This is a genomic window from Arthrobacter sp. P4_F10 (assembly GCF_056401435.1).
Window position 1 is genome coordinate 114,353 of sequence record NZ_JBFUJJ010000002.1, and the last position, 229,745, is coordinate 344,097.

Sequence of the window (229,745 nt, forward strand, 5' to 3'; positions counted from 1 at the left end):
ACGCCGCGGATCATCTGGTTCGTGCTGCCGTCCTGGCGCAGTTCGCCATTGAGCCGGCCCTGGATCTGCAGGTCCTCGGTGTCGAGCTCGGTCTCGATCCACGGCCCGAGCGGGGCCGAGGTGTCGAAGCCCTTGGCCCGGGCCCACTGCAGGTCCGTCTTCTGGACGTCGCGCGCGGTGAGGTCGTTGCCGCAGGTGTAGCCGAAGATCACATCATCCACCCGGTTCTCGGGCACGTCCTTGCAGATCCGGCCGATGACGACGCACAGCTCGGCCTCGAAGGAGACGTCCTCGGAGAACTCCGGCAGGACAATGGGATCGTTCGGCCCGATCACGGAGGTGTTGGGCTTGAGGAACAGCAAGGGCTGCGCCGGGACCTCGTTGCCAAGTTCCCGGGCATGCTCCGCGAAGTTGCGGCCGACGCCGATGACCTTGCTGCGGGGGATGATCGGCGCCAGCAGGCGGACGTCCTCCAGCTTGTGCCTCATGGGGGTTCGTTCCACGCCATGGAAGAACGGGTCGCCCTTGATGACAGTGACTTCCTCACTGCCGGGCTCACCTTCCACGATGCCGTAGAGGGGATCAGAATCGACTACAAACCGGGCGATACGCATGGTTCTTAGCCTACCGTCCCGCAGGCCGGGCCCGGGGTCAGTCTGTCCGTTCAGCGCCGCCCGCTGCGCAGGTAGTCCAGCTGCGCCGCGACGGAGAGCTCCGCGGCGCGGCGGACGGAGGGATCGACGTCGGCGTACACGGCGTCCGTGACGGCGCCGATGCCGGCATCGGCCCCCAGCGCCGCCAGTGCCGCCCGGACCTGCTCAAGCCGGCCCAGCCGGTGATCCCGGTAGGCGCGGGCCACGGCGTCCAGAGCCGGCAGCACCGGGCCGTGGGCCGGCAGCACCATGGCCGGACCGAGGCGCTCCAGCCGGTCCAGCGATTCGAGGTAGTCACTGAGGGTGCCGTCAGGGTAGTCCAGCACGGTGGTTCCGGAGCCCAGAATCGTGTCCCCGGTCAGCACCGAGCCGTGCGGGCCGTCCTGCGGCAGGTGGAAGCACAGCGAATCCGCGGTGTGGCCCGGCGTCGCCAGAACCCTGATCTCTGTTCCGGCCGCCAGGATCGTTTCGCCGTCCTGCAGCGCGGGTGCGCCATGGCAGTGGGCGGGATCCGCGGCCCGGACAGGTGCGCCCGTCAAAACCGAAAACCGTGCGGCGGCCGCGGTGTGGTCCGCGTGCCGGTGCGTGATCAAGATCAGTTCGATTCGCCCGTCCCCGGCCAACGCCTGCAGGTGCGGCTCGTCGAGGGGCCCGGGGTCGACGGCGACCGTGCCCGCCGCCCCCGGGGCGGCAATGAGATAGGAGTTGGTTCCGTCCAGGCTCATGGGACCCGGGTTCGGGGCGAGGCGGAACCGGGTCAGCTCGCTGCTGCGGACGAGGTCGCGGGATTTCTCGGTGGTCACGGTCCCATCCTTGCAGAGGTGTCCTCAGACGAGCAGCAGGATGGAGATCAGGAACGGCAGGAGGGCCTCGGCAATGGCATTTCCCCAGAGCCGACGCTCGGAAAGGAACAAAATGAGGCCCAGGGCCACATGAGCCACGCATGTGAACAGCAGGAGTGACTCACCGGCCGCGACGTCGGCTCCCCCCAGCATGAGGGCACCCGCAACGGCGCCGATCCCCCAAATGACGTTGTATATGCCGAGGTTGAACGTCCACAGCCTGACTGCTTCGACGTCGTCCGGTTCGACGAGGAACAGGCGGTGCAGGCGCTGGTGCCGGATGAAGAAGGACTCCATGATGCCGACACTGATGAGCAGGACGCCAAAGACCACGCCCAGAACTTGGATCAGCCCCGTCATGTGCCCATTGTGCACGCCGGGCGGACGGGTGAAAAGGGCCCGAAGACTGCCGGGCGTGCGGATGCAGACGCCGACGGCGGCCGCCACCGGAAGGTGGGGACCGCCGTCGTGCCGGACGTTCCGGCTCTAGATGCCTTGGGTGCTAGGCGAGGCGGGTCAGCCAGCCGTGGGTGTCCTCCACGGTGCCGGTCTGGATCCCCAGCAGCTGGGCGCGGATGGCCAGGGTGGTCTCCCCCGCCGTGGCGTCTTCGGAGCCGATGAACTCGGTGGCGTCCTTGAGCACGCCGATGGGGGTGATGACCGCGGCGGTGCCGCAGGCGAAGACCTCGGCGATGTCCCCGGAGGCAACGCCGTCGCGCCACTCATCCAGGGTGATCTTGCGTTCGGTGACTTCCCTGCCCATGTCCCGGGCCACCTGCATCACGGACATCCTGGTGATCCCCTCCAGGATGGTTCCGGACAGCGCGGGGGTGACCAGCGAGCCGTCCTTCATGACGAAGAAAACGTTCATGCCGCCGAGTTCCTCGACGGCGTTGTCGTTGAACTGGTCCAGGAACAGGACCTGCTTGCAGCCGTGCGCCTCGGCTTCCTGCTGGGCGATCAGCGAGGCGGCGTAGTTGCCGCCGCACTTGGCGGCGCCTGTTCCGCCGCGGCCGGCGCGGGCGTACTCACGCGAGATCCAGATGGAGACGGGCTTGAGTTCGCCGCCGAAGTAATTGCCGGCCGGGGAGGCGATCACGCGGAAGGAGACCTCGCGCGCTGCCCGCACGCCCAGGAACGCCTCGGTGGCGATCATGAAGGGCCGCAGGTACAGGGCTTCGCCGTCACCGGAGGGCACCCAGTCCTTGTCTGCCGCGACCAGTTCGCGGATGGCGCCGAGGAAGTACTCTTCCGGGAGTTCGGGCAGGGCCAGGCGCCGCGCGGACTTGTTCAGCCGGGCCGCGTTGGCCTCGGCCCGGAACGTCCAGATCGAACCGTCGGCGTGGCGGTAGGCCTTGAGGCCCTCGAAGATCTCCTGGCCGTAGTGCAGCACTGCGGCGGACGGGTCCAGTGAAATCGGGCCGTAGGGCTCAACCCGAGCGTTGTGCCAGCCACCGTTGCCTTCGGCGTCGACGCTGTAGTCGACAATCGAGGTGTGGTCGGTGAAATAGTCGCCGAACCCCGGGTTCGCCAGGATGGCTACACGCTCTTCAGCAGACTTCGGGGTCTCCGACAGGTGCTGGGTGAATTCGACGCCATGGGCAGTCTGAGTCATGGTTCCTCCACGATCGGCTGCCTGGTGTGGGAACGTGGTTCACCCTCGGACCACGGCAGCATATTGGTGATTCGAAACAAGCTTACGCCCGTTGGCAGCGGGGTTTAGCGGCACCTGCAGGGCAGAGAATACGGCCAGGACCTACAGCGCCGCCGCGATGGCGTCGCCGACCGCGCTAGTGGTGCGGACGGCGCCGTCGCGGGCCTCGACGTCGGCCGTCACGGCCGCCTCGATCTTCCGGGCGGCGCCGGCGAAGCCGAGGTGGTCGAGCAGGAGCGCCGCGGAGAGGATGGCCGCGGTGGGGTCGGCCTTCTGCTGGCCGGCAATGTCCGGGGCGGACCCGTGGACCGGTTCGAACATGGACGGCGCGGTGCGGTCCATGTTGAGGTTGCCGGAGGCGGCGAGGCCGATCCCGCCGGTCACGGCTGCCGCGAGGTCGGTGATGATGTCGCCGAACAGGTTGTCGGTGACGATCACGTCGAAGCGGGCCGGATCGGTGACCATGAAAATCGTGGCGGCGTCGACGTGGAGGTAGTCGTGCGTGACCTCGGGGAACTCCTGGGCCACTGCCTCAACCGTGCGCTTCCAGAGCTGGCCGGCGAAGACCAGGACGTTGTGCTTGTGCACCAGCGTGAGCTTCTTGCGGGGGCGTTCGTTGGCCCGGCGGAACGCATCGCGGACCACGCGTTCCACGCCGTGGGCCGTGTTCAGGGAGACCTCGGTGGCCACCTCGTGGGGGGTGCCGGCGCGCAGTGTGCCGCCGTTGCCCACGTACGGGCCTTCGGTGCCCTCGCGGACCACGATGAAATCGATCTTGCCGGGGTTGGCGAGCGGGCTGCCAACGCCGGCATACAGGCGGGAGGGCCGCAGGTTGACGAAGTGGTCCAGGCTGAAGCGCAGCTTGAGCAGGAGCTCACGCTCGATGATGCCCGACGGGATCCGGGTGTCGCCGGGGGCCGCCCCGACGGCGCCGAACAAGATGGCGTCGCGCGTGCGAAGATCGGCGAGGGTGGCCGCGGGCAGGGTCTCCCCCGTCTCGAGCCAGTGCTCCGCGCCCAGCTTGTAGTGGGTCTGCTGGAGCACGATCCCCTCGGCGGCCGCGGCCTTCTCAAGGACCTTCAGGGCTTCGGCCGTGACCTCCGGACCAATGCCGTCGCCCGGGATGACTGCCAGATCAATCGTGGATGCGCTCATGTTTTCAGCGTAGCCAAGTGATCCACATTCTGGTCAAGTCGTCTCACTATCCGATCATGCCTCCTGACGAAGAACGCTCCCACACCCCAATTCAGGGGTGCGGGAGCGTCAGGCGGCGGACCGGCTCAGGCCTCGGCGGGTTCCTCGTACTTCGGGAACACCGGGGCCGGGGCCGGCAGTTCCGTGCCGGCGACGATCGGCGAGCCGACGGCCGTGAACTGGCGCGCCGCGCCTTCTGGCTGGCCGAGCGTGTGCAGGATCGCCGCCGTCGCCGTCGGCATCACCGGCTGGGCCAGGATCGCGACGATCCGCAGCACCTCGAGCGTCACGTAGAGCACCGTGTTCATGCGTTCGACGTCGGTCTTGCGCAGCACCCAGGGAGCCTGCTCGGCGAAGTAGGCGTTGGTGTCCCCCAGGACAGTCCAGATGGCCTCCAGGGCGCGGCTGAACTCCTGCTTCTCGAACGCGGCCCGGGCGGCGTCCAGCAGCCCGTTGGCCTGGGCCAGAATCGCGGTGTCCTCGGCCGAGGACGCGCCCGGCGCGGGCACGCGGCCCTCGCAGTTCTTGGCCACCATCGACAGCGACCTCTGGGCCAGGTTGCCGAAGTTGTTGGCGAGGTCGGAGTTCATCCGGCCCACGATTGCCTCGTGGTTGTAGTTGCCGTCCGCGCCGAAGGGGACCTCGCGCAGGAAGAAGTAGCGCACCTGGTCCAGGCCGTACTGGGCCACGAAGTCCGCGGGCGCCACCACGTTGCCCAGCGACTTGGACATCTTGACGCCGTTGTTCTGCAGGAAGCCGTKGATCATGATCCGCTTCGGCAGCTCCAGTCCGGCGCTCATGAGGAACGCCGGCCAGTAGATGGCGTGGAAGCGGGAGATGTCCTTGCCGATCACGTGGACGTCGGCCGGCCAGAACTTTTTGAAGGAGCCCGAGTCGACGTCCGGGTAGCCGACCCCGGTCAGGTAGTTGGTCAGCGCGTCGACCCACACGTACATGACGTGCTTGTCGTTGCCGGGCACGGGAACGCCCCAGTCGAAGGTGGTGCGGCTGATGGACAGGTCCTCCAGCCCGCGCCTGACGAAGCTGATGACCTCGTTGAAGCGGGACTGCGGGGCGCCGAATTCGGGGTGGGCCTCGTACAGCGCCAGCAGTTTGTCCTGATAGGCGGACAGCCGGAAAAAGTAGCTCTCCTCGGCCGTCCAGGTGACCTCGGTGTCCGATTCGCGCGAGTAGCGGATGCCGTCGTCCTTGACCACGGTCTCGTCCTCGACGTAAAACGCCTCGTCGCGGACCGAATACCAGCCCTCGTACTTGGACAGGTAGATGTCCCCGTTGGCCTCCATCTTCTTCCAGATGGCCTGCGACGCCGCGTAATGGTCGGCGTCCGTGGTGCGGATGAAGCGGTCGTACGAGACTCCCAGGGCGGCGTGCGCCCCCTTGTAGATCTCGGCGTTCCGGTCCACCAGTTCCTTGGGCGTGACGCCTTCCTTCTCGGCGGCCTGGGCGATCTTCATGCCGTGCTCGTCCGTTCCGGTCAGGAAGAAGACGTCGTACCCGTCCAGGCGCTTGAAGCGGGCCATCGCATCGGTGGCGATGTACTCGTACGCATGGCCGATGTGCGGCACCCCGTTGGGGTACGTGATGGCCGTGGTGATGTAGAACGGGGTCTTATCAGTTGAAGTCACGGTCTAAATCTAGATCAGTTCTGTGAGGGTATCGCTCTGGCGGACCAGTTCGTGGTCATGTGAAGCCACCAGCACGGCAATGCCGTCCGAGGTGGTGTCCTTGAGGATGCTGATGATGCGGTTGGCCGCGGCACGGTCCAGGCTGGCCGTGGGCTCGTCGACCACCAGGACGCGGGTGCCGAGGATGAGCGCCCGGGCGATCGCCACGCGCTGGCGTTCACCGCCGGAGAGCTGCGCCGGGCGGTGGCGCATGCGCCGGCCGAGGCCCACGAGGTCCAAAAGGTCCTTGGCCATGTCGCGGCGCTGCTCAACCTCGCCGTCGGGCACGGCCGGCAGCAGGACGTTCTCGAGTGCGCTCATCCCGTCGATCAGGGCGCCGCCCTGGTCCACGTAGCCGATCAGGGCGCGGCGGCGGTCGGCGATCTCGTCGTCGCCCATGGTCTCCAGCGAGTCGCCTTCCCAGAACACCCGGCCCGACGTCGGCAGGGTCAGTCCCGCGCCGACGGTCAGGATGCTGGTCTTGCCCGAGCCGGAGCGGCCCGCGACGCAGTGCATTTCGCCGGCGTGCAGCGTCATGTTGAAGTCGTCCACCACGTTGACGGCCTCGGCACCGCCCTTGCCGCCGCCGTAGTGGATGGTGATGTTGCTCAGTTCCAGCGGCGTGGCGTGGTCCGTGGCCTTCACGATCGTGTTGGCGCGGGTCTTGTGTGCACCGCGACGGGTGCTGGCGGTCATCCGGTCGTGTGCCTCCCGGTCAAGGTTCAGCTCGTTAGTCATTGGACCACTTTCGTTGCAATCGGAATCCAGCAAAGTACAGCTACGAGACCGGCAATTGCGGCCCACAGCGCGGCATAGGGGGCGAGGAGGAGGCCGATGCCGAGGGCGCCCACGACACCGAGGGGCAGCGCGACGGTTCCCACCATGGCGTTTTCAAAGAAGCGGACCTGGCCCAGCATGTCAGGGTTCCAGCCCATGGCCCGCAGCGTGCCGAGGTACTGGCGCTTGGCCTGCAGCTCGAAGCGCCCGGTGACCATGGTCAGCAGCAGCCCGACGGCAACGCCGGACACAGCCAGGATGATGCTCGGGAGCGCGATGCTGGCCGCGGCCAGCCCGCTGAGGGCGCTGGCGCCGGCGGCCCGGGGAATGTCGATCAGCAGGGCGACCAGTCCGCCGACGGCCGCGGCGAAAACACCGACGGCAACGGCGAGTGAGATGGTGTTGAACTTGTTGGCGCTCAGCTGCCGGTTGGCGAAGGTCAGCGGGGAATCGACCGCAATGAGCCGTTCATCGTGTTGCGGCTCCTGGTCCACTACCTCGCGGTGGCGCAGCTGCTGCGCAGCGACGAACGCCGCACCTACGTACAGCACCAGGACCGACGCCGAGACCACCGCGGTGGCGGTGCTCCAGCTGATCAGGCTCAGGGCGATTCCGGCGACGGCCAGCAGCGCGGCGCCGACGCCGAATTCGGCCAGCACCCAGGAGCGGATCCTGCGCTGGGTCCAGCCCATGGCACGCAGGGTTCCGGCCTCGCTGCGCCGTTTGCGGATGTAGCTGACGGTGGAGGCGCCGGTCAGGAGGGCGGCGCCGCAGAGGGTCAGGAACAGCAGGGTCAGGTTCGTGGCGGTCAGGGAGCCGGAAACGGCGTCCGCGGCGTCCTGGCGGACCCACGACTGCTGCACGGTGCCCAGCGGCGATTCCTTGCCGGCGTCGTCCTTGGAGTAGCCGGGAACGGCGATGCTGGCGTCCTCGCGGGCCGAACCGGCCACCACGGTGGCCTGCAGGCCCATGTCGCGGATCTCGTTGGCGAGCTTCTCCACCTCGGGCTGCGCCTGCTTCCAGCTGCCCGGAACCTTGGCGCGGACCCGGACGGCGTCGATCACGGAGGCGTTCTGCTCATAGCCGCGGGCGGCGGCGAGGCCGTAGAAGTCGGTGATGGCACCGGCGGACTGGCTGACCAGTCCCGTGGCGCTCAGCGAAGGCTTGAGCTCGGTGTTGACGTCGGTGCCGGACGCATCCTTGGTCAGGGTGAACGGCGCGGGGTCGTAGCCGCCCAGGGGCAGCCGGTTGACGTCGCCGGCGGCATCCTTGACGCTCGCGGCGTCGAACGTGCCGTAAACCATGGCCAGCGGCGTGGCCAGCTTCTTGCCGGTTTCGAGGTTCTCCCGGTAGGAGCGCTCATCGACAGGATTGCGCTGGGTCTGGTCGACGGCGGCACCGTTGGCGGCCTTGTCCGGCAGGCGGTTCACGGTGACCCAGTCACCGGGCGAGGCGCTCTTGTCCACGGCGCCGTTGGCGGCGGTTTCGCCGTCCTTGTACGCCGGGGCGGCGGCAAAGTTGGTGCTCCAGGTGGCGGGGTTGTAGAGGCCCTGGCTGAAGGAGCCGGTGTCGCCCATGAGCTGGGAGAGGTCCTTGGACCCGGGCCAGGCGAGGGCGAACGGGGACTTCGAAACGAACGGCAGGTAGTCCTTGTCCAGCGAGCGGGTCACGGTGCCGACGTCGTTGGTGACGTTGCCGGAGTCGTCGATTTCCTCGATCTTGACCGAGTACTTCAGATCCACGGCGGTGCCGGAGCGGACGATCAGCGGGATGGCCTGCGAATCGGCGGTGAGCTGGCCGTCACGCTTGGCCTGCTGGTACTGGGTCATCAGCGGTGCCCAGTACTTGAGTTTGACGCCGAGGAAGTCCGGGCCTTCCTTGAGTTCGTCCATGGAGATGCCGTTGGTGAAGAGGCTCTCGAAGTGCCGGCCAATGGCGCCGGCGTTGCGGGCGTCCGCGGGCGGGGCTTTCTCCAGCGGGGCCAGGAAGTCACCGGCCGTGCCGAGCAGTGCGCGTTCGGAGACGGGGTCGACGGCGACGACGGACTCGGTCACCTGCGGCGCCATGGGCAGGGAAACGGAGAGGTTGAAGAGGTTGTGCTCGGAGCCGCCGGCCGGGGTGGGGAACTTGATGCCGGTCTCGCCCTCCGGGCCCTGGATGCGGACGTTCTGGCCGCCGGCGACCTGTTCCTGGATCAGCTTCGCCTTGCCGACGGAGCCCTCGGCCGTGGTCTTGAACAGGGTCTGGTCCGAGTGGCCGTCGGAGCTGACGGCGCTGGCGGTCAGACGGTACTTCTTCGGCGTGTCGCTCAGCACCGATTCCGCGGCCGGCCACTTGCTCGGGTCCGTGGCGGTCGGGTCGCCGGAAGTGCCCGCGAGGCCCGCGTTGAAGCCGAGGTAGTCGGTGGCATCCAGCCGCGGCGATTCCAGGTTCTGCGTCACGCGCGAGACCAGGCTGATGGGCGCGGCCACCGAGGTGCCGGAGAGCTTGCGGATCGAATCCAGCTGCTCGAAGCTGACGCCGCCCTGGCCGGTGGCGATGTCCGGCTGCATCAGGCCGCCGTTATCATCGGCCTTGGCCTGGACCAGGACGTCATAGAGCCCCCGCGAGTTTTGGTCCACGGTCCTGTTCAGCGCCGCCTGGGACTGACCCTGGACGAGCACGGACAGGCACATGGCCACGATCAAAATGGACGCGGTCAACAGAAGCACTCTGCTTCTGATGAACCTCTGGACGGCGTTCATTGGGCTCCTGAAAGCTGGATTGCGTGCGCACGCCGCAGTTCATTTCCTGCGGAATTGAGGGCGTCCCGTGCCGGGCGTGCAAAAGTAAAGGCCGGTCTGCCGGCCGCGGACCGAAATTCGGTCCTAGCCATTGTACGCAGACCGGCCGGCCGCTTGTGGCCGCCGGCGGCGGTCATGCCGCCGCCGGCGGCCTGCGGGGAGGATTTTAGTCCTCGAGGTCAACCTCACGGACCATGTCAGCGCCGATCCCGGCCTTGATCGCGTCAAGGACCTGCTGGGGAACGGAGCTGTCGATGGTCAGCAGGGCCAGCACCTGGCCGCCCTCTGTCTGGCGTGCCACCTGCATGCCGGCGATGTTGATGTTGTTCATGCCCAGGATGTGGCCGATTGTGCCGATCACGCCGGGGCGGTCCGAGTAGGCAACCACCACGAGGTGTTCGCTGATCGGGATCTCCACCTCGTAGCCGTTGACGCCGACCAGTTTCTGGATCTGCTTCGGGCCCGTCAGGGTTCCGGCGACGGAGATCTGGCTGCCGTCGCTGAGGGCGCCGCGCAGGGTCAGGACGTTGCGGTACGACTCGGTGTCCGGCGTCGTGATGAGCCGGACGTTGATGCCGCGCTGCTCGGCGATCACGGGGGCGTTGACGTAGGAGACCTGCTCGGTCACGACGTCGGCAAAGATGCCCTTGAGTGCCGCGAGTTCCAGCACCTTGACATCGAGCGAGGAGATCTCGCCTGCCACCTCGACGTCGAACTGCGTGAGGGAGGCATGGGTCAGCGCGGTGAAGATGCGGCCCAGCTTTTCCATCAGCGGGATGCCGGGGCGGACGTCCGGGGCGATGACGCCGCCGGCGACGTTGACGGCGTCGGGGACCAGTTCGCCGGCCAGGGCCAGGCGGACGGACTTCGCGACGGAAACGCCGGCCTTTTCCTGGGCCTCGTCGGTGGAGGCGCCCAGGTGCGGGGTCACCACGACGTTGTCGAGCTTGAAGAACGGCAGGTCGGTGCTGGGTTCCTTGGAAAAGACGTCGACGCCGGCGCCGGCGATGTCACCGGCCTGCAGCGCGGTGTAGAGGGCTTCCTCGTCCACCAGGCCGCCGCGGGCGACGTTGACGACGTACGCCGTGCTCTTCATCTTCTTGAAGGCGTCGGCGCCGAGCATGCCGACGGTCTCCGGGGTCTTGGGCATGTGGATGGTGATGAAGTCCGACTGTGCAAGGAGCTCATCGAGGGTCACCAGCTGCACGCCGAGCTGGGCGGCCCGGGCGGAGGTGATGTAGGGGTCGTACGCGAGGATCTTGGTGTCGAAGCCCTTCAGGCGGGCCGCGACCAGGGCGCCGATCCGGCCCAGGCCGATGATGCCGATCTTCTTCTCGAAGAGCTCGATGCCGGTGTACTTGGAGCGCTTCCACTCCCCGTCCTTGAGGGCGGAGCTGGCCTGCGGGATGTGGCGGGCGAGGCTCAGGATGTGCCCGACGGTCAGTTCGGCGGCGGAGACGATGTTCGAGGTCGGCGCGTTGACCACCATGACGCCGGCCTGCGTGGCCGCTTTGATGTCGACGTTGTCCAGGCCGACGCCGGCGCGGGCGATCACCTTGAGGTTCTTGGCGGCGGCGATGGCCTCGGCGTCCAGCTGGGTGGCGGAGCGGACCAGGATCGCGTCGACGTCGGCGATCGCGGAGAGCAGCTGGGAACGGTCGGAGCCGTCAGTCTGGCGGATTTCAAAGTCCGGGCCGAGGGCCTCGACTGTGGCGGGCGAAAGTTCCTCAGCGAGGAGTACGACAGGTTTGGTGCTTGTCACCGGTGACCTCTTTAGCTCTCTTGTGTATCTGGTGGGGATTTTGGTGAATCGGGTGATGCTGGTGATGCGCGTGGTGCTGGACAGCAGGGAAGCCGGACCCCAGGATGTGGTGTCCGGCTCCCCTGCCGGGCAATGCCTAGCGGGCGACTGAACCTTCGGTGTAGTCGTCCTCGTTCTTGATCCAGGAGAACAGCTTGCGCAGTTCGCGGCCGGTGGCCTCGATCGGGTGGTCCTCACCCTTCTTGCGCAGGGCCTTGAACTCCGGCGCGCCGGCGTCCTGGTCATCGATGAAGCGCTTGGCGAAAGTGCCGTCCTGGATGTCCGCCAGGACAGCCTTCATGTTTTCCTTCACCTGCGGGGTGATGACGCGCGGGCCGGAGACGTAGTCGCCGTATTCCGCGGTGTCGGAAACGCTCCAGCGCTGCTTGGCGATGCCGCCTTCGACCATGAGGTCGACGATCAGCTTGAGCTCGTGCAGCACCTCGAAGTAGGCGACCTCGGGCTTGTAGCCGGCCTCGGTGAGGGTCTCGAAGCCGTACTGGATCAGCTGCGAGGCGCCGCCGCAGAGGACAGCCTGCTCGCCGAAGAGGTCGGTTTCGGTCTCTTCGGTGAAGGTGGTCTCGATGACGCCCGCACGGGTGCCGCCGATGGCCTTGGCGTAGGACAGGGCCAGTTCCTTGGCCTTGCCGGACGGGTTCTGCTCGACGGCGATCAGGTCCGGCACGCCGCGGCCGGCTTCGAACTCGCGGCGCACGATGTGGCCCGGGCCCTTGGGGGCAACGAGGGCGACGTCGACGTCGGCCGGGGGCTGGATGTAGCCGTAGCGGATGTTGAAGCCGTGGCCGAAGAACAGGGCGTCGCCCGGCTGCAGGTTCGGGGCGATGTCCTCGGCGTAGACGTGGCGCTGGACCTGGTCCGGGGTCAGGACCATGATGAGGTCGGCCTCGGCGACGGCGTCGGCAACGTTCAGGACCCGCAGTCCCTCGGCCTCGGCCTTGGCACGGGACTTCGAGCCTTCCTTCAGGCCGACGCGGACGTCAACGCCGGAATCGCGCAGGCTGAGGGCGTGGGCGTGGCCCTGGGAGCCGTAACCGATGACGGCGACGGTGCGGCCCTGGATGATCGACAGGTCGGCGTCGTCGTCGTAAAACATTTCAGTCACTGGGGTGTCTCCTTTTGAGTGGATTCTTCGTAGATATTCTCTGTGGTGCTGCGGTACAACGGGGCGCCTCCGTCTATGCGGTGTCCTAGGCGCTGCGGAGGGCCCTGTCACTCATGGAGCGGGATCCCCGCCCAACTGCCAAGGTGCCGGACTGCACGATTTCGCGGATGCCGAAAGGCTCCAGCACTGACAAGAGTGCCGTGAGCTTCTCGGGGTGGCCCGTTGCCTCAATGACCACCGACTCTGTGGAGACGTCGACCACTGAAGCGCGGAACAGGTCTGCAGCCTGGGTGACCTGCAGGCGTGTTGCGGCATCCGCACGTACCTTGACCAGGATGTGGTCGCGCTGTACGGAAGATTCTGAGGTGAGCTCGACGATCTTGATCACGTTGACCAGCTTGTTCAGCTGCTTCGTGACCTGCTCGATCAGCTCGCCATCGGCGTCGACCACCACGGTCATCCGGGACATGCCCGGGACTTCGGTGGGGCCGACGGCCAGGGAATTGATGTTAAAGGCCCGGCGGGCGAAGAGGCTGGCGACGCGGGTCAGCACACCGGGCTTGTCTTCGACCAGAACGGACAATGTGTGGCGGGTCATGTTCAGTCCTCCTCTTCCCATTCCGGGGTCATGTTGCGGGCAACCTGGATCTGGTCGTTGCTGACCCCGGCGGGGACCATCGGCCACACCATCGAGTTGGGGCTCACGACGAAGTCGATGACCACCGGGCGGTCATTGATCTCCAGGGCCTTCTGGATGGTGGCGTCGATGTCTTCGTCGCGTTCGCACCGGAAGGCAGCGCAGCCGTAGGCGTCCGCCAGCTTGACGAAGTCCGGGATGCGGACCGTGTCATGTCCCGTGTTGAGGTCGGTATTGGAGTAGCGGCCCTCGTAGAACAGGGTCTGCCACTGCCGGACCATGCCGAGGGAGGAGTTGTTGATGATGGCGACCTTGATCGGGATCTTGTTGATCGCGCAGGTGGCCAGTTCCTGGTTGGTCATCTGGAAACAGCCGTCGCCGTCGATCGCCCAGACCACGCGGTCCGGTTCGCCCACCTTGGCGCCCATGGCCGCCGGAACGGCGTAGCCCATGGTGCCGGCGCCGCCGGAGTTGAGCCAGGCGTGCGGGCGTTCGTACTTGATGAACTGCGAGGCCCACATCTGGTGCTGTCCGACGCCGGCGACGTAGACGCCCTCGGGTCCGGTCAGGGCGCCGATGCGTTCGATGACGCGCTGGGGGGCACTGAGCCCGTCCTCGGGTTCGGTCCAGCCGAGCGGGTAGGTTTCCTTGAGGTTGTTAAGGAACGCCCACCAGGTGGTCAGATCCGGGGTGCCGAAGGCCTCGAACTGCAGGCGCAGGGCCTCGGTCAGCTCCGGGATGATCTCCTTGACCGAGCCAACGATCGGGACGTCGGCCGTACGGTTCTTGGAAATTTCCGCCGGATCGATGTCGGCGTGGATGACCTTGGCGTTCGGGGCAAAGGACTTCAGGATGCCGGTCACGCGGTCATCGAACCGGGCGCCGAGGGTGATCAGCAGGTCCGACTGCTGCAGGGCCGTCACGGCGGAAACCGTGCCGTGCATGCCCGGCATGCCCACGTGCTGCGGGTGCGAGTCCGGGAACACGCCCCGGGCCATCAGGGTGGTCACCACGGGAGCGCCCGTCAGCTCAGCGAGTTCGCGCAGTTCGGCCGAGGCGTGGGCCTTGACCACACCGCCGCCGACGTAGAGCACGGGCTTGCTGGCACCGGCAATGAGCCGGGCGGCCTCACGGACCTGCTTGCTGTGGCCGCGCACCACCGGCCGGTATCCCGGGAGATCGATCTTGGGCGGCCAGGAGAACGTCATCTGGCCCTGCTGGGCGTCTTTGGCGACGTCCACGAGGACCGGGCCCGGGCGTCCGGTGGAGGCCAGGTGGAAGGCTTCGGCCATCACATGCGGGATGTCGTTGGGGTCGGTGACCAGGAAGGAGTGCTTCGTGATCGGCATGGTGATCCCGACGATGTCCGCTTCCTGGAAGGCGTCGGTGCCGATCACCCCGCTGGAGACCTGTCCGGTGATGGCCACTATCGGCACGGAGTCCATGTGGGCATCCATGATGGCGGTGACGAGGTTGGTGGCACCGGGGCCCGAGGTGGCGATGCAGACGCCAACCCGTCCGGTGACCATGGCGTAGCCTTGCGCGGCGTGGCCGGCTCCCTGTTCGTGACGGACCAGAACGTGGTTCATTTTGGAGGCCATCAAGGGGTCGTAGGTGGGCAGGATCGCGCCACCGGGCAAACCGAAAATGTCCTGGACGCCGAGTTCTTCGAGCGAACGGACAATTGCTTGCGAACCGGTCATGACCGTCGGGGGTACGACGTTGTTCGGTCCGAGGACAGGAGAGACGGCAGCAGAGTCGACGCCGGCGTCAGCCGGACGTTCGACGCGTTCCGGAGCCTTGTGGGCTCCAGTGGACTTGGTGGCCATCAGCGAGGGGCTGATCGGCGATCCTTTGCTCATCGGACTCTTCCTTTGTGGATCTTCGGTGATCGTGGAACTACGGTGTCTTACTGGTGGTGCGGCTGGTGATGCAGGAAATAAAAAAACCCCTCAGCCGGCGGGCTCTTCGAGGGGTTGCGCGTGACGGTTCGTTACCAGTGAAGGCTATTGAGCCACGCGCTTGGTAAGTACGACGACGACGCCGGCGGTAACGATCTCGATCATGCGTTCAGTTTTCCCTCTGAGTGAGACAGGTGTCAACGGGCCCGGCCTCTGTCTCACTATTTGGACAACACTGTCCACTGATTGGTCCTCCTAGTTTCCCTCTTGCCTTGGACGCCAAAACGGCGAGCCGCCCAATTTGGCGGCAGGCGGGAGTCTCCTACCCCGAGTGGACGGCGCGGACGCCGCCCACTCGGGGCCCCTCGGAGCCTCCCTTATTAAGCGTGGTCACCCACGCTTAGAGAATCAGCCGCAGTAGGCGCCGGTGGAGGCGCTGTGGACGAGCTTGGCGTACTTGGCGAGGACGCCCTTGGTGAACTTGGCCGGGAGCGGCTCCCAGCCGACCTTGCGGGCCTCGAGCTCGGACTCGTCGACCAGGAGGTCGAAGGTGCGGGCCGCGATGTCCACGCGGATCCGGTCACCGTCCTTGACGAAAGCGATGGGGCCGCCGTCGACAGCTTCCGGCGCGACGTGGCCGATGCACAGGCCGGTGGTTCCGCCGGAGAACCGTCCGTCGGTCAGCAGCAGGACGTCCTTGCCCAGGCCAGCGCCCTTGATGGCGCCGGTGATGGCGAGCATCTCGCGCATGCCGGGGCCGCCCTTCGGGCCTTCGTAGCGGATCACCACGACGTCGCCCTTATGGATCTCGCCCTTGTCCAGGGCGTCCAGGGCACCCTGTTCGCGCTCGAACACGCGGGCCGTGCCCTCGAAGACGTCGGCGTCGAAGCCTGCGCTCTTGACGACGGCGCCTTCAGGGGCCATCGAGCCGTGCAGGATGGTGATGCCGCCGGTCTTGTGGATCGGGTTGTCCAGTGCACGCAGGATCTTGCCGTCCAGGTCCGGCGGGTTGATCGCGGCGAGGTTCTCCGCCACGGTCTTGCCGGTGACGGTGAGGCAGTCGCCGTGCAGCAGGCCGGCGTCGAGCAGGGCTTTCATGATCACCGGCACGCCGCCGATCTTGTCGACGTCGGTCATCACGTAGCGGCCGAACGGCTTGAGGTCGCCCAGGTGCGGGATCTTGTCCCCGATCCGGTTGAAGTCTTCCAGCGTCAGCTCCACCTCGGCTTCGCGGGCGATCGCGAGCAGGTGCAGCACGGCGTTGGTGGAACCGCCGAAGGCCATGGTGACGGCAATCGCGTTCTCGAACGCCTTGCGCGTCATAATGTCCCGGGCCGTGATGCCCAGGCGCAGGAGGTTGACCACGGCCTCGCCGGACTTGTGCGCAAAGGCATCGCGGCGGCGGTCCGCGGAGGGCGGTGCGGCGGAGCCGGGCAGTGACATGCCCAGGGCCTCGCCGATGCAGGCCATGGTGTTCGCCGTGTACATGCCGCCGCAGGCGCCTTCGCCCGGGCAGATTGCTTTTTCGATGCGGTCCAGGTCCTCGCGGCTCATCTTGCCGGCCGCGCACGCGCCGACGGCTTCAAACGCGTCGATGAGGGTGACTTCCTTTTCGGAGCCGTCCTCAAGCTTGACCCAGCCGGGCATGATGGAGCCGGCATAGAGGAACACAGAGGCCAGGTCCAGGCGGGCCGCCGCCATCAGCATGCCGGGCAGCGACTTGTCGCAACCGGCCAGGAGCACAGAGCCGTCGATCCGTTCGGCCTGCATGACCGTCTCGACCGAGTCGGCAATGACTTCGCGGGACACCAGGGAGAAGTGCATGCCCTCGTGGCCCATGGAGATGCCGTCGGAGACGGAGATGGTGCCGAACTGCATCGGGAACCCGCCGCCGGCGTGGACGCCTTCTTTGGCGCCCTGGGCCAGCCGGTTCAACGAAAGGTTGCAGGGGGTGATCTCGTTCCACGAGCTCGCCACGCCGATCTGCGGCTTGGCGAAGTCGTCGTCGCCCATGCCGACTGCCCGGAACATGCCGCGCGCCGGGGCGGCGTGGATTCCATCGGTAACGACCCGGCTGCGGGGCTTGATGTCCGGCTTGGTGTCTGCTGCTGTTTGGGTGTCCTGACTCATGGCTCAAAGTCTAGGGCTCCGCCGCAGACGCCAACGACCCCACAACGGAGCGTTAAGCGGAAAACCGGGAATATTTCGATCAAATAGTGGACTCTCGTCTCACATCATGAACCGCGAGGCCGGTTTGCCTCAGATCCGGTGAGCCGTGTCACGCAGTTCCGGGGCTTCGGCGACACTCTGGGCTTCGGCCTTGAGCATCGCCAGGACCTGCTGGATGGTGGTCCGGGCCGCGACATCCGGACGGGCCAGCGCAACGATGCTCCGGCTCGCCTTCACGCCCTTGAGCGGGCGCAGGACGAACCCCCGGCCCTGGTTGCTGACCGCCGTGTACCGCGGCAGCAGGCTCAGCCCATGCCCGGCGCTGACCAGGGCTTCCAACACCCGCAGATCCGGGAACTGCTGGGCACGGACGGCTTGCGAGTCGGCACGCACCTCGATCTGGCGCAGCACGGTGTCGAAGGGAAAGCCCTCGGGAACTCCCATCCACGGGAAGCCGACGACGTCCTCGGCGCACAGCGTGGCCTTGCCGGCCAAGGCGTGCCCGGCCGGCAGTGCCACATCCAGCGGTTCGTCCAGCAGCGGCACCACAGTCAGGCCCTGGCCGCCGAAAACCTCCGGACCGTCGACGCTGTGCGCCAGGACGATGTCGTAGTCCGCGGTCAGCCCGGCGAACCCGGCAACGCCCGGGTCCTCGAAATGCGCTTCGAACCGCAGCCCTTCCACGGACTTGACCCGGTGGAGCATGCCCGGAAGGAACATCTCCGCGGCGCTGGGAAAGAAGGCCGCCACCACCCTCGTCTGCCAGCCGCGCCGGTACGTGTCGATTGTTGCTTCTGCCCGCGCCATGGCCGTCGACACGTCGGCGGCGGCCCCGGCCATGGCCAGCCCTGCCTCGGTTAGCCGAACTCCCCGGCCGGACTTCTCCACCAGTACGACGCCCAGTTCCTCCTGCAGGGTCTTTAGCTGCTGCGACACGGCCGATGGCGTGACCTTCATGGCCTCGGCGGTGGCGCCGACGGTCCCCCGGCCGGCGAGTTCGCGCAGAATCTGCAGTCGCTTGAAATCCATGAGGCGAGGCTACACGCCGGGGCCAGGTTTGATTGCTGGACAGCCGGCTTCGCCCGGACGTAACGTCAAGCATCGGCAACCCATGCCTCCTGGACTGAAAGGCTCTGCTATGGACTGGATAGTCTGGCTCGTCGTCATCATCGTGGTGGTCGCTGTCATTTGGTGGCTGCTGAACCGCAATAAGAGCCGCCCGGGCGCAGGATCCGCATCCGCTGCAGGCACCGGCACCAGTACCCCGGCCGGCACTTCTGCCGGTCCGACGGCGGCGGCAGGATCTGCTGCCGGTCCGACGGCGGCAGCCATGGCCGCGCCGGACGCAGCGCCGGCGCCTGAGCCGGCCGCGACTGCCCGGGAGTCGGCGCCCGCCCCCGAGGCGCCCGAGTCCCCGGCGGCCACAGCCGCCCCTCCGATCGAGCCGGCCGCCGCCGAGGCGGCACCGGAAGCAGCAGGCACATCGGGCAATGCCGAGTGGGAGACCCAGTGGTCCGAGACCGCCCCGCCGGCGGACACCCATACTCCAGCGGCCCATTTTGATCCGGCCCACGGCGCACACGCTGCGGCGGCGGAACCTGGTGCGGGTGCGGAACCGGCAGCCGCGGCGGGCCTTCCGGTCCACCACCCCGAATACACCGAGCCCCACGCGCCGACGCTGCCCGGAGCCGAATCGGCAGCCGCGGAACCGGTCGAGGACGAAAACGCCGCTGCCGGCGGCACCGGCACTGTGTCCGGTACCGGCAGGAGCACGAGCACCGGCACGAGCACCGGCACTGGCACCGGCACTGGCACCGGCACCGGCACCGGCACCGGCACCACGATGCCTGCCGCGGCCGGCCCCGTGACGCAGCCCGCGCCCCTCCCTGGCGCAGAAACGATGCAGACAGCAGCATCGTCCGCGGCGGCCGAGGCCTCCGCAAGCCACACGGCCGAGCCCACCGGCCATCTGGCCACTGAGCAGCCCTACGGCGAGGGGTCAGCGGCTCCGGCGGCGGACGGAAGCGGCCCCGAAGGATTCACCGTCAAGGGCAATGCCTCGTCGATGATCTACCACGACGAGACCAGCCCGGCGTATGACGAAACCCGGGCGGAAGTGTGGTTTGCCTCCGCGGCGCACGCCGAAGCGGCCGGGTTCCGGCCGCCGCGCCGGACGCGGCAGTAGCCGCCGGCCCGGCCGGCGTCCCGCACGTTCTCACCATCTCCCTTGATGCTCCCCCGCTTCGCTGGCAGGCGCCCCTCTGGCAGGCGCTTCTTTTCCAGGGCAGCAGCCCGGGCCACCGCCCTGGCCGTTGCGCTGTTGTTCCTGGGCGCCTGTACAGGTGGCGGCCCAACCACGCCCGTGGTTCAGTCAGGCGACGGCACCGCAACCGGCCCAGCAGCCACACCGCCTGAACCGACCGTTGCGGGCCGGATCGACGGGCTGAAACTGCCGTGGTCCACGGTCTACCTGCCCGACGGCACCGCGGTGATCTCCGAGCGCGACACCGCACTGCTCAGGACCATCAAAGGCGGCCAGCTGGGTACGCTCGGCAAAGTGCCCGGCGTCGTACCCGGCGGAGAAGGTGGCCTCTTGGGCCTTGCCCTTTCCCCCGACTTTGCCGCGGACCGGTACCTTTACGCGTACTTCACCGCGCCGGCGGACAACAGAATCGCCCGCATGCGGCTGGAGGAGCGCGGCGGCCGGCTGGAGCTCGGTGCCCTGCAACCCGTTTTCACCGGGATTCCAAAGGCCGGCACGCATAACGGCGGACGGATCCGCTTTGGGCCCGATGGCTTCCTGTATGTGGGAACGGGCGACTCGCAGCGCCGCGAACAGCCGCAGGACAGCGGCGCCCTGGGCGGAAAGATCCTCCGCCTCACCGCGGACGGCCGGCCGGCGCCGGGAAACCCGTTCGGCGAGAACCCGGTCTACAGCCTTGGCCACAGGAACGTCCAGGGGCTGGCCTGGGACAGCGCGGGCCGGCTGTGGGCCAGCGAATTCGGCCCCGACGTCAACGACGAGCTCAACCTGATCGTGCCCGGCGGCAACTACGGCTGGCCGGACGTAACAGGCGCCCCGCACCGCTCCGGCTTCCTGGACGCCAAAGTGGTGTGGCCGTCGACGGCGGAGTCGTCCCCCAGCGGACTGGAAATTGTCGGCAGCACCGCCTACCTGGGCGCCCTGCGCGGCCAAAGACTCTGGATTGTTCCCCTCAGGGGCGAATTTGCCGAAGATCCTGTGAGCTATTTCACGCGAGAGTACGGCCGGGTTCGCAACGTTTCACTCGCTCCTGACGGCCGGCTATGGCTCCTCAGCAACGGCCAAAACCCTGATTTTGCGCTGATTTTGGACCTTCACAGCTAGCCGCAACCGGCCCGCACCCTCCGATTTCACAGGACAGCCAATCTCGTGTAGAGTTTCATGTCGTTGCGGAGAACAACGAGGGAAATAAAAAGCCCGCGGTGAACGAAAACAACAGATGCACCTCTAGCTCAACTGGCAGAGCAATTGACTCTTAATCAATGGGTTCCGGGTTCGAGTCCCGGGGGGTGCACCACCGAGAATCCCCGTCCTGCAGGCCTACCGGCCCGCGGGACGGGGTTTCTTTTTTGTTGGCGAAAGCAGCCTCACCGGGCCCAGCTTCCCGACCGGCCGGAGGTGTAACCCTACGATGGTGAGGATGAACTCCATCCGGAAGGCCTGTTACGTGTCCGCCGTGGCAGTGGTGCTCGGGGCATCGCCTCTCGTCCTGGCGTTGCCCGCAGCGGCCGATCCTTGCGGGCCAGCCGGCCTCCTCCCGGCGAAATTCTGTCCGGCACGGCCGACGCCGGGGCCGCCGGCCGCCTCCCCGACGCCCAGCCCGACTGTCCCGGGCAACGTTGCCCCGCCACCGTCGGGAGCCGCGCCTCCCCCAGCACCCTCCCAAAGGCCGACGCCAGCGCCGTCCCAGGGGCAGCCCGTCCAGCCCCCGCAGGTCCCGGCGCCGCCGACGTCGGACCCAGTTCCAGCAGCGGACCAAGACAATGCGGCCCCACCGGCCACGGCGTCTGTTCCGGCTGCTGTCACGACTGGGACCTCCGCGCCTCCAGCGGCGGATGCGAGCCAGCACCCGGACCCCTCAGCGGAGCAGCCGCTGGGTGCCGTGGGCAGCCAAGGTGATTCGGGACCGGACGGGCAGCTCGGCATAGCCGGGTCCCTGCTGGCACTAAGTGGCCTCCTCATCGGGCTCTCCGCGGCAATTGGCCTCCGCCGGCCGGCCCAACCGTGAATCGGCCGCCGGACCGTCACATTTCGGCTGTCACACTTCAATGTGGGGTCGGCGGCCGTCGAGTCACGCCGTGTCCCTAGACCTTCTCGCGGGGCCGGTCAACTACCGTGTCCGGCTCTTCGACTGTGAACTCCTTGCTGCGGCGCGGGAAGCCCCAGAACCTGCTGTCCTTTGCCTCCACGCGGGGCTCCGGGCGATCCTCAGATTCCTTTGCGGCATCCTTCCGGACATCCCGCCAGGAATCCCTGTTGTACGGATAGCACATCACTGACCTCCTTCATGGTGATTGCCCTTTAATCGTCCCTCCGATGCGGTGGCGCGTCGATACTCCGGGCCTGCCCATTTCCGCCTGAACGGCGAGCCGGGCCTGGGGTTCTCTGGGAGCTGTCCGTCGACGCCGCGCGGTCTTCCCGCCGCCATGGGCCGCGGCTAGACTCGACCCAACACACCGGCAAATGGGGGAATCATGGATTTCGTCAGTCTCGACAACACCGGTCACCGCCGCTGACGGCCACTCCCCGCGCTCACAGCCGTCCCCATGTACCCTCTGACCTAGAGAACCAGAGAGTGCATGGAACAACCGCACTCGCCCTGCCACGCCCCGCCCCGCCCCGCCCCGCGAAGGATGAACAGCCATGACCGTCCCGCCCAACGCTTCAGCCCCTGGCCCGGGCTGGTATCCAGACCCTGCCGGCTCCGGCCGGCTTCAGTGGTGGAACGGTTCGGCCTGGACCGGGCAGTTCAGTGCACCCCAGTTCCATGCGGCGCCGGCCCAACACCCGGTGGCACTGCGCAGGCGCATCAGTGACCGGACGCCGGTCTACAACCCGTACATCTGGACGATTGTGGCTCTGCCGCTGGTCTCGCTCATCCTGCTCATGTTCTGGAACCCGGCGCTCCGGCTGCGAACCGTGGGCACGCGGCAGATCCCGACAATTGATCCGGCGTCGATCTTCACGGCGCCGTATTTCCTCCTGGTGGCCACCAGCTTCGTGATCTTCGGCGTGTCCGCACTCCTGGCTTATCTGGACTGGGACCGGCTGCGCAAGGACGGCGTGGTCCGTCCGTTCCACTGGGCGTGGGTGTTCCTCAGCCCTGTGCTCTACGTGATTGGCCGCTCCGTGATTGTCCACGAGGTGGCCCCGCGGCGCGGGCTGGCCCCCGTGTGGGCCACCATCAGCGTCACTCTGCTCACCGTGGTGCTCACCGGACTCAAGATGTCCGCCATCTTGGCCACCCTGGCGAACCAGGCCGCGACGATATAGGACTTCGTCGGGCGAGGTTGGCCTGAGGGATGTGCAGCCCCTTGAGCCGGCGGCTAGTTCAGCGGGGCGGTCTCGGCGGCAACGCCCGACTCGGTAGCGGCACCCGGCGCCGCAGCGGCGCCCGGCTCGGCGCCCGTAACGATGGCCGTGGCCTCCGGGGACGTGGATTTGGTTGCCAGCACCCTGACCACGGCCTGGAGCTCCTGGCGCAGCAGATCCGGGTCAATGGGCGTCGCGGCGAGCACGGAGCGTTCCATGTCGGCGGCCGCCGTGACGGCCTGGCGCCCCTGGTCAGTCAGCGACACCACATGGCTGCGCCGGTCGGAGGTGCTGCGCTGCCGCGAAATGTGGCCGTGCGCTTCCAGCCGGCTCAGTGTCTTGCCCATGGTCTGGGCCTGGACCCGGACGAGTTGGGCCAGTTGGGCTTGTGTCATAGGCCCATTCGCCGAGAGCACCTCCATGGCGATCACCCCGGCATGGGTCAGGCCAATGGCCCCCAATTTTTCGTTCCAGGAGTGTTCTACAAGACGTGCTGCCGTGGACAATAGGCGGCCCGTGGGCCAGCGATCCATATCAGGCATACCCAAGAGTATAGCGAGCAGCGGATTCGTCCGGCGCCGATCGCCTCACTAGGCTGGATGATCACCCCACTTCACGACACACCTCACCAAGGAGATACCCGTGCCTGAGCAACTCACCGCCGGTGCCACAGCACCGGATTTCACCCTCAAGAACGCCGAAGGACAGGACGTCAGCCTCCGCGATTTCCGGGGCCGGAAGACAGTGATCTACTTCTACCCGGCGGCCGCCACACCCGGATGCACCAAGCAGGCCTGCGATTTCCGGGATTCCCTCGGCGCGCTTCAGGCCGCAGGTTATGACGTGGTGGGCATCTCCCCTGACCCTGTCCGGAAGCTTGCGGCCTTCGCGGCCGCCGAAGGGCTGACCTTCCCGCTCCTCTCCGACGAGGACCACTCCGTTGCCGAGGCGTACGGGGCCTGGGGCGAAAAGAAAAACTACGGCAAGACCTACCAAGGCCTCATCCGTTCCACCATCGTTGTCGACGCCGACGGCCAGGTCGCCGTCGCGCAGTACAACGTCCGGGCCACCGGGCATGTCGCCAAACTTCGCCGGGACCTGAAACTCGACGCCGGATAGGTACAATAGAGCCTGGCGTCCGCCGCCGGGGTTCTTATCCCGGGACGACGACGGCGCCGCGCGCGAGTGGTGAAATTGGCAGACACGCAGGATTTAGGTTCCTGTGCCTTCGGGCGTGGGGGTTCAAGTCCCCCCTTGCGCACAGAGAGAACCCCGGTCTTCGGACCGGGGTTCTCGTGGTTTCCGGCGTTATTCCGGGGTTTTTCAGGAGTTTTGAAGAGGCCAAAAAGAATTTCACATCCGCACCCATCCGTTTCCTCCGAGCAGCCGAATACCCATTGAGACACCAACCAAGGGTCGGTGCCCAACAGTCGGGAAAGGGCCGCAGCGGCAAAGTTCGCCGCCGGCAAACATCGGCACAACAAAGGAGAAACCGAAATGCAGAACATCAAGCGCACCACGTTCGCCGTTGCAGGTATCGCAGCTGCCGCCATGCTCAGCCTCACTGCCTGTGGTGGGGCCACCGCCTCGTCGGCCCCCGCCTCCTCGGCACCGTCCTCCGCACCGGCGGAATCCAGCATGGCATCCCCTTCCACGACCGCCTCCGCCGCAGCCATGGATCCGGCCGCCAACCTTGTCGGCTCCGGTTGCGCCGCCTACGCCGCCCAGGTTCCCAGCGGTGCCGGCTCCGTCTCCGGCATGGCACTTGACCCGGTGGCCACCGCGGCGTCCAACAACCCGATCCTCACCACCTTGACCGCCGCTGTTTCCGGCAAGCTCAACCCCAAGGTCAACCTGGTGGACACGCTCAACGGCAGCGAATTCACCGTCTTCGCCCCGACGGATGACGCCTTCAAGAAGATCGACGCCGCCACGATCGAGGCCCTGAAGACGGATGACGCCACGCTGAGCAAAATCCTGACCTACCACGTAGTCCCCGGCAAGATCACCCCGGACCAGATCGTCGGCACCCACAAGACGGTTCAGGGCGGTTCGGTAACGGTAACCGGCACCAAGGATGCCCTCAAGGTTGACGACGCCAACGTTGTCTGCGGCGGCGTCCAGACTGCCAACGCCACTGTCTACATGGTCGACTCAGTCCTGATGCCCAAGTAGGCAGCTTCAAGCCCTCCTGCCCGGCTCCAGCCTGACTCCCTGGACCACTAGGAGAAGCGAAGGCCCGCACCCCCAGGTGCGGGCCTTCGCTTTTTGTGGTGCCGTGCCGCAGGGGGCTGATGGCAGGAGACGGTGTGCCACAAAAGCTGGCGGACCCGGCCGTCAACTAGACTGGGGCTGTTCCGCAGCCGGCGGACCATCCAGTTCTTAGAGGTGATTCTCGAGTGCCCAGCAGTACAGTGCCCAGCAGGACAGTGCGGCGGATTGCCGCCGGCATCGGGGCCGCTCTCCTTGTGCTGCCGCTGGCGTCCTGCACGGGCAATCTCGGCCCGGCACCCAGCTCCGCAACCGCCTCTCCCACCTCCACCGCGGCACCCACCGCGGTCTTCACCTTCGGCACCGGCTCGGAGCCGCTGGGGCTCGATCCTGCCCTGGTCTCCGACGTCGAGTCCTACCGCGTCACCCGGCAGGTCCTGGAAGGCCTCGTTGGCGTGGACCAGACCACCGGCCAGCCCACGCCGCTTCTGGCCACCGAATGGTCCCAGAGCGATGAAGGCCGGACCTACGAGTTCAAGCTGCGCGAGAACGTCACGTTCCAGGACGGGACGAAGTTCGATGCCGCCGCGGTCTGCACCAACTTCAACCGCTGGTTCAACTTCTCGCAGGCCCTCCGCGACCAGGCCACGGGCACCACATTCAAGGGTGTGTTCAAGGCCCATGCGGACCAGGCCCCGCTGTCCATCTACAAGAGCTGCACCGCGGTGGCGCCGGACAACGTGCGGATCGGCCTCAGCCAGCCCTTCACAGGATTTCTCCAGGCGCTCACCCTCCCGGCCTTCGCGATCTCTTCGCCCAAGGCCCTCGCCGCCGGGAACGCGGACGTCCTGAACCAGAACCGGGGCGGGCAGCCGGTGTCCGCCTACGGCCTCCACCCGGTGGGCACCGGACCATACGTCTTCGGCTCCTGGGACCCGGGCAGCGTCACCCTGGGCAGCAACAAGGACTATTGGGGCGAGAAGGGACAGATCGGGACCATCAAGTTCGTGACCTACGATCACCCGCAGACCCGGATGCAGGCACTCCTGGAAGGCAAGATCGACGCGTACGACGCCGTCACTGTGGGAAACTTCGACCAACTGGTCAAGAGCGGAAAGCAGATCATCCAGCGGGACCCCTTCTCCGTGATGTACCTGGGCATGAACCAGGAAGTCCCTATCCTGCAGAACCTCAAGGTGCGCCAGGCGATCGAGATGGGGCTGGACAAGGACACGCTGATCCGCCGGTTCTTTATCGACAACACAGCCCAGGCGTCCCAGTTCGTTCCGCCCAAGCTCAGCGGCTTCAACAACAACGCCGCAGCGCTGGGCTACAACCCGGGCAAGGCCAAGGAACTCCTGGCCGAGGCCGGCTACAAGGGTGAGGAGCTGAAGTTCTACTATCCGCTCAACGTCACCCGGCCCTACCTGCCGACACCGGAAAAGGTGTACGCCGAAATCAGCCGGCAACTGACCGCCATCGGGCTCAACATCAAGCCCGTGCCCGTGGACTGGGCAGACGGCTACCTGCAGAAGGTCACCTCTCCGGGCGACCACGCCCTGCACCTGCTCGGCTGGAACGGCTCGTATTCGGACCCTGACAACTTCGTGGGCCCGCTCTTCGGCGAGAACACCGGCGAATTCGGCTACCAGGATCCCCAGGTCTTCTCCAAGATCGCCCGGGCCCGGGGCTTGCCGGACGGCAAGGACCGCACTTCGCAGTACCAGACCATCAATGGGCAGATCGCGGCCACGGTGCCCGCGGTTCCCATTGCCTTCCCGATCTCGGCACTGGCGCTCTCGGACCGGGTCCTGAAGTACCCGGCGTCGCCGGTGCTTAATGAAGTTTTCACAAAGGTCGAGCTAAGGCCTTGACGCCCGGGGTCAATTTCAGTTAGTGGGCGGTGCGGGATATTCTGTGACAGCCAGAGCCGCTGCTATCGGAGACTGATTGTGACTTTCATTTCCAAGACCCAACATGCCGACGTCGTCCTGATTGGCGGCGGCATCATGAGCGCCACGCTCGGTGCTTTCATCAAGCAGCTTGAGCCGAACTGGACCATCTCGCTGTTCGAGAAGCTCGACGAACCCGGGCTGGAAAGCTCCGGCCCGTGGAACAACGCCGGCACCGGACACGCGGCGCTGTGTGAGCTTAATTACTCCCCCGCAGCCAAAGACGGCTCGGTGGACCCCGGCAAGGCCCTGAACATCAACGAACAGTTCCAGCTGTCCCGCCAGTTCTGGTCCCATCTCGTCTCGAATTCCCTGATCGGCTCCCCCAAGGGCTTCATCAACACCGTTCCGCACATGAGCTTCGTGATCGGCGAGGACCACACCAAGTTCCTCCGCACCCGCTACGAGGCCCTCAAGCCGAACCCGCTGTTCCGCTCGATGGAGTATTCCGAGGACCACGCCCAGATCGCCAAGTGGGCACCGCTGATCGTCAAGGGCCGCGACCCGAAGCAGCGGGTCGCGGCAACCCGCGCCGCCGAGGGCACCGACGTCGATTTCGGTGCCCTGACCCGCGAGCTGACCACGTACCTGGGCAACAACGGCGTGGAGATCAACTACGGCCACAACGTCAGTGACATCAAGCGCGCGTCCGGCGGCGGCTGGGACCTGGCGCTCAAGCACCCGCGCTCCGGTGAGCACGGCTCCATCCACGCGAAATTCGTGTTTGTCGGTGCCGGCGGCGGCGCCCTTCACCTGCTCCAGGCCTCCGGCATTCCGGAAAGCAAGGGGTTTGGCGGTTTCCCGGTCTCCGGCCAGTTCTTCCGCTGCACCGACGAGGCCCTCGCGGCCCAGCACAGCGCGAAGGTCTACGGCCAGGCATCCGTCGGCGCCCCGCCCATGTCCGTGCCGCACCTGGACACGCGCTACGTCAACGGCAAGCGCTCCCTGCTGTTCGGCCCCTACGCCGGTTTCTCCACGAACTTCCTCAAGAACGGCTCCTACCTGGACCTGCCGCTGTCCATCCGCCCCTCCAACATCATCCCGATGCTGGCCGTGGCCAAGGACAACATGGACCTCACCGCCTACCTGATCAAGGAGGTCGCCAAGCGCCACGGCGACAAGGTCGAGGCCCTGCGGGAGTACTACCCCGAGGCCCAGGACGGCGACTGGGAGCTCATCACCGCCGGCCAGCGGGTCCAGATCATCAAGAAGGACCCGAAGAAGGGCGGCGTGCTGCAGTTCGGCACCGAGGTCATTGCCGGACGCGACGGCACCATCGGCGCCCTGCTCGGCGCCTCCCCCGGCGCGTCCACGGCCGTGCCGATCATGATCGAGCTGCTCCAGAAGTCGTTCCCCAAGAACTTCAAGGGCTGGCAGTCCAAGCTCAAGGACATGATGCCCGGCTACGGCATCAAACTCAACGACAACCCTGAGCTCGCCGCGCAGCTGGAGGCCCAGACAGCCAAGACGCTGCAACTCGAACAGGTCACCGCCCGCAACTAAGCCGGGGCCGGGCCACGGCTGGTCTACACTGCTGGTTTGGGACCGCTGCAACTCGTTGACGTCCCCGTTTTGATGTCCCGTTGTGCAGGACGCCCTCGACCCACCAGGAGACCATGAGATGTTCCGGCTTGCAAAGCTGTCTCTCGCCAACAGGGCCCTGATCGCGCTGATCACGGTGTTCGCGTCCGTGTTCGGCGTGATCACGATGTCCTCGCTGAAGCAGGAGCTCATCCCCTCCATCGAGTTCCCGCAGATCACGGTCATCTCCTCGATGCCCGGCGCGTCGCCGGAAGTGGTGGACAAGCAGATCAGTGCCCCGCTGGAAAAGGCACTGAACAGCGTCGAGGGCCTGGAGTCGACGTCGTCGACGTCCCGGAACGGCGTCTCCCAGATCTCCCTGGCGTTCACGTACGGCTCCAACCTGGACCGGGCGCGGAACCAGATCGACCGCGCCATCTCCAACGCCAAGCAGGCCTTGCCGAAGGACGTCCAGCCGCAGGCGATCGCCGGGAGCATCAGCGACTTCCCGATCGTGTTCCTGGCCGTGTCTTCGGACAAACCGCTCAGTGAACTCAACGCCGATCTCGCCCGGCTCAGCGTCCCCCGACTGCAGAAGCTCGACGGCGTCAGGGGCGCCGACGTGACCGGCGGCGCCACGCAGCACATCCAGATCCTGCCGCGGCCCAAGGACCTGGCCGCGTCGGGCGCGGGCATCCAGTCCATCAGCGACGCGCTGAAGAACAACGGGGCGTTGGTTCCGGCCGGCACCATCGAGGAACAGGGCAAGACCCTCTCGCTGCAGATCGGCAGCCCGGTGGACTCCCTCGACGCCATCAAGGCCCTCCCCCTGGGCGCGGCCCGCGATGCGGCGACCATCGGCAGTGTGGCAGATGTCAGCCTCGTCGAGGACGCCCGCACGTCCATCACACGGACCAACGGCAAGGAAACCCTCGCCCTGTCCGTGACCAAGAAGCCCGAGGGCGACACCGTCGCGATCTCCCATGCGGTCAAGGACGCCATCGCGCAGCTCGAGGCCGAGCTCGGCTCCAATGCCAAGTTCACCCCGGTCTTCGACCAGGCGCCGTTCATCGAGAAGTCCATCAAGGACCTCACCACCGAGGGCCTGCTGGGACTGGGCTTCGCCGTCCTGGTGATCCTGGTGTTCCTGATGTCCGTGCGAGCAACCCTGGTCACGGCCGTGTCCATCCCGCTGTCCCTGCTGATCACGTTCATCGGGCTCTCGGCCACCGGCTACTCGCTCAACATCCTGACCCTTGGCGCGCTCACGATCGCAATCGGCCGCGTGGTGGACGACTCGATCGTTGTCATCGAAAACATCAAACGGCACCTGAGCTACGGCGAGGACAAGATCACCGCGATCGTGACCGCCATCCGCGAAGTCGCCGGCGCCATCACGGCGTCCACCCTGACCACCGTGGCCGTCTTCCTGCCCATCGCCTTCGTCGGCGATCTGGCCGGTGCGCTGTTCCGGCCGTTCGCCCTGACCGTGACCATCGCCCTGCTCTCCTCGCTGCTGGTCTCGCTGACCATCGTGCCGGTGCTGGCCTACTGGTTCCTGCGCACACCCGCCGTCACAGGCTCCCCGGCCGGTTCTGCCGCTGACATTGCCGCCAAGGCGCACGAGGCCGAGCAGAGCACGCTGCTGCAGCGCGGCTACCTGCCCGTCCTGGCCGGTACGCAGCGGCACCCGGTCCTCACACTTATCGCCGCGGCCCTGGTGCTTGCCGGCACCGTGGCGATGTCACCGCTGCTCGCCACCGACCTCCTGGGCCGCTCCGGCGAGAACAGCATGACCGTCAAGCAGGCCCTGCCGGCGGGGACCAGCCTTGACGAGGCCAGCGCATCGGCGATCCGGGTTGAGGACACCCTGCGGGGCATCGACGGGATCAAGGACGTCCAGGCCACCACCGGCAACGCCCAGACCGGCTTCTCGGCCCTGCTCTCGTCCGGCGCGTCGAATTCGACCTTCACCGTGGTGACGGACGAGAAAGCCAACCAGGGCAAGCTCCAGGACACCGTCCGCAGCGAACTCTCCAAGCTCGGCGACGCCGGAAAGATCACGGTCGGTTCCCAGCAGGGCGGCTTCGGCACGTCGTCGACCGTGGACATCACCCTCAAGGCCGCCACCACCGCCGATCTCCGGACCGCCAGCGACGCAATGGTCAAGGCCATGGACGGCGTTCCCGGCAGCAGCGAGGTGGCCACCAACCTGGCCGCCAGCCAGCCGGTGGTCCAGGTCAAGGTGGACCGGGCCAAGGCCGTCGCGGCCGGCCTGAACGAGGAGCGCGTGGCCGGGGTGCTGGCCGCCACGATCAGCCCGATTCCGGCCGGGACTGTCCGCATCGACACCAACGACTTCCCGGTCCGGATCGGCGAGGGAACCCGCTTCACGAGCATCGACGCGGTCCGGGAGATCCCGCTGCCGACGGCGGCCGGCACCGTCCCGCTCGGCAGCGTCGCCTCGGTGGAGCAGGTGGACGTCCCCGTCTCCATTACCGCCAGCAACGGCCAGCGCACCGCGCGGGTCTCGGTGACGCCGTCGGGCTCCAACCTCGGCGCGGTCAGCACCGAGGTGCAGAACCGGCTCAAGTCAGTGCAGCTGCCGACCGGGGTGACCGCCACGATCGGTGGCGCCACGACGCAGCAGGCCGATTCGTTCCGCCAGCTGGGACTCGCGCTGCTGGCCGCCATCGCGATCGTCTACGTGATCATGGTGGCTGCGTTCAAATCCCTCATCCAGCCGCTGATCCTGCTGGTCTCCGTCCCGTTCGCCGCGACAGGCGCCATCGCCCTGCTCGTGGTGACCGGGGTGCCGCTGGGGCTGCCGTCGCTGATCGGCATGCTGATGCTCGTGGGCATCGTGGTGACCAACGCGATTGTGCTGATCGACCTCATCAACCAGTACCGCCAGCCGCGCAACGGCGAACCCGGGATGAACGTGGCGGACGCTATCACGCACGGCGCCCGCCAGCGCCTGCGCCCCATCCTCATGACGGCGCTCGCCACGGTGTTTGCTCTGACACCAATGGCGCTCGGACTCACCGGCGGCGGCGGATTCATCTCCCAGCCCCTGGCGATCGTGGTGATCGGCGGCCTGATCTCCTCGACCGCCCTCACACTCATCCTGGTCCCTGTGCTGTACCGGCTCGTGGAAGGCCGGCGTGAGCGCAAGGCGCTACAGAAGTCGCTGCGCCGCGGACGCCATTCCGGGCCGGCCGTGACCGAGGACTTCCCGGACGACTTCCCCGAAGACGCTCCCGTGCCAACCGGTTCGCACTAGGAACCAGAACTCGGCGTTCCTGCCTTGTCCCGCGTTGCCCGGTGCGTCCCGTGGGCCGCGTTGGCTGCAGCACGGGCCGCGTGGGCACCGTGGGCTGCGTGGGTTCCGTGCGTTCCCTTCGAGAGCTTCAGGCGCCCACCAGTTGCCGCGGCGGCGTCCCTGTGGCGGGGCCCGCTGGACACCAGGGCCGCGAGGGCTGCGGGTGCGGCGGGGATCATCACTTCGCGCGACGGGTTGCCGGAAAATGTTGCGTTCTCCGGGACGTCTTCACCCTTCATCAGAAAGGCGTCGGCCCCGAGTGGCGAACCTTCGCGCATCGTCGCCCCGTAGTTGACCCAGGCGTCCACGCCCATGGAGCAGCGGTTGCCGATCACGATGTGGTGCCCGTACATGTCCCCCAGCTTGGCCAGTACCGGCACGGCGAGGGCGCTGACCATGAGCTGAGCGGCCTCGAACCAGTTGACGTCGGCGTCGTGGATCCCCAGGTGCCGGGCTATATCGGTGAGGATGGGCGTGTAATAGCCCTGCAGGATTCCGCTGGTGAGCTCCACCAGACACAGAAAAGCTACGACACGTCGCATGGGGCCTTCCGGGCGGGCCGGGCACCTCACGGCCAGCCGATTGATTGCATCCTAGGCCCGGGCTCCTGCCACAGGCGGCAACGCGGCCGGGAAGACGAGCCGGGAAACCCGGCCGGGACGGTGCGGGAATATTCCCCCGTGGCGGGCGTTATACCCGTCGATAGATGCAAATGCATGTAAATTGGTTATAGTAGAAGCAGATCCCGGATCACCCCGGCCACGGAAAGGCACACCATGCAGATCGGCGTATTCAGCGTCAGCGACATCACCACCGACCCCACCACGGGCCGCACACCGACCGAGCACGAGCGCATCAAGGCCGCCGTGGCGATCGCCAAGAAGGTCGAAGAGATCGGCATGGACGTCTACGCCCTGGGCGAGCACCATAACCGGCCGTTCTTCTCCTCCTCCCCCACCACCACGCTCGCGTACATCGCGGCCCAGACCGAGCGCATCATCCTGTCCACGGCCACCACACTGATCACCACCAATGACCCGGTGAAGATCGCCGAGGACTTCGCGATGCTCCAGCACCTCGCGGACGGACGCGTGGACCTGGTCCTGGGCCGGGGCAACACCGCCCCTGTCTACCCCTGGTTCGGCAAGAACATCCAGGACGGGATCGAACTCGCGATCGAGAACTACTCCCTGCTGCGCCGCCTCTGGGATGAGGACACCGTCAACTGGTCCGGCAAGCACCGTACCCCGCTGCAGAACTTCACCTCCACCCCTCGTCCGCTCGACGGCGTCGCCCCCTTCGTGTGGCACGGCTCGATCCGCACACCGCAGATCGCCGAAGTGGCGGCGTACTACGGTGACGGTTTCTTCGCCAACAACATCTTCTGGCCCAAGGAGCACTACCAGCAGCTGATCGGCCTCTACCGCGAACGCTACGAGCACTACGGCCACGGCAAGGCGGACCAGGCCATTGTGGGACTCGGCGGCCAGTTCTTCATGCGGAAGAACTCCCAAGACGCTGTCAAGGAGTTCCGCCCCTACTTCGACAACGCCCCGGTCTACGGCCACGGCCCCTCGCTGGAGGACTTCACGTCCCAGACCCCGCTGACGGTCGGCAGCCCGCAGGAAGTGATCGAAAAGACCCTCACGTTCCGGGAGTACTTCGGCGACTACCAGCGCCAGCTTTTCCTGATCGACCACGCCGGCCTGCCGCTGAAGACCGTCCTGGAGCAGCTGGATCTGTTCGGCGAAGAAGTGCTGCCGGTGCTGCGGAAGGAGTATGCCGCGCTCAAGCCCGCGCATGTCCCGGAACCGCCGACGCACGCCGGCCGGGTGGCCGCCGCGCTGGCAGCGGGACCCACCGACGCCGACGCCGCCGCGGCAGAGACCACCAGCAAGGGCTCATGATGGCGGCCAGGACCACAGAATCGCCGGTACGCCTGGCCGCGGAAACGTGGGAATCCCTGTTCCGGGCCCAGGTGGCGGTGATGCGCAAGCTGCAGGCGGCGCCGGCGTTCAAAGCCCTGGCGCTCAATGAGTACGACGTCCTGTTCACGCTCTCGCGCTGCCCCTCCGGGTGGCTGCGCCTGAACGAGCTCAACGACAACGTCCTGCTGAGCCAGTCCAGCCTGAGCCGGCTGGTGGAGCGGCTCGAAAAGCGCGGGCTGGTCGAACGGACACCGGCCCCCGAGGACGGCCGCGGGATCCTCATCCGGCTCACCGATGCCGGACGGGACCTGCAGAAGCAGATCGGCCGGGAACACGTGCGCGACATCGCCGCGCTCGTGGGCCCGGCCCTCTCCGCCGCCGAACAGCAGGAACTGCTGCGGCTGACCGAAAAGCTCCGCGCCTCGGTCGCCGTGCGCTAAGACCGTCTGAAACCCTGCGCTAAGACCCTGCGCCGGCCCGCTGGCCGGCGCAGCCTACTGGATGGTGACGAGCTTCGCCGGGTCTTCCAGCGGCAGCTCATCGACGACGGCGGTGACGCTGAGTTCCTTCAGCGACAGGCTGCCGCCGACGGTGGACAGGAATGCGGTGTCCGAGGAATCGCGCCCGGCTGTGATCCGCAGCATGCTCTCCCGCGGCGCCAGCCCCGTCGGGTCGATGACGTGCCAGGCGCCGTTGATGTGCGCTTCGGCGACGGCGTGAAAGTCCATCGGGGTCAGGCCCGGGGCATAGACAGCCGCCAGCCGGGCCGGGACGTTCTTGGAGCGCAGCAGGGCAATGGCGAGGTGGGCAAAGTCCCGGCAGACGCCGCGGCGGTGCAGCAGGGTTTCGACGGCGCCGTCGGTCCCCCGCGAGGATCCGCTGACGTAGCGCAGTTCGCTGAAGACCCAGTTGCGGATGGCGTGGAGCAGCTCTTCGCCCTGAAGCCCGCCGAATTCGGCATAGGCAGTCGGCAGCAGCCGGTCCGACTCCGCGTAGCGGCTGGGCCGGACATAGCGGATCAGTTCCATGAGCCCAGGTTCCTCGGGCCGGGCGAAGCCGGTGACGGTGGCCGAATACTCAACCAGCACTTCGGTGGGTTCGGCGAATTCCATGTAGTGGAAGCGCCCGCCGTGATGGTCCGAGAGTTCGGTCACCGGCACGTCCTCGCCTCCCGCGGTTACCGTGAGCGACTCTTCGACCGACCCGTACCCGCCGTTCCGGGCCACGGCCACGGCGAGAGCCACCTTGGTCTCGGCAACGGTCTTGAAGGCCAGGCGGGCGGCTACGGCGCGTTCCATGTATCTCCGTATCTCCGGGATGTGGGATGTGAGGTGGGTGCAGGGGAAGTCGCCGCCAACGGCCCGGGGATGTGCGGGTGGGCGGGACTAGTTTTTGATCTTCAGAGACATTAGCATCCGCTGGACGTTGGCGAATTCGGACCCCTCATTGACGTACTTGGCCGCCTGGTCGAGAGTGTCGAACGCCTTTGCGGGGGCGACCTTCTGGTCAGGCGCCAGCGTTTTCAGCACCGTCAGGTCCCCAAACGAATAGTCCCCCTTGCCGGCCACGCCACGGACCACATTCTGCAACGCGCAGCTCTTGCCGCCGGTGCCGCCCACCACGTTGGTGATGCCGTAGGAGCCGAAGTACTTGTAGCCCTGGATAACCCGGAAGACCACGTGCGGGTCAATGGTTCCCTCGCCGCCGGCGTGCGGGAGGTCAACGGGCACGCTGCTGACCACGACGTAGTCCCGTGCGGCGCCGTCAGCGCAGGCCGGCGCAGGCTGCGGCGGCAGACCGGTCTGCAAGGTGGCCAGGTAGCCGCCTTCAGCGTCCTTCACGGTGATCTTCAGTGCCCCCGGCAGCGCACCCGAGTCTGGAGCAACGGATTGGACGATCCAGTCCTGCGGCACCTCAAAGCTGACGGTCTTTGCCGGGTCGGTAAAGACTTTCCAGGCCCCCGCGCTCGAGCCGGGGGTGGCGGCAGCGCCGGCCGAGGATGGCGGGCCCGACGGTGCGGGACCAGTGGTGGCAGACTGCCTCTCGCTGTCAGTGGTACCGTCCGCCGCGCTGCTGCCTGCAGTCCAGACCGGCGTCCCCTTGCCGTCGCTGCTGCAGCCCGTCAGGGCTGCCGCCACCGCGAGCGCCGCGCCGGTGCGCAGCAGAGCGCTCCGGACTCCGGCGGTGCCTGATCCTCCGAAAGGGGCCGTCCCAGTCATGGTGCCAGCGTAGCCGGGGCGCCGCATGACTCAGAGTTCCCGCATCAGTGTTTCGTAGAAGCGGACGCCCCGGTCCAGCGTCTCCAGGGAAATTTTCTCGTCAACGGCGTGGATGGAACCGCGGGCCCGGACATCCATGAAGAACGGCGCGAAGCGGTACACGGTGCCGCAGATCCCGGTGAAGCGGCGCGAGTCCGTGCCGCCCATCATGATGTAGGGGGTGATGATCGCCTCGGGGAAGACCTGCCCGATGCAGTCCGCCAGCAGTTCCCACTGCGCGGAGTTCGGGGAGACCGGGGACGGGCCGTTGCCCTCCACGACGCGCAGTTCGACTTTCGGGTCGCGGATGATTTTCCGCAGTCGTGCCACGGTGCCCTCGACGGTCTCCCCCACCGCCACCCTGATGTTGGCGTTGGCCTTGGCCGTGGCGGCGAGGACGTTCGCCCCGGAGCTGCCTTCGAGGGTGGTGATGGCGACGGTGGTTCGGGTCATCGCGTTGGTCTCGTTGCCGAGCCGGCCAAAGAGCCAGGTGATCGGCGCCCGGAGCAGGGCGACGTTAGCGAACACGGTTCGCAGCGGCGGCGGCGTGTGCGGGCAGAAGCGGCGCAGCATCTCCGCGGTCACCTCCGGCAGCGACTGCGGGAACGGGCTGCGCTCGATCCGGGTGATGGCGCGGGCCAGCCGGGCCGTCGCGCCCATCCGCGGCGGCGTGGAGGCGTGTCCCCCCTGGTCCCGGGTCAGCAGCTCCACGTCCAGGATTCCCTTTTCGGCCACGCCGACGACGGCGGCCGGGCGGCTCACCCCCGGGAAGGCACCGCCGGCGACGGCACCGCCCTCGTCCAGCACGAGCCAGGGCAACACACCGCGGCCGGCCAGCAGGTCTGCGGCGGCCGCCGCGCTGTTGCCGGCCGTCTCCTCGTTGTTGCCGAACGAGAAGTAGAGGTCATGCGCGGGGGCATGCCCCGCCCGGAGCAAGCTCTCGGCCGCCTCCAGGATGGCAACGAGCTGGCCCTTGTCATCGAGTGTCCCGCGGCCCCACAGGAAGGTGCCGTCGTTGTGGCCGGAGAACGGCGCCTGCGTCCACTGTCCTGGGTCGCCCGCCGGGACGACGTCGTAGTGCGCCATCAGCACCGAGGCGCGCTGCGCGGCCGCTGGGTCCTCCGCCAAGGCGCTGCCGGGCCAGCGGTACAGGAGGGCGTGGCCGTTGACGCGCTCCAGTTCCAGGGCGGCATGGACGGCCGGGTACAGCCGTGGCAGTGCCGCGATGAAGGCCTCGAACTGGTCTGTCTCCACCCCGGCCACGGCCCGGGAGGATACGGTCCGGTACGTCACGAGCTCCGCCAGCGACGCTGCCGCGCGCCCGGCGCTGCCCGGTGTTTCGCCGGCGCTGCCCGGTGTGTACCCCGCGCTGCCCGGCGTGGCCCCGGGGCTCTTGAGGGTATTGCCGGCGGCCGCGTTCTGCAGGGGGTTGCGCATGGGCGAAAGTCTACGGCTGGATGGTCCGCCGGAACGGGTTATTCGGCGCGGGGGTCCGGCCCGGAATCCGGGGCCCAAATTTCGGCCCCGGGAAAGCGGATACGCTGGGGGCATGGCCGAACATGACATTGACCGAACGCACTTTGGGGACCAGGGCGACGTGGCAGGCATGTCAGCGCTCGATATCGCGGACTGGCGGCTGCGGACCTTTGCCCTCTATGCCACCACGCGGAAGATTGCCGCGGACAGCCCGGCGGAGGCCCATTCGTACTGGCGCCAGGAGCGGGACCGCATGTTCGGCACGCACCCGGCCTCGGCGCTGACGGCAGAAGCCAAGGCCAGCTTCGGCGGCCTGAAGACGGCGGACTACGATCCGATCTACCGTTTCCATGTCCCGCTGACCCTCGAGGGCGCCGGCCGGGAGATGAATGTGGAGACCGGGACTGACGGCCTGGTCCGGTTTGTGCGGCTGGGCACCTTCGACCTTCCCGAGATGGGACAGCTCGCAGTCTGGAAGCTCAGGGGCTACGGCGGCGGCATCTTCGTGCCGTTCCGTGACGCCACCGCCGGCCAGCCCGGCGGCAGCTACGGCGCGGGACGCTACCTCCTGGACACCATCAAGGGGGCTTTCCACGGCGTGCGGGGCTCCGGGCCCCAGGCCGAATTCGTCCTGGACTTCAATTTCGCCTACAACCCCTCCTGCGCCTACAACGAAGCCTGGGCATGTCCCCTTGCGGGCCCGGAGAACCGGCTGGCCGTGGACATCCCCGTGGGCGAACTGTACTGAGCGGATGGAGACCCAGCTCGAACAGCAGGCTCCTGCCGCCGCCGTCGTCCGCGGCCAGACCGCCCGCCGCCACCGCGGAATCCTCCGCTACCCGGTGGTCCGGCAGCTCATCCGGTTCACCGGCGTCGGGGTTGTCTGTACCCTGACTTCCTTGGCCCTGTACGCCCTGTCCCGGCCCTGGCTCGGGGCCCAGCCGGCCAACGCGGCGGCCCTGGTCCTGACATCGTTCATGAATACCGCCCTCAACCGGCGCCTGACGTTCAAGATCACCGAGCGCCGCCGGATGAAGCGGGACCACCTCAACGGCCTGATCGTGATCCTCGTCGCGCTCCTGATCACCGGCGGCAGCCTGGCCGTCCTGCACTGGATCGACCCGGATGCCACCGTGGCCGAGGAGCTGTGGACCACCACGATCTCCGGCTTCGCCGCGACCGCGGTGCGGTTCACGATGCTGCGGCACTGGATCTTCCGCCGCGCCCGCCACCGCTAGCTTCCCCAAGGGAGCGGACGCTGCCGACGGCCGTGCGGACCGCGGCCGCCGCCTCCTGCAACTGCGCTGCCGTGACGGTCGAGTCGAAGCTGAAGCGCACCGCCGACTGGGCGACCTCGGGCTCGATGCCCATGGCCAGCAGCACGGGCGACGGCGCATCCGAACCTGCCGCGCACGCGGACCCGCTGGAGCAGATGACGCCCTGGCGCTCGAGTTCCAGCAGCACGGACTCGCCGCTGGTGCCCGGGAAGCAGAAAGATGCCACCGAGGGCAGCCGCTCGGTGGGGTGCCCGGTGAGCAGCGCACCGGGAACACCGGCCAGCACGGCGTCTATAAACCCGTCGCGGAGGGCAGAGACCCGCCCGGCCGGTTCCCGGGGCAGCGTCAGGGCTGTCGCCAGCGCCACGGCCCCGGCGACGTTTTCCGTTCCCGAACGGCGGCCGCGCTCCTGCCCGCCGCCGTGGACCAGCGGTTCAAGCCGGACCCGTCCGCGGACAAACAACGCGCCGCTGCCTTTGGGCGCGCCCAGCTTGTGGCCGGAAATGCTCAGCGCGTCAACGCCCAGTGCGCCGGTGTCCAGCGGCAGCCAGCCGGCCGCCTGGACGGCGTCGGTGTGGAACGGGACGCCGTGGGCGCGGGCCAGCGCCGCGAGCCAGGCGATGGGCTGGACCGTGCCTACCTCGTTATTCGCGTACATGATGCTGACCAGGGCCGTCCCGGGCTGCAGCACCGCGGCAAGGGCCTCTTCCGTCACCTGCCCGAAGCGGTCCACAGGGATCACGTCGACCGCGAAGCCGTGCACCCGTTCGAGGTACCTGGCGGATTCTTCCACCGCGGGATGTTCGACGGCGCTGATCGCCACCCGGTCCAGGCGCGGATCGGCGGCGCGCCGGGCCAGGGCGATGCCCTTGACGGCGAGGTTGTCAGCTTCGGTGCCGCCGGAGGTAAAGACGACTTCCCCGGGGCGGCAGCCCAGGGCCTTGGCGGTTGCGGTGCGTGCCCCGGCGAGCGCCGTGGCGGCCGCCTCACCCAGGGAGTGATGGCTTGACGGGTTGCCGAACTCGCCCGTGAGGTATGGCCACATGGCCTCCAGCACCTCTCGGCGGACCGGTGTGGTGGCCGCGGCGTCGAGGAAGATCACGGTGCGCCTCAGCCGGCCGTCTGTTCCGGGGCAGGAACGGGCTCGACATCCAGCTCAATGTCCAGGCCGAGGTCCAGGGCCGTGACGCTGTGCGTCAGGGCCCCGATCGAGATGACGTCCACCCCCGTGGCCGCGATGTCCGCCACGGTGGCGAGATTGACGTTGCCGCTGGCTTCGACACGGGCCCGGCCGCCCACCAGTTCGACGCCGGCCGCCAGCTCGGCCAGGGAGAAGTTGTCCAGCATGATGGTGTCCACCCCGGCCGCAAGTACGGGCTCGATCTGCTCGATGGTGTCCACTTCCACTTCGAAGTGTGTTGTATGGCCAAGCTGCGCCTTGGCGCCCCGCAGCACCGCGGTCAGCTTCGCCGGATCACCGCCGGTGAGGACCGCCAGATGGTTGTCCTTGGCCAGGACGGCGTCAGACAGGCTGAAGCGGTGGTTGGCGCCGCCGCCGCAGCGCACGGCGTAGCGTTCCAGCACCCGCAGCCCCGGCGTCGTCTTGCGGGTATCTGTGATCCGCGCCGCGGTGCCGTCCACGAGCGCCACGAACTCGGCCGTCCTGGTGGCGATGGCGCTCATCCGCTGGACCAGGTTCAGGCCGACGCGTTCGGCCAGCAGCACGGCGCGGGCGTTCCCGGTCACCCGGGCCAGTGCGGTTCCGGCGGCGAAGGCCTCGCCGTCGTTGACCAGCAGTTCGACGACGGCGCCCGGGTCGGTCAGCTTCATCGCCGCGGTGAAGACCTCCCCGCCGCTCAGCACGCCGGGAACGCGGGCATTGAGCACCGCAGTCGCCCGCGCCTGCGCGGGGATGAGCACCTGCGAGGTGATGTCCCCGTACGGGGCGTCCTCGTCCAGCGCCATGCGGAGGACGGCCAGGACGGCGGCCTCGGGCAGGCTCCCGGCGAGCGCCGCGGCACGGGAGGGCACGGCTTCCGGGGCTGCGGTTTCCGGTGAAGCGGTTGCGTGGGCAGTGGTGGTCACGAGGAAATCCTTTGCATGGAATGGGTGAGGGCTGAGGTGGCGTCCGTGTCGGCCCGGTAATGGGCACCGACGGATTGTGTGCGCTGCCGGGCCGCCGCCACGAGGAGTTCCGCAGCCAGCAGCAGGTTCCGGTCCTCATGGGCATCCTGGCCGAGACAGGCGCTGTGTCCGGCGCTGGGCCCGGCGTGGACTCCGCATTCAAGGCCGGCGGTTTCAGGGCCGGCGGCCCACTGCGCCAGCTGGAGCGCGGCGGCGTCGAGGCCGGCGCCCGTGCGGGTGACTCCCGCAGCCGCGGTCATGAGTCTCCCCAGGGCCGCGCGGGTGAACGGAACCTCCGCCGCGCCGGTGCCGCCTGTCTCTGGGGTAGCAGCCTCTGGGGTAACGGCCGCCGCGGGCGGGACATGGCTGCCCGGCTGGAGGTCCCCGCGTGCCGGCGAGAGCCAGGCCGCCTCCGGCACGGGCGCACGCAGGAAGTCCTCCACCGCACGGCGGCCGAACACGAGGCCCTCAAGCAGCGAGTTGCTCGCCAGCCGGTTTGCCCCCTGCGCGCCCGTGCGGGCGACCTCGCCGGCGGCATACAGGCCCGGAACCGATGTGCGGCCCTTCAGGTCGGTGCACACGCCGCCCATCCAATAGTGGGCGGCCGGGGACACGGGTACCGTCTCCGCGGTCCAGTCGTAGCCGGCGGCGAGGGTGGCGGCCGTGATGGTCGGGAACCGCCGGGCCAGGAAGCCCGCACCCTTCTCTGCCTCGACGCCACGGGCGTCCAGGTAGACCGGGCTGTCCAGCGCGGCCCTGGTGGCCGACAGGTGCAGGGCGATGCTGCGGGAGACGACGTCGCGGGGGGCCAGCTCGGCATCGGGGTGGTAGTCCGGCATGAAGCGGTATCCCGCGGAATCCAGCAGCACCGCCCCCTCGCCGCGGACCGCTTCGGAGATGAGCAGGGCCGGCGGGCCGCCAGGGACCTCCTGGGCGGCAAGGGTGGTGGGGTGGAACTGAAAGAACTCGAGGTCCCGCACCGCGGCGCCGGCACGCCAGGCCAGGGCCAGCCCGTCGGCGGTCGCGACGGAGGGATTGCTGGTGCGGGCAAACAGCCGCCCGGCACCGCCGGTGGCGAGCAGGACGGCGTCGGCAGCGAGCTGCTGGGGCCGTCCGCCGGCCAGGTAGGCCACGCCGGTGACCCGGGCCGGCGTCGGGGGCGTGCCGCCGGGCTGTGACAGAGCATCCGGTTCCGTCAGGAGTTCGGTGACGAACGCGCTGGTCTCCACCCGGAGCCGGCCGTGGACAGCACGATCCAGGACTGCGCGTTCCAGGACGGCGGCGACGAGCCCGCGGGCGATGCAGGCGCCCGTCGCGTCCCCGCCGGCGTGCAGGATGCGCGGCGCCGAGTGCGCCGCTTCCAGGCCCAGGGCCGGTCCGCCGTCGGGACCCGCGTCGAAATGCACGCCATAGCGGCCCAGGCCGGCGATGTCCCGGACGGCCTCGGTGCATAGGACACGGACTGCCTCGGCGTCGTTGAGCCCGGCACCGGCGGCGAGCGTGTCCGCGATGTGTGCTGCCACGGAGTCCCCGGGGGCGGCATCCTCCGGGGCCAGCACGGCGGAGATGCCGCCCTGGGCGTAGAAGGTGTTGCTCTGCTCCAGCGTCCCCTTGCTCAGGAGGACCACCTCGATGTCACGGCCGCTTCCGGTGGCGAGCAGCGCGGCGTAGAGCCCCGCAACCCCGCTGCCGACAATCACCAGCCGCCTGGTCACGGCCGCGCCGCCAGCATGCGTTCCAGCGCCACCTTTGCCGGGGCGGCAACGTCCTCTTCCACGGTGATGCGGTTCAGCACCTCACCGCGGACGAGCGCTTCCAGGACCCAGGCAAGGTAGCCGGGGTGGATGCGGTACATCGTGGAGCAGGGGCAGATCACCGGGTCCAGGCAGAAGATGGTGTGCTGCGGGTATTCCGCCGCGAGGCGGTTCACCATGTTGATCTCGGTGCCGATCGCAAACGTGGTGGGTTCGGTGGCCGCGGCGATGGCTTTCTTGATGAAGTCGGTGGAGCCCGCGGAATCGGCGGCGTCCACCACCTCCATGGGGCATTCCGGGTGCACGATCACCTGCACGCCGGGGAACTCTGCGCGGGCCTTTTCGATCTGGCCAACGTTGAAGCGCTTGTGCACCGAGCAGAAGCCGTGCCAGAGGATCACCCGGGAATCGAGCAGGGTCTGTTCGTCATTGCCGCCGAGGTCCTTGCGCGGGTTCCACATCGGCATCTGCTCCAGCGGCACCCCCATGGCTTTGGCGGTGTTGCGGCCCAGGTGCTGGTCCGGGAAGAACAGCACGCGCTGGCCGCGCTCGAACGCCCACTCCAGCACCGTCGCGGCGTTCGAGGACGTGCAGACGATCCCGCCGCGCTCGCCGCAGAAGCCCTTAAGGGCTGCGGAGGAGTTCATGTAGGTGACCGGGATGACCGGGACCCGGCCGTCGGCGTCGGGCTCCGTGCCGAAGACTTCCTCAAGCTGTTCCCAGCACTCGGTGACCGAGTCGATGTCCGCCATGTCGGCCATGGAGCAGCCCGCGGCGAGGTTGGGCAGGATCACGGCCTGGTCCGGCCGGGACAGGATGTCCGCCGTCTCGGCCATGAAATGCACGCCGCAGAAGATGATCGCTTCCGCGTCCGGCCGGGTCAGGGCCGCATTGGCGAGCTGGAAGGAATCGCCCACGAAGTCGGCATACTCGATCACTTCGTCGCGCTGGTAGAAGTGCCCCAGCACGACGGCGCGGTCCCCCAGTGCCGCTTTGGCGGCGCGGATCCGGGCGTCGAGTTCGGCGTCGCTGGCAAGCTTGTACTCCTCCGGGAGCTGGCCCTGCCGGGGCGTCGAGGCCGGCGCGGCGTCGGCGGAGGAGGCGCCCGGCCCGTAGGCGGGGACACCGGCGAGGGCTTCGGCGAGGTCGTAGTCCCAGGGCCCGCGGGCCAGCGCGGGGCTGCAGGTGGAGGCGGCCGCGCGCCCCGTCATGGTCGTGGCCTGCTCGCGCGTGATCAGCTGGATTGCCGTGTTGACGCTGCTCATGGTGTGCTCCTGTTGTCTGGGTCAAGGCCTGGGCGGCCGGTAAAGCGGTAGAGGCGTGGCGGGCGGTGCTTGCCGCCCTGCAGATAGTGATCGGTTTCTTCGATTTCCGGCGTGGCCTTGACCTGCCGGCGGAAGTTGGCGGGATCGAGTTCGCGGTCCAGGACGGCCTCGTAGACTTCCCGGACCTGGGCGAGGGTGAAGTACTCGCCCAGCAGGTGGTAGGCGATGGATCCGTAGGCCATCTTGTTGCGCAGCCGCCACAGGGCGTAGTCGATGATCGCGTTGTGGTCGAAGGCCAGCTCGCCGAGCCCGTCGGCACGGAACCAGCGCACGTTCTCCGATTCGTCGGCGAGCGCGGCCTCCGTCGGCTGGACGAGCGCCCAGTACACAATCGAGACGACGCGCTGGGTGGGCGAGCGGTGCAGCCCGCCAAAGGCGTAGAGCTGTTCGAGGTAGTTCGGGGCCAGCCCCGTGGTCTCGCGCAGGTTCCGCGAGGCGGCGTCCTGGAGTGACTCGGAATGCGTGAGCGGGCCGCCCGGCAAGGCCCAGAGGCCTTTGAACGGCTCGCGGATCCGGCGCACCAGCGGAATCCACAGCGTGGGCCGTCCGGACCGCTCGCTGGGGCGCAGCGCAAAGATCACAGTGGAGATGGCCAACGACGGCGGAGCGGTCTGGCGCTCCGAGACGTTGGCTGCTGTGGTGTAAACGGTGATCCACCCGCCCTCTTGGGTCCCGGGCGGGTCCGCGATGGACTGCCCGGACAGATCCGGTCCGACCGCCGGATTAGTTATAGTCAATTTGACTAGAACTAATGATACGGCGACGCTGGCCGGGCGCAAAATGTTTCAGGTCACATGCCCGGCCCTGGGGCGGCCCGGGCGTTCGGCCCGGGCTTGCCTGCGGGTGCCGGCACCGGTATTAATCGGGGCTATGGACTCAGAAGATATGGACCCGGAGGGTATGGACGCAGCAGCAGTCAGGGCCTGTTACGCGGGAGCGGCCCAGGCGTTCCTGGAGGTCGCCGGACGGGTACCGCATCAGGGGTGGTCGCGGCCGGCACTGGGTGAATGGGATGTCCGGGCACTGACCGGCCACACGAGCCGCGCACTGACAACCGTGGAGACCTACCTCGCCACCCCGGCCGCCGGGGAGCGGGTGGCGGGTCCGGTGGAATACTTCCTGGCCGTTCGGGGCGTCGCCTCGCCGGATGCGATCGCGCAGCGAGGCAAGGAAACCGGGGACGCCCTGGGCGAGGATCCAGCCGCAGCGGTGCGGGAGCTGGTCCAACGGGTCACCGCCCTCGTCAGGAACACGCCGGACGATGCCCTTCTGGCCACCCCCGCCGGGGTAATGACGCTCGTCGACTACCTTCCGACCCGGACCTTCGAGCTGGCCGTGCACACCCTGGACCTGGCGCGCGCCCTGGGGCTCCCGGCGCCCGCTTCCCTGGCCCCGGCGGTCGCGGCCTCGCTGGAGCTCGCCGGAGCCATCGGCTCCCGGCTGCCGTCCGCCGGTGAGCTGCTGCTCTTGCTCACCGGCCGGACCGGCCTGCCCGGAAACCTGAGCGTCCTCTAGCCCACGGCCCGGTTCACCCGCCTGGCTTCTCACTGCTTGCGGCCGCGGCTTCGAGCAGCGGCAGGGTGCGCCCCTGGAAGTGCGTGTTGAGGACGATCACGGAGGAGGACCGCAGGATCGTCCGGGTGGCAATCATGGCATCGAGGACGCGCTGGAGGTCAGAGTTGGACCGTGCCGCGATGCGGGCCATGAGGTCCGAGCTCCCGGACACGGTGTGGATCTCAATCAGTTCGGGGATCCTCGCCATGGCCTCCACGACGGCGTCGTGCCCGAGATCCTGGTTGATCGTGAGGGAACAGAACGCCACCACCGGGAAGCCGAAATGTGCCGGGTCCGGCTGCGGCACCCAGGAGCCGATCACCCCGCCGGCCTGCATCCGGTCCAGCCGCGACTGCACCGTCGCCCGGGCCACCTTCAGCACCCGGGAGGCTTCCAGGACCGAGGCCCTGGGAGAATCCGTGAAAAATCGGACAATCTTTGCATCCAGCGGATCAACGTCCATGGATTTTTCCTTTCCACGCGGCCCGGGTGGGACAAACCGCCGCCAATACCCTGATTCAGTTAGCAAACTGCCATCATGCTCTCACGCCGCCGGCGCCCCGGCGATCGTTAGCGCCGGCATAAAGACGGTAAATTCAATAGGTCCCATAAGGACGCACAGATCCAAACCACACAAAGGTTCGCCAGTATGACAACGAAGTCCATAGCGAAGTTGCCCACTGCCCTCCCGGCCCCGAAATTGGGGCACAGCATGAAGCCGCGCCAGCTGACCATGATGGGATTGGGCAGCGCGATCGGCGCCGGTCTGTTCCTCGGCTCGGGGGCCGGAATCCAGGCGGCGGGACCCGCCGTCCTGATCTCCTACCTCGTCGCCGGAACCCTGATCATCCTGGTCATGTGGGCGCTCGGCGAGATGGCCGCGGCCAACCCCAACAGCGGCGCCTTCTCCGTCTACGCGCAAAAGGCGATGGGCAAGACCGCCGGCGCGACCGTCGGCTGGCTCTGGTGGCTGCAGCTCGTGGTGGTCATCGCGGCCGAAGCCCTGGGTGCGGCTGCGCTCCTGTTCACCGTGTGGCCGGTGATTCCCGTCTGGGCGCTGTCACTGATCTTCATGGCCCTGTTCACGGCAGTCAACCTCGCCGGCGTGAAGAACTTCGGCGAGTTCGAATTCTGGTTCGCCATCCTCAAGGTCGCCGCCATCGTGCTGTTCCTGGCCATCGGCGCGGCCCTGCTGCTGGGCTGGCTGCCGAACGTCCCGTCCCCCGGGCTCAGCAATTTCACCTCCGACTTCGCCCCGGCAGGCCTGGGCGGCATCGCCACCGCACTCTTTGTGGTGATCTTCGCCTTCGGCGGCACCGAGATCGTCAGCGTGGCCGCAGCCGAGACGGAGAACCCGGCGCACAGCGTCGGCCAGGCGATCCGCACCGTTGTGTGGCGGATCCTCGTGTTCTACATCGGCTCGGTATTCGTCATCGCCGCCGTCCTCCCCTCGACCTCGGCGGCCTTGAAGTCCCCGTTCGCCGGCGTCCTCGACGTCGCCCGCATCCCGGGTGCCGGTGCCGCGATCACCCTGGTCGCCGTCGTCGCGCTTCTCTCCGCGCTGAACGCCAACCTCTACGGCGCGTCCCGGATGGTCTTCTCGCTGTCCGAACGCGGCGAAGCCCCGCGGTTCCTCTCGAAAGTCAACACGGCACGCGTTCCCGTGGTGGCCGTGGGCGTCTCGGTGGCCTTCGGCTTCCTCGCCGCCGTCCTGGAACTGCTCTTCCCCGACCAGATTCTCCCGGCACTGTTCCAGCTTGTCGGCTCCACCTGCCTCGTGGTCTGGGGCACGGCCCTCGTGTCCCAGCTGATCCTGCGGCGCCGGGCGGACCGTGACGGCACCGTGCTGCCGCTGCGCATGAAAGGCTTCCCCGGGCTGACGGTCTTCGGACTGGTGCTCCTGGCGCTGATCTTCGCCGTCGGCTTCAGCAGCCCGGAAACCAGCACGCAGCTCTTCAGCACCCTGGCATTGGTGGCCGGCATCGCTGCGGCGTGCTGGATCAGCGCCCGGATCACCCGCAACCGCCGCGCCAGCGTCGAGGCTGACTAGCCGACCAGCCGGGGCGCTAGACAAATTGTAAGGCGTCCCGGCGCTACGGGCGGCAGAAGTGTGCAGTCTGGGCACCCCGGCCTAGGCTGATTGCCCACCCCGCCGCCGGTGACTAGGGTCACAGGCATGGATACACTTCTCCCCGTGGCTTCCGGCGGCGCTGCCGGGCCGCTCACTGCCGACGAGCTCCGAGAGCTCTATTCGCTGATGGTGGCCGTCCGGCACCTCGACACCTCGGCCATCGCCTGGCAACGGCAGGGCATCATCCCCGGCTACGCCCCCGAGCTCGGCCAGGAGGCGGCCCAGGTGGGCAGCGGCTACGCCGTGGACACCACCCGGGACTTCGTCTTCCCCACCTACCGCGAAATGGGCGTCGCCCGGACCATGGGGGTGGACATGGTGGCCTACATGTCCACCCACAAGGCCACGTGGCACGGCGGCCTGTACAACCCGATGGAATCCCGGCTGGCCCCGATCCAGGCGGTCGTCGCCGGGTCCGTCCTGCACGCCGTCGGCTGGGCCCACGGCCAGACGCTCGATCAGCAAGACGGCGTCGCCCTGACCTACTTCGGCGACGGCGCCTCCTCGCAGGGCGATGTGCACGAGGCGATGAACTTCGCCGCCGTGATGAAGGCCCCGGTGGTGTTCTTCGTCCAGAACAACGGCTGGGCCATCTCGGTCCCCACCGAACGGCAGGTCGCCGGCGGCTCCGTCGCGGCCCGCGCCGCAGGCTACGGGATCCCGGCGCTGAAGATCGACGGCGACGACGTCGTCGCGGTCCTCGAGGCGACCCGCCGCGCCTTCGCCCATGCCCGCTCCGGCAACGGCCCGGTGCTCATCGAGGCCATGACCTACCGCCGCGGCCCGCATTCCACCTCCGATGATCCGGGCCGCTACCGCTCCCTCGACGAGGAACGCGACGGCGCCGGCATTGACCCGCTCGAGCGGCTCCGGCAGCGGCTGCTGGCCGAGGGAATCGCGGACGAGGCATTCTTCGCCGAGGCGCTGGCCGCGGCCAAGGCCGAAGAGGAGCAGATCCGCACCGGCATCCAGGCTCTCGGCTCCCGTCCCGGAACTGAAATGTTTGACCTGGTCTTCCAGGAAACCACCCCTGCCCTGCAGGCCCAGGCCGCCAACTGGCGCGAGGAGTCCGAACATGTCTAACTCGATACTCGAAGGCGCAAACGCCACCGGCGACGACACTGCCACCAACACGGCCGCAGACAGCCCCGCACCAACCACCGTGATGTCGATGCAGCAGGCGCTTAACCGTGCCCTCGACGAGGTCCTCGCGGACAACCCCAAGGCCGTCATCTTCGGCGAGGACTGCGGCCGGCTCGGCGGCGTCTTCCGCATCACCGACGGATTGCAGGCCAAGCACGGCGCGCAGCGCGTCTTTGACACCCCGCTGGCGGAATCGGGCATCCTCGGCATGTCCGTGGGCCTGGCGATGGCCGGGTTCCACCCCATTCCCGAGGTCCAGTTCGACGGCTTCGCCTACCCGGCCATCAACCAGATCGTCTGCCAGATCGCCCGGATGAACTACCGCAGCCGGGGCACCATGCCGATGCCCATTACCCTGCGCGTGCCCAGCTTCGGCGGCATCCGGGCCCCCGAACACCACGGCGAAAGCCTCGAGGCGCTCTTCGCCCACGTGCCGGGCCTGAAGGTGGTCTCGCCGTCCAACCCGCATGAGGCCTACCACCTGCTCAAGTACGCCGCCACGCGGCCGGACCCGGTGATCTTCATGGAACCGAAGTCCCGTTACTGGCAGAAGGGTGAGGTGGACGCCGCCACGCACGATGCAGGCGGCGGCTCCCCCACCGGCGCCAAGGTGATGCGCGAAGGCCGCCACCTCACGCTCGTCGCGTGGGGCGCCATGGTCTCCCGCTGCCTGCAGGTGGCCGAGCTCGCCGCCGAGGACGGGATCGACATCGAGGTCCTGGACCTGCGCTGGCTCAAGCCGATCGACGCCGAAGCTTTGACCGCGTCCGTGCGCAAGACGCGCCGCGCCGTCGTCGTCCACGAAGCGCCGCTGACCTCCGGCCTCGGCGCCGAGGTGGCGCAGCTGATCACCCAGAGCTGCTTCGACACCCTCAAGGCACCGGTGGAACGCGTCACCGGCTTCGACGTCCCGTACCCCTCGGGCGACCTCGAAGATGAATACATCCCGAACATTGACCGGATCCTCTTCGGCATCCAGCGAGTATTGGAGTACAAACGTGGCTGAAATTTCCTTCCCGCTCCCCGATCTCGGCGAGGGCCTGATCGAGGCAACCGTGCTGGAATGGCTGGTTTCACCGGGCGAGCAGGTGGAGCGCAACCAGCCGCTCGTGGAGGTCGAAACCACCAAGTCGGCCGTTGAATTGCCCAGCCCGCAGGCAGGTAAGGTAGTGCGTATCTACGGCGGGCCCGGTGACAAGATCAATGTCGGCGAGCCCCTGATTGTGTTTGAGGTGCCGGACAACACCGCCGGCATCGTGGGCACGGTCCCGAAGGAAGAGGCACCAAAGCGCCGGGTCCGCCTGAGCGCAGTACTTGATGAGGACTAAGAGCATGAGCGGCAGACACACCGGCGAACTGCATTCCCACACCGTGGAGGGCACCGACCCCCAGCTTTACGTGCAGGTGCATGAGCCCCAGAACGACGCCGGGCTCCGTCCGGTCCTGCTGCTGCACGGGTTCTCCTCCTCCTCCAAGCTCAACTGGGAGGACTCCGGCTGGCTGGCCGCGCTCCTGGAGGCCGGCCGGCGCGTCATTACCGTGGACCTGCCCGGCCACGGCCGCAGCGGTGCGCCCGAGGACATGGACTCCTACTCCCCCAGCCGGATCCGCGCGGACCTGCTGCAGATCGTGTTCGACGCCGGCGTGCGGCCGCTGCGCGACGGCGACCCGTCCAGCGGGCTCGACCTGATCGGCTATTCGCTGGGATCCCGGCTTGCCTGGGAGTTCGGCGCCACCCAGCATGAGCTGGTGCACCGGCTGGTCCTGGGCGGCCCCAACGTCGCCGACCCCCTGGCGGACTTCGACCTGATCGCCGCGCAGCGGTACTTGGCCGACGGCACGCCGATCGCGGACGAATCAACCGCCGGGCTGCTGAAGATGGCCATGCTGCTGCCCAGCAACAACATCTTCGCCCTGCTGTCCCTTATCGAGGCGATCAAGACCGAGCCGTACGATCCCGCCGAGGCGGTCCCGCACATGCCCATGCTCCTCGTAGCGGGGGAACAGGACGACCGGGCCGCCTCCATGCCGGAGCTCGCCGCCCTCGGCGCCAAGGCCGGCGGCATGGTCGAACAGCTGGTGCTGCCGGGCCGCAACCACACCAACGCCATCACCAGCCGCGCCTTCAAGCAGGGTGCCATCAGCTTCCTGGGCGTCTAGGCCGACAGGCAGCCGCCAACACAGGCCAACACAAAAAGAGGCACGGACCGCGGTCCGTGCCTCTTTCGTGTCTTGCCTTGCCTACCGGGACAACAGCCTAGTGGTGGCTGCTGACGCCGAGCGGGCGGCCCTTCGTCTCCCCGGCCAGCAGCACGCCGACCGCGGAGATGACGCAGAGGATCATGATGTAGATACCGATGGAACCGGTCCACCCGGTGCCCTGCAGCAGGACCTCAGCGATGGTGGCAGCGAACGCACCGCCGAGGATGGCGCCGAAGGCGTAGCCGATCGAAATGCCCGAGTAGCGGACGTTCGCCGGGAACATCTCGGCGTACATCGCGGACATCGGGCCGTAGGAGAGGCCCAGGCCGATCGTCAGGACGAACAGCGCGACGCCGTAGAGCACGATGTTCTTGGTGTCGATCAGCGCGAACATCGGGATCATCCAGGCAAAGACAATTCCGTAGCCGAGCAGGAACGTCTTGACGCGGCCGATCTTGTCCGACAGCCAGCCGCCCGCCAGGGTGAAGATCAGCCAGCCGAAGGAAGCCAGCGTGGTGGCCAGCAGGATCTGCGCGGTAGGCATTTTCAGGGACTTGGTGGCGTAGGAGATGAAGAACGCAATCAGCAGGTAACCGGCGGCGTTGTTGCCGATGAAGATCATCGTCGAGTAGAGGACGGCCTTCTTGTGGTTGCGGAGAAGCTCGCCCAGGGGCGCCTTGCTCCCTTCCTTGCGCTCCTGCATCTCCTTGAAGACGGGGCTCTCGGCGACCGCCCGGCGGATCAGGTAGCCGACGACGATCAGCACGATGGAGAGCAGGAACGGAACCCGCCAGCCCCAGGCCGCGAAGTCTTCCTTGGACATGGACGTGTTGAGGAAGAACAGCAGGCCCGTCGCGAGGATCATGCCCACGGGCACGCCGATCTGCGGGTAGGCCCCGAACAGGCCACGCTTGCTCTTGGGAGCGTGCTCGACTGCCATCAGCGCGGCACCGCCCCATTCGCCACCGGCGGAGAAGCCCTGGACAACACGGAGCAAGATCAGCAGGACCGGGGCCCAGAAACCGATCTGGGCGTAGGTCGGCAGCAGGCCGATCAGCGCCGTGGCGGCACCCATCATGATGAGGGTGAAGACCAGCATGGCCTTGCGGCCGAGGCGGTCACCGAGGTGGCCGGCGACGATGGCGCCGAGCGGGCGGAACAGGAAGCTGATACCGATGAGGGCAAAGGACAGGATCTGTGCCAGGCCCGGGTTGGAGGCGTTCAGCGGTGCCAGGAACAGCGGTGACAGCAGCGTTGCCGTCAGCTGGGCGAAGATGAAGAAGTCGTACCACTCAATGGTGGTACCGACCAGTGTGCCCGCGAGGACCTTGCGTTCCTCATGCTTGCTGCTGGGGCCCGCCTCGGTATCGACACGTGAAGTTGCGGTCATTGAAACTCCGTTGCTGGGGGCAGAAATACTGCCCGGGGGTGGGTGCGAAGTGGATAACTGATTGCCTCGTGAATTACTGATTGAACGGTCAGTTAGTAACCTGAATACTACTATGAAATGTGTGATAGGGCACACATATTCGCTGAGGAATGTCTTCCGCGGATCAGTCCGCGCGGTTGAGCAGTTCGCGGACCCTGGCCCGGACCGGCTCGCGGTCGTAGCTGTTCACGAGGGCGCTGGCCATGCGGACCGGATCCCCGAAGAAGAAGTACTCGTACAGCGACTGGCGCCCGGAGAACCCGGAAATGGAGGCGTCGAAGGCCAGTTTGAAGAGCCGGACGCGTTCGGGGCCCGTCAGGGACTTGCCCTGCAGGTACAGCTCGATGTCCGCCCGGGCCTCGCTGTTGACGTCCGCCTCGCCCGGCAGGGCCATGAGGCCCGACGCCGAGAACTTGCGGATGATCTGCGGGAAGCGCTGGGCCATCTTCGGATACCAGTTGCGGGCGGCATTCAGGGTGGTCCACTTCGGCAGCATGACGCCGGCGTCGTTGAGCCCGGCGTCGGCCTCGGAGGCGCGGACCAGCGCCTTGCCGATTTCGACGTCGATAATCAGCTCGGCGATGTCTTCCTGAATGTGCTGGAAGCCGTCAATGCCGATCGACTCGGCCAGTTCCGACGCCAGGCCCAGGAAGAACTCGCTCTTGGCGATGGTGCGGGTAACCACCTGGTGGGTCATCAGCGCGCCGGCGCCGGTTTCGGCGTAGAAGCTGTTGCACAGCTGCGGGTTGCCGAGCATGAAGATGCGCTCGTTGGGCACGAAGACGTGGTCAAAGACTGCGACGGCGTCCATTTCCTCATAGCGGGAGGCCAGCGGCTCGTCGTGGGTGCTGCCGCCGTTGTACAGCGAGGTACGGCAGAGGTAGCGCAGGCCCGGGGAGTCGTTGGGGATGGCGAACGCGTAAGAGTAGGGCGCGTCTTCCGGGGTGCCGCGCAGGACGGTGGACGGGAACACGAGGAGCTCGTCTGCGATCGGGGCGATGGTGGCGAGCATGCGTGCGCCCTGGATGACGACCCCGTCCCCGCGCTCCTCCACGATCCGGGCCGAGAGCTGGCCGCCGAGCTGCTCCGAGCCGGAGACCGAGCGGTTAACCTGCGGCGGGATGAGGGTGTGCGTGGCGAGGACGTCGTTTTCCCGGGCCCACTCGTAGTAGTTGCGGATGTTCTCGCCGAACTTCGGATCCGCCTGCGCGAACCACTTGCCGGCCGTGCCCAGCGCCGTGAGCGCGGAGTTCATGTAGTCCCCGGAGCGGCCAAGGAAGCCGTTGGAGGACTCGGCCCAGGTGGAGATGGCGCGGCGGCGCCGCTGGAGGTCCTCAATGGTCTTCGGCACCAGGAAGGATGCGTTGACCAGGTCCCCGGTGCTGGGCGAGGCGTAGGTGAGCGCCTCCTGGTACTTCCGGTCGTGCTGCATGTCGAAGAGCCCGGCGTAGGAGCGGGCCACATTGCGGAAGGCCGGGTGTTCGGCGATCTTCTCGCTGACCACCTCGCCGTCGATCACCACGTGCGGGGTCATGGCGTTGAGCTTGTCCAGGTACTGCCGTCCGGTACGGATACCCATTGGTCTTTCCTCCAGTCGTCGTTGAGCTGAAACGCGTTGAATGGATGTGGTGCGGCGCTAGAGCAGGTCCTCCATGCCCAGCTGGCTTTCCGGGATGGTGGTGAAGGTGCTGTTGGCGAACGCCAGGGCGTCGCCGTTGCGGTAGTTAAAGTCCACTACCTCGCCGATATACAAGGTGTGGTCCCCGCCGTCGTACGCCGCCCAGGGCTTGCATTCGAAATAGGCGAGGACATTGGACAGCCGCGGCGCCGTGTCCCCTTCCACCCACAGCGGCTCGGGGCCGGGGCGGCCGGCGAAGTGCATGGCCAGGTGCCGCTGCTCGGCGCCGAGGATATTCACCGTGAAGGGCCGGCCGGTGAGTTCATTGTGGGCCTTGGCAGTGCGGGCGATGCTCACCAGCACCAGCGGCGGCTCCATCGAGACCGACGTGAAGGAGTTCACGGTGATGCCGTGGCGCTTCGTTACCCCGTCGAAGGTCACGATCGCGACGCCGGTGGCAAACCTGCCGAGGCTGCCCCGGAAGTGGCTCGCCCGCGGCGCAGACAGCGGGCCCTGGCCCTGGACACCCCCGGCGTGGTCGCGTGGCTTGGCAATCATCACTGATCCCCTGCGTTCGTTGCGGTCTTGTTAGGCTGCGGTTTGTATGACCTATGTTTTGGGTCACCTGTGCTTTGAACCCTTGGTGTTCTATAATCGAACAAGTAGTTCCCATATAGAACGCTAGCGGACCGTGAGCCGGAACACAAGGGTTGCCCGGCACGCCCGGCGTCCAGCGACCCCGCACCTAGGATGGACCCCATGACCCCGAACGCCGGCACCGCCCAGGCTTCCCCGTCCCAGACGCTGTCCCGCGGCATCAGGGCGCTGGAGATCCTCGCCGAGGCGCAGCAGCCGCTCACCATTGCCGAACTCGCCGATGCCATGGGCGTCCACCGCTCTGTGGCCTACCGGATCCTGCGCACCCTGGAGGACCATTCGCTGCTGGTGCGCGATGACGGCGGCCGCGTCCAGCCCGGACCGGGCCTCGCCGTCCTGGCCCGCGGGGTCTCCCGCAACCTGCAGTCGGCGGCCCTGCCGGAGCTGACCCTGCTGGCCAACACCCTGACCATGAGCGCCTTCGTGGCGGTCTGGGACCGGGAGGAGTGCGTGACGCTGGTGACGGTGGATCCGCGGCACAGCGGCGCCGCGGTGGTGCAGCACCCGGGGTCGAGGCATCCCATCAGCGCCGGGGCACCGGGCATCGCCATCCAGTCCGCCTTCCCGGAACAGGAGTGGCGGGCCTTGGTCCCGGGCATCCCGTACCGGGCCGAAGCGGCCGAGGCCCGGCGCCGCGGCTTTGCCGCCAGCCATGACGAGGTGATCCCCGGTGTGTCGTCCATTGCGGTGCCGCTGCGCGTGCCGGGCAGCCGGCCTGCCGCCCTCGCCGTCGTCTATATCCGCGCCGCGCAGGATCCGGACGAGGTCGCCGGGGCCCTCACGGAGGCGGCCCGGCGCATCGAGGCGCAACTGGGCTAAGTGCGTGGAACGTGCCGCCGTCGCCCGCTCCCTCCGATGCCCTATCAGTAGATGTCCCCTTGATTGACTTTGCCGCCGTTTTAGGGACCACAAGTGATAGCGCAACGGCGGGTTAGCGGGGGTTAGGCGGCCGGTGCCGGCTTCCGCCCGCGTTGCCGCAGTACGACGGCGGCGGCCGTTCCCAGCAGGAACAGCGCCGTGGCGGCGCACACCGGAACCAGGAACGCCGCCGAATACCCGAAGTTCTGGGCCAACTGCCCGGCGATGGAGGATCCGAGCGCGGTGCCGGCGACAATGCCGCTGGCCAGGGCCGTCATGACCGTGCCGAGCTTCCCGGCCGGTGCCACGAGGCCGCCGATGGCGAAAACCGTGACCATGAGCGGGCCGACGGGCAGGCCCAGGACGAACAGCACAAGGACCATGGGCATCGCCGTCGTGGGCAGCAACAGCAGGGACGCGAGCCCGGCCATGAGGGCCGCGCAAGCAATCCAGCGGACGTTCACCGTGAGGCGGCGGGGCCAGTACGCGACCGAGAGGGCGGCAGCCGCAGAGCTCAGTCCCATCGCGGCGTAGAGCAGGCCCGCGAGCTCGGACGTGGCGAAGCTGGCAGAGAAGGAACTCAGGGATGTCTGGGTGGAGCCGAAGAACGTGCCCATGCACACCATCGCCAGCACAGGAAGGGCGACGGCGGCGAAGGTTCTGGCGCGCTGGGCGGCCGTGCGGCTGCCCGCGTGCCGGTCCCCCGCCGCGGCGGGAGCCGTGCCGGCGGGCCGACGCCGCGCTGTGCGGATCACCGCGTGGTGCGTGGGGTGCACGGCGAAAGCGGGTACGAGGACGACAGTCAGCGCAGCGGCGAGGGCCAGCGGCAGCCACGGCGCGAGCAGGCTCGCGAGGATGCCGACCAGTGCCGGGCCGAGCACGAACGTGAGCTCGTCCGCGGTGCTCTCATAGGACAGCGCGGTGTCCAGGTCCGCGGAGTTTGCGGCCGCCCCTCGCCCGGGTGTCCGGGAGGTCAGCGCCATCCAGCGGACGCGGGCCAGCGGACCGACCTGCGGGCAGCTGGCCCCGGCCACGAAGGCCGCGGCCAGCACGGGGACAGCGGCGGCGAGGTCCTGCGCCCCGGGACTGAGGTATGCCGCGAGGATCAGGGCGATGATGGCCACGGTGTTGGCGATGGCGGACACGAGCAGGACGCGGCGCTGGCCGAGCCGGTCGGCGAGGACGCCCAGGACTGGAGCGCCCAGTGCGGAACCGATGCCGACGGCTCCGGCGGCGGCGCCGCCCACGGCGTAGGAGCCCGTGACGGCGGTGACGAGCGTCAGGGCGCCGACGGTGAGCATGGCCAGCGGCAGGCGGGCGAAGAGTCCCAGCGGGATGAAACTGCGGCCGGCGAGCAGCGGCAGCCGCGCAAAGCGGCCGCCCTTGGCGGGCGCGGGGGCCGGCAGTGCGGCAGTCGAAATGAGGGCGTCGGTCGAAAATGGGGCGTCAAGAGTAGACGCCAAAGAAGACGGTGAAGGGTTCATGGTTTCCGGGTTCGCTCAATAGTGCGCATCGTCCCTCCTCCCGATGCGCGCGACCCGGTAACAGATCAATGATAGCCGATGCCCGGACGGCCGGCCCGGGACGGGGGGTCGGCGACGAGGGGTCGGAAACGAGAGCTCAGACCCGGGTGTCGTCGCTGATGTGCAAGGTGGAGCCGCTGCGGCCCTTGACCACCTGGAGCTGGGTGCCAATGCGCTGTTTCATTTCCGCCACATGGCTCACGAGCCCCACTACCCTGCCGCCGTCGCGGAGGCCTTCGAGGGCGTCCATGACTTGTTCCAGCGCCTGCTCGTCGAGGCTGCCGAAGCCCTCGTCCACGAAGAGCGTCTCGATGTCCACGCCGCCGGACTCGTGCTGCACAACGTCTGCCAGCCCGAGGGCCAGGGCCAGTGAGGCCATGAAGGACTCGCCGCCGGAGAGGGTGGCGGTGTCCCGGCGCTGGCCGGTCCACTCATCCACGACTTCCAGGCCGAGGCCGGACTTCGCGCCCCGAGCGGCCTTGGCATCGGTGTGCTGCAGCGTGTAGCGGCCGTCGCTCATGCCGATCAGGCGTTCGGAGGCAGCGACGGCCACCTGCTCAAGCCGGGCGGCGAGGACGTAGCTGTTCAGGCTCATGCGGTAGGTGTTGTCGCCTCCGCCCTTGGCGGCGTCTGCCACGGCGGCGAGCAACGCGGCCCGGTCCCGCGGTTCCCTGCCGGCGGCGGCGAGTTCGGCGTAGTCACCGGCGATGCGTCCGAGGGTCCGGCGCGAGTTTTCCGCCAGCCCGGCCGCCAGCAGGGCTTCCCGGGCTTTGCGGTCGGCCGCCGCCGACTCCGTCCTGAGCTCTTCGAGGGCGGCGTCGCTGACGAGGTCCCCGGCGGCCCGCTCGGCCGCTGCCAAAGCCAGGTCCTCTCCGGCGAACAGTTCCTGGATCCTGGCGGCTTCGTCCTGACCGGCCCGGATGGCCGTTTCGAGGCGTGTTGCCACCGGCGCCGGCAGCAGTGCTTCCCGCGCGGCGGTTTCAGTGCTGAAACCGGCTGCGGGCAGGGCCTGCTCAAGTTGCCGGCGTGCCTCCGCGGTGCGGGCGGCGGCCTGTTCGAGGGCCGACTGCGCGGCGTGGGCGTGTTCCAGGACCGCCGTCGTTGACGCCAGGGCGGCGATCCGCTGTTCGAGGGTGGCGTGGCCGGCGCGCAGCTTGTCCAGGGCGCGTTCCAGGGCCGCTGCCTGTTCGTCGATTTCCGCGATCGTGGATTGCGTTTGGGCGATGCCGGCGGCGGCGTCGGCCTGCGCCCGGTCCGCGGCGGCGATGGCCGCCTCGAGTTCTGCCAGCCGGGCCCGGCTGGCGGCAAGGTCCGTGGCGGCGCGGCCGGCCTCGTCGGCCCGTTCGCGGGCCAGTGCCGCTTCCGCGCGGGCTTCCCCGGGAGGTGTGCTGCCGCCCTGGGCTGCCAGGACGGCGACGTTCTGGTGGGCGTCGGCGAGATCGCGCCCGAGGGCAGCGAAGGCCTCTTCTGCCATGTCGCTCGCTAGTTGCGCGGCCTCCTCAGCCTCGGCGACAGCCAGTGCGGAGGCTGCGGCGGGGGCCGGCGCCGGGTGCTCCGGGCTGCCGCAGACGGGACAGGGGACTCCGGCGAGGAGTTGGGTGGCGAGCTCGGCCGCGGCATTCGTGAGCCGTTGCTCACGGAGGTCCAGCCAGTGCTGCCTCCGGTCCTGGTGTACGTTCCGGGCCGCGGCGTGCTGTTCCGAGATTGCCGAGCACCCGGCCTCGGCGGCGAGGAAGCGGCCGACGATGGTCACGAGTTCGTCAGCTGCCGTGGCCTCCTTGGTGCGCAACTGGACTTCCGCGGCTACCTCTTCGAGGGGGCGGATTCCGGCGGAGAGGGCCGCCGACTCGGAGCGCAGGGCGGCCAGGGCGGCGGCACCGGTCCCCCGCCCGGTTTCCAGCTCCTGCAACTGCTGGCGCAGCCGGCGGCCGCGGTCAGTGAGTCCGATGAGCCGGGATTCGTCGGGCAGGCGTTCTGTGAGCACGGCGTGCAGGGACCGCAACCATGCAAGGGTGCTTCGGACGGCCGCGCTGTCCAACGGGGCATGCGGGCCGGCAGCGTCCCCCTCCCCTGCGTCGATGAGATCCTGCCCGGCGAGCTCCGTGTCCGTCAGCGCCGCGGACCGCAGCCGCCGCGCGGCCTCCGCCAGGGCCGTTCCTGCCAGGTCCTCGGCTGCCGCGGCACTTTCGACGGCCCGCAGCTGGCCGCCAAGCACTTCGGCCTGGCGGTGCAGGCCGAGCGTGCCGGCTTGATCCGCCAGGACGGGGGCGGCGGCGTCGGCGTCAATCCGTCGCAGTTCCGCGGCGGCAAGTTTGGCATGGCGGTTTGCCCGCGCGTTGGCGGCCTCCAACAGTGAGGCATGGTCAGCGGCCTGTTTCCCGGCCGTTGCGGCGGCGGTCCGTCGGCCGTCCGCGGCAGTTGCCGCAGCCTCGTCAAGCCAGGCCAAAAGGGCATCGGGCTGGTCCCTGCCGGGGGCGCCGGCGGGGTCGAGTTCGAGCGCCGCGGTTTCGGACTCTGCCTGCGCCAGCAGCAGGTCCAGCTTCGTGTTGAGGCTTGCGACCTCCGCCTTGGCGGCTTGGGCCTGCCGGGATAGTTCCTGTTCCACGGCTTCAAAGCGCTGGGTGCCGAAAAGGCTCTGCAGCAGCTCCAGGCGGTCCGATGCCTTCGAGCGCAGGAACGCCGCGAAGTCGCCCTGCGGGAGCATCACCACGCGCGTGAACTGGTCCCGGTTCATGCCCAGGACGTCGGCGATCTCGGCCCCGGCCTCATCATTCCGGCCGGACTTCTCCACCCACGCGCCGTCGACGCGTTCGCGCAGCAGCGTGTTGGCCTGCTGGAGCGTGAAGCCGTTCTTGCCCCGGGCGCTCGGCTTGTCCCAGGCGGGCGCCCGGGAGACTTCGAAATGCCGGCCCTTGGCCGAGAACTCGCAGGTGACGCGGGGCTCGGCGGCGGCCTCCGCGTGGTCGCTGCGCAGCCGCTTCCCGTCCTGCCGGGCTCCAGGAACCGATCCGTAGAGGGCGAAACAGATGGCGTCCAGGACGCTGGTCTTGCCCGCGCCGGTGGCGCCGTTCAGCAGGAACAGCCCGTGTGCGCTGAGCCGGTCGAAGTCGATCCGTTCCGTGCCGGCAAACGGGCCGAAGGCGGAAATCTCCAGGCGGTGGATCCTCACAGGGAAACCCCTTCCAGGCGAACGGCTTCGAGGGCCTCGGCGAGAACGGCTGCTTCGGCGTCGGAAGCGGGCCGGCCGCGGACGTGATCGAGGAAGCCGCAGCAGACAGAGAGGTCATCGTCAGCTTCGGCAAGCCGGCTGCTGTAGCTGGCCTTCGGCGCCGCGCCGGGGCCGTCGGGATCGAAGCCGAGCACCAGGGTGTCAGGGAACCGGGCCCGCAGGCGGTCCATCGCCTGTGCGGGGCGGGCGGCGTCCGTCAGCGTGATCTGGCAATAGGCGGCCTCGGCCCAGGCAAAGTCCTCCGCTTCGAGGAGATCGTCCAACTTCCCGCGCAGCACGGCCAAGGTCCGGGGCGCGTCCCAGTGCACTTCGCGCACCCCGCCGATTCCCTCGGCGCCGACTTCCACGAGCCAGCTGCCCTTCGTGTGCTTCGCTTCCGAGAAAGAGTAGGCCAGCGGCGAGCCGGAATAGCGCACCGCCGGGGAGAGCTCCTGCCGGCCATGCAGGTGGCCCAGTGCGGTGTAGCCAAAGCCGTCGAAGAGATCCAGCGGAACCGCTCCGACGCCGCCGATGCTCAGGTCCCGTTCGCTGTCAGAGCTGATGCCTCCGCTGGCGAAGGTGTGCGCCAGGACCACCGAATGGACGGTCCGGGTCTCGCTGCGGTGCCGCACGTCCTCACGGATCCGTTCGGTGGCGGCGCGTGTGACCTCGAAGTGGCTCGCGGTTTCGACGCCCAGCTGCTCGGCGACAAGCCGGGGCTCCAGCCAGGGGATCCCGTAAATGGCCAGCACCGGCGCTGCCTCGTTCTCGGCATCGTCCCCGAGCGGAAAGAGCACGGGCTGGTCCAGTTCGTTCAGCCGCGTGCGCAAATGCACGCCCCCGCGCTCGAGCAGCCGCGACGCGAAGCCCAGCCTGATGGCGGAGTCGTGGTTGCCGCTGGTCAGGACAACTTGGGCGCCGGCGCCGGTGAGGCGGACCAGGGCGTCATCCAGCAGGCCGACGACGTCGACTCCCGGCAGTGCACGGTCGTAGACGTCCCCGGCGATGAGGACAGCGTCCACCTTCTCTTCCCGGACAAAGGTCACGAGCTGGTCGATGAAGGCGCGCTGGGCATCCAGCATGCCGATGCCGTGGAAGGACCGGCCCAAGTGCCAGTCGGAGGTGTGCAATAACCGCATATTCCTACGGTATCGGCTGGCACCGACACTCTTGCGCCACCACCCCGGGAGGGTGACGGAGGTCAACTCAGGGTGATCGTGGCCGAGTGTGGTTATTTTCCGCCCTTGCGGTCGAAGAAGCTGCGGGCTTCGTCGTCCTGGGCGCGGGTGCGGGCGGGCGAAGCGGGGACGGCGGCGGCCTTCCCGTTGCCCAGGTGCCCGGCGCCGCCCGTGTGGGCGTGGTCCATGCCGTCGGCCAGCGCTGGGCCGTTCACTTCGGCGTCGGCCAGCTCGGCGTCGTCGAAGCCGGCGTCGTCCAAGTCGGCGTCGGCGAGCGCCGCGCCGGCCGGGTCAGTGGTCTGGGCAGAATGAACAGTGGAAAGCTCGAAGCCGCGGAAAACCAGCCCGGCGACGGCCGCACCGACCACCGGTGCCACCCAGAACAGCCACAGCTGCCCGAGCGCATCCGGGCCGCTGAAGATAGCCGACGCCGTGGCCCGGGCCGGGTTGAACGGAACATTGCCCAGCGCCTGGCCCAACTGCAGGAGCATCGCCGTCGTCAGGCCTACCGCGAAGGGTGCAGCCGCCTTGGCGGGATTCCGGCTGCCCGTCGTGGCCAGGAATACGGCCACGAGCACGGCAGTGCCGAGGACTTCCACGAGCAGGACGCCGGCCATGGGCACCTGGATGATCGAGTGCTCGCCGAATCCGGCAGCCACAGTGGCGAATGCGCCCTGGCTGTCGTTGATGGTCGGCACGGTGCGCAGGACGCCGAACAGGGCAACGGCCCCGAGCACCGCGCCCACGAGCTGGGCGCCGATGTACGCGGCGGCGTCGGTGAGCCGGATCCGGCCGGCGATGGCGTTGCCCACGGTGACGGCGGGATTGAAGTGGCCGCCGGAGACGTAGCCGACGGCCAGCATCGCCGCCGTCAGCGCCAGGCCGGCAGCCAGGGCGGCGGGCAGCGGGTTCGACTGCGGAATGGTGAACAGCGGCACGCCCAGGCCTGCGACCACCACGATCAGGGTCCCCAGCGCCTCGGCGGAGAGCCGGGCCACGAGTCGGGGTCGGGGCGAAACGCCGCTGGCGGCCGGTGGCTGGACGCCAACGGACTCGCGGGCCGGCACAAGCAAGGTCATGGTCGGGATTCCTTTGCTGGTGGCGGCGCGCCCTGGGCTGCAGTTGCGCCGTCGCTGGCCCGCCGCCGGGCGGTGGTCYGGTGCGGCCTCGGCCGCCCGGAGAATAGGTTCGCCAGCAGTCTGCCAGCGGAATCTGGATGTTGGCTGGAATCCGGCTTAGTGCCCCAGGGCCACGGCGGCCACGGCGCTGGCGGCAAGGACCACGACGGCGGCGGCGGCCCAGCGCAGCAGCGCGGCCGGCGGCGCGGCGTTGGACCGCCGGAGCTCCCGCCCGCGGACCAGCACGCACACCCCCACCACGGCCGTCGCGGCCATGGCGGCAAGCGCGCAGACACCAAGGAAATCAACGGGTCCCGTGGCGCCGCCCCGGGACCCCGCGAGCGCCCAGCTGCGCCAGATCAGCAGGTCCGCCACGATGAGGGTCAGCAACGTCCGGCGCCAAGACAGGGATGTCCGCTCGGGCTGCAGTCCGGGGTCCCGGGCCGCATGTGGCCTCACCGCGCCACCAGGATCAGTGCGGCGAACACCAGCGCCGCAACCGAGACGCCGATCGTCATCACCAGCATCACTCCGGAGAACGGCAGCTCCCTGTTGTTCCGCATGGCAGCCTCCATGAGTCCCCACCGGCGGTAGGACAGGGCTGCGAGGCCCGCGCCGAGGAACGCGAGGATGACGCACAGCGCAATGCGCACGGGTCCGGGCGCGATTTCCGGGGCCAGCTGGTCAATGGCCAGGGCGCCGGCAATCAGGGCCAGGGATGTCCGGATCCAGGCCAGGAACGTCCGCTCGTTGGCCAGGGAGAACCTGTAATCGGGAGTGGTCCCGGTCTTCCGCCACGCTGGTTCGCGCATTCGTTTCCTCCACTGCCGGACGGATACGCCGCCGGCGGTTGCTTCGCATGACCGCTGGACGGGTCCTAACAGCACCCTACCGGCGTTCCGCATCCGCCGACGCCCTGCACCAGTCCCCGGCAGTCAGTCCCCGTAGGGGGTTGGCGGCATTGCAGAGTGCCGGGCAGCGCCGGGTAAATTTGAGGGCATGAGCACCGAGCCCGGGACCAGCCCCGCACCCGCCCCAACACCCGGCCAGCCACACTCCCCCGCGCCGGCCCACGGCTCGCGCATCCACGGCTGCCTGCTGGGCGGTGCGCTCGGTGATTCGCTGGGCTACGCCGTCGAGTTCGACGACATTTCCGCGATCCGCGCCCGGTTCGGGCCCGCGGGCCTCCAAGATTTTTCCGCGCTCGACGCCGGCAGCCCGTTCTCCGACGACACGCAAATGACGCTGTACACCGCGGACGGCCTCCTCGAAGCACTGGAATGGGCCAACGACGGCGTGGCATCGGACATCAACGCGTGCCTGTGGCTCGCGTACCTGCGCTGGCTGGGCACCCAGGGCGTCGGGGTGCCGGCGTCGGCCCCGTTCCAGCCGCCACGCTGGATCGATGCCCAGGATGTCCTGAAGATCCGTCGTTCGCCCGGCAAGGCGTGCCTGAGCGGACTCGCCACGGGCGAGATGGGCACCGTGAAGCGACCGGTCAATCCGGATTCGAAGGGTTGCGGCACCGTGATGCGCTCGGCGCCGTTCGGCCTGATCCCCCACCTCGAACCCGGTACGGTCTACAAGCTCAGTGCCGATGCCGCATCCCTGACGCACGGGCACCCCGCGGCTCGTCAGAGCGCAGGAGTGTTCAGCCTGGTCATCCATGCCCTGTCGTCCGGCCGCGGTTTGCGCGAAGCGGCGGAATCGGCCCTCGGGCACCTGCGCGGCGGCATCCTGCGCAAGGGCGAAGATCCGGATCCGGACGTTGTGGCAAGGCTGGAGGCGGCCCTGCGGCTGGCCGGCAACCTGCCCGGTGACCTGCCCGGCGGCGGTGGCGTGCTCAGCCCCGAGGACCTGGTCAGCGAACTCGGCGAGGGGTGGGTGGCCGAGGAAGCCCTGGCCGTGGCGCTGTACGCCGTGCTTGCCACCGCCCCGGAAACCGGGACAGAAACGGCGACGGCGGACGCCGGCACTGCGGAGGTCAACACTGCCGAGGCCGATGCCCAGGCGCACTTCCGCGCGGCGATCGCCGTCGCGGTGAACCACAGCGGGGACAGCGACTCGACGGCGTCGATCGTGGGAAACATCCTGGGGGCGTTCTACGGCGAGCGGTGCCTGCCGGCAGACTGGCTCGCGGCGCTCGAGGCGCCGGAGGTCATCCGCGGCATGGCGGCGAGGCTGGCGGCCGTCACCGGCGCGTAGCTTCGGCGGATCTAGGCGCCGCGGAGCGAGATGTTGTTGCAGGCTTCGCAGACATCCGCGGGGATGAGCCCGCGGCGCTGCAGGAAGCCGAAAATGGTGCAGCCGAGGCAGAAGCCGGCGAACGCTTCAAGGGACGCGGCGGCTATCAGCACGGCGAGCAGGACCCACGCCGCAGGCGCGAGGCCCGCAGCCAGCAGCAATGCGGCCGCCGTCGATACGGCGGCACCGATGCCCTGGGCGAATCGCTTTGGCGGACCGGGAACAAGGCGGGTCCGCCCGAGCCAAGGCGTCAGGACCTTGACCGAGAGCTGGGCCAGGGGCGAGATCCGGGGGCCGAACAGCACGCGCAGCCAGAACCCGGCCGCGATGATGGCTAGCCCCCAGCCGAAACCGGTCAGCAGGGTCACCGCGGAAAGCGCCACCACCAGGGCGGCGGTGATCCGGGCTGCGTATTCGTTCACCGGGTTTGGGAACGCGAACACCCTTCGCCAGTCAATGCCGCGGGTCGACGGGACCGATGTCGACGGCACTGCGGGGGCCTGCGCATCCGTGGGTTTGCTCATCCGCCAAGGCTACGAGCGGGCGCGCCGTGGCGGGAATGATTGTTGCGCCATGTGACTGCTTGCTCGGGCAGGGCCGCTCCAGGCAGGGCCGCTCCAGGCAGGGCCGCTCCAGGCAGGACCAGTTCAGGCGGGACCGGTTCAGGCAGGTGCTGCGGCCAGGTGACCGCCGACCATCTGGAGGAATTCCCCCTCGGACAAGACCTCGATCCGCTGCCCGCGTTCGTGCAGTTCCAGGACGCGGCGCGCCTTGCCGGTGAGCCGGCCCGAGCGCAGGTCCGCGGCCACAAAGCCGTCGCCCACCACCAGGACGGTAGTGCGGGCCGTGACCCGGCTTTCAGGCGTGGCGCCGAGTTCGGCGGAGCGGACCTTGGCAACGGGGCGGGGAATCGCCAGTTCGCCGGTGAACACGACGGTCTGGCCGAACAGCGGATGGTCCGGGCTGGCGGCGGCGTTGGGCACCGGGTTGGGGCCTTCCTCCGGCCACCCGGCCACGAACCGGCGGCCAACAGGTGCGCCGGCAGTTCCCTGCGCGAGCGCGTCCAACGCGGCCAGCGTGGCCTTGGACAGCGGGTCGTGCCGGGGGTCGAACGCCGGCTGGTGCGACACCGCCATTCCCAGCGACAGATAGAGTTCCGCGATGCTCGCCGCCCCGTTGCGGGCGGCGATGTCGATCAGGATGCCGGCACAGGCACGGGCGTCCTCGGCGGCGTCGTGGTGGTTGACCAGCGGGACGCCGGCTTCCTCGGCGGCGTAGGGCAGGGAATTGGACACCAGGGAGTAGCAGCGCCGGGACAACATCACCGTGCAGACGTAGTCGTACGCGGGTCCGGCCAGCCCGGACACCTCCAGGCCGGAGCGGATCACGCCGAGATCGAACGCTGCATTGTGGGCCGCCAGCACGTCGCCGCCGATGAACGCGCCGATCTCCGGGAACAGTTCCCCGAACCGCGGCAGTCCCGCCACCTGGTCCGGCCGGATGCCGTGGATCCGGACGTTGTGGTGATCGAAGGTGTCATGGTTTTCCGGTGGCCGCATGAGCCAGGAGGCTTCCTCGACGACGACGCCGCCGCGGACCTTGCTCAGGCCAACAGCGCACGGCGAACCGCGAAAGCCGTTCGCGGTCTCAAAGTCGATCGCCGTAAAGTCCAAAGTCACGGCCCAACTTTACCGCCCGCGGGCGGCGGCCCCCGCACCGGGAACGGGCCCCGGGTCCGGCCGGCGGCCGTCAAGTACCCTTAACGGGTGAACGTAATAGCAATGAGCGACCTCGCCGTGTCCGCCCTTGGCGGTGCCGGCCCCGTCCAGCCGCAGCTGGCCTCCTTCCTGCCCGACTGGCTCAACCCGCAGGTTTTCCTGGCGAATCCGGCCTTCGCGCCGTGGGTGGTCCTCCTTATCTGCGGCATCATCTTCGCCGAAACCGGGCTGTTGATCGGCTTCTTCCTGCCCGGGGACTCCATGCTGTTCACGGCCGGGCTGCTTGTGGCCACCGGCACCATCCAGGTCAACATCTGGGTCCTGACCGCGCTCATCATCGTCGCCGCGATTGTCGGCAACCAGGTGGGCTACCTGATTGGGTCCAAGGCGGGTCCTGCCCTGTTCAACAGGCCCAACTCCAAGCTGTTCAAGCGTGAAAACGTGGATAGCGCGCATGCCTTCTTCGAAAAGCACGGCGGCAAGGCCCTGATCCTGGCCCGGTTCGTCCCGATCATCCGCACCTTCGTCCCGGTGATCGTGGGCGTCGCGCAGATGAGCAAGCGCAAATTCTTCACCTACAACGTGATCGGCGCGGTGCTGTGGGGCGGCGGCGTCACGCTCCTCGGCTACCTGCTCGGGGACAAGGTGCCGTGGGTCAAGGACAACCTGGACATCATCTTCATCGCCATCGTGCTGGTCTCCGTGATCCCCATCGCCATTGAGGTCATCCGGGGTGCCATCGCCAAGCGGCAGGCCGAGAAGTACGGCACGGACGTCGTGGAAGAGTTCATCGAAGAGCACGAGCCGGAAGAAGAGCGCCGGACCCCGTAGCCCAAGACTTAGCGCAGTGCCGCAGTAAGCGCAGCTGTGGACACCGCAGTAAACAAGGAAGGCGCCCCACCGTGTGGGGCGCCTTCCTTCGTTCTGCGCCTGGCGTGGCCACTCCAGCCGGCTACTTCCCGGCCAGGGCCTCGACGATGGCCGGGAGGAGCGCCCGGAACGCATGGCCCCGGTGGCTGATGGCGTTCTTCTCCTCGGAACTGAGCTCGGCGCAGCTGCGGTCCAGCCCGCTCGGCTGCAGGACGGGGTCGTAGCCGAAGCCGCCCTCCCCGCGCGGCTCCCGCAAGATAGTCCCTTCGAGCTGCCCGTACTCCACGACCTCCCGGCCGCCGTCGGGCGAGGACCCGGGCACCGCGAGCGCCGCGGCACAGACAAACGCGGCACCGCGGTACTCATCCGGCACGTCGGCCAGCTGGGCGAGCAGCAACTGCAGGTTCGCGGCGTCGTCGCCGTGCCGGCCGGACCAGCGGGCCGAGAAGACCCCGGGCGCGCCGCCAAGCACGTCCACGGAAAGTCCGGAGTCGTCGGCGATCGCCACGAGTCCCGTGGCCTCGGCCACGGCCCGCGCCTTCAGCAGCGAGTTTTCGGCGAACGTTACGCCGGTCTCGGCGACGTCGGGGGCGCCGACGGCGCCGGCGTCCACCACCTGCGTGTCGACGTCGAGCCCGGGCACCTGGCCGCGCAGCAGCTCGCGGAGTTCCCGGAGCTTGCCTTTGTTGTGGGTGGCGAGGACGAGCCGCGGGGCCGGGCCGTCAGCTGCCGGCCGGTCCGCGGAGGGAGTCTCCGTCACGGGGCCTCCGCGAGGGTGTCGCGCTGGATGGCGGCGAGCTGCTCGGTGCCCAGCAGCGCCAGGTCCAGCAGCTTGTTCAGCTCGTCGCGGTCGAAGGGCGCGCCCTCGGCGGTGCCCTGGACTTCCACGAACTTTCCGGAACCGGTCACCACGACGTTCATGTCGGTCTCGGCACGCACGTCTTCGACGTAGGGCAGGTCGAGCATCGGGACGCCGTCGATGATGCCGACGGACACCGCGGCGATCGTGTCGATGAGGGGCTCGGCGTTGCGGGCGATCATCTTCTTCTCGCGGGCGAACCGGATGGCGTCCGCCAGTGCCACGTACGCGCCGGTGATGGCCGCGGTGCGGGTGCCGCCGTCGGCCTGCAGCACATCGCAGTCCAGCACGATCGTGATCTCGCCGAGGGCCTTGGTGTCGATGATGGAGCGCAGCGAGCGGCCGATCAGCCGGGAGATCTCGTGGGTGCGGCCGCCGATTTTGCCTTTGACGGACTCACGGTCGGACCGGGTGTTCGTGGCCCGGGGCAGCATGGCGTATTCGGCGGTGACCCAGCCGCGGCCCTCGCCCTTGAGCCAGCGCGGCACGCCTTCGGTCAGGGAGGCCGTGCACAGGACCCGGGTGTTGCCGAACTCGATCAGGGCCGAACCCTCGGCCTGCTTGGACCAGCCGCGCGTGATGCTGATCGGTCGCAGCTGGTCGGGAGTACGGCCGTCGGCGCGGATGACGGGGACACTGGGAGCTTGGGAAGTCATGCCTTTAGCTTATCGACTCACCCGGTCCCGCCCGCGCCGGCGGTTGGCACGGGCGGCCAGTGCAGGCTTCAACGCCCGCTAGACGGTGTAGTGCACACCCGCGACGGCGACGGCCACGTCCTTGCCGAAGACGTCCTTGGCCTCGGCCATGACGGTCGTGGGGGACGTCCAGACGGGAATGTGCGTCAGCAGCAGTCGGCGCGCCCCGGCGGCGACGGCGGCCTCCCCCGCCCGCTTGCCGGTCAGGTGCACGTCCTTGATCTCGTCGTCGCGGCCCTCCTCGAACGCCGCCTCACAAAGGAAGAGGTCGGCGTCGCGGGCGGCGTCCTCCAGGCCCGCGCAGGAGTCCGTGTCACCGGAGTAGCTCAGGACGCGGGTCACGGGCGTGCCGTCCGTGGCGGGCTCGGTGACCTCCACGCGGAGGGCGTAGGCCTCCTCGACCGGATGGTTCACCGCATAGGGCGTCACCGTGAACGGGCCGACGCTTACGGGCTTGCGCTCGGACCAGTTGCTGAAGTCGAACTCCTCGTGCATGCCCGGATCCAGGTCCAGGCCGTACGCCGTGGCCATCCGGTCGGCCGTGGCGGCAGGCCCCCACACCGGAATCCTGCCCCGTCCCCAGCCGCCCGGCTTCCAGCGCACGGCGACGTGGAGCCCGCACAGGTCCATGCAGTGGTCCGGGTGCAGGTGCGTGAGGAAGATCGCGTCAATGTCCTCCAGGTCCGTGTAGCGCTGGATGGCGCCGAGCGCCCCGCTGCCGAGGTCCAGGACGATCTTCCAGTTCCGCTCGCCGTCGTTGGCGGTCAGCAGATAGCACGACGCCGGCGAGCCCGGCCCCGGGAAGGACCCGGTACAGCCCACGATGGTCAGCTTCACAGCAGTGTTCCCCCGCCTGCGGATCCGCCCACAAAATTGGAGATCCGCGGCCGGCCCGTGACGGCCTGGGCGGCGGCGATCATCTCGGGGGTGATCCGGGCGAGGCTGCCGGTGGGGTACTGCGCCGCGACGTGGTCCACGTGGCGGACGCTAAGGACCTCGGGGCCAAGGAAGCGCCGGGCGAGGTGCTCGAACTGCGCGGCGTCGCCGGTGGCGATGAAATTGTGCTCGGGAGCCGTGGCGTCAGTGCGCTCGAGGCCCCGGGAGGCCAAAGCCCGGTAGACGTCCTTGGCCGTTTCCTCGGCGCTGGAAACCAGGGTGACGTCCTCGCCCAGGACGAACGAGATCACACCGGTGAGCAGCGGGTAGTGGGTGCAGCCGAGCACCACGGTGTCCACCCCGGCGGCCCTGAGCGGTGCCAGGTACTCGCGGGCGACGGCAAGCAGTTCCGGTCCCGTGGTGATTCCGGCCTCCACGTACGGTACGAACGCCGGGCAGGCCACCGACGTGATCTCCAGGTCCGGGGCCGCGGCAAAGGTGTCCTCGTAGGCGCGGGAGCCCACCGTGGCCGAGGTCCCGATCACGCCCACCCGGCCCGTGCGGGTTGCCGCGACGGCGCGCCGCACGGCCGGCTGGATCACTTCGATCACGGGAATCCCGTACCGGGCGGTGTAGCGTTCGCGGGCATCGCGCAGCACGGCGGCGGACGCGGAGTTGCAGGCGATGGTCAGCAGCTTCACGCCGGAATCCACGAGCTCGTCCATAACGCCGAGGGCGTTTGCCCGGACTTCGGCGATGGGAAGGGGCCCGTAGGGCCCGTGCGCGGTGTCCCCGACATAGAGGATGGATTCGTTAGGCAGCTGGTCGATGATCGACCGGGCCACCGTGAGGCCGCCGACGCCGGAGTCGAAGACGCCAATGGGGCGCGACCCCAGCTCTGATGCCGGTTCGGGGCCCGTGGGGCCGGTTGCGGTGCTGCTCGCTGGGGAGTCCGCAGCAGCCACTGCCGGATCCATACTCGATGCTGAAGTCATGATTATTCGAGGATAGGGCTTCCCCCCGGGGGCGGCCATCACATTGTGGCGTGCAACTCGTGTCTCATGGGTCACACGCCCGCGCTCAGCGCCGGGCATCGAGCGAGTGCACCATGGCCTGGACCAGCGACTCCTGCAGCCACGTGGTGAAGTTGTACACGAGGGCCAGGTAGCTTTCCACGTCCTCGGCCTGGGCCCAGTCCTGCATGAGGTGGACGTTGTCCGCGTCGGCGTCGTCACGGATATCGAGGCGTTCGGCCAGCACCAGCCGGACATCGTTGAGCGCGGTGGCCCAGTGCCGGGCGTCGTCCGGGGTCAGGACGAGGTCGTCCCGGTCCAGGCTCAGGGCGGCCGCCTTCAGCGCGCCGATCTTGTTTTCGCGCAGCGACCGCTCGGTGTAGCGGCGGAACTCAAGGGAGGCGTCGTCGTCGTTCTTCATCACGTTCGGCAGCAGCCGCCGCATGGCGCGGTCCGAGGGTTCGCGGGCCTCGGTGTCCAGGCCCACCAGGGCGGCCAGCGGGTCCTCGTTGGCGCGTACCTCCGGTTCAAGCATGGAAATCACGTCGTCAAAGAGGCTTCGCAGCAGTTCCCGCTCGGCCGGCTCAAGATAGCCCTTGATGCCCTTGAGCCCGTACTTGAATGCCTTAGCCACGTTTTCCCTTGCCTTTGCCGGAGCCGCCCGCGTTGCCGCCCGTGGCTTTTTCCACCGTCGCCCAGAGGCCGTAGCCATGCATGGCGACGGCGTGCTGCTCCACCTGTTCCTTGCTGCCGTGCGCCACGATCGAGCGGCCCTTCTTGTGGACCTCCATCATGAGCTTGTTGGCCTTGGCCTCCGAGTAGCCGAAATAGCTGCGGAACACGTAGCTCACGTAGCTCATCAGGTTCACGGGATCGTTCCAGATCACGAGGTTCCAGGGGATGTCCGGGGCGGTCAGCACGTCGCCGGACGTCACTGTTCCGGTCTGGGTGCTCTCCCGTGTGTCGGGGCCGAGCGCAACGCTGAGGGTCATCTGTCCATTCTATGGGGATGCACACTAGAGTGAATTTGTGAGTACCTCCGCTGGCTGGGACCGTCCCCGCACGTCCCTGTACACCGACCATTACGAGCTGACCATGCTGCAGGGTGCTCTGCAGTCCGGCGCAGCCCACCGGAAATCGGTCTTCGAGGCCTTTGCCCGGAGGCTGCCGGACGGGCGCCGCTACGGGATCGTGGCAGGCACGGGCCGGCTGCTGGAGGGGATCGCGAACTTCCGCTTCGGCGAGCCTGAACTGGACTACCTGCGCCGGACCAAGGTGGTCAACGACCAGACCCTGGAGTACCTGGCCGATTACAGCTTTTCCGGCGACATCTGGGGCTACCCGGAGGGTGAGGCGTACTTCCCGAACTCCCCGGTGCTGATCGTGGAGTCCACGTTCGCCGAGGCCTGCATCCTTGAGACGTACCTGCTCTCCGTGCTCAACCATGACTGCGCGATCGCCTCGGCCGCCTCCCGGATGATCTCCGCGGCCGGAACCCGTCCGTGCATCGAGATGGGGTCCCGGCGGACGCACGAGGAATCGGCGGCCGCCGCAGCCCGCGCCGCGGTCATTGCCGGGTTCGACAGCACCTCCAATCTGGAGGCCGGATTGCGCTACGGGCTGAAGACGGTGGGCACGGCCGCCCATTCCTTCACCCTCCTCCATGACACCGAGCGTGAGGCCTTCGAGGCCCAGATTGCCGCCTTCGGGCCGGACACTTCCCTCCTGGTGGACACGTACGACGTCGAAGCGGCCGTCCGCAGCGCAGTCGACCTCGCCGGGGACAAGCTGGGCGCCGTCCGGCTGGACTCCGGCGACCTCGTGGCCCAGGCCCAGTGGGTCCGGCAACTGCTCGACGAACTCGGCAACGACCACACCAAGATCGTGGTGACCTCAGACCTCGACGAATTCGCGATCGCGGCGCTGGCGTCCGCCCCGGTGGACGCCTACGGCGTGGGCACCTCGCTGGTGACCGGTTCCGGTGCTCCGACGGCGAGCATGGTCTACAAGCTCGTCAGCCGCACCGACGATGAAGGCGACTTCATCTCCGTCGCCAAAGCCGCCAAGAACAAGTCCAGCAAGGGCGGCCGGAAGTACGCGCTGCGCAGGCTCAACGAGCGCGGGACCGCCACCGCTGAAATCGTCGGCGTCGGCCATCACCCGGAGGACGACGGCAACGACCGTCCGCTGCTGGAGCAGTTCGTCAAGAACGGCGAGCTCCTGCCCGGGTGGACCGGCCCCGAGGGGGTCCAGCGCGCGCGCCGGCGCCACGCGGAGACCATGCGGGAGCTTCCCGCGGTGGTCAACCGGCTGCAGCGCGGCGAGGCGGCAATCCCCACCATCTACGAGGAGGACTAAATGTCCCGCGCCCTGATCATCGTTGACGTCCAAAACGACTTCTGTGAGGGAGGTGCCCTGCCCGTCGCCGGCGGGGCGAACCTCGCCGGGGAGATCAGCGAGTACGTTGACGCACACCATGGCCAGTTTGACCACGTCGTGGCCACCCAGGACTGGCACATCGAACCCGGTGCGCATTTCTCGGAGGAACCTGATTTCGTGGACAGCTGGCCGCCGCACTGCGTGGCCGGCACCCGCGGGGCCGACCTGCATCCCGATCTCGATCCCGAACACATCCAGGCGTACTTCCGCAAAGGCCAGTTCGCCGCGGCATACTCCGGCTTCGAAGGACTTCTGGCCCCCGAGGACGACGTCCCCACCGGGGACCGCAAGCCCGGTGCCATGCCTGTTTCCGGCACCGGCACGGGCACCGGCACCGACACCGACGAAGCATTGAGTCCCTTCGCCGTTGGCGACGATGCGATCGGTCTGGACGACTGGCTGCAGAGCCACGACGTCGAGGACATCGTGGTGGTGGGGATCGCCACGGACTACTGCGTCAAGGCGACCGCCCTGGATGCCGTCCAGGCCGGCTATTCCGTCACGGTGCTGCGCGGTTTGACGGTCGGAATCGGAGAAGACCTGGACGACGCCGTGGCCGAGATGGAGCTCGGCGGCGTCGATGTCCTCTGAGCCCGCCGCCGCAGTAGACTCGAAATCCTTGCCCTATCGCCAGCCTTGCCATAATGACCGACCCGTAGAACCCCGGAGTACACCATGAAGAAAACCCTGACCGTTCTGATTGCCGCCGGAGCGCTGCTCGGCGCGGCCGGCTGCTCGGCCACGCCGCAGCTGACCAACGAGGAAACCTGCGCCCGGGTCAAGACCGTGGTCTCCGCCCAGTCAGCCACGTCGGACAAGGCCGGCATGACCAGGGTTGCCAACCAGCTGCGGCCCATCAAGGCGGCGGCCTCCGAGGACCTGCGGGCACCGCTGCAGACCATCATCGAATACTTTGACGAGTCGGCCAAGCCCGCCCCGGACACCGCCAAGCTCGAGGAAATGAAGGCCGACTACACCGCGGCAGGCCAGACCTACGGCCAGGTCTGCGGCACCGGCCAGTAACGATAGGCCAGTAGCCGAATCGCGCTAAACAAAGCAGGGTAAACAGTAGGGGGACCAGGCCATCGGCCTGGTCCCCCTACTTTTGCCCTCTGCTTTTGCCTCTTGCGTGTTGCCGTTGTCTTTTTGTTGCGGCTACTTCCGGCCGATGAACCAGTCCTGGAGCTTCCGCAGCCGGGTCTGCAGCTGCTCCTCGTTGGCCTGCGCGACGGCCGGGCCGCCGCAGACGGTGCGGAGTTTGGTGTGGATGACCCCGTGCGGGGTCCCGGTGCGGGCTGACCAGGCCGCGACGTTCTTGGCCAGCTCGGTGCGCAGGTCCATGAGCATCCGGTGGTCCGGCACGGCCGGGGTTGCCGCGGGTAGGGCGTCAGCCTGCGGGGAGCGCTTGTTCTTCCGGTTCAGCTGTTCGTGCTGGCGCTGGCGCAACAGCGTGCCGACCTGTTCAGCGTCCAGCAGGCCGGGGATTCCGAGGAAGTCGAGCTCGTCCTCCGAGCCCACCTCGCCGCCGGTGCCGAACTCGCCGCCGTCGAAGAGGACGCGGTCAAAGGACGCCTGGGAGTCGAGGGCCTCGAACTTGCCCTTCATCAGGGAGTCAGAGGCCTTCTCCTCGCGGTTCGCCTCGTCCATGAGGGAGTCCTCAGGATTGAAGAGGCCGTCGCTGTCTTCCTTCTCCGGGCGGTCCAGGGCGTGGTCGCGCTCGGCCTCCATCGAGTTGGCCAGCGCCATCAGCTGCGGCACAGAGGGCAGGAAGACCGACGCCGTCTCGCCGCGCTTGCGGGCACGCACGAAGCGCCCCACGGCCTGGGCGAAGAACAGCGGAGTGGAGGTCGAGGTGGCATAGACGCCGACCGACAGCCGCGGCACGTCCACGCCTTCGGAAACCATCCGGACGGCCACCATCCAGCGCTTCTCGCTGGCGGTGAATTCCTCGATCTTGCTGGAGGCCTTGGCGTCGTCGGAGAGGATGACGGTGGGCGATTCGCCGGTGATCTTCTTCAGCTGGCCGGCGTAGGCGCGCGCATCCTCGTGGTCGGTGGCAATGACCAGGCCGCCGGCATCCGGGACGCTGCGCCGGACTTCGCTGAGACGTTTGTCCGCGCCGGCAAGGACGGCGGGGATCCATTCGCCGGCCGGGTTCAGCGCGGTGCGCCAGGCCTGCGAGGTGATGTCCTTCGTGACGGCGGATTCTCCAAGCGAGGCCGCCATTTCGTCCCCGGCGCTCGTGCGCCAGCGCATTTGGCCGGAGTACGCCATGAACATGACCGGGCGGACCACATGGTCGCGCAGCGCCTTGCCGTAACCGTAGGTGTAGTCGGCCTTGGAGCGGCGGATCCCGTCGCGGTCCTCGGCATACTCCACGAACGGGATCGGCGAGGTATCGGAACGGAACGGGGTACCGGTCAGGGACAGCCGGCGGGCCGCGGGGTCGAACGCCTCGCGCAGGCCGTCGCCCCAGGACAGCGCCTCGCCGCCGTGGTGGATTTCGTCCAGGATCACCAGCGTGCGGGCGGCCTCGGTCTTGGCGCGGTGCAGCATGGGCTTACTGGCCACCTGGGCGTAGGTCACTGCGACGCCGATGAACCCGCGGCCATGCTGGCCGTCGGCGTTCTTGAAGTTCGGGTCGATCGCGATGCCCACCCGCGCCGCGGCGTCGGCCCACTGGCGCTTCAGGTGGTCAGTGGGCGCCACGATGGTCACGCGGTTGACCACACCGGAATCGATGAGCATGGACGCCACGCGCAGGGCGAACGTGGTCTTACCTGCGCCGGGGGTTGCCACAGCAAGGAAATCCTTGGGATGGATGCTGAAGTAGCTGTCCAGCGCCTCCTGCTGCCAGGCGCGCAGCTTGGGGGCGGTGCCCCAGGCAGCCCGCTCGGGATAGGCGGGGGGAAGCGTGGGTCCGCCGAAAAGTGTCTCTGTCATTGAGGCGCCCTCCAACCGCGCATGGCTGCAGCCGACGGAGAAACCCAATTAAGCACAAAAACACCAATCTTTTTCGGATGGACCCGGCGGAATCCCGCACAGGGAAGTACCCGGACAGCATGGACCGGCAAGCAGGAAGACAGCAGAGCAACAGAGCAGGAAATCGGGGCGCAAAGGCACGCCAGCATGAAGAAACGCCGTCAGGGACGGCTAACGGAACCTGCTTGTTCCGTTTTTGCCGTACTGCCGCTACTTGTCGCCGGAGCCCTTGCCGCCGTCGTTCCCGGGGCGCAGGCCCTCGTAGACTTCCTTGCATTCAGGGCACACGGGGAACTTCTGGGGGTCCCGGCCCGGTGTCCAGACCTTGCCGCAGAGCGCGATGACCGGGTCACCGGTCAGCGCGGATTCCATGATCTTTTCCTTGCGCACGTAGTGCGAGAAGCGCTCCCGGTCACCGGGCTCAACTTCCTGGCGCAGTTCCTCGCGCTCGATCGTGGCCGTAGACGTCCCGGCTCCGGAGAGCTCGCGCATCGGATCGTTTTCGAGAGGATCGGTCATGCTAGTCATGACACCCATCTTAGCCGGTGGAAGTCCGCCGCCGGACCTGCGGGATGCCGGCGTCGGGGCCTAAAGGCCCTGCCAGGCAGGTTTGTGGTCGTAGCTGTGGCGGTAGTAGTCCGCCAGCCGCAGCGACGACGCCGCCGCCTCGTCCAGGAGGACGGTGGCGTGCGGGTGCAGCTGCAGTACGGAGGCCGCACAGATGGCGGCGACGGGGCCCTCCGCGAGATCCCGGACGGCCTGGGCCTTTTGCGCACCGGTGGCGACCAGGATGACGTGGCGGGCATCCAGGATGGTGCCCAGGCCCTGGGTCAGGACGTGGTGCGGCACGGCGGCCAGGCTGCCGAAAAACCGTGCGTTGTCCCGGCGTGTCTGCTCGATCAGGGTCTTGATCCGGGTCCGGGACGCCAGCGACGAGCCCGGTTCATTGAACCCGATGTGGCCGTCCGTTCCGACGCCGAGGAGCTGCAGGTCCACTCCCCCGGCGGCGCGGATGGCGTCTTCATACTCCTGGCAGGCTGCCGGGATGTCCGCCGCGGCGCCGTCGGGCACGTGGACGTTGGCCGGGCTGATGTTCACGCGGGCGGTGAACTCGCGCGCGATCACCTCCCGGTAGGACTCCGGGTGGCCGGCGGGCAGTCCCACGTACTCATCCAGGGCGAAGGCGCGGACCTGGCTGAAGTCCAGGCCGTCGCGCTCGTGCCGTAGGGCCAGCTCGCCGTAGATCGGCAGCGGCGAGGAACCGGTTGCCAGGCCCAGCACGGCGTCGGGCTTGCGGCGAAGAAGGGCCTCCACCGCGTCCGCCGCAAGCGACGCGATCTGCTTGCTTCCGGGAAGGATGACAACTTCCATGATCCTGCCTTTACCTGGCTTACCTGGCGTTCGAGTCCGGGCACTCCCAGCATGCACCCGTCAGCGGTTGACGGCCAGTTGTGCCAGCAGCTCCGGCCCCCGCCGGTCCAGCCATGCTCCGCCGGCCCGCACGCCGGTGGCGAAAAGCGCGAGGCCCAGCACGGGTCCGAGGACAAGCGTGATCCAGCCCGGCACGGGGCTGCCGGTGATGTACTGTGCGGCCACGAGTGCCACTTCGGGCGCCACAAGTACCATCAGCACGGCCATGCCGCCGAACTGCACGGCGAGGGTCTGGGCCACGTTGCCCGGCGGTTTCTTGAACGGGCTGTCTCCCGGCAGCGGGACGCTCACGGTGTAGCGCGCCGAGATCACCGAGGCCAGGCCCAGACCGCTGAAGAGGACGCCGAGCGAGAGGCCAAGGACTGCAGGCAGCTTGTCCCAGTCGCCGGTGAAGAAGAACGGTCCGACACTGAAGATGAGGACCACGGGCAGCGCGAAGCTCAGGCACGCCAGCGCCCGGCCGAGGCGGTCGTCGGCGCCGCGCACACCGGTGGCCACGTGCAGGGCGAACGCGGTGCTGTCATAGGAGACGTCCGAGGAAATGGACCAGGCCAGAAGGAAGGCCGTCAGCGGCCCGACGAACTGGAACGGGCCGTAGAACCCGCTCTGGCTGCCTTGGAACAGGAACAGCACGGGCAGCAGCGGAACCACCACCAGCGCGCCGGCATAGCGGGGATCCCGCAGCCAGTAGTACAGGGACCTCGCGGCGACGGCGGCGGCCGGTGTCGCCGGGAGCAGCCTGAACAGGCCCGCGCCGCCGGTCCGCCGCTTGGCGGTCCCGGCGTAGGGCGGGGTCACCAGGGCACGCTGCAGCAGGACCTTCCACGCCAGGGCCAGGCCCGCCAGTGTGGCCAGGGCGATGAGGAATTTCACGGCCGCGGCCGCGTAGTTGCCGGCGGCGAGGTCGCCGCCGAGCGCGAAGGCCGCCCCGGCCGGCGTCCAGGACAGTGTCCGGGCCAGGCTGGTCAGGAAATCGCCCGAACCCGCGATTCCCCTCGCGATGCCCGCCACGATGGGGCCTGTGAGCACGAGCGGGATGAGGAAGGCGACGGCGCTGATGTCCTTGAAGCGCCGGGAGCTTGCCAGGCCGGCGGTGGCCGTGGTCACGACCTTGGAGAGCACGACGCAGCTCAGCACGCCCAGCACGGCACCCACCAGGGCGCCGGACGCGGCCGGCAGGCTGCGGGACCAGGTGCCCACCGTGGCGAGGGCAACCAGCGAGGTTGCCAGGCCCGGAATGCCGATCAGGCCGCCCAGCGCCAGCCCTGCCAGCAGCTGCGGCATGGGCACGGCGAAGGTGGTGAAGCGGGCAGGGTCCAGGGTCATGTCCGCGGCGGAGACCGCGACCGGAACGATGGCCCAGCCCAGCAGGGCCGTCGCGCCGCCCAGGACCACCACGGTCTGCGCGAGCTCGATCTCCTGGCCGCGCAGGACGAACAGCCCGCCCGCAAGCAGAACCACGATTCCCAGGGCATACAGGGTGCCGATCCCGAGGCCCACAAGCTGCCACGGGCTGCGCCGGACGCTGTTGCGCAGCAGGGTCAGCTTGAGCCTCAGAAGGTGCGCAACCATTCCAGCCCTTCCGTATGGTTCCGGCCGCCCACGAGCTGCACGAAGCGGTCCTCGAGGCTGGCCCCGGCGCGGACTTCCTCCACGGTGCCGGCGGCGAGGACCCGGCCGCCGGCGACGACGGCGACGTGGTCGCACATGCGCTGGACCAGGTCCATGACGTGGCTGGAGACGATGACTGTGCCGCCCGAGGCAACGTAGCGGTCCAGGATGTCGCGGATGTTCGCCGCGGAGATCGGATCCACCGATTCGAACGGCTCGTCGAGGACCAGGAGCCGTGGTGCGTGGATCAGCGCCGAGGCCAGCGCGATCTTCTTGGTCATGCCGGCGGAGTAGTCCACCACCAGCGTGCCGGCGTCATTGCCCAGGTCCAGCGCTGCGAGCAGTTCCGCCACCCGCGACGCCACCATCTCCCGGTCCATCCCGCGCAGCAGGCCGGCGTAGGTGACCAGCTGCTCGCCGCTGAGGCGGTCGAACAGCCGGACGCCGTCGGGCAGGATCCCCATCAGCTTCTTGGCCTCCAGCGGATGCTGCCAGACGTCGACGCCGTGGACCAGCGCGGTGCCGAAATCGGGGCGCAGCAGGCCCGTCGCCATGGACAAGGTGGTGGTCTTGCCGGCGCCGTTGGGGCCGACCACCCCGTAGAAGGATCCGGCCGGGACGTCCAGGCTGATGCCGTCGACGGCGATCTTGTCGCCGAAGCGCTTGGCGAGGCCGCGCAGGGACAGGGCAGGAACCGGCGGCGAGGACGGGCCGGGCGGCACCGGGGGCTGGAATGTCATGACGCCAGACTAACGCTCCGCCGGCGCGAAAAGGATCGTCCGCAAGGCGTAGGTTTCCGCCCGCGCGAACCGCCTCCGCCACCGGCGGTCTAAAACAAATGCCGGGGTATGGCCCGCTCGTACTGCGGCGGCCACGCAAGGTCATGGCCGAGCTCGAACGCGGCGCGCAGCCACCAGTGCGGGTCCCGCAGCGCGGCACGGGCTATGAACACGCCGTCGGCCTGGCCGGTGGCCACCGCGTGCTCGGCCTGCCCGGCTGAGGTCAAAAGTCCCACCGTGCCGGTCCTGACCCCGGCTTCGCGCCGGATCCGGGCGGAGAACCCGGTCTGGTACCCGGGGCCCACGGGAATCTGCTGGTGGGCAACGGCCCCGCCGCTGGAAACGTCCACAAGGTCCACTCCGCGCTCCGCAGCGGCACTGGCCATCCGGACCGAGGCCTCGGCCTCGATCCCGCCCGGCGCCCAGTCCGAGGCAGAGATCCGCAGCAACAGCGGCATGGAGTCGGGGATGACCGCGCGGACAGCGTCCACCACAGCGAGCGTGAGCCTGTTCCGGCCCGCCTCGTCCCCGCCCCAGCGGTCCGTGCGGTCGTTGATCAGTGGGCTCTGGAACTGGTGCAGCAGGTAGCCGTGGGCGCCATGGATTTCGATCGTGTCGAACCCGGCGTCGACGGCCCGCACGGCGGCGGCGGCGAAGTCGGCGATCACGCCGTCGATCTGCGCCTCCGTCATCGCCGAGGGCGGCGCGTAACCGTCGAACGCGCCGGTGCCGGGACCCACAGTGTCCCAGCCGCCCTCGGAGGCCGGCACACTGCCCTTCTTGCCTGAGAACGGCCAGTAGGACGACGCCTTCCGGCCGGCGTGCGCCAGCTGGGTGCCGATCTTGGTCTCAGCGGTGCCGTGGCGGTGCACGAAGGACGTGATGCGTTCCCAGGCCGCGGCCTGGTGGTCGTTGTAGAGGCCGGCGTCGCGGGGGCTGATCCTGCCCGCGGCGTTCACGGAGTTGGCCTCGGTGAGGATGAGGGCCGCTCCCCCGGTGGCAAAGGAGCCCAGGTGCATGAGGTGCCAGTCGGTGGGCACCCCCTCGCCCGTGCCGGGCTCGCAGCTGTACTGGCACATCGGGGACACCCAGCCGCGGTGCTGCAGCCGCAGGGACCTCAGCTCCAGCGGCGCGAAGAGTGCCGATCCCACTAGAACAGCACCCGGGCCAGTCCCTGGCGGGCCTTGGCGACACGCTCGTCACCGGTGCCGACGACGTCGAAGAGTTCCAGCAGCCGGACGCGGGCGGTCTCCCGTTCCGGGCCGAAGTTCCGGCCAATGAACGTCACGATCCGGCCGAGGCCGTCCTCGATGTGGCCGCCGGCGATATCCAAGTCCGCAACGCCGAGCTGGGCCTCGAGGTTGTCCGGCTCGTCGGCGGCGAGCCGGCGGAGGGCATCTGCCTCGGGCCCCGTGAAGGTCTGCAGGCGCGCCATGAGTTCCACCTGCGCCAGGCCCGCCTTGGCCTCGGCGTCGGCCGGCATCTCGTTCAGGGCCTGCCGGTAGGCGGCAGCCGCGGCAGCGTAGTCGCCGGCCTCGATCGCGTCGAACGCTGCCTGGTGCAGCGGCGGCAGCGGCGGGGCCTCCGGTTCCCCGCCGCCGGGACCGCCGGTGCCAATCTGTCCGGTCACGCCGTTGGCGGCCGCGACCTTGAGGAGTTCGTCGAACAGGCTGCGTACCTGCTGTTCGTCCGCGCCGCCCTGGAAGAGCGGAACGGGCTGGCCCTTCACGACCGCGACGGCGGTCGGCACGGCCTGGACCTGGAAGGCCTGGGCAAGTTCCGGGAAGACGTCGATGTCCGCGGCCCCGAGGACCAGCCGGCCATCGTAGCTCTCGACGATGTCTTCGAGGACCTCCACCAGCTGGCCGGAGCCTGGCGAGTAGGAGGCCCAGAGGGCGATCACCACTGGCACCTGGGCCGAGAGCTCCACGAGCTCCTGGAAGTTGCCCTCGGTCACGTCCACGCGCAGCGGGCGGCCGGAGTGGTCGGCGGCGCCGGCTGCCGGTGCGGGGCCTGCGGCAGAACCGGCCGGGCCGRCGGCCGCAGGACCGGGCGCGGCCGGTGCCGGAGAGGCCGGCGCCTGCCGCTGTTTCAAGGCGGAGAGATCGACGGCGCCGCGCAGGTTCAGCGGGCTGGCGGCAACGGGCGGGACCGGGCGGGAAGCTGGCGTAGTCATAGCTCCACTCTAGCCATTGAAGTCCTGCCCGGCGCCACCGCGCCCGCCGGCGAGGGCTACTTGAAAGCGGCCCCGACCAGGCCCCGGGTGGCGGCCACGAGTTTCATCGGATCCTTGGAACCGGCCGGCGGAACATAGACAGCCACCGACTCGGCGAAGTTCAGCACCATGCCGGTGCTGGTCTCCTTGCCGCCGGCCAGGGCGGCCGCGTCGTCGCCGATTGTGAGCTTGTCGCCGTCGGCCTTCGGAGTGCCGTCGAAGGAGAAGTTCAGGCGTCCCAGAACCAGTGCCCCGCCGTCGGCGGTGCGGAACACGACAGTGTTCTCGGGGGCCACCTTGTGCGTGAAGGCAAAGGTGCCGTTGACGCCTGAACTGACGACGTCGGCCTGGTAGGCGAGGGTGTCCGCGATGTACGGGGAGGACTGGCCCTCGACGAGCTTGTCCTTGAAGGCGGAGTCTGCCTTGCTCAGGCGGTCACCCAGCCCCGCGAGGGCTTCGTCGCCGCTGTACAGGAGTCCGGACTTGTCCGCGGATGCCAGCGTCTCCGTGCCGGCCCGCCCGATCGCCGGGAAGGTGGCACCGGGCTGCAGCGGCGTACTGCTGACCAGCTTGTAGTTCTCCCGGGGGGAGGCCTGGGTCAGGGTCAGCAGCTGCGGGACGACGTTGCCCTCGCCCTGCGTCACGGCCATGACGGAGCGGGGCCAGCTGCGCTTGTTGGTGACCACCGTGGTCAGCAGCTTCATGGAGCGGACAGGCATGCGGGCCTCGTAGGAGCCGACCTGCGAACGGACCTTGTAGTTCTGCGTGCGCACCTCGAGCTCGGACTTAGCCACGCGCGGCGCCAGCTTGGCGGCGTCCTTGGCAGCGTCTCCTGCATCGACAGCACCGGCAACCTGTTCCAGGACGCGGCGGAACTGGGCGTCCAGCAGCACCGGCGCATCGCCGGTCTGGTCCTCATTGGGAGTGCCCGGGGCCGCGCTGTTGGAGGCCGGGGCAGCGGGTGTGGCGGCCGGTGCGCTCGGCGACGGCGCGGGCGTCTGGCTGGCCTGAGCGGCCACCGACGTTCCGGCGACGGCGGCGGCCGTCAGCACGGCCACCACGATGCCGGAACGGCGCGCCGTGCCGGAGCCCTTCTTCTGCTCGGATGCTGTCTTCTCGGGCGCTGAAGCGTCGGGTGCCGTCGAACCCTGTCCCGCGCGGCGTGCCGCGGCCTTGGCCTGCGCGCGGCGGACGAACGCGCTGCCGTCCCCGCCTCCGCCAGTCGGGTTGCCGCCGGTCGGGTTGCCGCCGGTCGGGTTGCCGGTCCGGTTGCGTGACTTCGGCTTGAGGACCAGCAGCGCCGCGCCGGCGATGATCAGCAGGCCGCCGAGCACCATGAGCGGAATGGCCCAGGGCGTCGAGGTGTCGTTCGGGAACGTCATCGTGATGGAACTCGGGGCGGGCTTGGTGCCGTCCGCCGCGAGGAGGAGGGACCAGTCGCCGTCGGCCGGCGCGTTCCACGAGTAGTCCATTTCACCGCTGGCGTTCTCGGTGGCGACCCAAAGGTCCGATCCGGCCGGAGACGGTGCGGCGGCGTCGCCGTCGGTATGCGTCAGCTGCAGCGACTTGCCGTCCTCCGAGACGCCGGCGACGGTGTTGTGCGCCGTCTTGCCCACCCAGGCGTCGACGTCGTCGGGCCGCCCGGCGGCCAGCAGGAAGGCACCCTCGCCCTTGACTTGGATCTTCACGGTCCCGGGGTGCAGCGTCCTCAGCTTCTCATCGAAGACGGTCAGCGGCGCGGCCGTACCCGTCGGAGCGGTGGCCGTAATCGTCTCCGGGGGAGCCCAAAACGTCTTCTGGCCAATACCGGCCAGCAGGGTCAGGAGGCCAAGCAGCATCAGGGCGACTGCAGTCTTGAAACGCAAAATACTACCAATCATCAGCGGACAGTTAGCTTCAATAGTAACCATTTTGTTACCCGCGAGTCAGATCGGCGCCCGGGCACACCCCCGCCCGCGGCTCCCGCGCCGGGTCCCCGCCCGTGAGCTGACAAGCCTGCTGATAGTGTTTGCGGTGATCATCACACCAGCGCCGCCTCAGTGGCGCCGCAGAGAATTAAGGGCATTCAACGCAGTGACTGAACATACGGATTCGTCCTCCGCCGGACAAGAAGAAGCCCAGGAATCCGACAGCCCGGAACGCGGCCCCGAGCAAACCGCCTCCACCCCCCGGCCCGCAACCTCCCGCCCCCGGGTTGCCGCGGCGAATGTCCTTTTGTCCGCGGCCCGGCGCCTGCGCCAGCCCCTGCCGGGAGCCCAGCCGAGAATCCGCTTCGAGATGCCGCCGGAGCATGAGGCCGAGGCCGGGACCGAGGCCCGCTTCGGCAGTCCCGGTCCGCGCATGTCGGCCCAGCACCCCCTGTATATGGGCTTCATGGGTACGGTCGGCGTCGGCTTCGCCCTCCTGGTCTACTGGATCGGGTCAAATACGACGCAGCTGCTCTTGTGGATCATCACGGCGCTCTTCATCACCCTGGGGCTGGACCCGGTGGTTCGCTGGCTCGAACGCCGAAATGTCCCCCGGGCCGCCGGCATCCTCCTGTCCGTATCCACCCTGGCGCTTGGAGTCGCCGCATTTTTCGCCACCCTGATCCCCACGATCGTGCAGCAGGTGACGCAAATCGTGCAGCAGGCGCCCAAGTGGGTCCAGGATTTCATTGACTCGGAATTCTTCCGGAGCGTTGACAGCCAGTTCGGCATCCGGGACCGCATCAGCCAGGAGCTGGAGAAGTTCGTCAACAACCCGGACGCCATGGGCGGCATCTTCGGCGGCGTTGTGGGCTTCGGCTCCACCGTGGCAAACGGACTGTTCGGCGCACTGATCGTGCTGGTCCTGAGCCTGTACTTCCTCGGCGCCCTTCCCGCGATGAAGAAATGGGGCTACCGGCTCGCGCCGCGCTCGCGCCGGGCCCGGGTTGAAGCCCTGTCCGAGGAAATCACCGGTTCGGTGGGCAACTACGTGATCGGCCAGGCCGCCGTCGCACTGCTGAACGCCACGTTCGCGTTCATTGTGATGTCGATCATCGGCGTACCGTTCGCCACGCTACTGGCGTTCGTCGTGGCCCTGCTGGCGTTCATCCCGCTGGTGGGCGGCATGATTGCCGGGTTCCTGGTGACGCTCGTTGCCCTGACCGCCGGCTGGCAGACCGCGCTTGTCTTCGCCATCTGCTATTTCGCCTACCTCCAGTTCGAGGCTTACTTCATCTCGCCGCGGATCATGCAGAAAGCCGTGGCGGTGCCGGGCGCCGTGGCCGTCATCTCGGTCATCGCCGGCGGCAGTCTGCTGGGCGTCCTCGGAGCCCTGATCGCTATTCCCACCGCGGCGGCCATCATGCTGCTGGTCAAAGAAATCCTCATCGCGCGCCAGGACAGCCGCTGACAGTTCCCCCTGGCAGCCGGTTTTCGCGCCGAAAAAGGACAGCCGCACCGTGGATCCCCGGCGCGGCTGTCCTTTTTCGGCGCGGATTTCCCTTTTCGGGCAGGCGCCGGCGGGTCAGGAGTGCGCCGTGGCGACCGGTCCGTCCCATTCCTGCGGAAGCACTGTTCCGGCGCTGCCGGGGATGACCTCATCCACGATCTCGTTGAGCACACGCCCGGCGTACTTCTCCCCCACCCACAGGTGCTTGGCGCCGTCGACCCCTAGCACCTGCGCCTGCGGTACCAGCGCGAACCTCGCGGCGGCATCAGCCGGCTGCAGGTAGTCGTCGTGTTCGGGGACCAGCACCTTCAGCGGCTTGCCCGTCCGGGCCCATTCCTTCAGGTGCACGTCCGTGGCCCGGTGCAGCGGGGGCGAGAGCAGGACAGCCCCCTCGATCTCCGAGGCGACGGGCTCAGCGGCGCCGTACATGAGGGCAAGCTCAGTGCCGAAGGACCAGCCCACGAGCCACCGGTTTGGCAGGCCCCGGTCCACGGCGAACTGCACGGCGGCCTCGACGTCCAGACGCTCGCCGATGCCTTCCTCGAAGGCTCCTCCGCTGGTCCCCCGCGGCGAAGACGTGCCACGGGTGTTGAAGCGCAGTACGGCGATTCCGGCGAGGGCCGGCAGCCGGTAGGAGGCCTTGCGGTAGACGTGTGAATCCATGAAGCCGCCGTGCGTCGGCAGCGGGTGCAGTGTAATGAGTGTTGCCTTGATCTCGCCGGATTCCGGGAGGGCGAGCTCGCCCACCAGCCGGTGTCCGTCCGAGGTACGGAGTTCGACGTTCTCGCGGTGGGCCGGAAGGACGGTGGACGCGCGGATGGCAGTCGGCTCTGACGGCTGGGTGAAGACGTGCGACGCGGGATCAAAAGTCATGCTGACCAGCTTAGCGATACCGATAGCTCCGTGAGGTCCAGCAGTTGGTATGCCAGTGGCGGCGCTCGGCGAGACCCGCGGCGGCGCCAAAGAGGTGGTCCTCGGACCAGACCACCAGGTGGGCGATCCCCGGCAGTACGGCGGTGGAGCAGCCCGGGCAGATGTAGGTCTTCTCGGCGCGGCTGGCGGTGATGGGGCGGACCATCCATTCACCGTCCGGCGCGCTTTCCCGCCGGGCGAAACCTGAGCGGGCGCGCTCCAGATCGAGCTCCGGCGCCGGGCCGTGTTTGGCCCCGGGGGCTTTGCCCTTTCCCGGCGCTGCGCTCTTGCCGGAGCCTGTCTTTGCAGAACTGGCGCGGCGGGGTCGGTTGGAACGGGGCATGCCTCCATTCTGCCCCAGACCGGCTGCCAGTCTTTGCGTCACCGCCGCGGCACCGGTTGAGCTGCAGCCCCGCCGTCCCGCCGCCCCAGCCCGGGGACCCCCGCACAGACGGTAGAGTGGACCGGGTGCGTTTAGTCATAGCCCGCTGCTCCGTTGATTACGTCGGCCGCCTCAAAGCCCACCTCCCGCTGGCCACCAGGCTGTTGCTGGTCAAGGCCGATGGCTCGGTCCTGGTCCATTCCGACGGCGGATCCTACAAGCCCCTGAACTGGATGAGCCCTCCTGCGTCTTTGCGCGTCTCCACCCCGGATGAGGTCGACGTCGAGGTTGGCGTCGTCGAGCAGTGGACGGTCCAGTCGGCCAAGACCGATGACCGGCTCATTATCAATATTCATGAGCAGCTGCACGACACGTCCCACGAACTGGGCCAGGACCCTGGCCTGATCAAGGACGGCGTCGAGGCGGACCTCCAGCGGCTCCTGGCCGCCCAGATCGAATTGCTTGGCACGGGGTTCTCGCTGATCCGCCGCGAGTACTTCACGGCGATCGGCCCCGTGGACATCCTGGCCCGGGACGCGGATGGGGCCACCGTGGCCATTGAGCTCAAGCGGCGCGGCGACATCGACGGCGTCGAGCAGCTCACCCGGTACCTGGAACTGCTGAATCGGGACCCGCTGCTGGCTCCGGTCCGGGGAATCTTCGCCGCCCAGCAGATCAAGCCGCAGGCCAAAGTCCTCGCCAAGGACCGCGGAATTGACTGCGTGACCCTTGACTACGACGCCATGCGCGGCGTTGACGACAGCGAATCCAGGCTCTTCTAAGCGCCCTGCGGCAGTCTTTCCGCGGCAGCGATTCGCGTTAAGCGGTTCTTTGCACAAAATTTATGCATTTCTCCCGCTCGCCCGTTGACCTGACGCAAGTGTCATGAAATTCTTATACAAGTCTTTGTGTAGGTGTTATTCATGCTCGCAAGACATGTTGCGAGCGTGAAGCTCCTGCAGCCACGGTTCGGGAATCCGGTCCGTTGCCAAAGGTTCTTCTCGCAGAGTGACCAAGTGCGGTGTGAAGTGCGCCGGACTTATTCAGATCCACAATGAGGAGAAACAAATGGCACAGGGAACCGTCAAGTGGTTCAACGCAGAAAAGGGCTTCGGCTTCATCACCCCGGATGACTCCGATGGCGATGTCTTCGTTCACTACTCCGAGATCCAGACCGGTGGCTTCAAGACCCTCGACGAGAACCAGCGTGTTCAGTTCGAGATCGGCCAGGGCGCCAAGGGCCCCCAGGCTACCGGCGTAACGCTGGTCTAGTCTCTCGTCAGGAAGTGCTTTAGGGCATTCCCGGCACCAAAATGATCCCCGGCATTTGTGCCGGGGATCATTTTTTGTGCATTGTTGGCCGCGGCGTTTCAGGTCTTCGCCTTTTGGCCACGCCTCTATTGGTCAAGCGATATTGTTCATCCGAATTGCACGGCCGCGCGAATGCGTTTACGGCAGGGCCCGGATCCGCGCCAGGCGCGCCGGGCAATAACCGCCGGACCCGGCCGGCTAACGCACCAGGGTGCGCAGCAGACGTGCACTCTGCCGGACGGACAGCCCGGGAAGATACGCGCGGCTCAGTGCCCGGCCCATCGCGGGCAATTGCAGCGGATCCTGGTAATAGAGGTAAAGCGTGCGGTAGTCCGGTTTAAAGCGCGACTTGAACGTTGCCAGCGAGCGGAAGCCATAGATGGGTTCCAGGGCCCGGCCCACCACGTCCAGGATCCCGGCCAGCCCCTCAGGCCCGGCATCGCCGCCCCCGGCAGCGGCTCCGGCAGGACTCTCGGCAGTGCCCCCAGCGGGATCTCCAGCAGCGTCCCCGGCGTCGCAGCGCCGGGCCGCGTCGTCTGCGGCACGGTCCTTCGCCAGCGGCGAGCCGGAAAGGGAGATGACCTCGACCGTGCGCTTGAGTTCCAGCACGGCGGAGGCAATGAGGAACTCCATGACGCCAGGGAACGCGTCTCCGCGCCGGCGCATGAAGTCCAGGGTCCAGCTCACCAGCTGTCCGTCCTGGTACACCGGCAGCCAGCTCGTGACACCCTGCACCTGTCCGGCGGCGTCCACCGCCAGGCAGCACAGCACTTCGTCGTCGTCGAGCTCGTCGATGCCGCCGAGCGTGAAGCCCATCTCCGGCACGTGCTTTTGCGCCGCCCATTCCTCGGAGACCTCGCTCAGCTGGGCCCGCAGCGGGGCCGGGAATTCGCTGTAGCGCCCCCACACGGCTTCGACGCCGGTCTTCGCGGCACGGTTCAGCGCGGTACGGACGTTCTGCCATTCCTTGCCCTTGAACTCGAGTTCCCGCACGGCGAGCCTGGTTTCCTGGGCCACGGCCACCCGGCGGAACCCGCGGGCCCGGAGCATCGGCCACAGGTCGGCGGTGCAGGAGTAGAAACACGGGATCAGGGCGTGCTCGGCGCAATAGCGCATGAAACCCGCCGCGGTCTCCTCATGGAGGGCAGCGGGTCCGAAGGGGCCCGCCAGCGTCAGGGCCACGTTGCCGTGCTGCTGGTAGGCCACCCCGCCGCGCCGGTCCGGCGTGAACCAGTATTTGTTCGGTTCCCAGAGCGCCATCCAGGACAGCGAGTCTCCGCCCTGGCGGATGAGGTCACGGGCCGTGTCCCGGTCCCCGAAGCCGACGTCGGTACTGTTCATCCCGGTACCGTGCAGCCGCCGCCGCAGGACCAGCCAGACCGCGGCCAGGGCCACTCCCCAGAAGATGATGCCGGCATAGGCGAACAGAAAGGACTCGACGGCGTACCGGTTCTGGAAGAGCCTGCTGTAGGCGCCGGGAATGGGCAGCGGCAGGTACTGCCGGGCGAGTTCCGCGGCGAGGCCCAGCACTCCCCCGTCGCGGTCCATCCCGCCGGCCGCCAGCCACGCCACCGCGTAGGCTCCGGCGAGCCCCAGCCACGTCCCGCCTACCACGATGCCCAGGATCCCCCGGGCCCGCGGTGCCGTCTCCACCCGGAACTGCCGGCGGTTCAGCCAGAGCAGCACAACGAGCAGCAGCGGAACGGCCACGAGCGGAAGGACGTGGACGAAGCCGGAGCCCATCACGGCCGTGTGCGGCCGGTTGGGATAGTGCGGAATGCGGGCGAACAGGGCGAGGTACACGGCGGCCAGGGCTGTAACGCCGAGCTGGACGATGATGGCGATCCGCAGGGCCAGGCGGCGGCCGTGCCGCATGCCGTCCGCGCAGATCAACAGCAGGACCACCGGGACCACCGCCAGCGCGAGGCCCAGCGGACCGGCGAATCCGGCCCGGCCGGCCTCCAGGCAGCTGACATCAACCGTCCCGCCGCAGTTTTCCTCCAGCTGGCTCAGTGTGGGCAGCGGGTTCAGCACGACGTCACGCAACAAGGCCAGGGGCCCGGTGGGGCTGCTGACAGCTGCCGTGAGGATCGGTCCCACCGCGAAGATGGCGACCGTGAGCGCCAACAGGTTGCGCGTTTCGCGTCCCGTCGAACGGTGGCGGTGCAGGGTCCCCCGGTCGCCCTGGATCCACCAGCCCGCGGCCAGGCCGGCGAGGGCACCGGCGAGCCCCACCACCGTCTCGGGATGCCCGACGTAGAGCACCAGCAGCAGCGACGCGGACACGACGGCGGTCCGCAGCCGCCGTTGCCACAAAGTGGGCAGCAGCCCGCTGGCGGCCAGGGCCACGGCAAGGACGGCGGCGTAGGGGCCGATCAGCCGGGCATTGACCATGAGGCCGAGCCAGCCGTCGCCGATATACCGGGCCAGCTGGGTGATCAGCAGGAACACGGTCACAGCCGCGAACTGGCCCGCAAAGAAGAACACGGCCGTCCGCAGCGTCCCCAGATGCCGTTCAGCGAGGCCCAGAAGCAGGAGGATCATCAGTGATGCGGCGAGGTAGGCCAGCAGATTGGTGGCGAAGAACAGTGACGTGAACAGGGACCACCAGTGACCCGCCCTCAGCCCCGGAGCGTTGACGGAGGCGATGGGCAGCAGGGCGTTCGGCGGCCCGGACAGGAAGCTGCCCGTGACGGCACCGACGGCCAGGAAGGTCGCGAGGACCGCCAGGGTGAAGGGTACGGCGCGGAAGTGCGCCAGCGTCTGGCGCATCCCCTGCCGCCAGACGCCCAGCAACGGGCCCTCCGGCCCCGGGCCCGTTGCCGTCCGCGTGCTGCCGTTTTTGGTCTGGCTCATGGCGAGATCCCCCAGCGCCGGGCCAGGAAGTCCAGGCCGCCGGGCAGGCCGTTGGATGCTGTGTCCCAGGAGTGCCCCGCGTTGGCGATCCGGTGTGTTTCGACCGTGAACCCGGCGCGGCGTGCCGCGTCGGAGAGCACGTCCATGTAGCCGGTGAACTCCGGGTCGTGGTCTCCTGCGGCGAAGTACACGCCGTGGCCGTCGAAGCGGTTTTCCGCCATGACGCGGAGCGGGGTCAGCCGGTCGAAGGCCTCGGCGTCGGCGCCGAAGGAGGCCTCGATGGTCTTGGCGCGCTCCTTCGCGAGGGCCGGCTCGTCCTCGCTGGAGAAGGCCAGCGCCGCGCTGTAGACGTCGGGATGCCGCGTCACCATCTGCATGGCACAGGTGCCGCCGAACGAGAAGCCGCCCGCGGCCCACTGCCGGGGGTTCGGGTCGACGTCGAGCGTGCGGTTGATCCAGTCCGGCACGTCCCGCGCCAGGAAGGTGTCCGCCTGGGCAATCCGGCTGTCGAGGCACAGTGTGTTTGCCGTCGGCGAGCCGTTGGGATCGACCACCACCGCCACGGGCGCCACCCCGCCGTGCTGCGCAGCGAACCGGTCCAGCCGGATCCGGAGTGCGCCGCCGGTCAGCCAGTCGGCGGGGCTGCCCGGCTGGCCGGAAAAAAGTACCAGCACCGGCAACGCGGGCCGGGGGGAACTCTGGTAGGCCGGCGGGAGATAGACGTAGGCGTCCCGGCTCTGGAAGCCGGAGATCGTGCCGGGGATGACCGCCTTGCGGATGACGCCGTCGGGAAGGTGGGCAGGTGCCTGCCAGTGGGCGAGCCCGGTGGAGGCCGGGCCGCCGGCCGCGCGCGTCAGGCCGGCCTCGAGCGGCTTGATCCGGGCTACTGCCGTTCCGGTGAGATCGCCGACGGTGTGGTTCAGGCCGAAGTAGATGTTGATCTGTACAGCGGCAAGCGCGAGGACGGCCAGAAAGGCGGCCGTGGCTGCGGCGCCTGAACGCCAAGGTTTGGTGCGGCTGCGTCCGCGGACCCGGAGACCGAACAGGCACATGATCCACAGGAGCAGGGCGCCGACGCCAACTTGGGACCAGACGAGGGTCTCCCCAGGCAGTTCGGCGGGGAAGACCGTGATGGCGTAGATCAGGAACCAGTGCACGGCCGCGACGAGCAATGCGGCGAGTAGGGTCACGGCAGCGACGACGACGGCCGCACCGGGCAGGCGACGCCTGATGTGCCCAGAAGCGGTGTGCCGGAAACCCGGGTGCCGCAGGGCGGCGTGCCAGAGGAGGTAGGCCAGGCCTGCCGCACCGGCGGCCCACGCAAGCCACACCACCGGGCCGTCGACCAGGCGGAGGCTGTCAAGGTAGTCCACCGGGGCTAGCGCCAGGTGCCGACGCCGATGACCGGTCCGGCCTCAAGCCAGGATGACAATCCTGTGTAGGCATCGAAGCGCATCGCGAGAAGGACCTGCTGCCCCTCGTAGCGGAGCTCCACGATCACCGCGTCGGGCTGGACCTTGAGGAGCTCGGATTCGGTGGGCTTGCGCCGGCCAAGGAGCTCCAGCGAGCTGCGCCGGAAGGTGTGCTTGGGACGGACGCTGAGTGAGACCAGGCGGAACCACTCGAGGTCGTTGTCCTGATAACGACAAACCCCCATCTGCCAGCTTTTTCCAGCCGTGCAGATGGAGGCGTCCACCGTGCCGAGGGCGCGCCGCAGATTGAAGCGGCGCACCCCCATGAGGCACAGTGCAAATACCAGCAACGCAAACGCAGTTGCCAGGACGATGAACGGCAAACCAATACTGTTCATCAAGGTCGTGCTAGCGGATCCCCGCAGTAGCCGCTTCGCCCATTTGGGCGTTGTCAGCAACAATGACCACCCTGTTGTTGTCAACGGAGAAGAATCCCCCGTCGACGGCTACAGAGATGCGGTCACCGGACACCGGCTCGATTGCCAGCTCACCTTCGGCCAGAATCGCCAGCAGGGGCGAGTGGCCGGGCAGGATTCCGATTTCACCATCGCTGGTGCGGGCCTTGACCATCTTGGCCGCTCCGGACCACACGAAGTGATCCGCTGCGACAATCTCAACCTCAAGCTCAGCCATATTACTTGGTCTGTTCCTGGATCTTGGCCCACTGGCGCTCGACGTCGTCCAGGCCGCCGACGTTGAAGAACGCCTGCTCTGCAACGTGGTCAAGTTCGCCGTCGCAGATCGCGGTGAAGCCTTCAACAGTGTCCTTGATGGATACTGTGGAGCCCTCGACGCCGGTGAACTGCTTGGCGGTGTAGGTGTTCTGCGAGAGGAACTGCTGGATGCGGCGTGCACGCGACACGACGATCTTGTCTTCTTCAGAGAGTTCGTCAACGCCGAGGATGGCGATGATGTCCTGAAGTTCCTTGTTCTTCTGCAGGATCTGCTTGACGCGGACGGCCGTGTTGTAGTGGGCCTGTCCGATGTACTGCGGATCCAGGATGCGGGAGGTCGACGTCAGCGGGTCAACGGCCGGGTACAGACCACGGGAGGCGATTTCACGGGAAAGTTCCGTGGTCGCGTCGAGGTGTGCGAAGGTCGTGGCCGGAGCCGGGTCGGTGTAGTCATCTGCGGGAACGTAGATGGCCTGCATCGAGGTGATGGAGTGGCCCTTGGTGGACGTGATGCGCTCCTGGAGGAGACCCATCTCGTCAGCCAGGTTGGGCTGGTAGCCCACAGCCGACGGCATGCGGCCGAGGAGGGTGGAAACCTCGGAGCCTGCCTGGGTGAAGCGGAAGATGTTGTCGATGAAGAGCAGCACGTCCTGGTTCTGCACATCGCGGAAGTACTCCGCCATGGTCAGGGCGGACAGTGCCACGCGCAGACGCGTTCCCGGCGGCTCATCCATCTGGCCGAATACAAGGGCGGTGTCCTTCAGGACGCCGGCCTCTTCCATTTCGACCCAGAGGTCGTTACCTTCACGGGTACGCTCGCCGACACCGGCGAACACCGAGGTGCCACCGAAGTTGCGGGCAACACGGGTGATCATTTCCTGGATCAGCACGGTCTTGCCGACGCCGGCACCACCGAACAGACCGATCTTGCCACCCTTGATGTACGGGGTGAGGAGGTCGATCACCTTGATGCCGGTCTCCAGCATCTCGGTGGAGCCTTCCAGGGTCGCGAAGGCGGGAGCCTTGCGGTGGATCGGCCAGTAGTCGGAAGCCTGGATCTCGGACTCGTCGACGTCCAGCGGCTTGCCCAGCACGTTGAAGATGTGACCCTTGACGCCGTCGCCCACGGGCACGGTGATCGGGCCGCCGGTGTCTACAACGTTGGTACCGCGGACAAGTCCGTCGGTGGCCTGGAGGGAGATAGCACGGATGAGGTTGTCGCCCAGGTGCAGGGCAACCTCGAACGTGACGGTTCGGGTCTCACCGTTGAGAGTGATCTCGGTGGTGAGTGCGTTGTAAATCGAGGGGATTGCGTCAGCCGGGAATTCGACGTCGACAACCGGGCCAATAACACGTGCAATACGACCGGTAGCACCGGACGTTGCGGCTACGTGATCGGTAGCAGTGGCAGTCATCTCTCTCACTTCACTCAGTAGATGGCGTGGGGTTAAGTTTATTCTTTGGTGCAGGTACAGCTGGATCCGGGCTCGTGCTGGCTAGGACGCGGACAACGCGTCGGCACCGGCAACGATTTCGGAAAGCTCCTGCGTAATTTCAGCCTGGCGGGCAGTGTTGCGCAGACGCGTGTACTTCTTGATGAGATCCGTCGCGTTGTCGCCGGCGGACTTCATCGCGCGCTGGCGGGCTGCGAGCTCGGAAGCTGCTGCCTGCAACATGGCGGCGAAGATACGTGATTCGATGTAGCGCGGCAGCAGGGCATCGAGGACCTGCTCCGTTTCCGGCTCGAATTCGTAGAGGGGAAGCAGGTCCGATTCGGACGCGGCTTTCTCTTCGACGACCTCGAGCGGCAGCAGACGAACGACCGTCGGCTCCTGGGTCACCATCGACTTGAAGCGGGTGTAAACGACGTGGATTTCGTCGACGCCGCCCTCTTCGTAGGCGGTAGCGAAATCAGCCAGCAATGCTTCGCTGACTTCCCGCGCGGTCGCAAACTCCGGTGCATCCGTGTTGCCGGTCCATACGCGAGCGTATTCACGGTTCCGGAAGTCGAAGTACGCCTGCGCCTTGCGGCCGACCAGGAACGTCTTGACTTCCTTACCTTCCGCGTGGAGCAGCTCATTGAGGCCTTCGGCCTGCTTGAGGATGCTCGCCGAGTAAGACCCCGCGAGGCCACGGTCCGAGGTGATAACCAGGACGGCGGCCCGGCGGATCTGCGCCGGCTCGGTGACCAGGGGGTGGTCGATTTCGCTCTGGCTTGCGACAGCAGAAACGGCACGCGTGATCGCGTTCGCGTAAGGCAGTGAAGCTGCTACGCGTGCGCGGGCCTTGCCGATGCGCGAGGTAGCGATCAGTTCCATCGCCTTGAAGATCTTGCGCATCGACGTCGTCGAGCTGATCTTCTGGCGGTAGACCCGGATCTGGGCTCCCATACTTATCCTTTCCTAAGATCCCGATGGCCGGGACTGCCGAAACCCGTGCGGGTCCCGGCAGTCCCTGCCAGCGAAACTAGCGCTTCTGCTTGACGATTTTTTCCTGGTCGACCTGATCCTCGCCGATGGGGGCGTGCTCCTCGTGCCCCGCACCGACCAGGAGGTTGTCTCCCTCGCCGAAGAAGCCCTTCTTGAAGTCCACGATTGCGGTCTTCAGCGCTTCAGCGGTGTCATCGTCCATGACGTTGGTCTGGRCCAGCGTCGTCAGGATGGAGGACTTGTGCTTGAGGTGCTCCAGGAACTCGGTCTCGAAGCGGTTGATGTCTTCAACCGGAACCTCGTCGAGGTGGCCGTTGGTGCCGGCCCAGATGGAGACAACCTGGTTCTCGATCGGGAACGGCGAGTACTGGCCCTGCTTGAGCAGTTCCATCAGGCGTGCACCACGGGTCAGCTGCTGGCGCGATGCGGCGTCGAGGTCCGAGGCAAACATGGCGAAGGCCTGCATGTCGCGGTACTGGGCCAGTTCCAGCTTCAAGGTACCGGAGACCTTCTTCATGGACTTGACCTGGGCGGCGCCACCAACACGGGAGACGGACACACCGACGTCCACAGCGGGGCGCTGGTTGGCGTTGAAGAGGTCCGACTGCAGGAAGATCTGGCCATCGGTGATGGAGATGACGTTGGTCGGGATGTAGGCGGACACGTCGTTCGCCTTGGTCTCGATCAGCGGCAGGCCGGTCATCGAGCCTGCACCGAGCTCGTCGGAGAGCTTGGCACAACGCTCCAGCAGGCGGGAGTGCAAGTAGAAGACGTCGCCCGGGTAGGCTTCGCGTCCCGGCGGGCGGCGGAGCAGCAGTGACACTGCACGGTAGGCCTCGGCCTGCTTCGACAGGTCATCGAACACGATGAGGACGTGCTTGCCGCCGTACATCCAGTGCTGGCCGATAGCCGAGCCGGCGTACGGTGCCAGGTACTTGAAGCCTGCGGGGTCGGACGCGGGGGAAGCCACGATCGTGGTGTATTCCAGTGCGCCGTTGTCTTCCAGGGTCTGGCGGACAGCCGCGATCGTGGATGCCTTCTGGCCGATGGCTACATAGATGCAGCGCACCTGCTTGGTGACATCGCCGGAAGCCCAGTTGGCCTTCTGGTTGATGATCGTGTCGATGGCAATGGCGGACTTGCCGGTCTGGCGGTCACCGATGATCAGCTGACGCTGGCCGCGGCCGATCGGGATCATGGCGTCGATAGCCTTGAGTCCGGTCTGCATCGGCTCGTGAACCGACTTACGCTGGGTCACGCCGGGTGCCTGGAGTTCCAGGGCACGGGTGGTCTCGGCCTTGATCTCGCCGAGGTCATCGATGGGCTGGCCCAGCGGGTCAACCACGCGGCCGAGGAAGGCGTCGCCAACCGGCACGGACAGAACCTGTCCGGTGCGGTGGACTTCCTGGCCTTCTTCGATTCCGGTGAAGTCACCGAGGATGATGACGCCGATCTCGCGGACGTCGAGGTTCTGGGCCAGGCCCAGGGTGCCGTCTTCGAAGCGAAGCAGCTCGTTCGCCATGACCGAGGGAAGGCCCTCAACACGACAGATGCCGTCACCTGCGGTTGTTACACGGCCGACCTCTACGCGCTCTGCGTTTCCGGGTTCGTAGGACGCCGCGAACTCGTTCAACGCATTACGGACGTCGTCGGCGTTGATGGTCAATTCGGCCATCTGCAGTCCCTGCTCTCCTGTTTTCGTGATCATCGTTGCTCACGATGACCGGGGTTTCTTGTCGTTAGGTTTGTGCTTGTCCGGCTTAGCTAAGCAAGCTGACGCTGGAGCTGGCCCAGGCGGCCGGCGACCGAAGCGTCAACCACTTCGTCACCTACCTGGATCCGGATGCCACCGATCAGTGCCGGGTCAACGTTCATGTTGATCTTGAGCTCGCGCCCGTAAAGGGCGTTCAGCCCGGTCTGCAGACGGCTGGTCTGTGTCTCCGACAGCGGACGGGTGACGTTGACCGTTGCAATCCAGCGCTGCTGGCGCTTGGCGGCAAGCTCGGCGAAACGGCGAACCAGCCTGGTGACCTTGAGCCCGCGCGGAGCCGTGACGGCCTGTCCGATCAGGACTTTCGCTTCCTCGCTCGCACCAGGTACGAGCTTCTCGGCGAGGGTCACCTTGGCGGCCGGGCTGGCCTGCGGCTCGGACAGAGCACGCTGGACCTCGTGGCTGGACTCAACGGCCTGGTTGAAGGAGAACAGATCGTTCTCCAGCGATTCAAGTCCGGTGAGCCCGGAGGCAGAGACGGCCGACTTGTTCTCGGCAACAGCGATGACCACCGAAGCGGCAAGAGTCTCGAGTGCATCGCCGATATCCCGTGCCGATGCCCAGCGGGAGCTGGCCAGTCCGGCCGCGATTTCAACAGCGTCAGCGGATACTTTCCCGCTGAAGAGCTGCTTGACCAGCGCCGACTTTTCGTCACCGCTGCGGGACGGGTCAGTCAAGGCGCGGCGCAAGCCGGCCGAGCTGTCCACCGTTCCCAGGATTCCGAAGAGTTCCTTTGCCAACTGCAGCGACGCGGTGGGAAGCTTGGCCTCCAGGGCCGCCAGCGCAGCTGCCAGCGATTCGCTCGATACACCTGCCATTACTTAGCTACACCCGCGTTCTGGTTCTCCAGATCTGCCAGGAAGCGGTCCACCACTCGGGCCGACCGTGCATCGTCGCTCAGAGCCTCGCCGACAATGCGGCTCGCCAGCGTCGTGGCCAGCGTGCCGACCTCCGCGCGGAGCGACACAACGGCCGCCTGACGCTCGGATTCGATCTGTGTGTGGGCCTGCGCGGTGATGCGGGCAGACTCGGCAGCCGCCTTCTCCTTCAGCTCTGCAAGGATCTGGGCGCCTTCGGCGCGTGCTTCCTCGCGGATGCGGTTGGCTTCGGTGCGGGCTTCCGTGAGCTGCTGCTTGTACTCTTCGAGTGCTGCGGAGGCTTCGGCCTGGGCCTTTTCGGCCTTGGCGATGCCGCCCTCAATGGCCTCGGCCCGCTCTGCAAAGGTCTTCTCGAACATCGGGACAACGTACTTGACCACGATGAACATGAGGAGAGCAAAGCCGGCGAAGACGACAAGCATCTCCCAAGGATTGGGAACGAGGGGGTTAGTACCGCCTTCGGTGGCGGCTGAGATGATCGCTTGATTCATATTTCACCCGTCCTTATCTACTCGGTTCTGGATTTTCGGTTGTTCTGTTTACTTGAGAACGAACGCGAAGACCAGGCCAAGGATGGCGAGGGCTTCAGTCAGCGCAAGGCCGAGGAATGCGATCGGCTGCAGGACGCGCTGGGCTTCCGGCTGACGTGCCACGCCGTTGATGTAGGCAGCGAACACGAGACCCACACCGATACCACCGCCGATGGCGGAGAGGCCGTAGCCGACGAGGTTGAGGGAGCCGTTGATGGAGCCTTCCATTTTTTGTTCCTTTCAAGATGCCACCCATGTGGCAGGTTGTTTGGTTTGCTTCATCCCCTAGAGGGGAAGACTATGTTGTGCCTTTGGCGTTGTGCCCCTGGCGCAGCGCCTTTTGGCGTTGTGCCTAGTGGCTGTCGGCGTGGAGCGCGCCCTCGATGTAAATCGCGGTCAGCAGCGTGAACACGTAGGCCTGCAGCACCATGATCAGTGCTTCGAGCATGTACATGGCGATGGCGCCGCCAAGGACGAGTACGGACGCGCCCTTGAGGAGAACGCTTTCCTGCATCACGAGGAATTCGATGCCCGCACCGGAGATCATCACGATCAAGTGGCCGGCCAGCATGGTGGCGAACAGACGGAGGCTGTGCGTGACCGGGCGGACCAGGAAGTTGGAGATGATCTCGATCGGGACGACGATCGGGAGGATGTAGAACGGCACACCGGAAGGAACTGTCGCGAGCTTGAAGTACTTCAGGCCGTTCCGCTTGATGCCGATGCCGATCCAGGTGACATACACGATCGCTGCCATCACGTAGGCTCCGCCGACGTGCGAGAAGGTCGGAAGCTGGATCAGCGGGATTGCACCGTAGATGTTGTTCACGAGGATGAAGAAGAACAGGCTGAACAGCAGCGGGACATACTTCATGAAGTCCCGGCCGCCGATGATGTCCTTGGCGATGCCGTTGCGGACGAAGCTATAGGCGGCCTCGCCTGCGAACTGCAGCTTGCCGGGAACGAGCTGCTGCTTCCGCGCAGCGATCACAAAGAATGTAGCGATAATGACAACCGACAGGATTACCAGCAGCATCTGCTTGGAAAATCCTTCGGCCGCACCCCAGGGGATGATAGCCGGCAGGTGAAGTTCTTCAATTCCAGGAGGCGTGAAGGTTCCTGAATCTTGGGCCGGGAGCGCAAGCGCGATCAACGCGTTTCCTCTCTGCAGTGTCCATCATTGGGCGTTGGGCGGGGACCGGCGACATTGGTGCCCGCCTCTCCCCCTGTAAAATTATTTGGCATTACTGTTCCTCGTCCTGGGACGGGCCACGTGCAGCATTGCCGTCACCAGCTGAAGTTCTGTTACTGGTGAGGCCGTGCATATGAGAAAGATAGAACCCTCCCGCAGCTCCAAGCAGAGCGCCTGCGAGCACAATCCAGCGGGTTCCCCACAGATTATCCAGTCCCCACCCTATCAAACTCCAGACGATGATTCCGCCAACAATGTAGCTGAAGACGGCGATCCCGGCGTTGTATCCGCCGTCGCTGCCATCCGTCGATACACCGGGGGCACCGGCTGTAGTTTTAGGTGTTTTGACTGACTTGTTATTTGGTATGCGTCCGGCTTTGCGGCTAAACATCGGTGCCGTCTTTTCGGGTTTCGGGGTCGTTGTAAATCTGGAGCCTCGCCTTGCTGAAACCGTAAATTTCGGCAGCCTGCCAAAGCACCACGGTCACGACGGCGCCGATCAGGAACCAGCGGCCGTGCAGCCAGGCCGGAGCCCCGATGACGAAGAGGACCACGGCAAAGCCGACAACCTTGACGAAGTACGTCGCGACGAACAGTCCGATCGCTCCGGAGGGGTTGTTGCGGCCGACAAAGTGGCCCACCGCCAGGCTGATGGCGAAGAACGCCATCACCAGCGCTCCCCCGAAGAGGGCGGACCAGAACCCCAGGGCGCCGTTGAAGATGAATGCGGCGATGCCGGTCAGCACCAGGGCGGCGGCGGAGACTGCGGAGCTCATGGCCAGCAGTCTGAGCCACAGGGATTTTGTGGGGCCAGAGACGCCAACGGGTCCGTTGCCGGAAGCGGGTCCCGGTTCGGCGTTGGAGGTCATGAGATCCCAATCGTCGCTGGCGTGAGGCTGGTCAAGGTGGGCGGCGAAGCACCGCCACTGAATTCTACATTAGATAGAAATTATTCGGTAAAGCGCGTCAGAGCAGGATCCTCCTGCATGCCGGGCTACTCGGGAGTGCGGGCCATCTGCCGCGGTCCCCGCTGGCGCAGGTACGGCCAGGCAGTCACCACGGCCATGATCGCCGCGGCGGCCAGATCGACGGCGAGGACTATGTGCCAGGGGAAAATCGCGAAGGCGAGCCCGCCGAAGGCAAGAATGCAGGTCCACAAGTACATCAGCACGACGGCGCCGCGGTGCGAGTATCCGATGTCCAGGAGTTTGTGGTGCAGGTGTCCGCGGTCCGCAGACCACGGCGAACGGCCCAGTGCGGTTCGCCGCACAACCGCCAGGCCCAGGTCCAGCAGCGGCAGGAACAGTACTGCGAACGGCAACAGGATGGGGATGACGGTGGGGATACCATTGGCCCGGTCGTAGAGGCCGGAGCTGATCTGGCCGGTGGAGACGACGCCGGCCGAGGCCATCAGCAGGCCGATCAGCATGGCCCCGGAATCGCCCATGAAGATCTTCGAGGGAAACCAGTTGTGCGGCAGGAAGCCGACGCAGCTGCCGACCACCACGGCGGTCAGGAGTGTGGCCAGGTCCGAGCGGTCGAGCAGGACGGCCGTGCGGTGGACCCAGTAGGCCGTGAGGAAGAACGCCGCTCCCCCGATAATCGCCACGCCTGCGGCGAGGCCGTCCAGGCCATCGATGAAGTTGAAAGCGTTCATCGTGGTCACGATCAGCCCGGCGGTCAGCACGATGCTCACGGCTTCGTTCTCAATCACGAACGGCTCCGGGATGAACGGGATGACCGTCATCCGGACTCCCCAGATGGCCACGACCAGCGCGGCGGCGCTTTGGCCGATCAGTTTGACCCACCACCGAAGATCCAGCAGGTCGTCCGCCATGCCAACCAGCACGATCACGGCGGCCCCAGCCAGGATTCCCCACGGTGCCGTGTTGTTCCGGAAGATGTCCTTGACGAAGAACGAATTGCTCGCCATGACCAAGGCCACCAGGACCCCCGCGAAGATGCCCAGGCCGCCGAGCCGGGAGATCGGGGTGGAATGCATGTCGCGGCTGCGGATCGGGGAATACAACTCGAGCTTGTTGCCCACCAGACGGGCACCCCAAGTCGCCGTGTAGCTCACGATCGCTGCCGTCAGCATCATGAGCAGGTACATGATCACGGGAAGACCACCAACCCGGTACCGTCAGTACCGTCAGCGCAGGCAACCCACGCCGGCACGTTCCGCAGCAGCGGACGCACCAGTGAGTTGCGGAAATGGGGTGGATTCAATTGCCGTGGAACTGTCTTTCGAAAAATGAAACTTCTCCGTCGCCGTGCGCAGGGCAGGCAGTGCGTAGTGCCTGACAGGGCTGTATTACAGTGGACTCTAGTCAAGATACTAATGCCAACGGCCACCTGTCTTCGCGTCACACGGCCCTCCGCCGGCGGGAAAACCACTGACGGTCGTGATGAAAGGACCCCGCGATGACCCCCTCGGTTGCAGTCGCTGCCGTGACGTTTGACCGTCCCAGGGAGCTGGCGGTCCTGATGGACGCCATCAACAACCAAACCGCCCCGGTGCGGTCCGTTTGCCTCGTCGACAGCGGCAGCGTGCCCTCGAAGGAAGTTGCCGAGCAGCACGCCAACGTGGACTATGTCCGGTCCGAGGCGAACCTTGGAGGTGCCGGCGGGTTCTCGCTGGCCATCCTCAAGGCCGTGGCCAGCGGGGCTGACTGGATCTGGATGATGGACGACGACGCCGAACCGGCAGACCCCGAATGCCTTGCCACGCTGCTGCGCGAGGCGCAGGAACGCGGCCTGGACGCCGTGGTCCCGCTCGTGGTGGCCCCCGGCCACCCCGACCAGCTGTCCTTTTTCTTCCGGCTCAACGGCAAGGTCACGCATGAGCGTGCGGAGGTGGAAAAGGTCGGGTTCCTGCCCGACGACGGACACTTCTTTAACGGCGCCCTGATCCGTTCCGATGTCTTCTTCAAAGTCGGCCTGCCGGACATGCGCCTGTTCATCCGCGGCGACGAGGTGGACTTCACGCTGAGGCTCAGGAAGGCCGGGATCCGTTTCGGCACCGTCACCACTGCCGCCATCACGCACCCGCACGCGTTCGCCGAAACCAAGCACGTCTTCGGTGCGCGGTGGCATGTGATCGTTCCGGATTCGGCCTTCAAGCGCTACTTCTACTACCGGAACCGCGGCTACATGATCCGCCGGCACTTCCGGGTCAAGTCATTCATCGCGGATGTGGGCGGCTACCTCGGCTACTTCCTGCGCAGCGGCGACTTCCGCGGGCTCGCGGACTGGTTCCGCGCCTTTTCCGCCGGGCTCCGCGGGAAGGGCTTCGGTCCGCTGGAGGACCAGAAGTTCTAGCCCGCCGCGCCGCAGGCGCTAGGGGTGCTGCCCCTAGGGCTGCCGGCGCAGGCGTCGGCGCAGCAGCAGCCCCAGCAGCACCCAGGGCTCGCCGAACACCCGGTAGGCCACCCGCTGCGGGTGGAGCATAAGCCGCCAGGCCCACTCGAGCCCGAGCCGGCCGATCCAGCGCGGTGCCAGCTTCTGCACCCCGGCAATCTGCTCGATTGCGCCGCCGACGGCGCAGTAGATGGCCGGCGGGAGCGCGGCAAGCCGGCGGGCCAGGACCTGTTCCTGCAGCGGCATCCCAAGGCCCAGGAGCACAAGCTGCGGGCGCAGCCCGTTAAGCCATTCGACCGCTGTTTCCTCAACATCCTTGTTCCAGCCTTCGCCGGGCATGCCGTCGACTCTGGCCCCGGGGACGATCTCGCGCAGCTTTGCCACGGCGCCGGCGTTGGCCACGGCGCCTGCGCCGATGACCGCGATGCGCTCCAAGCCCGCGACATTTCCCAGCGCCGGAATCCAATCGGTCGACCCCAGCCGGTAATCCATCACCGGTTCCCTGCCGTCGTCCTCTTCGCCGGTCTTGGCCCAGAGCCAGAGCACCGGCGCGCCATCGATCAGCACCACGTCGCTGCGGTCGTAGAAAGACCGGAACGCCGGATCGGAGTGCAGCAGCGTCACGCTGTGCAGGTTGTGCCCCACCACGATCCGGGTACGGCCGTCGGCCACGAAGGTGCTGAGGACCGCGGTCAGCTCGGACACCGTCACGGGGGTCGCTTCGACGTCGAGGAACGGGACGTGCTGGCGCTGAAGCGTCATGCGGAACCGGGCTCAGGCGCGGCGGGCTCCGGCGCAGCGGACCCGGGCACAGCATCACCCTTGGGCGCGGCGTCGCCCTCGGGCGCAGCGTCGTTATCCGGAGCAACGTCAGCAGCGTCCACGGCATCGGGGGCGTTGCCGTCGACGTCGAGCAGCCCGGGAACCACACCGCGGAGGCGTTCGAGGCTGATGGCACCCTGTCGAACTACGCGCAACGGCACGGCCGTCGCGTCCACAATGGTCGAGGCGAGGGCCTCGGCACCCTCGGCGGGCCGGGGTCCGCCCTCAAGGTAGACCTCCACGGACTCCGCCAGCTGGGCCTCGGCGTCCGCGGCGGTCTGCGCCGCTGCGTGCCCGGTGCGGTTCGCGGAGGACACAGCAAGGGGCCCGGTGAGCGTCAGCAGGTCCTGGGCGATCTCGTCGGCCGGGATCCGCAGGGCGACAGTCCCCTTGGTCTCGCCAAGGTCCCAGTCCAGTGACGGCTGGGCGTGCAGGATCAGGGTCAGGCCGCCGGGCCAGAACGTCTCGGCCAGCCGACGCGCCTCGGCCGGAACGTCCGTGGCGAGGCCATCGAGGGCGTTCAGCCTGGGGATCAGCACGGGCGGCGGCATCTTCCGGCTCCGGCCCTTGGACGCGAGCAGCAGGGTCACGGCAAGGGGTGAAAAGGCGTCGGCGGCAATGCCGTAGACCGTGTCCGTGGGGAAAACCACGCACTTGTTCTCCCGGATGGCCCGTTGGGCGTGTTCAAGTCCCGCGGCGCGCTGCTCAGCTGCCGTGCAATCGTAGCTAGTCGTCACTGGCCTATTCTTTCATCACTTGTGACACGAAATTTTTGGGGCGTCAGGTCTGGCAGTGTCTGCTCTGACGCCGTCTGCTTTGACTATGTCAGGACTGACGGTGTCAGGACGGCGCTGGTGGCACGGTCCTTGCCGTTGAGATCGCGGTGCGTGCTCACCTCGGAGAACACCCCGGTGCGGTTGAGCATCGCGGCGATCCATTCCGACTGGACTTCGGCGTGCTCCATCACGAAGTAGCCGCCGGGGACAAGCAGCCGGGCAGCCGAAGCAGCCGCCGCCGTCGGAAGTTCCATCCCGTCCGCTCCCCCGCCGTAGAGCGCCTCGGGCGGGTCGTGCAGCGCCACTTCAGGTTCGTTCGGGATCGCTTCGGCCGGAATGTAGGGCGGGTTGGAGACGACGACGTCGAAGGTGCCATTATGTTCGCCCAGTGCGTCGCGCAGATCGCCGCGGACGAGGTGGACGCCCAGGGAAGCCAGGTTTTTCGCTGCCCAGGCGTGTGCGAATTCGCTGTACTCCACCGCGTGCACTTCCGCGCCGGGAACCTCGTATGCGATCGATCCTGCGATCGCGCCGGATCCGGTGCCCAAGTCCACCACTTTCGGGTGCACCAACCCGTCCCTGTCCTTGAGCCAGTCCAGCACCAGCTGCACCACGGATTCAGTTTCCGGCCGCGGGATGAACACGCCGGGGCCGACGGCGAGTTCGAGGTAGCGGAAGTGCGCCACGCCGGTGATGTGCTGCAGCGGGATCCGCTGCGCCCGCTCGGCCACGAGGTCGGCATAGCCCTCCGGCGCCGGCGAGTCGCCGAGCATCAACGCGCGCAGCCGGCCGAGCCCGACGCCGAGCAGGTGCTCGGCCAGGAGCTCGGCGTCCACGCGCGGGCTGGGCACGCCGGCCGCCGCGAGAACCGCCGTCGCCTCGCTGACGGCCTCCGCGAGGCTCGGACCATCGCCTGCTGTCATCACGAGTGACCCGCGCCTATTCGCCGATTGCGTCGAGCCGGGACTGCTCGTCCAGTTCGATGGCCGACTGGATCACCGGTTCCAGGTCGCCGTTCATGACCTGGTCCAGGTTGTAGGCTTTGTAACCGGTGCGGTGGTCCGCGATCCGGTTTTCCGGGTAGTTGTAGGTGCGGATGCGCTCGGAGCGGTCCATGGTGCGGATCTGCGACTTGCGCTGCGCCGAGTTTTCGGCGTCGATCAGCTCCTGCTGGTGTGCCAGGATGCGGGCACGCAGCACGCGCATGCCGGCCTCACGGTTCTGCAGCTGCGACTTCTCGTTCTGCATGGCGACGACGATTCCGGTGGGAAGGTGGGTGATGCGCACAGCGGAGTCGGTGGTGTTGACCGACTGCCCGCCGGGACCTGAGGAGCGGTAGACGTCGATCTTGAGATCGTTCTGGTTAATCTCGAGTTCCTCGGGCTCGTCCACTTCGGGCAGCACCAGCACGCCGGCGGCCGAAGTGTGGATGCGGCCCTGGGATTCGGTGACGGGGACACGCTGCACCCGGTGCACGCCGCCCTCGAACTTGAGGCGGGCGTACACGCCCTCGGCCGGATCGTTCGAGTTGCCCTTGACGGCCATCTGGACGTCCTTGTAGCCGCCAAGGTCCGATTCGGTGGCGGAGATGATCTCAGTCTTCCAGCCGCGGGATTCCGCATAACGGCTGTACATCCGCAGGAGGTCCGCGGCGAACAGCGCAGCCTCGTCGCCGCCTTCGCCGCCCTTGACCTCGAGGATCACGTTGCGGGCATCGTCAGGGTCGCGCGGGATCAGCAGCCGGCGCAGCTTGGCCGCCGCCGTCTCCAGCGCAGCCTCCAGCTCGGGTACCTCGGCCGCGAACTCGGGGTCCTCGTCCGCCATTTCCTTGGCAGCCGCCAGGTCGTCGCTGATGGCTTCCCAGCGGTGGTAAGCCTCCACAATGCCGTTCAGCTGGGCAGAACGCCGCCCCAACTTGCGGGCCAGCCGCTGGTCGGCGTAGACAGCAGGATCCCCCAGCTGGGCCTGGATGGAGTCGTGCTCATCCAGCAGGCCCTGTACGGACTCAAACATTTTCAAACCTCTTTCGACTCTCTCAAGTCTAGTAACGCGATAGAGAAGGTGTGCAAACAGCGAAGCCGTTCGGTTTTCTGCCGCCCCGGGAGTGCGATCGATGACTCCCAACCTTCGCAAGCTCAGGTCGGGGCCCTCGTCATCTCCCTTTCGGGCCTGCTGGCGTAGCGATGCATTCGCCGCGCGGGTTTTCCGCCCCGGGAGTGGCATCGGGCCTGCCGGAGCGTGGAGGCGCCGATCCGTCAGGATCGAGCCTCCACGCGAAGGGGCGGGGGCGGAAAACCCGCGCGGCGAACCACGCGAGGAATCCGCTCCCCGCCCCTACTTAGCTACTTGTCGTTATCGGACTTCGCACCAAGCGTCGTCTTCTGCACCTGCATGAGGAACTCGACGTTGCTCTGGGTCTCCCGGATCTTGTTGGTCAGCAGCTCAAGGCTCTGCTGCGTTTCGAGTCCGGACAGGACGCGGCGCAGCTTCCACATGATCTTGACTTCCTCGGGGGAAAGCAGGTTTTCCTCACGGCGGGTACCGGACGCGTTGACGTCCACGGCCGGGAAGATGCGCTTGTCCGCGAGCTGGCGGGACAGGCGCAGTTCCATGTTGCCGGTGCCCTTGAACTCTTCGAAGATGACCTCGTCCATCTTGGAGCCGGTCTCGACGAGCGCGGTGGCCAGGATGGTCAGCGAGCCGCCGTTTTCGATGTTGCGGGCTGCACCGAAGAAGCGCTTCGGCGGGTACAGCGCGGCGGAGTCCACACCACCGGACAGGATGCGGCCTGAAGCCGGGGCTGCCAGGTTGTAGGCACGGCCCAGGCGGGTCATGGAGTCCAGGAGCACCACAACGTCCATACCCATTTCCACGAGGCGCTTGGCGCGTTCGATGGAGAGCTCGGCCACGGTCGTGTGGTCGTCGGCGGGACGGTCGAAGGTGGAGGCAATGACCTCGCCCTTGACGGTGCGCTGCATGTCCGTGACTTCTTCGGGACGTTCGTCAACAAGCACCATCATGAGGTGGACCTCAGGATTGTTGGTGGTGATGGCGTTGGCGATGGACTGCAGGATGAGCGTCTTGCCGGCCTTCGGCGGCGAAACGATCAGGCCGCGCTGGCCCTTGCCGATCGGGGCCACGAGGTCGATGACGCGGGGGCCGATCTTCTTCGGGTCCGTCTCGAGGCGCAGGCGCTCGGAGGGGTACAGCGGGACGAGCTTCGCGAATTCGACGCGGTCCTTGAGTTCTTCCGGCGTCTTGCCGTTCACCGAGGTGACGCGGACCAGGGCGTTGAACTTCTGGCGGGCGGACTGCTGGCTGCGGTCCTCACCTTCGCGGGGTGCACGGATGGCACCGACACAGGCGTCGCCCTTGCGCAGGTTGTACTTCTTGACCTGGGCGAGCGAGACGTAGACGTCGTTCGGGCCCGGCAGGTAACCGGAGGTGCGGATGAACGCGTAGTTCTCCAGCACGTCGAGGATACCGGCGACCGGCAGGAGGACATCGTCCTCGGTGACCTCGACGTCGTCGACATCCGGTCCCTGCTGACGTCCGCGGCGGCGGTCGTTGCGGTCGCGGAAGCGGTCGTTGCGCGAGGAGTTGTCGCGGCTGTCCTGCTGGCCGCCCTGGCGGTCACCGCGGTCGTTGCGGTCACGACGGTTGCGGCGGTTCCGGCGGCTTCCGCCGTCGATATCATCGCTGTCGCGGGTGTTGTCGCGGCTGCCGGCGGTTTCGTCGCGGCCGCCACGGGTGCGGGTGTCGCGGCGCTGGCCGTCTTCGCTGGCCGGCTCGCGCTGTTCGCGCTGGTCAGTGCGCTGTTCTGTGCGCTGTTCGCGCTGTTCAGCGCGCTGTTCAGTGCGCTGTTCTGTGCGCTGTTCACGCTGCTCGGCGGCGGGCTGTTCGGCCTGGGCCTCGACGGCGTTCTGGCCACCGGCCTCGGTGGCCTGGGCTGCGGCTTCGCCGCGGCGGCGGTTGCGGGTGCGCGGCTGCCTCGTGCGGTCGCCGGATTCCGTCCCGGAAACGGCGGTGCCGGAGTCGGCGGAAACCGCGGGGGCTTCTACCGGGGCAGCGGCGGGTGCCTCAGCGGCGGGCGCGGTGACGACTCCGTCGCTGCCTGCACGGCGGCTGCGGCCGCGGCGGGCGCGGGGGCTTTCCTGGGCCGGGGCCTCCTCGGCGGCTGGCGCCGTGGCGGGCGCAGCTACCGGGGCGGCTGCGTGGGCAACGGTGCCGTTGTCACTCGCCTTTTCGGCAGCGCGGGCCGGAGCCTTGCTTACCGGCGTGCCTGCGCGGTGAGCGGAAATGGCCGTAACCAGATCGCCCTTGCGCATGCGGGAACCGCCGGAGATGCCCAGCTGGCTGGCGAGGGCCTGGAGTTGGGCGAGCTTGAGGCCTGCAAGGCCGCTGCTCTTGGCGGGTGCTGCCGTTGATTCGGCAGCAGAAGATGTATCCACAGCCGGAGACAGCTCAGTGGTTTCGGTCACGAAGGATCCTTCCCCCTCGACGGCGTCCAGGCTAAGAGCTGGACGCGGTGATTTGATCTGGGCTGCAGTTCAGATCTGCAGCCGGGATTTCGGCCTTGCCGGATGGACTTCGGCCAGCAGGGCCGGATACTGCTTCACCATGCACGATCCGAGAAATGAGGAACGGCGGGCTGAGTTTCAGGGGGCAGAACAATTCTGCTGATTCCTGCGTCAGACCGAAAGCAGGTGGCACCGGAAAATATTGCGCAGTGAAAGATGAGAGAGGCTACGTGGCCAACATCGCGGTCTTACAACGGTTACAAATTTACCGCCTGCGTATTTACCGCCGGTGCACTTCCACTTTAGCACCTTCGACGTCCACGGCCAGCTTCATCACACGCCAGCCCACTTCCGGCGTRTTGCCCGCGGTGTGGGCGCCGATGAAGTCCACCACCTCACGGGCTTCCGCTTCCCCGTTGGCCAGGACCAGCACGGTGGGTCCGGCGCCGGATACGACGGCGGCGTGCCCTGCCCGGCGCAGCGCGCTAATCAGCTCCGCGCTGGGCCGCATGGCCTGGGCGCGGTAGCTCTGGTGCAGGTAGTCCTCGGTGCCGGGCAGCAGGAACTCCGGGTTGGCGGTCAGGGCATGGATCAGCAGGGCGGCGCGGCCGGAGTTCATGGCCGCGGCATGGTGGCCCACCGACGCCGGCAAGAGTGCCCGGGCGGCCTCGGTGGAAAGCTCGTAGTCCGGCACGGCGACAACGGGAATCACCGAGACGGCCACGGACGCGCACGTGCTGCTGTACTGGTCACTGTCCTGCCATGACAGCGCCAGTCCGCCGAAAATGGCGGGTGCCACGTTGTCCGGGTGGCCTTCCATTTCGCTTGTGAGCTGCAGGATCCAGTCCCGGCCCCGCCGGGAGGCCTCCGGAACCAGGGCATTCGCGGCGCTGACGGCTGCCACCACGGCCGACGCCGAGGAACCCAGGCCCCGCCCGTGCGGGTTGACGTTGTCCGCCGTGATTCGCAGGCCTTCGTGCCGGAATCCGAGGCGGTGCAGTGCCTCGGTGAGGGCTTTGACCACGAGGTGCGTCGCATCGCGGGGCAGGGACTCGGCGCCCTCGCCACTGAGCTCGAATTCAAGTTCACCGCTGGCCAGGGTTTCCACGGTGAGCGTGTCATGCAGCGTGAGGGCCAGGCCGAGGCTGTCGTAGCCGGGGCCCAGGTTGGCGCTCGTGGCCGGCACGCGCACGGTGACCAGCTGGCCCGCCGGTACGGCCGGGGAGCCGGCAGCTGATTCAGCCGGGACGGTGAGGGTTGTTTCCAACGTTACTTTTCTTCCAGTCCCAGTGCTGCGGCGACGGTGAGGACGTCGTTGGAGACCTTGACCGGCTGCACGTCGCTGCCGTCCTCGGTGCGCAGGGCCCACTGCGGGTCCTTGAGGCCGTGACCGGTCACCGTGATCACGATCGTCTTGCCGGCCGGCACTTCCCCGGCTGCGTGCTTCTTGATCAGTCCGGCGACCCCGGCAGCGGAGCCGGGCTCCACGAAGACGCCTTCCCGGGCGGAGAGCCAGCGGTGCGCGGACAGGATTTCCTCGTCCGTGACGGCCTCGATCACGCCGCCGGATTCATCCCGGGCCGCCACGGCGGTGTCCCAGGAAGCCGGGTTGCCGATCCGGATGGCGGTGGCAATGGTGTCGGGCTCGGTGATGGGGTGGCCGGCCACGAAGGGCGCCGCCCCTGCGGCCTGGAAGCCCCACATGACAGGGGTCTTGGTGGAAACGGCAGGCAGCGGCCCGGCAGTGGGCGACTCAAAGGCCGCGGCGTACTCCTTGTAGCCCTTCCAGTACGCGCTGATGTTGCCGGCGTTGCCCACCGGAAGCACGTGGAAATCGGGGGCGTCGCCGAGCGAATCCACCACTTCGAAGGCACCAGTCTTCTGGCCTTCGATCCGGGCCGGGTTGACGGAGTTGACCAGGAAGACCGGGTAGGACTCGCCGAGCTTGCGGGCGATGTCGAGGCAGTCATCGAAGTTGCCGTCCACCTGCAGCAGCGTGGCCCCGTGCGCGACTGCCTGGCTGAGCTTGCCCATGGAGATCTTGCCCTCGGGGACCAGCACCGCACACTGCAGCCCGGCCGCCGTCGCGTAGGCCGCGGCGGACGCAGAGGTGTTGCCCGTGGAGGCGCAGACCACGGCCTTGGCGCCGGCGGCCACCGCTGCCGTCATGGCCATGGTCATGCCGCGGTCCTTGAAGGAACCGGTCGGGTTCATGCCTTCGACCTTGAGGTAGACGGTGCTGCCTGTCAGCTCGGAGAGGTGGCGGGCGTGCACGAGCGGGGTGCCGCCCTCGCCCAGGCTAATGACCTTGGTGGCTTCCGTGACAGGAAGACGATCAGCGTATTCGCGGATGACACCGCGCCATTGGTGAGCCACTTAGACTCCTTCTACCCGGAGTACGGATGTGACGGAATTGATGACGTCCAGGCGCCTGACGGCCTCGACGGTTGCTGCAAGTGCGGCTTCGCGTGCACGGTGTGTCACGATCCGCAGCTCGGCCGACTCCACGTTGGAGTCGGCGTCGCGGTGGATGGTCTGCCGCATGATTTCAATGGACACGCCGTGCTCCGCGAAGAGCTGCGCGATCCGGGCCAGGACGCCGGGCTGGTCCGCGACGTCGAGTCCGATGTAGTAGCTCGTGACGGCTGCGTCGATGGGCAGCGGGGGCACGTACCCCGTGGTGGTTTCGGTCCGGCCGGGACCGCCCAGGACAATGCGGCGGGCCGCGGAGACGAGGTCGCCCAGCACGGCGGACGCCGTCGGGGTGCCGCCGGCGCCCTGGCCGTAGAACATGAGCTCGCCGGCGTTCTCGGCTTCGATGAAGACGGCGTTGAACGCGCCGCGGACGGCGGCGAGGGGGTGTTCGCGGGGCAGCAGCGTGGGGTGGACGCGGACCGAGACGCCGGTTTTGCCGTTCTCGTCATCCAGTTTCTCGGCAATCGCGAGCAGCTTGATGACAAAGCCGGCCTCCTTGGCGGCAGCGATGTCCGCCGCGGTGACCGACGTGATGCCCTCGCACGAGACGTCTTCCAGCGCGAACCGCGTGTGGAAGGACAGCGAGGCCAGGATCGCGGCCTTGGCGGCGGCGTCGTAGCCTTCGATGTCGGCCGTGGGATCGGCTTCCGCGTAGCCCAGGCGCTGGGCCTCGGCCAGCGCATCGGCGAACTGCGCTCCGGTGGAGTCCATCTGGTCGAGGATGAAGTTGGTGGTGCCGTTGACAATCCCGAGCACCCGGGTGATCCGGTCGCCGGACAGGCTGTCACGGATGGGCCGCAGGATGGGGATGGCGCCGGCCACGGCTGCCTCATAGGAGAGCTGCACACCGGCCTTGTCCGCTTCCTCGTACAGCGTGGGACCGTCCTGGGCCAGGAGCGCCTTGTTGCCGCTGACAACACAGGCACCGTGCCGCATGGCAGTCAGGATCAGGGTCCGGGCCGGCTCAATCCCGCCCATGAGCTCGATGACGACGTCGGCGTCCTTGACGAGGACGTCGGCGTCAGTGGTGAACAGCTCCTTCGGCAGCTCGACGTCGCGCTCGGCATCAAGGTTGCGCACCGCGATGCCCTGCAGTTCCAGGCGGGCTCCCGTGCGCGCGGCGAGGGCGTCGGCGTCGTCAATGAGAATCCGCGCAACCTGGGCCCCAACGTTGCCACAGCCCAGCAGGGCCACTTTCAGGGTTCGCAATTCAGTCATTCAGAGACTCCCATGTCGCGGTTGAGCAAATCTTCTTCGGTTTCCCCGCGGACAATGAGCCGGGCAGATCCGTCGCTGACAGCGATAACGCCCGGCCGGGCCAGATAGTTGTAGTTGCTTGACAGGGCCCAGCAGTAGGCGCCGGTACCCGGTACAGCAAGCAGATCACCGGCTGCCACGTCCTCGGGCAGATATACATCTCTAACAACTATGTCGCCGCTCTCGCAATGTTTGCCCACTACTCGGGACAGCTGCGGCGCCGCTTCGGAGCTCCGCGAGGCGAGAATTGCCGAATAATCCGCGTCGTACAGCACCGGCCGGGGGTTGTCGCTCATCCCGCCGTCCACCGACACATACCGGCGGGGGTACGTAACGTCCTCGCCGGCATTCTGGCCGGCCGCCGCGCCAACGCTGGCCCCGGAGGACGGGGAATCCACGCGGACGGTCTTGAGCGTGCCGACCTCATACAGCGTGAAGGTGGTGCTTCCGACGATCGCACGGCCCGGTTCGATCGAGATCCGGGGGGCGGAAATCCCCAGCGCAGCGCACTTGGAACGGACGACGGCGGCCATCGCCTGCGCGATTTCGGCGGCCGGGCGAGGGGTGTCCACGGGGGTGTATGCGATGCCGTAGCCGCCGCCGAGGTCGAGTTCGGGCAGCACGATGGAGTACTTCGACTGCATCGCTGCCAGGAAGTCCAGGAGCCTCTCCGCGGCGAGGGCGAAGCCGTCCGGTTCGAAGATCTGGGAGCCGATGTGGCAGTGCAGGCCCAGCAACTCGATGCTTGCGTGCCCGGTCGCCGCGGCCACGGCTTCCTCTGCGGCGGACAGTCCGGCCCGGTCAGTCGAGTCCCCGGCCATGGAGAGGCCGAATTTCTGGTCCTCGTGGGCGGTGGCGATGAATTCGTGGGTGTGGGCGTGCACTCCGGGAGTCAGCCGCAGCATGACCTTGGCGGTGTCACCCCGGTTGGCGGCGATCGCCGCGACGCGTTCGAGCTCATCGAGGCTGTCCACCACGATCCGGCCCAGCTGCATGTCCAGGGCCCGGTGGATTTCGCCGTCGGACTTGTTGTTCCCGTGCAGGGCGACGTCGGCGCCGGGGATGCCGGCGCGGAAGGCCACGGCGAGTTCGCCGCCGGACGCCGTGTCCAGGCGCAGCCCCTCTTCCTCGACCCAACGGACCACGGACGTGCACAGGAAGGACTTGCCGGCATAGTAGACGTCCACTCCCCCGCAGATATCGGCGAAGGCATCGTTGAATGCGTCGCTGAACGCCCGGGCCCGGGCCCGGAAGTCGGTCTCGCTCAGCACGAACAGCGGCGTACCGTACTGGCGCTGCAGCTCGCTGACCGTCAGCCCCTCGATGGCGAGCTCGCCGTCCTCGTTCCGCGTGACACCGCCCGCCCACAGTGGTTCGTGGAGGGCGTTGAGGTCGGCGGGGACCTCGAGCCAGCCCGGCGCGAGCGGTGAGCCTGCACCTCCGGTGTTGCGTGCGTCAGGCTGTCCTGTGTTTGCGGGCTGTCCTGATTTCGAGGGCATGGCGGTTACATCCGTTCCGGCGCCGAGACGCCCAGCAGTTCCAGTCCGTTGGCCAGCACCTGGCTGGTGGCGTCGTTGAGCCACAGCCTGGTGCGGTTGGTGTCCGTAATGGGTTCCTCGCCCTGGGGCGCCACGCGGCAGGCGTCGTACCAGCGGTGGTAGGCGCCGGCGATGACTTCGAGGTGGCGTGCCACGCGGTGGGGCTCGCGCAACTCGGCGGCCTTCGCCACGATCGAGGGATAGCTGCCCAGGTGCGAGAGCAGCTCGTTTTCGGTGGGGTGGTCCAGCAGGGCGGCATTGAAGCTGTCTTTGCCGTTCACGCTGCGGTCCACGCCTGCGGCCACGGCATTGCGGGCGGCACCGCGGGAGCGGGCGTGCGCGTACTGGACGTAGAACACCGGGTTTTCGTTGCTGTGCTTCTTCAGCAGGTCCGGGTCCAGCGTCAGCGGCGAATCGGCGGGGAACCGGGCGAGCGAGTACCGGACCGCGTCCTTGCCGAGCCAGGAGATGAGGTCCTTGAGCTCGATGATGTTGCCGGCGCGCTTGGACAGCTTGGCGCCGTTGACGGAAACCAGCTGGCCGATCAGGACCTCGATGTTGATCTCGGGGTCATCGCCTGCGGCGGCCGCGATGGCCTTGAGCCGGTTGATGTAGCCGTGGTGGTCGGCGCCGAGGAGGTAGATCTTCTCGGTGTAGCCGCGGTCCTTCTTGGACAAGTAGTAGGCGGCGTCGGCGGCGAAGTACGTGGGCTCACCGTTTGCGCGGACCATCACGCGGTCCTTGTCGTCGCCGAAGTCGGTGGTGCGCAGCCAGACCGCGCCGCCGTCGTCGAAGACGTGGCCCTGTTCGCGCAGGCGGGCGACGGCGTCTTCGATCGCGCCGGCGTCGTGGAGCTCCTGCTCCGAGAAGTAGACATCAAAGTCGACGCCAAACTCGGCCAGTGTCTGCTTGATGTCGTGCATCTGCGCCTTGTACGCGGCGCCCCGAATCACCGGCAGGGCCGCCACTTCGGTGAGTTCGCGGATGTCCGGGTGCTCGGTGAGCACCTCGTGGCCGAGGTCCGCGATGTACTGGCCCGGGTAGCCGCCCTGGGGCACGTCCCGGCCGTGCAGCCTGGCGAACACGGAGTTCGCGAACACGTTCATCTGGGAGCCGGCGTCGTTGATGTAGTATTCGGCCGTGACGTCGGCACCTGAGGCCCGCAGGACGCGGGCGATCGCGTCGCCGAGGGCGGCCCAGCGGGTGTGGCCGATGTGCAGCGGGCCGGTGGGGTTGGCCGAGACGAACTCCATGTTGACCACGTGCCCGGCGAGCGCGGTGTTGGTGCCGTAGGCGGCGCCTGCCTCGACGATCGCCTTGGCCAGGGTGCCGGCGGCAGCAGCGTCCACGGTGATGTTCAGGAAGCCGGGGCCGGCGATGTCAACCGCGGACACGCCGTCGATCGTTTTGAGCCGGGCGCTGAGGACGGACGCGAACTCCCGCGGGTTGGTGCCCGCCGTCTTGGCCAGCTGGAGGGCGACGTTGGTGGCCCAGTCCCCGTGGTCCCTGTTCTTCGGGCGCTCCACACGCACCTCATCCGGGATGTCGGCTGCAGAAAGGGCTATGTCACCGGCCGCTACAGCGTCCTTCAGGCAGGCGGATATGGCGAGGGAGAGTTCTTCTGGGGTCACACTTCTAGCCTACCGGTGGGCCCGTGGTGTGGCGGAATCTGGGGCCCGGCATGACGGTTGGGGTAAGGCTCCGGGAAAACCCAAGGTCTTCAATGCCTCGCACCGAGGGTGAACCGTTACCCTGAAATCAACGTCTTCAACCCTGTCAGTGCCTCCACCTTGTTCGCTGTCCGATCCCCGCAAAGAATCGAGTCCCGCATGAATACCGCCTTCCGCAAAAGCGTCCTCGTCGGCATTGCCGGCCTCTCCGTGGCCGGAACTGCGGCTGGCTGCGCCCCGGCTGCGCAGGCGCCGGCCGCACAGGGCGCGCCCCCGGCGTCCGAGTCCGCTGCCGGCACCGGCTCCTACAAGGACGGCAGGTACAGTGCCGACGGCAACTACACCTCCCCCAACGGCACTGAGACCGTCGGCGTGGAACTGACGCTGGCCGGCGGAGCCGTGTCCGACGTGAAGATCACGCCGCACCCGTCGAATCCGAACACCCGCAAATTCCAGGGCGAGTTCGCGAGCGGCATCCAGGCCCAGGTGGTGGGCAAGAAGCTTGACGAGCTCAAGGTTTCCAAAGTGGCCGGATCCTCGCTGACCAGCGGCGGCTTCAACCGGGCCGTGGCGGATATCAAGACACAGGCCCAGGCCCAGTAGGCCGGACGTGCCGCATCCGGGCTGGTCGCACTTCAGCTTTGACGGGATCGGGACCCGCTGGGAGATTTCCACGCCCTCCCGGCTCTCCGGAAAACACCGCCGTGGGCTGCTCGCCACGGTGGAGAGGTACGACGCCGCGTGGTCCCGGTTCCGGCCCGACTCCCTCATTGCTGACGCCGCCCGAACGCCTGGCCGCATTGAGCTGCCCGCCGAATCAGCCGCCCTGGCCGAACTGTATGGCACGCTGTACCGGCTCACCGGGGGTGCAATGACCCCGCTCATCGGCGGCAGCCTCGAGCGCCTGGGCTACGACGCCAACTACAGCCTGCGCCCGGGCGGTACTCCGCTTCCCGCGCCGCGCTGGGAGGATGTGCTGGACTGGCAGGGCCCCGCGCTGACAACCACGGCCCCGGTTGTGATCGACGTCGGCGCGGCCGGAAAGGGGCAGCTGGCCGACCTGCTCTCCGCCGAACTCCGGGACGATGGCTTGGCCGAGCACTTCATCGATGCCAGCGGAGACCTGCTGAATCCGGGGCCGGATCCGGTGATGGTTGCCCTCGAGCATCCCTACGATCCAACCCAGGCAATCGGCACCGTCCAGCTCGGGGCCGGCGCCCTCTGCGCTTCCGCCGCCAACCGGCGGGCCTGGGGCGACGGGTTCCATCACGTGCTCGATGGCTTAACCGGAGCGCCGGTGCGGACTGTCGTCGCCAGCTGGGCCATGGCCGGGACCGCGATGGTGGCCGATGCGCTCGCCACCGCTTTGTTCTTTGTCGACGGTCCGAGGCTGGAGCAGGAGTTCGATTTCGCCTGGCTCACCGCCTACTCGGACGGGCACGCGGAATTTTCATCCGATTTTGAAGGGGCCCTGTTTTCATGACTGCCATCACCACCACTGCCCTCGGCTCGAGGCTGGACACCGCTTTGGGCCGGCTCACGATGTACCGGCTGGTGCTCTGGGTCCTGGCCGTCCTGGCCGGCTACAGTCTGCTGCTCAACGTGCTGGGCTGGCTGACGTTCGGGTTGCCGGAAATGCTGGCCCACCTTGTCCTGTGCCTCGGCTTGACGTACGCCTCCAACCAGGGCATCGCCGCACTGTTCCACGTGCGGCCGCACACGGAATCCTCGCTCATCACCGGGTTGCTGCTGTACTTCCTTTTCTGGCCCAGCCAGCTGACACAGGGGCTCCAGCTGGCTGAGCTCGCCGGCGTCGCCCTGGCCTGTGTCCTGGCCTCGGCCTCGAAGTATGCGCTGGCCTGGCGCGGCCGGCACATCTTCAATCCCGCGGCGGCCGGCGCATTCCTCGCCGGGCTGACCGGGCTCAATATTGCCACCTGGTGGGCGGCGACGCCGGCAATGCTCTGGCTTGTGCTGCCGGGGGTGCTGCTGGTGCTGTACCGGACCCGGAAGTTTGCCATGGCTGCCGTTTTCACCGTGGTCGCCGTGTCCATCGTGGCCGCGGACCTGCTCCGGGCCGGGATGGAGCTTCCCGAGGCCCTGTGGCAGCCGATCGCGCAGCGCCCGGTGCTGTTCTTCGTCGGGTTCATGCTCACCGAACCGCTCACCTTGCCCCCGCGGCGCTGGCAGCAACTGGCGCTGGCCGCCGTCGTCGGGGTGCTGTTCGCGGTCCCCTACAACCTGGGCTTTGTGGCCAACTCCCCCGAGCTGGCGCTGCTGGTGGGCAACGTGCTCGCCTTCGCCGTTGGACAGCGCGGCGGGGTCCGGCTGCGGTTCGTCGCCAGCCGTCCGCTGACGCCCACGACGACGGAATTCAGCTTCCGCCCGGAGCGCCCGGTGCGCTTCATTCCCGGCCAGTCCCTGGAGCTGCACCTGCCTCCAGACACGGCCGGCGGCAACCGCACCCGCAAACGTGATGCCAAGGGTGATGGGAAGGGAATCCGGCGCGTGTTCAGCCTGACCAGCGCGCCCGGCGCATCCCTGCTGACGATCGGGGTGGGGACGGCGGAGCCGGTGTCGTCAGCCAAGCGCTCGCTGCTGGCCCTTGAACCGGGCGACGAGCTCACCGCGACCACGATAAACGGCGACTTCGTCCTGCCCCGGGACCCGGCCGCCCCCGTGCTGCTCATCGCGGCCGGAATCGGCATCACCCCCTATATTGCCCAACTGACTGCGGCGTCAGCCGGGGCCCCGTCCGGGAAATCAGCCGGGAGCCCCACCGGGGACCGCGACGTTGTCCTGCTGTACCTGGCCAAGAGTGCCGCCGAGCTGGGCTACGCCGAGGAGCTGCAGCGCTCCGGGGCGCGCATCCTGGCCCGTCTTGCCGACGGTTCGGTGCCGCCGGCCAACATGGAGGATGCAGGCGCCAGGAGGATTGACGCGGCGGCCCTCAAGGAGCTGGTCCCCGACATCGGGGGCCGGGATGTCTTCGTCTCCGGCTCGCCCGCCAGCGTGCGTTCGCTGCGGGCCGCGGCACGTGGCGCGGGCGCCCGCCGGGTCCATGTGGATTTCTTCGCCGGCTACTGAGCGGACCGGCCAATTCGCGGGATTTATCACGCATTTGAAGCCTACTTAAGACGCGTTTGGTTCCACCAGACTCCACAAATGTGTGCCGATTTTCCGTTGAGGGCCACCTTCCTGCTAAGCTCTAGGACGTCCCACCGGTAACGGCAGGAACCCTGGATGCCCTCGTAGCTCAGGGGATAGAGCGTCTGCCTCCGGAGCAGAAGGTCGTAGGTTCGAATCCTATCGAGGGCACAAAAAGAAAACCCCGTCATTTCACGGAAGTGGCGGGGTTTTTGCTGATCAGCTTGACATGACGGATGATTCATGCCCCCCGATTCCCACCGCTTCCCCGGCTAGGTGTTACTTTTATGTCACCTCCGGACTGTTGCGTGGCCCAACGCCAGCGGAGAACCACAACTTGTGCCCGAATGTCCAGACTCCCCGGGCCAATCTGGATCGCCGGGCACGAAGGGAGCGAGTCGCGACACCGCGGATCATCAGCAGTGAGATTCCCATTCCGCGGCATCGTCTGCAGGCGGCGCCTGCTGGAGCTTGAGGGACCCCCAGCAACGATGTGCGAGGAAGACACGGCGGCACCGCGTGTTTCCTTTCAGCCGCCGCCAGGAAACTGAGTCCGGCACCCGTCAAAGGGCGTATGTCCGTCAACCGGGGTAGCCCCCACATGCCGCGGAATGTTTGTCGCGATCGCAATCGCCGGCCTGTCCCTTGCCGTCGCCACCGCCTCCGCCGTTCTGGACCGTAAGAGAGTTCTGGGTCTGATGCGACTGATGGGGATGCCGGTTTCCGTCCTGCGCCGCATCATCACCCGTGAAGCAGCAGTCCCGCTCCTGACCGTGCTGCTGCTCTCAGTCGGCCTCGGATTCCTCGTGGCCTGGCTGATGGTTACCTTCATTGACGACACCTACCAGATGACCTGGCCGGCCCCCGATTACTTCACGGCTCTGGGCCTCAGCCTGCTCCTGGCCCTCGGAGCGGTCACCGCGACATTCGGTCTCATCCGGGGCAATACCCCAATGACGGCTACACGCTTCGAATGAAACCGCAGTCCCCACGAACGCCGGCCATGGGAATGCCAGCGACCTTCTCGGAAACGAAGGATTTCAAGAACACCTTAAATCGAGAATGGCGGCGCTTGCGGCCAGGGACCCGAAGGCCGCGCAGTTCGGCGGGAAACCGCCATTGTGATGAGAAGCCCCGCCCCGCCGGGCGGTTCTCATAAATAGTTCTCGGAACTGTACGGTCGAGCCAGGAGTCCGCATCGAGTTTTGAGAAGAGAAACCCATATGGCTGCACACCGTATCGGCAACGCCAGAGTGTCCACGCGCGACCAGAACCTTGATCTGCAGTTGGCTGCCTTAAAAGGTGCAGGATGTGACCGCATCTTTGAGGACACAATGAGCGGTACCAAGGCCGGCCGCCCAGGTCTCCCAAGCGGCCCAGGAAGCACTCCGTGAGGGAGATACTCTCATCGTGTGGAAGCTGGACCGTCTTGGCCGCAGCGTGAAGGGCCTCCTGGATTTCGCCGGAGGCCTGAACGAGCGCGGCATTGGCTTTGTCAGCCTCACCGATTCGATCGACACTACCACCGCCTCGGGCCGCTTCTTCTTCAACGTGATGGCCTCCCTGGCGCAGATGGAACGCGAGCTCATGGTCGAACGCACCCAGGCAGGCCTACAGGCAGCGCGCGAACAGGGCCGGGTCGGCGGACGCAAACGTGTAATGACTGAAGCCAAGATCCGCTCAGCTCGGAAGCTCCTCAGCCAGGGAACGCCGCCAAAGGAAGTTGCCGCCAGCCTCGGGGTCTCGGTGCCCACACTGTACCGCTGGGTCCCGGCGACGAACCCTGAAGCAGTTGCAGTCCCGTAGCTCGACCTTTGGTGCAGACGACTGTTGAAAAAATGCATGACGGTGCACGGACCTCTGGCATCCCGATGTCAACAGTCCTCTGAACTCGCCCCGTCCTGTCCCATGAACTGGTGCAGACGACTCCTGAAAATGACAACGGTCGAATATGGCACAGTGCGAGGAGACTACCTGGAACATGATGACAGCCAGATCGCCGTCATCGCGGGCGCCATCCTCAAAGACGAGCACATCGACCTCGAGTTCGGCTTCCTCCACCCTGCTGCAGAACGTCCCTTCCAGCTGATCAGATTCGAGCTTCTGCCGGGCGGGATCTCAATCACATGCGCCAGTAGCCAGTCCGCGTATGGCAGCGGCGTTATGAAGCTTTGATAATGACATCGTCGACATAGCTGTCGCCCACCTGCCGGGGGTGCTCCGCCCCCAGCTGCACCCGGGTCAGCGTCGTGAACCCTGTGCTGACCTGGTGGCTGGAGTAGAGGAGGCTGGCGTCGAACCAGACCTCAACGGTGGAGGCGGCACCGTTGGCCACCACGCGCATCACCACCTTGTGCCAGGAGCCGAGCTGTACCGCCAGTCCAAGGTTGGTGTATCCGTAAGTGCCCGAAGGGGACGCTACGCGCAGCCACAGTTGGCCGTTGCCGTTGTCGCGGAAAACATCGGCCACACGGATGCCACCATTGAAGAACCGGAAATACGGGACGTTGTTTCCTACGTTGCCCGCCGTCTTGATATTGAACCAGCCGTCGGCGTAGGCGCCCGAGGAGCCCGCCGGCAGGGTTGCTGACATCTTGGCCACCGAGCCTGAGTCATCCGTGACGTGCAGGAAGGCCGCGCAGCCCCCTGAATGGTGCTGGTCGGAAGTGACAGAGGCCGTCCCGGTCCCCGACGTGCTGGCAATAAACCCCTCCAGCGTTCGGGATTCGAAACTGGTTGCCACCACGGGTACGCCCGGGTACTGGTTGGAAGGTGGCGGCGTGCCGGGCTGGCAGACCGGGGCCGGGGCCTTCTTGTTCTTGTTGTTTTTGTTCTTGTTGTCGTTTTTGTTCTTGTTGCTGTTGTTGCTGCTGTTATTGCTATTGTTGCTATTGTTGCTGCTGTTGATCGCTGTGGCGGCTGTTGCGGCCATCGGGGCGGCGAACATCAGTGCGATTGCTGTGGCCAACGCGAGCAGGGTTTTCTTCATGGTCTCTCCCCGGAAAATGTGTCACCRGTGTTTATTGGGGCTGTGAAGCCAGGCGCGGTGAGACTGGCCGCTTCAGGCGCCGGATCTTTCCGGCGCCTGCATCATAGGACACGGTTGCTCTCTCTGTCACGAGTAGCGGGTACTCGCTCCCTCGGTACTTATGGCCTTATTCAGATCCGATCTTCGGGAGGAAGGCCAAGCATCAGCTGCATTAGCCCGACTTTGTGCCCGCTCCGGGGACACCTAAACGCAGCACGAACCGCCATTTTGAACTGTGAATTAACCGCCAAACGAAGTTAACAGTCACACCCGGGGACAGCAGCACCACGGCTGGCCGTCATGTTGGCACTCAACAAACGATCGTTTTTGAGAATGCGTCGAAAGCCCAGTTCTCGCCGTCCCCGGGTGTCACTGTGCGTCGCGCGTTCGGGCACTGCTGGCAAACCATGCCCTTTGCCCGATCGGCCACTGAATCCTGCGTGACGTGGCCGCTGCTGCAGAGCCACCACACCACCTTGCCCGTGTGAGGCAACAGCACTTCGGCAGTCACCTCTCCATTCAGTGTCGGGTGAAGTTGTCTTGCCAGTTCAGGGCGAAGCACAGCAAGGGACGTCTCGCGCGTGGGATAGCGACCCGAGCAATACCCGCAGCCGGTTCCTCTTCCAGTCCGCTGGTCAATCATGGCAGCGTACTCGTGGCCCACAGGGCAAAGCCACCTCACCTTTTGCCCGGAGGCCCCGGTCATCTGCCGAGGTGTCTTGTGGTTGAGGGTTGGATGCCATTCCAGAGCTACCAGTGGGAAACGCACGGCCAAGGACCGGGCACCATAGTCGCCAAGCCTTCGCACGGCGATAATCTGGGCGGCGTAGTCCTCTCCCCCAGCAACCGCGGCTTTTATGTATTCCCGCACAACCTTCGTGGCGTCGGAAGTCAGCAAGCCCATGTCGGCCAAGTGCCCCACCGACGCCACCTCCAAAGCCGAGGGTGCACGTCGAACCACCACATCGGAGGGGCCGAGGGGCGTTAGCGGATACTCACGTACGCGGACAACCGTATGCCCCTCGCTCTCCAGGAGTCTGGTCTTTTCCCGGTCGCGGGGTTCCTTCTCGGCATGCCAATACGAGCCGTCGAACTCGATGGCGAAGCGTCGACAACCACGTCGATGCGCAGTCGCCGCCCGTTCGAAAGCTTGAGGCTAACATCATTGGCTATCTGGCTGTAGTGACTGCCGAGAACATGCTGGATCTCGGCATATGTGCCGATCTCCAGCTCCGAGAGGCCAACTAGCAGGCACTTTCCACACGAACTCCCTGCGGTTCGCTTGAAAACCATGGCCTGCCATTCATGCCCATTGTTGCAGAGCCACCAAGCGTTATGCCGGGGCGCCATCAGTCACTTGGTGCGGCAGGAGGTCGCGATTTTTCGTGGGGTGCCATTCGGCGGCGATTTCCGGGTGACGGCTCGCAAGGTCATTGCCATATCCGACTCGTTGGTTCGCGCAGTACGGGCCGCCCGGACGAAAGTCCTTCGTCCTGTTGGAAATTATGGACTCCCACTCATGTCCGCAAAGACCCAACCACCAAACTCGCCGATTAGATTGGGGCAACACTTGGTCAGGCGTCAGCGGCAAGTTCTTCGTTGGGTGCCATTCCATCGCCACCTCCGGCACGCACGTGGCGAGATCATTGCCGTAGCCCACCTTTCGCTGCCCGCAAAATGGACACCCAATGCCGGCAACCTGGCTATAGACCGCGGCCTCCCAGACATGGCCACGCTCACACTTCCACCACACTTTCATATGCATTCCAGGTGACAGCTGGTCGAATGAAACCTGCCCGTTTAGGCTCTCATGGAACTGCCCTACGAGTTCCGGCGCGGCGGTGGTCAAGCTTATACTTAGTCGTTTCGTCATGGCTTCGTCAGCGTAGCCCCTAGGTCTGACAGCGTTTCTCGGACACAGATCAGTTCCGCGGGACCGCACCGACTTGACCCGAGTGCAACGGGTGGGGGTAACCCCGCCGCCGTAATTCGATCCGGCCCGCGCGGAAGATCTCAACACCGCTGGCATGACCCGCCTGGCCGCACCTCGGCCTGACGGGGTCGGGGGCTACGAACCCAATGGAGGGAGCGCAAAGACCGGACTCAACCGGCCCATACGCGATGCAGGCTGGAGACAGTTCCTGGATTTGATACGCGCCAAGGCTGAAAGCGCCGGGCGGGAGTTCATCCAAGTCAACCCCGCCTACACTTCCCCGACCTGCAGTGCTTGCGGGCACCGGGAGGCGGCCAACCGGAACGGCAAGCATTTCCATTGCCTTTCGTGCGGGCATCGGGACGACGCCGACATCAATGCGGCGGTCAACATACCCAGGGCCGGACTGGTCCTGCGGGACACGGCGTAAACCGCACCCCGAGAAGCCCGCATCAGGGAGAGGTCACACTCGAACAGGAGTTTTTTGGCTGGCTTAGGTCAACACGTGCCTCGGCGTCAGCGTAGGCTTCCCTGTCCAGGACTCCGATGACGCTGCGGAAGTGCGGTCGGCCGCAGTAGCCAGGACTGAGTGGTAGTCGGCGCTAAATCAACGGCGCGGGCTTCCATGCCCTTCAGACCCAGGACACTCTTCGCGGCGTCAAGAGAAAGCAGAACAGGGCCCCTGATGGGCCTCCAGCGCCGACCAAGAACTCGTCCACCTTGTCGAAGTGGTCGTTGTGCTTCCGGGCCCGGAACCGTTGTGGTCCGGGGTCCTGCACGGCAGGGCTATTTGTTCTTGCCTGCCCCGGAGGACGCATAAGACTGAGCAACAGGTGATCCGGGGTTCGGTTCATCCGTAGGAGGCATCCCAAGCGTCAGCGGCATGGGTCAGCGGGCGGTAAGCGCCCCGCTGGTCCGAGAGACGGTCGTGTAGCCGAGCCGGGAACCGGTGACCCGGACGGTGAGTTTGGTGCCCTTGTCGGCGGTCCGGACCTTGTAGGTCGACTCCGTGGCTCCGGAGATCGGGACGCCGTTGCGCAGCCAGCGGTACGTGAAGGCAGTGCCCCAGCTCCAGGTGCCCCGCTTCACGGTCAGGAAATTCCCGGCCTGTACGGTACCGGCAATCGTCGGCGTGGCCGAACTCAGGGTCGCAGCGGCCACCTTCGCCGAAGCGTCGGTCGTCTGGGTCTTCAGGATCGTGCCCTCCAGCGTGGAGGTGACCCTGACGGATATTTTCTTGCCGAAGTCTGCGCCCACAAGGGTGTAGTCGCGGCCGGTCGCCCCGGCGATCGGGGCGCCGTCGCGCAGCCACTGGCGGGACTCCTTCACCACCCTCATGTCATAGCGGGTCCAGACGCCGGCGGAGACGGTCAGTGTATGTTTCACGGTTGCTGAGCCGCTGATGGCCGGGGCTTTGGTCTGATCCGGGTCACGCGGTGTCAGGGGCTTGGGGGCGGTGACTTTAATGCGGGTCGGGGCATAGCCCGGAGCTCCGCCTGGCGATCACCACCTGGATCGAAAGGACGTACCACCGCCGGCGACGGCAAAGACGGCTAGGAAAACTCACGCCGATCGAATATGAAACAATCAACCAGACCGCGCTCTTAGCGGCCTAAGACCCCGAGTCAACAAAAGCCGGGGCAGTCCCTTGAGCCGCGATGGGGCGTGACTCGCATATCAAACGTCACCTATGACGCAACTAGCGACTGGATCACGACGCTCAAGGGCATGGACGGCAAGCCCGCCGGGGCCCGAACGCGGGAACTCGTGAGCAAGGTCTTTGGCCGCATCATGGGTTACGCAGTCAGGAAGCGTCTCCTCGCGGGTAACCCCGCGAAGGACCCCACTGGTCGCGCGGACTACATACCGGACGCCCGCCCGGTCAAGCGCCATACTTACCTGACCATGAAGCAGCTAACCGCGGTTGCTCGTGAGGCAGGGAACAGCGGACTCATGGTCATGCTGGCGGGCACATGCGGGCTTCGTTGGGGTGAAGTGACTGCGCTGGAGGTGGCCAACGTGCGGCTCGGCGACAAGCCTATGCTGGCCGTTACGCAGGCCTACAGCGAAGTCTCAGGCAAGCTGATCCTCGGCGCGACCTGATATGTAGGTGTTCCTTGTCAAGAGGGCAAGGGTGAGCGGTCCAAGGCTCTCGTGTCTTGGACCGCTCTTTCGTATCCGTTCGTGGCCTCATCCGGTGGGCTGGCGCGTCGTGATCGACGGCGCTGTCAGACTGATATGCGCGGGTTGGTTACCGCAGGACGAGGTGTTCGGCTGGAGGGGTGCCGCGGGTCTAGCAATGTCGGGCGTCACCGGTGTTTGTCGGTTGTCCATAGGTGTTTCGCGGGTCTTCTCCACGCTGCCAAGCCATCGGAGTCGGCGGGGGGAACGGCACGTCTATTCATCCGTCCATGGATGTTCCTGTTGGACCGGGGCTGCCAGGGACCAGCACCAGCCGGCCAGTTCGCGGGCGATGGCGACGTTAGCGATGACCCGGCGTTTGTGCCGGGCGTCGAATTGCTCCCATTTCCGGTGCAGCCGGTGGTTGCCTTGATGGCCTCGGACCCGGGAGGCCTCGTCGGCTGCTTCCCACCGGGTGCGCATCTCACGGCTGGGGCGGGTGTAGGGCCGGCGGTGGTGCCAGGCGGCCTCGACCAGCAAGCGCCGGGCATGGGTGTTCCCGGTCTTGGTGATCGCGCCTTGGGACCGGGAGGCGCCCGAGGAATGCTCGGAGGGGACAAGGCCGAGATACGCGCCGATGGTGGAGCCGGTGAAGCGGTTCCAGTCGCCGATTTCCACCGCGAGGCCGAACGCGGTCAGCACCGAGATACCGCGCAGACACATCAGGGCCTGAACGACCGGTGCATACGGCCCGGTTGCCGCCATGGCGATGATCTTTGAGTCCAGCCGGTTTCTGCGGTCCAGCGTCAGCTCCGCCGTTTCCAGGCTGGCCTCGTACGCGGCCTGCAGCGCAGGGTCGTCGAAGTGTTGCCGGTGCAGCCAGGTGTGGTGGGCGTCGGTCCAGGCCTGGCCGCCGGAGTAGACCAGGCCGTGACGCAGCAACAACTTCGAGACGCGGTGTCTGGCCCGCATCAGATCAGCCCGCACGTCCTCGCGGGCCCGCACCAGATCCCGGGCGGCCTCCTGTGAGGGTCCCGGGACGCGGACCGGGGTTATCTGGCCCAGCAGGGCCAGCCGGGCGAGATGTTCGGCATCTCGGGCGTCAGTTTTCACCCGGTCCCCGGACGGTCGCTGGAGCTTGGACGGCGCCGCGACCACGCACTCGATCTCCGCTGATGTCAGAAGCCTCGCCAATCCGAATCCCGTCGGACCGGCTTCGTAGACAACCAGGATCGGGCCCGGCAACCCTGACACCCAATCGGCGATCCCGGCGTCGTTCGCCGCAAGACTCTGGCGCAGAATCTCGCCGGTTTCGCGGTCAATGGCGCAGCCCTTCACACTGCGCGCATGGACATCCAAACCGACGTAGGTACGGTTATTCATGGCTGGAACCTCCAGACGTTCAAATGTGGCTCTACCAGTCCACACCCCGCACGAGACTGCGGAACAGGCCCCCGGACCGGCAACCCACGAACCTCTTTGAACCCGAGGTTCCAGTCCTACGTCAGGACCGGCCCACCACACTTCATATCGTCTAGGGCGGCGAGGACCGACAGGTCCCCATCCCCCGACTGCTAGCTGATCAGCTGAGAAACGCCGTCGACGGCAAGCCCTCAACCGCGCCGGTTTTTCAGAGCCCGCGCGGTATGGTCCTGCGAAATGGCAACTTCACCAAGAACCTCTATAAGCCCGCTATTGAACGGGCCGCAGCCGGCGACCCTAACTTCCCATCCCCCACGTTCCACGATTTACGGCATACCGCCGTATCCCTGGCCATCAGCGCGGGTGCCAACGTCAAGGTGGTCCAGCGGATAGCTGGCCACGCTTCCGCCACGCTGACCCTCGACACTTATGCTGGCCTCTTCGACGACGATCTCCACGACAGCGCCAGCCGGCTGAATGACCTATTGCGGGACATGGATTGGCAGTGACAGTTTTACCCGATGTCACTTTTGTGTCACTCAATGGACCTGCTTCTCAACGTTGACAGCGTTTTTCATACTGCCTCCGGAGCAGAAGGTCGTAGGTTCGAATCCTATTGAGGGCACAAAATACTGGCTTTGCCAGCAAACCCCGCTGTTTCACTGAAACGGCGGGGTTTTTTTGTGCACTGAATCCAGCCGAAAGAACGCGGAAAACCAGCGGCTTTGCCCCTGCCGATTGTCGGTGCCCCCTCGTAGGCTGTTTTCATCGGTAGCGGGCTACCCTGCCCGCCCGAAGCATGAAGGGGGTCTCACGTGATCTTTCCAACGCAGTACTGTTCCATCGTTCCGCCCTATATGCTCCGCCGGCTGGCCGCGCAGCAAAAGCCGGAGCTCTCCCAGGCCGCCCGCGGGGCGAAGGAAGCCCTGCAACACGTCCCGAGCTTCCAGGCCTCCCGCGCAGTGCCCGGGCCCGGCAGGCTTCCGGGGATACGGGAGCTCAAGCCGTCCGCGCCGGAACGGACGGTCTACGACGCCAAGTCCGCCGAGCAGTTGCCCGGCAGCGTGGTCCGCAAAGAAGGCGAACCGCCCACGGGCGATCCCGCCGCCGATGAGGCTTACGACGGGCTGGGGCACACCCACCGCCTCTACGCGGAAGCTTTCGGCCGGAATTCGATCGACGGCAAAGGTCTCCGCCTCGATGCCACGGTCCACTATGGCCGCCTGTACGACAACGCGTTCTGGGACGGACAGCAAATGGTATTCGGCGACGGTGACGGCCAGGTCTTCGAGCGGTTCACGAAATCCCTGAGCGTCATCGGCCACGAGCTCACCCACGGCGTCACCCAGTACTCCGCCGGGCTGGTCTACCGCAACCAGGCCGGCGCCCTGAACGAGTCGATGTCCGATGTCTTCGGTGCTCTCGTTGAGCAGTATGTCCGGAAGCAGTCGACGGCGGAGGCCAGCTGGCTGATCGGCGAAGGCCTCTTCACGGACCAAGTCCAGGGGGCCGCCTTGCGCTCCATGAAGGCTCCTGGAACGGCTTACGACGACGACGTGCTCGGCAAGGACCCGCAGCCGGACTCGATGGACGGCTACGTGCGCACGAGCGCGGACAACGGCGGCGTGCACATCAACTCCGGAATCCCCAACCGTGCGTTCTGCCTGGTTGCCACGGCCCTCGGCGGCAATGCCTGGGACGCACCGGCACAGATCTGGTACGAGACGCTGACGGGCGGCACACTGTCCCCCACCGCCACGTTCGGCGCTTTCGCCAAGGCCACTGCCGCCTCTGCCAGGGAACTCTTCGGGGAGGATTCCAAGGAACATGACGCCGTGCGCTCCGCGTGGGAAACTGTGAAAGTAAAGTTCCCGGGAGCCCGGCGATAAGCCAAGCCCCCCGCAGATCGAGTCCGATTGAGATCCGAGTCCGATGAAGATAACTGTCCAGCGCAGTGGCGGCGTGGCCGGAATGAAAAGGACGTGGACCGTCCGGCCCGAGCCGCCGGAGGACACAGACCGGTGGCAGCCTCTGATCGAGGCCTGCCCCTGGGACGACGTTGCCGGAATCAGCGGCACAACCGGCCAGCCGGACCGGTTCATGTACAGCATCCGGGCCGATCAACACCGGGCAGTCCTGCCCGAGCGTGCGCTGACGGGTCCGTGGCGCGACCTCGTCGAATGCGCGCGATCCGCGGCCGAGGAGTCGGCGCCGCCGGGCTTTGGCTAGCGGACTTTGGCTAGTCGGGGCCCGTCACGCCGCCGCTCTTTATGCCGTGGCCAGGTGTCCCCGGAACGTGCGCCGGTAGGACTGCGGGCTGGTGTCCAGCGCCTTGGCAAAGTGGTGGCGCAACAGGACCGAATGTCCGAAGCCGGATTCCCTCGCGATCTCGTCGATATTGAGTTCCGTACTCTCCAGCAGTTCCTGCGCCCGCAGCACCCGCTGGGAATTGAGCCAGGCCGCCGGGGTGGCCCCCGTTTCCGCGCGGAAGCGCCGCGCAAACGTCCGCGGCGACATATGGACCCTGGCCGCCAGTTCGTTGACTGCGTGTTCCTCGTCCAGGTGCCGGACCATCCACTGCAGCAGCTGCTCCATGGGCTCCGATCCGCACTGGGGAATGGGTCGGTCGATGTACTGGGCCTGGCCGCCGTCCCGGTGCGGCGGGACCACCATGTCCCGGGCGATGGCGGCGGCCACCTTGGCGCCGAACTCAACGCGGACCAGGTGCAGGCAGGCATCGATCCCGGCGGCCGTGCCGGCACTCGTGATGACCCGGCCGTCTTCGACGTAGAGGACGTTTTCATCCACCAGAACAGCGGGGTATCGGCTGGCCAGTTCCTGGGAGTAATGCCAGTGGGTGGTGCAGCGGCGGCCATCGAGCAGGCCGGCCCTAGCCAGGGCGAAGGCCCCCGAACAAATGGACATCACCCAGGCACCGCGGGCATGGGCGGCCCGCAGGGCCTCCAGGACGGATTCGGGAACGTCCTCATCCCGGCCGTACGGCGCCATCACCACCAGGTCTGCGTCAGCTGCCGCTTCCAGCCCCAGACCGACGTGCATGGACAGGCCGGACTTGAGCGGGACGTCGCCCGGCTCCGGAGCACAGACGCGAAAATCGAAGGCGGGCACGCCGTTTCCGCGGTCCGAACGGTCTATGCCGAAGACCTCAAAGGCCGTCGCGAACTCGAAGATCGAGAAGTTGGGAACCACGATCATTGCCACTGATTTGATCATGCTTCCAGTGTGGCAGAAATTATAGCTTTTTGGGCATTTCTGCCACTTTTTTTAGGTCGTGGACCGGAGAACCATGGAGGTATGGAACTCCTCGGAATCGCCCTCATCGTCCTGATCATTGTCGGCCTCGCAGCCACCATCTCCGCCCTCCGGAAGGACGGCCTCGGCCACACCCCGCCCGTCCGCTCGGAAGAGTATTGGATGGCCCGGGACCTGCCGAGCGTCAACTACACCATGCGGATCTTCTAAGTCTCCGCGCACACCACGGGCCCGGCTCATCCAGCCGGGCCCTCAACATGCGCCCCGAAGCATCGGGACTGAGCAGCGGGACTGGGCAGCAGGACCGGACAACCGCCGTCGCCACCCCAGCTGACAGTCCGCCCCAGTAGACTGTCTCCAGCCATGACATTGCATATTTCCTACCCCGCCGAGCTGCCGGTATCCGAGCGCCGCGAAGATCTGATGGCCGCCATCGCGGCCAACCAGGTGACCATCATCGCCGGTGAGACCGGCTCGGGTAAGACCACCCAGATCCCCAAGATGTGCCTGGAGCTCGGCTTGGGCGAGACCGGACTGATCGGCCACACCCAGCCCCGCCGGCTCGCGGCCCGCACGGTGGCCGAGCGCATCGCGGAGGAACTCGGCGTCGAGGTCGGCCAGGAAGTGGGCTTCCAGGTCCGCTTCACCGGCGAGGTCAGCCGGTCCACCAAGGTCAAGCTCATGACCGACGGCATCCTGCTGGCCGAAATCCAGCGCGACAGGCTGCTGCGCAAATACAACGCCATCATCATCGACGAGGCCCACGAACGCAGCCTCAACATCGACTTCATCCTCGGCTACCTCAAGCGGATCCTGCCGCAGCGCCCGGACCTGAAGATCATCATCACCTCGGCCACGATCGATCCGGAGCGCTTCGCCAAGCACTTCGGCACCGAGGAAGAGCCCTCCCCCATCATTGAGGTGTCGGGCCGGACCTTCCCGGTGGAAATCCGCTACCGCCCGCTGTCCCAGCCCGCCGGCGGCGCCGGCGCCGATGATGGAGAAGGCGCAGCCTCGGACGACGAACTCGAGGAGGACCGCGACCCGCTCGATGCCGTGTGTGACGCCGTCGACGAACTCGCAGAGGAGGCGCCGGGCGACGTCCTGATTTTCTTCTCCGGCGAGCGCGAAATCCGCGACGCGGCGGAGGCCCTCAACGCCCGCATCCAGTCCAACCGGCGCCTGGCCGGCACCGAGGTCCTTCCCCTCTTCGCACGGCTGAGCCTGCAGGAGCAGCACAAGGTCTTCCACCCCGGCGGCAAACGCCGGATCGTGCTGGCCACCAACGTCGCCGAGACGTCGCTGACGGTCCCCGGCATCAAGTACGTCATCGACACAGGCACGGCGCGGATCTCGCGCTACTCGCACCGGACCAAGGTCCAGCGCCTGCCGATCGAACGCGTCTCCCAGGCCTCGGCCAACCAGCGCTCTGGCCGCTGCGGCCGTGTCTCGGACGGCATCGCGATCCGGCTGTACTCCGAGGAGGACTTCGGGTCGCGGCCGCTGTTCACGGACCCGGAGATCCTGCGCACCAACCTCGCGGCCGTCATCCTGCAGATGACCGCCATGGGCGTGGCCCGCGGACCGAAGGATGTGGAGAACTTCCCCTTCGTCGAGCCGCCGGATTCGCGCGCCATCAACGACGGCGTCAGCCTCCTGCGCGAACTTGGCGCCCTTAGCGCCGCCCGCACCCAGGAGCCAGCGGACGACGGCGACGGCCGCCCCGGCCGCCGGCCGGCGGGCGCGGCCGGAAGAAACGGCGGCGGACTCACCGCCGTCGGCCAGCAGCTGGCCCAGCTGCCGGTGGACCCGAGGCTCGGCCGGATGATCGTGGAGTCCGGAAAGCGGGGCTGCGTCCGGGAAGTCATGATCCTGGCCGCCGCGCTGACCATCCAGGACCCTCGCGAGCGCCCGACGGACAAGCAGCAGCTCGCCGCGGAGAAGCACGCGCGTTTCCGGGACGAGAACTCCGACTTCACCGGCTACCTGAACCTGTGGAACTACCTGCAGGAGAAACAGCAGGAACTGTCCTCCACGGCGTTCCGCCGGCTCTGCCGCGGCGAGTTCATCAACTACCTGCGGGTCAGGGAGTGGCAGGACCTGTTCGCCCAGCTCCGCCAGTTGGCCCGCCCGCTGGGCATCAGCCTGGACAACAAGCGCCTTGCCGATCCGGTGGGCAACCACGACGGCATCCACATCAGCCTGCTCTCGGGGCTGCTGAGCCACGTCGGCATCCTCGACGAGCGCAAGCGCGAGTACGCCGGTGCCCGCGGCAGCCGCTTCGCGATCTTCCCGGGTTCGGCATTGTTCAAGAAGTCGCCCACGTTCGTGATGGCCGCCGAACTCGTGGAGACGAGCCGGCTCTGGGCACGCGTCGCGGCCAAGTTCGATCCGCTCTGGGCCGAGCAGGTGGCCCCTGACCTGGTCAAGCGCAGCTACAGCGAACCGCACTGGTCCAAGAAGATGGGCGCAGTGATGGCCCACGAAAAGGTCACCCTTTACGGCGTGCCCATCATCCCGAGCCGTCGCATCAACTACGGCAAGGTGGATCCCGAGCTCTGCCGTGAGCTCTTCATCCGCCATGCCCTGGTTGAAGGTGACTGGCAGACCCACCACAAGTTCTTCCACCGCAACCGCGCTCTGCTGCACGAAGTCGAGGAGCTCGAGGCCCGGATGCGGCGCCGGGACATCCTGGTGGACGACGAGACGCTGTTCGAGTTCTACGACGCCCGGATCGGCGGGGAGGTCGTCTCGGAGCGGCACTTCGACAAGTGGTGGAAGGACGCACGGCAGCAGGATCCCACGCTGCTCGACTTCGACCAGTCCCTGCTGATCAGCGAGGACGCCGCGGCCCTGGATGACTCCGCCTACCCCAAGACCCTGCTGCACAAGGGCTTCGAGCTGCCGCTGAGCTACGAGTTCCACCCGGTGGCGCCCGGTTCGCCGCCGAATCCCTCCGACGGCGTCACCGCCGAGGTCCCCGTACTGTTCCTGAACCAGCTCGACGACGCCGCGTTCCGCTGGCTGATCCCCGGGCAGCGCGTGGAACTCGTGACGGCGCTCATCAAGTCGCTGCCCAAGCAAGTCCGCAAGAACTTCGTTCCCGCACCGGATGTGGCCCGGCAGGCCGTCGCGGCGCTGGAGGCGGACTTCGATCCCGCCACGGACGAGCTCGAACCGTCGCTGGAACTGGTGCTGCGCCGGATCCGCGGACAGGTCATCCCGCCGGGGTCCTGGAACTGGGACGCCGTGCCTGCGCATTTGCGGGTCAGCTTCCGGGTGGTGGATTCCCGCGGCAAATTGCTGGATGAGGGCAAGGACCTCAACGCGCTGCAGGAGCGGCTGGCCCCTGCCACCCGCAGGGCCATCGCGGAATCCCTCGGTGCCACACCGGGCACCACGGCACCTCAACCTAAAGGAAATGGCACGGCTAAGGGGACGGCCGGCGCGAACGGGAAGGACACCCGGGCGTCACGGGCCGGTTCGTCGCCGTCGGCCGCCCTGGCGGCTGCCACGGCCGCGGCCCCGGGCGGGTTCACGGAAATGTCCGGGCTCAAGGACTGGACCTTCGGAACCGTCCAGCGCCAGGTCCAGGGCAGCGTTGGCGGGCACACCGTCACCGGCTTCCCGGCCCTGGTGGACGAGGGAACTTCCGTGGCGCTGCGGCTGTTCCAGACGCCGTCGGAACAGCAGGAAGCCATGCGCGGCGGTGTCATCAGGCTGCTGGCCCTGAGAGTGCCGCCGCCGGACCGCTACGTCCTGGAGCACCTGAACAACACCGAGAAACTGACGTTCAGCCAGAACCCCCACGGTTCCGTGACGGCGCTGATCGCTGACTGCGCCCTGGCCGCCATCGACAAACTCACGCCGGCCGGGCTGCCGTGGGACGAGGCATCGTTCAAGGCGTTGTACGAGAGTGTCCGGGCGGAGCTGATCGACACAGTCTTCACGGTCACCGCCGTCGTCGAACGCATCCTGGCGAGCACGCGACGGATCGAAAAGCAGCTCAAAGGCACCACGAGCCTGGCCCTCATCAGTGCGCTCAACGACGTCAAGAGCCAGCTCGAGCAGCTGGTGTATCCGGGTTTCGTGGCACGCACGGGCTACGCCCAGCTCAGCCAGCTGCCCCGCTACCTCACTGCGATCGAAAAACGCCTCGAGAAGCTGCCGGGCAACGTCCAGCGGGACGCCCAGCACATGGCTGCGGTCCAGGCGCTCGAGGACGACTACGACGACGCCGTCTCCGCCCTGCTGCCCGGACGGCGGGCCGGTGCGGAGTTAACTCACGTGCGCTGGATGATCGAAGAACTGCGGGTGAGCCTCTTCGCCGTCGAACTCGGGACCGCCTATTCGGTGTCCGAGAAGCGCATCCGGGCGGCGCTTAACAAGGTACTGGCGCCGGCGTAGGTCAGGCGGCCGGAACGTGCTCGGCGTGGCCGGCCGTGCGGAGGCCTTCGCGGAGCTTCTCCGCGTTGGCGTCCAGCCTGGCCGGATCCGGGTGCTGGTCCGCCGAGCCGAAATCAAAGTCAGCCATCGAGTTGGAGGGCCACACGTGGACGTGCATGTGGTTGATTTCGTAGCCGGCCACGATCAGCCCTGCCCGGGCGGCGTCGAACACGTCCACCTGGACTGCGCCGATCTTGCGGGCAACTTCCATGACCCGGCTAAGGACCTCAGGCGAGGCGTCCGTCCAGCGGTCCACTTCCTCGGTAGGCACCACGAGGGTGTGGCCGTCGGCCAGCGGGCCCATGGTCAGGAACGCCACGACGTCGTCCTCGCGCCAGACAAAGCGGCCCGGGATGTCCCCATTGATGATTTTGGTGAAGAGAGTGCTCATGCGTCCGCCTTTTCTGCCGGGGACCCCAGGGTGCTGGCGTCCAGGACAAAACGGTACTTCACGTCGCCGGCCACCATGCGGTCGTAGGCTTCGTTGAGCTGGTCTGCCCCGACCACCTCGACGTCGGACACCACGCCGTGCTCGGCACAGAAGTCCAGCATCTCCTGGGTCTCGGCGATGCCGCCGATCAGTGAACCCGCATAGGCGATCCGGCGTCGGATCAGCGCGCCGGGGTTGACGGGCGGCATCGCTTCCGCGGGCAGGCCCAGCTGGAACAGCGCGCCGTCCAGGCGCAGCGTGCGGAAGTACGGGTTGAGGTCGTGCGAGGCGGCGACGGTGTCGATAATGACGTCGATGCTGCGGTTCGCGGCCTCCATCGCGGCTGGGTCCGTGGAGAGGATGACGTCGTCGGCGCCCAGCTCGCGTGCTGCTGCGAACTTGTTCTCCGACGTCGTAAAGACCTTGACCTCTGCACCCATGGCCTTGGCAATCTTGACGGCCATATGGCCGAGGCCGCCCAGTCCGACGACGCCGACCACATCGCCTTCCTCGACCTCGAAGTGGCTTAGCGGCGAATACGTGGTGATGCCGGCGCACAGCAGGGGCGCCGCGGCGGCGGGATCCAGGCTCTCCGGGACCCGCAGGACGTAGTTGCGGTCCACCACGATGGACGTGGCGTAGCCGCCCTGGGTGATGGCGCCGTCGTTGCGGGCATCCTTGGCCCCGTATGTTCCCACCAGGCCGTTTTCGCAGTACTGCTCCAGGCCGTCCAGGCAGCTGTCGCATTCGCGACAGGAATCCACCATGCAACCCACGCCCACGCGCTCCCCCACTGTGAAGTCCTCGACGGCGGAACCGACCCGGCTGACCCGGCCGACGATCTCGTGGCCCGGGATCAAAGGGTACGTGTCGCCGCCCCATTCGCCGCGGGTGGCGTGCACGTCCGAGTGGCATAGTCCGCAGAATTCGACGGCGATCTCGACGTCGTCCTCTTTGGGGGCGCGCCGGGACACGGTCAGGGGAACGAGTCCGCTATCCGGTGCGGTGGCACCGTAGGCGGCGGCGAGCCGCGGACCTGGCGTCGTCGTGTGTGTGGCGGCCGTGGTCAAATCGGGAAGCGGCTTGGCAAGGGGCGGCGGTACGGGGCGTCCAGGAGTCATGTCTCGACGCTACCCCCGGTCCCGGCATGTATTCCACTTTGGCGTGCGGGGTGTTCGGTGCGGGCCGAGCGCCCGTTACATTTATTGGGTCCCCGAGGGCCGGGGATTTGGTCGCTGGGCCCGGTATGACTTTCTCGCCCTGTCATTGATGATCCGGGGGGGTGTTGTCGCCGGGTTCGGAGGCACGCGTTGACTGCTGATAGGGACACGGCCGGCTCCTTCCGCGGGGGCCAGGTCTCTTTGTAACGTGGGTGCCAGCATCGGGTGTCGTGACTGCGGCCAGGTAGTGGTGCAAAGGAGCGCCGGATGGACGAAGGATACGAGGTCTACTGCCGACTTGATGTCGGCAAGTCCGAGCATCACGCCGCCGCGTTGAATGCCGCTGGTGAACGGGTCTTCGATAAGCCGCTGCCCCAGGACGAGGCGCGGCTGCGCGAGCTTTTCACCGGCCTGCAGCAGCACGGCCGGGTGCTGGTGATCGTGGACCAGCCCAACACCATCGGGGCACTCCCGATAGCCGTGGCGCGTGACTGTGGCTGCACTGTCGCTTACCTGCCCGGCCTGGCGATGCGCAAAGCCGCCGATCTGTATCCCGGCAAGTCCAAGACGGACGCCCGGGACGCGTTCATCATCGCCGAGACAGCCCGGGCGATGCCACACACGCTGCGGGCCGTTGACCGGGACAGCGAGGTGCTCGCGGCGCTGAAGGTGCTCTCCGGATTCGACGCCGACCTGACCCACGAGTGCACCAGGGCAATCAACCGCCTGCGGTCCCTGCTTCTGCAGATTTTCCCCGCCCTGGAGCGTGTCTTCCCGGGAACCGTGCTCACCCGGTCGCTGGTGCTGGAGCTGTTCATCAAGTACTCCGGACCCACCGGCCTGCGTGCCGCGGGCCGATCCAACGTGCTGCGCTGGGCCAGGAACCACAGCCGCAAGGACCCCGTGAACCTGATCGAGGCGGTCTTTTCGGCACTGGGCGAGCAGACCGTCACCGTGATCGGCACCGAAGCCGTCGAACTGGTCATCCCCGCGTCGCCGCCCAGATCAAGGAACTCAAACACCAACGCGCCATCGTCGCAGAAGAAGTCGAAAAACTGCTCGATGACTTCCCTCTTTCCCAGGTCTTGATGTCCATGCCGGGAGTCGGCATCAAGACCGCAGCGACCATACTCCTGACTATCGGGGATGCCGGCACATTCACCTCCGCCGGACACCTTGCCGCGTACGCCGGCATCGCCCCGGTGACACGGCGCTCCGGAACCTCAATCCGCGGTGAGTTCCCCGCACGTTCAGGGAACAAACAGCTCAAGAACGCACTCTTCAGATCCGCCTGGATCGCCAGCGGCCACCACCCGGCGTCAAAGGCCTACTACCAAAAGAAACGTGCACAGGGAAAGAAACACAACGCCGCCGTCATCTGCCTGGCCCGGCGCCGCTGCGACGTCATCTACTCGATGCTCAAACACGGCACCCTCTATGAGGAAAAACCCGCCCAGGCCGCTTGACCAAAGCATAGGGACACCCCCCGTGGGCCACGTGCGCCGGAGGCCTTCTACAGCCGCCCTGCGAGCGGCTGCCGTCGCAACTGGCGACCGGTCTATTTTGTCAGACCCCCAAAGGACACTTGAAACATGGACGGCAATCAGGGGCCMGACGTGGCTTCATCAGTGGCAGGGCGCAGTCACGACGACCTCCAGGATTTGCTCGCACTCTGCGCCCGCGTGCTCCGGGACGTGCGTCAGGCCGAGGATCGCGCCGGGATAATCGAACAGTACCGACAGCTTGACGAGTTGCGCTCTGCGATCGACGCATTGCTGACGCGTCTTCAGCTCGACGTTTTCCTGGGCAGCGTTTCGGGAGTGACTTTCGGACCGGGAAGGTCGCCGATGGCTTTCGAAGCGGTGGAACGGCTCCGGCGGACCATAAATGTCATAGCCCGCAGGGACACTTGATTCATGGACGGCAATCAGGGGCCCGAAGTGGTTCCGGCAGACTCGGCACCGGCAAGTTCTGTGACGGTCGCTGCACTGGCCCGGATCCTGGCCTTCCTCCCGGCTCCGGACAGCGCCGCCGCACTGATCGACGAGATCCGGGACCTGGAGGACCTGAAGTCCGCCATGGCAGCCCGGCAGGCCCGGCACGCAGTCGCCTTCGACCTGCTCCAACGCCACGAGCAGACCGCCGCCGGGATCCCGGCCGAGAAACTCGGCGCCGGGGTCGGCGCGCAGGTCGCCCTCGCCCGGCGCGAATCCCCGGCCAGGGGCGGCCGGCTCCTGGGCCTGGCCAAAGCCCTGGTCACCGAAATGCCGCACACCCTCGCCGCGCTGCAGACCGGACAGCTCAACGAATGGCGCGCCACCCTGATCGTGCGCGAAACCGCCTGCCTGGCCGCCGCGGACCGGGCTGTAGTCGACGCGGACCTCGCCGCGGACACCGGCACGTTCGACGGGGTGGGTGACCGGTCCCTGACCGGCCGGGCACGGGCCGCCGCGTACCGGCTCGACCCGCGCTCCGTGACCGAACGCGCCGCGCACGCCGCCACCGAGCGGCACGTCAGCCTCCGCCCGGCCCCGGACACCATGTGCTATCTGACCGCCCTGCTCCCGGTCACCGCCGGCGTCGGCGTCTACACCGCCCTGACCCGGCACGCCGACACCCTCAGGAACAGCGGGGACCAGCGGGGCCGCGGGCAGCTGATGGCCGACACCCTGGTCGAACGCAGCACCGGCACCCCCGGCGGGATCACCGGGGTCGAAATCCAGCTCGTCATGACCGACCGCACCCTCTTCCAGGCCGACGCCGAACCGGCCCGGCTCCCCGGCTACGGCACCGTCCCGGCCGGCTGGGCCCGCAGCCTGATCAACGGCACAGCGGCTAACGACAGCACATTCGGCGTCGGTTCACCCGGACAACATGGTCCAGGGGAACCCGGCGAGTCAACCAGCGGTCCCCCCGAACCCGGCGGCGGCGCGCCCGACCCGGGCACAAGCCCCGGTGGCATAGCCGGCGGTTCCCCGGGACCCGGCAGTCCCTCTAAACCAAGCGGCGCGGACGGGATCGCGGATAACACCGCGTTCGGCGTCTGGGTCCGCCGGCTCTACACCCACCCCGGCACCGGCGGGCTCGTCGCGATGGACTCCCGCGCCCGGATCTTCCCGCCCGGGCTCCGCCGCCTCATCCAGACCCGCGACGACACCTGCCGCACGCCCTACTGCGACGCGCCGATCCGCCACATGGACCACATCATCTCGTGGCACCACGGCGGCCAAACCACCCAGACCAACGGCGCCGGACTCTGCGAAGCCTGCAACCACACCAAAGAAACCCCCGGCTGGACCGCCCGCCCCGCAGCCGATCCCGGATCGGCCTCCGGCAGCGGGGACAGACACAGGCACACCATCGAACTCACCACCCCCACCGGCCACACCTACCACTCCACAGCACCACCCCTGCCCGGAACGCCGCTCCGCCGATCAGCCACGGATCAGCCGGGCTCCCGCCGTCGGCGCCAGCTCCGTCACCAGGCCAAAACTCTGATACACAGCCGGCTCAAAGAAGCGGCCGCAGCCTAGAAATCACAGACTGCCCGAGGGGCTTGGGGCGTTGCTGCTACCCGTGACCTGACCATTGCTCCTGCCGGCGCCTACTGTGAAGCCTCGTCCCCGCCGTAGGGTTCCGGCCCAATGACAACATCGTTGGCGGCTCCGTGACACCACTCCGAAAACGATCCCGGGTACAAGGCAGCGGAAAAGCCGGCGATCTCAAGGGCGGCGATTTCATGGGCCGCTGTCACGCCGGAACCGCAATACACGGCGGTGGGAACGTCTGCCCTGTAGCCGAGCCGCTCGAACCGCTCCCGGAGCTCCGCCGGGGCCAGAAAGCGCCCGTCAGCCTGCAGGTTTCCTGTGGTGGGGGCGCTCACGGCGCCCGGAATATGGCCGGCGCGGGGATCCACGGGTTCGATTTCCCCGCGGTAGCGTTCGGCCGCCCGGGCGTCAAGAAGCAAGCCGCGCCGCCCCCAGGTGGCGGCCTGTCCTGCGTCAATTGCGGGCATGGCGCCGGCGGACAGGGTGACGTTCCCCGGTACGGGCTGTTCGGATCCGGCCGCAAGTTCGAACCCGGCGGCACGCCAGGCGGCCAGGCCGCCGTCGAGCAGGTGAACCTGCCGGAAGCCGGCGTTGCGCAGCATCCACCACAGCCGGGCGGCGGCCATGTTGCCGCTGTCGTCGTAGGCTACGACGGCGTCGGCGTCGTTGATGCCCCAGCGGCGCGCGGACTTCTGGAACTGTTCCAGCGGCGGCAACGGGTGCCTTCCGCGTCGCGGTTCCGCGGGTCCGGCGAGTTCGGTGGCGAGATCCACGAAGGCAGCTCCAGGGATGTGTTCGCGCAGATAGTGGTCGTGACCGTGGGGGTCACCGAGCGCCCAGCGAACGTCGAGGAGCACTGTGCGCTGGCCGGTTCCGCCGGCGCCGTCCAGCCGGTCCTTGAGGGCAGCAGCATCGAGAAGGGTGTCCATTTCCCCACTCTATCTTCGGCGTCCCGCCGCCCCCGGTAGGCTGTAGCGGTGAACACCGCGCACCAGCAGGACCGGGCCTGGGCCGACGAGGCCGTCCGCCGGATCAACGCCGAAAACAACCGCTCTGCCGACACCCACCTGTATTCGGTGCCGCTCCCGGACCACTGGGGCGTGCAGCTGTACCTGAAGGACGAATCCACCCACCGCACGGGCAGCCTCAAGCACCGGCTGGCGCGTTCGCTGTTCCTTTTCGGCCTCGTCAACGGCTGGATCCGGGAAGGCACCACGATCGTTGAGGCGTCCAGCGGCAGCACCGCCGTCTCCGAAGCCTATTTTGCGCAACTGCTCGGTCTGCCCTTCATTGCCGTGATGACCCGGACCACCAGCCGCGAGAAGATCGCCCTGATAGAACAGTTCGGCGGCTCGTGCCACCTGGTGGACCACGCGTCCGAGGTCTACGAAGCGGCCGCGGATCTGGCCAGCAGCACCGGCGGGCACTACATGGACCAGTTCACGTACGCCGAACGTGCCACGGACTGGCGCGGGAACAACAACATCGCCGAGTCGATCTTCGGCCAACTGGCACTGGAGGAGCACCCGGTCCCCCGCTGGGTTGTGGTCGGAGCCGGCACCGGCGGGACCAGCGCCACGATCGGCCGGTACCTGCGGTACCACTGCCACGAGACCAGGCTCGCTGTCGTCGACCCGGAAAATTCCGCGTTTTATCCCGGCTGGCGGAACAGCAGGCCCGACGGCGGAAGTCCCGCTCCCGGGACAGCAACCGGCGGGACAGCTACTGTCGCAACGGCGGCCGGTTTGCCGTCACGCATCGAGGGCATCGGCAGGCCGCGGATGGAGCCGAGTTTTGTGCCCGCCGTGATCGACCACATGATCCAGGTTCCCGACGCTGCGTCGGTGGCGGCCATGCGACACCTGAGGGAACATGCCGGACTGCACGCGGGCCCGTCCACCGGCACCAATCTCTGGGGCGTGTGGCAGCTCATCGCCGGGATGATCGCGGAGGGCCGGCGCGGCAGTGTTGTCTCGCTCATGTGCGACGCCGGGGACCGCTACGCYGGGAACTACTACAACCCGGAGTGGCTGGACGCCCAGGGCCTGGATCCCGAGCCTCACGAGGCCGTGCTGCGCGAGTTCTTCCAAACCGGCGTCTGGCCGGCCTAGGCTAGACCTCCACTGAATCGCCGCTGGAGAGGTGCCGGTACTCTGTGCCGTACTTGGCGCCGATCCGGGTCACATGCCCCTCCACCAGGCCGCGGCCCAGCTCGTTCAGGAGCGCGTCGTGGACAGGGAAGGCCTGCGGGGCGCGGACGCCGATGACGAAGTCCACCACTTCGCCCACCTTGTTCCACGGGGCGTGGATGGGTACAAGCAGCGTCTTGACTTCGACGCCGTCGGGGATCGCGAAGGAGTCCCCCGGGTGGTAGACGTTGCCATCCACCAGGTAGCCGACGTTGGCCACGACGGGGATCTGCGGGTGGATGAGGGCGTGCTGGCCACCATATGTCCTGACCGCGAAGCCGGAGGTTTCAAATTCCTCGCCCGCGGCCGCCGCATGGATGCGGCTCCCGGCGTCGGGCGCCTTGCCGCGAAGCGTAGCGGCCACCGCCTCCGGGGCGAAAAGCTCAAGGTCAGTGTTTGACTGCAACGCCGCGGCGACGGCGTCGACGTCCACATGGTCCGCGTGCTCGTGGGTGATCAGGACTGTATGGGCTCCGGCCAGGGCCCGGTCCGTCTCCGAAAAAGTTCCCGGGTCAAACACCAACACCCGGCCGTCCTGCTCGAGGCGGACACAGGCATGCGTGAATTTGGTCAGCTTCATCCGGCCAGCCTAGGCACCAGCCGCCACAGTGTCCACGGAGCGCTGCTGGCAATCTTGGACGCTGGTAATCTTGGACATTGCCACCACACCTCAGCGAGTCCCACCCGCGCATCCTTTGACGAAGCGAGTTCCACGATGTCCCAAGGCACTACCGCCGGCAGCAGCCGGACTCCGGCCTCGGCACCGGTGCAGGGCAAGGAGCAGCGCGTTACCAAGCAGCGCCTCGCCGTCAGCGCCGCCCTGGACGATCTGGCGGACTTCGTCAGCACCCAGGAACTGCACCGCATCCTCCAGGAGCGTGGCACCGCGGTGTCCCTCGCCACGTCCTACCGGATCCTGCAGTCCCTCGCCGACGACGGGCTGGTGGATGTCCTGCGCAACGCCGACGGCGAAGCGGTCTACCGGCGCTGCGCCGTCACCGGGCACCATCATCACTTGCTGTGCCGCAACTGCGGCAAGGCCGTGGAAGTGGAAGCCCCGGCGGTGGAAGCCTGGGCCGCGCGGATCGCGCGGGAGCACGGATTCACCGCGGTGGAGCACACCGTGGAAATCTTCGGGCTGTGCCCGGAATGCACGGCTTTGACGGCCGGCGAGTAGCCCCGCCGGCTCAGGCCACCGCCGTCGTCGTGGTGCGTACAATCCGGCCGTTCAGCCCCCGCTTGGCCCGGGCGTTGCCGATCATGCGGCAGGCCACATAGATCACGAAGGACAGCGTGGTCACATACGGGCTGATCGGCAGCCGGCCGCCGAGAGCCAGCAGGATGCCTCCGACGGTCGCCGCCATCGCGAAGACGATGCTCAGCGTGACCACCAGCCGGGGCGAGGACGTGACGCGCATGGCGGCCGCCGCGGGCGTGATCAGCAGGGCCAGCACCAGCAGGGCGCCCACAATCTGGATGGACAGCGCCACGCTGATTCCCAGCAGCACCATGAAACCCAGGGCCAGGGCTCGCACCGGCACGCCGCGGGCGGTGGCGACGTCGGGGTCAACACTGGCAAAGGTCAACGGCCGCCAGATGGCGACCAGCGCCAGCATCACCACGACGGCGGCGACCGCCAGGACCTGCAGCTGGACCGTCCCGACCGACACAATCTGTCCGGTGAGCAGGCCGAACTTGTTGGCCGCCCGGCCCTCGTACAGGGACAGGAAGAGGATGCCCAGGCCCAGCCCGAAGGGCATGATGACGCCGATAATCGAGTTCTTGTCCCGGGCACGGACACCCATCACGCCCAGCACCACGGCTGCGATGACCGATCCTGCCAGCGAGCCGAGGATAATGTCCGCGCCAATCAGCAGCGCGAACGCCGCCCCGGCAAAGGACAGCTCCGAGATTCCGTGGACCGCAAAAGCCAGGTCGCGTTTCATCACGAAGGTGCCCATCAGTCCGCCCAGCAGACCGAGGACGGCGCCGGCCCAGATGGAGTTCTGCACCAGGACCAGCAGCTCGGCGTAGTTTTCGAAATTGAAGATTGAATGCAGCAGGTTGCCCAGATCCATTTAGCCCGCCTCCCCTGCGACAGAATGCGCGTCCTCGTGGTGGTGCGTCGCGCCGTCCGGCAGCCCCACAACGATCAGCCGACCATTGGCTTGGATGACTTCAACATGGCTGCCGTACAAGTCTGAGAGCACCTCGGTGGTCATGACCTCAGCGGGGGTGCCCACCCGGAACCGGCCGCCGGCCAGGTAAAGGACCCGGTCCACGTAGTCCATGATCGGGTTGATCTCGTGGGTCACGAACACCACGGCGCTCTCCGACTCACGGCACTGCTTGTTGATCAGTGCGCTGACGCCCTGCTGGTGCTGAAGGTCGAGGGACAGCAACGGCTCGTCGCACAGCAGCACTTTGGGATCCGCCGCGAGGGCCTGGGCCACGCGCAGACGCTGCTGCTCACCGCCGGAGAGCTGCCCCACCGGTACCTTGGCATAGTCGGTGGCGCCCACGAGATCGAGGAGCTCATCGACCTTCCGGTTCACTTTTGCCCCGCCCAGGCGGATACCCCAGCGGTGGCCGTCGACGCCGAGGGCCACGAGGTCGCGGGCGCGCAGGGGCGTATCGGGGTCGAATGATTTCTGCTGGGGCACGTAGCCGATCCGGCGGCTTCCCCGCTCAACGGGATGGCCGTCGAGCACGGCAGTTCCCGTGCTCAGTTCCTGCAGGCCCAGCAGGACCTTCAGGAAGGTGGTCTTGCCGCTGCCGTTGGGACCGAGCACGGCAAAGAATTCACCCGGGTTGATGTCCAGGTCCAGGCCCTCCCACAGTGTCCGTTGGCCGAACGCCAGGGAGGCGCCGCGGAGGCTCACTACCGGTGTCAAATGGGGTTTCCTCGATTTTCCGCGGAGACGGCTGCTCCCGCTGTTGCGATCATCCTAGGGCCCTGCCGATGCTCTCCACATTCCCGGTCATCCACTGCAGGTAGGACTGGCCGTCCGGGAGGGTTTCGCTGAAGTTCACTACCGGGACGCCCGCGGTCTCGGCGGCCTTTTTCAGCGCCACCGTCTGCGGTCCCTCGGTCTGGGTATTATAGGCCAGCAGCCGGACGCCCCGGGATGCCACGAGATCGACGGCGGCCTTGAGCACTGCGGGCGGGACATCGGCGTCTTCCTCGATCGCCGCCGTGTACTCGGCCGGGGTCTCGTTCTCCAGTCCGGCGTCCTCAAGCAGGTACAGGGGTACGGGCTCGGTGACGGCCACGGGCACATGGCCCGCCGAGGACTTGATCGCGGCGAGCCTGGTTTCCAGGCCTCCGAGAGAGTCCTTGAAGGCTGCCGCGTTGGTCCGGAACGTCTGCGCCGAGGCCGGTTCCAGCGCGCCCAGCTTGTCCGCGACGGCGTCCGCGAGGCGGGACATGGCCGGCAGGCTGTACCAGACGTGCTCGTTCAACCCGGTGTGCTCGTGGGTGTGGCCGGCGGAGTCGGGGCTCGCCGCTGCCGGGCTTTCGGTGGCGAGGCCCGAGACGTCCACGGCATTGATGATGTTGCCGGGCTCCAGCCCCGTGTCGGTTGCCAGCGTGTCGATGAAGGCGTCGTATCCCCCGCCGTTCTCCACGACGAGCTCGGCCTTGGAGACGGCCAGCTTGTCCTGGGTGGTGGCCTCGTAGGAGTGCGGGTCCTGGCTGGTGCGGTTGATGATCGAGCTGACCCGGACCTTGTCGCCGCCGATGCTGGAGACAATGTCGCCGTACACGCTGGTGGAGGCGACGACGTCGACCACGCCGTCGCCGGCGGTCCCCCGCGAACTGCCCGCCGTCGGGCTGCACGCGGTGAGCAGGAGGCCTAAGCCGGCGAGACCTGCCAGCATGGCTCGGGCAGCGGGACGACGCACGGGAACCTCGGATCTGTTATTGAGAATCAGGAGCAATAGCAACAGCCCGAGTGTATCCCTAAATAGGAATCATTCCTATTTAGGGATACACGGCATGCCGTACTGCCGCCCGCCCGCTAGTGGCAACGCGCTACTGGTCTTGGCCCAGCCTGCGGTAGCCGGTGGCCTGCGTCGCGTCCCGGATTTCACCGACGAGCTGCTCGATCACGTCCTCCAGGAACAGCACCCCCTGGGTCAGCCCGTCGGGGCCGATCACGCGGGCAAGATGCGAGCCCGTGCGCTGCATGACGGACATGGCCTTCTCGATTTCGTCGTCCATGGCGAGGTTCGCCAGCGACCGGATGCGGCTTTCCGCAATGGGCTCCCGGTATCGGTCGTCCGGGATGGTCAGCACGTCCTTGATGTGGAGGTACCCGGCAAGCATGCCGTCGTCATCGAGCATGGGGAAGCGCGAAAACCCTGTCCGGCTCACTGCTTTTTCGAACTGCGCCGGTGTGGTGGCGGCCTTGAGCATGACGAGCTTTCCCAGCGGGACCATGACGGTGGATGCCGTGTGTTCAGAGAACTCCAGCGCACCGGTGATGAGACCGGCGTCGTCGTCCACGAGCCCGTGGCGGGTGGATTCCTGCACGATGGACTGCACTTCTTCAAGGGTGAAGGAGGAGGTGACCTCATCCTTCGGCTCAATCCGCATCAGCTTCAGGATGTGGTTTGCTGACCAGTTAAGCGCGGCAATGACGGGCTTGACCATTCGCGCGATGAACATCAGCGGCGGCGCCAGCAGCAGCGCCGCCTTGTCCGCCACTGACACGGAGATGTTCTTGGGCACCATCTCGCCGAACGTGACATGCAGGAACGTCACCACCAGCAGTGCGACGGCGAAGGCCACAATGTCGGCGACCCCCACCGGGACGCCCAGCGCTTCCAGCGGCACCGCCAGGAGGTGGTGGATCGCCGGCTCGGCCACCAGCAGGATCAGCAGCGAGCAGACCGTGATGCCGAGCTGGGCGCAGGCCAGCATGAGGGAGACGCTTTCCATGGCCCGCAGGGTGGTCTGCGCGCGCTTGGAGCCGGCCTCGGCCAGCGGTTCGATCTGGCTCCGGCGGGCGGACATGACGGCAAATTCGGCTGCCACGAAGAAGGCATTGCCCACCAGCAGGAAGGCGAGCCACAGGATTCCTGCCCAGTCGCTCATGCGGCATCTGCCTGGCTGGCGGGCTGACCGTCGCCTGGTACCCGGGTGGGACGGAAACAGATCCGGTCGATGCGGCGGCCGTCCATGCGGGTCACGCTGAGTGTCCCGCCGGCGACGTCGACTGTGTCGCCGACTGCAGCGATGCGGCCGAGCTGGCTCATGACGTAGCCTCCCACCGTTTCGTAGGCAGCCTCGTCGGGTACGGTCAGGCCCGGGATCTGTTCGGAGAGCTCATCGGGCCGGAGCAGTCCGGGAAAATACCAGTCCCCCGAGGCGCTCTGAAGCAGCCCGGGCCGGACCTTGTCATGTTCATCGGCCACTTCCCCGACGATTTCCTCCACGAGGTCTTCAAGGGTGGCGACGCCGGCCGTTCCGCCGTATTCGTCCAGGACGACGGCCAGTTGCAGGTTGCCTTCACGCAGTTCGGCCAGCAGTGCGTCCAAATGGATGGTTTCGGGCACCCGCAGAACATCGGTCATGATGGCTCCGACCTGCAGTTTGGCGCGTTTGCCGGAGGGCACGGCAATGGCTTTCTTGATGTGGACTACGCCGCGGATGTCATCGAAGGAATCGCCGATCACGGGGAAGCGGGAGTAGCCGGTGCGCTTGGCGGCCTCGACGATGTCCGAGACCGGCTGGTCGGCGTCGATGGTCTCCACCCGGATACGGGGCGTCATGACGTCCGCCGCCGTCTGCCCTGAGAACTTCAGGGTCCGGGCGATGAAGTTGGCGGTTCCGGCGTCGAGCGTGCCCATGGCCGCGGAGCGGCGCACGAGTGAGGCCAGTTCGGCCGGCGTGCGGGCACCGGAGATTTCCTCCTTGGCCTCCAGGCCAAAGATGTTGAGAACCTTGTTGGAGAAACCGTTGAGCACCACGATTGCGGGCTTGAAGATGGCGGTGAACACCAGCTGTGGCCGGGCGACGGCCTTGCCGATCGGGAACGACAGCGCGATGGCCATGTTTTTGGGCACCAGCTCGCCGATCAGCATGGAGAGCAGGGTGGCGAGCCCCATCGCGAGGACCAGCGACAAGGAAACAGCCGCCGCCGGCGGGACGCCGAGCGCGGTGAGGGGGCCTTGGAGCAGCGCACCGACCGAGGGTTCCATGACGTAGCCGGTCAGCAGCGTGGTCATGGTGATGCCCAGCTGGCAGCTGGAGAGCTGGGTGGAAAGTGACTTGAGGCATTTGAGCAGGGGCTCGGCGGCGGTGTCGCCGGTGTCCACGGCGCGCTGCACGGTGGCCTGGTCCAAGGCGACCAGGGAAAATTCCACGGCAACAAAGAACCCGGTGCCGAGGATGAGCAGGAGGCCTGCTGCAAGGAGTAGCCATTCCATCTCAGCGGCCCGCTTCCGCAGCAGCGGCACATGGCAGGGACCGCTGCAGGGACCGTAAATGCTGGAAGGGTCTGCCCGGCGGAGGATGGTCGGCGGCGGCCGACCCTGTTTCCTGGAAAGCTCCGGTGTGGCGTGTGGCCGGAGAATGATGGGCACGTGAACGGGGTTTGCCGGCTCTGCGGGTGGACTGCGCGGGAACGGTTTCCGTTCTCCGCTGACAGCCCCCAGGCCGGCACCTAGATTTACTGTCCATAAGAATTTCAGTCTACAGGAGCGGCCGCCGCCAGCCCCCGCCCGCCCGCGTCACCGGCCGCGCCGGACTCACCAGCTCTGCGGGACGGGCCGGCCTTCCTCGTACCCGGCCGCGGACTGGATGCCGGCCACGGCACGCTCCCGGAAAGCGGCGAGATCGGCGGCGCCTGCGTAGCTCATGGAACTGCGCAGGCCGGCGGTGATCATGTCCAGCAGATCCTCGACGCCGGGCCGCGCCGCGTCCACGTACATGCGGGACGTGGAGATGCCTTCCTCGAACAGGGCCTTGCGGTCCTTTTCAAACGCGCCCTCGCGCTGGTTGCGGTTCTGCACCGCCCGGGCGGACGCCATGCCGAAGCTCTCCTTGTACTGCCGGCCGGCGGCGTCGAGCTGCAGGTCCCCGGGGCTTTCGTGGGTGCCGGCAAACCAGGAGCCGATCATGACCTGGCTGGCCCCGGCGGCCAGGGCCAGGGCGACGTCGCGCGGGTAGCGGACCCCGCCGTCGGCCCACACCCGGCCGCCGGCTTCCCGCGCCGCGGCGGAACATTCGAGGACGGCGCTGAACTGCGGGCGGCCCACGGCGGTCATCATGCGCGTTGTGCACATGGCGCCCGGACCTACGCCGACCTTGACGATGTCCGCCCCGGCCTCGATGAGCTCACGGGTGGCCTCGCCGGTGACGACGTTGCCGGCGACCACCGGCACGCCGGGGTTGAGTCCCTTCACGGCAGCCAGGGCGTCGAACATTTTCTGCTGGTGCCCGTGCGCGGTATCGAGGACCAGCACGTTCACGCCGGCCGCCAGCAGCTCGGCGGCCCGCCCGGCCACGTCACCGTTGATGCCGACGGCGGCAGCCACCTTGAGTTTGCCCTCGTCGTCCAGGGACGGCCGGTAGAGCGTGGAGCGCAGGGCGCCCTTGCGGGTGAGCACACCGGCCAGGACTCCGTCCTGCTGCACGGGTGCGTAGTCTGTCCCCGCAGCATCCATCGCCTCAAAGGCGCGGCGAAGGGCCTTCACCGAACCGGCAGCATCCGCCGGGACCGCCGCCGGTCCGCCGCCAAACGATCCGGCATCCAGCAACCCGGCGTCCAGCACCAGCGGCTGGTGGCGGATGACGGAGGCCAGCGACGCGAAACGGTCCTGGCCCTCGCAGTCGGCGGCCCGGACAACACCGGCGACAGCGCCGGCCTCATCCACCACCACGACGGCGCCGTGCGGCCGCTTGCCCATCAGGTGGAGGGCATCAATCACGGTGTCCGTGGGCGCGAGCGTGACGGGGGTCTCCAGGACCGGGTGGCGCCCCTTGATCCAGGCCGTGACATCCCGGATGATATCGAGCGGCACGTCCTGCGGCAGGACTCCAAGGCCGCCGCGGCGGGCCATGGTCTCGGCCATCCGCTTCCCCGTCACCGCCGTCATGTTCGCCGCCACCAGCGGAATCGCCGAGCCGGTCCCGTCATCGGCGGCGAGATCGACGTCCAGGCGCGAGATGACATCCGACCGCGACGGCACCAGGAAGAGGTCGGAGTAAGTCAGATCGGTGGTGGGCTCATTCAGGAAACGCACGGCTGCTCCTTATGCTGGCACCCCCAGCTGGCGCCGTCGGCGCCGAAGGGGTTCTTCTTTGATTCTAGGGCGGTTCCCGGCGGGACCGGCACCGCGTCCGGCCCTGTGTAGGGCACCGTCTAAGGCACAGTGCAAGGCACCGCGTCGGGGCCGATTCTGCACCGCTTCTTCACTCCAATTCAGTGGCTGCGGGGACGGATCATGATTTGAGTCACGCTTATTGGCGGTTTGGCAAGAATCCTCACTAGACTGGCATGGGTCTGGGTTCACTGGACGCAGAGACTGGCTCAATCGTTGTGCCGATGCACCGTGGAAGCCAGAGGGAATCAAACTCATGGAAGAGGCGTATTTCAAGTGCCAGAGCAGCCTAGCCACCGTCTACCAGAGGAATTTGGCGGAAACGAGTGGCTCGTTGACGAACTGTACGAGCGTTACCAGCAGGACAAGAACACGGTCGACTCTAAGTGGTGGCCCTTGTTCGAATCCTTCGAAGCTAGTGACGCCTCTTCCGCCAACGGAACGTCCGGCACCGCGACAGCTGTGCATCCTGCCACCCGTGAACTTCCCGTCGTAGCGCCTGCTGCCGCTCCGGCAGCACCTGCGCCGGCCGCGCCCGCTGCCCCCGCAGCTCCCGCCGCGGCTGCGCCCGCACCGGCTGCCAAGAAAGCCCCGGCCACCGTCGCCCGGGACGGCGCCAGGACTTCCGACGCCGGCGCCGGCACCGCGCCGATCCCGGCGCAGCTGCCCAAGAACCTCAGGGCCCCGACGGCGCCCGAAGAGGACGTCGTCTCGGTCCTGCGCGGCCCGGCCAAGGCCATCGCGTCGAACATGGTCACCAGCCTGGAAGTTCCGACGGCCACGAGCGTCCGCGCCATCCCGGCGAAGCTGCTGATCGACAACCGAGTGGTCATCAACTCCAACCTGGCGCGCGCCCGCGGCGGCAAGGTCTCCTTCACGCACCTGATCGGCTACGCCGTCATCCGGGCCCTGTCCCAGTTCCCGTCGATGAACGTCTACTACGACGAGGTCGACGGCAAGCCCGTGGCTGTCCAGCCGGCGCACGTAAACTTCGGCATCGCGATCGACATGCCCAAGCCGGACGGCACCCGCCTGCTCATGGTCCCGAACATCAAGAAGGCGGAGACCCTCAACTTCTCCGAGTTCTGGCACACCTACGAGGACCTGATCAAGCGCGCCCGCAACGGCAAGCTGACCGCGGACGACCACTCCGGCACCACCGTGTCCCTGACCAACCCCGGCGGCATCGGCACCGTCCACTCGGTACCCCGTCTGTCCAAGGGCCAGGCCGCCATCATCGGCGTCGGCGCACTGGACTACCCGGCCGAGTTCCAGGGTGCCAGCGAGAAGATCATCGCGCACAACGCGATCAGCAAGGTCCTCACGCTGACCTCCACCTATGACCACCGCGTCATCCAGGGTGCCGGCAGCGGCGAGTTCCTCAAGCTCGTGCACCAGCTCCTGCTCGGTGCGCAGAATTTCTACGACGAGATCTTCGAGTCCCTGCGCATCCMCTACGAGCCCGTGCGCTGGAGCCCGGACCTGCAGGTGGACCCGGCCGACGAGATCAACAAGGTCGCCCGGATCCAGCAGCTGATCCACGCCTACCGCGTGCGCGGCCACCTCATGGCGGACACCGATCCGCTCGAGTACGTCCAGCGCAAGCACCCGGACCTCGACGTCCTGACCTACGGCCTGACCTTGTGGGACCTGGACCGCGAGTGGCCCACGGGCGGCTTCGGCGGCAAGCCGATGCTCAAGTTCCGCGACATCCTCGGCGTCCTCCGCGACGCCTACTGCCGCACCGCCGGCATCGAATACATGCACATCCAGGACCCCGCCGAGCGCAAGTGGTTCCAGGACCAGCTGGAGCACGCCTACTCGAAGCCGAGCCGCGACGAGCAGCTGCGCATCGTCTCCAAGCTCAACGCCGCCGAGGCCTTTGAGACCTTCCTGCAGACGAAGTTCGTCGGCCAGAAGCGCTTCTCGCTCGAAGGCGGCGAGTCCCTGATTCCGCTGCTGGACGCGATCATCTCCGACGCCGCCGACGACGAACTCGACGAAGTGGCGATCGGCATGGCCCACCGCGGCCGGCTCAACGTGCTGACCAACATCGCGGGCAAGACCTACGCCCAGGTCTTCCGCGAATTCGAAGGCACCCAGGACCCGCGCTCCGTGCAGGGCTCCGGCGACGTCAAGTACCACCTCGGCACCGAGGGCACCTTCACCTCGGACAACGGCAAGGAGACCAAGGTCTACCTCGCCGCGAACCCGTCCCACCTCGAGGCCGTGGACTCCGTCCTCGAAGGCATCGTCCGCGCCAAGCAGGACCGCCTCGACCAGGGCGAGGCGTTCCCCGTCCTGCCGATCATGGTGCACGGCGACGCCGCCTTCGCCGGTCAGGGTGTTGTCGCGGAAACGCTCAACCTCTCCCAGCTGCGCGGCTACCGCACCGGCGGCACCATCCACATCGTGGTCAACAACCAGGTCGGCTTCACCACCGCGCCGTCCTCCTCGCGTTCCTCCACCTACTCCACGGACGTCGCCAAGATGATCCAGGCGCCGGTGTTCCACGTGAACGGCGACGACCCGGAGGCCGTGGTCCGCATCGGGCAGCTTGCCTACGAGTTCCGTCAGCGTTTCCACAAGGACGTTGTCATCGACATGGTGTGCTACCGGCGCCGCGGCCACAATGAGGGCGACGACCCCTCGATGACCCAGCCGCTGATGTACAACCTGATCGAAGCCAAGCGCTCGGTCCGCAAGCTGTACACCGAATCACTGATCGGCCGCGGTGACATCACCGAGGAAGAAGCCGAGCAGCTGCTGCGCGACTACCAGGAACGCCTGGAGCGCGTCTTCGCCGAAACCCACGCGGCCCAGACGTCCCCGATCCCGATCATCACGGCCGATTCCGCCGCGGTGTCCGATCTCGAACGCCCCATGGCCCAGCAGTCCGATTCCGGTGTCAGCGCCCCGGTCTCCACCGCGATCTCTGCGGAGACCCTGGCCCGCATCGGCAAGGCCCACACCGACATCCCCGAGGGCTTCACCGTCCACGCCAAGCTCAAGCAGCTGCTGGAGAAGCGTGAAGCGATGTCCCGTGAAGGCGGCATCGACTGGGGCTTCGGTGAACTTGCCGCGTTCGGCTCGCTCATCATGGAGGGCGTTCCCGTCCGGCTCGCCGGCCAGGACTCACGCCGCGGCACGTTCGTGCAGCGGCACGCCGTCTTCCACGACCGTGCCAACGGCGACGAATGGCTGCCCCTGTCCCACCTGTCGGATGACCAGGCGAAGCTGTGGATCTACGACTCCCTGCTCTCCGAATACGCCGCCATGGGCTTCGAATACGGGTACTCCGTGGAGCGCCCGGACGCCCTGGTGCTCTGGGAGGCGCAGTTCGGTGACTTCGTCAACGGCGCGCAGACCATCATCGATGAGTTCATCTCCTCCGCCGAGCAGAAATGGGGCCAGCGGTCCTCGCTGGTTCTTATGCTGCCGCACGGCTACGAGGGCCAGGGACCGGACCACTCCTCCGCCCGCATCGAGCGGTTCCTGCAGATGTGCGCTGAAGAGAACATGATCGTGGCCAACCCCACGACGTCGGCCTCGCACTTCCACCTGCTGCGCCGCCAGGCCTACAGCAGGCCGCGCAAGCCGCTCATCATCTTCACGCCGAAGCAGCTGCTCCGCCTGAAGGCCGCGGCGTCCTCCGTGGAGGACTTCACCACCGGCTCGTTCCGCCCGGTCATTCCGGAGCACGCCGAGCTGCAGGCCGACGCCGTCGAACGCGTGCTGCTGGTTTCCGGACGCCTGTACTACGATCTGCTGTCCACCCGGCAGAAGACCGAGAACAAGACCACGGCGATCGTGCGCGTCGAGCAGCTCTACCCGCTGCCGGCCGCCGAAATCGCCGCGGAGCTGGCCAAGTACCCGAACGCCGAAGTCGTCTGGGCGCAGGACGAACCGGCCAACCAGGGTCCGTGGCCGTTCATCGGCCTGAACCTGCCCGATGCCCTGGACCGCCGGGTCCGCCTCATCTCCCGCCCCGCCTCGGCCTCCACCGCGGCAGGGTCGATGAAGCGCCACTCGGCAGAGCAGGACAGCTTGCTCAAGCAGGCATTTGCACGTAAATAGCGTCATTGCTGCCCGGCCGGAGACTGAAACACAACCTTCCGGCCGGGCAGTTCTGTTTAATGGACTATTAGTGGTCAGCTTGATGGACAGCGTTGAAGTGAAGAGGTAGTCGTGGAAGATCGGAAGCTGCGGATCGCGGCCGTTGGGGACGAGCTGTTGGCCGGGCTCGGTGATCCGCGCGCCTTGGGCTGGTTGGGGCGGGTCCTGGCCCGCACGCCGCAGGACAGCGTCGCACTGGAGTGCTACTCCCTGCCATGCCCGGAGGAGGGCACGGAGGGAATTGCCGCGCGCTGGCTCGAAGAGGCAGGCCGCCGCTTCGGCAACCACCACGAAAACCGCCTGGTGATCGGCCTGTCCGGACGCGACATTGAGTTCGGCCTGTCCACGGCGCGCAGCCGCCTGAACCTGGCCAACATCCTGGACTCCGCCTCGCAGAACAAGATCGAGGTCTTCGTCGTGGGCCCGCCGCCCACGCTGGACCCCGCCCAGAACCGCAGGCTCGGCGAACTGAACACCGCCTTCGCCGACGTCACGACGCGCCGGAAGCACCTCTACGTCGACACTTTCTCGCCGCTGCTGAACCACGAGCAATGGCGCCAGGACCTCGCGGCCAACGGCGGCACGCCCGGCCAGGCCGGGTATGGCCTCATGGCGTGGCTCGTGCTGCACCGCGGCTGGTTCCAGTGGCTGGGCCTGGACGCACCGGAATAGGCCGGCCACCCGGCACAGGGCCGTACCGGGCCGCACCCGTCCCGGAATTTCGCGATATATCTTGACCTGGCAGGGGGTGCGATATATCGTGACTTCATAGTCGCGATATATCGTCAGTTGTACAGCCCCTTTCGCCTTTCCGGAGGAACCATGTCAGAGAACACGTGGACCGTGACCGGCCCGCAGACCATCGACGTCGACGGCGTCCGCTCCCTCAAGCTCGGCATCGTCCGCGGCCGCTTCGATATCGTCACCCATGACGAGGACGTGGCCAGGATCGAAGTCTCCGAAATTGTCGGCGATCCGCTGTCGGTTTCCGTGGTCAACGGCCGCCTGGAAGTCCGCCACCAGCTGCACGGGCCGCAGGGCTGGTTCAAGAACCTGATGGGCACCGTCAACAACGGCAGCAGCAACTCCGTGGTCATCAGCATTGCCCTGCCCGCCGGCGTCGAGGTCGAAGCCGGGACGGTGAGCGGCGACGGCATGGTCTCCGGGATCAGCGGCCACGCCCGGCTCAACACCGTCTCGGGTTCCGTGCTGGCCGACGGCACCTCCGGGGACCTGTCCGTCAACACAGTCAGCGGCGAGGTGATTGCCCGCAACCACCGCGGCGTCCTGACCGCCAAGAGCGTCTCCGGCGAAGTGACGGCCTCGGGGGAATTCAGCCACATCCGCGCGAACACCGTCAGCGGGGACCTGAACTTCGACCTGCACGGCTTCACTCAAGATTTTGGCGCCAATTCAGTCTCCGGCGACGTCACCATCCGGCTTCCGCACGACATCGGCGTGGACATCGTCGCTAAATCCGCCAGCGGGGCGGTGGTCATCGATGACCTGAGGTACGCCCAGTCCAGCGGCACGGTGCAGACCATCGCGGGACCGGACGCCAAGCTGATGCTGGTCCGGACCAACTCGGTCTCGGGAAAAACGTCAATCTTCCACGGCCAGCCCACCGCGGATACCGAAACGGCCCTCTGATGCCTCCCGTCTTCGCCCACGGCGCGCTGCGGCTGTACCTGCTCGCCCTGCTCGAATCAGGCCCCAAGCACGGCTATGAACTCATCAAGGCGCTCAGCGAGCGTTTCGGCGGCACCTACTCCCCCAGCGCCGGAACCATCTACCCGCGCCTGGGCAAGCTCGAAGAAGAAGGGCTCGTGGCCACCCACACGGAGGGCCGCCGCACCAACTACAGCATCACCCCGGCGGGACTCACAGAGCTGAACAGCCGGCGGGACGAACTCGCCGGCGTCGAAAACGACATTTCGGCCTCGGTTCGGCGGCTGGCAGACAACCTGCGCCAGGACATCCGCGTCAACATGCGCGGCCTCCGGGCCGATCTCGCGGCAACGGCGGAGGCGGCGCGGACCTCGGCCCGCGCCGCGGGCTCTGCCGGCAGCGCGGGGAGCCCGTGGTACTCCCCGGAGGGCGAACGGCGGCTGAAGGAGGCGGAAATGCTGGTGCAGGCCTTCCGCGACGACATGCGGGTGGAACTGCGGCGCCACGCCGGGAGCCATCCCGTCACGGCCGTCACGCTCGAAACGGTCAAGACCGTGCTGGACCAGGCCCGGATCTCGATCCGCAATTCGCTGGAGGACTGACCCCGCGCGCAACCTGGCCGTGCCTGCAGCGGCGGGCGGGCCCCCGGTTCGCGGCGGGTGCCGCGATGTGGGAGACTTGAGGGCAGCTCTTTTGAGTACCAAGATTAAGGAGGCCAGCTATGAGCAAACGTGCACGTAAACGTCGTGACCGTAAGCGTGGCGGCGCGAACCACGGTAAGCGCCCCAACGCCTAAGCAAAGCTTGGAATGACAGCTTTAGACGAATGACCCCGGAGTCCTTACGGCTTCCGGGGTCATTTGTTTTCCAGGTATGGAGCCGGGCTCAGGCTTCCACAGTCCGGATCGAGTGAATCCGGTCCAGGATGGAGTTTTTGAGGTTTTCCGGAGCTGCTTCGGTGCACGAACGCTTGACCATCACGCGGATGACACATTCGAGGTCGTACTGCTCCAGGCACTCCGGGCAGCTGTCCAGGTGGTCCTTGATCTCTGCGATGTCGTCACGCGTGAGCGCACCATCCAGATATTCATAGATACGTTGCATCCGGGCGTCGTCGCAGTCGCCCAGTCCCTGGCAGTCGCTCATTTCCTGTTCTCCTGTTTGTTGCTGTCGGCCGCGGCGCCTGACTCGGTTGCGGCCCTGAATCCCAGTTCGGCGGCATAGTCCGCAAGCATGTCCCGCAGCATCTTCCGGCCGCGGTGCAGCCGGGACATGACGGTCCCGATGGGGGTGTTCATGATGTCTGAAATTTCCTTGTACGCGAAGCCCTCGACATCGGCGAAGTACACGGCCAGCCGGAACTCCTCCGGAATCGACTGGAGTGCGCGCTTTACATCGGAATCGGGCAGGTGGTCAAGGGCCTCGGCCTCGGCCGAACGCAGTCCCGACGACGTGTGCGACTCGGCGCGGGCGAGCTGCCAGTCCTCGATGGTGTCCGAATTCGACTGCAGCGGCTCACGCTGACGTTTCCGGTACAGGTTGATGTAGGTGTTGGTGAGGATGCGGTACAGCCAGGCCTTCAGATTGGTTCCGGGCTTGTACTGGTGGAACGCGGAAAACGCCTTTGTGTACGCCTCCTGGACCAGGTCCTCGGCGTCGGAGGGATTCCGGGCCATCCTCATGGCCGCCGAATACAACTGGTCCACGTACTGCATGGCGTCGCGTTCAAAGCGCACGCGGCGCTCTTCCGCCGACTCGGTGGAGAGGTCCAGGGGCTTTCCGTCCACCTCGGTTTCCAAGGCGGCGGCCGCGCCGGCGTCCGGTGTCTTGGTGGGCGTGGCGTCGTTTCCGGCAACCTCGTGCATGGCCGCAACGGCCGGGTCCATGGTGCTCATTGCGTTCAAGTCTACTGTCACCTTCCACCGGGCACCCGGAACAGCCGGAGGCGCGAGGGTCCATGTTTGCCCGGAACGGGCTTCCGGTTCCGTCCTGTCCAACACCCTCGTCAAATCTCTGCCTTCCGTAGCCTGCTGGGATCTGCCTTTCACAACCACGTCCGGCGGGCAAATATTCCGCAAAAGTGCAAGACTAGAACCGGTTCCCCCGCAGTGAAGCCGCGGTTCGTCCATCCAGGAGGAAATTCATGTCGTTTGTCCGCTTTCTCGCCCGGCCCATGCTCGCCTCCAGTTTCGTCCTCGCCGGCATGGACAAGCTCAAGAACGCGGATGACACTGCGGCACAGCTGTCCCCGTTGCTGCGCCGCACGGCCGACGCACTGCCGTTCCAGCCCAACGAAAAAGTCCTGGCCCGGGTGATCGGCGGCACCCAGATCGGTGCAGGCGTCTGCTTCGCCCTCGGCAAGTCCGCCCGGCTGGCAGCCACCCTGCTCGCCGTCATTTCGGTCCTGAACAGCTACGTTGAATGGCGCAGCGCGGACATCTCCTCAAAGGAAGCCCGCGACGCCCGCCGCAAACAGCTCCTGAAAAACGTCACCCTCACCGGCGGTGTGCTCCTCGCCGCCGTCGATACCGCCGGCAAGCCCAGCCTGGCCTGGCGCGCCGGCCACCTGGCCGCGGATGCCAAGAAGAGCGCCGGACACCTCGCCGCCGATGCCCGGAAGAACACCAACAAGCAGCTGAAAAAGGCCGACAAAGTCGTCCGCAAAGCCGTAGACCACTCAGCCGGAGCTTAAGACGGTAATGACTGGCACCACCCCCTCTGCAGCTGCCCTTTCCCACCCTGCCGGCCCCTATTCTGCCGACGTCGGTCCGCACTGGCCCGCACCCTTTGCCGCACGGCCGGTCGATGCCACTGTCACGGTTCCAGGCTCCAAGTCCTTGACCAACCGGTACCTCGTGCTCGCCGCCCTCGCGGACGGACCGTCCCGTCTGCGGGCCCCCCTGCACTCCCGGGACTCGGCACTGATGATTGAGGCCCTGCGGCAGCTGGGGGCAACCGTCACGGAGGTTCCCGGCGACGGCGCCTTCGGCCCCGACCTGGAAATCATCCCGATCACCATGGACGCCGGCGCGGCGGACACCGCGATCGACTGCGGCCTGGCCGGCACGGTCATGCGCTTTGTGCCTCCGGTGGCGGCGCTGCGCCGCGGTGAGTCCCGCTTCGACGGCGACCCGCACGCCCGCAATCGCCCGATGGGCACCATCATCGAGGCCCTGGCCGGTTTGGGAGCGGCAGTGACGGCACCCGACGGCGGTCCGGCGTCGTCGTTGCCCTTCACCGTCCACGGCACTGGCGAAGTACGCGGCGGCCACCTCATCATCGACGCCAGCGCGTCGTCCCAGTTCGTCTCCGCCCTGCTGCTGGCGGGGGCCCGCTTCACCGAGGGACTCCATCTCGAACACGTCGGAAAGCCCGTGCCGAGCCTGGACCACATCAACATGACCGTGGCCGTGCTGCGCGGGGTGGGCGTGGCGGTCGATGACTCGGTGCCGAACCACTGGATCGTCTCCCCCGGCCCGATCCGTGCCTTCGACCAGCGGATCGAGCAGGACCTCTCGAACGCCGGGCCGTTCCTCGCGGCGGCCCTGGCCACCCGCGGCACCGTGCGGATCCCGAACTGGCCCGCGAAGACCACGCAGGTCGGTGACCTCTGGCGCGGCATCCTGACCGCCATGGGCGCAACCGTGACAGTGGACGGCGGCACTTTGACCGTCAGCGGCGGCCCGGAGATCAAGGGCGGCGACTTCGACGAGACCAGCGAGCTCGCCCCCACCGTGGCGGCGCTTTGCGCGCTCGCCGCCGGCCCCTCACGGTTGAGCGGCATCGCCCACCTCCGGGGCCACGAAACGGACCGGCTCGCTGCCCTCGTCACCGAAATCAACCGCCTCGGCGGCGACGCAGAAGAGACCGCCGACGGTCTTATCATCCGCCCGGCCACGCTGCACGGCGGTGTGGTGCACAGCTACGCGGACCACCGCATGGCCACGGCCGGCGCCATCCTTGGCCTTGCCGTGCCCGGCGTAGAGGTCCAGGACATCGCGACCACGGCCAAGACCATGCCCGATTTCCCGCAACTCTGGGAAGCGATGCTGGCACAGGGACCCGCCGCAGATGAGGACACCGCCGGTGGCACGCAGCACTGATTCCTGGGACGAGTCCGACGTCCGGATCCGACCGAACAAGAAGGGCACCCGGCCCCGCACCAAGGACCGGCCCAGTTACGACGACGCCGTCACCGGACGCATCATCACCGTTGACCGCGGCCGCTACACCGCCGTCGTCGGCGAAGGAACTCCCGACGAACGCAAGATCATCGCGGCACGGGCCCGGGAGCTGCGCCGCAACCCCGTGGTCGCCGGCGACTTCGTCTCCCTCGTCGGGGACGTCACCGGCGAGCCCGACACCCTCGCGCGGCTGGTCAAGATCCAGGACCGCAAGACGCTCCTGCGCCGCAGCGCCGATGACACGGACCCGATCGAACGCGCCGTCGTGGCCAACGCCGACCAGCTGGTTGTGGTGGTCGCCGCCGCCAATCCCGAGCCGCGGACCGGGTTCATTGACCGTGCACTGGTGGCCGCGTACGACGCCGGCATCGAGCCGCTGCTGCTCGTCACCAAGGCCGACGTCAAGGATCCCGCCGAGCTGCTCTCCAATTACCAGCACCTCGATTTCCCCGTCATCATCTCCAAGACCGCGGACTCCGCCGCATCCGGCATCGACGCCCGTTCCGACGACGGGCTTTCCGCCCGGCTCGACAAGGACGCGGTGTCCCAGCTGCGCGACTACCTCGACGGCAAGGTCACCGTGATGCTGGGCCATTCCGGCGTCGGCAAGTCCACCATGGTCAACGCCCTGACCGGGGCCGAGCGGGCCACGGGAGGCGTCAACGCGGTCACCGGCCGCGGCCGCCACACGTCCTCCTCCGCCCTGGCGCTCAAAGTCAACGATGCGCCGGCCGGCAGCTGGATCATCGACACCCCAGGCATCCGGTCCTTCGGGCTGGCCCATGTGGATCCGGACCGGATCCTCCGCTCCTTCCCGGACCTGGAACCGGGCACCGACGACTGCGAACGCGGCTGCAAACACGACTCCACCGCCGTCAATTGCGGCGTCGACAAGTGGGTTGCGGCCGGGCACGCGGGGCCCTCCGGACCCGCCAGGCTCGCGTCCCTGCGCCGGCTGCTGGGCACGGATCCGCGGCTGGAAGCGCAGGAAACCAAGGAACTGGGCACCGTTTCCTAAGCCCGCCCGGCAACAGGGCCTGCGGCGCCGTGCCGCGGCCTCCCGCCCGGCGGCCCGGTTTGACGGTAGTTTGGAACCATGAGCCAACCCGCTTCGAGCTACAACGATGACCTGCGCCTTGCCCATGTACTGGCAGATTCGGTCGATTCCCAGACCATGAGCCGCTTTAAGGCGCTCGACCTTCGGATCGAGACGAAGCCGGACCTCACGCCCGTGACCGATGCCGACAAGTCCGCCGAAGAGGCCATCCGCGGCCAGCTCTCCCGGTCCCGTCCGCGCGACGCGGTCCTGGGCGAAGAATTCGGCAGCTCGGGCCACGGCTCCCGCCGCTGGATCATTGACCCGATCGATGGCACCAAGAACTTTGTCCGCGGCGTCCCGGTCTGGGCCACCCTGATCGCCCTCGTCGATGAGGGCGAGCCGGTGGTCGGCGTCGTCAGCGCACCGGCACTGGGCAAGCGCTGGTGGGCCGCCAAGGGTGCGGGCGCCTACACGGGCCGCTCGCTCGCCGCCGCCACACGGCTGAAAGTATCCAACGTCTCCAAGCTCGAGGACGCCTCGCTGTCCTACTCCAGCCTTGGCGGCTGGAAGGAACGCGGGAACCTGGACGAGTTCCTGGGCCTCACCGAGGAAGTGTGGCGTACCCGCGCCTACGGTGACTTCTGGTCGTACTGCCTCGTGGCCGAGGGGGCTGTGGACATCGCCTGCGAACCCGAGCTGAACCTCTACGACATGGCCGCGCTGGTGCCGATCGTGACCGAGGCCGGCGGCCGCTTCACCTCGCTCGAGGGCGAGGACGGCCCCTTCGGCGGCAACGCCCTCGCCACCAATTCGATCCTCCACTCGGAAGTCCTCAAGCGGCTCAACCCCGGACTCGACGACCTCCTCTAGGCCCCACCCCTCAAGGATTCCCAAGGGCCCCTGTACGACGCTGTCCCCAACCTTCGCTGCCGGTCACGGCGTGGAGTGGGCATCGAGTGGCAGGAGGGCGGCCATGTCTGGATCGGTTCACGCCGCGGATCCCGAAACCTTCGACCCCGACGTCGGACCGGTTCTGCTGGTTCTCGTGGCGAAGTACCGGGACCTGGACATTGAGTCGGCCACCCGGCTCCAGGCCGTTTCCTCGGAGCTGGGCCAGAATCTGCTCGCCTGCAGTTCCGCCGTGTCCGGGTCCGTGGTCGTGTCCACATGCAGCCGCTTGGAAATCTACGGCGAGGTGGCGTCCAGGGAGCATATAGATGCCGTCTGCTCCGAGGCCCTGGGCTCTGTCCGCCTCTGCACGCGCCTCCCTGTGGCCCAGCTCGCGTCCCTGTTCGAGCACTCCTCTGGAGCGTCGGCCGCGGAGCATCTCTTCGGCGTTGCGGCCGGCCTGGACTCCGTCGTGGTCGGTGAGCGTCAAGTCGCCGGCCAGGTCCGCCGCGCGCTCGCTGCAGCACAGGCAGCAGGCACCGCGAGCGGGCTTTTAGTCCGGCTGTTTCAGGAGGCGTCCCGCACGGGCAAGGAGGTGGGGGCGCGGACCGCGCTCAGCAGCGCCAGCAGGTCCATAGCCTATGTGGCCCTTGAACTGGCGGCCGCCGGAGCAGCGCACCCATCCCTGGCTGATGCGTCCGTCGTCCTCTTCGGCACCGGTTCCTATGCCGTTTGCGTCGCGGAAATCCTCAGGAACAGTCGATGCCCCACCATTTCCGTCTTCTCCCAATCCGGCCGCGCGGAGGCGTTTGTGGCGAGCAGGGGCGGTACGGCGCTGACGGCACGGGAGCTGCCTGCCGCTGTTGCCCGGGCAGACATCATCATTGGCTGCAGCGGCACGGAGACCCGCATAGGTGCCGCCCAACTGGCCGGTTGGAGGGATGACACAGGCCGTGCCCTCATTGTCATCGATCTCGCACCCAGCCATGACTTCGACCCCCGGGTGGCGGATCTGCCGGGCGTTGAACTGATCACCCTGGATTCAGTGCGTTTCGCGGCTCCCCCGGCGGACGCCGAGGCGCTCCGCCTCGCCGGCGTCCTGGTCCGGCAAGCGGCGCTTCGCTTCGAAAAACAAGAAGGACTGCGCGTAGTCGACGCCGCCATTGTGGCCCTGCGCGGCCACGTCCACCAGGTCCTCGAGGCTGAAATGGCGCGCGTCATGAAGGAATACGGGTGCGGCGCCCAGGCTGAGGATGTGAACCTCGCGATGCGTCGAATTGTCCGCCGACTGCTTCACATCCCAACGGTCCGCGCCCGGGAATTGGCCTCGGACGGCCGCCAGTATGAGTACGCTGCCGCGCTGGAAGCCCTGTTCGGCCTCAGCATTCAGCTCACCGGCGCCCGGAACCCCGGGGCATACAATCTTGCCTTGGAAGGTGTCCCGGCCGCGCCGGCGGCTTCGTAGCCGTGTCCGTAATAATCCGCTTCACAATCGCTGGCCGTCTTTTCCCCGGCTGCGCGGATGTCCTACGCTCGATGCAGGTCACGAGTGCCAGCGCTAAACCCCGGTTTGCTGGCCGGCAACCCTCCAGACGCGGTGGGGTGCCCCGGGTGACGACCTGGCCGGTCCGGAACGGACCCGGCAAGCGCGGATTCCCATGATGTGGGGTCCTGGTCGAGTGAGGTCCCATGACAACTGCCATTTTTCCCGCAGCCCCCGAATTCCACGCCGCTGCGGCCCGCCCGCTGGCCGCCGTCACCGGCGCCGAAATCCAGGCCCCGCTGATCACCGGCGGCCACGCCCGCTACGCCAACCTCGACTACGGCGCCTCCGCCCCGGCACTGTCCGTCGTCTCGGCCTACCTGAACGAAATCCTGCCGTACTACGCGAGCGTGCACCGCGGCGCCGGCTACGCTTCGCAGATCAGCACGTCCGTCTACGAGAACGCCCGGGACATCGTGCGGGACTTCGTGGGCGGCCGGCCGGATGATTCGGTAATCTTCACCCGCAACACCACCGATTCCCTGAACCTGCTGGCCGGCTGCCTGCCGCTCCGCGACGGACGGCCGGTGGGCGAGGTCCTCTACCTCGACATCGAGCACCACGCCAACCTCCTGCCCTGGCAGAACGTCCCGCACCGCAGCGTCGTGGCCGCCCCCACCCTCGCGGCCACTGTGGACCGCCTGCGGGACGAGCTCGCCCGCGGCGGCGTGAGTCTGCTGGCCGTCACCGGCGCTTCCAATGTCACCGGGGAGATCCTGCCGATCCGGACTCTTGCCACACTGGCGCACGAGTACGGCGCCAGGATCGTCGTCGACGCCGCGCAGCTGGCCCCGCACCGGCGGATCGACATCGCCGCGGACGACGTCGACTACCTCGCCTTCTCGGGGCACAAGCTTTACGCCCCGTTCGGCGCCGGCGTGCTGGTGGGGCGGACGGACTGGCTCGACGCCGGCACCCCGCACCTGGCCGGCGGCGGCGCGGTCCGGGACGCCCGGCTCGACTCCGTCAGCTGGACCACCGGACCCGCCCGGCACGAGGGCGGCTCGCCGAACGTCCTCGGCGCGGCCGCCCTGGCCCGCGCCACCCAAGTGATCGCGGCCCTGGACCCGGAGCAGTGGCAGGCCCACGAGGACGCCATCCGGTCCTTCCTCGTCGAGGGTCTGCACGGCATTGACGGCGTGACCGTTCACCGGATCTTTGCCGATTCGACTCCCGCTTCTTCCCCCGGAGTCGATCTGCCGGGCACCGGCACCATCGGCGTCGTGAACTTTTCGGTGGAAGGCTACGACGCCGGGCTGGTGGCCGCCTACCTGTCGGCCGAACACGGCATTGGCCTGCGCGACGGCCGCTTCTGCGCCCACCCGCTGCTCAAGCGGCTCGGCCTGCCTGCAGGCTCCCTGCGCGCCAGCTTCGGCCTCGGCTCACGGCTGGAGGACGCCGAGCGCCTGTTGGCCGGCCTGCAGCAGCTGCGGCAAACGGGACTCGGCTGGGACTACGTGGTGGACGCCGGCCGCTGGGTGCCGGCCAACGATACCCGCAGCTACCCTCACTGGGCGCCGAACACCCCGGGCACCGCTGGTGCCGCGCCGTGCACGGAGGACTAGGCACGGCGGACTAAGCAGGCGTACTAACCCGAGGCAGGATCAGGACCCCAGCGCCGGTGCGGTAAATTCGAAAGGTATCTGAAACCAGCAGGACCTTCCCGAAGGAGATCGCACGTGGCAAGCGGCGGACCCCAACTGCACAGTAGCTCCAAACTGCACAGTGGTTCCAAACTGCACAGTGGCCCCAAACTGCACAGTGAACGTCGCCAGGAACTCGGACAAAGCTTCCAGGACGGCGGGGAGCACTATGAACGCGTCCGCCCTAGCTATCCGCAGGAGTCGGCCGACTGGCTGATTCCGGCGGGGGCCAAGGACGCCGCGGACATTGGCGCCGGCACCGGAAAGTTCACGGCGCTTCTGGCAGAACGTGGACTGCGCACGGTGGCTGTTGACCCCTCAGCGGACATGCTCGAGCAGTTGCGCCGGACCCTGCCCGGTGTCACCGCCATCGAGAGCAGTGCCGAGAAGACGGGCCTGGAGCCAGAGACGTTCGATCTCGTCACGGTCGCCCAGGCATGGCACTGGTGCGACCCTCGCCTGGCCAGCGCCGAGATTGCCCGGATCCTGCGGCCGCACGGCGTGCTGGGCCTGATCTGGAACCAACTGGACACCGCTGTGCCCTGGGTGCACCGGCTCTCACGCATCATGCACGCCGGGGACGTCCTCAAGCCACACTTCCGCCCGCCGGTGGGCCCCGAGTTCACCGGAGTGGAGAGCCACCTGACCCGGTGGGAGGATTCCGTCACCACGGAGGACATCCAGGAGCTGACCAAGTCCCGCAGCTACTACCTCGCGGCATCGGAGTCCACCCGGGCCAAAGTCATGGCCAACCTCGACTGGTACCTGCACGAGCACCTGGGCCACGCCCCCGGCGACGTGCTCCGGTTGCCTTACCTGACCCAGACGTGGCGGGCCTTCCGGATTGCGTGAGGCCATCGCCGGGGCTTATCGTTTCGGTATACCTAATAATTACTTGTAGTCGCACAAAACTTTGACACTGGCTGCTATTCCGGCCAGCCAATCATCGCGTCAACGTGGACGCGCCAAATCACAGGAGCGGCAGTGCTGGATGTAAAGGGCCACGAGCAACCGCCCCAGGGCGCACAGACCTACAAGCATCCGGGTGCCCGCAGGGCGCTGATCGGCCTGTTGGGGCCAGCGTTCGTGGCGTCAATCGCGTACGTGGACCCCGGAAACGTGGCCGCCAACCTGACCGCCGGCGCCCAATACGGCTACCTGCTTGTGTGGGTCCTCGTGGCCGCCAACATCATGGCAGTCCTGGTCCAGTACCAGTCCGCCAAGCTCGGGATCGTCACGGGCAAGAGCCTCCCGGAGATTCTCGGCGAGCGGCTCAAGCCCTTCTGGCGGCGCGCCTTCTGGCTGCAGGCCGAAGTCGTGGCCGCCGCCACCGACCTCGCAGAGGTAGTGGGCGGGGCAATCGCCCTGTACTTGCTTTTCGGACTCCCACTCCCCCTCGGCGCCGTGATTGTCGGCGCGGTGTCGATGCTCCTGCTCGCGGTGCAGGCCCGGCAGAAACAGCGGCCCTTCGAATTCATCATCATGTTCCTGCTCGGCATCATCACCATCGGCTTCCTCGCCGGGCTGTTCATCAGCCCGCCGGATCCGGGGGCGGCCCTGGCCGGGCTCGTGCCCGGCTTCCAGGGCCCGGACACGGTGCTGCTGGCCGCCAGCATGCTAGGCGCCACCGTCATGCCGCACGCCATCTACGTCCACTCGGCCCTGTCCCGGGACCGGCACCGGCCAGACGAACACCAGCATGTTCCCCCGGCGGCCGTCGCGCGCCTGGTCCGGGCTACCCGGTTCGACGTCGTGGCCGCGCTGGCCATCGCCGGCCTGGTCAACATCGGCATGCTGCTCCTTGCCGCCTCCACCCTCGGCGGCGAAGAGGGCACGGACACAATCGAGGGCGCGCACGCCGCCATCACCGCCAACCTCGGGCCCATCGTCGGCGTGATCTTCGCAGTCGGGCTGCTCGCGTCCGGCCTGGCATCGACGTCGGTGGGCTGCTATGCCGGCGGAACCATCATGCAGGGTCTGCTCAAGATCCGGATCCCTGTCATGGCCCGCCGCGTGGTGACCCTGATTCCGGCCGTTGTGCTGCTGGCAGTCGGCTTCGACCCCACCTGGGCACTCGTGTTGAGCCAGGTGGTCCTCAGCTTCGGGATTCCCTTTGTCCTGGTCCCGCTGGTGGTGCTGACCAGCAATAAGACCCTGATGGGCCGGTTTGCCGACGGCCCGGCCCTCCGAGTCGCCGCCATCATCAGCGTGGTGCTCGTCGTGGCACTTAACCTGGTCCTGCTGTGGCTCACTTTCTCCGGAGGCAGCTGAAGGTAGGCTTAGGTCTGTGAAGACCAGTACGCCCTCCTCCTCGATCGAGGACTACGTCAAGGTCATCTATTCGTTCACCGAGTGGCAGCGGAAGCCGATCACCTCCACGCAGCTGGCGCAACGCCTTGGCGTCGCCAACTCCTCGGTTTCGGAAATGGTCCGCAAGCTCAAGGACCAGGGCCTCGTAGACCACAAGCCCTACAGCGCCGTCACGCTGACCAGCGACGGCGTCCGGCTCGCCCTGTCCATGGTCCGGCGGCACCGGCTGATCGAGACTTTCCTCGTCCGGGAGCTCGGGTACCGCTGGGACGAGGTCCACGACGAAGCAGAGCTCCTTGAGCACGCCGTCTCCGACACCTTCATTGAACGGATGGCCGCCAAGCTGGGAAACCCGACACGGGACCCGCACGGCGATCCCATCCCCGCCGCGGACGGCTCCGTGCTGGTGCCCGCCGCCCACCGGCTGAGCGAACTCGACGACGGCCATACCGGCCGGATCACGCGGATCAGCGACGAGAACCCGGAGCTCCTGCGCTACCTCGCCGCCGAGGACATCGATCTCGACGCCGAAGTGGAGGTGGTGGGCCGGAGGCCGTTCGGCGGCCCGATCGTGGTGCGGATCGGTTCCGCCGCGGAGCCGCGGGAATTCGATTTTGCCGAGGAAGTCGCTTCGGCCCTCTGGGTCCACAGCGACGCCGCGCACGCAGGCTGCAGCGTTACCGGCCCATGAGTGAAAAGTGAGCTGAGTGAAGAGCGTGCTGGACGAGCGCCGGGCCGCGCCGCGCCCCGGCGTGCCGGGCTGGAAAGCCTGGTCCGCCGTCGCCGTCGGCGGGCTGATCGGAACTGAGCTGCGGTTCGGCGCCGGCCTGATTTTTCCCGAAAGCGCCGGCGCGGTGCCATGGACCACGCTGGCGATCAACGTGGCCGGGAGTTTCATCCTGGCCACCCTGACCACCATCTGGATCGCGCGGCCACAGACGGCCTTCTGGCTGCGTGCCGGTATCGGTCCTGGCCTCCTGGGGTCCTTCACCACCTTTTCAGCGCTCGTGATAGTCCTTGACCAGCAGATCCGCGCCGGGTTCCACGCCACATGGCTGGCCTACCTCGGGCTCTCGCTCGTCCTCGGTCTCGGGGCCGCGGCCGCCGGCTGGAAAACCGGCAAAGCGATTGCCGACCTCGGCGGGGGTGCCCGATGATGACCGCGCTCGTGGTGGGGTTATGCGGGGTGGCGGGAGCACTGCTGCGGTTCGCCGTCGACTCCTGGTTTGCGCACCATCAAGGTTCCCGTCCGCACTGGCCGTGGGCAACGTTTGCGGTCAACGTCGCCGGATCGTTCATCATCGGTTTGTCCGTGGGCCTGACCGGCCACCTGGAGTTGGGAGCCGACTGGCACGCCGCCATCGCGACCGGGCTGGCCGGCGGCCTGACAACCTTCAGCTCATGGACCACAGCAACGGTCCGTCTGGTCAGCGAAACCCGTTACCGGGCGGCGGCGCTCAACATAGGCTCGAATCTCATCGCGGGCCTCGCGGCCGCGGCCCTCGGACTCTTCCTCGCCGGCTAAGACTCCCCCAGCCCGCTGATGGCCTGCCTCAGCCCGGCCAGGACCGGGCCCGCGAGCGAGTGTGTCGAGCCTTACACCGGGGCGTCCCGGTGGCTCCGGGCCGCCGTCGTTCCCGTATCGTTGAAGGATGGTTACCCGACGTGAAGCAGCCCAGATCCTCGACATTCCCCTGGAGATGGCGCACCGTCACGGCATCCCCTCCCGGCTGTCCGAGGCCGAGCTCGGCGAGCTGCTGGACAACCCCCCGGCATGGCTGGTCCAGTCCAAGGCAAACCGGACAGGCAAGCGGCCCATTTGGGTCCAGATCACCTGCGCCGTCTGCGGATTCTCCGAAGCCGCACGGCCCAAGAAATGGTGGCCGGACTTCACCTATGTCTGCTGCGCCCACCATGAGGCCCGCGACATCCCCGTCCTCGGCCCCGGGCTCGTGCGCAGTGTGTACGACGGCGTCGGCAGCCGCTTCGCAGGGATCGTGGACGCCGCGGTTCCCGAGGCGTAGCTTAAAAGACGGGGCTACTCCGGGCCCCTGCCGTGAGGGAGAGCACCATGCCTGACAAGACGCCGCACCAAAGCGTGTCGAAAAAGCCGGTTAAAACGATCAAGGAAAAACGGGCCGAGAAAAAGGCGAAGCACATCGTTGATGCCCACACCGATCCAGTGGCACACATCAAGAAGCGCTGAACACTCAAAGGGGCCGGAAGCCGTTGCTTCCGGCCCCTTGCTGTGTCCCCTAACTTGTTCGTTTGCCGGGCCCCGGGGGCATTGGGGCTCACCCGAAACGGATGATGCGGCGGGACTCCCGTTGGCGCTTTAGTGGTCTTGGGATCCAACCGTCATGTCCCCGATTCCGTGGCCCTGTCCGCGCGAGGCCGTTCCAGCTATTGAGCAGTTCCACCTGTTGGCCGCCCGGCCCGGCACCGGAATCATTCGACGCGGGTGGTGACGCCCCGGCAGGGACCGCCCACACTAAGACCAGTGCGCCAGACAGCGTGCTCGACACAGACCGGAGGAATACCAGTGACAACCACACCGGAGACTGAGGCCCACGGGCCGGTCGACTTCGTACTCCTCGAGTTCCCCGTGGCGGGACTGACGGGACGGGCGAGTGAGGAACTCGTCAAGCTCGTCGAGCAGGGCGTGATCCGCCTATTCGATCTCCTCGTCGTCATGAAGAATGACGACGGCACTGTCGAGGTGCTCGAACTTACCGACCCAGGTGGTCCGGCGGCGGGGTTCTCCTACTTCGACGGCGCGCAGACCGGGCTTTTGGGCGATGACGATATCGCCGAGGCATCGGCCGCGCTTCTCCCAGGGACGGTTGCCGCGCTGATTGTCTACGAGAACATCTGGGCGGCACCGTTCGTGGCGGCGGTACGCGACAGCGGGGGCGAACTCATCGCGAGCACCCGGATCCCTGCGCCGGACGTGATGGAAGCCCTCGACGCCCTCGAGGCCCGCGACGCCGAGTCGCCGGCACCTGCCGCGGCGCCGTTACCTGACGCGTAAGACCTGACACATCATAAGAAGCGATCCGACGGGAGAAAATTATGGGACTTCTTAGGGGTATAGGGCGGACGGCGGTCGTTGCCGGGACAGCCAGTGCGGTCAGTGGCCGCGTCCAGCGCCGGCAAGCCAACAAGTTCGCCGAGAAGGACGCCGCGACCGCGGCCAAGCAGCAGGAGGCCTACGATGCGCAGATGGCCCAGCAGCAACCCCCACCACCGCCACCACCCGCATACCAGCAGCCTGTCTACCAGCAGCCGCCGCCCCCTCCCCCTGCCCCCAGTGGCGGCATCTCAAACGAAGCCCTCGAGCAGCTCAAGCAACTCGGGGCGCTGAAGGAACAAGGGATACTCACGGAGCAAGAGTTCGTGGCGCAAAAGGCGAAGATCCTTGGCATGTAACGCAGACATGTAACGCACGCATCTAACGCCGGGCAGCCGAGAGGGAAGGGAAATGTCAGAAGACACTTCCCTTCCCTCTCTCATGGGACCCATCTAGGCATGAGAACTATCTACGGCGCCATGACGACGAAGCCCGCCGGGGGAACGTCGATCCTGATCGCCAAGCCGTTCCGCGGCTCAGCGGCTACCAGCGAGCCCACCGTGTTCTCGTCCGTTGAATAGAGGCACACGAACTTGTCGCCGGCCGAATGCAGGCCGGCATCGATGGTCACCCATGCTGTCCGCCGGGCCGCCCAATCGGTGTTGATGGCGCAGACAACCTCTCTGTCCGACAAAATCCGGCTCCAGGCCACGATTGATGTCATCCTCCCGGCGCCGACGCGTTCCGGGTACCAGAACGTGACGCCGTCGTCGGAGATAGGGCGCAGGTACTGCCGGCCGCGCCGGAGCGCGAGCTCCCGCTTCCGAACGGCAAGGATTTTCCCAAGTTCCTGGTAGCTGTCCCGCGACTCGTCGAAGAAGTGCCTGTCGCGGCTACGGAACGATCCGAAGGGGCCGCCGAACATTGCTTCCCTGATGTACCGGTCTGCCTTGAAGTCGTCCGTGGGCCGCGGAATGACCTCAGGCGGAAATTTCCCGTCGAATCGCTGCTCGCTGCCGTAGTAGATGCACGGGATGCCCAGCGTGGTGGCGTTCAGGGCAAGGACGGCGAGTTCCAGGGCCCGGCCGTCCTGATCGGCGGCGAACCGTGCCTTGTAGCTTTTCCCTTGGCGGACCAGGTCGTGGTCGTCGAAGCTTGTGACGACGTGGTTGCGGAACCAGGTGTGGGTCGCTTTATCGACCTGGATCGAGTTGCGGAAGAGATCGAAGTATTCGGCGGGGTCGCTCCAGCCCTTGACCGCATCGACCATTCGTCCTTGCACGTCCGCCAAGCCCAAGGCAGCATCGAGCCCGGTCAGGTCCCGGAGCCTGATGGCCTCTTCCCGGCTCCCGGTGATTTCTCCGACCAGGAAAAAGGAATCCTTGCCGATGGTCTGGGCGAATTCATGAATGGCGGAGGCGAAGTATCGCGTGGCGCCGGGGTCCATGTGCTTGACCGTGTCCACGCGGAAGCCGTCGATGTCGGCGTCGGCGATCCAGTACTGATATGCCTCGACGAGGGTCTGGAAGGCTGCCGAGGGCTCATACCCGTCCACCGGCCCGGTTCCCTGATGGATGTCCTTCAGCCCAAAGAAGTCCCCCTCGGTTGTCTCCTGGGGATCGTCCCAGTGGACGATCTGACCCTTGCGGGTAAAGGCGCCGTCGGTCTGGAGTTCACTCGGCCACACCGCGCTGTCCATATCCGGGGGATTAACCGGCGCGGGGAACGGCAGGCTGGGAACGCCGCCGGGGTCCCGCCACCCGGTGACCGGATAGGTGGCGCCGGTCCAGTCTGGAATGTAGGGCTGCCCTGTGGCGGGATCGACGGTGTTGTATTCGAACACGTCCGCGGAATGGTTGAGGATGACGTCGAGGATGACGTAGAGCCCGGCGTCGTGGGCGGCGGTGACCAGCTCTTTGAAGTCCCGGGCTGTGCCGAAGTGGGGGTCAACGTCGAGGAAGTTCTGTGTGCCATAGCCGTGGTAGTCATCCACGCCGGGGCGTTGCCGCAGTATGGGGCTGATCCAGAGCGCGGTGACCCCGAGCCTCTTCAGGTAGCCGAGTTTGGACTGTATCCCCTTCAGAGTCCCGCCGAGCCACTGGGTTCCCGCGTTCTCCCAGTTCTGAATATCAGTCGCGGCTTGCACGGCATTGTTCGCGTCCCCCGGCGAAAACAGCGGCGTGCTGCCCCGCACGATCTGCCCGGCGGCGTCCTTGTAGCCGTCCTCCAGTTCGTTAGAGAAACGGTCTATCAGCAGGAAATAGATCACCTGGTCCGACCAGTCGCGCGGGGACGGGTGATAGTGGTTTTGTTTCGCTGCATCCATCTGCATGATTGCCAAGTATGGAGAATTTGTCCGCGACATGGAAGGGCATTCGGGTTTCTCCGGTCTGCCACGGCACGCTGACCGTGTATCGGGTGCACCGCCCGCTGCAGCGACCGCCCTTAACGCACAGAACTCCCCGCCAACCGGAGTCAGCGGGGAGTTCTGTGAACCCAATACGGGGTGGAGCACCGTTGCCGGGGCTCCGATGTGGAGATGGGGGGAATTGAAAACCCGTTTAGCTACTTTTTTGGACAACCGTTGTAGCTAGGCTCCCTCTACATTCCGCAGTTCTTACCCATGTTTTGTTCACGTCGTTCTAGGTCGTGTTGGCGGCGCCAACAAAGAATCCACCAAAAAGAGCCTCACCGGACCTCCTGCACAAGGAGTCTTCGGTGGGGCTCTTTTTGCGTGTTCGGGTCTAGCGCTGGCGGCCGTTCCTGGTGAGGCCGGCGGCTCGCACCGCGCCGGCCACGAGCCCCAGCAAATCCTCGCCCAGGACCTCGCAGATGTCTTCGACGTCGTTGGCCGTGAAAGCGACCTCATCACGGAGCCGCTTCGAGATGTAGCTCTGCGAAGCTAGAATAACCGTACAACCTTCGGCCGTCAAATGAGTCGGCAGCCCTGATCAGAACGCAACCAGGCCCGCGGAAATGGCCTCACGAAAAAGGGCTGCAGTGGTGTCCACTACAGCCCCTCTTCCCGATCCCCCTACAACGAGGCGTAAAGTTTGCCGGTGGACGTCCGCCAGCCTCGCGTGTCGAAGAGTGCGGAGTTGCCCATCACCGGGTCCGTGATGGGCCGGTTCTTCCATGCGAAGCGCTCGACGTAGGGCATCTTCCGCATCTCTGCCACCGTGGCCTTCATGAAGTACTCGGTCGTGGCCCGGCTGTACCGGCTGGGTTTTGTTGAGCTGGCCTGCCAGTCCGCGACCGCATATTCAGTCACCCAGATCGGCTTCCCGTACTTCTCGTAGAGGCCGGTGACATTGGCGAGGAAGTCTTCGACGTTGGGCCACGCATAGCGGTGCATGGTCATGAAGTCCACGCGCAGGCCCTTGTTCTTGGCCTTCGCCATGAAGTCTGACAGCCACGGGCTGGTGGGATTCACCGCCGCGGGCGAGCCGAGCCTGAGCCCGGTCTTTTGAAGTTGCGGCCACAGGCTGATCGCCTGGTCGACGCTCATGTTGGCCTGCGCCGTGTGGTCGGGTTCGTTGAAGCCGAGCAGGTGCTTGGCCTGGGTCTGCGGCAGTCCGCTCATGATCTTGGCGATGGCGCCTTCTTCCAAGCGCTTGGCGTTCTTGACCATCGGCGTCCAAGGCGGGGTCGTGAGGTTGCAGTACGGTTCCCAGTTGTAGTGCCAGGCGACGTTCAGCATCTTGATCTGGGCCCTCGCGAGGTCGGTGCTGTTCGAGTAGCCGATGCCCTTCAGGGCCGGCGTTGCCGCGTGGCTGGCACTCGCGTTGGCCGCGAGAAGCGCACCCGGCGCCGCGAGTGCAGCCAAAGGCACGGTCAGAAATTTGCGGCGGTCCATGAGGTCCTTTCGAAGGCGGAGCATTCCGATGACCGTAAGAGCCTATTCGGCTCCCCGCACTGTTCAGCACCAAATTGCTGCAGGTTTGCCACAGCATTGAGGAAAGACTTGGTGTTCACCACATGCCTTCCGTCATCAGCTGATATACGGCTGGGTCCCACTACGATGACGGCATGGCATCGTTCACCCTCGACGGGCAGACCTACGAGTACCTCAGGTCCGCGGCGGGTCACTCGGCGGAGGAGACGAAGTCGTGGGAGTACGGGAACTACCCAAGGGTGATGGCCCGTGTCCCGTTGGCCGCCGGCGGCACGGTGGACGTCTACGCCTCCGCCGAGCGCTGGAACGCCTCCAACGTCCTTGTCTCATGGACTGATGATGACGACCATAAGCACTGGGCATGGGTTCCGGCCGGCAACGTCAGACGCGTCACCGAATCCGAATGGGACATCGAGGAATACCGGCGCTGCCCCGAAAAACTGTGCGCCATCAAGTGGGGAAACCGGCTCCCCGGCTTCCTGCCCGAGGAGACCTTACTGACGCCGGCAACGCGCATGAAGCAGATTCATTTGGCGGCCCGGAACGTGATTTCGGGGGCCTTGAACGGGGTCTTGCCGTGGCAGCGCCGATACTCTAGTCCGCTGCCGCAAGGGCAGGGCTGACGCATTGGAACCTCAGTGACAAACTTTGCACCCGGAGAGGCCCGTTTCACAGTCAGGCTGGAGACCATGAACATTTCGCCTGGGGCCTCGACCACAACTCTGTCGAAGGATCCAATGTCGTGGACTCCACCATCGTAGGAGTGGTAGCTGCCTTCCGGCTCTCCGTATGGTCGAAGAGTAACGGCGTTCGCCCTCGTGCCGATTATCGGGTGGGTGGCCGACTGTCGAGGAAGGAGATTCAGCATTGAGTCCTTAACTGCTTGAGGTGGTATCCCCTCAGCCAGACGCTCTCGGATCGTTTCTGCCTCGCTGGTCGGTAGGGCGCGATGCTCTCCGATCCGATAAATCCACATCGGCCAGTCATCCTGCGGTGCCCGGACATAACTCTGGAACTCCGGCCATGCCAGCTCGTGATCTTTTTTTCCGCCCAACTCCTGGTAGTTCGTGATTAGCCACTGGTAGGGACCTTTGTACTTCCCCTCTCCAAAGAGTTGGAATCCAGTCAGGACGATGCTGAGGCGGGCAGTGGCCGGTCCAAGGTGCCGGATCCTCGGCTCGTTCCAGGCCGCGGTGAGGAGGAGGCGAAACCTTTCAACGGCAACACCGAAGTCGAGTTCGGCTTCTTCAAGAGCCTCATACATGAGATCCATGAGGACTTGAATCGTCGGCTGGCTCTTCTTCCCGATAATGGCCAGTCCGGTATACCCCATCAAGGCTTGAAAGGTTGGCGTCTGAATGTATGTCACCTTGGTTGCGTCTTCGCTATAAACCCCCATTGCACCGCGGTAGAACGTGCTGAGGCGGCGGTCCGAAAGCTGAACGATGAAATCGGGGTTAGCGGCGACGGTTATGAGCGTCAACTGGTGATCTCCAAGCTAGTCTCGTGTGGGTGCGGAAGGTCCAGCGTGCGGGCCGCGTCCCCGCCAAAGCGCGCATGCAAGCCCGATGTCCCGTCTCGATCCAGTCTAGACTCGGCGACCGACGGCCCGGCGGCCGGTCCCTGAGCAGTCCTATTGGCGCCAGCGCGGCTGGTAGTCCGGGTGGTCCATGTACGGCTCGGCGATGATGAACAGGAACTTCTCCATGTAGTCCTGGTCTCCTGCTGGTTCGAAGTCCCAGTCGATGCGGTTGAAGTGCGCGATGATTTTGCGCTTGACGGCGCACTCGAGCAGGATCCGCATGGCGATGATGTTCGCCCAACTCTCGGGGTAGGGCTCGTGCTGGAGGGAATCCAGTGACTCGGCTTCGTCCTCGTCCAGCCGCGCTTCCAGAAACTCGATGATGTCCACCATGCGCTCATACTGCCACTAGCCGAGCGCGTCCGCAGCAGCACCGTCGGAGGCCTTGGCTGGGCCGCTAGCTGGCCGAGCTAAGAAATGTCGTTCCCTTTGATCGTGGTCAGGAGCGTCGTGGCCACGATTTCCTGCGACGACCCGAGGCCCACCCAGACGTAGCCTTCCGCGACGGCGCTGAGGTGCCAAAGCTGGCCGCCCATCGGGACGGCCGTGACCGACAAGCCCGGCTCGAAGGTACGTCCGTGGTCCCCCGTGTCAGCGCGGTCGAGGTGCACCCTGGTTGTTGTGGTCGCTTCGAAGACCGACAGGAATCGCGGGCCAGAATCGGAGTCGGCTTGCGGCCTGGCGCGTCGCCCCGGCGCCGAAGACACCTCAGCGACGTATCTCTGCAAGGCTCCTCGAATAACCTCCGTGACCGTGTCTGAGCGCCGGGCGGCGACTACTTTGGCTTCCTCCCAGAGTTCGTCGTCAATCCCGATCGACCGGGTAGGTGTCCCCTTGCTCATGATGCGCGTGCCTTTCATTCATTTCGGATAGGCATACCTTACGGACTGTGTGCGCAAAGTACCCAATGTCTGTACAGGAACCCCGCACCAAGTTGCGATGGCGCAATGGCGTCCTCTACCGTGCCCTTAGCAGCGACGCGGGGCGATCAGCCGAGGGCGTCGGCCGCGGCGGCGTCGGATGCCTTGGCCAGTCTCGCGTAGACCCGCAGCGTGGTCTGCGGGTCCTCGTGCCCCAGCCGGGCCTGCACCACGTGCACGGGGACACCAGCGTCAAGCAGGTGCGTGGTGTGGGCGTGCCGGATCTCGTGTATCCAAGGCTTGCGGTCCAGCTCTTTGCCGACCAGCTCCCCCATGAGCGGCTGCCAGACTTCTTTGTGGAAGCGGGAGTTGCGGACGTAGTCGCCGTCCGGGCGGTGGAACACGAAGTCATCGAGCCCAATCTCCTGCAGGCGCTCCGCGAGAGCGGCGGAGAGGCTCGCGTTACAGGTCACGGTGCGGTTGGCCTTCTTCGTCTTCGGCGGCCCGATCTCTTCGCCCTTGCCCTTGGACTTCCATGCCCGGCTGACGCGCACCGCGGCGCGCCCGTCCCGGATTGTGATGTCCCGCCGGCGCAGCGCTGTTGCTTCGGAGTACCGGAGGCCCGTGCCGCCCAGGAAGCGGATAAAGAGGGAGTAGTGCGGGTCGATGCGCTCGGCAAGCATGACTAGATCCTCGGGCGAGAGGTAGACGGCTTCCCGCGCCTCGTTGAGATCGGCCTCGGCCACCCCCTTGGCCGGGTTGCGGGTCATGGTCTCGGCATCCATGGCGGTAACGAACGCGGCGGAGAGCAGCGCGTGGATGTTCTGCTTGGTCTTACGCGAGAGCGGCTGCCCCTTGGTCTGGTTGGCGCCCTGCTCTACCGTGAGTCCGTCTAGCCAGTCGATGACGGCGGATTTGTTGACCTTGTCCACGGCGTCCGGCCGAGGTCGCTGGAGGCGACGTGCGCGGCAGCCATCTTCCGATACTTCGCGATCGTGCCGGGCTGCGGCTTGCGGAGCAGATCAAAGTGCCGAACCACGACTTCGTAGACGGTCGGCGCCGTGGAGTCCTTCCGGACCTTCGCCGTGGCTGCAAGCTTGTAGCTGTTCCCATTGGCATCAAGGAACGCCTTCAGCTCGAGCGCCTTGTCAGGAAGGACAGCCAGCCGCGGGCGGCCTCGTAGCGCTCCCCCGCTAGTTCGATCTGTACCGTTCCGTCCCGTGTTGCTTCCATGCCTGTCCCCTATCGGTGCCGTTTCTCGCCAACAAAATGGGCCGTCCCGCCAACAGGCAAAAAGAAAACCCCTAGATCACAAGGATCTAGGGGCTAACTCTAGTGGAGATGGGGGGAATTGAACCCCCGTCCGATGTCGTGTTGTCAGGGCTTCTCCGGGCGCAGTTTGCGTTGGATTTTCTCGGCCCCAGCCATGCTACAAACAGCTGGCTGATCCGGGCCCAGTCATCTAAGAGTCCCGTTTACCCCGATGACGGAGGTAAACAGCAGTGGCTATCTAAATGACGCCAGGATCCGGGGCAATAGCAACCTCGGGCTGACGGACTGTCTTACTGCTTAGGCAGCGAGAGCGAAGTCAGTGCGTTTTGATTCGGCACTTATTGGTTTGCAGACAGCGTTTACGAGATAATTCTGCATCCTCGGCCCGCTTCACCTGTCGCGACTAACATCGTCGAAACCGATCATCCCCGTATTTTTTTATCAAACCCGGACCGGACACTTTCGGATCCTTCCCGGACTACCAATCATAGCGCACCGCCTCCAGGAAACATTCCCAGCGGCCCGTTGCGGCTAGCGGCGGTTGCGTTCGCGCATGACCCGCTGCGCCTCGCGCTTGTCCTGCTGTTCGCGCAAGGTCTGGCGCTTGTCGTATTCCTTCTTACCGCGGGCGACGCCGATTTCGACTTTCGCGCGTCCGTCCACGAAGTACAGCTGCAGCGGCACGATCGTGAACCCCGATTCGCGGATCTTGTGCGAGATCTTGGTGAGCTCTTCGCGGTGCAACAGCAGCTTGCGGCGGCGGYGTGCGGCGTGGTTGGTCCAGCTTCCCTGGTGGTACTCGGGGATGTGGATGCCCTCCATCCACAGCTCGTCGTTGTAGAACGTGCAGAAGCCGTCAACCATCGAGGCATGGCCTTCGCGCAGGGACTTAACTTCCGTGCCCATCAGCGCAATGCCGGCCTCATAGGTGTCAAGGATGAGGTAGTCGTGCCGGGCCTTGCGGTTGGTGGCCACTACCTTACGGCCACTTTCTTTGGGCACGGTAGGACTCCTAGGTTTTGTTGGTGGTTCACTCCGGCCTGATGGTGCGGAGTCTTTCCAGTTTACGGCAGGGCGGCGGCCGGCGCAGATGCTGCAGCGCCGGCCACCGGACTGGCTACAGCAGGTTCATCGGGTTCACGGCCCGGCCGTTGAGCCAGGTTTCGAAGTGCGAGTGGCAGCCGGTGGAGTTGCCGGTGGTGCCCGAATAGGCGATCAGCTGCCCCCGGTTGACGTGCTGGCCGGCCGAGACCGCCACGGACGTGTTGTGGTAGTAGATCGTGGTCAGGGAGTTGCCCTGGATGACGCCGTGGGAGATCTTGACGTTGTTGCCGCCGCCGTCGTTGGCCCAGCCGGCCGAGAAGACGGTGCCGGCCGCCGCGGCGTAGACGGGCGTGCCGCAGGGGGCGCCGAAGTCGATGCCGGTGTGCATGTAGCCGCCCTGGCCGTAGAAGTCGATGGTGCCCGCCGGCGTCGGACGCCAGCCAAACCCGGAGGTGATCGGAATATTACCCGGGAACGGGTGCTGCAGGCCAAAGGCCGACGGTGAGCCCTGGGCCGGCGGGACATAGGGCTGGGTGGCTTGGCCCCGCGCGCGGGCGGCGGCCGCCGCGGCATCAGCGATGCGCCGCTGCTCGGCCTCCCAGGCCTCACGCAGCTTCCGGTCGCGTTCGGCGATTTCGGCGGCGACGGCGTCCTGCTGCGCCTTGACCTTTGCCAGCTGGTTCTGGATGCCGGGCTTGGCGGCCTGGAGTTCGGCGTCGAGCCGGGTGGTGTCGGCGATCAGCTTGTCCACGGCGGCCTTCTTGGCCTGGGCCTCGTCCCGCGCCGCCTTTTCCCGGGCCAGCGCGGCGTCGGCCTTGGCCTTGAGGTCCGTGATCTCGGCCTCGACGGCCGCCAGCCGCGCCTGCGCGTTGACGTTCGTGGCGTTCTGCTGGGTGAGCTTGTCCATCGCGGAGTTCTGGCTGCGCAGGGCCTGGTCCGCGAGGTCGATGGTGTCCGTCAGGCTGCTGCCCTGGTTCGAGCCGAAGAACAAGGACAGGTTGGACGGGACGCCGCCGGACTTGTACGCCTGTGTGGCGATCTGCCCGATCAGCTTCCGGGTGTCCGCAATCTTCTGCTTGTCCGATTCGAGCTGCAGCGTGATTTTTGCCTTGTTTTGCTGCGCCAGGTCCACGCGGGCCGCGAGGGCCTGGACTTCCTGGACCGCTCCGGCCACCCGGCCCTGGGCGTCCAGGAGGGCCTGCTGGGCACCCGGGAGCTGGCCCTGGTACAGGACCAGGTCCGCCGCCGCCTGGGCGATCCGGCCGTCCACGAATTCGAGGGAATGCTGGACCCGGGCCGCTTCGTCGCGGAGCGCGGCCTGCTGGTCCTCAAGGTCGTCGGCGAATGCCACCGGACTCGAGGCTCCCATGCTCCCGGCCAGGACCAGCGCCAGGGTGGCGCTGATCATCCGGCTGCGGCGTCCCACCAAGCGAAGCCGGAGCGATTGCCGTACGGGGCGGCGGGCCATCGGTGTCATAAGCATTCCCTTTTCGTTGCGCAAAGCTAGACCCGCAAGTACCGGCGGAGGGTCAGCAGGGAGGAAATTCCGGCCAGGACGACGCCCAGGCCAATCAGGGCAGGAGCCAGGATCAGGGTCTGCCCGGGCGAAATGAAGGCGGTGTCCGGATACTGCTTGGACATGACCTCGCCGAGGAAGAAGTGGGCCACGGCCCACAGCGTGCCTGAGGCCAGGGCCGCGCCGATCACCGCGGCGATGACGCCTTCGAGGATGAACGGCAGCTGGATGACCATCTTGGACGCGCCCACCAGGCGCATGATCCCTGTTTCCCGGCGGCGGCTGAACGCGGAGAGCCGGATGGTGGTCGCAATCAGCAAGATGGCGCAAATGATCATGACGCCGGCGATGCTCACGGCCACCAGGGACGCCGCGTTCATGGCCGAAAACAACCGCTCCAGCAGCTGCCGCTGGTCGATCACGGTCTCCACCCCGGCCTGGGAGGAGAAGGTCTCGCTGATGATCTCGTACTTCTCCGGGTCCTTCATGTTGATCCGGAAGGACGCCGGAAGCTGGTCCGGGGTTACCGAGTCAACGATCGGCGAATTGGAGAACTGTTCCTTGAAGTGCTTGTAGGCGTCGTCTTTGGACTCGTACTGGAAGTCGTTGACGTACTGGGCCACCGCGGGCGACTGCAGCAGCTTGCGCAGGTTGTCCTCCTGCTCCGGCGTCGCCGGGCCGGTGGCGCAGCCGGTCGCCGTCGAACCGTCACTGCAGAGGAAGATGGCCACCTGGACTTTGTCGTACCAGTAGCCCTTCATCTGGTTGATCTGCAGCTGCAGCATGCCGGCGGCGCCGACGAAGATCAGCGACACGAAGGTCACCAGGATCACGGAGATCACCATGGACAGGTTGCGGCGCAGGCCGCTGCCGATCTCGCTCAAGACGAATGCAAGCCTCACGCCTGTCCCTCCCCAGCAAGGCGGACCTCGGCGCGGGCTTCGGCGCGTGACCCGGCCCGGGGCGGGACAACCGGCGGCTCGTCCCGGCCGCTGGCGTCGCGCAGGCGGCGCGACTGGCCCACCACGGGAATCATGGAGGTGTAGAGGGCCTTGGCCTCGTCGCGGATCACGACGCCGTTCTTGAGTTCCACCACCCGTTTGCGCATCTCGTTGACGATGTCGTCGTCGTGCGTGGCCATCACCACGGTGGTGCCGTTCTGGTTGATCTTGTCCAGCACGCCCATGATGCCCATGGATGTGGTGGGGTCCAGGTTTCCGGTGGGCTCGTCGGCCAGCAGGATGCCGGGACGGTTCACGACGGCGCGGGCGATCGCCACGCGCTGCTGCTCACCGCCGGAGAGTTCGTGCGGGAGGCGGTTTTCCTTGCCTTCCAGGCCCACGGTCTTCAGGACCTCTGGGACGGTGTCGCGGATGACGCTGCGGCTCTTGCCGATGACCTGCATGGCGAAGGCGACGTTGGCGAAGACGGTTTTCTGCGGCAGCAGGCGGAAGTCCTGGAAGACGACGCCGATTCCGCGGCGCAGCCGCGGCACCCGCCAGCTGGAGATGTTGGCGACGTTCTGGCCGGCGACGTAGACGGCGCCGGAGGAGGCGCGGTCCTCTTTGAGGACCAGGCGCAGGAACGTGGATTTGCCGGAGCCGGAGGCACCGACGAGGAAGGCGAATTCGCCACGGTCGATCTCAAGGTTGATCGAATCCAGCGCCGGCCGCGCCTTCTGGTCATAGACCTTGGTGACATTTTCGAAACGGATCATGGCCCTAAGTACCCTGCAAGACGGGGCCGCGAGGGCCCGGTTCTGCCGCCGGGGCAAGGGCTTTCGTTTGGGGGAAGTAGAGCTCCGGCCCCTCGACTATACGCACGGGTAACGGCGGAACCGCCGGAACGGCGGGGCGTGTCGCGCGATTGTCAGGGACCTGCCAGCCGGGGTTCCGGCCGGGGCGTCGAGCTTACTTCTCGGCGTTGCGGTTGTCCGTCCGCCAGCGGATGCCGGCGTCGATGAAGTCGTCGATTTCGCCGTCGAACACGGCTGAGGTGTTGCCGACCTCGTGCTCGGTGCGCAGGTCCTTGACCATCTGGTACGGGTTCAGGACGTAGGAGCGCATCTGGTCGCCCCACGAGGCTTTGACGTCGCCGGCGAACGCCTTCTTCTCCGCGTCCTCCTGTTCCTTCTTCAGCAGCAGCAGGCGGGACTGCAGCACGCGCAGGGCGGCGGCGCGGTTCTGCAGCTGCGATTTCTCGTTCTGCATGGACACCACGGTGCCGGTGGGGATGTGGGTCAGGCGCACGGCGGAGTCGGTGGTGTTCACCGACTGGCCGCCGGGGCCGGAGGACCGGAACACGTCAACGCGGATCTCGTTGTCCGGGATGTCGATGGAGTCCGTCTGTTCGATCAGCGGGATCACTTCCACGGCCGCGAAGGACGTCTGGCGCCGGCCCTGGTTGTCGAACGGGCTGATCCGGACCAGGCGGTGCGTGCCGGCCTCGACGCTGAGCGTGCCGAAGGCGTACGGCGCCTTGACCTCGAAGGTGGCGGATTTCAGCCCGGCCTCCTCGGCATAGGAGGTATCCATGATGGTAGTCGGGTAACCGTGGCGCTCGGCCCAGCGCAGGTACATCCGCAGCAGCATTTCGGCGAAATCCGCAGCATCCACGCCGCCCGCGCCGGCCCGGATGGTCACCACGGCTTCGCGCTCGTCGAACTCGCCGGAGAGCAGGGTGACCACTTCGAGGTCGGCGAGCGCCTTGCGGACCGATTCGAGCTCCGCGGCGGCCTCGCCCATGGAGTCGGCGTCGTCCTCGTCCTGGCCGAGTTCTACGAGGACCTCAAGGTCGTCGATCCGGGCCACGAGCTTGTTGAGCCGCTCCAGCTCGGTCTGCTTGTGCGAGAGCTTCGAGGTGATGACCTGTGCGGCGGCGGGGTCGTCCCACAGATTGGGTTCACCGGCCCGCTCGCTGAGCTCGGCGATGTCTTCCTTGAGCGCCTCGACGTTCGAGACGTTCTCGATGGACGCATAGGTGGCCCGCAGCGCGCGGATTTCAGCGGGAAAATCAATGTTTGCCATGGTTTTTTAAGCCTACGCTATGTGTCCTAGCCCCCTGACCCGCCCGGGTTGCCGTATCACTTTGAGTTGCCTTTATCACTGGTTGCGCTATCACTTTGAGTTGCCTAAAAGCCTGTTTGGCAGCATTTACTGATAGGGCAACAGGAGTGACGCGGGCAGCTCAGCGGCTGAGGCGGGACCGCGCCGTCGACGTCGCCTCGATCCGGATGCCGTCCGGCACCAGGAAGTTCACCACCGGCGGGTGGACGGCCGCGCTCAGCACCACGACGGCGGTGGCACCATCCGGGCTGCCCGTGGACGGCGCCACGGTCAGGCCGCTGAAGTGGCCGAACGCGCCGTTGCGGCCCAGATAGTCGACGGCGGCGCTGCGCACCCTCGCCCCGCTCAGGACGGCCGACGGTGTGCCGCCGGCGTTGCCCAGCTGGCCGAGGGTGAAGCTGTCCGCGGCGGCCACCGAGGCGCCGTCCGCGAGGGAGAGCAGCTTCTTGTGTTCGAGGTAGACGCTGGACGCGGCCATCACGACGGTCGCGACCAGCAGGGCAACCACTATGAAGCCGATGCTCAGCACCAGCACCTGGCCCTCTTGCCGGCGGGCTCGGGGCTGGTATCCGAAGTGCCGGGCCCCGGGGTGGCGGACGGCGCCTGCAGGGATTCTCACCGGAACCTGCCCACCAGCTGGGTTGCCGATGCGCTGAGCTGGCTCGCGTTCAGGTGAAGTGCATCGGTGAAGGGCACAAACGGCAAGGGCACCGTGAGGTGGACGGTGACCGTCACCGCCGAGCCGGGGGCCAGGCAGTCGGCCGGCTCGCAGCGGGTGTCGACGCTGGCGTTTTCCGCCGATTGGCCGTAGTCGGCGAGCGCCAGAACCACGGCTTGCTCCGCAGCGGCCTGGCCGCTTGCCGCGTCTGGCTGGGCAACGTAGACCTTGGCGGCCTGGTCAGCGGCGCCGACCACCGCGAACGAGCCACCCTGGATCTGGCCCACGGTGATGATGAAGTACACCAGCGGCACCATCAGCAGCACGGAGAGAAAGACGAACTCGACCACGGCACTCCCCTGTTCCGGCGAGATGGCGTCCTCCGGGCAGGTGCCGTGGTCCGGGTTGCCCCCGGGGTTCCGGGAGAGATCGGGGTTCCGGGAGAGGCCAGGGTTCCGGGAGAGCCGGCCCGCGCCGTCGGCAACGGGGAGAGCAGGGACGGGACGGAACCGTGACCCCGACTGTGACCCTGACCGTGGCCGTTCACGGCTGGATGGCCGCATGGCCCTTCACCTCCAAGAGCGCCCGGGGACCGATGAACCCGATGACGGGCAAGGGGGCCCGGACTGTCACCTCCAGCGTGCGGATGCCCTGGTACGTCGATTCGCTCGTGGCCACGTCCCGCGCGAACTCGGAGTTGAGCGCAGCCGTGATCAGCTGGACCGTCCGGTCCCTGGCATCCCCGTCGTTGCGGTCGGCCAGCGTGCCATAGCGGGCTCCCGAGGCGGCGGCGTCGATCAGCGTGTTCCGGACGTGGAGGATCAGGGTGAGCTGGACGATTGCGAGGAAGAGCAGGCTGAGCAACGCGCCGATCAGCACGAAGTCCACGACGGCGGCGCCGCGCTCAACGCCGTTGCTGAGCTGCAGGTTTTTACTGTGGCGCCCGTTCCCCTCACCCTGAGCTGCCACCGGCTACTGTCCGACCTTGTCCATGGCCTGGTTGAAGAGTCCCTCAAGCGCAGGACCGGCGAGGGCCAGTAGGGCGGCCACGAGGACTGCCGACATCAGGGTGATCATGACCCAGCCTGGGACGTCCCCGCGCTGGGAAGGGTCGGCTCCCCCTTCGGTGTGGTGCCCCAACCGCGGTCGCGACGCGGCAGACCACCAGGTCAACAAGCTGAGCGCGCAGACCACCAACGCCACCCGAGTTCCGAAGTTCTTCACCGTGTCCTCTTTCCTGGTTCTTTGGTTTCATGGCTTTTCTGTTTTTCTGGAGTCCTGAATGTTTCGTTTCTGTTGGTTCGTGACGCTTCACTGGCCGATTGCGCGCTTCGCACCACGGTTTGGCCGGTCTGGGGCCTGCGCGGCGTTCTTCGTATCCTGTTCCCTCGTCGTATGACTTTTCTTGAGTCCTGCCCTTTCGGCCCGGGTGGCCCCTCTCGTTCTATTCGTCCTGTTTGTCGTCGTGGTGCGGGAGGTCTTCAGAGTCCGAGACTGACTGCAGCCAGGCCGGGGAAGACGGCGAAGATGACCGTTAGCGGAAGGACTCCGAAAACGAGCGGGACCATCATGCCGATTTCCTTCTTGCCCGCAGACTCCATGAGCTCCCTCTTGGCCGTGTCCCGGACATCCTGCGCTTGCGCCCGGAGAACGTCGGCGAGGGGCGTTCCGCGCTCCACGGCCACGATCATTCCGTCAACGAAACGGACCAGCGGCCCCTGATCGGTCCTGGCCGAGAACTCGTGGAGGGCTTCAACGAGGGGTTTGCCGGACCGCGTTTCGGCGAGGACACGGGCAAATTCCTGCGACAGTTCACCCCGTGCGCTGCGGCAGACCCTGTCCAGCGCACCAGTGGCGCTTTCGCCGGCGCTGACGGCCAGGGCCATGAGTTCGGCGATACTGGGAAACTCCGCCATCATCCGAGTCTCCCGTTTCTTGATGTGCGCGCCCAACAGGTAGTCCCGAAGCAGGAACCCGCCGACGGCGCTTCCCACGACGGCGACAACGGCGACGAACGGGCTGAAGCGGCCGATCGAGCCGGCGAGCGCCACGACGCCGACGGCGAGGACAAAGCCGCCGGCCGCCCAGAGGAGCTGCTCAGCCCGGAAGTCCACTGCTGACTTGGGGCTGCCGGCGCGCGCCAGCCTGCGGTTCAACGCCGTGGCGCCAAGGTTGATGCGGCCCAGGGACCTAACACCGTCGCGGATCGCAGGGCGGAGGATTCGTTCCAGCGGCCCAAACGGGGTGAGATTCCTTGGGGCTGCGCGCAGGAGCCGGGATTCCAGGTTGTGGGTTCTCAATTGCGGGCCGATACGTTCGATAAACGTCGTTGGGCGCATGAAGGGAAGCCGGACGAGGAACAGCCAGAGGCCGGCCCCGAGCACGGCCCCGCACACCGTGGCGCCCGCCATCAGCCCCGTCATCGCAGGACCCGCTGCTCTTCCGGCAGCGCACCGATTCGCAACATGATGGCGTAGGACACCAGGGAGACGGCGAGGCCGCCCAGAAGAACCGCAGCACCGACCGGGGTGTTGTAGGCCATCACGGCCTCAGGACGGCTGGCCAGCAACACCAGGACAATCCAGGGCGCAGCGACGGCCAGGCGGGCGGCGTTGACGGTCCAGGATTGCCTCGCCTCCAGCTCACTCCTGGTCCGGGCACTCTCCCGCAGGAACTCGGCGAGGGTGCCCAGCAGCCGCCCGAGGTCCGAGCCGCCCACCTCCCGGGTGAGCCGGAGGGCCTCGACGATCCGATCCGCCACGGGATCGGCCAGTCGGTCCTTGAGCCGGGTGAGCGAGGGATCAAATTGGCCTCCCGAACGGTAGTCGGAACCGAAGTCCACAAACACGTGTCGAAGCTCCACGGGGCCCTTGTCGCCTAGTTGGATCAGGGCCTCGGGCAGTGACAGGCCCGCCCTGATGGCTGAACGCAGATGATCAACGACGTCGGGCCAGAGCTGGCGGAGGACCGCCGTGCGCTTTCTCGCACGCCACCGGACCATTGCCATCGGCAGCCAGCCGCCAAACAGGCCAAAGCATCCCGAGATCGGCCATGACCCTGTAACTGCGTAGAACGCGAGAGTTGCGAATGCCCCGATTCCAAGGCACGAGGCGAGCAGCCCTGCCGCGCTGACCTTTTCGATGCCCGCAGACCGCAAGAGGTCCTCAAGCCGACTGGTCCGGGACTTGCGCCGAGCGCGCTCAGGCTTTTCCCAGGCGGACCACCAAATCAGCAGGAGACCGGCGCCGCCCAGCATCCCCAGGAGCGGCGCCATCAGCGCTGCTCCAGCAGCGCAGCGACGTCGTACCCGGAGCGGGCAAACTTTTCCGCGGCCGGCATGGAGTTGGCCTTGGGCAGTAGCTGCCCGTCCGAGATCGTGAACACCATGGAAGACTCGATGATCCCGTTTTCCACCCGGCGGCCGAGTGACAGGATCTCCGTGACCTGCCGGCGCCCGCTGGCGTGCCTGCTGCAATGGACCACGAGATCGATGCAGGACGCGACAGTGGGAACTACGAACGCGCTGGAGATGTTGTCGCCGGCGAGCAATGGCAGCGTACAGATTTTTGTCACCGCATCGTGTGCGGAGTTCGCGTGCACGGTGCACATCCCGGGAAGGCCGGAATTCAAAGCAATGAGCATATCCAGGCTCTCGGCCTCCCGGACCTCCCCGACCACCAGCCGGTCCGGCCGCATACGCAAGGCCTCCTTCACGAGCCGCCGCAACGGAATCTCCCCCTGCCCCTCCAGGTTGGGCTGCCGGCACTGAAGACCCACGACGTCGCGGAGCGGCAACTGCAGCTCGAAGATTTCCTCCACCGTGATGACCCGCTCGCGCGTGCCGATGCTCGCGGCGAGGCAATTGAGCATGGTGGTCTTGCCGGCCTGGGTGGCGCCCGAGACGAGGATGTTGAGGCCACTGGCGACGGCCGCACCGAGAAACCTGGCCGCCTGCGGGGTCAGCGTTCCCAGCTCCACCAGGTGCTCCAGCCGGCTGGCTTTGACCACGAACTTGCGGATGTTGATGGCCCAGTGACGCCGGGTAACATCCGGGATCACCACGTGCAGACGGGATCCGTCAGGGATGGCCGCATCCACGAACGGTGAGGACATGTCCAAACGCCGGCCGGAGCTCTTCAGCATCCGTTCCACAAGGTCCCGGACCTGCTGGTCCGTCAGCGACACGGAGGTCAGTTCCGATTCGCCGTTGCGCGCCACATAGATTTCGTTCGGCGCATTGAGCCAGATTTCCTCGATGCCGGGATCGTCCAGAAGTGGCTGGAGCGGACCAAAGCCCGCCACGGCGTCGAAGACGAATCTCCGGGCCGACTCCAACGGACCCAAGGGAGGCAGTGGCGCCAGGAGGGCCCGTTCGTCGTAGTCGCTGACCGCCGCTTCGACCAGGCGCCGGACTTCCCCGGACTGCCGCAGGGGGTCCAGGCCGCGCCGGCGGATCAGTTCGCGGACCTCGTCCTCGACAATGCGTACAGCCTCCATGTGGCCCCCCATATGACTGCCGCCCCTGTGACGAGGCGATGAAATTGGCTTAAACCTAGGCGGCGCTGACCGGCCGGACAAGGGGTGCGGCGGCCCTCTGTGGATAACAGTCGCCGCCGCAATTCAACACCAGCCACACCGGTCACAGCAGGCTCACGGGTCTCACGCCTCCGCCGGGCCGAACCCACCGGTTGCTCAGACTGCGCTTTTGAACCCTGAGCCTCGTGGCCATACGATCGACGGGGGGACAGACTGGCCCCGGCGTCCCAACGCGGTGTTCTGCATGAATCTTCATGGGCAGCATTCCGCCTTGGCGCTCCAACGGCGCAGGACGCGTCTCTCATACCGAAATGGTGCACTGAACCCATGAGCCTTCCCTCGCGCAGAGCGCTGCGGCCCCGCAGGACTGAGCCCATGCAAAGTGAGCCCACGGAAAAGAGGCCCACGCAGACGAAGATCCCCGCACCGGTCCTGCGCTTCGGCGCCATCTTCCTGCTCCTGTCCCTCTTCAGCACCCTGTGGAGCCTCGCTTCGCCCCTGATGTCCTACCCCGACGAACCGGCCCACACCGTCAAGGCCGCCGCAGTGGCACGGGGGCAGTTCCTGGGAACGTCGGGCCAGAACCAGGGCGAACAACTGCTTGTCGTGGTGCCCAAGTACATCGCCGACACCGGATCGCTGACCTGTTTCGCGTTCAAGGTAAACGTCACCGCCGATTGTTCACCCGGGCTAGACGCCGCCGAGCGGCAGCCGACGCCCGGCGGGACATCAGCCGGCAACTACAACCCGCTCTACTACCTCGTGGCGGGCCTGCCCTCCAGGATCCTGAGCGGCGAACCGGCCATCTATGCCATGCGGATCCTCAGCGGCCTGTTGTGCTCGCTGTTCCTGGCCGCCACGCTCTTCGCGACAACGCAGTTCGCCAACCGCCGCTGGCCCGTGGTGGCGGCCGGGATCGCCATTACCCCGATGGTTCTCTACCTCAGCGGGGCGATCAACCCGAATGCGCTGGAGATCGTCACCACGTCCGCGGTGTTCGTCAACCTTTGCCTGGTCCTTGAAAATGCGCGGGACCTGTCCAGGTTCCGGTTCAACATCATTGTTGTTGGGGTCTCCGCCGCTGTCCTGGCCAACACGCGCGCCCTGTCACTGCTGTGGCTTGCTCTGGCGGTCATTGCCGCCCTGCTCATGGTCCCGCTCCGGGACCTGCTTCTGTTGCTCAAGGACAAGCTGGTCCTCGCCATGACGGGCCTGATAGCGCTCGCAACAGCCTGCGGTCTCCTCTGGCTCAAGACTTCCAACACTCTCGCCAGCTTGCTCGGAACACCGAGCACCACCACTCCCGAGCAGGCATTCGGAACCATGCTGGACCGGACCTTCGAGATCGCAGCCTCCTACGTGGCCCAGCTCGGATGGCTGGACACCAACGGCCCCACCGGCGTCTTCTATTGGTGGGCCTGCCTCACCGGAGCACTTATGGTCGCAGCGGTGTCCATCAAACAATGGCGACCCCGGCTGGGATTCATCGTGCTGTTCGCCGCAACCATCGCCATCCCGCCAATTCTCCAGGCGCAGGTGGTCTCGGAGCTGGGCTACATCTGGCAGGGCAGGTATCTTCTGCCCGTGGTAGTCCCGATGCTGCTGGCCGCGGGACTCGCCCTCCGCTTCCACCCGTTTCCGGATTCGCTCTTCGCCAAGAGAATCGCGAAATGGGCGATCGGGATCACCGCGGCCGCGCACACCGCAGTGTTCGCCAACGCCCTGCGCAGGTACGGTGTCGGAATCTTCACTGAAGCCAACTGGGGCGACATGTTCGGCGCGGCCAAGTGGGAGCCCCCGCTGGGCTGGCTCCCGCTGACCCTGGCCTATTTGGCAGTGACCGCGCTGGCGGGAGTCCTGCTCTACCGTCAGCTGTCCCCCAGCCAGGCCCGGTTCGAGGAACCGTTGAAGTCCGAGCCAAGCCYGCGCTAGTTGCGGTGGTGGGTACCGCCGGCAGGAGTGGCGGAGGCATCCAGGTCGACGGTGTCGCCCTCGTGCGCCGGCGCGGCCTTGAAGATCCAGTGCTTGTAGAGCAGGAAGTTCCACACTGTCGTGACGACGGTGGAAATCACCTTGCCGAGCGCATAGGACTGGCCGGCATCTGCGATGACGTTGACGATCACGTCTGTAGCCACGACGTTGAACACCACGAGGGCACCGTATTTAAAGAAGCTGACGTGTGCCCGGGCGCCGGACTGGAAGGTGAAATTCTTCTGGACAAAGAAGTTGAAAACCAGGCTGGTGAGGAAGGCGATCGGGGTGGCGATCCACAGATCGACGCCGCCCACCTCATGGAGGAGAGCCAGGAGTCCGAGGTCGATGGCGAAGGAAAGCCCTCCCACCACGAGGAACTTAACCAAGTAGCCGTCGCGCACAATGGTCTTCATGCGGTGAGCCAGGCTCACAGTTCTATCCCCATGATCCCAACAAACCGCCTGTAATCGTTGACATGTCCGGGCATCGTGTTTAGCAAGGACATCCGGCAAGTCTAGACCAGCACCGCCCACCCTGTGGACTGCCCGGCCCTGTGGACTGCCCGGCGGCCTGATCTGAAAACCCCTCGACACGGCGGGACCGGTTAGGGTAATAGGGAACGGTTTTCGGAGGCATTCCGGAACGGGAAGGGATTTTCTTTTGCGCAATCGGTCCACGGGCGGAGCTCTCGCCTGCATTCTGCTGTTAGGAATCGGAGTGACCGGTTGCTCCAGCGGCGCGCCCGTCAGCGAGGTCCGGGGATCACTCACGGCGATCGGCACACCCGTGCAGAAGGACCCGATCGGTGCCTGGAGCAACGCCTGGAGCAAAGATCTCACCGCCACGTCGCTGAACTACTCCCCGGACGGATCCAACGTTGGACTGACGGCCCTGGCCACGCGCCAGGCCTACTTCGCAGCCCTCGACGGCCCCCTCAGCCCGGAACAGCAGAACCAGACCAAGGACGTGTGCGGACCGGCCGGGGCTTTTTCCGTTCCCGTTTCCGTGACCTCCATCGGAGTGGCCCTCAACAACCCGAGCCTTCGCAACGTAAAGCTCAGCCGCGAAGTCCTCGCCGGCATCTTCTCCGGCTCCATCACGCGCTGGGACGCGCCTGAAATCGCGGACATCAACCCCGGGACCGCCCTGCCCTCCGACGACATCGCCCCCATCATGGCCACGGAGCCCAGCGTGGAAACCGAGGCGGCCACAAAGTACCTCAGCGCCGACGCCGCGTGGACCTCGGGAGTGTCCGCCACGTGGCCGAAGACCGAGAACGATAACGCCGTCACGGTCAAGAAACACTCCGACCTTGCCGACAAGGTCGACAAGACCCCGGGCGGCATCGCCTTCATGGACCTCGGCTCGATCGGCAGCCGCTTTGAAACCGCGCTGCTCTCCTTCGGCGGCGGTTACGTGCGCATGTCCAAGGACTCGGCCGCTACAGCCGCCCAAGAGGGCAGCACCCGGACCCTGCCCACCGGGGTGGAATTCGCGCTGCCCGAGACAAGCGAGCAAGGCTACGCCCTCGGCGTCGTCGGCTACCAGGCGTTCTGCAGCGAGTATTCGAACCACCAACTCAGCACCCTCGTGAAGTCCTGGGGGGAATTCGTCCTCAGTCCCGACGGCCAGGTCACGTCAGCGTACTTCGCCAATGTCGCCTCACCCAGCGAAGCTGCCATGCGGGAGTCCAAGAAACTGATTGACACGATCGGGGACGCACAGTGATCCACGCAACCGAGGCGGAACAGCCCTCCCCTGCAGGCTCCGCGCCGGGCACCGGAAAGGCGCGGCGGTTCGCGTTGTCACCGGCCACCCGCAGCGGCATGGGCATCTTCCTTCCCGTCTTCGGCCTCCTCTCGATCCTCATCACCCTGTGGATCCTGGCCACACCGCTCATGGCCTATCCGGACGAACCCTCGCACACCATCAAGGCGGCCGCTGTCGCCCGGGGGCAGTTCTTCCCGAGCCCCGGCGAATCCTACGGCCACGGAGTCCACGTGCAGGTTCCGTCCTACATCGCCAACGTGCAGTCACAGATGTGCTTCCCCTTCCAGGTGACGAAACCGGCAGGCTGCGCCCCGGCGATCCCCCTCGATGACAACGACCTCACCATCGGTGTGACATCGGCCGGGCTCTACAACCCCTTCTACTACTGGCTCGTCGGGCTGCCCAGCCTCTTCATGTCCGGTGCGCCGGCGATCTTCGCCATGCGGATCGTCAGCGGCCTGTTGTCCGCCGCCTTCTACGCCGCCGGCTTTACCGCCTTATCCCGCCTGCGGCACCCCAAGTGGCCGCTCGTCGCGGCGACGATTGGGACGACGCCGATGGTCCTGTTCCTAGCCAGCGGCATCAACCCCAACTCGCTGGAAATCGCTGCGTCCATGGCCGCCTTCTGCGGGCTGGTGTCCGTGCTGGAGAATTCGCGGCACCTTGACCGGGCACGCCCGGCCATCCTGACCGTCGGCATCGCGGCCGCGGCACTCGCCAACACCCGGAACGTGTCCCTCCTGTGGCTGCTCTGCGGCGCAATCGTTGCCTGCCTCTTCTTCCGGCGCGCGGACATCGCCGCCATCTTCAGGAACCGGGTGGTGCTGGCGGTGACCGCGCTGACCACCGTGGGAATCGTCCTGGGCGTGGCGTGGAACTTCCTCATGTTCAGGGCGCCGGCCTCCGCCGGTGAAGCCCCGGCCGGGATTTCGAACGTCCAAGGCGAGGTGCGCCCCTACAACGCGTTCCTGACCATGATGGACAAGTCCTTTGACTTTGCCGGCCAGTACATCGGCGTCGCGGGTTGGCTGGATGCCCCCGTTCCGCAGGCCGTCCACATGTTCTGGAACATGTTGCTGTTCGGCCTCATCCTCACGGTGTTGCTGGTCCGGCCCTACCGGCTGCAGGCCGCGTTCTGGGTCGCGGTCGCGTTGCTGGCGGTGGTCCCTGCCGTGGTGCAGGCCGCCCTCATCAACACCGCCGGCTTCATCTGGCAGGGCCGGTACAGCCTGCCGCTGTTCACCATCGCGATCATCTCGGCGGGGCTTGCCATGCGGTTCCGGCCGTTCGGACGGAGCCCGCAGAGCCGGACGATCGCCCGGATCCTGCTGCTGGCCGGCTGCATCGCGCAGACCTACGCGTTCGTGAATGTGCTCCGGCGCTACGTCGTAGGACTCCAGGAAACGGCCAACTGGCAGACGATGTTCACCGTGCCTGGCTGGCAGCCGCCGCTGACCTGGGAGGTCCTTACCCTGGCCTTCGCTGCCGCGGTGCTGCTGTGTGCGTCCAAACTCTTCGGCTACCTTTTCCCGGGCCATGCCCTGCTCCCGAAGGGGCCATGGCTCAGGAGGAAGCGCTCCAGCAAGCGTCCCGCTGCCGCCACGGCGGCCAACTGAGCCGCACTCCCCCGGCCTGCACAAAACAACACCAGGCCAGCACCAAAAAAGACCCGTCCACGCGAAGCGCGTGAACGGGTCTTTTTTGCCAATCCTCAGTGCTGGGAAACCGATGCCCCCATGTACTCCTTGAGCCGTTCGGACGACAGCGGCGGGACAAACCCGGTGGCCTTGATCTTCGCCAGCTCGAGGGCGCTGTTCAACGGGCGCGGCGAGACGGCCTTGCCCTTGAAGTACTCCTCCGTGCTCACGCCGGTCACGGCCTCCCGCGGCTTGCCGGCGAGCTCGTAGACGTCCCCGGCGATGTCCGCCCAGGACTGCGGCTCGCCGTCGCTGCTGAGGTTGTAGACACCGTAGGCGGCGCCCGATTCCAGCAGGTGCCGGATGCCGGCGGCAATGTCTTCCGTGAAGCTCAACCGCCCGATCTGGTCGTCGACAACCGACGGTTCAATGCCGCGCTCCGCGAGCGAGGCCATGGTCCGGACGAAGTTGTTGCCCTCGCCGATCACCCAGCTGGTGCGCACGATGTAGTGCCGGGGCACCACGCTGACGACGGCGTCGCCCGCGGCTTTGGTCTGGCCGTAGACGCCCAGGGGCGCCACCGGCTCCGATTCATCGTGCGTGGCGCGGGCGCCGTCGAACACATAGTCCGAGGACACGTGCACCAGTGTGAGGTCGTGCTCGACGGCGGTGCGGGCCAGCCGGGCCACGGCGGTGACGTTGACCGCCCAGGCGGCGGCACGGCCCTCGGCCGACTCGGCGGCATCCACCGCAGTGTAGGCCGCGGCGTTGATGATGGCCGAGTAGTTCTTCCAGTTGCGTCCGGCGAAGGCATCCTCGCTGCCGAGGTCCAACTCGTCCCGGCCGGCAAACTCAACGGACGTGTCGCCGTCGTACTGTTTGCGCAGGGCCTTGCCGAGCTGGCCGTTGGCGCCCACCACGAGGACCTTTTTCGGCGGCATCGGGGTGACGTCAGCCAGGCGCGGGTGCGCCTTGTCCTTGTCCGAGAGCTCCGCCTGGCCCAGCGGCACCGGCCAGCTGATGGCCGCCGTCTCGTCGGCGAGGTTCAGGAACGTGTACTGGCCCTGCGCGTCGGCGGACCAGTGGTCGTTGACGAGGTAGGTGTAGGCGGTGTTGTCCTCCAGCGTCTGGAAGGCGTTCCCCACCCCGCGGGGAATGAAGATGGCCTGGCTGGGATCCATCTCGGCGGTGAACACGGCGCCGAACGTCGGGCCTTCGCGCAGGTCCACCCAGGCGCCGAAAATCCTGCCGGTGGCCACGGAGATGAACTTGTCCCACGGCTCGGCATGGATGCCGCGCGTGGTGCCGGCCGATTCGTTGAACGAGATGTTGTTCTGCACCGGATGGAAGTCGGGCAGGCCGAGCGCCACCATCTTTTCCCGCTGCCAGTTCTCCTTGAACCAGCCCCGGTTGTCGCCGTGGACCGGAAGGTCGTAGAGGACGACGCCGGGAATCGGGGTTTCGTGCGCTGTGAGCTTCTTCGAGAACTCGATCGTCATTATCTACTGGCCCTGTTCCTTGTACTTGGCTTCCGTCGCGGCCTTCTGCGGACGCCACCAGTCCTCGTTGTTCCGGTACCAGGCGATGGTGTCTTCAATGCCGGCCTCGAAGTTGGAGAACTGCGGCTCCCAGCCGAGTTCGTCGCGAAGCTTGGCGGAGTCGATCGCGTACCGCATGTCGTGCCCGGGCCGGTCCACCACGTGGTCGTAGGCGTCCGGCGCCTGGCCCATGTGCTTGAGGATCAGTTCGACGACGTCCTTGTTGTTCTTCTCGCCGTCGGCGCCGATCAGGTAGGTCTCCCCGATCCGGCCCTTGGCGATGATCGCCAGGACGGCGGACGAGTGGTCATTGGCGTGGATCCAGTCCCGGACGTTCTCGCCCTTGCCATACAGCTTGGGGCGGATGCCGTCGATCACGTTGGTGATCTGGCGCGGGATGAACTTCTCCACGTGCTGGTACGGGCCGTAGTTGTTCGAGCAGTTGCTGATGGTCGCCTGCAGGCCAAAGGACCGCACCCAGGCGCGGACCAGGAGGTCCGAGCCCGCCTTGGTGGAGGAATACGGGCTGGAGGGGTTGTACGGTGTGCTCTCGGTGAACCGTTCCGGGTCATCGAGCTCGAGGTCGCCGTAAACCTCGTCGGTGGAGATGTGGTGGAACCGCTTGTTGTGCTTCCGCGCGGCCTCGATCAGGGTGTACGTCCCGATGATGTTCGTGTCCAGGAACGGTCGCGGATCGTGCAGCGAGTTGTCGTTGTGGGATTCCGCCGCGTAGTGGACCACCACATCCGTTGCGGCAACCAGGCTCTCAACCACAGCGGCGTCGCAGATGTCGCCCTGCACCAGCGTAAAGCGGTCTGCAGGCAGGTCCGCCAGCGACTCTATATTGCCCGCGTAGGTGAGCTTGTCGAGGACAGTGACGTGGTGGTCTGTGTTCTCCAGTACGTAGTGGACAAAATTGGAACCGATGAATCCGGCACCGCCGGTGACGAGGAGTTTCTGCATTAGGCCAGCTTACCGGCTGCCTAATTTCTCCCTCGCCGGGGGCGGCACACCAGCCGCAACACTGGCCACAGTAGTAACAGTGATGGCAATTGGGTACTCTTTACGCACATACGGGGGTGATCCTGGCCTCTGTCCAGATCCTCCGGAGTAATGGTGAAGACTATCAAAATCCACAAACTACGGACCGCCGCTGCACTCTGCCTTCCTCTCGCGCTGGCGCTGACCTGGGCCAGTCCTGCCGCTGCGGCACCGGCGCCCAGCCCCTCTCCCGCTGTCACCACCAAGGCCCCTGCGCCCACCGCATCGGCGGCTGCGGCGACACCCAAACCGACGGCGACGGCGGCTACCAGCGCCGCCCCGATAAAGGCAACCGCGCCGGCCAGCACCCCGGCGACCACGGCGGCGCCGGCAACGGCGACCCCGTCAGCCCGTGTGCAGGCCGCCATCGCGCCGGAGTCCGCGCCGGAACAGGGCCAGGCGAGAATGGGCCGGGCCGGCCTCAATCCGGCCTCGACCTCCGCCGCCATGGCCACGACGCAGCAGGTCCCGGTGGCCCAGGCCACCGAGCCCTGGGTGGCAGAGCAGCCCTTCGCCACGCGCGGGCAGCCTCTGGGCCTGGACGTCAGCGGCTGGCAAGGCACCGTCAACTGGTCTTCCGTGCGCGCCAACGGCGCCCGCTTCGCGTACGTCAAGGCCACGGAGGGCACCACCTTCCGGAACAGCGAATTCGGGGCGCAGTACACCGGTGCGCGTTCCGTCGGCCTGCTCCGCGGCGCCTACCACTTTGGCCGCCCCGATGTCTCCGACGGCGCCGCCCAGGCCCGGTTCTTCGTCAACAACGGCGGCGGCTGGTCCCCGGACGGCGTCACGATGCCCCCGGTCCTCGACATCGAGGACAATCCCTACGCCGGCCTCAACCGCTGCTACGGCGCCACGCCCGGGCAGCTGGCCACCTGGGTCAGGGACTTCACCCGGACCGTGTACCGGATGACCAACAAACAGGCCATGATCTACACCAGCTACTACTTCTGGCGCGACTGCCTGGGCAACACCAGCGAATTCAGCAAGGTCAACCCGCTGTGGCTGGCCTCCTACTACACCAACGGACCGTCCGTGCCCGGCGGTTGGCCTACCTACACGGTCTGGCAGTACGCCAACGCCTTTGCGGACGCGTCCCAGACCGTCAGGGCCACGTTCCCCGGCGACCAGAACGTCTTCAACGGCTCGATGGACCAGCTGCGGAAACTCGCTTCCACGCCTGACACCTACCCAATCGGCCTCATTCCCGGCGCCACCCTGCTCAGCGGCAAATGGGCAGGCGACGGCAAGTCCTACACCGGCTGGTTCAAGGACGGATACTGGTGCCTGCAGATGCCCTCGGCCCCGCGGCGCTGCTTCGGTTACGGCAGCCCGGGCGACAAACCCGTCGTCGGAGACTGGAACGGTAACGGCCGGGCCGGGATCGGCATCTTCCGGAACGGCATGTGGTGGCTCGTGGACGACATCAACACCAGGGCCATCACGAAGGTCGTCGGCTTCGGCGTCGGATCCGACACCCCAATCGTTGGCGACTGGAACGGCTCCGGCCGCGACGGGATCGGCATCTGGCGCAACTCCAGCTTCCAGGTCAGCTACAACATCAGCAATCCGGTGGTCAATGAGTACAGCGGCTTCGGGATTCCCTCCGATACGCCGATCGTCGGCGACTGGGACGGCGACGGAAGGACCAGCATCGGCGTGTGGCGCAAGGGCGAGTGGTGGCTCAGCAACCGCATCAAGTCCCCCGTTGTGTCCAACTTCATCGCCTTCGGGATCGGCACCGACCGACCCATCACCGGCGACTGGAACGGGGACCGGCTGACCACCGTCGGCATTGTGCGCGGCAACAACTGGCAGCTGACCAACAGCCTCGCCAAACGGACAGTGGACATCTCCTACTTCTAGGAACAGCGGATGGGGGTTTCCCGCTCAGGACGCCGCGCGGAGCCTCCGGCGGGCCTCGATCATGAGGCGCAGGAGGACCACCCGGGCGGCCAGGATCACGCGGAGCGAACGCCAGCCGCGCGGGGTGGCATTGCTCTCGTGCAGCCTTCGCCGCAGGGTCGAGGCGTCCAGGTGGCCGATCGAGCCGGCCGTGTTGCCCAGGATCGCCAGCCAGAGGTCGTGGGACTCGCGCAGGTACGCGGGCACCGGGACGAAGCTGCCGAGGACTTCACGGCGGAAGGCCATCCCGCAGCCGTAGTACGCGCGGTAGCCCACCAGGATGCCCCAGAGATTGGCCCGGTGGCGGCCGCTGTCGGCCGCGCGGAGCCGGGGAATCCGGGGACGGTCACCGCCGCCGAGCACATCGAAGTTGCTGGCCACGACGGCGTGCGTCGCCAGTGCGTCCAGCATGGCGTCCAGCCGTCCCTCGATCCAGACATCATCCTGGTCCGCCAGGAAGATCGCGGCGCCGCGGCTGGCCCGCACGGCCTGCTCAAAGGAGCGGACGTACCCCTGGTTGGCGGCGGCCTCGATCAGGCGGATCCGGGGGTCGCCGTGCTCCCTGATCCGCGCCACCGTGTCATCTTTTGAAGCATCGTCCACGATCACGATCTCGTCGTCCGGGCCCAGCTGGGCCAGGATCGAGGCGAGCTGCTCCGCCACGAACTCCGCGCCGTTGTACGTTGCCATGCAGATGCTGGCCCGGAGCGGAACGTCGGGCAACAGGTTCTGATCGTTCATCTGCACCATCCTAGGGGACCGCGGGCAGCGCCTTGGCATCCCGTAGGATCGAGGGACGATGTCTAAGAAACAAGGATTCCGGCTCGAATGAGAACCGTACTGCTGCGCCTTTCAGGGTTCACCATTTTGCCCCTGCTGTCCTTGATCACTCCGCTCCTCCTCATCCCCGTCATCTCGGGCTTCGTCGGCGGCGAAGGAATCTCCAGCGTCATCTCCGGGCAGGCGATCGGCACCTTTGCCGCCACCGTGCTGATGTGGGGCTGGAACGTGGACGGGCCGGTCGCCGTCGCCCGGGCAGCCAGCAGTTCGGACCGGGCCGGCGTCTACCTGCGCAGCATCCGGACCAGGCTCATCCTGCTGGTCCTGACCCTGCCCGCCGCCGCAGCTGTCGCCGCGATCGTGGCCGTTCCCGCGTTCCGGTGGGAAGCCGTGGCCATGACCTGCGCGGTCGCCATCGCCGGGATGTCGCCGTCGTGGTTCTGCATCGGCCTGGGCCAGCCCCGGCTGCTGGCCGTCTACGACACCGTCCCCCGCTTTGTCGCCACCGCGCTGGCGGTCCCCGTACTGCTGATCAGCCACCAAATGTGGTACTACACGGGCCTGCTGGCAGCAACGACCCTGGCCTCCCTCATCGTGTTTCACCGGACCTACTCCCCCGGAGGAAACTGGTGGCCCCGCGATCTCCGCGGCGCCGTCCGCGAACTGGGGGCCCAGGGCCGGACGGCGGGCATCAGCCTTGCCGGCAATGCCTATGCCTCCACGCCCGCCCCGATTGCGACCGCCACCACCGCGCCGGCGGCATCGGGCAGCCTGGCGACGGCGGACACGCTGTACCGCTTCGGCCTGTTCACCGTGGTGGCCCTCGGCAACGCCTTCCAGGGCTGGACCCTGGAACACGGAGCGTCCGGCCGCAAGAAGCGCCACCTGGCGGCCATTTGGTCCCATATCGGGCTCGGCGTGATAGGCGCGGCCGTCCTGACGGTCGCCGGACCGTTTGTCAGCAGCCTCCTTTTTGCCGGGCAGGCCCAGGCCACCACCCAGTTGTGCCTTTACTACGGGCTCGCCTTCCTCTTCCTGAGCGCCAGCACCCCGTTCATCCGCAATCTGCTCATCCCGGCCGGCCAACAGGGCCTTGTGCTTCGCTGGACGCTGATTTCGGCCGTGTTCGGGGTCGCGGCCATGATCTATGCCGGGTCCATGGGGAATGCCCCGGGCATCGCCCTGGGCATGGCCCTCAGCGAAGCCATCCTGTTCGTGACCTTGCTGATCCCGGGGTCGAAACTGCTCGCCACAGAAAGCAAGGAAACCGTTGACGCCGAATGATCCATCCCCGACCGTCGCCGCCGTCGTCGCCGCCTACCGCCCGGACCCATCCCTGACCGACACGGTGCGGGCCCTCCAGCAGCAGGTGGGCCACGTCGTCGTCGTGGACGACGGATCGCCCGCCGGGTCCGAAGCCGTACTGGCGGCCCTCGCCGAGGCCGGCGCCCTGGTGGTCCGTCAGCAGCAGAATTCCGGGATCGCGGCCGCGCTGAATGCCGGCGTGGCGGCGGCGCGGGCACACTGGAACCCGGACTTCTTCCTGACACTGGACCAGGACTCCCGTCCCACCGGCGAGTACGTCCGGCGGGGCCTGGCCACCTACGCGCAAGCCAGTGCCGCCGGTGTCGGCGTCGGATTCGTGACGGCCGCCTCATACAGCGGACACCCGATCCCCGTGCTGCACGCCGACGGCCCATTCGTTCACGCCTTCGATCCGATGCAGTCCGGTTTCCTCATCCCGCGCTCCACGGTCGCCAGGATGGGCCCCTTCGAGGAGGCCCTGTTCATCGACGGCGTCGACTCCGAATTCACCATGCGCACGCGTGCGGCCGGGCTCGCCGTACTGGTGGGCGAAGGCTGTGACATCGCCCACGACCTGGGGCAGCGCGAACCCGGCCGGCTCTTCGGCCGGCCGTTGAAGGTGCTGGGCCGGGAAATTTCCTACAATTACCATTCCCCGAGCCGGGTCTACTACATCTGCCGGAACGGGACGCTGCTGACCCTTCGCTACCTGCGTAAATATCCGGGCTGGGTGCTGCGCCGCCTCGTTGAAGAGACGAAGGCCCACGTCCTTCGCTTTACCTTCAGTCCCGGCCGCGGCAAGCTCCTGCGCGCCGCCGCCGCGGGGTTCGCGGACGCTTTCCGGGGCTCCACGGGGCGCATTCCGGCGGAGCTCGAGCGGCGCCTGCGCTGACGCCGGGGGCGCCCGACGCCGCCCGGGCGGCCCGCGCCAGCGAGGACCCTGCACTGAATTGATATAGTTTGGACGATATGAAAGCCCAACCCTCCCCGCGCGTCCTGGTGATCATGCCTGCCTGGAACGAAGGCGCCGTAGTTGGCAGCACCGTGCGTGAAGTCCTCCGCACCAATGCCCGCTACGACGTGCTGGTCGTCAACGACGGCTCCACGGACTCGACGGCGGACGAGGCAGCAGCGGCCGGCGCGACCGTCCTGAACCTGCCCTTCAACCTCGGCGTCGGCGGCGCCATGCGGGCCGGCTTCAAGTACGCCCAACGTCTCGGCTACGTCCAGGTAATCCAGGTGGACTCCGACGGCCAGCACGATCCCCGGAACATCGACGAAGTCCTCGCGGGCCTTCAGCACGCGGATATCTCGATCGGCGCCCGCTTCGCCGACCGCGGCGAATACAGGGTCACCGGCCCCCGCAAGTGGGCCATGCAACTGTTGGCCAAAGTCATTTCGGGCCTGGCCAAGACACGCCTGACGGACGTCACCAGCGGCTTCCGGGCCGCCAACGAGCGCGCCGTCGCCCAGTACCTCGACCACTACCCCGCCGAATACCTGGGCGACACGATCGACTCCCTCGTCGTGGCCATCCGCTCAGGCTGCACGGTCACCCAGGTACCCGTGGAGATGCGGGCACGCCAGGGCGGGAAGCCCAGCCACAACCCCGTCAAGGCCGCCATCTACCTCGGAAGGTCCGTGTTCGCCCTGCTCTTCGCCCTCACCCGGAAACCCACACGACTGGCCACCGTGGCCGCTGAACCGGCAGGAGCCTAGGGATGGGAAATATCGCCGCCTTCCTGCTGGCGCTCGCCATCGTTGCCCTGGTCATCGAAATGCTCCGGCGCAAAAAGCTCCGGGAGAAGTACGCCGTCCTCTGGCTGATCGTCGGCGTCGCCACCCTGGTACTCGCGGCCTTCCCCCGGCTGCTGAACATCGTCGCCGAATATGTCGGTGTCCAGATCCCGTCCAACCTGCTGTTTGCCATGAGCATCCTCATGCTGCTGGGCGTCTGCCTGCACCTGTCGTGGGAAATCTCCGTCGTGGAGGACGAAACCAGGACCCTGGCAGAGGAGGTGGCCATCCTGCGCACCCAGCTCGAGTCCCTGGAGCAGCACCGCCACCTGTCTGCGCTGGACACGGCCCGCCCCGATCCGGTCGCGACTCCCCTTCCGGCCCCCCACCCGAGTCACCTCCCTGATTCCCGCCCGAATCCCCTCCCTGATTCCCACCTGAATCCCCTTCCAGGGGCGGCCGCACCCGCCGGCATGCACACCACCGACCGCCCCGCTGACAGCTCGGATTCCTAAGATGCCCCTCGATATTTTCATTCCTTACTGGGGCGACCCCGGCTATATGAAGGAAACGGTCCGCAGTGTCCTGGCCCAGGAAAACGGCGATTGGCTCCTGACTGTGGTTGACGACGCCTACCCCGGAACGGAAATTTCCGAGTACATGGCCGGGATCCAGGACGCCCGTGTCCGCTACATCCGCAAGGACGTCAACGCGGGCATCACGGAGAACTACCGCACGTGTGTGGGGATGGCCAGCCAGGAAGTCATGGTCATACTGGGCTGCGACGACGTCCTGCTGCCGAACTACGTTGACGTGATTCTTGCCGCTCACCGGCGCTTCCCCGACGCAGCGATCATCCAGCCGGGGGTGCAGGTCATCGACGAACGAAGCCAGGTGGTGGCCACGCTCGCGGACTCCGTCAAGCAGAAGATCGTCCGGCCGCGCGGCCGCGGCAAGCAGCTCATCGCCGGCGAGGCCATCGCCAGCAATCTGATGCACGGGGACTGGCTGTACTGGCCCTCCCTGGCCTTCCGGACCGACAAGATCCGCGAAGTGGATTTCCGGGACGGGTTCCCGATCATCCAGGACCTCGCCCTCATCATGGACATGATCTACAAGGGCGACCAGCTGCTGATCGAGCCCACGGTGTGCTTCCAGTACCGCCGGCACTCCAACAGCGCCTCCTCAACCAAGCTCGTTGACGGTTCACGGTTCGCCGGTGAACGCGAATACTTCGCCCTGTCCGCGGCGCAGGCCGACGCGCTCGGCTGGCGCCGGGCAAAGCGCGCCGCAAATCTGAGGCTTACGTCCCGGGCGCACGCGCTCTCCCTGCTTCCGCAGGCCGTCCTGGACCGCAACTCCACAGCCGTCAGCGCACTCGTGCGCCATTCCTTCGGCAAGTAAACGCCCCGCAACGAAAGGTCCGCTGTGACTTCTTCTGAAACCTCCGCACGCCCCGGCGGAACTGTCCTTGTCACCGGCGGCGCCGGTTTCATCGGCTGCGCCATTTCCGCGTCCCTCGCTGACGCGTTCGACCGGGTCGTCGTGGTGGACAGCCTCCACCCGCAGATCCATGCCACGGGCGAGCGTCCGGCGGAGCTGGACGGGCGGGCGGAACTGATCGTCGCCGACGTCGCCGAGGCCCAGACCTGGGACACGGTCCTGGCGCAGCACTCCCCCGACGTCGTCATCCACCTGGCCGCGGAGACCGGAACGGGCCAGTCGCTTGAAGAGTCCACCCGGCACACGCACGTCAACGTGGTGGGCACGTCCCAGCTCCTGGACGGGCTCAACCGCCACGGCAAGCTCCCGCGCAGGATCGTCCTGTCCTCCAGCCGCGCCGTGTACGGTGAGGGCGCCTGGAGCGACAGCGACGGCAAGCCTTTCTACCCGGGCCAGCGCACCAGCGCCACCCTGGACCAGGCCCAGTGGGACTTCCCCGCCGCCACCCCGCTGCCGATGAAGGCCTCCGCAACGTTCCCCGCCCCCGTGAGCGTCTACGGCGCCACCAAGCTGGCCCAGGAACACGTCCTGCAGGCCTGGGCCAAGTCCTACGGCGTCGAGACCGTCATCCTGCGGCTGCAGAACGTGTACGGTCCCGGCCAGTCGCTGATCAACCCCTACACCGGCATCATGAGCCTGTTCTGCCGCATGGCGATGGGCGGAAAGTCGATTCCGCTGTACGAGGACGGCGAAGTGCGCCGCGACTTCATCCTGATCGACGACGTCGCCTCCGCGATAGTCGCCGGCGCCGTCTCCCCCACGGTCCAGGGCGAGCCCATGGACATCGGATCCGGTGAATTCCAGACCATCGGCACTGCGGCGAAACTCATCGCGGCTCACTACAACGCCCCCGAACCGCACGTCACCGGACAGTACCGGCAGGGCGACGTCCGGCACGCGTGGGCGGACATCTCGGCCGCGAAGGACGTGCTCGGGTGGACCCCGCAGTACAACCTCGCCCAGGGCATCGACCGCCTCGCCAACTGGATCGACGCCCAGCCCGACGTCCAGCCTGCCTGACCCGGACGGACCCCCAGTGCCTCAGACTGCCGCCGTCGTTTCGCTGTTTAACCCCGACGACGGCGTGCTGGCGAACGCCGCTGCCCTGCTCGCCCAGGTTGACTCCGTGGTGGTGGTCGACGACGGCAGCCCCGAGGACACCGCACGGATCCTGGCCGAACTGGAGTCCATGGGCTGCAAAGCAGTGCGGCTCACGGAGAACTCCGGAATCGCGGCCGCGCTCAACGCCGGAATCACCGCGGCCCTGGCTGCGGAGACGAAACCCGACTATGTCCTGACCATGGACCAGGATTCGCTGCTGGACGCCGGCTACGTCGACGCGCTCCTGGACGCCGCGGCGGCCGCCGCGGAAGCCGGCGTCCCCGTCGGCATGGTCGCCCCGGCCTCGGTCCGGGGCCTGCCCGTGCGCCGCGGCCCGGTCCTCAACGGCATCCAGCTCGGAGGGGAGCCCATCCAGTCAGGACTCCTGGTGCCCGTGCCGGTGCTTGAACGGCTCGGCCTCTTCCAGGGCACGCTGTTCATCGACGGCGTGGACAGCGAGTTCTTCCTCCGGTGCGAGACCCAGGGACTGCGCACCGTGCTGGCCCCGAACGCCGCGCTCAATCACGCCCTCGGCAGCCCGGCCGCAGCCAACGTCTTTGGCCGGGACGTGTCCGTCGGAGGCCGGCCGCTGAAGGTCAGGACGGCCGCCGACTGGCGCTACTACTATCTCTTCAGGAACCGGATCCTGCTCGCCCGCCAGTATGGCCGGCGCTTCCCGCTGTGGACGCTCAAGGGACTGCTGGCCGACTACCGCCACCTGGCGATTGTCACGCTGCTGGCCCCCGGCCGCGGCATTCGGCTGGCGAACGCCCTCCGCGGCGTTGCCGACGGCGTCCGTGGCGTCTCGGGACGGCGCGCGCGGCGCTAGCTGTACTGCGCCGGGAGAGTGGGACTCCGGCGTGAGACCCCGGCGGTAGCCCGCGGCGCTAACCCGCGTTCTTGGCCCGCCGCATGATCGGGCGCTCCACGAAGAACCAACTCGCCGCAGCCAGCGGGATTGTGCACAGCGTGGCCGCCACCGTGAACCACCACACGCCCCAGTGGTACGCCCCGAAGACCGCCAGCAACTGCTGGACGGGAAACGCATAGATGTAGGCGCCGTAGGAGATGTCGTGGCGGCCCACAATGGCCGGCTGGGGAAGCCAGGTGGAGATCCAGAGCAGCCCGTAGGCAATAAAGGGTGCGGCGAGCTGGCCGCCGAAGCCGTCCACGAAGAAGATCGACAGGCCAGCCAGCACGATCGAGACCGGCCCGGCCACCTTGTGGATGCCGATCTTGCTGCTGAGAACCTGCACGACGGCGCCGCCAAGGAAGTACGGGGTCAGGCGTGCGGCGAGCTCGAAATCCAGGTTCGACTGCAGGTAGGGCTTGATGACGCCGATATTGGCCCAGAGGACCACGCTGGCGATGAACGCGGCAATCACGGGCCACGGGGTCTTGCGGACCAAGGGCATGAACCCCATCACGGCGACCATCAGGTAGCACATGAACTCAAAGTAGAGCGTCCACAGTGAGCCGTTCCAGGCGCCCGGATAGGGCACGCCTGCCGGGGTGCCGGCAATGTCATAGCTGACAATCCGCAGGGACAGGTTCGCGAAGATGGAGTTCAGGGGTGTGGTGGCCGTCTGCAGGAAACCGTGCAGCGAGCCGTGTTGGATCACGTAGGCAATCGGGGCGAAGACGAACGCCATGACGATCAGGCAGACGATAAACGCCGGGAAGATGCGGGCGACGCGATGAACCAGGTACCGGCCGATCCCGCTGCCAAAGCGGCTGGCGGTAATCAGGTAACCGCTGATGCCAAAGAATCCGGCCACGGCCCAGCCGCCAAGGTTTTCACCGCGGAACCCCCAGCCGTTGCCGGCGCCGACGACGTGCCAGCTATGCGCCAGCAGGACCGAAAACGCCAGTATCAGCCGGATGAGGTTCAGGCTGTTCTTCCTCGGGTCCAGCCGGCTCCCCACTGCCGGAGCCGGCTTTGCTTTGGGTGTCAGTACAGCTGCGCTCAATCCCGGTATCCTTCGTTGCGTAGTCCAGACCCGTTACTTAGTCCAGACCCGTTATTCTACCTTGCACGGGCCCTGCACCCCCGGCGCAGGGTGCCCGGCCCAGCTGTCGCGTGCGCCCAATCCGGCTCCGAGTTTGCTGTGACCGGCTAAGGTACGGGAGGATTGGGCCCATGCGTGGAATAATTCTGGCCGGCGGTACCGGCTCCCGGCTTCACCCGATCACTCTCGGCATCAGCAAGCAGCTGGTCCCCGTGTATGACAAGCCGATGATCTACTACCCCTTGTCCACGCTGATCCTTGCGGGCATCCGGGACATCCTCATCATCACCACACCCCATGACGCGGAGCAGTTCCAGCGGCTCCTGGGCGACGGGTCCAAGTTCGGCGTCAACCTCACCTACGTCCAGCAGCCCTCGCCGGACGGCCTGGCCCAGGCGTTCGTGCTCGGTGCCGAGCACATCGGGAACGAGACCGTGGCGCTGGTCCTCGGTGACAACATCTTCTACGGCCAGGGCATGGGCACGCAGCTGCGCAAGCATGCCGACATCGACGGCGGTGCCGTGTTCGGGTACTGGGTCCGGGATCCCAAGGCCTACGGCGTCGTGGAATTCGACGACGACGGCAAGGCCCTCTCACTCGAAGAGAAGCCCGCGAAGCCGCGCAGCCACTACGCCGTGCCGGGCCTGTACTTCTATGACAATGACGTCATCGACATCGCCAAGAACCTCAAGCCCTCTGCGCGCGGTGAACTGGAGATCACCGATGTCAACCGGACCTACCTGGAGCGCGGCAAGCTGCAGGTAGAGATACTTCCGCGCGGCACGGCCTGGCTGGACACCGGAACCTTCGACGACCTCAGCGACGCCTCAAACTTCATCCGCACTGTCGAGCACCGCCAGGGCCTTAAGGTCGGCGCCCCGGAGGAAATTTCCTGGCGGCTGGGCTTCCTGACCGACGACGAACTTCGCCAGCGTGCGGAACCCTTGGTCAAGAGCGGCTACGGTGCCTATCTGCTGGGACTGCTGGACCAGACCATCTGACGTGCCCTGCTGTCCTGATGTGCCCGCCAGTGGCGGGCCGCTACTTGTCGGTGCCCGCATCAGCCCCGGGCTGAAAAGTTGAACTGGCTCCAGACGCTGCCATACGTGCTGGAGGCGATGCTTTTCCTCCTGTTGCCCGGCGGCCTGGTAACGGTCAGCCTTGGCCTGAGGGGACTGTCGGCGGCTGCCCTGGCCGGGCCGGTCACGATCTCCATTGCGGCGGTCCTGGCCGTACTCTTGCCCTTCGCGTCTATCCCGTGGACAGCCGCTGCCGTCCTGGCCGGCGGCGTTCTGCTTTCTGCCGTGATCATCGGAATCCGGCTCCCCGGGATCCGGCGCGCTGGCGGCAGCCTGCGCCACGCCTTCATTCCCTGGCACCACGCCGAGGCATCCCAGCACCCCGCGCGCCGAACAAGGAGCGCGGCCCGGGTCGCTGCGGCGTTCTTCGCGGGCGCGGCGCTGATCCTCGTTGAACTCGCCTTGGCTTTCGGTTCTCCGGAGAGTTTTTCCCAGACCTTCGACAACGTGTTCCATCTGAACGGTGTGCGGTACGTTCTGGATACGGGCAACGCCTCTTCGCTGTGGATGTCCAAGATGACCAGCGGCGACGCGGCGCCCTACTTCTATCCGGCAGCCTGGCATGGCCTCGCCGCGGCCCTCGTCCAGCTGACCGGGCTGCCGATTACGGTGGCCGTGAACGTCCTGAACATGACCGTGGCGGCAGTCGTGTGGCCGTTGGGCTGCATGATGCTGACCCGGACGGTGGCCGGCAACCGGCCCGTGGCCGTCGGCGCCGCAGCGATCCTGGCCGCAATGTTCGCGCCGTTCCCGATCCTGCTGCTGGATTTCGGCGTGCTGTATCCGAACTTCCTGGCGATCAGCATGCTGCCGGCCGCCCTGGCCAGCATTGCCCTCTTGTGCCAGGTGGCGCGCCACCTTCAGTGGCCGCCCGCGCCCCGGTTCACGCTGCCGCTGCTGATCCTTCCGGGACTTGCCCTGGCCCACCCGAACGGATTCATGTCGCTCGTGGCGCTCTCGGTGCCGATCATCCTGCAGGCCTACGCACGCCTTGCCGGCAACCGCGAACACCGGTCCCGGCACCGCACCGCCTGGATCCTCGCCAGCCTGGGGCTCGGCGTCGGGGCCGTGGCCCTGTATGTGCTGTGGACCAACATCCGGCCGCCGGAAGATGCCGCGTTCTGGGAACCCGTGCAGACGCCCCGCGGTGCTGCGTGGGATGTCCTGGCGAACGGCGCCATTGACCGCCCCGCTGCGATCGGCGTCAGCGTGCTGATGCTGATTGGCCTCTTCCTGTGCTGGCGGCGCGGCGGCAGGACGTGGATGATCGCCGGTTTTGTCATCACCGGCGTGCTGTACGTCATTGTTTCCGGCACCCTGAAGGGCGATGTGCGCGCCGCGCTGACCGGGATCTGGTACAACGACAGCAACAGGATCGCGGCGCTCCTGCCGCTGACGGCCTTGCCGTTCGCCGCCGTCGGCGTCGACGCCGTCGCCGTCTGGCTCCGCCGCTGGCTTGACCGGCTGGCAGGGTCGCCACAGAGCGCCGGCCGCGGCACCAACGCCGCTTACCTTGTCATCTGCGGCGTGCTCGCCCTGGCGGTCGCCGCGTCCCAGATCCCCTCAATGAGGACCGCGATCGGTTCGGCCCGGAAGAACTACCTCGAGACGGACCATTCGCTGCTCGTCTCAACGGACGAACAGAAGGTCATCGACCGGCTGGACGAGATCGTTCCCGCGGACGCCGCCATCGCGGTGAACCCGTGGACGGGCGGGGCGCTGGCTTATGCGATCGCCCATCGGGAGACCACGGCCAAGCACATCCTGACGGCCAACACGGCCGCCGTCGAAACACTCAACCGGAACCTCCGCAATGCGGACAACGATCCGGCGGTCTGCGCCGCACTGAAAGCCACCGGTGTCCGCTATGTCCTGGACTTCGGCCCCAATGAAGTCCACTTCGGCGAACATCCCTTCCCGGGACTGGAGAACCTGAACAACTCGCTGGCCGTCCGGCTGGTGCTGGCAGAGGGCGGCGCCCGGCTGTACGAAGTGACGGCCTGCCGGGAGACTTGAGGACTGGGAAATGAGGACTGGGCAATGAGCGCCCCAAGCGCAGTTCCGGCTAGCTGAGCCGGGCCAGTTCGGCCAGTTTGGCTTTCACCGCTTCGGGCTCGGCCGTGTCCGCCGGGAGGGCAAGCGTCACCCTCACCACGGTCAAACCGTCCACCATCTCCACGACGTACTCCGTGGTCCCGGTCAGGCGGTTGGCGGAATACCATGCCTTGGCGCCGAGGTCCGGGACGGGCTCGGGCGACATCATCAGCCGGGGCAGCCCGAGCCCGTCCAGGCCTGCCTGGTCCGGCGCGGTGGTCTTCGACACGATCAGCGCATTCCCCAGGTCCGCGGCCTGCCCGGCAGCGACGGGGGCCAGGGCAAACGTGCAGGCGAGCTCGGCCACGCCGTCCTTCGACGACGCCTGAACGTCGGCCGGCTGAACGTTCCCGGCCACGGCACCCAGCACCCGACGGATGTCCGTCAGCGCCGGCTGCGCGCACTCGGCCCCCGGGGCCGGCACCACCGTACGGCCGTCGTGGGTCAGCGGTTCGTTTCCGGGGGCGACGCCGGACGTCCCCGTCGGCGTCGGGGCCGACGGGGCCGGCGTCGTACCCGCGGCTGAAGGCCCCGGCCCGGGCGCCGGGGCTGCAGTGCAGGCGCCCAGGGCCAGGCTCGCCGCGAGGGCGAGCAGGCCGCAGTAGCGCACCGGACGCCGGCGGCCCGGAGCGCCCTGCCGGGCAGGGACCTCATGTAGAGGGACTGGGTTGGCTGAACTAATGCCGGCGGAGCTAATTGAAGATGTCATACGCGACCCCCATGACAAACCGGTCGCCGGGATGCGCCGTCCTCAGATACTGCAGGAGGTCGCCGTCGTTGAGCGAAATACAGCCCCAGGTGGGGAGGTTGTTGCCGTGGAGGAAAATCGCGAAACCCGCATTCATGGTGATGGGCGCATCCGGTGGCCGGTTGTAATTGATGACGACTCCCTGGCGGTAGTCATGCGACGGTCGGGTCGCGAAGTACCACATGTTCTCGTCCGGGAAGACGTCCGAGCTCGATTCGAAGTACTTATTGTAGTTCCCGTTGAGCCGGCCGCCCCAGCGCGAATAGGGATTGAGGGTCCGGTAGGAAAGGGCCGTTCCGGGGTTGCCCAGGCCGAAGGCCTGGGTGACGGTGAACGATCCCGTCGGGGAGAACATCTGCCAGGTGGGTCCTGTCGCGACGCCAGGCGCGGCGAAGCCGGACTCGCCGGCATGGCCCAGCGCGCCCCACTCCTTCGCGTAGCTTCCGTCCGGCTGCCGGACGCACGTGATGAAGGTGATCCGGGTGGACCGGTAGGTGTCAGCGATCGCGAAGGACACGCGTGAGGCTCCGCCTGTGCGGTACTTCACGGCCCCGGAACTGATGGCCGGGCAGTACGCGGCCGGGGTCAGCCGGTAGCGGACCCCAGTTCCGGGAATCCATTCGAGCCGGCCGTATTGGAAAGACTGGCTGCAGTAACCGCTCCGGTTGCAGGCCTCGGCCGTGACGGGATATCCGAGGGCGCCGGCCTGGGCCTTGCGGGCCGTATAGAACTGTCCGAGACCTCCCCACACCGCCTGGGTGCCGGCACCGGCCGCGTAGTAGATCCGTCCGCGCTGGAAGGCCTGGGAGCAGCCGCCGCCACGGAGTCCGCATTTTTCCTGGCCCGTCGGGTAGCCCAGGTAGCCGCGGCTGCCGCCAAGGGCGAGGTAGCGGGCATTGATGGCGCCCCACACCGGGAAGGTACCGGCGCCGGGAGCGAAGTACACAGCGCCGCGTTGGAAGCGCTGCGTGCAAGCCCCGCCGGTCAGCCCGCACGTCTCGACCGCTATCGGGTAGCCCAGGTACCCCTCGAGGCCGCCGAGGGATTCATAGGTGGCGTTGATGGCACCCCAGACAGGGTAGGTTCCCTTCCCGGTCACGCTGTACAGGCTGCCGTGTTGGAACGCCTGCTGGCAGACTACAGGCGCCCCGCCACAGCGGGCAGCCCCGAGCGGGTAGGCGAGATGGCCCGTGACACCGCCGGCCTTGAGCCAGGCATTTTCGATGCCCGCGGACAGCAGGCGGGCGCCGGTGGCTTCGCTCCAGACAATCGTTCCGTGTGCGAAGCTCTGCTGGCAGCCGCCGCCGGCAAGCCCGCACTTCTGCCCTGCCGTGGCCGGGCCCACGGGGCCCGTGGCGCCGCCGAGGCGTTCGTATTCGACGCCGATGGCGCCGGGGACGCGGATGGCCGCCTCCGCCGCGGCCGGTGTCGGTGCCGCGGTCGCTGCCTTTGCTGTGGGTCCGGCTGCCGTAGCAGCTCCGGACGTCGGCGACGCAGTCGTTTTCGGCGTGGGCGTGGGCGTGGGCGCTGGTGTCGGTTTCGCCGAAGCCGTGGCCGAAGGTGTCGGTTTCGCCGAAGCGGCGGTGCCGGGCGCGGCCGCGGCCGTGGCCGCGGCCGGCGACGGGCTCGACGGGCCCGGTTGGCTCGTTGCCGGCCGGGACAACTGCTGGGCCGGTTGAGGTGCCGGGGAGCTATCCGCGGCGGCTCCCTGGGCGAGGCTTGCCGCCACGATTCCGGTGGCGGCCGCGATCGCCACGGCCCTTGTCATTGTCCGCAGCCGGCCGGGCCACGAGGGCCTCCGCCGCCGGTCTCGCCGCTCCCTGGACCCCACAGCTGTCATTTTTGCTCCCCGCATCCCCCGGTACGGGGCTGAGCCCCCGTTTCGGGCCCATCCTAACGGACGGCCGGGCCGGGAGCCGGCCGGGCACGCCGCTAGAGGGCGGGCCGCTGCAGGGCGGGCCGTTACAGAGCGAGGGACCTGCGCCGGAGCTCGTTGACGACGTCGTGCACTTCGCCGTCCATAACAATCTTGCCGTGTTCGAGCAGGACGCCGCGCTCACACACGGTGGCCACCAGGTCCAGGTCATGACTCACGACAAACAGGGTCTTCCCCATCTCGGAGAGCTCCTTGATCTTCGCGATGCACTTGCGCTGGAAGGGCTCGTCGCCCACCGCGAGGATCTCGTCGATCAGGAAGACCTCGGGGTCCGTATGCACGGCGATGGAAAACGCCAGGCGCAGGTACATGCCGGAGGAATAGAACTTCACCTCGGTGTCGATGAACTCACCGATTTCGGAGAATTCCACGATCGAGTCGAACTTCTCGTCGATCTGCTTTTCGGTCATGCCGAGGATGGCGCCGTTGAGGTAGACGTTGTCCCGGCCGCTGAGGTCATGGTGGAAGCCTGCGCCCACTTCGATCAGCCCGGCGACGCGGCCGCGCGTGCGCACCGTGCCGCCGTCGGGCTGCAGGACCCCGGAAATGAGCTTCAGGAGCGTCGATTTTCCGGAACCGTTGAGCCCCATGAGTGCAACCGTTTCGCCCTGTTTAACCTCAAGCGAGACATCCTTCAGGGCCAGGAACTTCTTCGAGAGGTCGCCCTTGCGTCCCTTCACGAGCCAGACGAGGGCTTCCTTCAGGGAACGGGTGTGGCGGAGTACGAACTGCTTCCGGATATCGGTGCAGATGATGGCGACGTGGCCGTGCGCGGTCATGTCAGAGCTCCTGTGCGAAGTGAACGGCAAGCCGGCGGAACGTCCACTGCCCGAGGAAAAGCACGGCCAGCGTGATCAGCAGGGCGACGGGCAGCCAGAATGTCAGCATGCCCGGCGGCGAGGCGTCGTTGACCAGCTGGTCCGCCTTGAGTGTCGGTTCCCAGAAGGCCCAGTGGAAGACCTCGACGGCGACCGTCATCGGGTTCAGCTGGTAGATCCAGAACCAATCGCCCATCACCTTTTGGACCATTGACCAGAGGTAGAGAACCGGGGAAGCCCACGTGACCACCATGACGATCATGTCCACGATATTTTCGGAGTCCCGGAAATAGACGTTGACGGCGCCGAACAGCAGGCCAAGGCCCGTGCCCAGCACTGCCACCATGACGAAGATCAGGACCACCGCGGCGAGCTGCAGCAGCGTCGGGGCCCACCCCACCACCAGGCACGCGCCGACCAGCACCAGCAGCTGGGGCAGGAAGTGCGCTGCCGACACCCACACGGTGGCCACCGGGAACAGTTCCCGGGGCAGGTAGATCTTCCGGATCAGGTCACGGTTGTCCACGATCGAGCGGGTGGCGTTGGACAGCGATTCCGTGAAGAAGTTGACCAGTACAATGCCGGAGAACAGGTAGATCGCATAGTTCGGCGTTCCCCGCTGCAGGTTCAGGAAGATGCCCAGCGCCACGAAGTAGATCAGGAACTGCACGAGCGGCTTCACGTAGGACCACAGCAGGCCCAGCACCGAGCCGCGGTAGCGCACCTTGATTTCCTTGCGCACCAGCAGCTTCAGCAGGAAGCGGTCGCCGTAGACGTCCAGCAGCCCGTGCCCGGTTCCGGGCTTGATCAGCTGGTCGGTTTGACCAGCCATCTACCTGCCGTCCTCGGAATTCGCCTCGAACGTCTTCTTCCACGCGTCGATCGAGCTGATCTCGGCCACCGCGCGGCGGTACTGTTCAGCAAGGCTGTCCCATTCCCGGAACAGCTTCGCGTGCAGCATGGTCGCCTCGGTCAGCATCGCCTTCAGCTTCTTCGGGTCGCGCTGGTACCACGAGGCACCGGTGCCCTCCGCGTTGGAGACCACAACGCTGTCGTAGTGCGCCACCCGGTACCACCGGTTGTCCCGGTGGGCCAGGTAGCCTTGGGGCCGTTCGGCGCTTTCCGGTCCCGGCGCCTTGATGAGCTGGCGCGCAACGGTCTTGATGCCCCACGGAATGAGCTGCTTCTTGCTGGGCAGCCCCACAACGGTCCCGCCCATCGGACCGCGGCCGATCTTTGGCGCCGGGAAGTCATCGACGTCTTCCTTCAGCTGGGCGTCCGGGTACTGTGCCTTCAGCGCGTTGATTTCCGGCAGCTTGGTGCCGAGCACCTTGTGGAGGTCGTCTGGTCCGTTCAAGAGGTCGCGCAGCGCGTCGATCCGGCCGTGTTCGGTGAAGTACTGCATCGAGACGAGGTGCTTGACGTCGGACTGGAAAGATTCGCGCAGCACGCGGCCGCCCTTGGGGTACGGGCTGTGGATCAGCGTCGTGATCAGCCGGTTGCGTGCGTGGAAGTAGGCCTGCCAGCCGACGAGGTCGTCCTTGTCGATCCAGGACACGTGCCAGACGGCGGCACCCGGCATTGAGACCGTGGCAAAGCCGGCTTCCCGGGCGCGCAGCCCGTATTCGGCGTCGTCCCATTTGATGAACAGCGGCAGGGACAGCCCGATTTCCTGGATCACCTTCGTGGGGATCAGGCACATCCACCAGCCGTTGTAGTCAACGTCCACGCGGCGGTGCAGCCACGGCGTCTGGCGCAGGTTCGCGACGCTGAAATCGTGCCGCGTTTCCATGTCGGCGTGGGGCAGGGCCGGGACGATCCGGTACGGGTCCACGACCTCGCCGAAGGTGTGCAGGACGCTGCGGTTGTAGAGGTCGAACATGTGGCCGCCGACAATTGTCGGCTTCCGGCAGTGGTCGGCGAACGTCAGGAGCCGCACGATGCTTTCGGGTTCGACGACGATGTCGTCGTCGAGCAGCAGGGCGTAGTCGCTGCCGTTTTCGACAGCCTCGAACATGCCGCGCGCGAAGCCTCCGGAGCCGCCCAGGTTTGCCTGGTTGATGACCCGGAGCTTGCCGCCGAGGGCGTCCCGGACGGCGGCGAAGCCCTCCTGGTCCTCGACCTTCTGCGTGCCCTGGTCCACGATCAGGATTTCCTTGACGTTTTCAAGGACGTCCGGGTTATCGGCCAGGATCCGGGCGTTGTTCAGGCAGAAGTCGGGCTTGTTCATGGTGGTGATTTCGAGGGTCACCTGGCCCTTGGCCGCGGGACCGCCCGTGGCCTCCCACGCACCGTTGTTCAGGACCAGGTCCCCGGTGCTGGCGGCCAGGTCAAACCAGTACCAGCCGCCGTCGCCGAAGGGCTTGAGCGAGAGTTCGAACGTGGAGGTGGCGTCGCCGTCGACGTGCTTGCCGTCGACGCGCTGGACCGATCCGCGGGCGTTCGACTTGTAGACCGTGACCGTTCCCGGACCGCTGGTCTCCACGACCAGGCGGACGTCCCGAACCGAGGTCCACCGGCGCCAGTAACTCGCCGGGAAGGCGTTGAAGTAGGTGCCGAACGAGAGCTGTTCGCCGGAGCGCACCCGCATGGAGTGCCTTCCGAGGAGGTCCTCGAAGTGCGCTACCCGGCTCTCGGAGCTGAACATCTGCAGCTTGTCCTCGAGCAGTTTCGGGGTGCGGGCGAATTCGTCGTTCTCCCGGAGCCGGATGCCGCTGGCTGTGCCAGCGTCAACGTAGAGGGGTACGGTGTCGGTCTGGTCGGTCGATGGCAGGATGACCCGCTGAATCGGGTTCCAGCCGGGTGTCGTTTCAGCGGCGCTCATGCGTCCACTCCTCCGCTTTCAATCGTGGCGCCGGCCTCGAAATGCGGCCGGATCTTGTTCTCGAACATGGTCAGGGCAGAGCCGATGGCCATGTGCATGTCCAGGTATTTGTACGTGCCGAGTCGTCCGCCGAAGAGGACATCCTTCTCGGCTGCCGCGAGGTCCCGGTACTTGAGCAGGCGATCCCGGTCCGCGGCGGTATTAATCGGGTAATAGGGCTCGTCGCCCTTCTCCGCCGCACGGGAGAATTCGCGCATGATGACGGTCTTCTCCGTCTGGTAGTCGCGTTCCGGGTGGAAGTGGCGCGGTTCGATGATGCGCGTGAACGGCACGTCGTCGTCGTTGTAGTTGATCACTGAGGTGCCCTGGAAATCGCCGACGTCGAGGACTTCTTCCTCGAAGTCGATGGTTCGCCAGGAGAGATCGCCTTCGGCGTAGTCGAAGTACCGGTCAACGGGCCCCGTGTAGATGACCGGGATGTTGCCGACCACCTTGTTTTTGCTGTACTCATGCGACTCGTCGAAGAAGTCCGTGTTCAGCCGGACCTCGATGTTCGGGTGCTCGGCCATCTTCTCGATCCAGGCCGTGTAGCCGTTGGTCGGCAGGCCCTCGTACTTGTCGTTGAAGTACCGGTTGTCATAGTTGTAACGGACAGGAAGGCGCGAAATGATGCCCGCGGGCAGGTCCTTGGGATCCGTCTGCCACTGCTTGCCGGTGTAGTGCTTGATGAACGCCTCGTAGAGCGGCCGTCCGATGAGCTGGATGCCCTTGTCGTTCAGGTTCTGCGGATCGGTGCCTGCCAGTTCGCCGGACTGTTCCTTGATCAGTTCCTGCGCCTGGCCGGGGGTGAGGTTGGCCCGGAAGAACTGGTTGATCGTGGCCAGGTTGATGGGCAGGGAGTAGACCTCGCCCTTGTGCACGCCGTACACCTTGTGGACGTAGTTCGTAAACGTGGTGAAGCGGTTCACGTACTCCCACACACGGTCGTTGGAAGTGTGGAAAAGGTGCGCACCGTAGCGGTGCACCTCGATGCCGGTCTGCTCTTCCTTTTCGCTGTAGGCATTGCCGCCGATGTGGTGGCGGCGGTCGATGACGACTACCTTCAAGCCCAGCTCCGTGGCGGCCTGTTCTGCGATTGTCAGGCCAAAGAAGCCCGACCCTACGATGACGAGGTCAGCGGTCACAAACTCTCCTGATTCGAATGCGGGCAGCCCAATGTTGCGCATTGTCTGCTGCACTAGCCTACCCGAGGCTCCATTGCAGTCGGCGCCCGGCCCCCGCCGCGCGGCCCGCGTCCGGCCCGTGTCCGGAGCTCGTACGGAGCGCGCTCGGAGCCGGCCGGGGCGCGTACGGGGCGCGCTCGGAGCCGTCTGGCCCGTCGCCGGGCTGCCCCCGTTTATCCACATGGCCTAATTTCCGGCGCGCAGCCGGGCCGAGGCATCCCTAACGTGGAACCCGGGCCGCCACGCAGGAAAGGATGCCCCGGATGATCTTCCACTGCACTCTCGCACCTTGCACCCTCATGGCAGGTTCGACGCCGGACGGGCAGCTCATTGAGCTGTCCGTCGAGGTCCCGGAGCCCTGCCCGGGCGCGGACCTGGAGGCCGCCATCGCCCGGCGCTACGGGACCGGCGGGCTGTCCGTCCGGGGAGCCCCGGTCACCGCTCTGACGGTTGGCGTGCCTCCCCTGGTCCAAGGTGCCGTATTGGTTGACGGTGCGTTGGCCGACGGTGCAGGGGTCGTTAATACGTCGGGCGCAGCATCCCGCCCCGGACCCGGCCACCCCGAAACAGCCACTTTGCTGCTCGCAGTGGACAGCGGTCCCGGCGCGGGCACGCTTGTCGCGCTGCGCCGGGGCCAGCTCCGGATCGGACGCAGCGGTACCGAGATCGTGATCCCGGATGCCGCACTTTCCCGGGAGCACGCGCGCCTGGACGTCTCGGACTCGGACGTCACGATCGTGGACCTCGGCAGTGCGAACGGAACCAGCGTCGACGGCCGGAAAGTGCGAATGGCCCCGGTGACCACGGCGTCCGCGATCCGCTGCGGCGACTCCACCATCTCGCTCCGGCTCGGCCCGCCGGTGGTGCCCAATGCTGCCGCGGACTCCGTGACGGCGCTTGCGGGCTCCAGCGTTGCCGCGCCGCTGGTCGTCCGGGGCAACGCCGCCCCCGGCCACCGGGCCGCCGTGGCGTTGACGGCGGTGCTGCCGCTCCTGGTCGGCATCGGTCTGGCGCTTCTCACCGGCATGTGGATGTTCCTGGCCTTCACCGCAGTCTCAGGCGTATCCGTCCTCGTCCCGTTCCTGTCGGGCCGCCGCCAGCGCCGCGAGCTCAACGCAGCTGTGGCGGAGGCCGCCCTGCAGGACAGGGAACGACGCCGGCGTGCGGCTCCTTCCGCGGCGGACCTGGTCATCGGTTGCGTGGCCGGGGCACCCCCGGCTGCCTGTGCACCTCACGGGGAGCCAGCGGACGTCTGCCTGCGGCTCGGGCTGGCGGATCAGGCGGCGAACATCCGGCTGGAACCACCCGACTCCGGCTTCCGGCCGCCGCCGCTCGGCCAGGTGCCCCTGACCTTGGACCCGCCGCCGGCGGTGGTGACCATCCACGGCCCGGCGCCGGCCGTGGCCGGGCTGGTGCGCTCGTTCATCCTGCAGCTGGCTGCCTATCCCCTCGGCGGCAGCACCCGCCTGGTGCTGCATGGCCCGGCGGACACGGTGCCGTTGTCAGCGCGTTTCCTGCCCCGGGTCACGTTGTCCGCAAATGACGCCACCACCGCGACCCTGTTGGCTGCCGGTCCCGGCGGATTGAATGGCGGTCCGGGCGAGGGATTCGACCGCGGAGTCCTCATCCTTTGGGACACTCCCGGCCAGTCAGGGGCCTCGCCCGGGCCGGACAACGCTGATGCCGGGCCGGCGTTCCGGACCCTGGCCGCGGCACACGGGTGGAGCGTGATCGAGTGCTCGCCGGAGCAGGGTCCCGCAGAACACCCCGGCATTGTCCTCGGCCGGCGCAGCACCCTCATCACCGCCGGGGCCCCGCCCCAGGACTTCGTCCCGGATCTGGTCCCGGCGGTGGTCTTTGACCGCTTTTGCCGAGGCATCAATGCCACACGGCGCACTCCGAAGGCTCCCCCGCCGTCCATCCCACGGCACTGCAGCCTGGCCGATGTCCTTCCCCTCGCGGCGCCGGACATCTCCCGGCGGTGGTCCCGGACCGGCGCCGAGTCCGGACTGGGCACAGCGGTCGGCACGGGGAGCCAGGGGACCCTGCAGATCGACCTGAAGGCGGACGGTCCGCACTTCCTGGTTGCAGGGACCACCGGTTCCGGGAAGTCGGAGTTTTTGCGGACTCTTGCCGCCGGCCTCGCGGCTGGCCATCCGCCGGACCGGGTCAACCTGCTCTTCATCGATTTCAAGGGCGGCTCGGGCCTGGGCCCGCTGACCGGGCTCCCGCACTGCGTGGGCATGCTGACGGATCTGGGCGCTGCGCAGGTGGAGCGGACGCTCGTTTCATTGCGGGCAGAGGTCCGGCGGAGGGAGGAACTGCTCGCCCGGGTGAATGCCCCGGATCTCGCGGCTTATGAGTCGTCGCCGGCGGCAGGCCCGCAAGTCCCCTATCTGGTCATCGTCGTGGACGAGTTCAGGATCCTCGTGGACGAAGTGCCCGGCGCCCTCTCAGAGCTCATGCGGATTGCCGCCATCGGCCGGTCACTGGGAATCCATCTCATCATGGCCACGCAGCGCCCGCAGGGAGCCCTGAACGCCGATATCAGGGCCAACGTCACCACCCGCATCGCCCTCCGCGTCCAGTCCGGCCCCGAATCGTTCGACATCATGGGCTCCGGGCAGGCGGCCGCCATCCCCATCGCACGTCCCGGGCGCGCGTTCCTGATCCGCGGCGCACAAGCCCCGGAGGAGTTCCAGACGGCCACCCTGACGCCCCGGACCGCCGTGCGGTCAGACGGAGCGGTCACGGTGCGCACGGTCACGGACCATCTCACGGGGCCGCCGGCAGTAGCCGATCGCCTGACCGGCGGCTCCTGCAACGATGAAGCCCACGACAGCGGCGCGGCCCTGACGCCGGCACACGGGGCGGCGCCGCTCATCGACGCCGCCGTGGGCCTGTGGCAGGAACTCGGCGGCCGGCCGCCCCGCCGGCCGGTGGCAGATCCCCTGCCGGCCCTGCTGCCGGATCCGGGTCCCGGGCCCTCCGACCGGGACACGGTCCGGCTGGGGCTGGTGGACCTGCCGGAACTCCAACGCGTCAAGGAGCTGGGCTGGAGTCCTGCCGGGCACGGGCATCTGGGCCTTGTCGGCGCTGAAGCCGGCGCCAGCGACGCCGCCCTGGCCCTCGCTGTCGATCAGCTCCTGGCCGGCCGTGTGGAGTCGCACCTCTACATTCTCGACGCCGCCGGTGTTTTCAACGCCGCCGCGACGGCGCCCCGGGTCGGCGCGGTGGCCGGCCTGCATGAATTGCGCCGGGCCGCCAGGGTGCTGAGGCGGGTGGCCGAAGAAGTCACGTCACGGCTGAGTGCGCCCGCGGCCTGGTCGCGGACCCGGCTGGTCCTGGTGCTCAGTGGCTGGGGCGCCTGGGTTTCGGCTTTTCGTTCCGGACCGCAGGCATGGGCCGAAGAACTCGTTCATGACATTGTGCGGGACGGCCCCCGGGCAGGGATAACGGTCATCGTCTCTGGCGAGCGCGAGCTGGTGACCGCCAGGTTTTTCGGGGGCCTGCCCAACCGGATCTTCTTTCCCGCAGGCTCTACCGACGAGGGCCGCCTTGCGTGGCCCCGGCTTCCGGCGTTGGAGCCGGTCCCCGGCCGCGTGGCCGTGTTCGGTGTTTTTGTGCCGGCCCCTCTGGCGACCGGGCACGCGGCCCAACTGTTCGAACCGACGGCCGCGGGCGGGCAGTGCCCCATAGGCGGAGCCGTCACGACGAGGCCCTTCCGGGTGGACGCGTTGCCTGTGTTCGTGAGAGTGGACGAGGTGCTGGCCCACTGCGGCACCCCCGGGCCAGGGCAACGGATTCCGCCGCCCGCTGGCTTGCCCGCAGCCATGCCTGGCGCCGCGCACTCCCCCGTCCCAGCGGCGGCACTGCTGCTCGGGCTCGGCGGAGACGAACTCCGGCCGCACGGGATTCGGCTACCGGCAGGCAGCGTCCTCGCGGTCCTCGGCGGCCCGGGTTCCGGAAAAAGCACGCTGCTGGCCGCGCTCCCGGGAATGAACCCGACGTGCACCTGGCTCGCGCCCCGGCCGGGGTCCGAACCCGGCCAGTACTGGTCCCGGCTCCGCGCCAGCGCACTCGCGGGCACCCTGGACCGGACAGCGATTGCGCTCGCAGACGACGCCGACCTGCTGGCACACGAAGCCAACAGCGCCCTGGCGGCCCTGAACAGTCTGGGCTGGAGGGTGATCCTCACGGCAGGATTCGGCCCGGGCTTTGGGCAACGGGTGGATCTCGCTGCCGTCGCGCGCAGCCAGGGACGGGCGGTCCTGATTCGCCCGCGGGGGCTCCTGGACGGCGAGCCGTTCGGGGTCCGGATCGAACCAGAGCACAGTCCTCCGCCGGGACGCGCCGTCGTCATTTCCGACGGCCAAGCTACGCCGGTCCAGCTGGCTGCCCCGTGCTCTCCTGTTCAGCTGGGGGCTGCCCTCCCGCTGGCTCCGATCCGGCCTGCCGGCGGACCGGACCGGGTCTCCCCCGGGCAGGTCCGGCTCTCCCCCGGGCAGCACGCCGCGCGGGACGGCCCGTTACAGGGCGGGCGGGGCCCCTGCTGCCCGTGACGCGAACGCTATGACCCGCTTGTCGAACAGGAGCACGATCGCCGTCACGGCGGGGATCAGCATGGCCAGTCCGGCCAGCGGATAGCCTCCGGTCAGCGTCGGGAAGCCAATGGTCAGCACGAAGAGCTGGGCCACCAGGGCACCTGCCCGCGGCCAACGGAAGCCCCGCAGCAGGAAGCGTGCCACGGCAAAGAGCCATGCGGAGAACGCCAGCAGCAGGCACAGCGTGAAGACGGCACCCCAGAAGGAAAGCACCGGGGCTCCGGTCAGGAGTTGGGTCCCGTACCAGCCGCCGGCCACGAGCAGCGCCAAGGCCTCCAGCGCGACGACGACGGCGATGACAACAATTCCTCTTGGCCGCACAGAGTCTCCGGCAGCGGCTCCGGCAGGGGTTCCGTCCGGATGCCGGCGCGAACTTTCGCCGGGATGCTCGCCGTCACTGTCGCCGCGGCTCTCTCCGGGATTCTCGTCGCCGCGGCTCTCTCCGGGATTCTCGTCGCGGCGGCTCTCTTCGGGATTCTCGTCGCGGCGGCTCTCTCCGGGATCTTCACCGGGGCGTTCGCTGGGATTTTCACCGGGGTTTTCACGGGGGTCTTCAGGGTTCACAGGGGGCCTTGACACACTGGCACACTACCGGACATAGTCGTCTAGATGTGAGGACGCCGCCACTGAATGTGATGCATCGCTCACGGTCTCGAGGCATCTTGACCTCTATTACCCCTTGTTTACACAGCGTTAACATGACACGCTTAATCCAGATGACCGAGGGGGCCCCAATGGGCCCTTTTCTTATGAAGCCTCTAGTGAATAATTTCACAAAGGCGTTTAACGAGTTCCCACGAATGGAGTGACTGATCAGCATGGATTGGCGTAACCGCGCAGCCTGCCTTGACAAGGACCCGGAGCTGTTCTTCCCCGTTGGAAACACGGGCCCTGCCCTCCTGCAGATCGAGGAAGCGAAAAGTGTTTGCCGCCGCTGCCCCGTTGTGGATACCTGCCTGCAATGGGCTTTGGAGTCCGGCCAGGACGCCGGAGTGTGGGGCGGCATGAGCGAGGACGAGCGCCGCGCCCTGAAACGCCGCGCTGCACGGGCACGACGCGCTTCCTGATCCCGCTGCCCAAGCACCGGCAGCTACAGCGCCGGCAGCCACCGAACGACCCTGCAGCAATGGCCGCGGACCCTAAGGTCCGCGGCCATTGCCCGTTTAAGCCGCCGGGTGCAACGTCAGCGCGACGTGAGGCTCAGGACAATCTGGACTGCGGTTCCCCCGCCCTCCCTGGCCTGCCAGTGGATGGTGCCGCCGAGTTCACTCATGACCAGTGTGCGGACAATCTGCAGGCCAAGGCCCTCGACATACGGCGTGTCCGGCAGTCCGACGCCGTCGTCCTCCACCGTCACGGTGAGAAGTTCGTCCCCGTCCTCGGTCTCCGAGCGGTCGGCGAGCAGCGAGACAGTACCGGTCCGTCCCTCCAGCCCGTGCTCGACGGCGTTCGTGACCAGTTCGTTGATGACGAGGGCCAATGGGGTGGCGAAGTCGCTCGGCAGTTCCCCGAAGAGGCCCGAACGCTGGGTTTTGACCTGCTGTGAGGGCGAGGCGACCTCGGCCGAGAGGCGGAACTGGCGGCCGATGAGTTCGTCAAAATCGACGCTCTGGGTCAGGCCCTGCGAGAGCGTCTCATGCACCAGGGCAATGGTCGCCACCCGCCGCATGGCCTGCTCGAGCCCCTGCTTGGCCTCGTCGCTGACCATGCGCCGCGACTGCATCCGCAAAAGAGCCGCGACGGTCTGCAGGTTGTTCTTCACCCGGTGATGGATCTCGCGGATGGTGGCGTCCTTGGTGACAAGCTCCATCTCCCGGCGGCGCAGCTCCGAGACGTCCCGGCACAGGACCAAGGCACCGAACCGCTGCTGCTCGTCGCGCAGCGRGATGGCACGCAGCGAAAGACTCACACCGCGCGACTCGATTTCGCTGCGCCACGGCATGCGGCCCGTGACGACGAGCGGCAGGGTTTCATCGACCATGCGCCGGTCCCGCAAAAGTCCCGCCGTCACCTCGGCGAGGGACCGGCCCTCGAGGGACTCGCCGTCGCCGAGGCGGCGGAACGCAGAGACCCCGTTGGGGCTGGCGTACTGCACGATCCCCTCGGCGTCGAGCCTGATCAGGCCGTCGCCCACACGCGGGGCGCCGCGGCGCGAGCCTGTGGGCGACGCGAAGTCCGGCCACAGCCCCAGGGTTCCCATGCGCAGCAGATCGTAGGCGCATTGCCGGTAGGTGAGCTCGAGCCGGGAGGGCATCCGTGAACTGGAGAGGTCCATGTGGGAGGTCACGATCGCCAGGGTGCGGCCGTTGCGGACCATCGGCACGGCCTCGACCCGCAGCGCCATATCGCTGCTCCAATTGGTCTCGTTGGAGCGCTCGATCGCGCGGCTCTCCCACGCCTTGTCGACCAGCGGTTGCAGGTCCGACCTGATCCCCTCCCCCACGAAGTCGGCGTGGAACACCGTGTGCGTGGTGGAGGGGCGGACGTGGGCGAGGGCCACGTAGCCGAACTCAGGATGCGGAAACCACAGGGCGAGATCGGCGAACGCGAGGTCGGCGACCATCTGCCAGTCGCCGACCAGGAGGTGCAGCCATTCGGCGTCCCCCGGGCCAAAATCAGCATGTTCCCTGATTGGGTCCGTAAAGATTGCCACAGCACCTCCATTTGCGACACCAGGGACGGCAGTCCCTTAGCGTCGGACGATTGACCTCAAGAGCCTCAATGCTACCGACAGTGAGGCCATGTCATCGGCCTCGAGCGCATTGACCTCATCAAACATGGACTTCGCCCGGCCCAGCTGCTCCGCGTTCTGGCCCTCCCAGGCCAGCAGCCGCTCTTCGGCCGGAGCCCCGGCCGGAGTGTTCTCCAGCACCGCCGTCGTCATGTCCGAGACCGTGGAGTAGAGGTCATCGCGCAGGGCTGCACGGGCCAGTGCCTGCCAGCGGTCCGCCCTCGGCAGCTTGGTGATGCGTTCGAGGAGGGAATCTGCATGGAAGCGGTTGAAGACCGTGTAGTAGACGTGGGCAATATCGGCCACGGATTCCTTGCTGACATGGACGATCTTGGCGATGTCCAGGAGCACGAAGCTCTCGAACAGTTCCGCCCAGCGGTGTGCCAGGTCTTCCGGAAGGTCCCAGCTGCGCGCCTTCTGAAGCCATTCGGCCACACGGGCGCGGTCGTCGCCCCGGAGGTAATCGAGCAATCGGGCCCGCATGGGATCCATCAGCGGCTTGAATTCGGCCACGATCTCGGCGATGGGACGGGACGCGGAACCCTGGCCGAGGAGCCACCGGACGGCGCGGTCCAGCAGCCGCCGGATGTCAAGGTGGACGGTGCTCCAGTGTTCGGTCGGGAACGACGCCGGCAGTTCGTTGAGTTCCTTGACCATGATGTCCAGCTCGTAGACCTCGCGGAGGGCAACGAACGCCTTGGCGAGGGCCGCTTCCGTGGCCGAGGTTTCCTCAATGGCGCGGAACGCGAAGGTGATGCCGCCGAGGTTGATCATGTCGTTGGCAACCACGGTCGCGATGATCTCGCGACGCAGCGGGTGGGTATCCAGTTCGGCGTCGAACCTCTCCCGCAACTGCTCCGGGAAGTAGGCCCGCAGCGTCGTGCGGAACCACGGGTCATCGGCGAGGTCGCTGTCGCGCAGCGCGGTGGCAAGTTCGATCTTGGCGTAGGCGGCCAAGACCGAAAGTTCCGGGGAGGTCAGCCCCTGGCCCTGTTCCAGGCGCTCCTGCAACGTGGCCGTGGTGGGCAACGCCTCGAGGTCCCGTTTGAGGTCCGCCGACTTTTCCAGCCAGTCCATGAGCCGTTCGTAGCTGGGGCTCCATTCGGAGACCCGCATCCGGTCGTTGAGGAGCAGGATGTTCTGGTCGATGTTGTCCTCGAGCACCAGCCGGCCGACCTCGTCGGTCATCGAGGCCAGGAAGTCCGCACGCTCGGCGGGCTCAAGCTTGCCCGCCGCGACCATCCGGTCCACGAAGATCTTGATGTTGACTTCGTGGTCCGAGCAGTCCACACCGGCCGAGTTGTCGATCGCATCCGTGTTGAGGATGACGCCCTGCAGCGCGGCCTCAATGCGTCCGCGCTGGGTCATCCCCAGGTTTCCGCCTTCACCGACCACCTTGACCCGCAGTTCGCGGCCGTCCACGCGGATGGAGTCGTTGGCCTTGTCGCCAACCTCGGCATTCGTTTCGGTGCTGGCCTTGACGTAGGTGCCGATGCCGCCGTTGTAGAGCAGGTCCGCCGGGGCGAGGAGGATGGCGCGCAGGAGCTCCGGCGGGCTCAGCTCCGTGGTGCCCTCCGGGAGGCCGAGGGCGGCGCGGACCTGTGCGGACACGGGGATCGACTTGGCCTGCCGGGCAAAGACGCCGCCGCCTTCGCTGATGAGCGCCTTGTTGTAGTCATCCCACGAGGACCGGGGCAGTTCGAAGAGCCGTTGGCGCTCCGCGTAGGACGTTGCCTCATCCGGAGTGGGGTCGAGGAAGATGTGCCGGTGGTCGAAGGCGGCCAGCAGGCGGATGTGCTTGGAGAGCAGCATGCCGTTGCCGAACACGTCGCCGGACATGTCGCCGACGCCCACCACGGTGAAGGGCTCGGCCTGGGTGTCGAGGTCCAGCTCGCTGAAGTGGCGCTTGACCGATTCCCAGGCGCCGCGGGCCGTGATGCCCATGGCCTTGTGGTCATAGCCGACGGAGCCGCCGGACGCGAAGGCGTCGCCGAGCCAGAAGCCGTATTCGCCGGCCAGTCCGTTGGCGATGTCGGAGAAGGACGCGGTGCCCTTGTCGGCCGCGACCACCAGGTAGGAGTCGTCGTCGTCATGGCGCACGACGTCGGCCGGCGGCCTGACGGTTTCGCCCTCGGCCGTCACGATCAGGTTGTCCGTGATGTCCAGGAGTCCGCGGATGAACGTCTTGTAGCTCTCGACGCCCTCGGCCATCCAGGCGCTGCGGTCGGCCGCGGGGTCCGGGAGCTGCTTGGCGTAGAAGCCGCCCTTGGCGCCTGTCGGGACGATGACGGCGTTCTTGACGGTCTGCGCCTTCACCAGGCCCAGGATTTCTGTGCGGAAGTCCTCGCGCCGGTCCGACCAGCGCRGGCCGCCGCGGGCCACCTTGCCGAAGCGGAGGTGCACGCCCTCGACCCGGGGCGAGTAGACCCAGATCTCGAACATGGGCCGCGGGAACGGCAGGCCCCCGATGAGGGACGGATCCAGTTTGAAGCTCAGGTGGGGCTTGTTCTGGTAGTAGTTCGTCCGGAGCGTGGCTTGGATCAGGTTCTTGAACGTGCGCAGCAGCCGGTCGGCGTCGAGGGTCGCGACCTGCTCGATCGCAGCGTCGAGTCCGGCGAGGACCTCGACTTCCCTGAGCACGCGGTCGGCGTCGCTGAGCGCCGGGTCAAAGCGTGCCGCGAACAGGGCGCTGAGTCCCCGCGTGACATCCGCGTTCGCCAGCAGGGTGTCGGCCAGGAACCCGAAGGAGTTGGTGTTGCCCATTTGCCGCATGTACTTGGCATAGGCGCGCAGTACGACCACCTGGCGCCAGTGCATGCCCTCCCGCAGCACCAGCCGGTCGAAGCTGTCGGACTCCACGGCGCCGGTCACGGCAGCGCCGAAGGACTCGCCCAGCAGCTGCCCGGTGGCTTGGGGATCCACACCGGCGGGGTACTTGAG

General features: G+C 67.0%; 208 protein-coding genes, 3 tRNA genes, 1 other RNA gene, 4 pseudogenes and 1 riboswitch (2 of these 217 running past the window's edge). Of the genes and pseudogenes, 87 read left to right on the forward strand and 129 right to left on the reverse strand.

The features are described from left to right. The 14 genes from AC1DR1_RS03415 to AC1DR1_RS03480 form a co-directional block, all read right to left on the reverse strand. On the reverse strand, positions 1-614 hold the 5' portion of the coding sequence (locus tag AC1DR1_RS03415; RefSeq protein ID WP_364748032.1) for a fumarylacetoacetate hydrolase family protein. 163 nt of this gene lie to the left of the window's left edge; the window shows 614 of its 777 coding nt (coding positions 1-614); its start codon is at positions 612-614; its stop codon lies off the left edge, out of view. Between the two features lie 50 nt (positions 615-664). Then, positions 665-1,456 (reverse strand): MBL fold metallo-hydrolase, encoded by a 792-nt coding sequence (locus tag AC1DR1_RS03420; protein WP_229994604.1) that lies wholly within the window; start codon positions 1,454-1,456, stop codon positions 665-667. 24 nt (positions 1,457-1,480) lie between these two features. Continuing rightward, entirely contained in the window at positions 1,481-1,855 is a 375-nt protein-coding gene (locus tag AC1DR1_RS03425) for a DUF1304 family protein (RefSeq protein ID WP_229994603.1), read from the reverse strand. 142 nt (positions 1,856-1,997) lie between these two features. Then, on the reverse strand, positions 1,998-3,110 hold the full coding sequence (locus AC1DR1_RS03430) for a branched-chain amino acid aminotransferase (protein WP_229994602.1): 1,113 nt from the start codon (positions 3,108-3,110) through the stop codon (positions 1,998-2,000). Between the two features lie 141 nt (positions 3,111-3,251). Beyond that, positions 3,252-4,304, reverse strand: coding sequence for a 3-isopropylmalate dehydrogenase (locus AC1DR1_RS03435; RefSeq protein WP_229994601.1), 1,053 nt, complete (start codon positions 4,302-4,304; stop codon positions 3,252-3,254). A gap of 125 nt (positions 4,305-4,429) precedes the next feature. Continuing rightward, positions 4,430-5,989 carry a methionine--tRNA ligase gene (metG, locus tag AC1DR1_RS03440; protein ID WP_476992185.1) on the reverse strand — a complete coding sequence of 520 codons (1,560 nt, stop codon included), beginning with the start codon at positions 5,987-5,989 and terminating at the stop codon, positions 4,430-4,432. 9 nt (positions 5,990-5,998) lie between these two features. Next, positions 5,999-6,766: an ABC transporter ATP-binding protein gene (locus tag AC1DR1_RS03445; protein WP_414645550.1), complete on the reverse strand. Its 768-nt coding sequence runs from the start codon at positions 6,764-6,766 to the stop codon at positions 5,999-6,001. Then, the gene (locus tag AC1DR1_RS03450) at positions 6,763-9,549 is read right to left on the reverse strand and encodes an ABC transporter permease (protein ID WP_364748041.1); all 2,787 of its coding nucleotides are present in this window, start codon (positions 9,547-9,549) and stop codon (positions 6,763-6,765) included. The genes AC1DR1_RS03445 and AC1DR1_RS03450 overlap by 4 nt, the downstream gene beginning before the upstream one ends. A gap of 205 nt (positions 9,550-9,754) precedes the next feature. Beyond that, positions 9,755-11,350, reverse strand: coding sequence for a phosphoglycerate dehydrogenase (serA, locus tag AC1DR1_RS03455; protein ID WP_229994598.1), 1,596 nt, complete (start codon positions 11,348-11,350; stop codon positions 9,755-9,757). Between the two features lie 136 nt (positions 11,351-11,486). Continuing rightward, positions 11,487-12,512 (reverse strand): ketol-acid reductoisomerase, encoded by a 1,026-nt coding sequence (ilvC, locus tag AC1DR1_RS03460; protein ID WP_026538933.1) that lies wholly within the window; start codon positions 12,510-12,512, stop codon positions 11,487-11,489. A gap of 85 nt (positions 12,513-12,597) precedes the next feature. Then, positions 12,598-13,110, reverse strand: coding sequence for an acetolactate synthase small subunit (gene ilvN, locus AC1DR1_RS03465; protein ID WP_018773531.1), 513 nt, complete (start codon positions 13,108-13,110; stop codon positions 12,598-12,600). 2 nt (positions 13,111-13,112) lie between these two features. Continuing rightward, entirely contained in the window at positions 13,113-15,011 is a 1,899-nt protein-coding gene (locus AC1DR1_RS03470; protein WP_364748045.1) for an acetolactate synthase large subunit, read from the reverse strand. A gap of 447 nt (positions 15,012-15,458) precedes the next feature. Continuing rightward, on the reverse strand, positions 15,459-17,180 hold the full coding sequence (gene ilvD / locus AC1DR1_RS03475) for a dihydroxy-acid dehydratase (RefSeq protein WP_229994596.1): 1,722 nt from the start codon (positions 17,178-17,180) through the stop codon (positions 15,459-15,461). 129 nt (positions 17,181-17,309) lie between these two features. Next, a complete protein-coding gene (locus AC1DR1_RS03480; RefSeq protein ID WP_229994595.1) occupies positions 17,310-18,248 on the reverse strand; it encodes a LysR family transcriptional regulator in 939 nt (312 codons plus the stop codon). Between the two features lie 109 nt (positions 18,249-18,357). On the opposite strand from AC1DR1_RS03480, the gene AC1DR1_RS03485 reads away from it, so the two are divergent. The 4 genes from AC1DR1_RS03485 to AC1DR1_RS03500 all read left to right on the forward strand — a co-directional run bounded on the left by AC1DR1_RS03485 (position 18,358) and on the right by AC1DR1_RS03500 (position 22,755). Beyond that, positions 18,358-19,404 carry a sunset domain-containing protein gene (locus AC1DR1_RS03485; RefSeq protein WP_476992186.1) on the forward strand — a complete coding sequence of 349 codons (1,047 nt, stop codon included), beginning with the start codon at positions 18,358-18,360 and terminating at the stop codon, positions 19,402-19,404. Positions 19,405-19,449: 45 nt separating this feature from the next. After that, positions 19,450-20,586: a PQQ-dependent sugar dehydrogenase gene (locus tag AC1DR1_RS03490; RefSeq protein WP_229994593.1), complete on the forward strand. Its 1,137-nt coding sequence runs from the start codon at positions 19,450-19,452 to the stop codon at positions 20,584-20,586. Between the two features lie 117 nt (positions 20,587-20,703). Then, positions 20,704-20,779 (forward strand) — tRNA-Lys (locus tag AC1DR1_RS03495). 1,346 nt (positions 20,780-22,125) lie between these two features. Continuing rightward, positions 22,126-22,755 (forward strand): DUF2510 domain-containing protein, encoded by a 630-nt coding sequence (locus AC1DR1_RS03500; RefSeq protein WP_229995742.1) that lies wholly within the window; start codon positions 22,126-22,128, stop codon positions 22,753-22,755. Between the two features lie 53 nt (positions 22,756-22,808). Here the strand turns inward: AC1DR1_RS03500 and AC1DR1_RS03505 are convergent, their stop codons facing one another. Further along, positions 22,809-23,327 (reverse strand): MarR family winged helix-turn-helix transcriptional regulator, encoded by a 519-nt coding sequence (locus tag AC1DR1_RS03505; RefSeq protein WP_356815854.1) that lies wholly within the window; start codon positions 23,325-23,327, stop codon positions 22,809-22,811. 109 nt (positions 23,328-23,436) lie between these two features. Here AC1DR1_RS03505 and bcp point away from each other — a divergent pair, with 109 nt between their 5' ends. The 6 genes from bcp (at position 23,437) to AC1DR1_RS03535 (ending at position 31,761) form a co-directional block, all read left to right on the forward strand. Further along, positions 23,437-23,913: a thioredoxin-dependent thiol peroxidase gene (gene bcp / locus AC1DR1_RS03510; RefSeq protein ID WP_229995737.1), complete on the forward strand. Its 477-nt coding sequence runs from the start codon at positions 23,437-23,439 to the stop codon at positions 23,911-23,913. 60 nt (positions 23,914-23,973) lie between these two features. Then, positions 23,974-24,055, forward strand: a tRNA-Leu gene (locus AC1DR1_RS03515). Between the two features lie 236 nt (positions 24,056-24,291). Continuing rightward, on the forward strand, positions 24,292-24,969 hold the full coding sequence (locus AC1DR1_RS03520) for a fasciclin domain-containing protein (RefSeq protein ID WP_229995738.1): 678 nt from the start codon (positions 24,292-24,294) through the stop codon (positions 24,967-24,969). 254 nt (positions 24,970-25,223) lie between these two features. Continuing rightward, positions 25,224-26,879: an ABC transporter substrate-binding protein gene (locus AC1DR1_RS03525; protein ID WP_414645559.1), complete on the forward strand. Its 1,656-nt coding sequence runs from the start codon at positions 25,224-25,226 to the stop codon at positions 26,877-26,879. 78 nt (positions 26,880-26,957) lie between these two features. Then, a complete protein-coding gene (locus AC1DR1_RS03530) occupies positions 26,958-28,460 on the forward strand; it encodes a malate:quinone oxidoreductase (RefSeq protein WP_364748052.1) in 1,503 nt (500 codons plus the stop codon). A 118-nt stretch (positions 28,461-28,578) separates the two neighbouring features. Next, positions 28,579-31,761 (forward strand): efflux RND transporter permease subunit, encoded by a 3,183-nt coding sequence (locus tag AC1DR1_RS03535; RefSeq protein WP_476992187.1) that lies wholly within the window; start codon positions 28,579-28,581, stop codon positions 31,759-31,761. Positions 31,762-32,138: 377 nt separating this feature from the next. On the opposite strand, the pseudogene AC1DR1_RS03540 reads toward AC1DR1_RS03535, so the two are convergent. Further along, positions 32,139-32,342 (reverse strand): annotated as a pseudogene (locus AC1DR1_RS03540) (MFS transporter); the annotation flags it as partial. Positions 32,343-32,576: 234 nt separating this feature from the next. On the opposite strand from AC1DR1_RS03540, the gene AC1DR1_RS03545 reads away from it, so the two are divergent. Together AC1DR1_RS03545 and AC1DR1_RS03550 are read left to right on the forward strand one after the other, a co-directional pair. Then, complete coding sequence (locus AC1DR1_RS03545; RefSeq protein ID WP_476966695.1) at positions 32,577-33,707, forward strand: LLM class flavin-dependent oxidoreductase; 1,131 nt, start codon at positions 32,577-32,579, stop codon at positions 33,705-33,707. Further along, positions 33,707-34,168, forward strand: a complete 462-nt coding sequence (locus tag AC1DR1_RS03550) for a MarR family winged helix-turn-helix transcriptional regulator (RefSeq protein ID WP_229995744.1) — start codon at positions 33,707-33,709, stop codon at positions 34,166-34,168. Before AC1DR1_RS03545 ends, AC1DR1_RS03550 begins: the two co-directional genes overlap by 1 nt. Positions 34,169-34,222: 54 nt before the next feature. Here AC1DR1_RS03550 and AC1DR1_RS03555 read toward each other — a convergent pair whose 3' ends face one another. The 3 genes from AC1DR1_RS03555 to AC1DR1_RS03565 all read right to left on the reverse strand — a co-directional run bounded on the left by AC1DR1_RS03555 (position 34,223) and on the right by AC1DR1_RS03565 (position 37,423). Beyond that, positions 34,223-35,026, reverse strand: coding sequence for a transglutaminase-like domain-containing protein (locus AC1DR1_RS03555; protein WP_476966696.1), 804 nt, complete (start codon positions 35,024-35,026; stop codon positions 34,223-34,225). Positions 35,027-35,113: 87 nt separating this feature from the next. Beyond that, positions 35,114-35,947: a hypothetical protein gene (locus AC1DR1_RS03560; RefSeq protein WP_364748059.1), complete on the reverse strand. Its 834-nt coding sequence runs from the start codon at positions 35,945-35,947 to the stop codon at positions 35,114-35,116. A gap of 30 nt (positions 35,948-35,977) precedes the next feature. After that, the gene (locus AC1DR1_RS03565; protein WP_229993868.1) at positions 35,978-37,423 is read right to left on the reverse strand and encodes a M20/M25/M40 family metallo-hydrolase; all 1,446 of its coding nucleotides are present in this window, start codon (positions 37,421-37,423) and stop codon (positions 35,978-35,980) included. A gap of 112 nt (positions 37,424-37,535) precedes the next feature. Between AC1DR1_RS03565 and AC1DR1_RS03570 the strand changes: the two genes are divergently transcribed. Further along, positions 37,536-38,210 carry a DUF1684 domain-containing protein gene (locus tag AC1DR1_RS03570; protein WP_476966697.1) on the forward strand — a complete coding sequence of 225 codons (675 nt, stop codon included), beginning with the start codon at positions 37,536-37,538 and terminating at the stop codon, positions 38,208-38,210. A gap of 4 nt (positions 38,211-38,214) precedes the next feature. After that, the gene (locus AC1DR1_RS03575) at positions 38,215-38,700 is read left to right on the forward strand and encodes a GtrA family protein (RefSeq protein WP_476966698.1); all 486 of its coding nucleotides are present in this window, start codon (positions 38,215-38,217) and stop codon (positions 38,698-38,700) included. Here the strand turns inward: AC1DR1_RS03575 and AC1DR1_RS03580 are convergent. The 5 genes from AC1DR1_RS03580 to AC1DR1_RS03600 form a co-directional block, all read right to left on the reverse strand. Further along, complete coding sequence (locus tag AC1DR1_RS03580; protein WP_476966699.1) at positions 38,654-39,841, reverse strand: cysteine desulfurase family protein; 1,188 nt, start codon at positions 39,839-39,841, stop codon at positions 38,654-38,656. The two genes, AC1DR1_RS03575 and AC1DR1_RS03580, sit on opposite strands and share 47 nt — an antisense overlap. 8 nt (positions 39,842-39,849) lie before the next feature. Beyond that, positions 39,850-40,704: a carboxylating nicotinate-nucleotide diphosphorylase gene (gene nadC, locus AC1DR1_RS03585; RefSeq protein ID WP_229993873.1), complete on the reverse strand. Its 855-nt coding sequence runs from the start codon at positions 40,702-40,704 to the stop codon at positions 39,850-39,852. A 116-nt stretch (positions 40,705-40,820) separates the two neighbouring features. Then, positions 40,821-42,578 (reverse strand): L-aspartate oxidase, encoded by a 1,758-nt coding sequence (nadB, locus tag AC1DR1_RS03590; protein WP_476966700.1) that lies wholly within the window; start codon positions 42,576-42,578, stop codon positions 40,821-40,823. Further along, on the reverse strand, positions 42,575-43,882 hold the full coding sequence (gene nadA / locus AC1DR1_RS03595; RefSeq protein ID WP_476992188.1) for a quinolinate synthase NadA: 1,308 nt from the start codon (positions 43,880-43,882) through the stop codon (positions 42,575-42,577). The genes nadB and nadA overlap by 4 nt, the downstream gene beginning before the upstream one ends. Continuing rightward, entirely contained in the window at positions 43,879-44,595 is a 717-nt protein-coding gene (locus tag AC1DR1_RS03600; RefSeq protein WP_229993872.1) for an NUDIX hydrolase, read from the reverse strand. Before AC1DR1_RS03600 ends, nadA begins: the two co-directional genes overlap by 4 nt. A 217-nt stretch (positions 44,596-44,812) precedes the next feature. On the opposite strand from AC1DR1_RS03600, the gene AC1DR1_RS03605 reads away from it, so the two are divergent. Then, positions 44,813-45,457, forward strand: a complete 645-nt coding sequence (locus AC1DR1_RS03605; protein ID WP_229993862.1) for a maleylpyruvate isomerase N-terminal domain-containing protein — start codon at positions 44,813-44,815, stop codon at positions 45,455-45,457. A gap of 13 nt (positions 45,458-45,470) precedes the next feature. On the opposite strand, the gene AC1DR1_RS03610 is transcribed toward AC1DR1_RS03605, so the two are convergent. Beyond that, positions 45,471-45,959: an Lrp/AsnC family transcriptional regulator gene (locus tag AC1DR1_RS03610; RefSeq protein WP_229993861.1), complete on the reverse strand. Its 489-nt coding sequence runs from the start codon at positions 45,957-45,959 to the stop codon at positions 45,471-45,473. A gap of 186 nt (positions 45,960-46,145) precedes the next feature. Between AC1DR1_RS03610 and AC1DR1_RS03615 the strand changes: the two genes are divergently transcribed. The 5 genes from AC1DR1_RS03615 (at position 46,146) to AC1DR1_RS03635 (ending at position 50,930) form a co-directional block, all read left to right on the forward strand. Continuing rightward, positions 46,146-47,546, forward strand: a complete 1,401-nt coding sequence (locus AC1DR1_RS03615; protein ID WP_229993860.1) for an amino acid permease — start codon at positions 46,146-46,148, stop codon at positions 47,544-47,546. Between the two features lie 126 nt (positions 47,547-47,672). Further along, on the forward strand, positions 47,673-48,710 hold the full coding sequence (locus AC1DR1_RS03620) for a thiamine pyrophosphate-dependent enzyme (protein ID WP_229993859.1): 1,038 nt from the start codon (positions 47,673-47,675) through the stop codon (positions 48,708-48,710). Then, positions 48,703-49,776, forward strand: coding sequence for an alpha-ketoacid dehydrogenase subunit beta (locus AC1DR1_RS03625; protein WP_476966702.1), 1,074 nt, complete (start codon positions 48,703-48,705; stop codon positions 49,774-49,776). Before AC1DR1_RS03620 ends, AC1DR1_RS03625 begins: the two co-directional genes overlap by 8 nt. Further along, on the forward strand, positions 49,769-50,098 hold the full coding sequence (locus AC1DR1_RS03630; protein WP_018775751.1) for a biotin/lipoyl-containing protein: 330 nt from the start codon (positions 49,769-49,771) through the stop codon (positions 50,096-50,098). Before AC1DR1_RS03625 ends, AC1DR1_RS03630 begins: the two co-directional genes overlap by 8 nt. 4 nt (positions 50,099-50,102) lie before the next feature. Next, entirely contained in the window at positions 50,103-50,930 is an 828-nt protein-coding gene (locus AC1DR1_RS03635; protein ID WP_229993857.1) for an alpha/beta fold hydrolase, read from the forward strand. Between the two features lie 97 nt (positions 50,931-51,027). Here AC1DR1_RS03635 and AC1DR1_RS03640 read toward each other — a convergent pair whose 3' ends face one another. The 3 genes from AC1DR1_RS03640 to AC1DR1_RS03650 all read right to left on the reverse strand — a co-directional run bounded on the left by AC1DR1_RS03640 (position 51,028) and on the right by AC1DR1_RS03650 (position 54,577). After that, complete coding sequence (locus AC1DR1_RS03640) at positions 51,028-52,362, reverse strand: MFS transporter (protein ID WP_229993856.1); 1,335 nt, start codon at positions 52,360-52,362, stop codon at positions 51,028-51,030. Between the two features lie 163 nt (positions 52,363-52,525). Beyond that, positions 52,526-53,980: a 4-hydroxyphenylacetate 3-monooxygenase, oxygenase component gene (gene hpaB / locus AC1DR1_RS03645; RefSeq protein ID WP_229993855.1), complete on the reverse strand. Its 1,455-nt coding sequence runs from the start codon at positions 53,978-53,980 to the stop codon at positions 52,526-52,528. Between the two features lie 57 nt (positions 53,981-54,037). Then, on the reverse strand, positions 54,038-54,577 hold the full coding sequence (locus tag AC1DR1_RS03650; RefSeq protein WP_229993854.1) for a flavin reductase family protein: 540 nt from the start codon (positions 54,575-54,577) through the stop codon (positions 54,038-54,040). Positions 54,578-54,778: 201 nt separating this feature from the next. Between AC1DR1_RS03650 and AC1DR1_RS03655 the strand changes: the two genes are divergently transcribed. After that, complete coding sequence (locus tag AC1DR1_RS03655) at positions 54,779-55,495, forward strand: IclR family transcriptional regulator (protein WP_229993853.1); 717 nt, start codon at positions 54,779-54,781, stop codon at positions 55,493-55,495. A 122-nt stretch (positions 55,496-55,617) separates the two neighbouring features. Here the strand turns inward: AC1DR1_RS03655 and AC1DR1_RS03660 are convergent, their stop codons facing one another. From AC1DR1_RS03660 to AC1DR1_RS03685, 6 genes are all read right to left on the reverse strand, one after another. Next, a complete protein-coding gene (locus tag AC1DR1_RS03660; protein ID WP_414645552.1) occupies positions 55,618-57,018 on the reverse strand; it encodes an MFS transporter in 1,401 nt (466 codons plus the stop codon). Positions 57,019-57,154: 136 nt separating this feature from the next. Next, positions 57,155-60,226 carry an AAA family ATPase gene (locus AC1DR1_RS03665; RefSeq protein ID WP_476992189.1) on the reverse strand — a complete coding sequence of 1,024 codons (3,072 nt, stop codon included), beginning with the start codon at positions 60,224-60,226 and terminating at the stop codon, positions 57,155-57,157. Continuing rightward, positions 60,223-61,404 carry an exonuclease SbcCD subunit D gene (locus AC1DR1_RS03670; protein WP_229993850.1) on the reverse strand — a complete coding sequence of 394 codons (1,182 nt, stop codon included), beginning with the start codon at positions 61,402-61,404 and terminating at the stop codon, positions 60,223-60,225. Before AC1DR1_RS03670 ends, AC1DR1_RS03665 begins: the two co-directional genes overlap by 4 nt. 92 nt (positions 61,405-61,496) lie before the next feature. Then, positions 61,497-62,522, reverse strand: coding sequence for an MIP/aquaporin family protein (locus tag AC1DR1_RS03675; protein ID WP_476992190.1), 1,026 nt, complete (start codon positions 62,520-62,522; stop codon positions 61,497-61,499). Between the two features lie 156 nt (positions 62,523-62,678). Further along, complete coding sequence (locus AC1DR1_RS03680; RefSeq protein WP_476992191.1) at positions 62,679-62,951, reverse strand: DUF202 domain-containing protein; 273 nt, start codon at positions 62,949-62,951, stop codon at positions 62,679-62,681. A 65-nt stretch (positions 62,952-63,016) separates the two neighbouring features. Next, positions 63,017-63,373, reverse strand: coding sequence for a YidH family protein (locus AC1DR1_RS03685; protein ID WP_476992192.1), 357 nt, complete (start codon positions 63,371-63,373; stop codon positions 63,017-63,019). Between the two features lie 187 nt (positions 63,374-63,560). On the opposite strand from AC1DR1_RS03685, the gene AC1DR1_RS03690 reads away from it, so the two are divergent. After that, positions 63,561-64,766 carry an ADP-ribosylglycohydrolase family protein gene (locus tag AC1DR1_RS03690; RefSeq protein ID WP_476992193.1) on the forward strand — a complete coding sequence of 402 codons (1,206 nt, stop codon included), beginning with the start codon at positions 63,561-63,563 and terminating at the stop codon, positions 64,764-64,766. Positions 64,767-64,777: 11 nt separating this feature from the next. On the opposite strand, the gene AC1DR1_RS03695 is transcribed toward AC1DR1_RS03690, so the two are convergent. After that, positions 64,778-65,329 carry a DUF4395 domain-containing protein gene (locus AC1DR1_RS03695; RefSeq protein ID WP_476992194.1) on the reverse strand — a complete coding sequence of 184 codons (552 nt, stop codon included), beginning with the start codon at positions 65,327-65,329 and terminating at the stop codon, positions 64,778-64,780. 138 nt (positions 65,330-65,467) lie between these two features. Beyond that, positions 65,468-66,484: a 3'-5' exonuclease gene (locus tag AC1DR1_RS03700; RefSeq protein ID WP_476966707.1), complete on the reverse strand. Its 1,017-nt coding sequence runs from the start codon at positions 66,482-66,484 to the stop codon at positions 65,468-65,470. Between the two features lie 102 nt (positions 66,485-66,586). Here AC1DR1_RS03700 and AC1DR1_RS03705 point away from each other — a divergent pair, with 102 nt between their 5' ends. Next, positions 66,587-67,354 carry a VTT domain-containing protein gene (locus AC1DR1_RS03705; protein WP_229993871.1) on the forward strand — a complete coding sequence of 256 codons (768 nt, stop codon included), beginning with the start codon at positions 66,587-66,589 and terminating at the stop codon, positions 67,352-67,354. A gap of 121 nt (positions 67,355-67,475) precedes the next feature. On the opposite strand, the gene rdgB is transcribed toward AC1DR1_RS03705, so the two are convergent. From rdgB to clpS, 6 genes are all read right to left on the reverse strand, one after another. After that, a complete protein-coding gene (rdgB, locus tag AC1DR1_RS03710) occupies positions 67,476-68,153 on the reverse strand; it encodes an RdgB/HAM1 family non-canonical purine NTP pyrophosphatase (protein WP_476966708.1) in 678 nt (225 codons plus the stop codon). Next, on the reverse strand, positions 68,150-68,908 hold the full coding sequence (gene rph, locus AC1DR1_RS03715; RefSeq protein ID WP_090581458.1) for a ribonuclease PH: 759 nt from the start codon (positions 68,906-68,908) through the stop codon (positions 68,150-68,152). Before rph ends, rdgB begins: the two co-directional genes overlap by 4 nt. A 78-nt stretch (positions 68,909-68,986) precedes the next feature. Further along, positions 68,987-69,784 (reverse strand): MBL fold metallo-hydrolase, encoded by a 798-nt coding sequence (locus tag AC1DR1_RS03720; RefSeq protein WP_476992195.1) that lies wholly within the window; start codon positions 69,782-69,784, stop codon positions 68,987-68,989. Continuing rightward, positions 69,781-70,800, reverse strand: coding sequence for a glutamate racemase (murI, locus tag AC1DR1_RS03725; RefSeq protein ID WP_476992245.1), 1,020 nt, complete (start codon positions 70,798-70,800; stop codon positions 69,781-69,783). Before murI ends, AC1DR1_RS03720 begins: the two co-directional genes overlap by 4 nt. 103 nt (positions 70,801-70,903) lie before the next feature. Continuing rightward, positions 70,904-71,470 carry a DUF2017 domain-containing protein gene (locus AC1DR1_RS03730; RefSeq protein WP_229993841.1) on the reverse strand — a complete coding sequence of 189 codons (567 nt, stop codon included), beginning with the start codon at positions 71,468-71,470 and terminating at the stop codon, positions 70,904-70,906. After that, on the reverse strand, positions 71,463-71,828 hold the full coding sequence (gene clpS / locus AC1DR1_RS03735; protein WP_091559570.1) for an ATP-dependent Clp protease adapter ClpS: 366 nt from the start codon (positions 71,826-71,828) through the stop codon (positions 71,463-71,465). Before clpS ends, AC1DR1_RS03730 begins: the two co-directional genes overlap by 8 nt. A gap of 37 nt (positions 71,829-71,865) precedes the next feature. On the opposite strand from clpS, the gene AC1DR1_RS03740 reads away from it, so the two are divergent. The 3 genes from AC1DR1_RS03740 (at position 71,866) to AC1DR1_RS03750 (ending at position 74,298) form a co-directional block, all read left to right on the forward strand. After that, on the forward strand, positions 71,866-73,194 hold the full coding sequence (locus AC1DR1_RS03740; RefSeq protein WP_476966710.1) for a nicotinate phosphoribosyltransferase: 1,329 nt from the start codon (positions 71,866-71,868) through the stop codon (positions 73,192-73,194). Then, entirely contained in the window at positions 73,195-73,866 is a 672-nt protein-coding gene (locus tag AC1DR1_RS03745; protein ID WP_476966711.1) for an isochorismatase family protein, read from the forward strand. A gap of 84 nt (positions 73,867-73,950) precedes the next feature. Beyond that, positions 73,951-74,298, forward strand: a complete 348-nt coding sequence (locus tag AC1DR1_RS03750) for a hypothetical protein (protein WP_229993838.1) — start codon at positions 73,951-73,953, stop codon at positions 74,296-74,298. A gap of 132 nt (positions 74,299-74,430) precedes the next feature. Here the strand turns inward: AC1DR1_RS03750 and AC1DR1_RS03755 are convergent, their stop codons facing one another. From AC1DR1_RS03755 to AC1DR1_RS03790, 8 genes are all read right to left on the reverse strand, one after another. Continuing rightward, on the reverse strand, positions 74,431-76,218 hold the full coding sequence (locus tag AC1DR1_RS03755; RefSeq protein WP_229993837.1) for a DEAD/DEAH box helicase: 1,788 nt from the start codon (positions 76,216-76,218) through the stop codon (positions 74,431-74,433). A gap of 249 nt (positions 76,219-76,467) precedes the next feature. Next, the gene (locus tag AC1DR1_RS03760) at positions 76,468-76,785 is read right to left on the reverse strand and encodes a DUF3039 domain-containing protein (RefSeq protein ID WP_377985578.1); all 318 of its coding nucleotides are present in this window, start codon (positions 76,783-76,785) and stop codon (positions 76,468-76,470) included. A 60-nt stretch (positions 76,786-76,845) separates the two neighbouring features. After that, positions 76,846-77,628, reverse strand: a complete 783-nt coding sequence (gene nagB / locus AC1DR1_RS03765) for a glucosamine-6-phosphate deaminase (RefSeq protein WP_229993835.1) — start codon at positions 77,626-77,628, stop codon at positions 76,846-76,848. Between the two features lie 60 nt (positions 77,629-77,688). Then, positions 77,689-79,260 carry a transporter gene (locus tag AC1DR1_RS03770; RefSeq protein ID WP_229993834.1) on the reverse strand — a complete coding sequence of 524 codons (1,572 nt, stop codon included), beginning with the start codon at positions 79,258-79,260 and terminating at the stop codon, positions 77,689-77,691. After that, a complete protein-coding gene (locus AC1DR1_RS03775; protein WP_229993833.1) occupies positions 79,242-80,039 on the reverse strand; it encodes an ABC transporter ATP-binding protein in 798 nt (265 codons plus the stop codon). The genes AC1DR1_RS03770 and AC1DR1_RS03775 overlap by 19 nt, the downstream gene beginning before the upstream one ends. A gap of 89 nt (positions 80,040-80,128) precedes the next feature. Continuing rightward, positions 80,129-81,229 carry an NADH:flavin oxidoreductase/NADH oxidase gene (locus AC1DR1_RS03780; RefSeq protein WP_476966714.1) on the reverse strand — a complete coding sequence of 367 codons (1,101 nt, stop codon included), beginning with the start codon at positions 81,227-81,229 and terminating at the stop codon, positions 80,129-80,131. Further along, positions 81,229-82,254 (reverse strand): co-chaperone YbbN, encoded by a 1,026-nt coding sequence (locus tag AC1DR1_RS03785; protein ID WP_476992196.1) that lies wholly within the window; start codon positions 82,252-82,254, stop codon positions 81,229-81,231. Before AC1DR1_RS03785 ends, AC1DR1_RS03780 begins: the two co-directional genes overlap by 1 nt. Positions 82,255-82,310: 56 nt before the next feature. Next, positions 82,311-84,131 carry a hypothetical protein gene (locus AC1DR1_RS03790; RefSeq protein WP_476992246.1) on the reverse strand — a complete coding sequence of 607 codons (1,821 nt, stop codon included), beginning with the start codon at positions 84,129-84,131 and terminating at the stop codon, positions 82,311-82,313. A 235-nt stretch (positions 84,132-84,366) separates the two neighbouring features. On the opposite strand from AC1DR1_RS03790, the gene AC1DR1_RS03795 reads away from it, so the two are divergent. After that, positions 84,367-85,671, forward strand: coding sequence for an AI-2E family transporter (locus AC1DR1_RS03795; protein ID WP_364748100.1), 1,305 nt, complete (start codon positions 84,367-84,369; stop codon positions 85,669-85,671). Between the two features lie 114 nt (positions 85,672-85,785). Here the strand turns inward: AC1DR1_RS03795 and AC1DR1_RS03800 are convergent, their stop codons facing one another. Next, positions 85,786-86,583, reverse strand: a complete 798-nt coding sequence (locus AC1DR1_RS03800) for an alpha/beta hydrolase (RefSeq protein ID WP_476966717.1) — start codon at positions 86,581-86,583, stop codon at positions 85,786-85,788. Positions 86,584-86,593: 10 nt separating this feature from the next. After that, positions 86,594-86,965 carry an ATP/GTP-binding protein gene (locus AC1DR1_RS03805; protein ID WP_229995286.1) on the reverse strand — a complete coding sequence of 124 codons (372 nt, stop codon included), beginning with the start codon at positions 86,963-86,965 and terminating at the stop codon, positions 86,594-86,596. Between the two features lie 125 nt (positions 86,966-87,090). Here AC1DR1_RS03805 and nucS point away from each other — a divergent pair, with 125 nt between their 5' ends. Then, complete coding sequence (nucS, locus tag AC1DR1_RS03810; protein WP_026266819.1) at positions 87,091-87,786, forward strand: endonuclease NucS; 696 nt, start codon at positions 87,091-87,093, stop codon at positions 87,784-87,786. Positions 87,787-88,072: 286 nt separating this feature from the next. Continuing rightward, positions 88,073-88,276 carry a cold-shock protein gene (locus AC1DR1_RS03815; RefSeq protein WP_011692441.1) on the forward strand — a complete coding sequence of 68 codons (204 nt, stop codon included), beginning with the start codon at positions 88,073-88,075 and terminating at the stop codon, positions 88,274-88,276. 237 nt (positions 88,277-88,513) lie between these two features. Here AC1DR1_RS03815 and AC1DR1_RS03820 read toward each other — a convergent pair whose 3' ends face one another. From AC1DR1_RS03820 to AC1DR1_RS03885, 14 genes are all read right to left on the reverse strand, one after another. After that, positions 88,514-91,171, reverse strand: coding sequence for a bifunctional lysylphosphatidylglycerol flippase/synthetase MprF (locus AC1DR1_RS03820; protein ID WP_476992197.1), 2,658 nt, complete (start codon positions 91,169-91,171; stop codon positions 88,514-88,516). Next, the gene (locus AC1DR1_RS03825; RefSeq protein WP_476992198.1) at positions 91,168-92,544 is read right to left on the reverse strand and encodes an alpha/beta hydrolase; all 1,377 of its coding nucleotides are present in this window, start codon (positions 92,542-92,544) and stop codon (positions 91,168-91,170) included. Before AC1DR1_RS03825 ends, AC1DR1_RS03820 begins: the two co-directional genes overlap by 4 nt. 5 nt (positions 92,545-92,549) lie before the next feature. Continuing rightward, positions 92,550-92,981, reverse strand: a complete 432-nt coding sequence (locus tag AC1DR1_RS03830; protein WP_091559534.1) for a DUF2550 domain-containing protein — start codon at positions 92,979-92,981, stop codon at positions 92,550-92,552. Between the two features lie 10 nt (positions 92,982-92,991). Continuing rightward, a complete protein-coding gene (locus tag AC1DR1_RS03835) occupies positions 92,992-93,276 on the reverse strand; it encodes a F0F1 ATP synthase subunit epsilon (RefSeq protein ID WP_090581408.1) in 285 nt (94 codons plus the stop codon). Position 93,277: 1 nt separating this feature from the next. After that, entirely contained in the window at positions 93,278-94,732 is a 1,455-nt protein-coding gene (atpD, locus tag AC1DR1_RS03840) for a F0F1 ATP synthase subunit beta (protein WP_090581405.1), read from the reverse strand. An 81-nt stretch (positions 94,733-94,813) separates the two neighbouring features. Continuing rightward, positions 94,814-95,707: a F0F1 ATP synthase subunit gamma gene (locus tag AC1DR1_RS03845; RefSeq protein WP_229995283.1), complete on the reverse strand. Its 894-nt coding sequence runs from the start codon at positions 95,705-95,707 to the stop codon at positions 94,814-94,816. 76 nt (positions 95,708-95,783) lie between these two features. Then, positions 95,784-97,421, reverse strand: coding sequence for a F0F1 ATP synthase subunit alpha (atpA, locus tag AC1DR1_RS03850; protein ID WP_476992247.1), 1,638 nt, complete (start codon positions 97,419-97,421; stop codon positions 95,784-95,786). 89 nt (positions 97,422-97,510) lie between these two features. After that, on the reverse strand, positions 97,511-98,335 hold the full coding sequence (locus tag AC1DR1_RS03855; protein WP_229995282.1) for a F0F1 ATP synthase subunit delta: 825 nt from the start codon (positions 98,333-98,335) through the stop codon (positions 97,511-97,513). Continuing rightward, positions 98,335-98,886 carry a F0F1 ATP synthase subunit B gene (locus AC1DR1_RS03860; protein WP_028276066.1) on the reverse strand — a complete coding sequence of 184 codons (552 nt, stop codon included), beginning with the start codon at positions 98,884-98,886 and terminating at the stop codon, positions 98,335-98,337. The genes AC1DR1_RS03855 and AC1DR1_RS03860 overlap by 1 nt, the downstream gene beginning before the upstream one ends. Positions 98,887-98,934: 48 nt before the next feature. After that, complete coding sequence (gene atpE / locus AC1DR1_RS03865) at positions 98,935-99,153, reverse strand: ATP synthase F0 subunit C (RefSeq protein WP_028276067.1); 219 nt, start codon at positions 99,151-99,153, stop codon at positions 98,935-98,937. 124 nt (positions 99,154-99,277) lie between these two features. Then, positions 99,278-100,078, reverse strand: a complete 801-nt coding sequence (atpB, locus tag AC1DR1_RS03870; RefSeq protein ID WP_229995281.1) for a F0F1 ATP synthase subunit A — start codon at positions 100,076-100,078, stop codon at positions 99,278-99,280. A gap of 91 nt (positions 100,079-100,169) precedes the next feature. Beyond that, a complete protein-coding gene (locus AC1DR1_RS03875; RefSeq protein WP_229995280.1) occupies positions 100,170-100,508 on the reverse strand; it encodes a hypothetical protein in 339 nt (112 codons plus the stop codon). Further along, complete coding sequence (locus AC1DR1_RS03880; protein ID WP_229995279.1) at positions 100,501-100,986, reverse strand: Cg1360 family ATP-synthase-associated protein; 486 nt, start codon at positions 100,984-100,986, stop codon at positions 100,501-100,503. Before AC1DR1_RS03880 ends, AC1DR1_RS03875 begins: the two co-directional genes overlap by 8 nt. Positions 100,987-101,111: 125 nt before the next feature. Beyond that, positions 101,112-102,236 carry an MraY family glycosyltransferase gene (locus AC1DR1_RS03885; protein ID WP_229995278.1) on the reverse strand — a complete coding sequence of 375 codons (1,125 nt, stop codon included), beginning with the start codon at positions 102,234-102,236 and terminating at the stop codon, positions 101,112-101,114. A 305-nt stretch (positions 102,237-102,541) separates the two neighbouring features. On the opposite strand from AC1DR1_RS03885, the gene AC1DR1_RS03890 reads away from it, so the two are divergent. Further along, positions 102,542-103,438, forward strand: coding sequence for a glycosyltransferase (locus AC1DR1_RS03890; protein WP_476992199.1), 897 nt, complete (start codon positions 102,542-102,544; stop codon positions 103,436-103,438). 33 nt (positions 103,439-103,471) lie between these two features. Here AC1DR1_RS03890 and AC1DR1_RS03895 read toward each other — a convergent pair whose 3' ends face one another. From AC1DR1_RS03895 to argS, 10 genes are all read right to left on the reverse strand, one after another. Further along, a complete protein-coding gene (locus AC1DR1_RS03895) occupies positions 103,472-104,239 on the reverse strand; it encodes a WecB/TagA/CpsF family glycosyltransferase (protein WP_476992200.1) in 768 nt (255 codons plus the stop codon). Next, positions 104,236-105,036, reverse strand: a complete 801-nt coding sequence (locus tag AC1DR1_RS03900; RefSeq protein ID WP_476992201.1) for an L-threonylcarbamoyladenylate synthase — start codon at positions 105,034-105,036, stop codon at positions 104,236-104,238. The genes AC1DR1_RS03895 and AC1DR1_RS03900 overlap by 4 nt, the downstream gene beginning before the upstream one ends. An 83-nt stretch (positions 105,037-105,119) precedes the next feature. Then, on the reverse strand, positions 105,120-105,998 hold the full coding sequence (gene prmC, locus AC1DR1_RS03905; protein ID WP_476966725.1) for a peptide chain release factor N(5)-glutamine methyltransferase: 879 nt from the start codon (positions 105,996-105,998) through the stop codon (positions 105,120-105,122). A gap of 16 nt (positions 105,999-106,014) precedes the next feature. Continuing rightward, positions 106,015-107,088 (reverse strand): peptide chain release factor 1, encoded by a 1,074-nt coding sequence (prfA, locus tag AC1DR1_RS03910; RefSeq protein WP_277523060.1) that lies wholly within the window; start codon positions 107,086-107,088, stop codon positions 106,015-106,017. 329 nt (positions 107,089-107,417) lie between these two features. Then, positions 107,418-109,556: a transcription termination factor Rho gene (gene rho / locus AC1DR1_RS03915; RefSeq protein ID WP_476992202.1), complete on the reverse strand. Its 2,139-nt coding sequence runs from the start codon at positions 109,554-109,556 to the stop codon at positions 107,418-107,420. Positions 109,557-109,875: 319 nt separating this feature from the next. After that, complete coding sequence (gene thrB / locus AC1DR1_RS03920) at positions 109,876-110,862, reverse strand: homoserine kinase (RefSeq protein ID WP_476992203.1); 987 nt, start codon at positions 110,860-110,862, stop codon at positions 109,876-109,878. Positions 110,863-110,864: 2 nt separating this feature from the next. Beyond that, positions 110,865-111,971 (reverse strand): threonine synthase, encoded by a 1,107-nt coding sequence (gene thrC, locus AC1DR1_RS03925; protein WP_476992204.1) that lies wholly within the window; start codon positions 111,969-111,971, stop codon positions 110,865-110,867. Continuing rightward, positions 111,972-113,288, reverse strand: a complete 1,317-nt coding sequence (locus AC1DR1_RS03930; RefSeq protein ID WP_476992205.1) for a homoserine dehydrogenase — start codon at positions 113,286-113,288, stop codon at positions 111,972-111,974. Then, entirely contained in the window at positions 113,285-114,826 is a 1,542-nt protein-coding gene (gene lysA / locus AC1DR1_RS03935) for a diaminopimelate decarboxylase (protein ID WP_476992206.1), read from the reverse strand. The genes AC1DR1_RS03930 and lysA overlap by 4 nt, the downstream gene beginning before the upstream one ends. Positions 114,827-114,831: 5 nt before the next feature. Beyond that, complete coding sequence (argS, locus tag AC1DR1_RS03940; RefSeq protein WP_476992207.1) at positions 114,832-116,496, reverse strand: arginine--tRNA ligase; 1,665 nt, start codon at positions 116,494-116,496, stop codon at positions 114,832-114,834. Between the two features lie 198 nt (positions 116,497-116,694). On the opposite strand from argS, the gene AC1DR1_RS03945 reads away from it, so the two are divergent. From AC1DR1_RS03945 to AC1DR1_RS03980, 8 genes are all read left to right on the forward strand, one after another. After that, positions 116,695-117,138, forward strand: a complete 444-nt coding sequence (locus AC1DR1_RS03945) for an FMN-binding protein (RefSeq protein WP_476992208.1) — start codon at positions 116,695-116,697, stop codon at positions 117,136-117,138. A 7-nt stretch (positions 117,139-117,145) separates the two neighbouring features. Beyond that, complete coding sequence (locus AC1DR1_RS03950; RefSeq protein ID WP_476992209.1) at positions 117,146-118,018, forward strand: FAD:protein FMN transferase; 873 nt, start codon at positions 117,146-117,148, stop codon at positions 118,016-118,018. After that, positions 118,015-119,622: an FAD-dependent oxidoreductase gene (locus tag AC1DR1_RS03955; protein WP_476992210.1), complete on the forward strand. Its 1,608-nt coding sequence runs from the start codon at positions 118,015-118,017 to the stop codon at positions 119,620-119,622. Before AC1DR1_RS03950 ends, AC1DR1_RS03955 begins: the two co-directional genes overlap by 4 nt. Before the next feature lie 158 nt (positions 119,623-119,780). Beyond that, a tRNA-Arg gene (locus tag AC1DR1_RS03960) sits at positions 119,781-119,853 on the forward strand. 440 nt (positions 119,854-120,293) lie between these two features. Continuing rightward, positions 120,294-120,659, forward strand: a complete 366-nt coding sequence (locus AC1DR1_RS03965; protein WP_229995596.1) for an FtsX-like permease family protein — start codon at positions 120,294-120,296, stop codon at positions 120,657-120,659. A 246-nt stretch (positions 120,660-120,905) separates the two neighbouring features. Beyond that, positions 120,906-121,076, forward strand: coding sequence for a recombinase family protein (locus AC1DR1_RS03970; protein WP_476992211.1), 171 nt, complete (start codon positions 120,906-120,908; stop codon positions 121,074-121,076). A 16-nt stretch (positions 121,077-121,092) separates the two neighbouring features. Then, positions 121,093-121,488: a recombinase family protein gene (locus AC1DR1_RS03975; RefSeq protein ID WP_476992212.1), complete on the forward strand. Its 396-nt coding sequence runs from the start codon at positions 121,093-121,095 to the stop codon at positions 121,486-121,488. 129 nt (positions 121,489-121,617) lie between these two features. Continuing rightward, on the forward strand, positions 121,618-121,857 hold the full coding sequence (locus AC1DR1_RS03980) for a hypothetical protein (protein ID WP_229995598.1): 240 nt from the start codon (positions 121,618-121,620) through the stop codon (positions 121,855-121,857). Here the strand turns inward: AC1DR1_RS03980 and AC1DR1_RS03985 are convergent. From AC1DR1_RS03985 to AC1DR1_RS04000, 4 genes are all read right to left on the reverse strand, one after another. Continuing rightward, a complete protein-coding gene (locus AC1DR1_RS03985) occupies positions 121,844-122,671 on the reverse strand; it encodes a hypothetical protein (protein WP_476992213.1) in 828 nt (275 codons plus the stop codon). The two genes, AC1DR1_RS03980 and AC1DR1_RS03985, sit on opposite strands and share 14 nt — an antisense overlap. Before the next feature lie 349 nt (positions 122,672-123,020). After that, positions 123,021-123,614, reverse strand: a complete 594-nt coding sequence (locus AC1DR1_RS03990) for a zinc-ribbon domain-containing protein (RefSeq protein WP_356815839.1) — start codon at positions 123,612-123,614, stop codon at positions 123,021-123,023. Positions 123,615-123,694: 80 nt separating this feature from the next. Further along, the gene (locus tag AC1DR1_RS03995; protein WP_356815833.1) at positions 123,695-124,060 is read right to left on the reverse strand and encodes a zinc-ribbon domain-containing protein; all 366 of its coding nucleotides are present in this window, start codon (positions 124,058-124,060) and stop codon (positions 123,695-123,697) included. After that, on the reverse strand, positions 124,044-124,739 hold the full coding sequence (locus tag AC1DR1_RS04000; RefSeq protein ID WP_476992214.1) for a zinc-ribbon domain-containing protein: 696 nt from the start codon (positions 124,737-124,739) through the stop codon (positions 124,044-124,046). Before AC1DR1_RS04000 ends, AC1DR1_RS03995 begins: the two co-directional genes overlap by 17 nt. Here AC1DR1_RS04000 and AC1DR1_RS04005 point away from each other — a divergent pair. Next, positions 124,738-125,073: a transposase gene (locus tag AC1DR1_RS04005; RefSeq protein WP_356815837.1), complete on the forward strand. Its 336-nt coding sequence runs from the start codon at positions 124,738-124,740 to the stop codon at positions 125,071-125,073. The two genes, AC1DR1_RS04000 and AC1DR1_RS04005, sit on opposite strands and share 2 nt — an antisense overlap. Before the next feature lie 458 nt (positions 125,074-125,531). Here AC1DR1_RS04005 and AC1DR1_RS04010 read toward each other — a convergent pair whose 3' ends face one another. Continuing rightward, positions 125,532-126,029, reverse strand: coding sequence for a hypothetical protein (locus AC1DR1_RS04010; RefSeq protein ID WP_476992215.1), 498 nt, complete (start codon positions 126,027-126,029; stop codon positions 125,532-125,534). A 101-nt stretch (positions 126,030-126,130) separates the two neighbouring features. Here AC1DR1_RS04010 and AC1DR1_RS04015 point away from each other — a divergent pair. Both AC1DR1_RS04015 and AC1DR1_RS04020 read left to right on the forward strand, forming a co-directional pair. Next, positions 126,131-126,259: pseudogene (locus AC1DR1_RS04015) on the forward strand (IS3 family transposase); the annotation flags it as partial. Between the two features lie 49 nt (positions 126,260-126,308). Then, entirely contained in the window at positions 126,309-126,746 is a 438-nt protein-coding gene (locus AC1DR1_RS04020) for a hypothetical protein (RefSeq protein WP_476992216.1), read from the forward strand. A 294-nt stretch (positions 126,747-127,040) separates the two neighbouring features. Here the strand turns inward: AC1DR1_RS04020 and AC1DR1_RS04025 are convergent, their stop codons facing one another. Beyond that, a complete protein-coding gene (locus AC1DR1_RS04025; protein ID WP_476992217.1) occupies positions 127,041-128,147 on the reverse strand; it encodes an IS110 family RNA-guided transposase in 1,107 nt (368 codons plus the stop codon). Positions 128,148-128,323: 176 nt separating this feature from the next. On the opposite strand from AC1DR1_RS04025, the pseudogene AC1DR1_RS04030 reads away from it, so the two are divergent. The 3 genes and pseudogenes from AC1DR1_RS04030 to AC1DR1_RS04040 form a co-directional block, all read left to right on the forward strand. Further along, a pseudogene (locus AC1DR1_RS04030) lies at positions 128,324-128,695 on the forward strand (tyrosine-type recombinase/integrase); the annotation flags it as partial. Positions 128,696-129,043: 348 nt separating this feature from the next. After that, positions 129,044-130,075, forward strand: a complete 1,032-nt coding sequence (locus tag AC1DR1_RS04035; RefSeq protein ID WP_476992248.1) for a M4 family metallopeptidase — start codon at positions 129,044-129,046, stop codon at positions 130,073-130,075. Between the two features lie 43 nt (positions 130,076-130,118). After that, positions 130,119-130,415, forward strand: coding sequence for a protealysin inhibitor emfourin (locus tag AC1DR1_RS04040; protein ID WP_229995545.1), 297 nt, complete (start codon positions 130,119-130,121; stop codon positions 130,413-130,415). A gap of 39 nt (positions 130,416-130,454) precedes the next feature. On the opposite strand, the gene AC1DR1_RS04045 is transcribed toward AC1DR1_RS04040, so the two are convergent. Continuing rightward, a complete protein-coding gene (locus AC1DR1_RS04045; protein WP_229995546.1) occupies positions 130,455-131,420 on the reverse strand; it encodes a GlxA family transcriptional regulator in 966 nt (321 codons plus the stop codon). A gap of 81 nt (positions 131,421-131,501) precedes the next feature. Between AC1DR1_RS04045 and AC1DR1_RS04050 the strand changes: the two genes are divergently transcribed. Together AC1DR1_RS04050 and hrpA are read left to right on the forward strand one after the other, a co-directional pair. Continuing rightward, positions 131,502-131,669 (forward strand): hypothetical protein, encoded by a 168-nt coding sequence (locus AC1DR1_RS04050; RefSeq protein WP_476992218.1) that lies wholly within the window; start codon positions 131,502-131,504, stop codon positions 131,667-131,669. Positions 131,670-131,822: 153 nt separating this feature from the next. Then, positions 131,823-135,866 carry an ATP-dependent RNA helicase HrpA gene (gene hrpA, locus AC1DR1_RS04055; RefSeq protein ID WP_476992219.1) on the forward strand — a complete coding sequence of 1,348 codons (4,044 nt, stop codon included), beginning with the start codon at positions 131,823-131,825 and terminating at the stop codon, positions 135,864-135,866. A gap of 1 nt (position 135,867) precedes the next feature. Here the strand turns inward: hrpA and AC1DR1_RS04060 are convergent, their stop codons facing one another. Then, entirely contained in the window at positions 135,868-136,296 is a 429-nt protein-coding gene (locus AC1DR1_RS04060; protein ID WP_229995549.1) for an HIT family protein, read from the reverse strand. Further along, positions 136,293-137,456, reverse strand: coding sequence for an NAD(P)-dependent alcohol dehydrogenase (locus AC1DR1_RS04065; RefSeq protein ID WP_229995550.1), 1,164 nt, complete (start codon positions 137,454-137,456; stop codon positions 136,293-136,295). Before AC1DR1_RS04065 ends, AC1DR1_RS04060 begins: the two co-directional genes overlap by 4 nt. A gap of 306 nt (positions 137,457-137,762) precedes the next feature. Here AC1DR1_RS04065 and AC1DR1_RS04070 point away from each other — a divergent pair. Beyond that, positions 137,763-138,961 (forward strand): annotated as a pseudogene (locus AC1DR1_RS04070) (IS110 family RNA-guided transposase). Positions 138,962-139,411: 450 nt separating this feature from the next. Beyond that, positions 139,412-141,028 (forward strand): HNH endonuclease, encoded by a 1,617-nt coding sequence (locus AC1DR1_RS04075; protein WP_476992220.1) that lies wholly within the window; start codon positions 139,412-139,414, stop codon positions 141,026-141,028. Positions 141,029-141,099: 71 nt separating this feature from the next. Here AC1DR1_RS04075 and AC1DR1_RS04080 read toward each other — a convergent pair whose 3' ends face one another. Next, positions 141,100-141,972, reverse strand: coding sequence for a sulfurtransferase (locus AC1DR1_RS04080; RefSeq protein WP_476966382.1), 873 nt, complete (start codon positions 141,970-141,972; stop codon positions 141,100-141,102). A 48-nt stretch (positions 141,973-142,020) separates the two neighbouring features. On the opposite strand from AC1DR1_RS04080, the gene AC1DR1_RS04085 reads away from it, so the two are divergent. Next, positions 142,021-143,154, forward strand: a complete 1,134-nt coding sequence (locus AC1DR1_RS04085) for a PLP-dependent cysteine synthase family protein (RefSeq protein ID WP_229995937.1) — start codon at positions 142,021-142,023, stop codon at positions 143,152-143,154. Position 143,155: 1 nt separating this feature from the next. On the opposite strand, the gene AC1DR1_RS04090 is transcribed toward AC1DR1_RS04085, so the two are convergent. Next, on the reverse strand, positions 143,156-143,812 hold the full coding sequence (locus AC1DR1_RS04090) for an MBL fold metallo-hydrolase (protein WP_229995936.1): 657 nt from the start codon (positions 143,810-143,812) through the stop codon (positions 143,156-143,158). A gap of 135 nt (positions 143,813-143,947) precedes the next feature. On the opposite strand from AC1DR1_RS04090, the gene AC1DR1_RS04095 reads away from it, so the two are divergent. Beyond that, the gene (locus AC1DR1_RS04095) at positions 143,948-144,409 is read left to right on the forward strand and encodes a Fur family transcriptional regulator (protein ID WP_229995935.1); all 462 of its coding nucleotides are present in this window, start codon (positions 143,948-143,950) and stop codon (positions 144,407-144,409) included. Between the two features lie 10 nt (positions 144,410-144,419). On the opposite strand, the gene AC1DR1_RS04100 is transcribed toward AC1DR1_RS04095, so the two are convergent. From AC1DR1_RS04100 to AC1DR1_RS04125, 6 genes are all read right to left on the reverse strand, one after another. Further along, positions 144,420-145,310, reverse strand: a complete 891-nt coding sequence (locus AC1DR1_RS04100; RefSeq protein ID WP_229995934.1) for a metal ABC transporter permease — start codon at positions 145,308-145,310, stop codon at positions 144,420-144,422. Further along, complete coding sequence (locus AC1DR1_RS04105; RefSeq protein ID WP_229995933.1) at positions 145,311-146,126, reverse strand: metal ABC transporter ATP-binding protein; 816 nt, start codon at positions 146,124-146,126, stop codon at positions 145,311-145,313. Between the two features lie 49 nt (positions 146,127-146,175). Next, positions 146,176-147,135, reverse strand: a complete 960-nt coding sequence (locus AC1DR1_RS04110) for a metal ABC transporter solute-binding protein, Zn/Mn family (protein WP_229995932.1) — start codon at positions 147,133-147,135, stop codon at positions 146,176-146,178. Positions 147,136-147,265: 130 nt separating this feature from the next. Beyond that, positions 147,266-148,330: a hemolysin family protein gene (locus AC1DR1_RS04115; RefSeq protein WP_229995931.1), complete on the reverse strand. Its 1,065-nt coding sequence runs from the start codon at positions 148,328-148,330 to the stop codon at positions 147,266-147,268. Beyond that, complete coding sequence (locus AC1DR1_RS04120; protein WP_229995930.1) at positions 148,327-149,664, reverse strand: hemolysin family protein; 1,338 nt, start codon at positions 149,662-149,664, stop codon at positions 148,327-148,329. Before AC1DR1_RS04120 ends, AC1DR1_RS04115 begins: the two co-directional genes overlap by 4 nt. A gap of 321 nt (positions 149,665-149,985) precedes the next feature. Further along, entirely contained in the window at positions 149,986-151,482 is a 1,497-nt protein-coding gene (locus tag AC1DR1_RS04125) for a GuaB1 family IMP dehydrogenase-related protein (RefSeq protein WP_476992221.1), read from the reverse strand. A 354-nt stretch (positions 151,483-151,836) separates the two neighbouring features. On the opposite strand from AC1DR1_RS04125, the gene AC1DR1_RS04130 reads away from it, so the two are divergent. From AC1DR1_RS04130 to AC1DR1_RS04150, 5 genes are all read left to right on the forward strand, one after another. Then, entirely contained in the window at positions 151,837-155,637 is a 3,801-nt protein-coding gene (locus AC1DR1_RS04130) for a multifunctional oxoglutarate decarboxylase/oxoglutarate dehydrogenase thiamine pyrophosphate-binding subunit/dihydrolipoyllysine-residue succinyltransferase subunit (RefSeq protein WP_476992222.1), read from the forward strand. A gap of 111 nt (positions 155,638-155,748) precedes the next feature. Beyond that, positions 155,749-156,348 (forward strand): GDSL-type esterase/lipase family protein, encoded by a 600-nt coding sequence (locus AC1DR1_RS04135; RefSeq protein WP_026538458.1) that lies wholly within the window; start codon positions 155,749-155,751, stop codon positions 156,346-156,348. A 150-nt stretch (positions 156,349-156,498) separates the two neighbouring features. After that, on the forward strand, positions 156,499-157,326 hold the full coding sequence (locus AC1DR1_RS04140) for a DUF4097 family beta strand repeat-containing protein (RefSeq protein WP_476992223.1): 828 nt from the start codon (positions 156,499-156,501) through the stop codon (positions 157,324-157,326). Next, entirely contained in the window at positions 157,326-157,946 is a 621-nt protein-coding gene (locus AC1DR1_RS04145; protein WP_229995350.1) for a PadR family transcriptional regulator, read from the forward strand. The genes AC1DR1_RS04140 and AC1DR1_RS04145 overlap by 1 nt, the downstream gene beginning before the upstream one ends. Positions 157,947-158,065: 119 nt before the next feature. Then, positions 158,066-158,140 carry a 50S ribosomal protein bL37 gene (locus AC1DR1_RS04150; RefSeq protein WP_104061284.1) on the forward strand — a complete coding sequence of 25 codons (75 nt, stop codon included), beginning with the start codon at positions 158,066-158,068 and terminating at the stop codon, positions 158,138-158,140. Positions 158,141-158,228: 88 nt separating this feature from the next. Here the strand turns inward: AC1DR1_RS04150 and rsrA are convergent, their stop codons facing one another. Beyond that, positions 158,229-158,489 (reverse strand): mycothiol system anti-sigma-R factor, encoded by a 261-nt coding sequence (gene rsrA, locus AC1DR1_RS04155; RefSeq protein ID WP_229995349.1) that lies wholly within the window; start codon positions 158,487-158,489, stop codon positions 158,229-158,231. Then, positions 158,486-159,238 (reverse strand): sigma-70 family RNA polymerase sigma factor, encoded by a 753-nt coding sequence (locus AC1DR1_RS04160; RefSeq protein ID WP_229995348.1) that lies wholly within the window; start codon positions 159,236-159,238, stop codon positions 158,486-158,488. The genes rsrA and AC1DR1_RS04160 overlap by 4 nt, the downstream gene beginning before the upstream one ends. A gap of 248 nt (positions 159,239-159,486) precedes the next feature. Here AC1DR1_RS04160 and AC1DR1_RS04165 point away from each other — a divergent pair, with 248 nt between their 5' ends. The 15 genes from AC1DR1_RS04165 (at position 159,487) to AC1DR1_RS04235 (ending at position 172,379) form a co-directional block, all read left to right on the forward strand. Next, positions 159,487-160,035 (forward strand): DoxX family protein, encoded by a 549-nt coding sequence (locus tag AC1DR1_RS04165; protein WP_229995347.1) that lies wholly within the window; start codon positions 159,487-159,489, stop codon positions 160,033-160,035. A gap of 7 nt (positions 160,036-160,042) precedes the next feature. Next, entirely contained in the window at positions 160,043-161,446 is a 1,404-nt protein-coding gene (gene aroA / locus AC1DR1_RS04170) for a 3-phosphoshikimate 1-carboxyvinyltransferase (RefSeq protein WP_476966384.1), read from the forward strand. Beyond that, complete coding sequence (gene rsgA, locus AC1DR1_RS04175; protein ID WP_229995345.1) at positions 161,430-162,545, forward strand: ribosome small subunit-dependent GTPase A; 1,116 nt, start codon at positions 161,430-161,432, stop codon at positions 162,543-162,545. The genes aroA and rsgA overlap by 17 nt, the downstream gene beginning before the upstream one ends. Positions 162,546-162,623: 78 nt before the next feature. Then, positions 162,624-163,436 (forward strand): histidinol-phosphatase, encoded by an 813-nt coding sequence (gene hisN / locus AC1DR1_RS04180; protein WP_229995344.1) that lies wholly within the window; start codon positions 162,624-162,626, stop codon positions 163,434-163,436. Between the two features lie 103 nt (positions 163,437-163,539). Continuing rightward, a complete protein-coding gene (locus AC1DR1_RS04185) occupies positions 163,540-164,919 on the forward strand; it encodes a glutamyl-tRNA reductase (RefSeq protein ID WP_476966385.1) in 1,380 nt (459 codons plus the stop codon). A gap of 76 nt (positions 164,920-164,995) precedes the next feature. Continuing rightward, positions 164,996-165,109, forward strand: a riboswitch (SAM riboswitch). Between the two features lie 34 nt (positions 165,110-165,143). Beyond that, positions 165,144-166,562, forward strand: coding sequence for an aminotransferase class V-fold PLP-dependent enzyme (locus AC1DR1_RS04190; protein ID WP_229995343.1), 1,419 nt, complete (start codon positions 165,144-165,146; stop codon positions 166,560-166,562). 153 nt (positions 166,563-166,715) lie between these two features. Beyond that, a complete protein-coding gene (locus AC1DR1_RS04195) occupies positions 166,716-167,492 on the forward strand; it encodes a class I SAM-dependent methyltransferase (protein WP_476966437.1) in 777 nt (258 codons plus the stop codon). A 132-nt stretch (positions 167,493-167,624) separates the two neighbouring features. Beyond that, complete coding sequence (locus AC1DR1_RS04200; protein WP_414645494.1) at positions 167,625-168,911, forward strand: Nramp family divalent metal transporter; 1,287 nt, start codon at positions 167,625-167,627, stop codon at positions 168,909-168,911. Positions 168,912-168,927: 16 nt separating this feature from the next. Further along, the gene (locus AC1DR1_RS04205; protein ID WP_229995342.1) at positions 168,928-169,641 is read left to right on the forward strand and encodes a metal-dependent transcriptional regulator; all 714 of its coding nucleotides are present in this window, start codon (positions 168,928-168,930) and stop codon (positions 169,639-169,641) included. A 16-nt stretch (positions 169,642-169,657) separates the two neighbouring features. Then, positions 169,658-170,107, forward strand: coding sequence for a fluoride efflux transporter FluC (locus AC1DR1_RS04210; RefSeq protein ID WP_476966386.1), 450 nt, complete (start codon positions 169,658-169,660; stop codon positions 170,105-170,107). Beyond that, entirely contained in the window at positions 170,107-170,475 is a 369-nt protein-coding gene (gene crcB / locus AC1DR1_RS04215) for a fluoride efflux transporter CrcB (RefSeq protein ID WP_229995354.1), read from the forward strand. The genes AC1DR1_RS04210 and crcB overlap by 1 nt, the downstream gene beginning before the upstream one ends. A gap of 127 nt (positions 170,476-170,602) precedes the next feature. Then, positions 170,603-170,974 (forward strand): hypothetical protein, encoded by a 372-nt coding sequence (locus AC1DR1_RS04220; RefSeq protein ID WP_229995340.1) that lies wholly within the window; start codon positions 170,603-170,605, stop codon positions 170,972-170,974. 47 nt (positions 170,975-171,021) lie between these two features. Further along, entirely contained in the window at positions 171,022-171,156 is a 135-nt protein-coding gene (locus tag AC1DR1_RS04225; RefSeq protein WP_290369394.1) for a hypothetical protein, read from the forward strand. Between the two features lie 336 nt (positions 171,157-171,492). Continuing rightward, positions 171,493-171,981 (forward strand): DUF6325 family protein, encoded by a 489-nt coding sequence (locus tag AC1DR1_RS04230; RefSeq protein WP_229995339.1) that lies wholly within the window; start codon positions 171,493-171,495, stop codon positions 171,979-171,981. 41 nt (positions 171,982-172,022) lie between these two features. Beyond that, the gene (locus tag AC1DR1_RS04235) at positions 172,023-172,379 is read left to right on the forward strand and encodes an SHOCT domain-containing protein (protein ID WP_364745915.1); all 357 of its coding nucleotides are present in this window, start codon (positions 172,023-172,025) and stop codon (positions 172,377-172,379) included. A gap of 110 nt (positions 172,380-172,489) precedes the next feature. Here the strand turns inward: AC1DR1_RS04235 and AC1DR1_RS04240 are convergent, their stop codons facing one another. The 3 genes from AC1DR1_RS04240 to AC1DR1_RS04250 form a co-directional block, all read right to left on the reverse strand. Further along, positions 172,490-174,352 (reverse strand): alpha-amylase family glycosyl hydrolase, encoded by a 1,863-nt coding sequence (locus tag AC1DR1_RS04240; RefSeq protein ID WP_229994935.1) that lies wholly within the window; start codon positions 174,350-174,352, stop codon positions 172,490-172,492. Positions 174,353-174,764: 412 nt separating this feature from the next. After that, on the reverse strand, positions 174,765-174,953 hold the full coding sequence (locus AC1DR1_RS04245; protein ID WP_476992224.1) for a hypothetical protein: 189 nt from the start codon (positions 174,951-174,953) through the stop codon (positions 174,765-174,767). Positions 174,954-175,054: 101 nt separating this feature from the next. After that, complete coding sequence (locus AC1DR1_RS04250; protein WP_229994934.1) at positions 175,055-175,900, reverse strand: glycosyl hydrolase; 846 nt, start codon at positions 175,898-175,900, stop codon at positions 175,055-175,057. Positions 175,901-176,049: 149 nt separating this feature from the next. Here AC1DR1_RS04250 and AC1DR1_RS04255 point away from each other — a divergent pair, with 149 nt between their 5' ends. Next, positions 176,050-176,538 carry a hypothetical protein gene (locus AC1DR1_RS04255; protein ID WP_364745912.1) on the forward strand — a complete coding sequence of 163 codons (489 nt, stop codon included), beginning with the start codon at positions 176,050-176,052 and terminating at the stop codon, positions 176,536-176,538. Here the strand turns inward: AC1DR1_RS04255 and AC1DR1_RS04260 are convergent. The 17 genes from AC1DR1_RS04260 to AC1DR1_RS04340 all read right to left on the reverse strand — a co-directional run bounded on the left by AC1DR1_RS04260 (position 176,442) and on the right by AC1DR1_RS04340 (position 190,409). Further along, positions 176,442-177,398, reverse strand: coding sequence for an SEC-C domain-containing protein (locus tag AC1DR1_RS04260; protein WP_229994932.1), 957 nt, complete (start codon positions 177,396-177,398; stop codon positions 176,442-176,444). The genes AC1DR1_RS04255 and AC1DR1_RS04260 overlap by 97 nt on opposite strands. A 150-nt stretch (positions 177,399-177,548) precedes the next feature. Beyond that, positions 177,549-177,830 (reverse strand): DUF6221 family protein, encoded by a 282-nt coding sequence (locus tag AC1DR1_RS04265; RefSeq protein WP_229994931.1) that lies wholly within the window; start codon positions 177,828-177,830, stop codon positions 177,549-177,551. A gap of 77 nt (positions 177,831-177,907) precedes the next feature. Further along, positions 177,908-178,339 carry a hypothetical protein gene (locus AC1DR1_RS04270; RefSeq protein WP_476966387.1) on the reverse strand — a complete coding sequence of 144 codons (432 nt, stop codon included), beginning with the start codon at positions 178,337-178,339 and terminating at the stop codon, positions 177,908-177,910. A 146-nt stretch (positions 178,340-178,485) separates the two neighbouring features. Beyond that, positions 178,486-179,289 carry a tyrosine-type recombinase/integrase gene (locus tag AC1DR1_RS04275; protein ID WP_229994929.1) on the reverse strand — a complete coding sequence of 268 codons (804 nt, stop codon included), beginning with the start codon at positions 179,287-179,289 and terminating at the stop codon, positions 178,486-178,488. A gap of 401 nt (positions 179,290-179,690) precedes the next feature. Next, positions 179,691-180,059: a transfer-messenger RNA gene (gene ssrA, locus AC1DR1_RS04280) on the reverse strand. A 101-nt stretch (positions 180,060-180,160) separates the two neighbouring features. Further along, a complete protein-coding gene (gene smpB / locus AC1DR1_RS04285) occupies positions 180,161-180,631 on the reverse strand; it encodes an SsrA-binding protein SmpB (RefSeq protein ID WP_476992225.1) in 471 nt (156 codons plus the stop codon). Between the two features lie 115 nt (positions 180,632-180,746). Next, positions 180,747-182,150, reverse strand: a complete 1,404-nt coding sequence (locus AC1DR1_RS04290) for a peptidoglycan DD-metalloendopeptidase family protein (protein ID WP_476992249.1) — start codon at positions 182,148-182,150, stop codon at positions 180,747-180,749. A gap of 26 nt (positions 182,151-182,176) precedes the next feature. Continuing rightward, complete coding sequence (ftsX, locus tag AC1DR1_RS04295; protein ID WP_229994928.1) at positions 182,177-183,091, reverse strand: permease-like cell division protein FtsX; 915 nt, start codon at positions 183,089-183,091, stop codon at positions 182,177-182,179. After that, positions 183,088-183,906, reverse strand: a complete 819-nt coding sequence (gene ftsE, locus AC1DR1_RS04300) for a cell division ATP-binding protein FtsE (RefSeq protein WP_229994927.1) — start codon at positions 183,904-183,906, stop codon at positions 183,088-183,090. The genes ftsX and ftsE overlap by 4 nt, the downstream gene beginning before the upstream one ends. A gap of 193 nt (positions 183,907-184,099) precedes the next feature. Continuing rightward, positions 184,100-185,215: a peptide chain release factor 2 gene (prfB, locus tag AC1DR1_RS04305; protein WP_018775243.1), complete on the reverse strand. Its 1,116-nt coding sequence runs from the start codon at positions 185,213-185,215 to the stop codon at positions 184,100-184,102. A 160-nt stretch (positions 185,216-185,375) separates the two neighbouring features. After that, the gene (locus AC1DR1_RS04310; protein WP_356815791.1) at positions 185,376-185,873 is read right to left on the reverse strand and encodes a pilus assembly protein TadG-related protein; all 498 of its coding nucleotides are present in this window, start codon (positions 185,871-185,873) and stop codon (positions 185,376-185,378) included. Beyond that, the gene (locus AC1DR1_RS04315) at positions 185,870-186,475 is read right to left on the reverse strand and encodes a TadE/TadG family type IV pilus assembly protein (protein WP_229994926.1); all 606 of its coding nucleotides are present in this window, start codon (positions 186,473-186,475) and stop codon (positions 185,870-185,872) included. Before AC1DR1_RS04315 ends, AC1DR1_RS04310 begins: the two co-directional genes overlap by 4 nt. Next, complete coding sequence (locus tag AC1DR1_RS04320) at positions 186,456-186,839, reverse strand: TadE family protein (protein WP_229994936.1); 384 nt, start codon at positions 186,837-186,839, stop codon at positions 186,456-186,458. Before AC1DR1_RS04320 ends, AC1DR1_RS04315 begins: the two co-directional genes overlap by 20 nt. A gap of 45 nt (positions 186,840-186,884) precedes the next feature. After that, complete coding sequence (locus AC1DR1_RS04325) at positions 186,885-187,136, reverse strand: hypothetical protein (protein ID WP_229994925.1); 252 nt, start codon at positions 187,134-187,136, stop codon at positions 186,885-186,887. Between the two features lie 257 nt (positions 187,137-187,393). Further along, complete coding sequence (locus tag AC1DR1_RS04330; RefSeq protein WP_229994924.1) at positions 187,394-188,335, reverse strand: type II secretion system F family protein; 942 nt, start codon at positions 188,333-188,335, stop codon at positions 187,394-187,396. Further along, on the reverse strand, positions 188,332-189,186 hold the full coding sequence (locus tag AC1DR1_RS04335) for a type II secretion system F family protein (protein ID WP_229994923.1): 855 nt from the start codon (positions 189,184-189,186) through the stop codon (positions 188,332-188,334). Before AC1DR1_RS04335 ends, AC1DR1_RS04330 begins: the two co-directional genes overlap by 4 nt. Next, positions 189,186-190,409: a TadA family conjugal transfer-associated ATPase gene (locus AC1DR1_RS04340; RefSeq protein ID WP_229994922.1), complete on the reverse strand. Its 1,224-nt coding sequence runs from the start codon at positions 190,407-190,409 to the stop codon at positions 189,186-189,188. The genes AC1DR1_RS04335 and AC1DR1_RS04340 overlap by 1 nt, the downstream gene beginning before the upstream one ends. Positions 190,410-190,823: 414 nt before the next feature. On the opposite strand from AC1DR1_RS04340, the gene AC1DR1_RS04345 reads away from it, so the two are divergent. Then, positions 190,824-192,380 carry a DUF2142 domain-containing protein gene (locus tag AC1DR1_RS04345; protein ID WP_476992226.1) on the forward strand — a complete coding sequence of 519 codons (1,557 nt, stop codon included), beginning with the start codon at positions 190,824-190,826 and terminating at the stop codon, positions 192,378-192,380. On the opposite strand, the gene AC1DR1_RS04350 is transcribed toward AC1DR1_RS04345, so the two are convergent. Further along, positions 192,377-192,835, reverse strand: a complete 459-nt coding sequence (locus AC1DR1_RS04350) for a GtrA family protein (protein WP_229994920.1) — start codon at positions 192,833-192,835, stop codon at positions 192,377-192,379. The genes AC1DR1_RS04345 and AC1DR1_RS04350 overlap by 4 nt on opposite strands. Before the next feature lie 304 nt (positions 192,836-193,139). Between AC1DR1_RS04350 and AC1DR1_RS04355 the strand changes: the two genes are divergently transcribed. Next, the gene (locus AC1DR1_RS04355) at positions 193,140-194,150 is read left to right on the forward strand and encodes a substrate-binding domain-containing protein (RefSeq protein WP_229994919.1); all 1,011 of its coding nucleotides are present in this window, start codon (positions 193,140-193,142) and stop codon (positions 194,148-194,150) included. After that, the gene (locus AC1DR1_RS04360) at positions 194,147-195,808 is read left to right on the forward strand and encodes a DUF2142 domain-containing protein (RefSeq protein WP_476992227.1); all 1,662 of its coding nucleotides are present in this window, start codon (positions 194,147-194,149) and stop codon (positions 195,806-195,808) included. The genes AC1DR1_RS04355 and AC1DR1_RS04360 overlap by 4 nt, the downstream gene beginning before the upstream one ends. Positions 195,809-195,903: 95 nt before the next feature. Here the strand turns inward: AC1DR1_RS04360 and AC1DR1_RS04365 are convergent, their stop codons facing one another. Next, the gene (locus AC1DR1_RS04365) at positions 195,904-197,328 is read right to left on the reverse strand and encodes a sugar nucleotide-binding protein (protein WP_229994917.1); all 1,425 of its coding nucleotides are present in this window, start codon (positions 197,326-197,328) and stop codon (positions 195,904-195,906) included. 3 nt (positions 197,329-197,331) lie between these two features. Then, the gene (gene rfbB, locus AC1DR1_RS04370) at positions 197,332-198,330 is read right to left on the reverse strand and encodes a dTDP-glucose 4,6-dehydratase (RefSeq protein WP_229994916.1); all 999 of its coding nucleotides are present in this window, start codon (positions 198,328-198,330) and stop codon (positions 197,332-197,334) included. Positions 198,331-198,483: 153 nt separating this feature from the next. On the opposite strand from rfbB, the gene AC1DR1_RS04375 reads away from it, so the two are divergent. Continuing rightward, positions 198,484-200,274, forward strand: coding sequence for a GH25 family lysozyme (locus tag AC1DR1_RS04375; RefSeq protein WP_476992228.1), 1,791 nt, complete (start codon positions 198,484-198,486; stop codon positions 200,272-200,274). 24 nt (positions 200,275-200,298) lie between these two features. Here AC1DR1_RS04375 and AC1DR1_RS04380 read toward each other — a convergent pair whose 3' ends face one another. Continuing rightward, positions 200,299-201,054, reverse strand: coding sequence for a glycosyltransferase (locus tag AC1DR1_RS04380; RefSeq protein ID WP_229994914.1), 756 nt, complete (start codon positions 201,052-201,054; stop codon positions 200,299-200,301). A gap of 87 nt (positions 201,055-201,141) precedes the next feature. On the opposite strand from AC1DR1_RS04380, the gene AC1DR1_RS04385 reads away from it, so the two are divergent. From AC1DR1_RS04385 to AC1DR1_RS04415, 7 genes are all read left to right on the forward strand, one after another. Further along, positions 201,142-202,377: a polysaccharide biosynthesis protein gene (locus AC1DR1_RS04385; RefSeq protein ID WP_229994913.1), complete on the forward strand. Its 1,236-nt coding sequence runs from the start codon at positions 201,142-201,144 to the stop codon at positions 202,375-202,377. Beyond that, complete coding sequence (locus AC1DR1_RS04390) at positions 202,364-203,290, forward strand: glycosyltransferase (protein WP_229994912.1); 927 nt, start codon at positions 202,364-202,366, stop codon at positions 203,288-203,290. The genes AC1DR1_RS04385 and AC1DR1_RS04390 overlap by 14 nt, the downstream gene beginning before the upstream one ends. Before the next feature lie 77 nt (positions 203,291-203,367). Then, complete coding sequence (locus AC1DR1_RS04395; protein ID WP_229994911.1) at positions 203,368-204,117, forward strand: glycosyltransferase family 2 protein; 750 nt, start codon at positions 203,368-203,370, stop codon at positions 204,115-204,117. Between the two features lie 2 nt (positions 204,118-204,119). Next, positions 204,120-204,650 carry a DUF2304 domain-containing protein gene (locus tag AC1DR1_RS04400; RefSeq protein ID WP_364745878.1) on the forward strand — a complete coding sequence of 177 codons (531 nt, stop codon included), beginning with the start codon at positions 204,120-204,122 and terminating at the stop codon, positions 204,648-204,650. 1 nt (position 204,651) lies between these two features. Continuing rightward, the gene (locus AC1DR1_RS04405; protein WP_229993144.1) at positions 204,652-205,539 is read left to right on the forward strand and encodes a glycosyltransferase family 2 protein; all 888 of its coding nucleotides are present in this window, start codon (positions 204,652-204,654) and stop codon (positions 205,537-205,539) included. Between the two features lie 24 nt (positions 205,540-205,563). Beyond that, on the forward strand, positions 205,564-206,658 hold the full coding sequence (locus AC1DR1_RS04410) for an NAD-dependent epimerase/dehydratase family protein (protein WP_229993145.1): 1,095 nt from the start codon (positions 205,564-205,566) through the stop codon (positions 206,656-206,658). A 16-nt stretch (positions 206,659-206,674) separates the two neighbouring features. Next, positions 206,675-207,568, forward strand: coding sequence for a glycosyltransferase (locus tag AC1DR1_RS04415; protein WP_229993146.1), 894 nt, complete (start codon positions 206,675-206,677; stop codon positions 207,566-207,568). 58 nt (positions 207,569-207,626) lie between these two features. Here AC1DR1_RS04415 and AC1DR1_RS04420 read toward each other — a convergent pair whose 3' ends face one another. Further along, positions 207,627-208,709, reverse strand: coding sequence for an acyltransferase family protein (locus AC1DR1_RS04420; protein ID WP_229993147.1), 1,083 nt, complete (start codon positions 208,707-208,709; stop codon positions 207,627-207,629). 170 nt (positions 208,710-208,879) lie between these two features. Here AC1DR1_RS04420 and rfbA point away from each other — a divergent pair, with 170 nt between their 5' ends. Together rfbA and AC1DR1_RS04430 are read left to right on the forward strand one after the other, a co-directional pair. After that, positions 208,880-209,749 (forward strand): glucose-1-phosphate thymidylyltransferase RfbA, encoded by an 870-nt coding sequence (gene rfbA, locus AC1DR1_RS04425; RefSeq protein ID WP_229993148.1) that lies wholly within the window; start codon positions 208,880-208,882, stop codon positions 209,747-209,749. Between the two features lie 78 nt (positions 209,750-209,827). Beyond that, entirely contained in the window at positions 209,828-211,843 is a 2,016-nt protein-coding gene (locus tag AC1DR1_RS04430) for a DUF6541 family protein (RefSeq protein WP_229993149.1), read from the forward strand. Positions 211,844-211,892: 49 nt separating this feature from the next. Here AC1DR1_RS04430 and AC1DR1_RS04435 read toward each other — a convergent pair whose 3' ends face one another. The 6 genes from AC1DR1_RS04435 to glf all read right to left on the reverse strand — a co-directional run bounded on the left by AC1DR1_RS04435 (position 211,893) and on the right by glf (position 219,431). Continuing rightward, entirely contained in the window at positions 211,893-212,630 is a 738-nt protein-coding gene (locus AC1DR1_RS04435; protein ID WP_229993150.1) for a hypothetical protein, read from the reverse strand. Further along, positions 212,614-214,425 carry a L,D-transpeptidase family protein gene (locus AC1DR1_RS04440; RefSeq protein ID WP_229993151.1) on the reverse strand — a complete coding sequence of 604 codons (1,812 nt, stop codon included), beginning with the start codon at positions 214,423-214,425 and terminating at the stop codon, positions 212,614-212,616. The genes AC1DR1_RS04435 and AC1DR1_RS04440 overlap by 17 nt, the downstream gene beginning before the upstream one ends. Before the next feature lie 206 nt (positions 214,426-214,631). After that, complete coding sequence (locus AC1DR1_RS04445; RefSeq protein ID WP_229993152.1) at positions 214,632-215,384, reverse strand: ABC transporter ATP-binding protein; 753 nt, start codon at positions 215,382-215,384, stop codon at positions 214,632-214,634. Position 215,385: 1 nt separating this feature from the next. Beyond that, positions 215,386-216,255, reverse strand: coding sequence for an ABC transporter permease (locus tag AC1DR1_RS04450; RefSeq protein WP_229993153.1), 870 nt, complete (start codon positions 216,253-216,255; stop codon positions 215,386-215,388). Continuing rightward, positions 216,256-218,247, reverse strand: a complete 1,992-nt coding sequence (locus tag AC1DR1_RS04455; RefSeq protein WP_229993154.1) for a glycosyltransferase — start codon at positions 218,245-218,247, stop codon at positions 216,256-216,258. Then, positions 218,244-219,431, reverse strand: a complete 1,188-nt coding sequence (glf, locus tag AC1DR1_RS04460; RefSeq protein ID WP_229993155.1) for a UDP-galactopyranose mutase — start codon at positions 219,429-219,431, stop codon at positions 218,244-218,246. Before glf ends, AC1DR1_RS04455 begins: the two co-directional genes overlap by 4 nt. Before the next feature lie 302 nt (positions 219,432-219,733). Here glf and AC1DR1_RS04465 point away from each other — a divergent pair, with 302 nt between their 5' ends. Continuing rightward, entirely contained in the window at positions 219,734-224,032 is a 4,299-nt protein-coding gene (locus AC1DR1_RS04465; RefSeq protein ID WP_229993156.1) for an FtsK/SpoIIIE domain-containing protein, read from the forward strand. Here AC1DR1_RS04465 and AC1DR1_RS04470 read toward each other — a convergent pair. Next, positions 224,000-224,395: a hypothetical protein gene (locus tag AC1DR1_RS04470; RefSeq protein ID WP_229993157.1), complete on the reverse strand. Its 396-nt coding sequence runs from the start codon at positions 224,393-224,395 to the stop codon at positions 224,000-224,002. The genes AC1DR1_RS04465 and AC1DR1_RS04470 overlap by 33 nt on opposite strands. Before the next feature lie 63 nt (positions 224,396-224,458). Between AC1DR1_RS04470 and AC1DR1_RS04475 the strand changes: the two genes are divergently transcribed. Together AC1DR1_RS04475 and AC1DR1_RS04480 are read left to right on the forward strand one after the other, a co-directional pair. Beyond that, positions 224,459-224,650, forward strand: a complete 192-nt coding sequence (locus AC1DR1_RS04475; RefSeq protein ID WP_364745857.1) for a hypothetical protein — start codon at positions 224,459-224,461, stop codon at positions 224,648-224,650. A gap of 242 nt (positions 224,651-224,892) precedes the next feature. Beyond that, the gene (locus AC1DR1_RS04480) at positions 224,893-225,141 is read left to right on the forward strand and encodes a WhiB family transcriptional regulator (RefSeq protein WP_003804966.1); all 249 of its coding nucleotides are present in this window, start codon (positions 224,893-224,895) and stop codon (positions 225,139-225,141) included. Between the two features lie 116 nt (positions 225,142-225,257). On the opposite strand, the gene AC1DR1_RS04485 is transcribed toward AC1DR1_RS04480, so the two are convergent. After that, positions 225,258-226,727 carry a sensor histidine kinase gene (locus AC1DR1_RS04485; RefSeq protein ID WP_476992229.1) on the reverse strand — a complete coding sequence of 490 codons (1,470 nt, stop codon included), beginning with the start codon at positions 226,725-226,727 and terminating at the stop codon, positions 225,258-225,260. 36 nt (positions 226,728-226,763) lie between these two features. Continuing rightward, positions 226,764-229,745, reverse strand: the 3' portion of a protein-coding gene (locus AC1DR1_RS04490) for an NAD-glutamate dehydrogenase (protein WP_476992230.1). It continues 1,893 nt past the right edge of the window; only the last 2,982 of its 4,875 coding nucleotides appear in the window; its start codon lies off the right edge, out of view; it ends in the stop codon at positions 226,764-226,766.

Coding starts and splice junctions, on each gene's coding strand:
- AC1DR1_RS03800 (WP_476966717.1), bottom strand. CDS start 86,583: ATGACTTTTGATCCCGCGTCGCACGTCTTCACCCAGCCGTCAGAGCCG.
- AC1DR1_RS03890 (WP_476992199.1), top strand. CDS start 102,542: ATGACCCCCTCGGTTGCAGTCGCTGCCGTGACGTTTGACCGTCCCAGG.
- ftsE (WP_229994927.1), bottom strand. CDS start 183,906: ATGATCCGTTTCGAAAATGTCACCAAGGTCTATGACCAGAAGGCGCGG.
- nadA (WP_476992188.1), bottom strand. CDS start 43,882: ATGAGCAGCGTCAACACGGCAATCCAGCTGATCACGCGCGAGCAGGCC.
- AC1DR1_RS03620 (WP_229993859.1), top strand. CDS start 47,673: ATGGATACACTTCTCCCCGTGGCTTCCGGCGGCGCTGCCGGGCCGCTC.
- AC1DR1_RS04340 (WP_229994922.1), bottom strand. CDS start 190,409: ATGGAGGCTGTACGCATTGTCGAGGACGAGGTCCGCGAACTGATCCGC.
- AC1DR1_RS04480 (WP_003804966.1), top strand. CDS start 224,893: ATGGATTGGCGTAACCGCGCAGCCTGCCTTGACAAGGACCCGGAGCTG.
- AC1DR1_RS04095 (WP_229995935.1), top strand. CDS start 143,948: ATGTCCCAAGGCACTACCGCCGGCAGCAGCCGGACTCCGGCCTCGGCA.
- AC1DR1_RS03575 (WP_476966698.1), top strand. CDS start 38,215: ATGGAGACCCAGCTCGAACAGCAGGCTCCTGCCGCCGCCGTCGTCCGC.
- AC1DR1_RS04160 (WP_229995348.1), bottom strand. CDS start 159,238: ATGAGCACCATGGACCCGGCCGTTGCGGCCATGCACGAGGTTGCCGGA.
- AC1DR1_RS04190 (WP_229995343.1), top strand. CDS start 165,144: ATGACAACTGCCATTTTTCCCGCAGCCCCCGAATTCCACGCCGCTGCG.
- AC1DR1_RS04235 (WP_364745915.1), top strand. CDS start 172,023: ATGGGACTTCTTAGGGGTATAGGGCGGACGGCGGTCGTTGCCGGGACA.
- AC1DR1_RS03565 (WP_229993868.1), bottom strand. CDS start 37,423: ATGCGCAACCCCCTGCAGAACGCGGCCGCCGGCAATACCCTCAAGAGC.
- nagB (WP_229993835.1), bottom strand. CDS start 77,628: ATGGAAGTTGTCATCCTTCCCGGAAGCAAGCAGATCGCGTCGCTTGCG.
- AC1DR1_RS03615 (WP_229993860.1), top strand. CDS start 46,146: ATGACAACGAAGTCCATAGCGAAGTTGCCCACTGCCCTCCCGGCCCCG.
- AC1DR1_RS03610 (WP_229993861.1), bottom strand. CDS start 45,959: ATGGACGTTGATCCGCTGGATGCAAAGATTGTCCGATTTTTCACGGAT.
- AC1DR1_RS03760 (WP_377985578.1), bottom strand. CDS start 76,785: ATGACTAGCATGACCGATCCTCTCGAAAACGATCCGATGCGCGAGCTC.
- hisN (WP_229995344.1), top strand. CDS start 162,624: ATGAGCCAACCCGCTTCGAGCTACAACGATGACCTGCGCCTTGCCCAT.
- AC1DR1_RS03995 (WP_356815833.1), bottom strand. CDS start 124,060: ATGGCGCCCCGGCATAACGCTTGGTGGCTCTGCAACAATGGGCATGAA.
- AC1DR1_RS04220 (WP_229995340.1), top strand. CDS start 170,603: ATGGTTACCCGACGTGAAGCAGCCCAGATCCTCGACATTCCCCTGGAG.
- AC1DR1_RS03520 (WP_229995738.1), top strand. CDS start 24,292: ATGCAGAACATCAAGCGCACCACGTTCGCCGTTGCAGGTATCGCAGCT.
- AC1DR1_RS03625 (WP_476966702.1), top strand. CDS start 48,703: ATGTCTAACTCGATACTCGAAGGCGCAAACGCCACCGGCGACGACACT.
- AC1DR1_RS03425 (WP_229994603.1), bottom strand. CDS start 1,855: ATGACGGGGCTGATCCAAGTTCTGGGCGTGGTCTTTGGCGTCCTGCTC.
- AC1DR1_RS03560 (WP_364748059.1), bottom strand. CDS start 35,947: ATGACTGGGACGGCCCCTTTCGGAGGATCAGGCACCGCCGGAGTCCGG.
- AC1DR1_RS03945 (WP_476992208.1), top strand. CDS start 116,695: ATGAATACCGCCTTCCGCAAAAGCGTCCTCGTCGGCATTGCCGGCCTC.
- AC1DR1_RS03485 (WP_476992186.1), top strand. CDS start 18,358: ATGGACTGGATAGTCTGGCTCGTCGTCATCATCGTGGTGGTCGCTGTC.
- AC1DR1_RS03690 (WP_476992193.1), top strand. CDS start 63,561: ATGAGCACCGAGCCCGGGACCAGCCCCGCACCCGCCCCAACACCCGGC.
- AC1DR1_RS03980 (WP_229995598.1), top strand. CDS start 121,618: ATGACAACGGTCGAATATGGCACAGTGCGAGGAGACTACCTGGAACAT.
- AC1DR1_RS03505 (WP_356815854.1), bottom strand. CDS start 23,327: ATGGATCGCTGGCCCACGGGCCGCCTATTGTCCACGGCAGCACGTCTT.
- AC1DR1_RS04035 (WP_476992248.1), top strand. CDS start 129,044: ATGCTCCGCCGGCTGGCCGCGCAGCAAAAGCCGGAGCTCTCCCAGGCC.
- AC1DR1_RS03955 (WP_476992210.1), top strand. CDS start 118,015: ATGACTGCCATCACCACCACTGCCCTCGGCTCGAGGCTGGACACCGCT.
- AC1DR1_RS04475 (WP_364745857.1), top strand. CDS start 224,459: ATGCTCGCCGTCACTGTCGCCGCGGCTCTCTCCGGGATTCTCGTCGCC.
- AC1DR1_RS03445 (WP_414645550.1), bottom strand. CDS start 6,766: ATGACTAACGAGCTGAACCTTGACCGGGAGGCACACGACCGGATGACC.
- AC1DR1_RS03835 (WP_090581408.1), bottom strand. CDS start 93,276: ATGGCTGAGCTTGAGGTTGAGATTGTCGCAGCGGATCACTTCGTGTGG.
- aroA (WP_476966384.1), top strand. CDS start 160,043: ATGACTGGCACCACCCCCTCTGCAGCTGCCCTTTCCCACCCTGCCGGC.
- AC1DR1_RS04365 (WP_229994917.1), bottom strand. CDS start 197,328: ATGACGATCGAGTTCTCGAAGAAGCTCACAGCGCACGAAACCCCGATT.
- AC1DR1_RS04250 (WP_229994934.1), bottom strand. CDS start 175,900: ATGCTCCGCCTTCGAAAGGACCTCATGGACCGCCGCAAATTTCTGACC.
- AC1DR1_RS03820 (WP_476992197.1), bottom strand. CDS start 91,171: ATGAGCCAGACCAAAAACGGCAGCACGCGGACGGCAACGGGCCCGGGG.
- AC1DR1_RS04405 (WP_229993144.1), top strand. CDS start 204,652: ATGCCCCTCGATATTTTCATTCCTTACTGGGGCGACCCCGGCTATATG.
- atpE (WP_028276067.1), bottom strand. CDS start 99,153: ATGGAAGGCTCCATCAACGGCTCCCTCAACCTCGTCGGCTACGGCCTC.
- AC1DR1_RS03965 (WP_229995596.1), top strand. CDS start 120,294: ATGTTTGTCGCGATCGCAATCGCCGGCCTGTCCCTTGCCGTCGCCACC.
- AC1DR1_RS04100 (WP_229995934.1), bottom strand. CDS start 145,310: ATGGATCTGGGCAACCTGCTGCATTCAATCTTCAATTTCGAAAACTAC.
- AC1DR1_RS03775 (WP_229993833.1), bottom strand. CDS start 80,039: ATGACATTCCAGCCCCCGGTGCCGCCCGGCCCGTCCTCGCCGCCGGTT.
- AC1DR1_RS04290 (WP_476992249.1), bottom strand. CDS start 182,150: ATGACACCGATGGCCCGCCGCCCCGTACGGCAATCGCTCCGGCTTCGC.
- ilvN (WP_018773531.1), bottom strand. CDS start 13,110: ATGACCCGCCACACATTGTCCGTTCTGGTCGAAGACAAGCCCGGTGTG.
- AC1DR1_RS04115 (WP_229995931.1), bottom strand. CDS start 148,330: ATGAGCGACTGGGCAGGAATCCTGTGGCTCGCCTTCCTGCTGGTGGGC.
- AC1DR1_RS03830 (WP_091559534.1), bottom strand. CDS start 92,981: ATGAACAGTATTGGTTTGCCGTTCATCGTCCTGGCAACTGCGTTTGCG.
- AC1DR1_RS03490 (WP_229994593.1), top strand. CDS start 19,450: ATGCTCCCCCGCTTCGCTGGCAGGCGCCCCTCTGGCAGGCGCTTCTTT.
- AC1DR1_RS04120 (WP_229995930.1), bottom strand. CDS start 149,664: ATGGAATGGCTACTCCTTGCAGCAGGCCTCCTGCTCATCCTCGGCACC.
- AC1DR1_RS03470 (WP_364748045.1), bottom strand. CDS start 15,011: ATGAGCAAAGGATCGCCGATCAGCCCCTCGCTGATGGCCACCAAGTCC.
- AC1DR1_RS03750 (WP_229993838.1), top strand. CDS start 73,951: ATGAAGAAAACCCTGACCGTTCTGATTGCCGCCGGAGCGCTGCTCGGC.
- AC1DR1_RS03435 (WP_229994601.1), bottom strand. CDS start 4,304: ATGAGCGCATCCACGATTGATCTGGCAGTCATCCCGGGCGACGGCATT.
- rfbB (WP_229994916.1), bottom strand. CDS start 198,330: ATGCAGAAACTCCTCGTCACCGGCGGTGCCGGATTCATCGGTTCCAAT.
- AC1DR1_RS04045 (WP_229995546.1), bottom strand. CDS start 131,420: ATGATCAAATCAGTGGCAATGATCGTGGTTCCCAACTTCTCGATCTTC.
- AC1DR1_RS03755 (WP_229993837.1), bottom strand. CDS start 76,218: ATGACAGAGACACTTTTCGGCGGACCCACGCTTCCCCCCGCCTATCCC.
- AC1DR1_RS03685 (WP_476992192.1), bottom strand. CDS start 63,373: ATGCGCGAACCAGCGTGGCGGAAGACCGGGACCACTCCCGATTACAGG.
- AC1DR1_RS04270 (WP_476966387.1), bottom strand. CDS start 178,339: ATGAGCAAGGGGACACCTACCCGGTCGATCGGGATTGACGACGAACTC.
- AC1DR1_RS04445 (WP_229993152.1), bottom strand. CDS start 215,384: ATGACCGCGCACGGCCACGTCGCCATCATCTGCACCGATATCCGGAAG.
- murI (WP_476992245.1), bottom strand. CDS start 70,800: ATGGATCCGGCAGTGGCTGCTGCGGACTCCCCAGCGAGCAGCACCGCA.
- AC1DR1_RS04265 (WP_229994931.1), bottom strand. CDS start 177,830: ATGGTGGACATCATCGAGTTTCTGGAAGCGCGGCTGGACGAGGACGAA.
- nadC (WP_229993873.1), bottom strand. CDS start 40,704: ATGGCGCTGGACGAGGACGCCCCGTACGGGGACATCACCTCGCAGGTG.
- AC1DR1_RS03875 (WP_229995280.1), bottom strand. CDS start 100,508: ATGTTTAGCCGCAAAGCCGGACGCATACCAAATAACAAGTCAGTCAAA.
- AC1DR1_RS04330 (WP_229994924.1), bottom strand. CDS start 188,335: ATGACGGGGCTGATGGCGGGCGCCACGGTGTGCGGGGCCGTGCTCGGG.
- AC1DR1_RS03535 (WP_476992187.1), top strand. CDS start 28,579: ATGTTCCGGCTTGCAAAGCTGTCTCTCGCCAACAGGGCCCTGATCGCG.
- AC1DR1_RS04090 (WP_229995936.1), bottom strand. CDS start 143,812: ATGAAGCTGACCAAATTCACGCATGCCTGTGTCCGCCTCGAGCAGGAC.
- AC1DR1_RS03790 (WP_476992246.1), bottom strand. CDS start 84,131: ATGCTGCTTGGCCTCCTGACCCTGCTGGCCGGTATTGGCCAGAAGACG.
- crcB (WP_229995354.1), top strand. CDS start 170,107: ATGACCGCGCTCGTGGTGGGGTTATGCGGGGTGGCGGGAGCACTGCTG.
- AC1DR1_RS03655 (WP_229993853.1), top strand. CDS start 54,779: ATGACCCCGAACGCCGGCACCGCCCAGGCTTCCCCGTCCCAGACGCTG.
- hpaB (WP_229993855.1), bottom strand. CDS start 53,980: ATGGGTATCCGTACCGGACGGCAGTACCTGGACAAGCTCAACGCCATG.
- AC1DR1_RS04145 (WP_229995350.1), top strand. CDS start 157,326: ATGCCTCCCGTCTTCGCCCACGGCGCGCTGCGGCTGTACCTGCTCGCC.
- AC1DR1_RS04350 (WP_229994920.1), bottom strand. CDS start 192,835: ATGAAGACCATTGTGCGCGACGGCTACTTGGTTAAGTTCCTCGTGGTG.
- AC1DR1_RS03860 (WP_028276066.1), bottom strand. CDS start 98,886: ATGAATCAAGCGATCATCTCAGCCGCCACCGAAGGCGGTACTAACCCC.
- hrpA (WP_476992219.1), top strand. CDS start 131,823: ATGACATTGCATATTTCCTACCCCGCCGAGCTGCCGGTATCCGAGCGC.
- AC1DR1_RS04385 (WP_229994913.1), top strand. CDS start 201,142: ATGAGAACCGTACTGCTGCGCCTTTCAGGGTTCACCATTTTGCCCCTG.
- AC1DR1_RS04400 (WP_364745878.1), top strand. CDS start 204,120: ATGGGAAATATCGCCGCCTTCCTGCTGGCGCTCGCCATCGTTGCCCTG.
- AC1DR1_RS03650 (WP_229993854.1), bottom strand. CDS start 54,577: ATGATTGCCAAGCCACGCGACCACGCCGGGGGTGTCCAGGGCCAGGGC.
- AC1DR1_RS03555 (WP_476966696.1), bottom strand. CDS start 35,026: ATGGAACGCGCCGTAGCCGCCCGCCTGGCCTTCAAGACCGTTGCCGAG.
- AC1DR1_RS03635 (WP_229993857.1), top strand. CDS start 50,103: ATGAGCGGCAGACACACCGGCGAACTGCATTCCCACACCGTGGAGGGC.
- AC1DR1_RS03985 (WP_476992213.1), bottom strand. CDS start 122,671: ATGAAGAAAACCCTGCTCGCGTTGGCCACAGCAATCGCACTGATGTTC.
- AC1DR1_RS03695 (WP_476992194.1), bottom strand. CDS start 65,329: ATGAGCAAACCCACGGATGCGCAGGCCCCCGCAGTGCCGTCGACATCG.
- AC1DR1_RS03430 (WP_229994602.1), bottom strand. CDS start 3,110: ATGACTCAGACTGCCCATGGCGTCGAATTCACCCAGCACCTGTCGGAG.
- AC1DR1_RS03605 (WP_229993862.1), top strand. CDS start 44,813: ATGGACTCAGAAGATATGGACCCGGAGGGTATGGACGCAGCAGCAGTC.
- AC1DR1_RS03990 (WP_356815839.1), bottom strand. CDS start 123,614: ATGGGCTTGCTGACTTCCGACGCCACGAAGGTTGTGCGGGAATACATA.
- AC1DR1_RS03570 (WP_476966697.1), top strand. CDS start 37,536: ATGGCCGAACATGACATTGACCGAACGCACTTTGGGGACCAGGGCGAC.
- AC1DR1_RS04465 (WP_229993156.1), top strand. CDS start 219,734: ATGATCTTCCACTGCACTCTCGCACCTTGCACCCTCATGGCAGGTTCG.
- clpS (WP_091559570.1), bottom strand. CDS start 71,828: ATGACCCTCAGCGTTGCGCTCGGCCCCGACACACGGGAGAGCACCCAG.
- AC1DR1_RS04075 (WP_476992220.1), top strand. CDS start 139,412: ATGGACGGCAATCAGGGGCCCGAAGTGGTTCCGGCAGACTCGGCACCG.
- AC1DR1_RS03895 (WP_476992200.1), bottom strand. CDS start 104,239: ATGACGCTTCAGCGCCAGCACGTCCCGTTCCTCGACGTCGAAGCGACC.
- AC1DR1_RS04025 (WP_476992217.1), bottom strand. CDS start 128,147: ATGAATAACCGTACCTACGTCGGTTTGGATGTCCATGCGCGCAGTGTG.
- AC1DR1_RS03675 (WP_476992190.1), bottom strand. CDS start 62,522: ATGACCTTGCTTGTGCCGGCCCGCGAGTCCGTTGGCGTCCAGCCACCG.
- AC1DR1_RS04455 (WP_229993154.1), bottom strand. CDS start 218,247: ATGAGCGCCGCTGAAACGACACCCGGCTGGAACCCGATTCAGCGGGTC.
- AC1DR1_RS04060 (WP_229995549.1), bottom strand. CDS start 136,296: ATGAGCACTCTCTTCACCAAAATCATCAATGGGGACATCCCGGGCCGC.
- AC1DR1_RS03770 (WP_229993834.1), bottom strand. CDS start 79,260: ATGGTTGCGCACCTTCTGAGGCTCAAGCTGACCCTGCTGCGCAACAGC.
- AC1DR1_RS03670 (WP_229993850.1), bottom strand. CDS start 61,404: ATGCGGTTATTGCACACCTCCGACTGGCACTTGGGCCGGTCCTTCCAC.
- AC1DR1_RS04040 (WP_229995545.1), top strand. CDS start 130,119: ATGAAGATAACTGTCCAGCGCAGTGGCGGCGTGGCCGGAATGAAAAGG.
- AC1DR1_RS04140 (WP_476992223.1), top strand. CDS start 156,499: ATGTCAGAGAACACGTGGACCGTGACCGGCCCGCAGACCATCGACGTC.
- AC1DR1_RS04380 (WP_229994914.1), bottom strand. CDS start 201,054: ATGAACGATCAGAACCTGTTGCCCGACGTTCCGCTCCGGGCCAGCATC.
- AC1DR1_RS04005 (WP_356815837.1), top strand. CDS start 124,738: ATGACCCGCCTGGCCGCACCTCGGCCTGACGGGGTCGGGGGCTACGAA.
- AC1DR1_RS04000 (WP_476992214.1), bottom strand. CDS start 124,739: ATGCCAGCGGTGTTGAGATCTTCCGCGCGGGCCGGATCGAATTACGGC.
- rph (WP_090581458.1), bottom strand. CDS start 68,908: ATGACTTCCCAAGCTCCCAGTGTCCCCGTCATCCGCGCCGACGGCCGT.
- AC1DR1_RS04185 (WP_476966385.1), top strand. CDS start 163,540: ATGTCTGGATCGGTTCACGCCGCGGATCCCGAAACCTTCGACCCCGAC.
- AC1DR1_RS03640 (WP_229993856.1), bottom strand. CDS start 52,362: ATGACCGCAACTTCACGTGTCGATACCGAGGCGGGCCCCAGCAGCAAG.
- AC1DR1_RS03805 (WP_229995286.1), bottom strand. CDS start 86,965: ATGCCCCGTTCCAACCGACCCCGCCGCGCCAGTTCTGCAAAGACAGGC.
- AC1DR1_RS04050 (WP_476992218.1), top strand. CDS start 131,502: ATGGAACTCCTCGGAATCGCCCTCATCGTCCTGATCATTGTCGGCCTC.
- AC1DR1_RS04065 (WP_229995550.1), bottom strand. CDS start 137,456: ATGACTCCTGGACGCCCCGTACCGCCGCCCCTTGCCAAGCCGCTTCCC.
- AC1DR1_RS04255 (WP_364745912.1), top strand. CDS start 176,050: ATGGCATCGTTCACCCTCGACGGGCAGACCTACGAGTACCTCAGGTCC.
- AC1DR1_RS03745 (WP_476966711.1), top strand. CDS start 73,195: ATGTCCCGCGCCCTGATCATCGTTGACGTCCAAAACGACTTCTGTGAG.
- AC1DR1_RS03880 (WP_229995279.1), bottom strand. CDS start 100,986: ATGACCTCCAACGCCGAACCGGGACCCGCTTCCGGCAACGGACCCGTT.
- AC1DR1_RS03705 (WP_229993871.1), top strand. CDS start 66,587: ATGAGCGACCTCGCCGTGTCCGCCCTTGGCGGTGCCGGCCCCGTCCAG.
- AC1DR1_RS04315 (WP_229994926.1), bottom strand. CDS start 186,475: ATGCGGCCATCCAGCCGTGAACGGCCACGGTCAGGGTCACAGTCGGGG.
- AC1DR1_RS03815 (WP_011692441.1), top strand. CDS start 88,073: ATGGCACAGGGAACCGTCAAGTGGTTCAACGCAGAAAAGGGCTTCGGC.
- prfB (WP_018775243.1), bottom strand. CDS start 185,215: ATGGCAAACATTGATTTTCCCGCTGAAATCCGCGCGCTGCGGGCCACC.
- AC1DR1_RS03855 (WP_229995282.1), bottom strand. CDS start 98,335: ATGGCAGGTGTATCGAGCGAATCGCTGGCAGCTGCGCTGGCGGCCCTG.
- AC1DR1_RS04240 (WP_229994935.1), bottom strand. CDS start 174,352: ATGCAGATGGATGCAGCGAAACAAAACCACTATCACCCGTCCCCGCGC.
- AC1DR1_RS03970 (WP_476992211.1), top strand. CDS start 120,906: ATGGCTGCACACCGTATCGGCAACGCCAGAGTGTCCACGCGCGACCAG.
- AC1DR1_RS03930 (WP_476992205.1), bottom strand. CDS start 113,288: ATGACTGAATTGCGAACCCTGAAAGTGGCCCTGCTGGGCTGTGGCAAC.
- AC1DR1_RS03550 (WP_229995744.1), top strand. CDS start 33,707: ATGGCGGCCAGGACCACAGAATCGCCGGTACGCCTGGCCGCGGAAACG.
- rsrA (WP_229995349.1), bottom strand. CDS start 158,489: ATGAGCGACTGCCAGGGACTGGGCGACTGCGACGACGCCCGGATGCAA.
- AC1DR1_RS03480 (WP_229994595.1), bottom strand. CDS start 18,248: ATGGATTTCAAGCGACTGCAGATTCTGCGCGAACTCGCCGGCCGGGGG.
- AC1DR1_RS04080 (WP_476966382.1), bottom strand. CDS start 141,972: ATGGACACCCTTCTCGATGCTGCTGCCCTCAAGGACCGGCTGGACGGC.
- prfA (WP_277523060.1), bottom strand. CDS start 107,088: ATGTTTGAGTCCGTACAGGGCCTGCTGGATGAGCACGACTCCATCCAG.
- lysA (WP_476992206.1), bottom strand. CDS start 114,826: ATGCCCTCGAAATCAGGACAGCCCGCAAACACAGGACAGCCTGACGCA.
- prmC (WP_476966725.1), bottom strand. CDS start 105,998: ATGACAGCAGGCGATGGTCCGAGCCTCGCGGAGGCCGTCAGCGAGGCG.
- AC1DR1_RS03660 (WP_414645552.1), bottom strand. CDS start 57,018: ATGAACCCTTCACCGTCTTCTTTGGCGTCTACTCTTGACGCCCCATTT.
- ilvD (WP_229994596.1), bottom strand. CDS start 17,180: ATGAGTCAGGACACCCAAACAGCAGCAGACACCAAGCCGGACATCAAG.
- AC1DR1_RS04450 (WP_229993153.1), bottom strand. CDS start 216,255: ATGGCTGGTCAAACCGACCAGCTGATCAAGCCCGGAACCGGGCACGGG.
- AC1DR1_RS04435 (WP_229993150.1), bottom strand. CDS start 212,630: ATGACATCTTCAATTAGCTCCGCCGGCATTAGTTCAGCCAACCCAGTC.
- AC1DR1_RS04165 (WP_229995347.1), top strand. CDS start 159,487: ATGTCGTTTGTCCGCTTTCTCGCCCGGCCCATGCTCGCCTCCAGTTTC.
- rfbA (WP_229993148.1), top strand. CDS start 208,880: ATGCGTGGAATAATTCTGGCCGGCGGTACCGGCTCCCGGCTTCACCCG.
- AC1DR1_RS03845 (WP_229995283.1), bottom strand. CDS start 95,707: ATGGGAGCCCAGATCCGGGTCTACCGCCAGAAGATCAGCTCGACGACG.
- AC1DR1_RS04395 (WP_229994911.1), top strand. CDS start 203,368: ATGAAAGCCCAACCCTCCCCGCGCGTCCTGGTGATCATGCCTGCCTGG.
- AC1DR1_RS03450 (WP_364748041.1), bottom strand. CDS start 9,549: ATGAACGCCGTCCAGAGGTTCATCAGAAGCAGAGTGCTTCTGTTGACC.
- AC1DR1_RS04335 (WP_229994923.1), bottom strand. CDS start 189,186: ATGGCGCCGCTCCTGGGGATGCTGGGCGGCGCCGGTCTCCTGCTGATT.
- AC1DR1_RS03500 (WP_229995742.1), top strand. CDS start 22,126: ATGACCGTCCCGCCCAACGCTTCAGCCCCTGGCCCGGGCTGGTATCCA.
- AC1DR1_RS03545 (WP_476966695.1), top strand. CDS start 32,577: ATGCAGATCGGCGTATTCAGCGTCAGCGACATCACCACCGACCCCACC.
- AC1DR1_RS04225 (WP_290369394.1), top strand. CDS start 171,022: ATGCCTGACAAGACGCCGCACCAAAGCGTGTCGAAAAAGCCGGTTAAA.
- atpD (WP_090581405.1), bottom strand. CDS start 94,732: ATGACTGCCACTGCTACCGATCACGTAGCCGCAACGTCCGGTGCTACC.